This window comes from Massilia sp. YIM B02443, from assembly GCF_030411955.1.
Taxonomy (GTDB): Bacteria; Pseudomonadota; Gammaproteobacteria; order Burkholderiales; family Burkholderiaceae_D; genus Telluria.
The window spans coordinates 1-187,686 of sequence record NZ_JASNRA010000011.1; the positions used below are offsets into that span (position 1 = coordinate 1).

Sequence of the window (187,686 nt, forward strand, 5' to 3'; positions counted from 1 at the left end):
ACGTGCGGCTTGGTCCGTTCGAATTTACCTTTTGCCATTTCAGACTCCTAAGATCTAACGATATTTTTGGGAATTACCAGGCACACCTGACGGGCGAGTGCTACGACTGCCAACCAAAATTCTGGTGCCCTTGACGTGGATTGAACACGTGGCCTCTCCCTTACCAAGGGAGTGCTCTACCACTGAGCTACAAGGGCTGATTTTTGCGATGTAGAAACCACCGCACTAACTGGAGCGGGTGAAGGGAATCGAACCCTCGTCGTAAGCTTGGAAGGCTTCTGCTCTACCATTGAGCTACACCCGCGAGGTACAACTTCTATCCGACTTCACAGATCTTCTTTTTGGTGGTGGGGGCTGGATTCGAACCAGCGTACTCAGAGAGGGCAGATTTACAGTCTGCTGCCTTTAACCACTCGGCCACCCCACCGCGAAGAACCGCAGAGTATGAAGCAAGCTCAACGTACTGTCAATCAGGTTTTGGTAGAAGATTTTCTACTTCGCCTGACAGCGTTGCTTCGGGGCGTGATTGTAACGGGCCGACTGTAAAGCTGCAAGGGTGATTTTTGCATGGCATGAAAATATTTAATCCCCACCGCCAAACGCGGGCTCAGGCAGGTGCCAGCGCCGCCAGCACCTGTGCCTTGAGCGCCTTGATCAACGCGGTCTCATCTGATGGCACGCCTTCCGGCGCCGGTACGATGCGGTCGGCGTAGAACAGGCCCAGCTGCACCTTGTTCACTACCAAGGGCAGCACGATGAAGCTCTCGGCGTCCGGCAGCAGGGTCTTGTACCAGGCCGGCAGCAAGTCGCGGATCTTGGGGCTGAAAGCGTCGGCGATCATCATGTCGACGTCGTTTTGCAGCGCCAGGTGGAACAGGTCGCGCCGGCTGGCTGCGGGAAACGCGAAGCCGGCCTGCAGCGCTGCTACTTCGCCCCCTGCGCCCTCGCCCAGTGCTGCGCGCGCCCGGTACTGGCTGCTGCGTGCGTCGCGCAGGCATAGCGTGGAGAAGCGGAATCGCATGGCGCCGTGCAGCGTGGACAGGGCCGCCATCGCCACCTCGTGCATCGCGGCCTGACCGGAGCCGCGCAGCAGCGTGACTTCCTGCAGCCCGGCCAGCAGCCGCTCGGCCGCGTTCTTCGGTTTGCCGCTGGGGTGATACTCATCCTCGTCGTCGGCGCCGGCGTCGAGCGAAGCCAGCATCAGCACGCCCGGCAAGCCGTCCGCCGGCGGCGTGTCGCTCTTCGGCGCCCGCTCGAAGCTCAAACTCTGCAGCATGGCGGTCATGCCTTCCTGCACCGTGCCGAACAGGGTCTCGATCGCCTCTTGATCGAGCTCCAGCGCTGCGCCGTAGCGCTCCAGCAGCGCAGCCACCTCGGGCGACAGCGCCGGCTCGTGGCTGCGCCCCATCAGGCGCGCGATGTCGAGGCCGAACGAGGCTACCTGGCACATCCATTCGCTGCGGTCCTGCGCCACCGGCAGCGGGCCCGGCGCCAGCGCGGCCTGGGCGCGCACGATCAGCTCGGGAATGTCCCACTCGACCAGCACCGCTTCGGCCAATGCCGCATAGCTGCAGCCCAGGATCAGTTGCGAGGCCTGCGCCGGCGTGTACTTGTCGGCCGCCACCAGCGCCGCGATCTCGCGGTAGCGCTCGTATTCGTGGCTGGCGACGAGCAGCGGCCCCAGGTTCTTGAACAGGCAGCAGATCGACGCTTCCTCGCCGCCCTTGTACGGGCTGATGCGCGCCATCTCGCGTCCCACCATGCTGGCGCACAGGGCCGCTTCCAGCTCGGCGCGCACGGCGGCGTCCTGCTGGCCGCCGTCGAGCGCATCGACCAGCAGCATGGCCAGCGCGGCGCTGCGCACATTGTCGAAGCCGAGCAGGGAAATCGCGCGCGAGACAGTGGTCACCTGGCTGCCGCCGGCGCTGCGGTATTGCACTGCGTTCGAAAGGCGCAGGATACGCTGGGTCAGGGCCAGGTCGGACATCACGTGCAGCGCCAGGTCTTGCGTGCCGCGGTCGCTGGACGAGGTCATCTCGATCACGCGCGCGACCGCGGTGCCGAGCGCGAACATGGCGTCGTTGCCGGCCACCTTGCGCAGCAAGGCAGGGCGCACGCGGCGCGCGGCGCCGTCCTGGGGAATGTCCGCCATGATGGGTTCAGCCTGGTCAGGTCAGCTTGCCTTGCGCGGGCGCGCCGCGCCGCCCTTGCCATAGCGCTTGAGGATCTGCTGGTGCAGCGCGGTCATGGGAGGCAGTTTCGGATTGAGGGGGTCGAGCTTGCGCACGTTGCCGATCAGGCCGATCGCCTGCTGGCCGAGACGGTCGTCCCAGCCCAGGTGTTCGAGGCAACGCAAGGTAGCCAGCGCGGCGTTGAACGCCACCGCCGGGTTGTTCGGCAATTTCTCCGCCGCCGCCAGCATCAGCTTGACCGCGCCCTGGTAGTCGCCGTTCTTGGCGCGCGCAGCGCCGTCGGCGACCAGGTCGACCACGTGCTGGCGGCTCTGCTGGGCCAGCTCGCGCGCCAGTTCGCCGCGCCCGGCTTTCTCCATCACGCCCATGGCGCGGTTCAGCGCGGCGTCGTTGGCAGCGTTGCGCATCACGTCGCGCACGATGCCGGTGGCGCCCTCTTCCATGCCGTTGTCGAGACAGCTGCGCGCCAGCTCCAGCTTGAGCTCGGACGACAGTCCCGGCGCATCCTTGCAGGCGGCCAGCGCGCTTGTGAGCGACTCGCCCAGGCGCACTTCGTTTCCGGTGTATTCGTGCACCAGGGCCGAGGCGATTGCGCTGCACAACCCGATATTCGTGCGTCCGCCCATCGAGCGCTCGAGATCGCGCACCACGGTGGCGGCCGACACCGGGTCGCCCTTGGTCACCAGCGCGCGCACCAGTTTCACATGGTCTTCGGGATCGCGGAATTCCGAATACTTGGCCTTGCCCACCACCTGGCGCAAGGCTTTTTCGGCGGTGTCGACGTCGCCCGCCTCGAAGGCGGTGTCGGCCAGCGTGCGCAGGCGCCGCACCGCGTGCGGCGACACCGCCACCGCTTCGCTCAGCACAGCCTGCGACTTGTCGAGTTCGCCGGCGGCGGCATGGGTGCGCGCCAGCCAGTCATAGGCGTCGACGAAGTTGCGGTTACTGTCGACCAGGTCTTCCAGGATGTCGCGCGTCTCGGCGTAGCGCTTGCGCAGGAATAGCGTCTTGGCCAGGCCTAAACGTGCCCAGGCGATGGCCTTGATCTCGACCAGCTCGCGGTAGATCGGCTCGGCCTGTTCGGCTTCGCCCAGGAACATGTGCAGCTCGGCGCGCAGGCGCAGGAAGTCGATCGCGTAACGCGTGTGCAGGCGCTGGCCGTCGATGCAGGCCTGGATCGCTTCGTGCTGGTCGCCCGCTTCCATCAGGGTATAGACCGGCAGGAAGGCATTGCGCTTGTCGAGCGCGCGCGCGATGCGTTCCAGCAGGCGCTCGGCGGTGAACGGTTTCAGGACATAGTCGGTGGGCGCGAGTTCGGCGGCGCTGACCACCTTGCTGTGGTTGCCTTCGGCGGTGACCATGAAGAACATGGTGGCGAGCGGCATCAGCTTGTGATGACGCAGGTCTTCCAGCAATTGCTGGCCGTCCTGGCCGCCTTCCAGGTCGTACTCGCACAGGATCAGGTCGAACGAACGCAGGGTCAGGTGCTTGACGGCCTGGTTCGAGGTGCTGGCGTGCTCGATCCGGGTAATGCCGCACAAGGTGAGCATGCTGTGGATGCTGGCCCGCATCCCGGCGTGGGGCTCGATGATCAGGGCCGACAGGCCTTCCAGTTCGTTCATTGTTATCCGTATAAGCCGTGGCGGCACGGGCGCGTGGCGTCGGATCAGTATATTACGACCGGGAAATAAATTAAGCTAAATCGGGTAAAGACGCGGCGCCGTAGCGAGCGATGCGGTCAAAAAACGACAGCGCAGTGGGCCGGGGCCGGTTTTCAGGCTTCCGGCGTCGGCGCGGTGGCCTGGTACAGGGCGGTGCGGCGGTTGGCGTCGCAGTCCGATTTATTGGCGCCGACGATGATGTTCTGGTAACGCACTTCGTACTTGCCCGCGGCCAGCTTGTCGATATTGAAGGTCGAGCGCGACTGCACGTAGGCGTGGCGCACGTTCGAGCGGCGGTCAAGGTCGTACAGCTTGACGAACACCGGAGAGGCGTTCGCGCTATTGTCGATCAGCACCTGCATCTCGGTGCCGTCGTTGCCGACCGGGTAGCCGGGCAGGTAGCTCGATTCGACCGGCCACGGGTCGCCGCTGGGTGCGCTCAGGGTGTGCAGGTCGGTGCCGCAGTCGGGCGCATGTTCCGGCACCACCAGCTGGGTGACGGCCAACGCGCGCACCTCGGGCGGCGGTTCCTTGACGCCGAGCGCCGAGCCGGTGCCTGCAGCGCTGTTGGCGCCGGCGCCGCTGCGCCTGGCCCAGCCGTCGGTGCTGGCGTCGCGGCCGGGCTCGTCGGCATGGGCGACGCTGAGTGCATCCGCCTTGGCAACCGGCTTCGCCTCCGCCTTGTCCAGGCCGCTCCAGGCCAGGGCGCTGGGCAGCATCTGTGGCTGTTCGCCGACCATCACCGCCACCGACGCCCCGGCGATGAAGGCGCCCATCAGGCCCAGCCACCAGCGCGAATCGCGCGCCAGGCGGGCACGGCGCGGGCGCGGCGGCGGCTGGGCTTCCCAGGCCGCTTCCGGGCCCTTTTTCGGCGCGCCGTCCTTGGCGTTGGAGCTTTCCACCCACTCGACTTCCCATTCCTCGGACGCGATCCAGTCGTCGTGCTCCTTGCGCCGGATCGGGTCGGACAGGATGTTGTAGGCGGTATTGACGATCGCCATGATACGGGCGGCCTTTTCGTCGCCCGGATTCTTGTCGGGATGGTATTTCTGGCTCAGGGCCTTGTAGGATGCACGAATCACTTCCTGCGGCGCATGACGCGACACCTTCAGGTTGTCATAGTGTGTGTGAATCTTGGCCATGGTGTGTCAAGTCTGCCCGCTCGTGCCTGCCGCCGTCATTGTCCTCAGCCGATTCTGGTTGCCCATCAGGCGCGGAGAATATCTGACCGTCCAGTCTCACAGCTTAGCCGGATTTGTGTCCGCTGTGCAAGATGACAAATAGTCTACAACCTGTGGCTGCGGTCCGCGCGCACGATTGCATCGGGCAATTGCACATCTTTACCAACTATCAGCACCTTGAACAACTCCCCCATTTCAGCAGGAGAGACCAGCTTTTGCACTGCCCTGGAATGGGGTAGATACGAAATCGCTTGTTCAGGGTCGTATTCCAGCAACAGTTCGCCAATGCCGGCGCCGAGCAGGAAGGCGGCCTGGCTCATGTAGCCCAGCACCGGCAGGCCGGCATCCTGGGCCGCCAGCGCCATCGCCGTGAAGTCGACGTGGGCCGTGATGTCCTGCAGGCCCGGCAAATAAAACGGATCCGGGTGGGCATGATGGCGGTAGTGGCACATCAGGGTGCCGCCAAGGCGCTGGTCGAGGTAGTACTCGTGGGCCGGGAAGCCGTAGTCGAGCAGGATGGCGGCGCCGCGCCCGCCGGCGAACATCTGCGCCAGCGAACCCATGAAGCCGGTGCCGACCGGATGCAGCTCGGTGACATAGCCTTCCAACATGTGCTGGTGCTCGGGCACTTGACGAATCAATTGTTCGTGCAGCTCGGGGCCAAGGGCTTCCTGCACGAAGGCGAACGCGCCGTTGTCGACGGTGACCATCTGGCGCATCCAGCCGCCGGCCGTGCGGATGACCAGCTCGACCGGCATGGCGTCCAGCACCTCGTTGGCCAGCACCACGCCGCTGAAGATTTCCGGCATCGCGTCCAGCCAGCGCACCTGCGGCAAGTCGGCCAGCGCTTCCTGCTGGCGCGCGCGCAGTTCGCCCGACAGTTCGATGATGGTGTACGAGTTCAGCCCCACGCCCTGCTTCTCCAGCGCGGTGATGACGTCGCGCGCCAGGCGGCCGGTGCCGGCGCCGAACTCGATGATGTCGGGCGCGCTTTGGGCGATAATAGCGGCTGCCACGCGCGCCAGGGTCGCGCCGAACAGCGGCGTGATCTCGGGCGCGGTGGTGAAGTCGCCCGCCGCGCCGAGCTTGGACGCGCCGCCACTGTAATACCCGAGCCTGGGCGCATACAGCGCCAGTTCCATGAACCGCGAAAACGCGATGCTGCCGCCTTGTTGTTCAATCTCGGCGGCGATCAGGCGTTGCAGGGCTTGGGACGCGGCGAGCGCGTCGGGGTCGGGTACGGGCAGGGACATCGCGTTATTTTAATGAAGAACCAAGGGCAAACCGCCATTCTACCGATGGCGCGCCAACATTGATGAGCACAACCTCTTCCACATCCTCCAAAGTCGCCAAAGTCGCGCTGGTCACCGGCGCCGCCAAGCGGCTGGGACGCAGCATCGCGCTCGAACTGGCCGCGGCCGGCTGGGACATCGTGGTCCACTATGGCGCCTCGCGCGATGACGCCGAACGCACCGTGGCCGAGATCCAGGCCCTGGGCCGGCGCGCCTGCGCCCTGCAGTGCGAGCTGGCCGACGAGGCCGCCGTGCGCCGCTTGTTGCCAGAAGCGAACACTTTATTGGGGCGGGTCAGCTGCGTCGTCAACAACGCCTCGCTTTTCGATTATGATGCCGCTCTCGATTTCTCGCACGCGCGCCTGGACCGCCACATGCACATCAACCTGGCGGCGCCGGTCCTGCTGGCGCAAGCGCTATACGAGGCGACGCCCGAGGGCGAGCAGTCGGTGGTGATCAACCTGCTCGACCAGAAGCTGTACAACCTGAACCCCGACTTCCTGTCGTACACCCTCTCGAAAGCGGCGCTGGAAAGCGCCACCACCATGCTGGCGCAAGCGCTGGCGCCGCGCGTGCGCCTGGTCGGCGTGGCGCCGGGGCTGACATTGATCAGCCATTTGCAGACCGAAGAACAATTCTGCGCCACCCACGCGCTGTCGCCGCTCGGAGAGTCGAGCCGGCCGGACGAGGTGGCGCAGGCCGTTGTGTTTGCCGCAAGCAACCGGGCATTGACCGGCACCACGCTGCTGGTCGATGGCGGCCAGCACCTGATGCCCATGTCCCGCGATTTCAGCCTCATCAACAGGAATACCTAATGTTCATTCACCCGCGCCTGGAACACTGCCGCCGCCTCTTCATCCGCGATTACCGCCTGGACATGGAGATCGGCGCCTATTCCCACGAAAAGAACAAGTCGCAACACGTCGTCGTGAACATCGAGTTCTGGGTGCCGCTGGAGTGGAACACCCCGATTTCGGACGACCTGGACGAAATCGTCAACCACGACTTCGTGCGTCCCGGCATCCAGGACATCATCAGCCGCGGCCACATCAATCTGCAGGAAACCCTGTGCGACGCCATCGTCAACCTGGTGCTGGCGCATCCGAAAGTAGTGGCCGCGCGCGTGATGACCGAAAAGCGCGAGGTGTATCCGGATTGCCTGTCCGCCGGCGTCGAAGTATTCAAATTCAAAGAGTAATTTATGAACAGCATGACCACGGAAAACCTGGAACAGCCGGCCTCCGACGAGGTGTCCGCCAAGCGTCTTGAAAAGATCGCGCACGAAAACAACAAGCTGCACAAGCGCCTGTGCCGCCTGGTGGGCCAGGCGATCGGCGACTTCAACATGATCGAAGACGGCGACAAGGTGATGGTCTGCCTGTCCGGCGGCAAGGACAGCTACGCCCTGCTCGACATCCTGATGACGCTGCGCGAACGCGCGCCGATCCACTTCGACATCGTCGCGGTGAACCTGGACCAGAAGCAGCCCAACTTCCCGCCGGAAGTGCTGCCGGCCTACCTCGATAAACTGGGCGTGCCGTACCACATCGAGAACCAGGACACTTACAGCATCGTCAAGCGCCTGATCCCGGAAGGCAAGACCACCTGTTCGCTGTGCTCGCGCCTGCGCCGTGGCATCCTGTATCGCGTGGCCGACGAGCTGGGCTGCAACAAGATCGCGCTGGGCCACCATCGCGACGACATCCTCGAGACCTTCTTCCTGAACATGTTCTTCGGCGGGAAGCTGAAGGGGATGCCGGCCAAGCTGGTGTCGGACGATGGCAAGCACATGGTGATTCGTCCGCTGGCCTACGTGAAGGAAGCGGATACCGAGCGCTATGCGGAAGTAAAAGGGTTCCCGATCATTCCGTGTGACCTGTGCGGCTCGCAGGAAAATCTGCAGAGGAAGCAAATCAAGGCCATGCTGCGCGAGTGGGAGAAGAAGCATCCGGGCCGCGTCGAGAATGTGTTCTCGTCGCTGTCGACCGTGGTGCCGTCGCACTTGCAGGATCGGGATCTGTTCGGCTTCGTGGGCCTGAAAACCGATGGCGTGCCCAATCCGCTGGGCGATATCGCGTTCGATGAAGAACCGTGCTCGACGCCGACCAGCAATACGATTTCGTTGACGCAGCTTTAATCGACACGACCGGCATTGATGAAAAGGCAGGGCCAGGTGGCCCTGCTTTTTTTCGCCTGCCGCGCGGTGCGGCCGTGGTACGCTGCCGTTTCCTTACATTTGCCGTAGCGACAAAGATGCGCCAGCCATTCCGTGTATTGCGACAACTGTCCCTTGCCCTTGCCGTCTTGTTGCCCTGCGCCGCAATGGCGCAGCCGAGCATGATCTACCTGGTTCGCCATGGAGAAAAGGCTGTCGGCACAGACCCAGAGTTGATAGCGCAAGGCCAACTGCGCGCGCAAAACATCGCCACGACGCTGCACCGTGCCGGCATCCAGGCCATCTTCAGCACACCGACCACGCGTACGCTGCAGACCGCGCAGCCACTGGCGCAGCGCCTCAAGCTGCCGGTACAACAGTACGCGGCGGAGACGCCGAAGGTATTGGTCGAGAAAGTGAAAGCGCTGCGCGGTGCGGTGCTGGTGGTCGGCCACTCGAACACGCTGTCCGAGCTGGTGACCCTGTTCGGCGGCGCGCCCGGCGCGGAGATCGCGGACGATGAATATGACCGGCTGTATCAGCTGATCAATGGCGCGGATGGAAAGGTGACGACGGTGCTGCTGACGTCGCTGCCGGCGACGCCGCAGCAATAAGCAGACGAGCGGCGGTCAGCGCTCGCAGCTGTCGAACGAGGTATCGAGCCAACCGTCCGGCTGGCACTGCCCTGCCACCAGCGCGGCGATCCGTGCGGCACGGCGTGCATGTTCGACAGGCGCCTTTGAAGGGTGATATTGGTTGGGCGCCTTGATCATCGCCACCAACCCAATGAATTCCTGTTCGTTCAACTGCGCCAGCGGCTTGTCCACGTAGCGTAGCGCGGCATCGGGCAAGCCCTGTACCTGCGCGCCGTCGTGCGTGCCCATGTAGACCGAGCCGGCATACAGCGCCAGCTGCTGCGCCTTGGATAGCTTCGCATCCACGACCAGCGCCATCACGTCGCGCCCGAGATCGATCCGTTTGCAGCAGTTGAACACGACGCGATACAGCGACTGCAACGCGCCGGCCGCGCCATCCAACCGCTCGCCATACAGGAACAGGTCGCGTGCCAGCGCCGACGAGATGGTGGCCAGGCCCTGCCCCTTTGCCACGCTCAGGCCGGAGTGGGTGAGGAAGTTGGGATCCTCCACCCGCAACAGGATCGCCGTCTGACGCTCCGTCAGCAGCGTCCTGCTCTCGGCCGATACCTGCTTCAGTAGCGCATCCGCATTCAGCCAGGCCCAGCTTGCGGCAGTCAAGAGATACGCCGCGAGCAGCAACGGCAACCACAGCGCCCGCCGCAGCCACACGGCCATGCGCGACATCGCCGATGGCCGTGTGCCGAACAGGCGCCGCATGGCGTGTTACAGCGCCACGTCGGTGCGCAGCACCGGATACAGGTTCAGGCGCTCGTCAAAGGACGAATGGCGCTTGGCGAAGAACGCCAGGCGCGCCTGCGGGTTCCTGGCGAACGCCGGATCCGTATCCAGCAGGCGCTGGAATTCGGCGGCCACCGCCGGGTCGCTGGCGAGCTGCTCGCGCGCCACGTCTTCGGCCACATAGTCTTCCATGTATTCCTTGCGCTCGAAGGCAGTGTTGAACATGCCCCAGGCGACCAGCGCGTCCGGCGCCTGCGGCTCGAACATCGCCACCACCAGGCGCGCCTTCGGCTGCGCGATCGGCACGAACAGGGCGCCGGCCGCGACCTTGCGCGGTTCGGCTTTCCACTTGCCTTCCAGCGTCAAACGCTGGTGGCCTTCGAGCGTACCGGCGCCGAAGGTGGCCTTGTCGGCGCGGAAGGTCTGGGCATCAAGACGCTCGACTGCCTTGTCCAGCTTGCGGAACGCCACGCCGTGCTGGCGCAGCTTCTCGCCGACGATCGCGGCATACGCGGCCGGCACAATGTAGCCGGCGCGCGGCGCCTTGACTTCCAGGTCGGCCACGACTTCTTCGCGCAGCGGCACGTGCCACACCTGCGGCCTGGATTCGTCGTAGCGCGTCATCAGGGCGCCCGAGATCTCGGACGGCTTGCGGGTGTAGGCATAGCCGTTGAAGTCGACCATCTGGGTTTTGTCGGTGGTGCGGTAGGTCAGCGCCACCGGCTTGTCGCCCAGCCTGGCGGCGCGGGCGTCGGCCGCGTAAGCGGCCTGTTGCCATTGTTTGCCATGCTTGGCCACCTGGTCCAGCACCGAAACCACGGTGTTGCGGGTGATGCGCACGCGCACCGGGTACTCTTTCCACGAGTGGGTTTCGACCAGCATCGCCATGCGATTGCGCAGCTGGAAGTAGCCGGTCGAGAAGCGCGGGTCGGACACGCTGTCCATGAAGCCGGACATCGGGTCGTCCTGCTTGACGAACGACATGTAGTAGGACTGCGGCGTCGAGCCCTCCTTCGCGATGTCCTTGATGACGTTGGTGCGGAGCAGCAGGCCGGCCTTGCGCAGGTCGGCGTCGCCCGAATACACCGGCTCGACCTGGATCGAGATGTCGTGCTGGAACTTGGCGCCGTTGGTGGCGTGCAGGTCGACGTAGGTCAGCGGATCCCAGGCGTTGACCAGGCCCAGCATGGCCTGCATCTCGGGCGCGTCGGCCTTCAGATAGTCGCGGTTGAGGTTGAAGTTCTGGGCGGTGGTGCGCCAGCCCATTTCGACCGGGCCGCGCTGGTTGGGGCGGTTCCACTTGCCGAAGCGCTCGTGGCCGTCGACGTTGAACACCGGGACGAAGATGAACACCTGCTTGTCGAGCGCGCCCTTGGCGGCGCTGCCTTCCAGCACTTGACGCAGGGCCAGGAAGCCGGCGTCCTTGCCGTCGATTTCACCGGCGTGGATGCCGCCCTGGATCAGGGTGACCGGCAGGCCCTGCTTGCGTGCTTCTTCAGGCGTGAAGGCATTGGTGTTGCTGGCGATGAGGGCCTTCATCGGACGACCTTCGGGGGTGGTGCCGAAGTCGATGCAGCGGATCTGTTTCGGGTAGGCCTGCTGGAAAGCGTCGCACAGGGCGATCACCTCATCGTAGCGGCCGGTGGCCTCGAAGCCGGAACGTTCGGAGACGGTGGTCAGGTTCGGGGCGGCGTGGGACAGGGGGACAGCCGACAGCAGGGCCAGCAGTAATGCAGAACGGATCATTGATGAAACTCCGGCAATTGATGAGGTGACAAAAGCTGGAGATTATAGACCTGTTCGTGCGGCAATTATCGGTGCATTGCCGCCGGCCATTCGCTCAATTGCGCGTGCGGATCGCAATCTCCTTCACCTCCGGCCTGACGATCTGCATCGGCACCATGCGCGCGCGGCCCGTCGAGGTCGGGCAGGCATTGGTGCTGCGGTAGGCCAGCGCCGCCGCCAGCAAGCCTTCGGCCGGGTCGCCCACCGCACGCGACAGATCGTCGCTCACGGTGCAGGTCGGCGCGAAGCCGTCGGCGAAGTCACCGAAGCCTTTATGGTTGACGCCCTTGAACTCGATCGAGAAATAGGTGGTGCCGCAGTTGGGTACCGGAGTGAAGCCGTATGGCTTGCCGCAGGTAGCGCCGCCGATCTGGATCACCTCGACGTCGGCGCCGCGCAGGCCGTTGATGATGGCTTCGCTGGCCGAGCAGGTGCCCTGCGTGCTGAGCACGGTCACCCGCTTCAGGCCCAGCGTCGGCAGCGGCGTGCCGGCGCGTACTGGATTGGGCGAGTCGAAACCGTAGGCGGTCGCGCGGAACGGGATCGGGTCCTCGGCCGGCCTCTTGTTGTTGACCTGGGCGCGCTCGAACACCTTGCCGGCCGTGTTGGCGGGGCCGGCGATCATGTAGGCCAGTTCGCTGGCGACGTACAGCAGGCCGCCGCCGTTGTAGCGCACGTCGAGCACCAGGTCGCTCACGCCGGCGTCGCGCAACGTGGTGATGGCGTCGATCAGCTGCTTTTCGGATACCGCGTTGTGGGTGTCGAAGGTCAGGTAGCCGACCTTGCCGCTCGGCGTATCGATCACTTTCACGTTCTTGACCGGCGCCACGCGCACTTCCGATGCGGTCATGCTGACCTCGTAGGGTACGCCGCTACGCTGCAGCATGAAGCGGTGCGTGCTGCCGGCGGCGTCGGGGAACAGGCCGGCGTTGATACGCGTCACCGACGCCGCATCGCTGGCATTGACGAAGTCGACGCCGTCGACCTGCGCCAGCATGTCGCCGCGCAGCAGGCCGGCCGCGGCGGCGGGCGAACCCGGCTCGACGGCGGTGATCAGCCAGGTGCGCGGCGCGGTAGCGCTGGCGTTGCGTGTCCAGGTGATACCGTAGCCGAGGTCGATGCCTTCGTTCTGCATCGCGTCCCACTCGGCGCTGGGGTAGGTGAAATGGTATTCGTCCCGCGCGCGGCCGGACGGGGTGATGGCCGGCGTCTTGAGCACGTTGAAATAGGTCACCGGATCGCTGAAATCGGCCATGCGGAAAGTGTTCGGCACTTCGTCGTACCAGAGATAGCTTTCGTTGGTCCAGGCGCGCAGGAATTTCAGTTCGTCGAGCAGCGTGCCTTGACGGTCCGGGAAGGCGCGGCCGCTACTGTCGACGCCGGTGCGCGGCTTGGCGCACAGGTTGGCGTAGCTGGCTGAGTTCGACAGCAGGTTCGGGTTCAGGTCTTCCGGCGTGGCCTGCGATGAGACAGGTGCCGGTGTAGTCGGCTGCTGTGCGGCCGGCGGTCGGGCGCCGATGCCGGGCGACCCGCCACCGCCGCCGCAACCGGCGAGAACGAGCAGCGCGGCCAAGGCGCTGAAGGACTGGCGAAAGGGGCGAAATGGCGAGCTCATCCGACCAATTATAGAGGCGGAATAGCGGCCGAAGAACAACCGAATGTCACGACTGCGGCTAGATCACAACGAAGATTATTGCGATGACAAGAACGCGTGGACGGCTATGCCGTTAACGCGTTCAAGCCACGCCGAAAGAACGATGACGCGTTCTTTACGCCGCGCGTGGCGCCGCCCCGGCCGGCGCATGGAACGCCGCCACCAATCCCGCTTCCTTCTCCTTGGCCGCCTTCAGGTGGCGCGCCTTGACGTGCCCGTAGCCGCGGATCTCTTCCGGAATGCTGGCGATCGCCACCGCCTGCGCCAGATTGTCCGCCGTCAGCTTCGGCAACAGCGCCGCCACCGTCTCGCGGTATTGCCCGATCAGGGCACGCTCGGTGCGGCGCTCGGCGGTGTAGCCGAACACATCGAACGCCGTGCCGCGCAGCCCCTTGAACCTGGCCAGCATGCCGAACGCGCTCATCATCCACGGACCGTATTCGCGCTTGATCGCGTGACCCTGCTTGTCGTGCTTGGCCATCAGCGGCGGCGCCAGGTGGAACTTGATCGAGATGTCGCCTTCGAACATGCCGGCGATCTTGTCGCGGAAGGCCGGATCGGTGTGCAGGCGTGCGACTTCATACTCGTCCTTGTACGCCATCAGCTTGTAGAAGTAGCGCGCCACCGCTTCGGACAGGCGCGTGCCCTTGCCCAGCCTGGCTTCCTCGGCGCGCACGCTGTCGACAAAACCCTTGTACTGCACGGCATAGGCGGCGTTCTGGTAAGCGGTGAGCAGCTCGACGCGGCGGTTGACGATCTCGTCCAGCGTCTGGGTGCGCTTGAACTCGATCACCTTGGCCGGCGCCGCGACCTTGGTCACCGCGGCCAGGTCGTGCGCGGCCGAGCGGCCCCAGTTGAAGGCGGCCTTGTTGAACGCGACCGACACGCCATTGAGTTCGATCGCCTTCATCAACGACGCTTCGTGCAGCGGTACGTGGCCCTTCTGGAAGGCGTAGCCGAGCATGAACATATTGGTAGCGATGGCGTCGCCCATCAGCGCGGTGGCGATTTTCCCGGCGTCGACGAAATCGACGTTATCGGCGCCGCAGGCTTGCAGGATGGCGCCGCGCGAACCTTCGGCCGGGAACTGCCAGTCCGGGTTCTTCACGAACGCGGCGGTGGTGGCGCCGGTGGCGTTGACTGCGGCCCAGGTGCGGCCCTCGCCCATGCGCGACAGCGCGTCGCGGCTGGCGGTGACGATCTGGTCGCAGCCGATCACGAGATCCGCGCTGCCGGTGCCGACGCGGGTCGAATGCAGGTCGGCCTGGTGCTCGGCCAGGCGAACGTGCGACATCACCGGACCGCCCTTCTGGGCCAGGCCGCTCTGGTCGAGCACGACGGCGCCCTTGCCTTCCACGTGGGCAGCAACGGCCAGGATCTGGCCCACGGTCACCACACCGGTGCCGCCGACGCCGGCGACCAGGATGCCGAACGGGGTCTCGACCGACGGAATGCGTGGCTCAGGCAGCACTGGTGGCGCCGCTTCGGCCGTGGCCGCCTTCTTCGGCTTCTTCAGTGCGCCGCCTTCGACCGTGACGAAGCTCGGGCAGAAGCCCGACACGCACGAGAAGTCCTTGTTGCACGAGGACTGGTTGATCTGGCGCTTGCGGCCCAGTTCGGTTTCCAGCGGTTCGACCGAGAGGCAGTTCGACTGCACGGAACAGTCGCCGCAGCCTTCGCACACGGCTTCGTTGATCACGGCGCGCTTGGCCGGGTCGGGGAATTCGCCCTTTTTGCGGCGGCGACGTTTTTCCGAAGCACAGGTCTGGTCGTAGATCACGGCCGACACGCCCGGCATCTCGCGCAGCTCGCGCTGCACGTCCATCAGTTCGGAACGGTGGCGCACCGTGGTGCCCGGCGCCCAGTTGTAGTCGCTTGGGTATTTGTCCGGCTCATCGGTGACGACGATGATCGGCTTGACGCCCTCGGCCGCGATCTGGCGGCTGATCATGCCCGGGTCGAGCGGACCGTCGACGTTCTGGCCGCCGGTCATCGCCACCGCGTCGTTGTACAGGATTTTATAGGTGATATTGACCTTGGCCGCGACCGAGGCGCGGATCGCCAGCGCGCCCGAGTGGAAGTAGGTGCCGTCGCCCAGGTTGACGAACACGTGCTTTTCATTCGTGAACGGCGCCTGGCCGATCCAGGTCGTCCCTTCCGCTCCCATGTGAGTAAAGGTCGAGGTCTCGCGGTCCATCCACAACACCATGTAGTGGCAGCCGATGCCGGCCATGGCGCGCGAGCCTTCCGGCACCTTGGTCGAGCTGTTGTGCGGGCAGCCGGAGCAGAAGTACGGGATGCGATCCGTTTCCGGGTTCGGCTTGGCCGGGATGCTCTTCAGCACCAGTTCCTTGGCTTCGAGGAAGGCGATGCGTTCGCGCACCCGTTCGGCCACCGGATGGCCGGCGCAGTAGTGCGAGATGCGCGAGGCAATGGCGCGCGCAATCTGCGCCGGGTTCAGCTCATAGGTCGCCGGCAGCAGCCAGTCGCCGTGGCCCATGCGGTCCTTGTTGCTCCACTCGCCGGTGTCGTCGAATTTGCCGACCACGCGCGGGCGCTGGCCGTCCGGCAGGTTGTACAGCGCTTCCTTGAGCGCGTATTCCATCACCTGGCGCTTTTCTTCCACCACCAGGATCTCGTCCAGGCCGCGGGCAAATTCGTGCACGCCTTCGGATTCGAGCGGCCAGGTCATGCCGACCTTGTAAAGGCGCAGGCCGATGTCGCGCGCGGCCTGCTCGTCGATGCCGAGGTCGGCCAGCGCCTGGCGCGTGTCGACATAGCTCTTGCCGGCGGTGATGATGCCGATCTTCGGCGTCGGGCTGTCCCAGATGATGCGGTTCAGTTTGTTGGCGCGGGCATAGGCCAGCGCCGCATACCACTTGAAGTTGCTCATCCGCACTTCTTGATCCAGCACGGCGTCCGGCCAGCGGATATTCAGGCCGCCCTGCGGCACTTCGAAGTCGGTCGGGGTGACGATCTGCACCCGGTTCGGATCGAGGTCGACCACGGCGCCGGATTCGATGATGTCGGTGACGCACTTCATCGACACCCACAGGCCGGTGTAGCGGCTCATGGCCCAGGCGTGCAGGCCATAGTCGAGGTATTCCTGCACCGAGGACGGGTACAGCACCGGGATGCCGCAGTGGGTCAGGATATGGTCGGACTGGTGCGCGGTGGACGAGGATTTGGCCGCGTGGTCGTCGCCGGCCAGCACCAGCACGCCGCCGTGCTTCGACGAGCCGGCGTTGTTGCCGTGCTTGAACACGTCGCCGCAGCGGTCCACGCCCGGGCCCTTGCCGTACCACATGGCGAACACGCCGTCGTACTTGGCGTCCGGATACAGGTTGGTTTGCTGGGTGCCCCAGACCGAGGTCGCGGCCAGGTCTTCGTTCATGCCGGGGTGGAACTTGACGTGGTGCTCTTCGAGATACTTCTTGGCCTTCATCGCGGTCTGGTCGACCGAGGTGACCGGCGAGCCGCGGTAGCCGGTGATGAAGCCGGCGGTGTTCAGGCCGGCCTTCAGGTCGCGCTCGCGCTGCAGCATCGGCAGGCGGATCAGGGCCTGGGTGCCGGTCATGAAGGCGCGGCCGCGCTCCAGCGTCCATTTGTCATCCAAAGAAATGGCGTGCTCGGGCAGCGCGAGCTGGGCACGGTCCAGGGGTGCGTTCATTGCTTGTCTCCAATGTCCTCGTGGCGAAAGGTTGGGTGCGGTACATTGCCGTTCCCTGTCGATCTGCCATCCTGCGCCGTCGCGCCGCCGGCTTCTGGCGAGCCGATTCTGTGCGCTGACGGCAGGCCTGGTCAGTCCCCTCCCGTAAGGAACCCAGTATAGTCCTGGGCCTCCAGCATTAAATTCCAATCAATTCCCCCCGCCCGTTGAATTGCGCAATAAAATTGCGGTACGCAAGAGCAATCAGAGGTGTGTATGTCAAAAATTGAGCTGGATAAAACCGACCGCAAGATCCTGGAGATCCTGCAGAGTGATGGCCGGCTGTCGAACCAGGATGTGGCGGAGCGGGTGAACCTGTCGCCATCGCCCTGCCTGCGCCGCATCAAGCGGCTGGAAGAAGCGGGCGTGATCCGCCAGTACGTGGCGCTGCTCGATCCGGACAAGATCGGGCTCGGGCTGCTGGCGTATGTCAACGTACGCCTGGAAAAGCATAGCGAGGTGGCCAGCATCAGCCGCGCGCCGGGCTTGCCGGCGACGTCGCCGCGCAACGATTTCGCGGTGTCGGTGGGCACCTGGCCGGAAGTGGTGGCGTGCTATGCGATGACCGGCGAGATGGATTTCCTGCTGCGGGTGCACGTGGAAGACATGGACCACTTCTCGCGCTTCATGATGGGCACGCTGCTCAAGCATCCGGCGGTGCTGGATGTGAAGTCGAGCTTTGCGCTGCAGCGGATCAAGGAAACGACGGCGATGCCCTTGGTGTGATGCGATGGCCATGGGCTGCCGCTAACCCGCGTTCCTTGTTTGCCAGAAAACCGTCGTTCCCGCGCAGGCGGGAACCCAAGTTTGCATGCGCACTACTTCAGTTTGATTAAGTGGTACGCGTAAAACTTAGGTTCCCGCCTGCGCGGGAACGACGGTTTTTGGGTTAACAAAGGGAAGTTCAGGTTCACGATGGATGCGCATCAACGCGGCGTTTTCTTGGGCGTAAAGAACTTCACTGCCGCCCTTGCATTCGCCTTGACCGTGTAATCGATCACCGCAAACTGCTCCTCCAGCGCCTCGGCCATCACGCTGCCCGGGCTGGGCGGCGGCAGTTCGAGGTGGGCGTCGGCTTCGCCATACTCGCGCTTGATGCGCATCCCGGCCTTCTTGGCGATGTGCATCATGGTCTGGTTCGATGTCAGGCACTGCATGTACAGCGTGTCGACGTCCGAATTGCGGCAGTGGATCGCGGCGCGCTGGAACAGGCGGGTACCGACGCCCTGCCCGCGCGCCGAGCTTGAGACCGACACGCCGAACTCGGCGATCTGTTCCTTGTCGGTCTTCTTCCCGTCCGACGGCGCAAACGCCAGGTGGCCCACGCCCACCAGCTGGAACACGCTGTTCACTACGCCGAACACGATGTCGCGCGAGAAGTCGATCTTGCCGACATAGGCCGTGATTCCCTCGTCCGGCACCATGCTGCCGAAGCGCAGCAGGCGGTCGCCGCTGTCCAGCGCCAGCAGGTGGCGCAGGATGCGCCGGCGGTCGCGCTCGCCGAGCTCCTTGACCAGGATCGGGGCCTGGCCCTTCTTGCCGCGCAAGCCCTGGATCCAGCGCTGTAGTGGATTGTCCAGCATGTTCACGTCCTCGTTGTGCACTGCAACCGGTCGATTCTAGCCGATCGGGTCGGCGTCCACGCCATTCGCCGTATCGGCGCCGATGGTGCGCGGCAATTCCCGCGGCAGTTCGCGCGGCGCCGGTCCCAGCCATTGGGATTGCGGGCTGACCACGAAGCGCCCCTTGCCGGCCTGTTTGGCTTCGTACATCGCCTTGTCGGCGTCGGCCAGCAGCGCTTCCTGCCCGCGCGCCGCGCCGGCCTGGCCGCGTGCGCTGGCGATGCCGATGCTGGCGGAAATGCTGACCGGATGGCCGTCGGCTTCGACGATCGACTCGATCTGCTCCAGCGCCAGCCGCGCCACGCGCAGGGCGCCGTCGCGCGAGTTCACGTCTTCGAGCATGATCACGAATTCGTCGCCGCCGAGGCGCGCCAGCGCGTCTTCGGCGCGCAATTTCTCCTGCACCCGGCGCGCGACCAGTTGCAGCACCATGTCGCCGGTGGCATGGCCCCAGGTGTCGTTCACGGCTTTGAAACCATCGAGGTCGATGAACATCAGCACCACCACACTGTCGCGGCGATCGGCGCGCGCCAGCGCCCGTTCCAGCAGGCGCGTGATCTGGCGGTAGTTGATCAGGCCGGTCAGGCTGTCGTGCTGGGCCAGGCGTTCGAGCTGGCGCGACTGCGCTTCCAGTTCGGCGGTGCGTTCGGCAACCCGGTGTTCCAGCGTCTCGTTGGCCGACTGCAGGCTGGCATTGACCTCGCCGATGATGCGGTAGCTGCGGCGCAGGCGCCAGCCGGCCCAGGCCAGCAGCACCAGCAGCACGGCCGAATACGCGAACAGGTAGCCGCGGTAGCGCTGGCGTTCCAGCAGCACGGCGTCGAACGAGCGGTCGAACTCGCGCTCCAGGCGCTCCAGCGCGGCGTCGCTGCCGGTGGCGGCGATCTGCGCTTCCAGCATGTTTTCCAGCGGACGCTTTTCCAGGATCACGCGGCAGCTGTGGATCACGGCATCCATCTTGTCGATCACGGCCGGAGAGAAGGCGATCTGCTGGGCGGCGACGTCGCCCAGGATCTCGTCGATGCGGGCCGCCAGTTTGGGCGTCGGGGCGATGTTGTAACGCAGGGTCTCGGTCAGCAGCGCGTTGAGGGTGGTGTCCAGCCGCACCACGATGCGCGCCGGCGCCAGCGCTCCTTCGATGCCGCTCAGCTCGGTCTTGAGGTCGGCCACCGCCGGCGGCATGTGCAGCAGCGCCGCGCGCAGCGGCGGATTGTGGACGGCAAACTGGCCGACCAGCATTTCCTTGTTGCGCAGCGCGGTTTCCAGATTGCCGAAGGCGGCCCGGGCGGCGCTGCCTTCGGCGCGCGGCAGGGCGTCGCGCAAGCGTTCCATCAGGTCGCGCATGCGCGGCAGCTGGGCGGTCAGCTTGGGGTCGGGCGAGGGGCGGCCGATGTGGGCGCGCAGGATGTTGGCGTCCCATTCGGCGTCGAGCTTTTCCAGCTCGCGCAGGTTGAGGGTGACGCGATTGCTGATGGCGGGGTCGACCGATTCGGTGCGGATGTAGAGAAAAGCCAGCATCAGGGCCAGCGCAAGGACGGCCAGGCTCGCCAGCAACAGACGTCGGCGATGACTCCAGTTCGAGATGCGCCGCGCCAGCGGGGTGAACATGGTTTTTCTCCAAGGCAACGAAAAAGGGTTCCTCGAAGCATAACAAAACTTGGGGCGCGTCTGGTTGGAGCGTGTAACTACATGTAACAAGCAGCCATGACAGTGTCACAATTGTATGGATGTAAAATCAATCGTGTTGGCTTATATATCATGACTGCTGCGATGCAACGCCCGGATGCTGCCTTTATTCGGTCCCCTGCTCCTCCAGTTGCAACGCCACTTTCACGGCCTCCACCCTTGCCTGATGCACTGCTTCGGGAATGCTTGCGCGCTGATCGGCCAGGCGTCCGGCAATCTCGCCCGCATTCACGCCGCGCGCCGCGTTCAGCGCTTTGAGCAGGAAAACGCGCTGCGGACCCGGTTCGACGCGCAGCGCATGCCCGTCGCCGCCGCCTCCGCATGTATCGCACTCGGCCGCCAGCAGCATCTGGTCGAAGCGCTCGGGCTTGCGCAGGCCGTCGCAGCGCTCGATCAGGCTGACGACCGCTTCGTCGCCCAGCGCCAGGGCGCGCTTGACGACGCCGTGCTCGCGCGCGGTCATCAGGGCCAGGTCGCGGCATTCGTTCGGCACCTTCAGGCGCTTGCACACGGCGCCGATCAGCGTGACGCCCTCGACATCGCGGCCCAGGCTGTGCATCAGGGCGGCGAAGCGGATTTCCAGCGCGTAGTCCTGTTCTGCGGCGTAATCGATCACGCGCATCACGTGCGTCCCGGTGTCGATCCCGGAATCGTGCGCGGCCGCTTGCGGCACGCCCCATAACGCATCCAGTTCGGGCAGGATGCGCGCCAGCGCGCCGCAGTCGCGCAGCACGGCCAGCATGCGCGACGGACGGCGCTCCATCAGGCCGCGCGCCAGTTCCTGCCAGACGCGCTCGGGCACCAGGGCGTCGACTTCGCCATCGTCGACCATCTTTCTCATCAGGGCGTTGGTATCGTCCGCAACGCGAAAATCAGGAAGGCGCGCGGCGAAGCGGGCGATGCGCAGGATGCGCACCGGGTCTTCGGCGAAGGCCTCGGACACGTGGCGGAACAGGCGCGCCTCGAGGTCGCTCCGGCCGCCATAAGGATCGACGATGACGCCGTCGTCGCCCAGCGCCATCGCATTGATGGTCAGGTCGCGCCGCACCAGATCCTGCTCAAGCGTGACGTCGGGCGCGGCGTGGAAACTGAAGCCGTGGTAGCCGGGCGCGGTCTTGCGCTCGGTGCGCGCCAGTGCGTATTCCTCGTGCGTCTTCGGATGCAAAAACACCGGAAAATCCTTGCCCACCGCGCGGAAACCCGCGTCCAGCATCTGTTGCGGAGTGGCGCCAACCACCACGTGATCCTTGTCCTGCACGGGCAGGCCCAGCATTTCATCGCGCACCGCGCCGCCTACGACATAACTGCGCATGCGATTACTCCGGCAGATCGGCGTCGTGCAGCGGGGTCGGATCGGTTTCCGCCATCGCCTCGCTCACCCAGCGCGCCACCGCCGGGTGGGCCAGCATGCGGTCGCAATACGCCTGCAGCGCCGGCGCCAGTGCCACGCCGTAGGTCTTGAAGCGCATCACCACCGGCGCGTAGAAGGCATCCGCGATCGAGAACGCGCCGAACAAGAACTGGTGATGCCCGAAGCGCGACAGGCAGTCTTCCCAGATCTCGCAGATGCGGCCGATGTCGGCCTGGGCGCCCGGCGTGCGGCCACGGCCCGGCAGATAGGACTGGATGTGCATCGGCATCGCATTGCGCAGCTCGCCGAAGCCAGCATGCATCTCGGCCACGATCGAGCGCGCCAGCGCGCGCGCCGCCACGTCCTGCGGCCACATGTGCTTGTCGGGGAATTGCTCGGCCAGGTATTCGACGATGGCCAGGCTATCCCAGATCGTCATCTCGCCCGAGATCAGCACCGGCACCCGGCCCGCGTGCGAGTAGCGCGCGATCTCGTTGGCGGTGTCGCGCTGGTCGAGCAGGACCCGGATCTCGGTGAACGGAATGCCGAACGCCACCGCCGCCACCCACGGACGCATCGACCACGAGGACAGGTTCTTGTTGCCGATGACCAGGGTGAGGCCGGGCTGGCGCGCCTGTTCCAGGGTGTGCGAGAGGATCGGGTCGAGGTCGATGGTCTGCATGGTGTCCGAGAAAATTCAAAAACCGGTTAAAAGAAATGTCTGCGCGCGACGGCGGCCGGGGCCACCGACAGCATGCCGCAGCGCTCGCTATCGGCGCCCTGCCCGGTCAGCGTCCTGCATGCGTCCGATAGCTGTCCAGCCGGTCGCCGCCCGCCAGGTAGTGCGGCGCGATCGCTTCGATCGACGAGAGCTTGAGTCCCAGCGCCGCGGCTGTCAAGGCGCGGGTGTCGGGCGCCACCACGTTGTCGACCCGCATCGAGTCGAGATTGTCGCGGCTGATCAGGGGGTCGCCCGGCAATAACTCGAACAGGCGCGCCTGCAGCCGCGCCACGCCGTCCGGCAGCCCGATCACGCGCCGCTCGTGGCCGCTGTAGCGTCCCGCCAGCCGCACCAGCTCGGCCAGCGTGTACACGTTCGGACCGCCCAGCTCGACGACCGCACCGCGCGTGTCGTGGCGCATCAGCGCCATCGAGAAGGCGGCGGCCACGTCGCCCACCCACACCGGCTGGAAGCGGGCCGTGCTGCCGGCCAGCGGCACCACAGGCAGGTGGCGCTGCAGGCGCGCGAACATGGTCAAAAAGTGGTCGCCCTCGCCGAACACCACCGAGGGCCGGAAGATGGTGGCCGCGACCGTGTCTTCGGCGCGCGCCGCGGCCTCGCCGTCGGCCTTAGAGCGGCCGTACATCGAGGGGCTGGCGCCGCTCGCTCCCAGCGCGCTCATGTGCAGATAGCGCGGCACGCCGGCGGCCGCGCAGGCGGCGGCGATGCGGCGCGGCAGGTCGACGTGCAGGCGCCGGAAGCCGCTGCCGTACGGCCGGCCATGGCCGCCATGCAGCACGCCGACCAGGTTGATCACGGCGTCGCGCCCGGCTGCCAGCCGGCGCAGCACGGCGTCGTCGTGGATGTCGGCGACCTCGACGTCGACGCCCGGCAGCATGGTGAGCGCACGCGCCGCTTCGTAGTGGCGCGCCGCCACCAGCACGCCCACGCCGTCGTCGGACAGGCGCGCGGCCAGGTGCTTGCCGATAAAGCCGGTGCCGCCGATCAGCAGCACCCTGGGCGGGTTGACCGTCATGACTGCCTCGGATGGGCAAATGGCGCCGGCATGGTCGGCCTTGACATGGTCTTGCTCCTCAGTCGAGCACGGACGCGCTGCCGCCGCGCGGGCTGATCGTGCCCAGGCGCGCCTTGAGCGACTGCGGCTTGCCCTCGAAGATCGAGGCGTAGTTGGTGGCGTTGGCCATCACGTTGCGCACATAGCCGCGGGTCTCGGTGAACGGGATGGTTTCCACGAAGATCGCCCCTTCCATCGGCTTGTCCAGGCGCCCGCGCCAGGTGCGCGAACGGCCCGGCCCGGCGTTGTAGGCGGCGGTGGCCAGCACGTAGGAACCGTCGAAATTGCCCAGCACCATGTTCATGTAGTTGGCGCCGAGCGTGATATTGGTGCGGATGTCGTTGAGCATATCGTGCACAAAGTTGTCCAGGCCAATCTTGTTCGCCACCCATTTGCCGGTGGCGGGCATCACCTGCATCAGGCCGGATGCGCCGACGCCGGAGCGTGCGTCGCGGATGAAGCGCGACTCCTGGCGGATCAGGCCATACACCCAGGCCTTGTCCAGCCCGAGCCCCTGGGCCGTGGGCTTCAGGAGTTCGAGGTGCGGCGCCGGGAAGCGCTGGTCGTAGCTGAGTTCGGTGCGCGTGCGCAGCGAGGTTTCGACCATGCGGTCGAGCAGTTCGTTGCGGCGCGCCAGCTCGGCGGCGGCCAGTAACTGACGTTCAGACAGGTTCCGCAAGCCCCAGTTCCATTCGCGGTTGCCTTCCGCGCGCAGGCTCAAACTGTAGAACTTCAGCGCCCGTTGCAGGCTCGGATTGGCGCTCGCCTGCGCCAGCTCGGCGGCCGTGATCGGCGCCACCGGCGGCGGCGCCACCACCAGCCGGCCCAGCTCTTCCTGGGCCAGCTGGCCGTAGAAGGTCGATTGGGCGGCGATGCTGCCAAACAGATCGCGTGCCTCGACCGAGCGGCCCTCGGCCTGGTGCGCGCGCCCCAGCCAGTAGACCCAGGTGGAATCGCCCCGCAGCGCGGGCGGCATCGCCTCGATGCTGGCGCGCACTTCCTTCCAGTCGCCGCGGCGCAGCGCCATGCGCGTCTGCCATTGCATCTGGAAGTCGGACAGCGGCGCACCCTTGGCGCGGCGCCAGTACTCGTCGGCCTCGGGCGCCAGTGCGATCGAGGCGGCCAGCGCCACGTTGGCCCAGCCGATCGCGCGCTCTTCGGCGTCCAGCTTGGGGCCGTTCTTTTCCAGTCCCACCGCCGCCAGCTTGAGGCTGGTGCGCGCCATGCGGCCCACCGCCACCAGGTACAGTTCCTGTTCGGCGCGGGTCTTGCCGACGCCGCGCGCCATGGCCACCGCCGGCAGGTCGACCGCCTGGGTAGCGCGCGCCTCGGGCAGGCCGAGCAGCACGGCGGTGCGGCGCGCGGGACCGGTGGCATTGGTTTCGCCGGCCAGGCGCAGCTGGCGCAGCAGGTCGGCCTGGGTGAACTGGCCGTTGCGGGCCAGCTCGGCGATCAGGGCGGCGCAGCCGTCGCCGTAGCTGGGCGGATTGACCAGCAACGCGCGCGCATCCTGCGCCACCGCTTCGCCGCGGCTGGCGCGCGCCAGCAGGGCGTAGCAGCGCACCTGCAGGTCGCCGGACTGGCCCAGGCTGCCGACTTCGCGCAGGAAAGTGTTCCATTCGCCGCGCTTGCCGAGCTCGACCAGCCAGTCGTTGCGCAGGCGGTCGGCCACGGCCGTGCCCTCATGGCGGCGCAGCACTTGCAGCACCTCGTCCTGGATGGCCTCGCGCAGGCGCGGTTTCAGACGATAATAGTCGACATACGGCGCCAGCAGGTAGTTGGGCGCCAGGCGCGAGGCAATGGCGTTGGCGCGCGCGCCGTCGTTCTGGCGCGAGGCTTCGCGCAGCAGCATGAAGTTATCGTCGTCGGCGCGCGCGTCGTTTGGCGCGGGCGGCAAGCCCTGCATCGCCGGCGCACTCGGTGCGCTGGGAGCGCCGGCGGGAACCGGCGGCAGCGCCACTTCGGGCGCGGGGGCATCGGAGTCTTCCTGCGCCAGCGCGGCGGGCGGCAGCGCACAGGACAGAACAAGGGCAATGGCGGCCGGTATTGCGCCGGCTGACAATTTCGATTGAAACATCCACAACTCTCACATTACGCTGCATTGAAACCATGACCGGCGAACCAAGAATACCACGCGGCACCGAGCCCCAGCCACCGAAGGTCGAGGACGATGTCTCGCTGCAACAGCTTACCCAGGCGCTCATGACGCAGGACAAGTCTGCCCTGCGCAGCGCCCTCAAGGCGCGGCGGCGCGCGATCGACCCGGCGCTCAAAGCCGCCTGGGACGAGCGCATCGGCGCAAGGGTGCTGGCCTGGTGGCGCGAGCATGCACAAGCATTTTCCAGCGCACATCCGGGTGCGCAGTTAGCTGTTTATTGGCCTCTGGCCGGCGAACCGGACTTGCTGCCAGCGTACGCGGAATTGGCGCGGCAAGGCGTACGGCTGGCGTTGCCGGTGGTGCTGGAGCGCCACGCGGCGCTCGGATTTGCCGAGTGGATGCCGGGAGAAGCAACGGTCAGCGACCGGCTCGGGGTGGCGGTGCCGGCCAGCCTGCGGCTGGTGGAACGCCCGCCGGCGCTGCTGATTCCGTGCCTGGGATTCAATGCGCTGGGTTACCGGGTGGGGTATGGCGGCGGGTTCTACGACCGCACCCTGGCGCCTGAGCCGCGGCCGGCCACGGTCGGGATCGCGTACACCTGCCAGCTGGTGGAATTCGATGGCGACGCGCATGACGTGCCGTTGGATCGGGTGATTACCGAGGAATGAAAAACGCCGGGCAGTGCCCGGCGTTCGATCAACGCAGGCGCTGCCAGATCGCCGTCGTCGGCGCGGCCTGGTTCATGCTGTAGAAATGCAGTCCCGGAGCGCCGCCCGCCAGCAGCCGTTCGCACAGCCCGGTCACCACGTCCAGCCCGAAAGCGCGGATCGAGGCGCTGTCGTCGCCGAAGCTGGCCAGTTTCAGGCGCACCCAGCGCGGGATCTCGGCGCCGCACATGTCCGAGAAACGCATCAGCTGCATGTAGTTGGTGATCGGCATGATGCCGGCCACCACCGGCACGTCGACGCCCAGCTTGCGGGTGTTGTCGACGAACTGGAAATACGCGTCCGCGTTATAGAAGTACTGGGTGATGGCGGCATTCGCCCCGGCCTGCACCTTGCGCGCGAACGCCTGCAGGTCGTCCTGCGGCGAACGGGCTTGCGGGTGCATCTCGGGGTAGGCCGCGACCTCGATGTGGAACCAGTCGCCGGTTTCCTGGCGGATGAATTCCACCAGCTCGCTGGCATAGCGCAGCTCGCCCGCGCCGCCATAGCCGCTCGGCAAGTCGCCGCGCAGCGCCACCAGGCGCCGGATGCCGCTGTCCTTGAACTGCTGCAGCACCTCGCGGATCGAGTCGCGGGTGGCGCCGATGCACGACAGGTGCGGCGCGGCCTGGTGGCCTTCGGCCATGATCTCGCGCACCGTCTGCAGCGTGCCCTGCTGGGTGCTGCCGCCGGCGCCGAAGGTCACCGAAAAATACTTTGGACCGAGCTCGGCCAGCTTGGTGCGGGCCAGGCGCAGCTTCTCGGCGCCTTCAGGGGTCTTGGGCGGAAAAAACTCGATACTGAAATCAGGAGTTTCCATTGTCTTTATTTGAAAGAAGCAAGGTGGAAAGCGCCCACGAAATGATGCTGTACAGGATTGCCGCCAGGAAGGCCGACCAGAATCCCGCCACCTGGAATCCGCCCACCAGGTTTGCCACCAGCCAGAACAACAAGGCATTGATGACCAGGATGAACAGGCCCATCGACAACAGCGTGACCGGCAGGGTCAGGATCACCAGCAGCGGACGGATCAGGGTGTTGACCAGCCCCAGCACCAGCGCCGCGATGAGTGCGGTGCCCAGGCTCGAGACTTCGACGGAGTGCATCAGGTAAGGCAGGGCCATCAGGGCCGCGGCATTGATCAGCCAGGTAATCAGGAGGCGCATCGTGACAATCGACTTTCATGGTACGCGGGCGCCATGGCGGCACCCGGCTCGTGGAACAGCAAAGCGCCCGGGGAGCGCTTCGCGTGGAGTACAGCCGAACGACTGCTACCGGATTAGTAGCGGTAGTGTTCCGGCTTGTACGGGCCTTCCTGGCTCACCGAGATGTAGGCGGCCTGCTCTTCGGTCAGCGTGGTCAGCTGGGCGTTGAGCTTCTTCAGCTGCAGGCGCGCCACCTTTTCGTCCAGCTTCTTCGGCAGCGTGTACACGCCCACCGGATACTGCGCGGTGTTCATGAACAACTCGATCTGGGCGATGGTCTGGTTCGCGAACGACGAGCTCATCACGTACGACGGGTGGCCGGTGCCGCAACCCAGGTTCACCAGGCGGCCTTCGGCCAGCAGGATGATCCGCTTGCCATCAGGGAAGATGACGTGGTCGACTTGCGGCTTGATGTTATCCCACTGATATTTCTTCAGTGCCGCGACTTCGATTTCGTTGTCGAAGTGACCGATGTTGCAGACGATCGCCTGGTCCTTCATCTTGAGCATGTGCTGCTCGGTGATGACGTGGTAGTTGCCGGTGCAGGTAACAAAAATGTCGCCGTGTTCGGCAGCGTAGTCCATGGTCACGACGCGGTAGCCTTCCATCGCCGCCTGCAGTGCGCAGATCGGGTCGATTTCGGTGACCCACACTTGCGCCGACAGGGCGCGCATGGCCTGGGCCGAACCCTTGCCGACGTCGCCGTAACCGGCGATGACGGCGATCTTGCCCGCGACCATCACGTCGGTGGCGCGCTTGATGCCGTCGACCAGCGATTCGCGGCAGCCGTACAGGTTGTCGAACTTCGACTTGGTGACCGAGTCGTTGACGTTGATCGCCGGGAAGGCGAGTTTACCTTCCTGGTGCATCTGGTACAGGCGGTGCACGCCGGTGGTGGTTTCTTCGGTCACGCCGCGGATAGCAGGCAGGCGCTTCGAGTACCACTGCGGATCACGCGCCAGGCGGCCCTTGATCGCGTTGAACAGGCAGATTTCTTCTTCCGAGCCCGGCTTGTCCAGCACCGAGATGTCCTTCTCGGCGCGCACGCCCAGGTGCAGCAGCAGGGTGGCGTCGCCGCCGTCGTCCAGGATCATGTTGGCGTGGTTGTCGCCCGGCCACTCGAAGATGCGGTGGGTGTATTCCCAGTATTCGTCCAGGGTCTCGCCCTTGACCGCGAACACAGGGGTACCGACCGCGGCGATGGCGGCGGCGGCGTGGTCCTGGGTCGAGTAGATGTTGCACGAGGCCCAGCGCACGGTGGCGCCCAGCGCTTCCAGGGTACGGATCAGGACCGCGGTCTGGATCGTCATGTGCAGCGAGCCGGCGATGCGCGCGCCCTTCAGTGGCTGGGCGGCGGCGTATTCTTCGCGGATCGCCATCAGGCCCGGCATCTCGGTTTCGGCGATGCGGATTTCCTTCTCGCCCCAAGATGCCAGGGTGATGTCGGTGACGATGTAGTCTTGGGAATCTTTGAGTACGGCGTTCATCACGCCCTCCTTTCAATGTTTAGAAAAAAGTAACGTGAGCGCGGTGTTGATATCCGAGCCTGGCCAGATGAGGAATTCTGGTCGCAACGCTCCTCGGAACGGGGTAGTTTAGCACGCAAGCGTCCGGCAGTCATGCTCTGATTGAGCGCGACACGTGCCGGCACATCGGCTCAGCGCCCGTCCATGCACACCTTGCAGGCGGCCTCGGTGAAGCGGGAGCGGCAAACGCCCTTGCCGGGATATTGCTGCTCCAGTTTCTTGTAATCGGTGCAGGTATCCGGCGTCATGCTCACGGCAGGTTGTTGCAGGTGGACGCCGTTCTTGTCGGCAAAGCTCAGGCGCGCGCCATTCGTGTCCGAACGCAGCTCGACCGATCCCACCGGGCTCCACAGGCGCAGCGCGCTGGCCTGGCTGTCGTCGGGTCCGGCCACGAACAGGGTCGACTGGCGGTACTTGGAGTCCAGGGTCAGCATCACGTTGCTGCCTTCGTCCTGGGTGACATAGCCGCCGCGTTCGATGCCCTGCTCGTCGTACAGCATCACGCCGGCCGCCTTCGATCCGCGTTTCGCCACGTGGCCATTGGCCATGACCGCATCGGGCAGGTCGCCGCTCAGGCGGGCGCGGATCACGCCCTTGCTGTCGACCACCGCGATTTCCCTGGCAGAGATGCTGTCGAAGCTGGCCTGCTTCAGCGAACCGCCGGCGATGGCGCCGCCGCCGGCCACCAGGAAGGTGGTGAACAGCCACATGCTGCGCTGGCGTGCGAGCTGCTTGCGCAAGCGCTCATTGCTTTCTTCGCAGGCTTGAATCCGTTGTTCGAGGGTCGTCATGGCATGTCTCCGCGCGCGTGGTCAAAAACGAAACGCACCAGCTTAGCAGCATGGAGAGTGCGCCTGCAATGCCCGCGGCAGATCATGCAGGACGCATCCGCGTGTCCATGAAAAAACGGCGCCGCTGTCAGGCAGGCGCCGTTTCGGTGATGCTGGCAGGCTGAACGATCAGTTCAGGCCGGCCGCCGCGCGCAGCGCAGCCGCCTTGTCGGTGCGTTCCCAGGTGAATTCCGGCTCTTCGCGGCCGAAGTGGCCGTAGGCCGCGGTCTTGCAGTAGATCGGGCGCAGCAGGTCGAGCATCTGCACGATGCCCTTCGGACGCAGGTCGAAGTGCTCGTTGACCAGCGCCGCGATCTTCTCGTCCGAGATCACGCCGGTGCCTTCGGTGTACACGGTGATATTGATCGGACGCGCCACGCCGATCGCGTAGCTGACCTGCACCTGGCACTGGCGCGCCAGGCCGGCGGCGACGATGTTCTTGGCCACGTAGCGGGCGGCGTAGGCGGCCGAGCGGTCGACTTTCGACGGGTCCTTGCCCGAGAACGCGCCACCGCCGTGCGGGGCTGCGCCGCCGTAGGTGTCGACGATGATCTTGCGGCCGGTCAGGCCGCAGTCGCCCTGCGGGCCGCCGATGACGAAGCGGCCGGTCGGGTTGACCAGGAAGCGGGTGTCCTTCAGCCATTCGCGCGGCAGGGTCGGCTTGATGATCTCTTCGATCACGGCTTCTTCGATCTGCGAGTGCGAGACGTCTGGGTGGTGCTGGGTCGAGAGCACGACGGTGTCCACGGCCACCGGGCGGCCGTCGACGTAGCGCAGCGTGACTTGCGACTTGGCGTCAGGACGCAGCCATGGCAGGCGGCCGTCCTTGCGCAGCTGCGACTGGCGCTCGACCAGGCGGTGCGAGTAGTAAATGGCGGCCGGCATCAGCTCCGGGGTTTCGTCGCAGGCATAACCGAACATCAGGCCCTGGTCGCCCGCGCCCTGGTCGAGGTCGATGCCGGCGCCTTCGTCCACGCCCTGGGCGATGTCTGGCGACTGCTTGTCGTAGCAGACCATCACGGCGCAACCCTTGTAGTCGATGCCGAAATCGGTGTTGTCGTAACCGATGCGCTTGATGGTGTTGCGCGCAACCTGAATATAATCGACGTTGGCGTGCGTGGTGATTTCGCCGGCCAGCACGACCAGGCCGGTGTTGCACAGGGTTTCAGCGGCGACGCGCGCAGTCGGGTCTTGCTCGAGGATGGCGTCGAGAATGGCGTCGGAAATCTGGTCCGCGACTTTGTCGGGATGGCCTTCGGAAACGGATTCGGAAGTGAAGAGGTAGTCGTTCGACATGTAGGCTCCATGTTACGGGTCAATGGGATCTGCCGCAGTAACTGGGTACCTGCGACGCTTTAGCGACATTTATATTCCGCTTCGCAAGTTGTCTATTAACTCGGCGGATCCTGCATAAAGTGGTATTTTACGCTTCCTTGGAATTTTGGTGTGGAAACACGCGCGCCATTCAACCCTGATCAATCGCATGCTAGTTGTAATTTTCCGTACGTTATCTATATTTCCCTTGCCCATCTTGCACGCGCTCGGCGCGGCCATGGGCTGGCTGGTCTACGCCTTGTCGCCGTCGTATCGGCGCCGCCTGCGCGCCAATTTGCAGCAAGCCGGCTATGACGGCCACTGGCGCCAGGCGGTCGGCGAAGCCGGCAAGGCCGCGATCGAGCTGGCTTTCGTCTGGTGCGCCAATCCGGAACGGGTTGCCAGGCATGCCACGGTGGAAGGCTGGGAGCTGGTCCAGAGCCGCCTCGACGCCGGCCGCGGGATTGTGTTCCTGACGCCACACCTGGGCTGCTTCGAGATGACGGCGCAGCAGATCGCGCTCAAGACCGCGCTCACCGTGATGTACCGCCCGCCGCGCAAGAGCGCCCTCAAACCGCTGGTCGAAGGCGCGCGCGCGCGCCATAACCTGCACCTGGCGCCGGCCAACCTGGCCGGGGTGCGCATCCTGGCCAAGACCCTGAAAGGCGGCCAGCCGATCGGCCTGCTGCCGGACCAGGTGCCGCAGGAAGGCGAAGGCGTCTGGGCGCCGTTCTTCGGCCGCAGCGCCTACACCATGACGCTGCCGGCCAAGCTGGCCCAGCTCGGCAAGGCCGACATCCTGCTGGTGTACGCCGAGCGGCGTCCGCGCGGCGCCGGCTACATCGTGCGCTTCGTGCCCTTCGAGGGCGACCTGGGCGGCACCGCGGCCGAGCAGGCCACGGCGATCAACCGCGCCATGGAGCAACTGATCGCGCGCGCGCCGGCCCAGTATTTCTGGAGCTACAACCGCTACAAGCAACCGGAAGGCGTGGCCGCGCCAGGAAGTGACAAAAGCGGTGAGGCTGCTGTATGAGGGTGTTGCTATGGTTGATGTGGCTGCTGCATTTCCTGCCGCTGCCGATCCTGGGGCGGCTGGGCGAAGCCGTTGGCAGCCTGATGTTCATGATCATGGGCCGGCGCCGCCACATCGCGCTGACCAATCTGCGCCTGTGCCTGCCTGAACTGGACGAAGGCGCGCGGCGCAAGATCGCGCGCGACCATTTCCGCGCCTACGCGCGCAGCATCTTCGAGCGCTCGATCCTGTGGTGGGCGCCTGAAGAACGCGTGCGCAGCCTGATCCATGTCGAGCCCGCGGTGCCGCAGGCCGAGATGGAGTCCGGCCCCACCATCCTGCTGTGCCCGCACTTCGTGTGCCTGGACGTGGCCGGCGTCGCCTCGCGCGTGATTCCGGTGTGCAGCATGTACGTGCCGCAAAAGAACGAAGCCTTCGACCGCCTGCTGCGCCATGGCCGCGAACGCTACGGCCCGGTGCGCCTGGTGACGCGCAAGGAAGGCATCAAGCCGATCCTGCGCGCGCTGCGCGACGGCCTGCCCTATTTCATGCTGCCGGACATGGACTTCGGCGAAAAGGATGCCGAGTTCGTGCCGTTCTTCGGCGTGCCGGCAGCGACCCTGACCGCGCTGGGCCGCATCGCCGCCACCACCGGCGCCAAGGTGATCCCGGTGATCGCCACCTACCTGCCGAACTACCAGGGCTGGCGCGTGCGCTTCTATCCTTCGTGGGAAAACTATCCGGGCGACGATATGGTGGAAGCAACGCGGCGCATGAACGCCTTCATCGAAGAGCGCGTGCGCGAAGCGCCGGCCGAGTATTTCTGGACCCACAAGCGCTTCAAGACCCGTCCGCCGGGCGAACCTTCCTTGTATGATTAACAGCATGAAACTGAAATTTACCAAGATGCACGGCGCCGGCAATGACTTCATCGTCATCGACGCCATCAACCAGCCGATCGACGTCGATGCCTTCGGCGCCGCGCTGTGGCGGCAGCTGGCCGACCGCCGCTTCGGCATCGGCGCCGACCAGATCCTGGTGGTCGAGCGTCCCGACCAGGACGGCGTCGATTTCCGCTACCGCATCTTCAACAACGACGGCGGCGAAGTCGAGCAGTGCGGCAACGGCTCGCGCGCCTTCGTGCGCTTCGTGGTCGACAAGGGCTTGACGCGCGAACCCAGCATCCGCGTGCAGACCATGTCGGGCATCATCAATCCGCGCCTGGAAGCGGACGGCAACGTGACGGTGGACATGGGCGCGCCGCGCCTCGATCCTGCCGAAGTGCCGTTCGACAGCGCCGGCCTGGACGGGCTGCCGGAAGCCGATGACATGCTGTGGCCGCTAACGCTGTCCTTGTCCTCACCTGCCGGTGCGCAGGAAATGGTGGTGCCGGTGTCGGTGGTGTCGATGGGCAATCCGCACGCGGTGCAGGTCGTGGACGACGTCGACGCCGCCCCGGTCGAGCAGACCGGGCCGCTGATCGAATCGCATGCGCGCTTCCCGAAGCGGGTCAATGCCGGCTACATGCAGATCGTCGACCGTCATCACATCCGCCTGCGCGTCCATGAACGCGGCGCCGGCGAAACGCTCGCTTGCGGCACCGGCGCCTGCGCGGCGGCGGTGGCCGGCATCCGGCGCGGCCTGCTCGATTCGCCGGTGCGCGTGTCCGCCCGTGGCGGCGAACTGAGCATCGCCTGGGCTGGACCGGGCCAGCCGGTCTACCTCAGCGGACCGGCGGTGTCGGTGTTCGAAGGCGAAGTCGAGATCTGATCTCATTCCTGGCCGGCGCCGCCGGTCAGGCAGGTAGCGGACCGCGCTTCTGCTCAGGCCGCCAGTTCGACGTCGGACGCTTCCTCTGCGCCCCGCGCTGCCGCATCCCCCGCGGCGTCGCCGGCCGCGCCACCGATCAGCGTACGCAGCCGGTATAGACGCTGACGGTAATTTCCCTCCGGCCCGGCCGGGCCGCAATCGACCTGCTCGAACAGCTGCACGATGCGGTCCAGCGCCTGGCGCTCGGCTGCCGTCTCGACCATCACCAGCCGCCGCTTGCTGCGTCCGTAGCTGGCGCGGATGTCGATCACCAGGCAATGGCCCTGGTCGGCGGTCGCTACGTCCAGCAGCAGCGCCTCGGCGCGGGTCAGGTTGAACAGCGCGGCCAGCTCCAGGCGCGCGCCCAGCAGCGGATGGCTGCCCGGCAGGCCGGCGTGGCCGGCCAGGCGCCCGGTCTCGGTAAAGGGCGCGGTGAGCGGACGCGGCGCGATCTTGCGCAGCAGCTCGACCGCCTCGCGTGCGCCTTGCGCCGCCGCCTTCTGCAGCCAGTAGACGGCGCGCACGTCGTTGTTCTCGTTCTCGCGGCGCGCGCGCCATGCGTTGTGGCCGCATTCGAGCTGGGCGTCGCGGTAGCCCATCTCGGCCGCCCGCTCCAGGAAACGCTGGGCATCGGCCACGTTACGCTGCGAAAACTCGGGCTTGATATAGATGCGCGACAGCGCGTACCAGGCCTCGGCCAATCCCTGCTCTCCCGCCAGCGTCAGCCAGCGGATCGCCTTCTTGAAGTTGGCGACATGCGCGTTGGCGACATGCGCGTGGGCGACATGCGCGTTTGCGACATGCGCGTTGGCGACATGCGCGTGGGCGACATGCGCGTGGGCGACATGCGCGTTGGCGACATGCGCGTTGGCGACGTGCGCGTCTGCGATGTGCGCGTTGGCATCCGCCGCATCCGCCGCTCCCGGCTTCGTTCCCTGCGCCACGCGCCGCCCGTCGATGCGCATGCGCGCGCATCGCAGCCCCATCGCCAGCTGTGCATGGCGGTCATGCTCGGCCGCCGCCAGTTCCCACAAGCCGGCCGGCTCCCCCGGCTCGAGCACCACGTTGCCCGCTGCCTGGGCGCCCTCTTCCTGTTCCATCACTCCGAGCGCCGGATCCAGCAGGCGCGCGCAGCGCGATAGCAAGGCGATCTCGTCCGGGGCGAAGCGCCGCATCTCGCCCTGCTCGCCACGTTCGCGCACCAGGGAACGCGCCAGCGGCAGCGCACGCGCCAGGTACTCGTTCCACTGGCGAGCGTCCCAGGCCTGCTCCAGTACGCCGAACTGGGCGTCGGCGACGCCGTTGTCGGCCGCGCGCCGCAGCCAGCCCTGGGGCGCGGGACGGGCCGGCGGCTGGGCGGCGGTCGGCGCCGCCGTGCGCGCAGGGGCCGCGGCATCGGATGCGGTGGCCGGGGCGCGCACCGGCGCCGGCCGCTTGTCCTGCTGCGCCAGCAGCCACTGCGCATGCGGGAAGCCGGCGCGCGCCGCGTCTTCCAGCGCGCGCACCGCCTTCGGGTGCGGCGCCGCGCCCGGGGCCATTGCACCCAGCACCAGCTGGGCGAATACCAGCCCGGCGTGCACGCTGCCGTCGTCATAGGCGCGCTCGTACCACGGCGCCAGCGCGGCCGGGTTGCGTTGCGCGATTTCGAGGGGAATATGGTCGCCGATCAGTTGCCAGGCGGGAGAACACTCCTGGCGCGCGGCGCGCTCCAGCCAGTGCAGTGCCGTGGGCAGGCTCTGCGGCAGTCCGGCGCTGCCGAACAGGTACAGCTTGCCCAGCTCGAGCTGGGCAGCGACGTGCCCGGCGCGGGCATTGCGAATGATCGCCAGTTCTTCGCGGTTGGCCATGGTTGGAGTCTTGGTGAGTGGATCGGCAGCACTCGGTGGCGACACCGGCAGCAGATTGTTGCACGCCGGTTAAGTTGCCAATATACAAGGCATTGACAGGCTGCGCCGCCTCCGACGCGGTTTTTGGCAAAAGTCTAAGCCGCCCCTGTCCCCGATTCGATGCGAATCCCGGCTCTCTTGATGGGTCGCAAATCTGTGTAAAGCGGATGAAACCGGCGCCATGGCATGCATGACAACCCCGTGTCAGGGCCGCGCTGGATGCGCTTGCCGACGGGTCGTCGTGTACGGTTTTGCACCGGTTTTGCCGTATTTTGCGGTGTCGGCGGGCGCGTATCCGGCATTTGTGACATCGGCCATGACACGCGTTTCAAAAATACAACAACACAATTGGTTTTCTTGGCTTTCGACCCAGCGCCCCCGCCATAATTGACCAAATAGCATAGCTTGATGCTTGAAACATATAAGGTGCACGTATCCGGTGTCCAGCCAGCGTCTCGACGCCGGAATGAATGCGTTTACCGTCACAGGAACACCCATAATGAAAAAAACCCTCCTGGCAGTCGCACTCTCCGGCGCATGTGCCGGTGCGGCCCATGCCCAGAGCGCGGTTCAGATCTACGGCACCATCGATGCCGGCGTCATCAAGCGCAGCGGCGACGCGGTCAGCATCGGCAAGCGCTCGGCCAACACCCTCGGCTTCAAGGGCACCGAAGACCTGGGCAATGGCCTCAAAGCCTTGTTCCACGTCGAGGTGCGCTACGAATCGGACACCGGTTCCAACGAAATCGGCAGCAACGGCACCCAGCGCCCGCTGTTCCAGGGCCAGAGCCGGGTCGGCCTGCAGGGCGACTTCGGCATGCTGCGCATCGGCCGCGGCCTGACCCCGTTCCACGAAACCATCGGCGCCTTCGAGCCGTTCCACGCGATCCCGACCCCGGGCGGCTTCTATACCGACCTCGCCGTGGCCGGCTATTCGTCGCAGGCGCTCGATCCGGTCGGCTATTCCAACAACCGCTGGTCGAACGCGATCTGGTACAACTCGCCGCTGATCAACGGCTTCCAGCTCAATACCGCGATCGCGACCAAGGAAAACAACGGCGGCCCGGCGATCATCGGCCGCGGCAGCGCCGCCGCGCCGCAATATCCGCTCGGCGCCGAAGGCTCGGCCAACCCGTTCTCGATCACGGCCACCTACAACAACGGCCCCGCCGCCTTCATGGCCGGTTACGAGCGCAACGCCATCGAATCGAAGGTGTGGTCGATCGGCGCCTCGGTGTTCGCGACCCCGGAACTGAAGCTGATGGCCACCTACGCGCGCCAGGACCAGGACAACACGCGCCTGTTCAACGCCGAGACCAGGTCGTGGGTGCTGGGTGCGAACTACACCATGGGGCCGGGCAAGTTCCTGGCCGGCTATGGGCAGAAGGACACCGACGGACTCGACAAGGTCAAGCAACTGTCGGTCGGCTACGAATACAGCCTGTCGAAGCGCACCTACCTGTACCTCGACGCCTCGCGCAAGAAGGGCATGGTCCCGACCGCGACCAACCCAGGGACCGTCAATCAGTACGACATCGGCCTGAATCATTCGTTCTGAACGGCGCGGGCCAAGGCCCCGTCGCACTCCACAGGGCGGACATCGCACAGGTGTCCGCCCTTGTCATTAGCGCGCTGCCTGTCGCGCCACCTTCTCTGCGCTGCCGATTCTTGTGCAGCGCGCCATGTCGTGTTTCCACAACGCAGCGAAAGCGCCACCGGCTTTGCGCACGGGCGTTCTGTACAGCCCGCCGGTCGGGTGGCATATTGGCAAAGCGAGCTCAAGCATCGCGCCATAAAAAACATCACGGAGACCCCATGAAGAACAGCCTTCCCGCCACCGCGTTGTGCGCGGCGCTATGCGTCCCATTTGCAAGCCCGGCAATGGCCCAGTCCAGCGTCCAGATCTACGGCATCGCCGATGCCGGCGTGATGTGGCAGAAAGGCGGCCCGACCAAGATCTACAGCGGCGGCGCCGACGGCTCGCGCATCGGCTTCCGCGGCAACGAAGAGCTGGGCAACGGCTACAAGGCCATCTTCAACCTCGAGGCGCGCGTCGAGCTCGACACCGGCGGCAACCAGCCGGCCCTGATGAACGACAACCCGGGGCGCTATCTGCTGCGCGGCATGCAGGGCATCCCGCAACCGATCCTGGACCGCCTGCAGGCCACCATCCAGCCGCCCGGCGCGCCGGCCGTCAACCAGGAGAAAGCGCTGTTCGACCGCACCGCCATGGTCGGCCTGGTGACCCCGATCGGCGCCATCCTGCTGGGCCGCATGTACACTCCGGGCTACGAAGTGTTCAACATGGCCGACGTGTTCGAGTCGGGCACCGCCGGCACCTGGGGCCACATCACCGGCGGCACCGCCGGCTTCACCGCGCTGGGCGCCGACATCCGCTCGCAGGAAGCGATCCAGTACCGCATCGCCCACCCGAGCGGCTTCGGCGGCTCGGTGATGTACGGTCCGGAAGGCTCGGGCTACCTGGGCCGCTACAAGAAATTCCGCGCCGTGGCCGGCACCTATAAAGCCAACGGCTTCGACGTCGGCATCGGCTACAACCACGGCTACGACCGCCAGAACCGGCCGAGCCTGCGCACCACCACCGTGGGCGGTTCCTACACGATCAACGACAGCTGGAAGGTGTTCGCCGGTTTCCACAGCCAGCGCAACGACAACTCGGCCCTGCTGCCCGACTACCTGGGCGGCTGGGATGGCGCGGTGGCGCCGGCGCTGACGGCGCAAGGCATTCCGGCCGAAGCCCAGCGTACGCTGCGCGCCATCTTCCAGCGCGCGATCACCGAAAACACGCGCCAGGACGCGAAGAGCTACCAGATCGGTTTCCACTACCGCATCGGCGCCGGCCGCATCATGGCCTCGGTCGCGCACCAGAACGACCGCACGCCGTCGAACAGCGACGCCGACCTGGTGGCGATCGGCTACGATTATTTCCTGTCCAAGCGCACCGACCTGTACACCGTGGCCGCCTTCATCAGGAACGACAACGAAGCCCAGTACACGCCGGGCACCTCGGGCAATCCGGGCGGCTTCACCGAAGCGCCGGGCGCCGACGGCCGCGCGCTGCAGATCGGCATCCGCCACCGCTTCTGAGTCCGCGACGCGTCAATCGAAGGACGCCTGCGGGCGTCCTTTTTGTTCCTCGACGGCACGCCGCCGTCAGGTAAAATGGCTTTGATTCTATTTTCACAGTGACCCCATGAGCACCACACCGGACGCCAGCGCCGTCGCGCAATACCTGATCGACCACCCGCAGTTCTTCGAAGAGCACGCCGGCCTGTTGGGCGAAGTGAAACTGTCGAGCCCTCTGACGGGGCGCGCCGTGTCGCTCCAGGAACGCCAGATGGAAGTAATGCGCGACAAGTACCGCGCGCTCGAGCTGCGCCTGTCCGACCTGTCGCGCCGCGCCGAGGAAAACGCCGGCATCGCCAACCGCTTCCACGCCTGGACCCAGTCGCTGCTGGTCTCGCGCGGCGGCGCCGCCATGGCCGGCGACCTGGTCGAAGGGCTGCGCGAGCACTTCGGCGTGCCGCAAGTCACGCTGCGCCTGTGGAACGTGAAGCCGGAACATGCCGACGCGTCGTTCACCAGGGACGTGAGCGACGACGTGCGCATCTTCGCCAACAGCCTGCGCGCGCCGTATTGCGGCCCGAACAACGATTTCGAAGCGGTGCGCTGGCTGCCGGAAGCGGACACCATCCGCTCGACCGTGATGCTGCCGCTGGGCCAGCCTGGCCAGAGCTTCGGCCTGCTGGTGCTGGGCTCGCCCGACCCGGCGCGCTTCACCACCGCGATGGCGACCGATTTCCTGGTCCACATCGCCGCCACCGCCACGGTCGCGCTGCAACCGCTGCGCGCCTGATCCCGTCCTTGACCGGAACATTCCACGTGGAGACGGCCGCCAGCCCTGACGACTGGGCCACGCGCTACCTGGCCGAGCTGGCCACCGGGCGCCAGCTGTCAGCGCATACGGTCGCTGCCTACCGGCGCGATCTGGCCGAGCTGGCCACGCTGGCCGATGGCGCCGACTGGACCCGCCTGACGCACTTCGACATCCGCCGTTTCGCCGCCAAGCTGCACGCCGGCGGGCAGTCGGCGCGCTCGATCGCGCGCAAGCTGTCCGGCTGGCGCGGCTTCTTCGACTGGCTGGCGCGGCACACGACACTGGCCGCGAACCCGGTCGACGGCGTGCGCGCGCCCAAGCGTCCCAAAACCCTGCCCAAGGCGCTGGCCGTCGATGACGCGGTGCAATTGATGGAAGCGAACACGCGCGGCCACGCCGAACCGTTCGAGCTGTGCAACCGCGCCATGTTCGAGCTGCTGTATTCGAGCGGGCTGCGGGTGTCGGAACTGGCCGGGCTGGACGTGGCCTGGCAGGATCCGCGCGCCGGCGGCCAGGCCTCGCTCGGCTGGCTCGACCCGCAGGCCGGCGAAGTGGTGGTGACCGGCAAGGGCAACAAGATGCGCCGGGTGCCGGTGGGCGGGCCGGCGCGCGAGGCCCTGGCGGCCTGGCTGGCGGTACGCCCCGCCGCGCGCGACGGCAGCGCCGCCCTGTTCCTGTCGGCACGCGACACCCGCATTACCCCGCGCGTGGTGCAGGGGCGGCTGAAACAGCATGCGCTGCGCGCCGGCACCCCGGTGCACGTTCATCCGCACGTGCTGCGCCACTCGTTCGCCTCGCATTTATTGCAATCCTCGGGCGACCTGCGCGCGGTGCAGGAACTGCTGGGCCATGCCAGCATCACCTCGACCCAGGTATACACCGCGCTCGACTTCCAGCACCTTGCCGCGGTATACGACAAGGCCCATCCGCGCGCGAAAATGAAATAAGCGTGAAATAAGCGCGAAATAAGCAAACCAGGCGCAAAGTGGGCGGCGCACGTCACGCCCGCCGGTCATTGGTTTGAACTCGATCAAGTCGCAACACGGTTGATGGTGAGGTTGCAAGAATTGCGGCATAATCCCCCGGTTCTTTCGTCCCACCCCGACATTCACTACGAGTAGCGAACCAATGGACCTGATCCCCAGCACCATCCTCACCGGCTTTCTCGGCGCGGGCAAAACCACCCTGCTCAACCGCATCCTGCAGGAAGAGCACGGCATGCGCATCGCCGTCATCGAGAACGAGTTCGGCCAGGAAAACATCGACAACGAAATCCTGGTGCAGGAGACGGGCGAGCAGATCGTCGAAATGAACAACGGTTGCATCTGCTGCACCGTGCGCGGCGACCTGATCGTGGCGCTGAACAACCTGGCGCAGAAACGCGCCGCCGGCGAGATCAGTTTCGACCGCGTGGTGATCGAGACCACCGGCCTGGCCAACCCGGGACCGGTGGCGCAGACCTTCTTCGTGGACGAGGAAGTGGGCGCCAACTACCTGCTCGACGCGGTGGTGACCGTGGTCGATGCGCGCCACGCGATGGACCAGCTGGACCAGCACGAGGAAGCCCAGCGCCAGGTCGGATTCGCCGACAAGATCCTGCTGTCCAAGACCGACCTGGTCGATGCCGAGGCGGTCGAGCGCCTGAAGACGCGCCTGCACCGGATCAACCCGCGCGCGCCGATCTCGACCAGCGACTTCGGCCGCGCGCCGATCGCCGAAGTGCTCGACCTGCGCGGCTTCAACCTGAACGACAAGCTGGAACTGGATCCGGACTTCTTGCTGGTGGAAGAAGGCCACGACCACGACCATGAGCACGGCCACGATCACGACCATGCCCACTGCGGCCACGACCACGCCCATGGCGAAGCCTGCAGCCACGACCACCACCATGGCCACCACAGCGACGACATCGCCGCCTTCGTGTTCAAGAGCGAGCGCGCCTTCGATCCGGAGCGCCTGGAACAGTTCCTGGGCAGCCTGGTGCAGGTATTCGGCCCGCAGATGCTGCGCTACAAGGGCGTGCTGCGGATGGAAGGAGTCGACCGCAAGGTGGTGTTCCAGGGCGTGCACCAGATCATGGGCAGCGACGTCGGTCCCAAGTGGGGCGATAGCGAAAAGCCCGCCACCAAGATGGTGTTTATTGGTAAAAATTTACCAAAAGACGTATTTATCCGCGGTTTGGAACAGTGTTTGGTATAAACTACATCAGTTTGACTGGTCTGTCCGGCGCCGGTTGACGACTGTCTCGACAGTTGTCGGCGCGCCGGACCGCAGGCACGGGCTCGCTGCCCGTGCGTGGCGAACCGCCCCAGCCGCGCATGCGGCGCGGACGGAGAAGGGATGGCGCAGCGTCGCCATCAAGGCAGCCTGCTCCGCAGTGCACCCGCACACGTGCTGCCGGGTGTCACTGCAGAGCAAGCTGATAAAATGAAAACCTCTGTCGTATCGAAGGCATCATGACTAAAACAACGAAACCGAATACCGCCCAGCCCGAAGAACGCCTCCTGACGGAAGAAGAGATTCGGGCGATGAGCGATGACGACTACATGAATCCGGCCCAGCTGGCGTTCTTCAAGAATCGCCTGCAAGAGCTCGAGAAGGACCTGCTGAAGAACGCCGGCGAAACCACCGAACACCTGCGCGAAACCGTGCTGGTGCCGGACCCGGCCGACCGCGCCACGATCGAAGAAGAGCACGCGCTGGAACTGCGGACCCGCGACCGCGAGCGCAAGCTGCTCAAGAAAGTGCAGCAGTCGATGCAGGCGATCGACGCCGGCGAATACGGCTGGTGCGAAGAGACCGGCGAACCGATCGGCATCCCGCGCCTGATCGCGCGTCCGACCGCGACCCTGTCGCTGGAAGCCCAGCAGCGCCGCGAACTCAAGCAGAAGCTGTACGGCGACTGAGGCGAGCCCATCGCCCCGACAAGAAAAGCATGCGGCCTTCCACGCATGCTTTTTTTGTTTCAACGCTCGCCCTTTCCTCCATCCCACCCCGCATCCAGGCCGGCCGCGCACGCCTCATCCGTGCTGCAGTCGGTTTTATTTCCCTTCGGATACACTAGACGTGGAGCGTGCGCACAGCACGCGTGGCGCCGGTCCGTGCTACCGTCATGCACGAGCAGGCCGACTGATGACAGCGGGGACCATGGGGCTTTTCTCCTTCCTGAAGAGAAAGAACGAAGCGGAACTGCGGCCCGGCCTTGCGCCGCTGCCGCCCGACCTTGCGCCGGCGCCCGACACGCGCCTGCGCGGCGAACCGTCGCGCCTGGGCACCGAAGCCGAGCGCGCGCGCCAGCGCGAGATCGCCCGCGCCACCGCGGCCAAGATCGACGAGATCGAGCTGGCCTTCGCCTCCGACATCTTCAGCGACGAGCCGGCCTGGGGCAGCGGCGCGCGCCATCCCGCCTCCAGCGCGCCGGCAGCAGTCGCCAGCGTTGACCAGCCGGATCCGGCCGCGGCGCCGGCCAGCGCGCCGGCGGTCGACGAAAGCGCGATCCTGTACGCCAACGGCCAGGTCGCGACTGCCGAGCAATTGCTGCGCGAATCCTTGAGCACGCTGGGCCGCCATGAACGCTTGCCGTGGTGGATGCTGTTCGACCTGTACCAGGCCGACGGCCGCGAAGAAGCGTTCGAGAGCATCGCGATCGACTACGCCAGCCATTTCGAAACCTCGCCGCCGGCCTGGAAGCCGCTGCCGCCGACGGCATCCGACCGCCCCGCCGCCGTGGTGGCGCTGGCCGAGACATTCGACGCCAGCCTTGGCGCCGCGGTCGCGCCGCGCCTGAAACGCCTGCTCGATGCCGACGCCCCCACCGTGCGCCTGGATTTCGGCCGCGTGACGCGCATCGACCTGGATGGCGCCGCCTGCCTGCTGGCGGCGCTGCAGACCCTGCGCGCACAGGGGCGCGAACTGGTGCTGGCCGGGGCCGACACCCTGATGGCGACCCTGCGTTCGATGCTGGCGATCGGCGTGCGCCAGGCCAGCCAGGCGCCCTGGCTGCTGCTGCTCGAGCTGCTGCTGTTGACCCACCGCGAAAAGGAGTTCGAGGAAGCGGCGATGGACTATTGCGTCACCTATGAGGTCTCGCCACCCTCGTTCGAGGCACCGCGGCGGGTGTCCACCGCCCCTGCCGCGCCCACAGCCGGCGCCGGTGCGCAAGGCGAGCGCTTCATGCTGCCGTCCGTCGTCAGCGCGCCCGGCGGCGTGCTGCTGGACGCGATCGACGCCTATGCCGCCGGACGCGAGGTGCTAGTGCTGGATTGCTCGCGCCTGGCGCGCATCGACTATGCTGGCGCCGGCCTGTTGCAGGCGCGGCTCGACGCCCATGTGCTGGCCGGCGAGCGGGTCGAGCTGCGCGAGCTGAACCACCTGGTGGCGGCGCTGCTGCGGCTGCTGGGCATGGGCCGCCGGGGCGCCGGTGCCGAGGATGGCGCCATCGTGCTGTATCCGCACCGCTACTGACGCGCGTATCTTTCCCGGATCAAAGCATCCCGAACGCCAGCAACAGCAGCAAGGTCACCGCCAGCGACACCAGGATCGAGCCAAGACAGCCGAGCTTGTTCGAAAAGAAGAGAAACATGGTCACCTCATCGGCTGTTGAACGTCACGACAGCGTAGCGCCTGATGTCATTGAAAGGCGCACGAGGTACCGCACAGTCGCAATATTGCTGAGCTAACCTTGCAATCCGGTCCGGGAACCCCACCTGCGGTTGGCTAGAACATCACGAGGTCAAAATGGAACAATTTCACGGTACCACCATCGTCAGTGTGCGGCGCGGCGCCCAGGTCGCGCTCGGTGGCGATGGTCAGGTTACGCTGGGCAACGTCGTCATGAAGGGTTCGGCGCGCAAGGTGCGCAAGCTGTACCAGGGCAAGGTCTTGTGCGGCTTTGCCGGCGGCACCGCCGATGCATTCACGCTGCTCGACCGCTTCGAGGGCAAGCTCGAGAAGCACCAGGGCAATCTGCTGCGCGCCTCGGTCGAACTGGCCAAGGACTGGCGCACCGACCGCGTGCTGCGCCGCCTGGAAGCGATGCTGCTGGTGGCCGACCGCGAGTCGACCCTGATCATCACCGGCAATGGCGACGTGCTCGAGCCCGAAGACGGCATCGGCGCCATCGGTTCGGGCGGCGTGTACGCCCAGTCGGCCGCCAAGGCGCTGTACGAGAACACCGACATGGCGCCTGCCGAGGTGGTGAAAAAAGCGCTCACCATTGCAGGCGAGCTGTGCATCTACACGAACATGTCCCACATCGTCGAAACCCTGGATTGATATGAGCAGCATCATGAACATGACCCCACCCGAAATCGTCTCGGAACTCGACAAGCACGTGGTCGGCCAGGGCAAGGCCAAGAAGGCAGTCGCGATCGCCCTGCGCAACCGCTGGCGCCGCCAGCAGGTGGACGAGTCCCTGCGCCACGAGATCACGCCCAAGAACATCCTGATGATCGGCCCGACCGGCGTCGGCAAGACCGAAATCGCGCGGCGCCTGGCCAAGCTGGCCGACGCGCCCTTCATCAAGATCGAAGCGACCAAGTTCACCGAGGTCGGCTACGTCGGCCGCGACGTCGACACCATCATCCGCGACCTGATCGACATCGGCGTCAAGCAGACCCGCGCCAGCGAACAGAAGAAGGTGCGCCAGCGCGCCGAGGACGCGGCCGAAGACCGCATCATCGACATCCTGGTGCCGCCGGCGCGCGACTTCGGTTTCAATACCGGCAATAGTGGCGACAGCAAGGACGGCGACGCCACCCGCCAGACCTTCCGCAAGCGCCTGCGCGAAGGCTCGCTGGACGACCGCGAGATCGAGATCGAAGTCGCGGAAGGCGCGCCGCAGATGGAAATCATGGCCCCGCCCGGCATGGAAGAAATGACGGAACAGATCAAGTCGATGTTCGCCGGCGTCGGCAATGCGCGCAAGAAGCCGCGCAAGCTCAAGATCAAGGAAGCGATGAAGCTGCTGATCGACGAGGAAGCCGCCAAGCTGGTCAATGAAGACGAACTCAAGCAGAAGGCGATCGCCAACGTCGAGCAGAACGGCATCGTGTTCCTGGACGAGATCGACAAGATCGCCACCGGTTCCGAACGCGGCGGCGCGGACGTCTCGCGCGCCGGCGTGCAGCGCGACCTGCTGCCGCTGGTCGAGGGCACCACGGTCAATACCAAGTACGGCATGATCAAGACCGACCACATCCTGTTCATCGCCTCGGGCGCGTTCCACCTGTCCAAGCCGTCGGACCTGATCCCCGAGCTGCAGGGGCGCTTCCCGATCCGGGTCGAACTGGAGTCGCTGTCGATCGAGGACTTCAAGAGCATCCTGACCTCGACCCACGCCAGCCTGACCAAGCAGTACGAAGCGCTGCTGGCGACCGAAGGCGTGAAAGTCGAGTTCCTGGACGAAGGCATCCATCGCCTGGCCGAGATCGCCTATTCGGTTAACGAGCGCACCGAGAACATCGGTGCACGTCGCCTGTACACGGTGATGGAGAAGCTGCTGGAGGAAGTCTCGTTCAGCGCCGGCAGCGAGAAGGAACAGCTGGTGCGGATCGACGCGGCCTACGTCAACGAACGGCTGGACGCGCTGGCGGTCAACGAAGACCTGTCGCGCTACGTCCTGTAATTCGTGCTGTAACAGCATCAGGAGAGACCCGCATGGCAAACAAGGCACTGGCGACACGGCAAAAGATGCGGCTGCGCGTGGAACCGTCGCAGCAGTTCGGCAAGCCGCGCAATCCGATCGCGGCGCTGGCCAAGGCGCGCGCCGCCGGGCCGCACGCCAAGCCCTTGTCGAGCGAGCGGCACGAAGCCAAGCGGGCGCTCAAGAAAGCGAAGCTGGTGGCGGACGACGACGATTGAAATCGCGCCGCGCCGGTGTATGCTCTGAAGCGGACACAGCTGTGTCCGCTTTTTTTACGTCCTCTTTTGAACGCACCGCATGAGTTCACCCGACCTGATCCTCGACTCCCTGCGCGCCCGCCTGCGCGCGGCCGGCATCACCCACAAGGCGCTGGCGGCGCGCATCGGCGTCAGCGAATCGAGCGTCAAGCGCATGTTCAGCCAGAAAGACATGGCGTTGACGCGCCTGGCCGAAATCTGCCAGGCCACCGATATCGCGCTGGAAGACGTGCTGCGCGGCGCGCTCGACACGCAGGCGCAGCCGGACGCCCTGAGCCTGGCCCAGGAGACGGCGCTGGTGGCCAACCCGCGCCTGCTGCTGGTGGCAATCTGCTGCCTCGGCCACTGGAGCGTGGAACAGATCGTCGAGACCTACCGCCTGACGGTGCCGGAATGCGTGAAGCTGCTGGCCGAGCTCGACCGGCTGGGCCTGATCGAACTCAAGCCGCTGAACCACTACCTGCTGCGGGTGTCGAACGCCTTCCGCTGGCTGCCGGACGGACCGGTGCAGCATTACTTCCGCGAACACGTGGTGGAGGATTATTTCGCCGGTCGCTTCGACGGCGCGGGCGAAACGCTGATGTGCCTGCCGGCACGGCTGTCGCGCGCGGATGCGGCGGAACTGTCGCAGCGCATCGCGGCGCTGGCCGAGGACCTGGCGCGCCTGCACCAGCACAGCCGGCGCCTGCCGGCCGGCGAGCGCGAAGGCTATACGCTACTGCTGGGATTCAGGTCGTGGGAACTGGCGGCGTTTACCGCGCTACGGCGCTGAGGCGCTGAGCCGTTGATGCGCTGACGTTGGCGCCGGGTTGCCTGGGCTGATGTGCCGATGCAGCTCAGCGAACCGGGTTCTGCTGCGACGGCTGGTTCATCGGCGCCGCGTTCGGCGGCATCTGTACCTGGTTGCCTTGTTGCTGCTGTTGTTGCTGCAGCTGTTGTTGCTGCTGCTGGAACTGCTGCTGGGTATCGGGCGTGTTCGGATCGTAGCCCGGATCCATCTGCGGCTCGGGCACGAACTCGGCGTTCGCGGGCGTGGTCGGGGTGCCCTGCGGCCCGCCGCCGGGCGGCGGCACGCTCTGCATCGTGGGCGGCGCACTGACCACGCCGGGTGCGGTTTGCTGCTCCATGCCCGGCGGCACCGTCATCGGCGCCGGCGCCGAAGCGGTCATCGGGGTCGGCGCGTTCATGCTGGCCGGCGCCCGGCTGTCGGAGGCCAGGTCGACGCGCTTGGGCACGCCGGCATCAAGCAGCATGATGTAGCGCTGGTGCACTTCGGACACCACCACGCCGGGCGCCACTTCGCGCCCGATGCGCACCGCCACCGGCGGGGCGCCGTCGGCGACGATGATGGCGGCGCTGTTGGCTGAGCCGGCCGCGACCACGCCGGTGAGCTGGAAGTTGGAGATCGCCGCCGCCATCGGCTGGCCGCCGAACAGGGTGGCGGCCGCGTCCGGGCTTGGCTCGGGCTGGCTGACGACCGGGGCCGCCGCCAGCGGACGCTGCTGCGGCTGGTACAGCTGCAGCACCCAGTAGGCGATCGAGGCCGCCAGCAGGATCAGGGCCAGCAGGCTGAGGAGAATGGGCAAACGCTTGTTCATGGTTTCTTTCGGATCAACGCACCAGCTGGTTGATTTCAATGATCGGCATCAGGACCGCCAGCACGATCAGCAGCACCACCAGGCCCATGGCCAGGATCAGCACCGGCTCGAGCAGGCCGGCGATGGTCAGGGTGCGGCGCTCGAGGTCGGCCTGCTGCGAATTCGCCGCGCGCTCGAGCATGGCGGGCAATTCGCCGGTGATCTCGCCGGCGCGGATCATGTGCACCAGCATCGGCGGGAAGTGCTTCTGCGCCGACAGCGCGCGCGCCAGGCTGACGCCTTCGCGCACGCTGCCGGTGGCCTGTTCGACCAGCTCGGCCATGGCGACGTTGGACAGCGTTTCGCGGCTGGTGTCGAGCGCGCGCAGGATCGGCACCCCGGAACCGGTGGTGATCGCCAGCGTGCTGGCGAAGCGCGCCGTGTTCAGGCTGCGCTCGAACTTGCCGTACACCGGCGCCGTCAGCAGCCAGGTGTGCCAGCGGCGCTTGAGCACCGGGTTGCGCAGCGCGCGCCGCCACAGCCAGAACGCGCCGCCGACCAGGATCGCGACGTAGATGCCGTAGGCGCGCACGAAGTCCGAGACCGCCAGCATGATCACGGTCAGGATCGGCAGCTTCTGCTTGGTATTGGCGAACACCGAGACGATCTGCGGCACCACGTAGGTGAGCAGGAAGATCACGATCGCGAACGCGACCACGGTGACGATGGCCGGATAGGTGAACGCCAGGCGCACCTTCTGCACCAGCGCGTTGCGCCGTTCGATGTAGTCGGCCAGGCGCGACAGCACGCGCGCCAGCTGGCCGATCTGCTCGCCCGACGACACCAGCGCACGGTAGATCTCGGCGAAGTCGCGCGGATGGTGCGCCAGCGCCGTGGAAAACGCCGAGCCGCCCATCACCTCGCTGCGGATCGAGGCGATCAGGTCGCGCATGTAGGCGCGCTCGGCCTGCTCGAGCAGCGCGGTAAACGCCTGCTCCAGCGGCAGGCCGGCTTCCAGCAGGCTGGCCAGCTGGCGCGTGAACAGCGCCAGCTCGTTCTGCGACAGGCGCTCGCCGATGCCGCGCGCGCGGGTGGCGCCCGACGCATCGACCTGGGCCGCGATCGCGTCCACGCTCAGCGGCGTCAGGCCCTGGGTGCGCAGATCGGCGCGCGCCGCGCGCGGGCTGTCGGCGTTGACCACGCCCTTGCGCGTGGCGCCACCCGCGTCGACCGCTTCGTAACGGAATGCCGGCATCAGTGAATCCTCATCCCTAGTCCTTGGTCACGCGCACCAGCTCGGCGCGCGTGGTGGTGCCGTCCAGCAGCCAGCGCTCGCCGTCGTCGCGCATGGTCTTCATGCCGGTTTTCAAGGCGGTGTCGCGGATCTCGGCTTCGGACGCCTGGTTGTGGATCTGGGCCCGGATCTCTTCGGTGGTCTCGAGCAGCTCGTAGACACCGACCCGGCCATGGTAGCCGGTGTGGCCGCAGCGTTCGCAGCCGACCGCGTGCCAGGTGGAGCCGTCGAAGGTCTTGCACTGCGTGCACAGTTTGCGCACCAGGCGCTGCGCCATCACGCCCAGCAGCGACGAAGACAGCAGGAACGGTTCGATGCCCATGTCCAGCAGACGCGTCACGGCCGAGGCCGCATCGTTGGTGTGCAGCGTGGCCAGCACCAGGTGGCCGGTGAGCGAAGCCTGGACCGCGATCTGCGCCGTTTCCAGGTCGCGGATCTCGCCGATCATGATCACGTCCGGGTCCTGGCGCAGGATCGCGCGCAGGGCCTTGGCGAAGGTCATGTCGATGCGGGCGTTCACCTGGGTCTGGCCGACGCCGTTCAGGTCGTACTCGATCGGGTCTTCCACCGTCATGATGTTGGTGGTGGCCGCGTTCAGGCGCGACAGCGCCGCGTACAGCGTGGTGGTCTTGCCGGAACCGGTCGGGCCGGTGACCAGCACGATGCCGTGCGGCTGGTTGATCAGGCGGTCGAACTGCGGCAGCATCTGCGGGTCCATGCCCAGGTGCGACAGGTCGAGGCGCCCGGCCTCTTTATCGAGCAGACGCAGCACGGCGCGTTCGCCGTGGCCGGTCGGCAGCGTCGAGACGCGCACGTCGACTGGTTTACCGCCCACGCGCAGCGTGATGCGGCCGTCCTGCGGCAGGCGTTTCTCGGCGATGTCGAGCTGCGACATGATCTTGATCCGCGAGATCAGCGAAGCGTGGATCGCCTTCTTCGGCCGCACGATGTCGCGCAGCGCGCCGTCGATGCGGAAGCGCACGACCGAGGTCTGCTCGAACGGCTCGATGTGGATGTCGGACGCGCCTTCGCGCAGCGACTGCGTGAGCAGCGCGTTGATCATGCGGATCACCGGCGCGTCGTCGGACGACTCGAGCAGGTCTTCGATGGCCGGCACGTCCTGCAGCAGCTTGGTCAGGTCGAGGTCGGCGTCGAACTCGTCGGCCACCTGCGAGGCGTCGCCGCCGCCGCCGGCGTAGGCGCTGGCGATGGCGTCGTCGAGCTCGCCGCGTTCGAGGCGGCGCAGCACGATGCGGCCGAAACGGCGCGACACTTCGGCGATCGCGGCCGGCGCGGTGGCGCCGGAGACCAGCACTTCGACGCTCTGCCCCGGCTCGCCGCTACCGCGCGCCAGCACGCCGTGGTCGCGGGCGAAGGCATAGGGCAACAGGTTGTTCATGGTTCACTTTAGGATCGTTGGGTCATTGACCCGAATTAAGCGGCCGGGACTGCGAAGCCGGCACGTTGGCGGGGCCTTGCTCAGACACCGCTGCGCCGGGAACAGTTCCTGCCGCTGGGGTGGTGGCCGGTGCGATCCCGCCCGGGAAGCTTGCACCCGGCATGCCGGCGCCCGGCGTCCGTGCTCCCGGCGCACCCGTCCCCGGACGGGCGGCGCCGTCGAGCGACGCGCCCGGCGCGGCCTGGACCGGCGGTTGCGCCTGCACCGGCACGGTGGCCATGTTGCCGCCCGCCGGCGGCTGGCCGCCGGTCAATGGCGGCAGCAGCGGCGCGCCGAGGTCGCGCAGCAGGGCCGAGCTTTCCGGCTGGCCGGCGGCGCCGGCGGCGCGCATGTATTCGTAGCGGTCCATCGCGATCGAATTCGAGGCGTCCTTGCTGCGCACCACCACCGGGCGCAGGAACACCATCAGGTTGGTCTTGTTGCGGGTGCGGGTGCGGTACTTGAACAGATTGCCCAGCACCGGGATGTCGCCCAGGCCGCGCACCTTCTCTTCGCCGTCGCCCTCGGTGTCTTCGATCAGGCCGCCCAGCACGATGATCTGGCCGTCGTCGGCCAGCACGTTGCTCTCGATCGCGCGCACATTGGTGGTCAAACCCGAGGCCGCGTTGCGGGTCGAAGCGTCGACGCTCGAATTCTCGTGGTAGATCGCCATCTTGATGGTGCCGCCTTCCGAGATCTGCGGCCGTACTTTCAGCAGCAGGCCGACGTCCTGGCGGTCGACGGTCTGGAACGGGTTGCCGCCGCCGGTGGTGGTGTTGGTCGCATACGAGCCGGTGATGATCGGCACGTTCTGGCCGACCTTGATGGTCGCCAGCTCGTTGTCCAGCGTAATCATGTTCGGTGTGGACAAGATGTTGGCGTTGCCGTCGGTTTCAAGGGCGCGCGCCACCGCTCCCAGGCCCAGCTCGCCGCCGACCTGGCGGAACAGGCCGAAGGTCAGGCCGCTCGGCAGCGACGGCACCGAGGTGCCGCTGGTGCCCTGGCTGGCCGCCAGCGCCAGGTTGACGATGCTGTTGCTGCTGCCGCCGCCGCTGAAGTTCTGCAGGCCGCCGACGCGGTACTTGCTGTCCGAGTCGCCGCTGGCGCCGACCCACTGCACGCCGAATTCGGAGGCTTTATTGGAGGTGACCTCGACCACCAGCGCCTCGATGTAGACCTGGGCGCGGCGCACGTCGAGCTGGTCGATGACGGCGCGCAGGTTGCGGTAGACCGCGTCCGGCGCCGTGATGATCAGGCTGTTGGTGGAGGCGTCGGCCTGGATGAAGCCGGAGCCCTGGCCGCCGCCGGCGCCCTGCGCAGTGAGCTGGCTCTGCTGGCCGAAGGTGTTGCCGGTGCCGCCCATGCCGGTGCTGCTCTGCTGGCCCTGCTGGCCGCCGAGGCCGCCGCCACCGTTGTTCTGGCTGCCGGTGGCGGAAGTGATCGAGCTGCCCGAGGTGCCCTGCTGCTGCACCGGCACCGCCGATGCGTCCTGCGACACCACGGCGCGCAGGGTCTGGGCCACGCGGCTGGCGTCGGCGTTCTTCAGGTAGACCACGTGGATATTGCCCTGGGCCGAGCTTTGCTGGTCCAGGCGCGCGATCAGGCTCTTGGCCAGGTTGGCGCGCGCCTGCGACGGCGCGCGCACCACCACCGAGTTGGTGCGCGGATCGGCCAGCACCGTGACCCGGCCCGAGTCGCCGCCGGCGGCCGGTTCCATCAGGCGCGACACCAGCTGCGCGACGTCGCTGGCGATCGCGTTGCGCACCGGGATCACGTCCAGCTCGGCCGCCACCGGCGCATCGAGCGCGGCGATGATGCGCGCCAGGCGGCGCAGGTTGTCGGCGTAGTCGGTGATCACCAGGGTGTTGTTGCCCGGATTCGCCATGATCGAGTTGTTGGGCGAGATCAGCGGACGCAGCACGGCGGTGAGGTTGGCCGCCGATTCGTACGACAGGTAGAACACCTGGGTCGCGATCTGGTCGCCGGTGGCCTTGCTGGCGCGCACGCCGCCGACCTGGGTCGGCGAGGATTGCAGCTTGGCCTCGGCCTCGGGCACCACCTTGGCGTAGCCGTCGCCACTGGTGACCACGGCGAAGCCCTGCAGGCGCAACGCCGAGGTCAGCAACCCGAAGGCCTGGGTCTTGCTCAGCGATTTTTCGGAGACCAGGGTCAGCGTGCCCTTGACGCGCGGGTCGATGATGAAGGTCATGCCGGTGTAGTGGCCGATCGCCTTGATCACCGATTCGATGTCGGCGTTCACGAAGCTCAACGCCGCGGCGTTGGCGCTTTCCTGGGCCAGCGCCGGCAGCGGCAATGCCAGCGTGGTCGCGGCGCAGCACAGCATGGCGCCGGCGGCCAGGCGGCGCAGGGCCGGCAGTTGGGTTTGGACGGAGGTGGTACGGTTGGTTTTATTCATTATCTGAACTCGAGTGCGATTACGTTTTTGCCGTTCACCATCCGGCGCTGTCCCAGCAGGTTCAACATGTTCCCTAGAGTATCTTCGTAGCCGTCGGCGGCGCTGGCCTGGCCATTGAAGCGCAAGCGACCATTTTGCAGCATCCCCGCGCCCGACAGCAGCAGAGCGCCACGCACGGTGCGCAGCGTCAAATCGGCCTGCGGACCGCGCCAGTCCATCGTCATTTCGTAGCTGCCGAGCGGATTGACTGGCGACATGCGCGAGCCCATATTGCTCATCGACAGTACAGTGCGGCCCTGCACGATCACGCTGTTGGTCTGGCGCAGCAGGTCGAGCGTATTCCACGACAGGCGGATCGCGCCCGACGGCGCCAGCGTATTGAGCGGCGCGCCCAGGCCGGACAAGCCCTCGGCCGGGAGCAACAGCTCACCGCTGCTAACTTGCCACTGCGACCAGCTGCCGCTGACGCGCACCGGATTGGCCAGCGCCTGCGGGTTCTCGAGCGTCATGTCGACCTGGCCGAACACCACCAGCGGCGACAGGCGCCAGCTGAACCGGCCCGGCAACAGCGGCGTCACCGCCCCGCCCTCGCCCGGGGCGCCGCCCACGAAGGCCGAGCCGCGCCACAGCGTACCTTGCGCATCCCCCAGAGTCAAACGGCCCCCGGTCTGGCGCTCGACCATCGGTCCGAGCCAGGCAGCGGGCAGAAAAGCCAGCACGGTCACCACCACCGCCAGCGCCACCAACAGGCCCCACGTCAGCGCGCGCCTCATGAAGCGGCGTTGCCGCTCTGGCGCAGCGTCAGGGTGGCGTCGACTTGTCCCGGGGTGGCCAGGGCCTTGAACTGGGCGTCCTGGACGTCGAGGCGGCTGTCGCGGCGCTGGGCGTCGAGCCAGGCCATGACGTTCGCGAACGACACGCCATTCAATTGCACGCGCGCGTATTCGCCGGTCAGGGTGAGCGAGGCCGGATCCAGGCCGCGCGCGGTCATGCTGGCGGCCAGCGCCTCGCGCGTCAGCGGCGCCGCCTCGACCGCCGGCTGGGCGGCCAGCGCCTGCGCTTCGCCGGCCAGGGTCTGCAGCTGGGCGGCCTGCTGGCGCAGCTCGGGCAGCGAGCGGCGCAATTGTTCGCGGCCTTCGAGGGCCGGCGCCAGCAGCACCAGGTACAGCAGCGCCAGCAGCACGACGGCGGCGCCGACGGCGAGGAATTTGCGCTCCTGCTCGGTGCGCGCGATCCAGTAGGCGAGTGCGCGTTCGCGCAGCTCGCCGGCTTTGGTGGCGATGCTCATGAGGTGGTTCCAGGTTGGGGGGTGGCCGGGGCTGCCGACGCGGCGCCGCCGGCACGGATGACCCAGGTGGCGGTGGCGGTTTCTTCCAGGCTCAGGTTGCGCGGCGCCAGCGCCGCCTTCAGCGCGCTGGCGGCGCCCGGATCGAAGCTCTCGGGTTTCAGGCGCACGGTGAGCGCGCGTTCGCGGAATTCCATGGCCGCGATCGCCGGCGGATTGGGCAGCGTGCGCAGCGCTTCGCCGAAGGCGGCCGCGACCCAGGTGAAATCGTCGGCGCCGGCCACGCCGCTGCCGGCGCGCGCGCGCGCAATGCCCTGACGCATCTGCGCCACCGGGTCGATCGCGGGCTGGTTCGGATACACCGAGCGGAAGGTCTGGGTCATCTGCTGGCGCACGGCGTCGGCTTCGCGCTTCAGGCGCAGCCATTCGACGTTCAGGCCGACGATGTTCACCAGCACCGCCAGCAGCACCAGCCGGATCGGCCAGCGCCAGCGGCGCCAGTCACGGCGCGCCACGCCGGCCGTGCCCAGCCCCGGCACCAGGTCGAGCGCCGCGCCACCATTTTTCGCTCCCGCGATCCAGTGCGCCCAGTCGTCACCCTCGAGCGTGATGCCGGGGCCGGCTTCGGCCAGCAGCATCTGGTATTCGCCTAATTGATCATGCGCCACGTACAGGGTGAGCGGCGCATCTCCGGCCAGCGCGCGCGCAGTCTGCAGCGCGGCCTGGGCGCTGCCGTCCAGCGACAGGCCCAGGCCTTCGTACTGGCTCCCGCGCAGGATCAATTCTCCGTGGCCGATGGCGGCGCTGACGCTGCCCGGCTGCAGCGGCAGGCACAGTTGTTCCGGCACCGCCGCCACCGCGCGCGCGCCCATCGACAGCAGGATGCGTACGAGCGGCTCGAGCCAGGCCTGCTGCACCACCGCCACCGGACGGCGGCCGTCGGGCAGCGCCGGGCCGGCCACCAGCACGCAATCCTCGGGGTCGCCCAGCACGTGTTCTTCGACCAGGGCCGGCAAGGCCGCGCGCAGGCGCGCGCCGCTAAGTGGCGGGGCCTGCACGACCAGCAGGGTGACGTCGCTGGCGGCCAGCAGCAGCACCACGCGCCGGCTGGCGGCGACCAGGTCGCCCAGATTGCGCAACTGGCCTTCGCCCTGCTGCCCGATGGCGCCGTTGTCGAGCGCCAGGGCGAAGCGGCACAGCGCGCCTTCGCCCTGGGCGCGGGCCGGATGCCGAATATAAAGTGTACTCAAACCGTCTCGCTTTCTTCTAGTTCTGGCGGGTCCAGATCACCGACACCCCGCCGCCGCTGATCATCGGCGCGATACCGCCGCCGCGCCGCACCAGCGATTCGGCGTCCAGCGCCGCGCGGTCGAGCCGGATGCGGCTCTGCACCAGGAAATAATCGCTCCTGACGTCGAACTGCGCTTCCTGCATCTCCGGCGTGGCCTTCAATTCCGTGCGCAACTGCGCTTCGTCGTTCCACGGCGCGCGCTTGCGGCGCTCGACCAGGGTGTTCGCCTCGGACAGCGAATAGCCCGGCAGCACCGCCGCCAGCACCTCGGCCGGCGCAGTGTTGACGTTGACCCTGGTGCCCCCGGCGGGCAGCACGATCACGAACGGACGCAGGCGCTCGACCGTCTCCGGCGTCACGCCCTGCACCGCCAGCAAGTCGTCCACCCGCAGCAGCGGCATTTGCGTGCCGGTGCGTCCGGCCGGGATGACCACCGGCTTGGACGGATCTTCCTGCGGCGCCAGCGGCTGGCCGTTGGCGACGAAGTCGGCGATCGGGCGCGCCAGGCGCGCTTCCAGCCGCAGGTTGGTCAGCAAGCGTTGCAGCACCTCGACCTGCAGCGGGTCGCGGATGCCCTGGCTGGCCAGGTTGTTCAGATTGTAACGCGAGCAGGCATCAGAAATCTGGCCCGACAGCGTGGCGGCGAAATTTTCACCTTCGACCCGCTCGCGTTCGATGTACTGGTCGAGCCGGGTCTCGGCCAGCGGCGTGGCCCACACCTGGTCGAGCGAGATGCGCTGGCCGTAGTTCTGGCGCAGGATCACGCTGGCCCAGTCGAGCGCGCCGCGCTGGATCCACTTGGTCTGCAGGTGCAGGCGCTGGTTTTCCATCGAGCGCACCTGCACCTGCTGTTGCCAGAACAGGCTGGCCACGATCGATACCGCCAGCGTGGTCAGGAGCAGCGCGGTGACCACCGCCACGCCGCGCTGGCGCCGCAGATCCGTCGAGAAACAGCGCATCAGGTGCCTCCCAGCAGGAAGGCCTTGAGCATCGGCTGGGCCAGACCCGGCACCGTGAGCGCCACCCGCACCCCGGTCGGCAGCACGATCTCGCCCGCCGGCGCCGTCGGCTGCAGCGGCTGGCCGGCCTGGCCATCCTGGCCGTCCTGATTGCCGCGCTGGGTCAGGTCATCGCGCCAGGCGCCATTGAGCCAGCCCTGCACCGCCATCGACGCCACGCCGGTCTGCAGCACCACCGCCGGCGCGTTCTCGGCCGGGGCGTCGGTGAGCATCGCCTGCCACAGCTGCTCGACCTGGGCCAGGTCGCGCGTGCCGGGCGACTCGCGCCGCAGCAGCTGGCCGCCGACCACGCGGTAGCTCACCACCTGCAGGCGCGACGGTTCGTTCTCGACGTACGCCTTGCGCACCAGGGTCAGGCGGTCAAGGCCCCACTGCAGCGTGGCGCGGCGCGCCATGACGTCGGCGCCGGCCAGGTGCTCGCAATCGCTCTGCATCTGGGCAAACGCCAGCTGCATGCCGCGCGTGGTTTCCATGTCGGCCGTGAGCGCCACGCGCGCGCGCACGATGCCGTCCAGCCCGCGCCAGCCGAGCACCGCGACCATGGCCAGGATGCCGATCGCCACCAGCAGCTCGACCAGGGTGAAGCCGGCGCGCCGCCGCTTGTGGTGGATGCCCGCATTCATACCGGTGACGGCCTCAGGACCAATTGGATCAGTTTGACAATACGGCGGCCGGGATTGTCGGCATCGAATACCGAAACTTCGATGCGGCGCAACAGTGGGTTGGGGCTGGTCAGGACTTCTTCCTCGCACACCAGGTTGAGGTCGCCCTGCGGGCAGGGGAAGCTGCGCTTGCCGACGGCGGGGAATTCGCGCCCGATGCGGATCTGCACCAGCCGGTTCTCGGCCGACCAGGTCGCCATCATCGAGGCGCGCAGGCCGGCGCTGTTCGAGGTCAGGCTGCCGACCGCGCGCAGGCCGGCGGCCAGCGCGGTGCCGACGATGACCAGCGCCACCAGCACTTCGAGCAGCGTGAATCCGGATGGACGGCGTGGCATGGTGTTCATTCGACGGTGAAATGGCCGACCCCGTCGGCGCGGATCGCGACCGCGTTGGCGCCCGAGGCCAGGGTCAGGATGAAGGGCTTGTCGACCGGCTCGCGGCCGAAGGTGATGCGCATCAGGTCCGGGCCGCCCGTGCCGGCCGGTTCGAGCACCAGCCGCAGCGGCGCGTTCTTGAACTGACGTTCGCGCAGCAGGTCGTCGCGCGTGACCGGCTCCCAGCCAGTGTCGCCGCGCACCATGAAGCGGTAGCGCTCGCCATTCGCCTCGAACGCCACCAGGCGGTTGCGCACGATGGCTTCGTCGCGCGCCAGCTGCAACAGCAGTGCCAGGCGCTGGGCTTCCTGTTGCAGGTCCTGGCGCGGGCTGGGAATGGCGTTGAGCGTGGCCAGCCCGAGCGTGATGCCGATGATGACCATCACCACCAGCAGCTCGACCAGGGTAAAGCCGGCGCGGGCGCCGGCACGCTGCGGGCGACGAGCGGACCGGGCCGCCATGGGACGAATTATTCCCAGGAACCGACGTCGGCGTCTTCGCCGGTGCCGCCGGCCTGGCCGTCGGCGCCGAACGAGAACACGTCGACTTCACCGTGGATGCCGGGCGACAGGTACTGGTACGGCGCGCCCCACGGATCCTTCGGCAGCTTCTCGATGTAGCCGCCAGCCTTCCAGCCGTTGGCGGCCGGACCAGCGGTCGGCTTGGTGATCAGGGCGTTCAGGCCCTGTTCGGTGGTCGGGTAGCGCTGGTTGTCGAGCTTGTACAGCTTGAGGGCCTGCATCATGGTGGCGATGTCGACCCGGGCCGCGGTCACGCGCGACTCGCCGGTACGGCCCAGCAGCTTGGGCACGACCAGCGCGCCGAGGATGCCGATGATGACCACGACGACCATGATCTCGACCAGGGTGAAGCCGCGTGAACGCTTGGCGGCGCGGGAGTGATGCAAGGTGCGTTGCGAATCCATATACATAGTTTCTAGGCAGGTGAATCGGTGGAACCGGAACAGTATAAGCCCGAATTATGACAACCGTACCGGCCGTGGGTGTGCAATTGTAAGCCACCTTCGCCGGGGCCGACACCTTTAATCGGACCCGCTAAGCCACCGCTAAGTCCTGCTTGTCGGTCGCTTACCGGGCCGGCGCGTGCGGTCGCGCCGCGCACACCGGGCAGGCCGGATTGCGCGCCACGCCGATCGCGGTCCACTCCATGGCGCGTCCGTCGAGCAGCAGCAGGCGTCCCACCAGCGGCTTGCCGATGCCGATCACCAGCTTCATCGCCTCGGCCGCCTGGACCGTGCCGACCACCCCGACCAGCGGCGCGAACACGCCCATGGTGCTACAGGCAACGTCCTCGGCGCCACTATCTTCGGGAAAGACGCAGGCGTAGCACGGGGCTTCCGGCTGGCGCGGATCGAACACCGACAACTGGCCGTCGAAGCGGATCACGGCGCCCGAGACCAGCGGCGTGCCGGCCTCCATGCAGGCGCGGTTGACGGCATGGCGGGTGGCGAAGTTGTCGCTGCAGTCGAGTACGACCGTGGCCGAGCGCGCCAGTTCCAGCAGGCGCGCAGGGCCGGCGCGTTCGCGCAAGGCGGTGACCTCGATCTCGGGGTTGATGGCGAGCAGGGCTGCGCGGCCGGACTCGGCTTTCGGCTGGCCGATGCGTTCGGTGGTGTGCATCACCTGGCGCTGCAGGTTGGTGAGGTCGACCGTGTCGTCGTCGACCAGGGTGATGCGGCCGATGCCGCTTGACGCCAGATACAGGGCGGCGGGCGAACCGAGGCCGCCGGCGCCGATGATCACGGCGTGGGCGTAGAGCAGGCGCTGCTGGCCTTCGATGCCGATCTCGTCGAGCAGGATGTGGCGCGAGTAGCGCAGGAGTTGGGTGTCGTTCATCGGGTGGTGGAACCTGCAGTGCGCCTGAATTCCCGGTCGGCGAGGATTCGAGCGCACCCAATCACATGGCGTTATTTCTTCGGCGCTGCATTCAGCTCAGGCGGCTTGTGCTCCGCCCCCGGCAACGCCTTCGGCGCCACCTTCTGCTCTTCCGGCACACCCTTGGCCAGCTGCACCGGCAGTCCCTTGAAATGGTTGAGCGCCTGCGCCAGCTGGAAATCGTCCTTGCCGCCGAACTCGAGCGGCTTGCGGTCTTTCAGCAGGGCCAGGGCGCGCTGCTGCTGCGCCAGGTTGGCCGTGACTTCCTTGCCAGCGGCTTCTTTCTTCTCGCCCTCGCCCATCAGGTGGCGCTGCAGGTCCGATTCGCGCACCCGCAGCGCGTTGAGCAGGTCGCCTTCGGCGCTTTCGTCCACCCGCATGTCGGGCGTGACGCCGGTGGCCTGGATCGGGCGGCCCTTCGGCGTGTAGTAGCGCGCCGTGGTCAGCTTGATCGCGGTGTCGGCGGACAGTTGGCGCAGCGTCTGCACCGAGCCCTTGCCGAAGGTGCGGCTGCCCATCACGATCGCGCGCTGGTAGTCCTGCAGCGCGCCGGCCACGATCTCGGAAGCCGAGGCCGAGCCGCCATTGACCAGCACCACCATCGGCACCGTCTTGAGGCCGGCCGGCAGGCCGGCCAGCGGGTCGCCGCGCTGGGCGTAGAATTCGCGCCGGCCGTAGAAGGCCTGGTTCGAGTCGGGCAATTGCCCCTTGGTGGTGACGATCACCTGGTCGGGCTTCGGCAGGAAGGCGGCCGAGACGCCGATCGCGCCCGGCAGCAGGCCGCCGGGATCGTTGCGCAGGTCGAGCACCAGGCCCTTGATGTCGGGCTGTTCGGCGTACAGCGCCTTGGTCTTCTTGGCCAGCTCTTCCAGGGTGTTTTCCTGGAACTGGCTCACGCGCACCCAGGCGTAGCCGGGCTCGACCATCTTGGCCTTGACGCTCTGTACGTTGATCTGCTCGCGCGCCACCGGCACCACCCACGGCTTGTCCTCGCCGGGGCGGGCGATGGTCAGGGTGACCTTGCTGCCGACCTTGCCGCGCATGCGCTTGATCGCTTCGTCGGCCGACATATTGCGCACCGGGACGTTGTCGATGCGGGTGATCAGGTCGCCCGCCTTGATGCCGGCTTTATAGGCCGGCGTATCCTCGATCGGCGACACCACCTTGATGGCGCCGTCCTCGTTCGAGATCTCGACGCCGACGCCGACGAACTTGCCCTGCACCGCCTCGCGCATGTCGCGGAAGGCCTTGGCGTCGAGGTAAGTGGAATGCGGGTCGAGCGAGGCGACCATGCCGCCGATCGCTTCGCTCAAGAGTTTCTTGTCTTCGACCGGTTCCACGTAGTCGGTCTTGATCAGGCCATACACATCGGCCAGCTGGCGCAGCTCGTCGAGCGGCAGCGGCGCCGTGGCGGCGGCCTTCTGCGCATGGGCCGAGAACTGGAACGAGGCGGCCACGCCCAGCGCCATGCCCAGTCCGATGAAGCCGAATTGCTTTGCTTTGCCCATGTGTTCGCCTGTGCTTACTCTTGATTGACCGTCGGTTCTAGAATCTGACCCATCCTGCCGGGTCGAAGGCCTTGCCGCGATGCCTGAGCTCAAAGTATAGCCCCGATTCCTCGTTGCCGCCGGTGTTGCCCGCGCTGGCGATGGTCTCGCCGGCGCGCACCGTGTCGCCCAGGCGTTTCAGCAAGGTCTGGTTGTTTCCGTAGATCGACAGGTATTCGCCGCCGTGATCGATGATGATCAGGTTGCCGAAGCCGCGCATCCAGTCGGCGTGCACGATGCGGCCTGCCGCCACCGCGCGCACTTCGGACCCTTCGGCGGCCTTGATGAAAGTGCCCTTCCAGGTCGGACCGTCGCCGCGGCGTCCGCCGAAGCGCGCCACCACGCTGCCGCTGACCGGCGCGCCCATGCGGCCTTTCATGGCCACGAAGGCGCCGTTCGGTGCGGCCGGGGCCAGGGTGACTTCCGGCGGTGGCGCGGTCTCGGCCACCGGTTTTTCGACCGGACGCGGCTGCTCGGCGATGACCGGCTCTTCCTCGCGCGGCGCCGGAAGCGGCTCCTGCTTGGCGCCCGGCTTGGCGTTCTGGCGCGCGATGCGTTCGCGCTCGGCCCGTTCGGCCGCGGCCTTGGCGCGCGCCTGGGCCAGCGCGCGGGCCCGGGCTTCGGCCCTGGCCTTGGCTTCCGCTGCAGCCTTGGCTTTGGCCGCGGCCAGCGCGATCTGGCGCTTGCGCTCGGCTTCGGCCTGTTCGCGGATCAGGCGCGTCAGGCGGTCGACCAGGCCCGACATGCGTTCTTCATCCTGCTCCAGGCGGCTGGCCTGCTTGCGCTGGTCGGCCAGCTGGCTCGACAGCGAATTGAGCAAGGCAGCGCGGCGCGCCTTTTCCTTTTCCAGCAGCGCTTTCTGGTCGCGCTGTTCCTGGGCGATTTCTTCCAGCTCTTGCTGGGCGTTCTCGACCTTGTCGCGGTTGGCCTCGACCTGGGCCAGGTTGCCGCGCAGCGACTCCAGCAGGCGCGCCTGGGCCTGCGAGACATACGCCATCAGTTGCAAATCGCGGCTGATGCGGTTCGGGTTGTCGCCCGACAGCAGCAGCTTGATGCGGTCTTCGTTGCCGGCCACGTAGTGTTCGCGCATCAGCTTGCCAAGCTGCTTCTTCTGGGCAGCGATCGTCTGCTCGAGCTCGGCGCCCTGGCGCGCCAGGTCTTGCAGGCGCGTGTTGGTCTCGCCCTGCTCGGCGTCGAGGTCGCGCAGCGCGCGGTTGGCGTCCGAGATCGCGGCTTCGGATTCGGCCAGCGTGTCGGCGGCGTCTTCCTTGGCGCTTTCGGTGCGGCTGATGTCGCGCTTGATCGCTTCCAGCTTTTGCTGGATGCCGGCGCGCTGTTTCTCGGCCGCCGCCTTCTGGCGGCTGCGCTCGGTCTGGCGCTGGGCCCAGGCGTCCGTGGCGAACGCGCCCGAGAGCGCGACCGCCAGCAGCGTGGACAGCAGCGCGCCGCCGTACTTCGTGAATGGCAAACGCAAGACTTACTTCGCCTTCCCTTGGTTGGCCACGGCCGCCATGGCGGCGGCGATCGCTTCCTGGTCGCCCAGGTAGTAATGCTTGATCGGCTTGAGGTCGGCGTCCAGCTCATACACCAGCGGCTGGCCGTTGGGGATGTTCAGGCCGACGATGTCGGCGTCGCTGATGTTGTCCAGCATCTTGATGATGGCGCGCAGGCTATTGCCGTGCGCCGAGATCAGGATCTTCTTGCCGGCGCGGATGGCCGGCGCGATTTCTTCGTCCCAGGCCGGCATCACGCGCGCCACGGTGTCCTTCAGGCATTCGGTGAGCGGGATCTGGGATGCGTCCAGCGACGCGTAGCGCGGGTCCTTGAACGAGGTGCGCTCGTCGCCCTTTTCCAGCGCCGGCGGCGGGGTGTCGTAGCTGCGGCGCCATACCAGCACCTGCTCGTCGCCGAATTTCGCGGCCGTCTCGGCCTTGTCCAGGCCCTGCAGGGCGCCGTAGTGACGCTCGTTCAGGCGCCAGTCGTTCTTGACCGGCAGATACATCATGTCCATCTCGTCCATCGCCAGCCACAGGGTGCGGATCGCGCGCTTGAGCACGGACGTGTAGGCGACGTCGAAGGTGAAGCCGGCTTCCTTGAGCACGCGGCCGGCGGTTTTCGCCTCAGCCACGCCTTTGTCGGTCAGGTCGACGTCGGTCCAGCCGGTGAAGCGGTTTTCCAGGTTCCAGGTGGATTCGCCATGGCGCATGAATACGATCTTGTACATGTGGTCTCTTCTCGGGGAAAAATTTCTGGTTGAAGTCCGGTCCGGCATCTATTTTATAATGCTCCGATTCAGTTCAACCAAACGGAAGCCTTGTGAATTTCATAGTCGATAATATTTTCATTGTGGCGATCGCCGTGATCTCGGGCGGCGCCCTGCTGTGGCCGGCCCTGGCGCCGCGCGGAAAGCGCGCCACGCCGCTGCAGCTGACGCAGATGATCAACCGCGGCAAGACGGTCGTCGTGGACGTGCGCAGTGCGGACGAGTTCGCTGCAGGCCACCTGCGCGACGCGAAACACATCCCGCTGGCAGACTTGGCCAATCGCATCGGCGAACTGGACAAGTCGAAAAACCGCACCGTGGTGGTGGTCTGCCAGACCGGCGCCCGCGCCGACAAGGCCGCGCGCCAGCTGCAGGCGGCCGGCTTCGAGGACGTCTACGCCCTGGAAGGCGGCCAGGCGGCCTGGATCGCTGCTGGTTTGCCGGTAACCAAGTAACCGATCGGGCGAGTAGCCTGATCAAGATAAGGAAGGAAACACCATGTCAGCCCACGTCGTTCTGTACCACACCGCCAGCTGCCCTTACTGCGTGCGCGCCGAGCGCCTGCTCGAAGCCAAGGGCGTGACCGACATCGAACGCATCCGCATCGACCTCGATCCGGAACAGCGCCAGATCATGATGCAGCGCACCGGCCGCCGCACCGTGCCGCAGATTTATGTGGGCGAAACCCACGTCGGCGGTTTCGATGACCTGTATGCGCTGGACCAGGCGGGCCGTCTGGACCCGCTGCTGAAGGAGGAGTAAGCTGGGACGCGGCGGTCGGAATCGGTGCGCGGCAAGCGATGCACCGATTCCGATCGCCGCGTGACTGGTGGCTGAAACGGCCTGATGCAGGTCGGGTTGGTTAGTTACGATTCTGTCCGTGACCTCTAAAACGCCTATTGCAAGCAAATTGATTTTGCTACAATTGTCCGCGTTTGGCCCCGCAGTCGCGACCGACCCAGTACCCGGGGCGGCGATCCGCTCCTTACTATTATTAGAAAGCGTTCCATGTCTGACGAAAACCTGCAACCAGTATTCCAAATCCAACGCGTCTACCTGAAAGACATGTCGCTGGAACAACCGAATTCGCCGTCGATCTTCCTGGAACAGGAAGCTCCGGCCATCGAAGTGTCGCTCGACGTGGGCGCTGAAAGCATCGCCGAAGGCATCTACGAATCGACCGTCACCATCACCGTGACCGCCAAGGTCAAGGACAAGGTTGCGTTCCTGGTCGAAGGCAAGCAGGCTGGCATCTTCGAAGCCCGCAACATCCCGGCTGACCAGATGGATCCGCTGCTGGGCATCGGCTGCCCGAACATCATCTACCCGTACCTGCGCGCCAACATCGCCGACGTGATCAGCCGTGCCGGCTTCCCGCCAGTGCACCTGGCCGAGATCAACTTCGAAGCGTTCTACCAGCAGCGCGCCCAGGCCATGGCCGAAGCCGCCGCCGCCGCACCGGCAAACTAAGTCTTGCCCGCGGGCGCAGCACGGCTGCGCCCGCATCAGTTCCAGCCTCTCCGGCGTCCCGGTTCCACCCACAACCCAGGCCCGCCATGTTCCCTTCCCGCCCTTTCGTAAGCACAACCCTGGCCGCCGCATTGGCGTTGCCGCTGGCATCGCTGGTCGCGCCATGCGCCTCGGCCTCGGCCTTCGACTTCCGGACCGTCGGCGCCAACCCGGCGATCCTGTACGACACCCCCTCGGCGACCGGCGTCAAGCGCTACCTGGCGCCGCCCGGCATGCCGCTGCAGGTGATGCTGGCGTACGGCGAATGGGTCAAGGTGCGCGACATGAACGGCGACGTGGCCTGGACCCAGGCACGCAGCCTGGTCGCCCGGCGCAACGTGCTGGTGCGCACGCCGGGCGCCCGGGTCCATGCCGGTCCGAACGACGGCGCGGCGGTATTGATGACCGCCGACAAGGGCGTACTGCTCGAACTGGTCGATCCGAATGCCGCGCCATGGGCGCGCGTGCGCCATCGCGACGGCATCGCCGGCTATATCAGGGCCACCGACCTCTGGGGCCTGTAGCCAGTCCAATCGGTTCGGCCCAGATTCACTCCAGGAGTACCATGCAACAGAATAAATCCCCTTCCAAGATCACCGTCCTCGGCGCCGGCGCCTGGGGCACTGCCGTCGCCATCGCGCTTGCCGGCCGCCACGACGTGCTGCTGTGGGGCCGCAATCCGCAGCAGATGGCCGAGATGGACGCCGCGCGCGACAACCTGGCCTACCTGAAGGGCCATCCGCTGCCGGACAGCCTGAAGGTGAGCGCCGACTTCGAGGCGGCGCTGGCGCATGTGGTCGAGGCGCCGGCGGACAGCGCGCCGATCCTGATCCTGGCCAGCCCGGTGGCCGGCCTGCGTCCGCTGCTGGAGCAATTGCGCGGCCGCGCGATCCCGAACGTGGTGTGGCTGTGCAAGGGCTTCGAGGCCGGCACCGGCCTGCTGCCGCACCAGGTAGTGGCGCAAGTGCTGGGCGACAGCGTGCCGGGCGCGGCATTGTCGGGGCCGTCGTTCGCGCAGGAAGTGGCGCGTGCGCTGCCGTGCGCGCTGACCGTTGCCTCCGCATCGTCCGAACTGCGCGAACGCGTGGTGGCGGCGGCGCACGGCGACAACCTGCGCGTCTACTCGTGCGACGACATGGTCGGCGTGGAAGTGGGCGGCGCAGTGAAGAACGTGATGGCGATCGCCACCGGCACCGCCGACGGCCTTGGCCTGGGATTGAATGCGCGCGCGGCCCTGATCACGCGCGGCCTTGCCGAGATTACCCGCCTGGGCGTGGCGCTGGGGGCGCAGCCGGGCACTTTCATGGGCTTGAGCGGGATGGGCGACCTGATCCTGACCTGCACCGGCGACCTGTCGCGCAACCGGCGCGTGGGGCTGGCGCTGGCGCAGGGCAAGGCGCTCGACACCATCGTCGCCGAACTGGGGCACGTGGCGGAAGGCGTGCCGTGTGCCAAGGCGGTGCGCGAACTGGCGCGCGGGATGGGAGTGGATATGCCGATCACCGAGGCGGTGGCCGGGGTGTTGTTCGATGGCGTGGATGCGGGGGAGATGGCGGCAAGGCTGCTGGCGCGTGATCCGCGCATTGAAGTGGCTTGATGCTGTATTTGGCCACGATTGTTGGTCGTGGCCGTTGATGCCGAACTTGGGTTCTCGCCTTCGCGGGAACGACGGTTTTTAGTGAGGTGGCTTAGGCCGATGTGGCGGACTTTCTGCGGCCGAAGTCGCAAACTGTCCTACTCCCCACGCTGAACCAACATCATCCCCGCGAAGGCGGGGACCCAAGTTCGCAGCACACCAATACCTTCAATCGTCGGCCGACAACGTCATCACGTCGCCCGCCAACATCATGAGTTCGCCGCCCCGCGCGGATCGTGCGTCGGCCCGCCCGAGCGCACCGGCCCCATCAGGATGGTCATCAGGGCCACCGCATCTCTGGTGGCGCGAATCGTATGCGGCTCGCCGCCCGCCAGGTACAGCATCTCGTTCGGCTGCAACGTCACCGTGCGCCCGTGGGCGTCGACCGCGATCTCGCCTTCCAGGCATTGCAGCGTCACTTCGCCATCCACCTTGTGCTCGGGGATCGGCCGTTCGGTCGGCAGCACCAGCCGGATCAGTTCCATGTGCTCGGTCTTGACCAGCGCCACCGAGGTGAAATGGGCGATGTCGTCGTCGCCGCGCTGCAATGCGATCTTCTCGCCCGATACTGCGTGTTGCAAGGCCATGTCGCCCTCCTCTATTCGTCGTCTGCTTGTTGTTCAGGCACTCCGCGCAGCCAGGTGACCAGCGCGAAGGCGTCCTCGAATCCCTGCGCCAGCCGCGGCACCAGTTTCTCCGGCGCGTTGAGCTCCAGATCCACTTCGGTCCACACGAAAAAGCTCTTCAGCTTCAGGTACTCGACCAGCGGATGATCCGGGTCGAAGCCCTTCGGAGGACGCTGCAACTTGTCCTCGTCCAGCAGGTCGCCGTAGGTGGCGCGGAGATGCTTATTCTTCAACACTTTGGTAAATCCCGTCGCATCGTTGACCACGTGCTCGCGGATCGCCTTCAGGCGCGGCGCCGGCGGCAGGTATTCGCCCACGCCGATGCCCAGCTTGCCGTTGCGCTCGATCTGGAAGTAATAGGTCGAGCCGCCGCCGGCGCTGGGACGGCGCTTGTCGTTGGGCGTGATGCCGGCCGAAAAGCGCGTTTTATAAGGCGTCTTGTCGTTCGAAAAACGGATGTCGCGGTTGATCCGGAACATGGCTTTCTTGGGATTGCAGGCCGCTACCGCCTTGTCAAACCTGGTGATCGCGCGGATCAGTTCCGTCACCACCTCTTCGAACTCTTCGCGCAGGATGTCGTAGCGCGGCTTGTTCATGATGAACCAGGGACGGTTGTTGGTCTGGTGCAGTTCGGTCAGGTATTGCGTCAGGTCGCGCAGGTGCATGTTCGGTCTGGAAAGTGGATGTTACGGCGTCTGGCGCGGGCGGCGGCCAACGGTCACGTCGAGCGTCGCTTCGCGCCGCTTGCGCAGGATGGTCATCGGGGTCTTGGCGCCCGGTTCGAGACGGGCGATCAGGTTCAGCATCTCGCTGGTGTCGGCCACCGGTTCGCCGGCCACCGCCACCAGGATGTCGCCCGGCAGGATGCCGGCGCGCTCGGCCGGGCTGCCGCGCACCACGCCGGCGATGATCGCGCCGCTGCGCTTGGGCAACCCGAAGCTGTCGGCCAGCTCGGGCGTGATGTCCTGCGATTCGATGCCGATCCAGCCGCGCACCACGGCGCCGTGCTCGACGATCGATTCCAGCACCATCTTGGCGGTGGAGACGGGAATCGCGAAGCCGATGCCGACCGAGCCGCCGGTCTGCGAATAGATCGCGGCATTGATGCCCAGCAGGTTGCCGTTGGTGTCGACCAGCGCCCCGCCCGAGTTGCCGAAATTGATCGCGGCGTCGGTCTGGATGAAGTTCTCGAAGTGGTTGATGTGCAGGTTGTTGCGCCCCAGCGCCGAGATGATGCCGAAGGTGACGGTCTGGCCCACGCCGAACGGGTTGCCGATCGCCAGCACCACGTCGCCCACACGCGCCCGCTCCGGGTCGCCCAAGGCCATCACCGGCAGCTTGTCTTCCTTGATCCGGATCACGGCCAGGTCGGTCTCGGGATCGGTGCCGACAATGCGCGCCTGCGCCTTGCGGCCGTCGGCCAGGCCGACCTCGATCGCGTCGGCCCCGTCGATTACGTGGAAATTGGTCAAAATATAACCGTCGCTGCTGACGATCACGCCCGAGCCGAGGCTGGCCAGCTGCTCGTCGGGCGGCGCGCGGTCCCCAAAAAAGCGGCGGAAGAACGGGTCCTTCAGCAGCGGATGCGACTGGCGCGACGCCTTGCTGGTGTAGATGTTGACCACCGCCGGCATGGCCTTGGCGGCAGCGTCGCGAAAACTGCCCGCCACCGGCTGGCTCGGGGCCTGCAGCACCGGCACGCCGTTGCCGGGGCCGCCGACCTGCACCTGCTTCGGTTTGCCCTCCAGCCATTCCGGTTTCAGCGCGGCCACCACGAACCACAGCGCAAGCGCCACCGTGACCGTCTGCGCGAACAGCAGCCAGAAGCGGCGCAACGGATGCGGCCGCCGCAGGTCGTGGAGTACGTCGTCTTTCACTTCTTTTCTTTCGGTCAGGCGTTAGAGCGCGTCTTTCGGATCGCGTTTGTCGTTTTTCAGGGAGTCCCTGATCTCGCGCAGCAGCAAAATGTCTTCCGGCGTCGGCGCCGGCTTGGCGGCCGCGGCTTCGGCCGGACCGCGCAGGCGGTTAATCAGGCGCACCATCTGGAAAATCACAAAGGCCAGCAGGATGAAATTCAGCAAGATCGTGAGGAAATTCCCGTAAGCCAGCACCGCGCCCGCCTTCTTGGCTTCGGCCAGCGGCAGGTGATAGGGCTGGTGGTTGAGAGGAATATAATAGTTGGCGAAATCGAGACCGCCGAACAGTTTCCCGATCGGCGGCATGATGACGTCCTGCACCAGCGAATCCACGATGCGGCCGAACGCGCCGCCAATGATCACGCCCACGGCCAGGTCGACCACATTGCCGCGCATGGCAAATTTCTTGAACTCTTCCAACATCGCCATTGGATTCCCTTCATTGTTATTGATACAAGCGATTGCATGATACCCGAAGGCCCACGCGGGCGCGTTTGACTGGTCGCCGCGGGCCTGCTTATGCACCCGTCATTTTTGCTGCACCTGCACATTTTTTACGCATATAACCGTGACAATTTTTTCCAACAGGTATTGCCAATCACATATAATTTTCGATGCTGGAAGCTCTGTATTAATTCTTAAAATTCGTATATTCACGGAAATGGGGTTGGTATGAGTATTGAAAAGCAGGTCGATTCAGGTCGACGCGGCTTGCTGGTCGCCACATGCGCGGCCGGCGGCGTCGTCGGAGTAGCCACGGCGGGAGCCCTGGTCAGCACCTTCCAGCCTTCCGAGCGCGCCAAAGCGGCCGGCGCGCCGGTCGAAGTCGACATCTCGGACGTCGCGCCGGGCGCGATGAAAGTCGTCGAATGGCGCGGCAAGCCGGTCTGGATCCTGCGCCGCACACCCGAGATGATGGCCACCCTTACCAAGGACGAGGGCGAACTGGCCGACCCCGCATCGGAAAAAGAATTCCAGCTGCCGATGCCGGAATACTGCAAGAATCCCCAGCGCGCGCGCAAGGAGCACCCCGAAGTGCTGGTCACGGTCGGGATCTGCTCGCACCTGGGCTGCTCGCCCTCCTCGCGCCTGGCCTCGGGCCCGCAGCCGAACCTGCCGGACGACTGGCCGGGCGGCTTCCTGTGCCCCTGCCACGGCTCCACCTTCGACTTGTCGGCGCGCGTGTTCAAGAACAAGCCGGCGCCGACGAATATGGACGTTCCCCCGTACATGTATCTCTCCGATACCAAACTGGTGATCGGCAAGGACGAGAAAGGCGAGGCATAAAAAATGGGCGCATACGAGGAGACCAAGCTACCCGCCGACGCACCGGCCAGCGCAAAAGCGCTGGCCTGGGTCGATGACCGCTTTCCGCTGTCGAAGCTGTGGAATGACCAATGGGGCAAGTACTACGCGCCGAAGAACTTCAACGTCTGGTACCTGTTCGGCTCGCTATCGATGCTGGTGCTGGTGCTGCAGATCGTCACCGGCATTTTTCTCACCATGCACTACAAGCCGGACGCGGCGCTCGCCTTCGGCTCGGTCGAATACATCATGCGCGAAGTGCCGTGGGGCTGGCTGGTGCGCTACATGCACTCGACCGGCGCTTCGGCCTTCTTCATCGTGGTCTACCTGCACATGGCGCGCTCGCTGATGTACGGCTCGTACCGCAAGCCGCGCGAGCTGATCTGGCTGTTCGGCTTCGCCATCTTCCTGTGCCTGATGGCCGAAGCCTTCTTCGGCTACCTGCTGCCGTGGGGCCAGATGTCGTACTGGGGCGCGCAGGTGATCGTCAACCTGTTCGGCGCGATTCCCGTGATCGGCCCGGATCTGTCGGAGTGGATCCGCGGCGACTACGTGGTGTCGGACGCCACCCTGAACCGCTTCTTCGCCTTCCACGTGATTGCCCTGCCGCTGGTAATCCTGGGCCTGGTGGCGGCGCACCTGATCGCACTGCACGAAGTCGGCTCCAACAATCCGGACGGCATCGAGGTCAAGCAGCACCTGGGCGAGGACGGCCATCCGCTGGACGCGATTCCGTCGCACCCTTACTACACCACCAAGGACCTGTTCGGCGTCTCGGTGTTCCTGCTCTTGTTCTCGGCGGTGGTGTTCTTCGCGCCCGAGATGGGCGGCTACTTCCTCGAGTACAACAACTTCCTGCCGGCCGATTCGATGAAGACGCCGCCGCACATCGCCCCGACCTGGTACTTCACGCCGTTCTACTCGGTGCTGCGCGCCACCACGGCCGACTTCATGTACGTGGTGATGGCCGCGGTCGCGGCCATGGTGGTCTTTATCTGGCTCAAGTCGAAGCTGGCCTACCGCACCAAGGTGGCGATCGCCGTGATCGGCATCCTGCTGATCGTCGGCATGCTGCCGCAGGTGCTGGACGCCAAGTTCTGGGGCGTGGTGCTGTTCGGCTCGTCGGTCGTGATCCTGGCCTTCCTGCCATGGCTCGACCATTCGCCGGCGCGCTCGCTGCGCTACCGCCCTTCCTGGCACAGCTACCTGTACATCGTGTTCGCGCTGGTGTTCGTGACGCTCGGCTACCTCGGCACCCAGCTGCCGACGCCGGCCTTCACCATCATCTCGCAGGCCTGCACGCTGGCCTATTTCGCGTTCTTCCTCCTGATGCCATGGTGGAGCACGATGGGCACGTTCAAGCCGCTGCCGACGCGCCTGACCTTCACGCCGCACTGAACCCGGACCGAGGACAATCCATGAAAGTTTTTGCAAAGAAACTGATCGCGGTCCTGGCGCTGGTGCCGGGACTGGCATTCGCGGCGGAAGGCGGCTACCCGCTGGACCGCGCACCGGAGCGCAACGACCTGGCGTCGCTGCAGAACGGCGCCAAAATCTTCGTCAATTACTGCCTCAACTGCCACTCGGCGTCGGCGATGCGCTACAACCGGCTGCGCGACCTGGGCCTGAACGACGAGCAGATCAAGAACAATCTGTTGTTTTCTGCCGACAAGGTCGGCGCCATGATGACCACCGCCATGCGGCCTGACGATGCGCGCGCCTGGTTCGGCGCGGTGCCGCCGGACCTGTCGGTGATCGCGCGCGCCAAGTCGTCGCCGGCGGGCTCGGGCGCGGACTACCTGTACACCTACCTGCGCACCTTCTACAAGGACGATACCCGCCCGACCGGCTGGAACAATATGGTGGTGCCGAACGTGGCCATGCCGCACGCGATGTGGCAGCAACAGGGGATACGCGCCGCCAGGTTCACCGATCAACCGGATCCGCACGAGCCGGGCAAGACGGTGCACGCCTTCGCCGGCTTCGAACAGGTGGAGCCGGGAACCATGAGCCAGCAAGACTTCGACACCGCCACCGCCGACCTGGTTGCCTACCTGTCGTGGATGGCTGAGCCGGCGCAACATACGCGTAAAAGGCTGGGTGTGGTGGTGCTGATTTTCCTGTCGATCTTCTCGTTTTTGGCCTGGCGCTTGAACGAATCGTACTGGAAACAAGTGAAGTAATTCGCTTTCATTGCCCGGTTGGCTATAATACGGGCAATCATTTCTCTGGGGTGAGTGCTTGGCGCTGCACCCCTTTGTTTCTTAAGGAACTATAAACCATGATGGTTCTCTACTCCGGCACCACGTGCCCGTTCTCCCAACGCTGCCGCCTGGTCCTGTTCGAAAAGGGCATGGACTTCGAGGTGCGCGACGTCGACCTGTTCAACAAGCCGGAAGACATTTCGACCATGAACCCGTACGGCCAGGTACCGATCCTGGTCGAGCGCGAACTGATCCTGTACGAATCGAACATCATCAACGAGTACATCGACGAGCGCTTCCCGCACCCGCAGCTGATGCCGGCCGACCCGCTGATGCGCGCCCGTGCCCGCCTGATGCTGTTCAACTTCGAAAAAGAGCTGTTCGTCCACGTGCACACGCTGGAAAGCGAGCGCAACAAGACCAACGACAAGAACCACGACAAGGCGCGCGCCGAAATCCGCGACCGCCTGACCACTCTGGCACCACTGTTCCTGAAGAACAAGTACATGCTGGGTGACGAGTTCTCGATGCTGGACGTGGCCATTGCCCCGCTGCTGTGGCGCCTGGACCACTACGGCATCGAACTGTCGAAGACCGCGGCCCCGCTGATGAAGTACGCCGAGCGCATCTTCTCGCGTCCGGCCTACATCGAGGCGCTGACCCCGTCCGAGAAAGTGATGCGTCGCTGATCCGACGCCATTGATCGGACGTCAGTATCGCGTGAAGCGGAACCTGCGTTCCGCTTCACGCTGCGCACCTTACACGCCAGACATACCGCGCCTCCTGGGCGAATCCGGTAGACTGGCGTGACCGCTGTAATCAAGACAACAACACCATGGCAGAGATCTCCACCAAACCCTACCTGCTGCGCGCCATCTACGAATGGTGCAGCGACAGCGGCTACACGCCCTATATCGCCGTTAAGGTCGATGGGGCAACGACAGTGCCGATGGAATACGTCAGGAAGGGCGAGATCATCCTCAACATCAGCTTCGGCGCCACCTCGCGCCTGAAGATGGACAACGAGGCGATCCACTTCCATGCGCGCTTCAATGGCGTGTCGCGCGAGATCTATATCCCGGTCCAGAACGTGCTGGCGATTTATGCCAACGAAAATGGCCAGGGGATGGCGTTCGAGGTGAACACGACGGCGGCCGAGATGCCGGCGCCGGAAGCCGAGAGCGCGCCTGCAGCGCCGTCGCTGTCGGCCGTGCCGTCGAAAGGTGTCGATTCGCCGGTGGTCAGCGAGACCGCATCGACGCCGTCGGATGGCGACGACGAACCGCCAAAGAAAGGCGGACGTCCGACGTTGACCCGCATCAAATAGCGTATAATTGTTGTTCTAACGATCACGTGCCGACTTAGCTCATCAGGTAGAGCAGTTGATTTGTAATCATCAGGTGGCGGGTTCGAGTCCTGCAGTCGGCACCACAGAATCAAGCACTTAGCCCAGCCAATATGGTTGGGCTTTTTGTTTTTCAGGCCACGCGCAATCGGTACGTCCGTAGCGGCATGTTTTTATTGCGGCCCGCTTTATCGACGACAGGCGTGTGACTCACTGACTACCGACGCTTCGGGACTGCACTGACAACCATTCCCATCGGCCGCAACAGTTTTTCGGTCGTTGCGAGTGTCGGACTTGATTGTTCGCGTTCGATATCCTGCAGCGTGCGCGCCGATACGCCGCATAGTTTCGCGTATTCCGCAATCGTGAGTCGTAACGCACCCCGGATTTTCCTGATAACAGTTGGAATCGGCATCGCGGGATCGGCTGCGAGTTCGTCAGCCAGTGCCCTGCGCGCTTCGATCGCCTCGGCAGGTGACAAGGGTTTGAAACGCTTGTCCATTTACAGTCTCTCCAGTTGGGAACGGACATTTTCGACTGTCTTGGCCAATGGAGTCAGGAACTCTTCCTAACCGGCGTGCATCGTCCAATACCGTCGCCACTGGCATTGCCATCGTTCTTATCTCGCTGCGCACCCTGGCTTCATCGATCTGCGCTGCTGCGCATGCCTGTACGACGACACTGGCCCAATCTGGTGCGCCGCCATCATCGGCTTGCCACCGAATACGCCTGGCGATGCCATCCGGATGCAGCCACATCGGCGCGAAATCGAACAAAGGCGTCAGCGCTATCCTGCCGTCAGGCCGGCGTTGAATCGCCGTATTGCGCCCGTGATTATCCTTATTTCCCAAGACAATATGCGCGATATCCCTTTTGGCGTATTCAATGACCTCACGCACGGGATCGGTGGCGACCTTGCCTAAACGCCGGCATACATCGTTATGGCTCGTGACTGTTAATGGTTGTCGATGGATATCTGCAGAGTACGTGTGGTAGCGTCCATATACACAGAAGAGTATCAGGAATAGCCCAGAACCCGCATTCGAAAATGATAGAAAAGTGTGTAAGTAAAGAGTATATACATCAAGCTGCTGACGTGCTTAGCTCTGCAATTTTGTTCTCCGATCAATTCACAATCAGTGTCCGATCCGTGTCAAAATTACACACTGCAAGATTTGTTTGACCCTGATTTAACCCGATGCTATAGTCGGACCAAGCCGATGGTAACGTTTCCAAACGTACTAAAAAAATAACGGCTGACACGGAGACACAATGGTCACACCTCGCACGATGGCTGCAGCCTGCGCACGGCTGTGCGCCGCCGCTTCTGTGCTATCCCTGACGTTGCCTGCCGCAACGGCCCACGCTTCGGCCAGGGCCGAGGTCATCCATTGGTGGACCTCGGGCGGGGAATCAAGCGCGGTCAAGCAGGTCGCGCAAGCCTTCCGCAATGCAGGCGGCGTCTGGATCGACAGCGCCATCGCCGGCGGCGACCAGTCGCGCGCGGTGACCATCAACCGCATCATCGGCGGCAATCCGCCCACCGCCGCCCAGTTCAACACCTCCAAGCAATTCACCGACGTCATCGAGCAGGACATGCTGAACAACGTCGACCTGGTGGCCAAGGCCCAGGACTGGGACCGCATCCTGCCCGAGCCGCTGATCGACGTGATCAAGCACGACGGCCACTATTACGCGGTGCCGCTCAACATCCACATGCAGACCTGGATCTGGTACTCGAAGGCCGCCTTCGCCAAGGCCGGCATCGAGCGCGAGCCGGCCAGCATGCCGGAACTGTTCGCGGCATTGGACAAACTGAAAGCCGCCGGCCTGGTCCCGCTGGCCCACGGTGGCCAGTCATGGCAGGAGACGGTGCTGTTTTCAAGCCTGCTGGCCAATATCGGCGGGCGCGAACTGTACCTGAAAGTGATCCGCGACCGCGACCAGGCCGCCATCAAGTCGCCGGCCTTTCGCGACGTGCTGCTGGCCTTCAAGCGGATGAAGTCGTACGTGGACGCCGGCTCGCCGGGCCGCAACTGGAACGACGCCACCGCGATGCTCATCAGCGGCAAGGCGGGCTTCCAGATCATGGGCGACTGGGCCAAGGGCGAATTCACCAACGCCGGCCAGCTGCCCGGCCAGCACTACGGCTGCATCGCCGGCCTGAAGCCCGACACGCCTTACCTGATGCAGGGCGATGTCTTCGTGTTCCCGCGCACGGACAACCCCAACACCGTCAAGGCCCAGCAACTGCTGGCGAACGTGGTCTCGCAGCCCGAACTGCAGGTCACCTTCAGCAAACTAAAGGGCTCGATCCCGGTGCACACCGATGTCGATGCAACGCAGCTGGACATGTGCGCGCAGAAGGGCATCGAGATCGTCAAGGACCGTTCGCGCCAGCTCGGCGTGACCGAGGTCTATCTGACACCCGACCAGAACGGCGCGCTGCAGGACATCCTGACCGCCTACTGGAACATGGACACCAAGGTCGACAAGGTCCAGCGCAGCATCGCCAACGCCCTCAAATACTGACGCCATGCTCGCACGCCGCCTCGCCAAGCTCAGCCCCCACGTCGCCTTGCTGCCCATGGCGCTGACGGTGCTGCTCGCGTACATCGGCGGCGCGCTGTGGACGCTGCGCACCTCGTTCACCGCGGCGCGCACCTTCCCGTCCGAGAAATTCATCGGCGCAGCCCAGTACGTGCGCCTGTTCGACAACGAGCGCTGGCTGCTGTCGCTGCACAACCTGGCCGTCTACGGCGCGCTGTTCATCATCGCCTGCATGATGCTCGGCTTCTTGCTGGCCGTGTTCATCGACCAGAACGTCAAGGGCGAAGGCGTGCTGCGCACCGTGTTCCTGTACCCGTACGCGATGTCCTTCATCGCCACCGGCCTGGTATGGCAATGGCTGCTGGCGCCGGGCAGCGGCATCGAAGGCGCGGTACGCCAGATGGGTTTCACGGGCTTCTCGTTCGACTGGATCGTGCACCAGGACCTGGTGATCTACACGGTCGTCATCGCCACCGTGTGGCAGGCCTCCGGTCTGGTGATGGCGCTGATGCTGGCCGGCCTGCGCGGCATCGATCCCGAGATCTACAAGGCAGCGCGCCTGGACGGCATCCCGGCCTGGCGCACCTATCTGCAGATCGTGCTGCCGATGCTCGGACCGACCGTCGCCACCGTGTTCCTGCTCTTGACCACCGCCGTGGTGAAGCTGTTCGACGCCGTGGTGGCGATGACCCAGGGCGGCCCCGGCATCGCCAGCGAAGTGCCGGCCAAGTTCATCATGGACCACCTGTTCCTGCGCTCGAACATCGGCCTGGCGTCGGCCGGTGCAGTGACGCTGCTGGTGCCGGTGCTGGCCTTGCTGGCCCCCTATGCCTATGCGCGCAGCCGCCGCGCGCGCGCGGGAGGAGCACACGCATGAGCCACCATTCGCTGCAGGCGATCGCCCCGCCACTGCCGGTCGGGACAACGACGGCAATGAAGCGCAAGCGCCACTTCACGCCCGCCCGCATCGGCGTCTACGCCTTCCTGTTCAGCGCAGCCCTGTTCTTTTTGCTGCCGCTGTACGTCATGATCATCACCTCGTTCAAGCCGATGCTCGAGATCCGCAGCGGCAACGTGTTCGCCCTGCCCGCCATGGCCACGCTCGACCCGTGGCGCCAGGCCTGGGGCGCGGTCAGCCAGGGCTTCTGGAACTCGGTGGCGATCGCCGTGCCCAGCACCGTCATCCCGATCCTGCTCGGCGCGATCAACGGCTACGCCTTGTCGTTCTGGCGTCCGCGCGGCGCCAACCTGCTGTTCGGCGTGCTGCTGGCCGGCGCCTTCATTCCGGTACAGGTGATGATCTATCCGCTGGTGTGGATGATGGCGCGCGCCGGCGTGTTCGGCTCTCTCCCTGCCATCGTGCTGGTGCACGTGGTGTTCGGCATGCCGCTGATGACGCTCCTGTTCCGCAACTACTACGCCTCGGTGCCGCACGAGCTGTTCCAGGCCGCGCGCATCGACGGCGGCGGCTTCTGGCGCATCTTTTTGCAGGTGATGCTGCCGATGTCGCTGCCGATCGTGGTGGTGGCGGCGATCATGCAGGTCACCGGCGTCTGGAACGACTACATCCTGGGCCTGGTCTTCGCCGGCCGCGAGAACCTGCCGATGACGGTCCAGTTGAACAACGTGATCAACACCACCACCGGCACCCGCCTGTACAACGTCAACATGGCCGCGACCATCCTCACCGCCGCGGTGCCGCTGGCGATCTACTTCATCTCCGGACGCTGGTTCGTGCGCGGCATCGCCGCCGGCGCCGTGAAAGGTTAACCTCGGAATGTCGAACGTCACCCTGCGCAAACTGTGCATCACCCGCGGCGACAACCAGATCCTGCGCGACCTCGACCTGCAGATCGAGCCGGGCGAGTTCCTGGTGCTGCTCGGGCCATCCGGCTGCGGCAAGTCGACCCTGCTGCACAGCATCGCCGGCCTGATCGACCTGTCGAGCGGCGCGATCGAGATCGGCGGGCGCGACATGAGCCATGCCGATCCGAGCGAACGCGGGATCGGCATGGTGTTCCAGTCGTATGCGCTGTACCCGACCATGTCGGTCGAGAAGAACATGTCGTTCGGCCTCAAAATCGCCGGCACCCCGAAGGCGGAAATCCAGCGCCGCGTGCGCCGCACCGCCGAGATGCTGCAGCTCGACGCCCTGTTGGAGCGCAAGCCGTCGCAGCTCTCCGGCGGCCAGCGCCAGCGGGTGGCGATCGGCCGTGCGCTGGTGCGCGAGGCCGGGGTCTACCTGTTCGACGAGCCGCTGTCGAACCTGGACGCCAAGCTGCGCGCCGAGCTGCGGCGCGAACTCAAATTGCTGCACCAGACGCTTGGCTCGACCATGGTCTACGTGACCCACGACCAGGCCGAGGCGATGACGCTGGCAACCCGCATCGTGGTGATGCAGGGCGGCCGCATCCAGCAGATCGGCACCCCGGCCGAGGTCTACGACCGGCCGGCCAACCGCTTCGTGGCAGGCTTCCTCGGTTCGCCGTCGATGAACTTCGTCGAAGGCAGCGTCGATGCGCAGGGGCGCTTCAGCGCCGGCGCATTGAACATGGCGCTTCCCACCACTAAACAAGGCGCGGTAACGCTGGCGGCGCGCCCGGAACACCTCCATATCGACGACAATGGTCCCATGAGCGGCGCCGTCACGCTGGTCGAGCCGATGGGCAATCACCAGGTGGTGTGGATCGATTGCGGCGGCCAGGCGCTGTCGCTGATCGAGCACGATGCGCGGCCGCTCGCCAGCGGCCAGACAGTGCGCTTTACCATCGATGCGGCGCGCGTCTCGCTGTTCGACCAGGGCAGCGGCCAGCGCTGGTAAAACATGCCGTATGCATGGCGAATGCAGTATGCTTGACGGTTGGTTAACTTAATATTTTTGGATAGGAACCGTAGGTGGCAACAATCAAGGATGTAGCGCGTCTGGCCGGCGTCGGCCTCGGCACCGCTTCGCGCGTGGTCAGCGGCAAGGGCTCGGTGTCGCCCGCCACGCTCGAACGCGTGCGCAAGGCGATCGACGAGCTGGGCTTCCGCCCGTCGCATGCGGCGCGCGCCCTGCTGTCCGGCACCAGCCGCATGGTGGGCGTCTACATCCCGGTGTTGTCCGGCACCTTCTACACCCCGATCCTGCAGATCATCGACACCGAACTGCGCGCCGCCGGCCTGCACATGGTGGTGGCGTTCGGCGTGGGCCTGGGCGACGCCCGGCGCCAGGCCATGGAAGGGATCGAGTTCCTGATCGAGCGCGGTTGCGATGGCCTGATCATGATGACCAGCGCCCTGCTCGACGAAGACATCGCGGCGCTCGGCATCAAGCAGCGCCAATTGGTCGCGCTGAACCACGACTTCAACGCGATTCCCGAGCAGTGCTTCACGGTCGACCATACGCTGGGCGGCCGCATGGCGGCGCGCACCCTGCTCGATTACGGCCATCGCGACATCGCGGTGATCAGCGGCCCGAATGCGCTGGCCGACAACGTGGCGCGCACCGACGGCTTCATGCAGGAACTGAAAAGCGCCGGCATCGACACCGGCAAGCTCTGGATGGTGGAAAGCGACTTCTCGCCGCAGGGCGGCTGGCTGGCGGCGAAAGCGCTGATCGAGTCCGGCGCGCCGTGCAGCGCCCTGTTCTGCGCCAACGACGAGATGGCGGTCGGCGCCCTGTCGTACTTCCAGGAAGCCGGCATCAGCGTGCCGCGTGACCTGTCGGTGATCGGCTACGACGACACGCCGAGCGCCGAATTCTCGGCGCCGCGCCTGACGTCGGTGCACATGCCATGGCGCGAGATGACCCAGAACGGCATCAACGCCCTGCTCAACCGCGTGTATGACCTCAAGCGCCCGGTCACGCGCAGCTTCCCGGTCGGCGTCACCATGCGCGCCTCGTTGGCCAAGGCGGCAGGAAGCAAGGGCAAGGCCAGAACCAAAGGAGACAAGGCGCAGCGCTGACGCGTCCCACACCCCGCGGCCGTGCGCGGCCTTTTTTTTGAACCGAAACTGGAAAGCTTTCCAACGGCATCGCAAGGCTTTCCCTGAATATTGTTTAGACCAACGTCACTTCACCAAAAGCGAATCATGACCACTGCCAACCGCCACCAGCGACCTGAATCTGCCGCACCTTCCCCTGCACCGCAGCGCAGCGACTTCGCCTCCGACTTCCTGTGGGGCTGCGCCACCTCGTCGTACCAGATCGAAGGCGCCGGCCGCGAAGACGGCCGGGTCGAGTCGATCTGGGACCGCTTCGCCGCCACCCCGGGCCGCGTGAAGGATGGCTCGAACGGCCTGGTCGCCTGCGATCACTACCATCGCTGGCCGGAAGACTTCGACATTGCGCAGGACATCGGCCTGAATGCCTACCGCTTTTCGATCGCCTGGCCGCGCATCTACACCGGCGAGCACGGCCAGCCGAATCAAAAGGGCCTGGACTTCTATTCGCGCCTGGTGGACGGCATGCTGGAACGCGGCTTGCAGCCATGGGCCACGCTGTACCACTGGGACCTGCCGCAAACGCTTCAGGATGCGGGCGGCTGGGAAAACCGCGCCACGATCGACGCTTTCGTCGACTTCGCCGATGCCATGACGCGCACGCTGGGCGACCGCGTCAAGCACTGGATCACCCACAACGAGCCATGGTGCACGGCCATCATCGGCAACTACGAAGGCTGGCACGCGCCGGGCAACACCAGCCTGAAAACGGCGCTGCAGGTGGCGCACAACGTGCTGGTCTCGCATGGCAAGGCCACGCCCGTGATCCGCGCGAATGTGCCGGACGCGCAAGTCGGCATGGCGGTCAGCCTGCACCCGCTGCGCGCGGCCAGCGGCAGCCCTGAAGACCAGGCGGCGATGGAACGCCACGACGGCCTGCGCTACCGCTGGTTCCTCGACCCGCTGTTCGGGCGCGGCTATCCACAGGCCACGCTGGACCTGATTGGCGACGCCGCACCGGATGTCGTAGCCGGCGACATGGAAGCGATCGCCGTGAAGACCGACTTCATGGGCGTGAACTACTACTTCCCCGAAGTCGTCGCCGACGCTCCCGATCACGCGCCGTTCCGCGCCAGAGTGCTGCCGACCACGCAAGGAGAAATCACCGCGATGGGCTGGCCGGTGGCACCAGAAGGCCTGAGCGAACTGCTCACGCGCATCGAGAACGACTACCACCCGGGCCCGATGTACGTCACCGAGAACGGCTCGGCGTTCGACGACACGGTCGATGCGAATGGCGAAGTGGACGACGTCCAGCGCCGCCAGTACCTGATGCGCCACCTCGCCTCGCTCAAGGACGCGATCGACAACGGCGTGCCGGTGAAGGGCTACTTCGCCTGGAGCCTGCTCGACAACTTCGAATGGGCCGAGGGCTACCTGAAGCGCTTCGGCCTGGTCCACATCGACTACGAGACCCAGCAGCGCCGCCTGAAGAACAGCGGCAAGTGGTACCGCGCTTTCCTGCGCCAGGAATGATTGAACACTCCATCAACAACGACGAGACACGACCCATGACCCTGAAACTTCGCACCTGCACCCTTGCCATCGCCCTCGCCCTCCCCGTTCTGTGCGGCGCAGCCACCGCTACTCCTGCGCTGAAGGACTGGCCGCAGGTGCGCAGCGCCATCGCCAGGGATGCGGCGCTGGAAAAGCGCGTGCAGGACATCGTCGGCAAGATGACGCTGGCGCAGAAGATCGGCCAGATGACCCAGCCCGAGATCAAGGCCGCCAAGCCGGACGACGTGCGCAAGTACTACCTCGGCTCGGTACTGAATGGCGGCGGCAGCTGGCCGAACGGGAACAAGAACGCCTCTGCGAAAGAGTGGCTGGCGCTGGCCCAGGCCTATCATGAAGCATCGATGAAGACCGACATGGCTGTTCCGGTTCCGGTGATCTGGGGCACCGACGCGGTCCATGGCCACAACAACGTGCCGGGCGCCACCCTGTTCCCGCACAATATCGGCCTGGGCGCGGCGCGCAATCCGCAGCTGGTGCGCGAGATCGGCGCCGCCACCGCGAAAGCCGTGCGCGCCACCGGCATCGCCTGGGTGTTCGGCCCGACGCTGGCGGTGGTGCGTGACGACCGCTGGGGACGCACCTATGAGAGCTATGGCGAGAACCCGGAGATCGTGCGCAGCTACGCCGGCGAATACGTGAAGGGCATGCAGGGCACGTTCAAGGATGACGCCAACACCATCGCCACCGCCAAGCACTTCATCGGCGACGGCGGCACCGAGAACGGCAAGGACCGCGGCGTGACCAAGGCCACGGCGAGCGAACTGCTGAACATCCACGGCGCCGGCTACCTGCCGGCACTGGAGGCGGGTGCGCAGACGGTGATGGCCTCGTTCAACAGCTGGACCGATACCGCCACCGGTACCGAATACGGCAAGCTGCATGGCAGCAAACCGGTCCTCACCGGCATCCTGAAGGACAAGACGGGCTTCGACGGCTTCGTGGTCACCGACTGGAACGGCCAGGGCGAAGTCAAAGGCTGCCGCAACGACAGCTGCGCCCAGGCGATCAACGCCGGCGTCGACATGGTGATGGTGCCGGACGACTGGAAGGCCTTCATCGCCAACACCATCAAGCAGGTGGAAAGCGGCGAGATTCCGATGGCGCGCATCGACGACGCCGTCACCCGCATCATCCGCGTCAAGCTGCGCGCCGGCCTGTTCGACAAGAGCCCGGCCCAGAACGCGTATGCCGGCAAGGACGACGCGATGCAGGCGCGCGCGCTGGCGCGCCAGGCGGTGCGCGAGTCGCTGGTGCTGCTCAAGAACGAAGGACCGGCCTTGCCGCTCAAGCGCGGCCAGAAGATCCTGGTGGTCGGCAAGAGCGCCGACGACCTGTCGAACCAGAGCGGCGGCTGGACCATCACCTGGCAAGGTACCGCCAACACCAATGCCGATTTCAGGAACGCCGACACCATCCTGGCCGGCCTGCGCGAAGCGGGCGGCAACGAGAACGTGACCTTCAGCGCCGACGCCAAGGGTGTCGACGTCAGCAAGTTCGATGCGGTGGTGGCGGTGATCGGCGAGCGTCCGTATGCGGAAGGCGACGGCGACATCCACCCGTCCGGCACCCTGCGCCACAGCAGCCGCTATCCGGAAGACCTGGCGGTGCTCAAGGCGGTGGCCGGCAAGGGCAAGCCGGTGATCACGGTGATGGTGACCGGCCGTCCGGTGTACGCCAACGACCTGCTGAACCTCTCCGACACCTTCATCTCGGCCTGGCTGCCGGGTTCCGAGGGCAAGGGCGTGTCCGACCTGCTGGTGGCCGGCAGCCAGCACCACGACTTCAAGGGCAAGCTGCCATTCTCGTGGCCGAAGTCGGTGTGCCAGACCAAACTGAACGTGGGCGACAAGGAGTACGCGCCGCTGTTCGCCTACGGCTATGGCCTGCAGGCCGGCACACGTTCGAAGGTGGGCAAGCTGGATGAAACGATTCCGGCGGGCGGCTGCAGCGCCAGCAACACCTTCTCGGTCTTCACCCAGGCCGACCGCACCAGCTATCCGCTGGCGATCAGGAGCGGCCAGCAGAGCACCGTGCTGGGCGCCGACCTGAACGCCACCTTCAAGCTGCCGAACGTGACTGCCGCCACCGCGCAGGTCAATACCCAGCAGGATGCCAAGCTGATTACGTGGAGCGGCCCGGCCACCTTCGAGGCACGCGGCGCGCGCGCCATGGTGCTCCCAAGCGCGGCGGCAAAGGACGGCGCACTGCGCTTCGATACCATCGTGTCCAAGGCGCCAGACGGCAAGGTGACGCTGGCGATGGGCGCTACCCAGCTCGACGCCACCGCCCTGTTCAAGCGCCTGGCCGGCATCGGCAAGCAGACCGTCAATATTCCTCTGTCCTGCTTCCAGGCCAAGGGCGTGAACCTGGCCAAGGTGGACACGCCGTTCAGCGTGACCAGCGATAAAGCCTTCGCTGCCGCATTCGCCAACATCGAGATCGCCGGCGGCGGCGCCAGGGATGCCGACGCCGTGCGCTGCGAGGAGCTGAAATGACCCGGGAGCTGCGCCTGCTGGCCGACATCGGCGGCACCAACGCGCGCTTCGCCCTGCAGTCTGGCGCTGGCGGCGGCTTCGACGACGTCGAAGTCCTGCCCTGCGCCGCCTACCCGACGCTGGGCGAGGCGATGCGGGCCTACCTGGCCAACGCCCGCGCGCGCGGGCTGGCGGTCGACGGCGTGCACCACGCGGCGCTGGCGATCGCCAACCCGGTCGAGGGCGACGCGGTCAGGATGACCAACCACCACTGGAGCTTCTCGATCGAGGCGCTGCGCCAGGAGCAGGGGCTGGCCACCCTGCTGGTGGTGAACGACTTCGCGGCGCTGGCGATGGCGCTGCCGCACCTGGCGCCGGAGGGTAAACGCCGGATCGGCGGCGGCGTCGAACTGGCGGGCCGTCCGATCGGTTTGATCGGGCCCGGCACCGGCCTGGGTGTCTCCGGCGTGATCCCGGTGGAGAACCGCTGGGTTGCGCTGGCCGGCGAAGGTGGCCACGTCAGCTTCGCCCCATGCAACCGCGACGAGGTGGCGATCCTGGAAGCGCTGTGGAGCGAGTACGGCCACGTCTCGGCCGAGCGCCTGCTGTCGGGCATGGGTCTGGAACTCATCCACTGGGCGCGCACCGGCAAGCGTCTCAAGGCGGCCGACATCACGCAGGCGGCGCTGGACGGCTCCTCGGGCGACTGCGCCGGCACGGTGGACGCGTTCTGCGCGATCCTGGGCAGCGTGGCCGGCAACGTGGCGCTGACGCTGGGCGCCACCGGCGGCATGTACATCGGCGGCGGCATCGTGCCGCGCCTGGGCGGCTTGTTCGAACGCTCAAGCTTCCGCGCCCGCTTCGAGGACAAGGGGCGCTTGAGTGACTACCTGGCGCGCATCCCGACTTACTTAATTACTGAACAATACCCCGCATTGCGCGGCGTTTCGGCTATGCTGTCGGATCGAGTCAAACCTCTGCAATAACAACGGAGACCGCATGCAGAACCCAGTACAGAATCCGGCCGTGGCCAGCGCCGCCGCGGACGGTGAACACAATCAGCACACCGGCGCGCTGGTCATCGTCACCATCCTGTTCTTCATGTGGGGCCTGATCACGTCGCTCAACGACGTGCTGATCCCGCACCTGAAGTCGATCTATACCCTCACCTACATGCAGGCGATGCTGGTGCAGTTCTGCTTCTTCGGCGCCTACTTCATCGTGTCGCTGCCGGCCGGCGCCCTGATCCGGCGCCTGGGCTACCAGAACGGCGCCGTCACCGGCCTGATGATCGCGGCCGCCGGCTGCGCCCTGTTCTATCCGGCCTCGAACGGCGGCTACGGCATGTTCCTGTTCGCGCTGTTCGTGCTGGCCAGCGGCATCACCATCCTGCAGGTGGCGGCCAATCCCTACGTCACCGTGCTGGGGCCGGCGCGCACCGCCGCCAGCCGCCTGACCTTGACGCAGGCCTTCAATTCGCTCGGCACCACGGTCGCGCCGGCGCTGGGCGGGATCCTGATCCTGTCGACCGTGGCATTGACTGCCGACCAGCTGGCGCTGCTGCCGGCCGCCGAGCAGGCTGCCCACCGGGCCGCCGAAGCGGCCGCCGTGCAGGGCCCTTACCTGGGCCTGGCCGCGGCGCTGGCGCTGCTGGCGGTGCTGTTCGCGGTGGCGCGCCTGCCCAAGATCGCGTTCGAGGAGACCACCGTCGCCGTCGACGGCAAGGGCGGCGCCATGGCCTACCGCCACCTGGTGCTGGGCGTGCTCGGCATCTTCCTGTACGTTGGCGCCGAGGTCAGCATCGGCAGCTTCCTGATCAACTTCATCGGCGAGCCGCACATCGCGGGCCTGAGCCACGCCGACGCCGCGCACTACGTCAGCATGTACTGGGGCGGCGCCCTGGTCGGCCGCTTCATCGGCTTCGCCGTGATGCGCTACGTCAGCCCGGGCAAGTCGCTGGCGGTCACCGCGCTCGGCTCGATCCTGCTGGTGCTGACCGCGACCTTTACCGAAGGCAGCCTGGCGATGTATGCCATCATCGCCGTCGGACTGTGCAACTCGATCATGTTCCCGACCATCTTCAGCATGGCGCTGCACGGCCTGGGCAAGTTCACCGGCCAGGGCTCGGGCTTCCTGTGCATGGCGATCGTCGGCGGCGCCGTGGTGCCGTTCATCCAGGGCATCCTGGCCGACACCATCGGCCTGCAGATCTCGTTCCTGGTGCCGGCCGCGTGCTACCTGTTCATCCTGTACTACGGCGTCAAGTACGCCAACCTGCACAAGCAGAAGGTCGTGGTGGAGTGATCATCACGCTGTAAAGAAAAATGCCCGCGATTCGCGGGCATTTTTTTTGAGCCGTACCGGGCTTATTTCGGCGCGGCGCAGTAACGCCGCACGTACTGCTGGTGCGACGGCAGCTGGCTCACCGTCTGGTCGACCGCGCCCTTGATCGATCCAAGGAAGTGGCTCAACTCGGCGTCGCCCATCAGGTCGGCCGATTGATGGTGCTGCAGCGGCATGATGCCCTGCCCGATCATCACCTGGATCCACGAATTCTCGGCGAACAGCTCGTTCGGCACCCGGAACACGCGCCCGGTCTGGCGGAACAGGTCGATGCGGTGCTGCAACGACGGCGGCACGGTCATGTCGCGCGCCTGGCGCCAGTACAGGGTGTCGGCGCGGTTGGTCACCTTGTAGTGCAGGATGATGAAGTCGCGGATGTGCTCGACCTCCGTCGCGGCCTGCCGGTTGTACTCCTCGATGTCGCTGTGGGCGATGCCGTCGGCCGGGAACATCTGCATCAGGCGCACGATCGAGCGCTGGATCAGGTGGATGCTGGTCGATTCGATCGGCTCCAGGAAGCCGCTCGACAGGCCGACCGCGACGCAGTTGCCCTTCCAGACCTGCCTGCGCTGGCCCGGCGTGAAGCGGATCACACGCGGCTTCATCAGGGCTTCGCCCTCGACGTTGTCCTGCAGCGCTTCAATCGCCTGGTCCTGGTCCACGTGGCGGCTGGAAAACACGATGCCGTTGCCGACCCGGTGCTGCAGCGGGATGCGCCACTGCCAGCCGAAGCCGTGCGCGATCGAGCGCGTGTACGGCACCGCGTCGCCCACGGACATCGTCTGCAGCGCGGCCGCGCTGTCGTTGAACAGCCACTGCGACCAGTCCTCGTACTCGACACCCAGCGCCTGCCCGATCAGCAGCGCCCTGAAGCCGGTGCAATCGATGAACAGGTCGCCCTCGATCTCCGCGCCCGAATCGAGCGTGAGCGAGCGGATGTGGCCCGTCAGCGCGCTGGTGGTGACGTCGATGATCTTGCCTTCGATGCGCTGCACGCCGAAGCGCTCGCTGAACGCGCGCAGGAATCTGGCGTAGGCGGTGGCGTCGAGGTGGTAGGCGTAGTTCATGCCGCCGCGCGGCAGGTGCGCGAAACGGTTTTCCTGGGCCGCACGCAGCTCCAGGCAGTAGTCGCCGTAGTCGCCGGCCAGGCCGCGCTCGCGGCCCTTGCGCCAGAAGTGCTGGAAACCGGCGGTCCAGTGGTCGGTGCCGGTCATGCCGAACGAGTGGATGTAATCCTGGCCGACGTCGCGCCAGCCTTCGAAGCCGATGCCGAGCTTGAAGGTGGCGTTGGTGGCGGCCATGAACTCCTGCTCGTTAATCTCGAGCAGGTTGTGGAAGTTGATCAGGCTCGGGATGGTGGCTTCGCCCACGCCCACGGTCCCGATCTCGTCGGATTCGATCAGCTTGATCTCGAGGCGCTTGCCGAGGATCTTCGAGATGCACGCGGCGGCCATCCAGCCGGCGGTGCCGCCACCGGCGATCACCACGCGCCGCACCGGGCGGCCTTTCAAGCCTGTCTCGCTGTTTTTATTCTCCACCTGTTGTCTCCTGTCAGCGATTAAGTTAGCGATTGAGCCGCTTTAATAATTGGGCGCGGATCGCGCGCGCCGTGTTGTCGTCGATCGGTCCCAGCATGCGGCGCGCGGCCGGCGGGATGTGGCTCGCGGTTTCATCGTCCGCTTCGAACACGTAGTGGCGGAACAATTCGGCCCAGGCCTGGCGCTGCGCCGGCGGCAGGTCGCGCACCGACAGCAGCGCGTGCATCAGGGCGTTCATCGGCGTGTCCATCCACTCCGGAGACTGGCGCCACCAGTAATTCACCAGCACATTGAAGCGGTCCAGCGCCTCGACGTGGTGCCACCACATGCTGGGAATGAACAGGGCGTCGCCCGGCGCCATCTCGGCCACCTGGGCGTGCTCCATCGCCTGCGCGAAGCGCGGGAAGCGCTCCAGGTCGGGCCGGGCGAAATCGACCAGGCTGATGGCCTGCCCGGCCGGCGTGAAGTCGAGCGGGCCGACGTACAGGTTGTGCTGCTGGCCCGGCGGGAACAGCGTGAAGCGGCGCCGGCCCACCGCGACGCAGGCCAGGTTGTCCGGCAGGTCGTAGTGGGCCGCGATCACGGTGTGGTTGCCGATCCAGATGCTGGCCAGCGCGTCGCGCCCTTTCAGGTCGACGTCGTTCTCGCCGAGGAAGCCCGGCAGCGCACCCTCGATGCTGGTCGAGCCGACGTAGATGGTCGGCGACGGTTCGGTCGCCCGGTGCTTTTCCAGCTCGGCCAGCACGGTATCGAGCCGCACCCGCACCGGATAGAAGTTGAAGCCGGTGAGATCGTCGTTGTAGCCGAAGCGGCCGTCGATCTCGGGCGCGCCGAGCATGGCGTTGACGGTGGCGTCGCCGTAGAAGCGGCGCAGGTAGGCGTCGGCCGCCTGCGGCGACTGCAGCCCCGCCTGCACCATCGGCCAGTCGCGCACCAGGCCGCGCAACAGCAGCGGCTCCGTCGATGTCAGTATGTCGTCACCAAGATCGCCCGGACGCAGGCCGCTGATTTCGCGGATGGGTTTAGCGGCGGGCAGCATCGCGTTTGTTCTTTCGGTCGACCAGGTTGCGGAAGTTCGACAGCGAGGCCATGGCGAAGTAGATCTGCTGCAGGTAGCCGGCCTTGTGCAGTTCGTCCACGGCCGCCGCATCGAGGCCCGCCAGGCGCTCTTCGGCGATGGTGAAGAAGCCGGCCAGGCGGTGTTGCGAGCCGTCGTCCAGCGTCAGGTCGAAGGTGAAACCTTCCAGCAGCTGGTGGCGCATCAGGGCCTCGATGAAGCCGACGTTGGCCTGCACGCCATGGTGGATGGTCGACAGCACGTCGTTGACGTGCTGCAGGTAGTCGCTCGAGCCGCCGTGCTCCTTGAAGATCGGCTGGCCTTCGGTCTTGCTCACGCGCGGGTTGTCCAGGTCGATCTGGATCATCAGCTCGTCGCCGTTGCGGCCGATCAGGAACGGCTGGCGCTCGAGCAGCATCGGCACCGTGTGCGCGTCCCAGCGGCCGTCGACCAGGAACAGGTTCTCGTCTTCCATGAAGCCGAGCAAGGCGATCGCTTCGAAGCGCTGGCCGTCGTCCGACTGGCGGAAGATGATCGGATAGTGTCCCTGCAGGGCGCGGAATTCGGCGCCGAAGGTCGGCGCCCAGGCGACGTCGCTGCCCAGGCCGGGGCGGTGGCCGGTGATGACGCGCAGGTCCTTGTGCTCGATGTTGTTCAGCAGGGCGATGTTGGGCATGTGAGTCTCGTTGTCGTCGTTGTTGTCATGCGCAGGCGCGCTTGGCTCGGATCAGGCGCGCGCAAAGAAAATGGCGGCGGACCGGTTCGAAACCGGCCTGCCGCCATCTTGATACGACGCAATGCGTGGTGTTCTTCACTACGGTGCTTCCCGAGAAACCGATCAGGCAAGTCTACCCCGAAACCCGGCCGCGGCGATACTGCCCGCGGCCGGTTTTCAGGCGGCCGGTCGATCAGAACTTGTAGCGCGCGGCCACCATGTAGCGCGGCCCCGACTGGGTCACGAACAGCGCCTGCGACTTGTTGCGGCCATGGATGCGCTGGATCTCGTCGGTCAGGTTGATGCCCTCGAACGAGACGCTCAGGTTCTCGTTGACGTTATAGCCGACGCTCAGGTCCAGCTGGCCGTAGGCTTCGACATATTGCGGGTTCGGACCGGCGTCGTCGGCAAGCGAGGTCAGGAACTTGTCGCGCCAGTTGTAGGCCGCGCGCACGCTCCACTTGTCGTTCTCGAAGATGCCCACCAGGTTGGCCGAATCGCTCAGGCCGGCCAGCGCGAATTGCTGGCTGACGTTGGCATTGTCGTACTGCAGGCCCGACTTGACGTAGGTGTAGTTGGCCTGGACGCCGAAGCCGCTGTTGCCGAACATGTGCTGGAGATTGAATTCCAGGCCACGGATGCGGTCCTTGCGCTGGTTCGCATACGACGAGATGCGGAAGTTCGCGATCGGGTCTTCGGCGAGGGCGATGATGTCGCCTTCCGCGTTCCCGGAAGGGTTGTCCGGGCGGTTGACGATGCCCGGTTGTCCCGCATAGGTGCGCAGGATGTAGTTGCGGATGCAGGTGGTGTCGGCGGTCGCGCAGCCATTGGCCAGGGCCGCGTTCCAGCGCGGACCGCCGACCGGCGTGCGGATCCCGAACGGCTGGTCCTGGATCTGGATCTGGCCGGCGTAGTTTTCCAGGTGCTTGCGGAAGTGGTTGACCGAGACGTAGCTCTGGCGATCGTAGTACCACTCGAGCGCCAGGTCGATGTTCTTCGACTTGACCGGCTCCAGCGACGGATTGCCCTGCGAGCCGGTGCCGCCGTCGACACGTGCCTGGCGGTCCAGCACCTGGCCGCCGGCGATCTGGTCGTAGCGCGGACGGCCGATGGTTTCGCCATAGCTGAAGCGGCCCTTGATGTCCGAACGCAGCGCGATGTCGGCATCGAAGCTCGGCAGCACGTGGCTGTACTTGCCCTTGAGCGTGGTGAAGTTGCGGCCGTCGAACATCACGCCCAGTTCGTTCTGCGACACCCATTGCAGCGCGGTCGGCGTCTGCACCAGTGCGCTCGAGGTGACGTCGGTTTTTTCGTAGCGCACGCCGAGGGAGGTGGTGACCGGGAAGCGGCCGTCGAACTCGGTGTTGAACTGCAGGTACAGGCTCTTCGACTTTTCTTCGGTGCGCTGGTCGTTGTCGTAGGTGGTCTTCGGCAGGTACTCCTCCGGCTTGCCGGTCGCGGCGGCGGCGAGCTGGCGCACCTGGTCGAAATTGAAGGTGTTGAAGGTATTGAACAGGGCCGGATTGCCGCTGCCGTCGATGTTGTCGAAGTACTTGGCCAGGGTCTCGGCATGGAACACGCTGGCCGGGTAGTCCGCCGGGCTGGTGGCGCCGCCCCAGGTGTCGCGCTGCATCACCGAGAATGCCGAGCGGTAGTCGAGCTTGGTCGCGCCCAGGCCGAACTTCAGTTCGGACGCTTCCAGCACCTTCCAGCTGCCGTGGGTCTGGATCTGGTCGATCTCGGTCTTCATGTAGCCGTTTTCGAACACCGAACCGGTGACCTGTTGCGGCGCGCGATTGAAGTCGGCGCCCTGGATGCTCAGGACCGGGAAGTCCTCCCGGAAGTCAACGGTGGTGTCACCGCGGCTGAAGCTGGCGGTGCTGAGCGTATTGCTCGAGCCGAACGGGCTGTTCGGGGTCGACTCGGCCGACGAGCTGTGCATGTCGAGCTCGAGGCGCACGTCGCTGTTGACACGCCATGCGGCATTGAAGCCGAGCGACTTGTTCTCGTTCTTGGTCGCGAAGTCGGCGCCGCCCATGGCGATGTCGGAGTTGGCCCCAGGGATGAATTCGGTATACACCAGCGGCGCGGCGACCGGGCCGTCGCTCCAGGTGCTCGACGACGGGCCGAAGTTGAACCAGGCCGACATGTCGGCGCGGCGGGTGTGGATCTTGTTTTCCGAGTAGGTGTAGTCGACGGTGGTGGTCAGGTCCTTGTTCGGGGCGAACTGGAACACCACCTGGCCGTTGGTGCGCTCGCGCTGCACGCCGTTCATGCTGTAGTTCAGGTTCTGCGGCAGCTGGTAGATGTCGTCGGGACCCGGGCGATTGACGATGTTCTCGGAACCCGGCTGGCCCGGCTGGGGCAGTGGACCGGCGCCGTTGAGGGGGCTCGGGTACGGGCCTTTCCAGCCATTCGAGACCGCGGCGCGGTTGAAGCCCAAGTTGCGTTCCTGGTAGCTGGCCGAGAGACCGATGCCGAAGCGGCCGTCGGCCGACGTATTGCTATAGATGCCGGACAGCTCCGGGGTGACCTTGTTGCCGTGCTTGATATCGTCCGGCAGGTTGCTGGCCGAGGTGTCGTGCACGCCCTTGACGCCGATGCTGGCCTGCATGCCGGGACGCGACAGCGGACGCGCGGTGACCACATTGATGGTGGCGCCGATGCCGCCGGTCGGGGTTTCGGCACGGCTCGATTTGTAGACCTGCAGTTGCGAGATGGCTTCCGAGGCGAGGTTGGCGAAATCGAAAGCGCGGCCGTTGCGGTCGCTCAGGCTCGAGTTCGGCATCTGGCGGCCATTGAGCAGCACCAGGTTGAAGTCGGGACCCACGCCGCGCACGGTGACGCGCGAACCTTCGCCGATCGCGCTGCGATCGATCGACACGCCCGAGATGCGCTGCAGCGATTCGGCCAGGTTGGTATCGGGGAATTTGCCGATGTCTTCGGCGACGATGCCGTCGACGAAGCCCTGCGCATTGCGCTTGAGGTTCAGCGACGATTCGAGACTGGCGCGCAGGCCGGTCACGACCACGGTCTGGGCGCCGTTCTGGGCCGGGCCGGTGATCGAACCGGTCGGGTTGCTGGCGGGGTCCGTCGCCTGGGTCGAGGCGCTGGTCGGGCTAGGCTCGGCGGCCTGCTCTTGAGCGTAGGCCGGCATGAATGCGGCGCAGGCGCTGGCGACTGCCAGGCTCATTAAAGTCTGTTTGGCCTTCGGGTAATACATGTGTTCTCCTGTCTTTTTTTATAAATATGACCGTCACCCATCCACGGTGTCTCCTACCAACGCAGGCTGCGCCCGCGTGCACTGCCGCCTTGCCGCATCCTTACCGCATCCTCACTCCCGGACACCTCCTTGCCGGGACAGTCCCGCCGCCACCGCCGGCAGGCGCCGGCCGTCCCGGCCGGGCCGGGGTCCGTTGGCATCGCGCATGGAAGGAACAGCAACGACGACACCGGCGGTTGCCGGAGTCGTCGTTGCCTTGTTTCCTGTCTCGCCTGTCGCCAGGCGCGCGGTGCGCTGTTTCATGTGTCCTCGGGTCCTTGGCGCATGCGCCGTTGGGGTCGAAGCCAGCTCATTAGGAGCATGGAAACGTTTCCATGTAAGTTGTCTGAATATTAGGGTTAGGAAAATAAATTGTCAACGGAATATCCATACGGAGCGGGGGTGGATTGACGTAGTTTTGCAACACATTGGTGCAGATCCCAGAGTGAGAACTGGTCGATAATCGCTTGGTCCGGCGTGGTGTTTCCCGCGTTGACACCCGATTTTTGCGGCTGATATAGTCGCGTTGTTGATTTGGTAACGATTCCAAACTGGAGCACCGATGCACCGTTTTCTTGCCACCGTTCTTCTTGCGCTCGGCGTCACATTCGCCAATACGCTGGCCCGTGCCGACACCTTCACCTGGCCCGGTGGCGCCCGCGCGGCGGTCAGCCTGGCATATGACGACGCGCTCGATTCGCAGCTCGACAACGCGATCCCCGCGCTCGACCGCCATGGCCTGCGCGCCACCTTCTACCTGCAGCTGTCGAACCCTCCGGTAGGCGCGCGCATGGAAGGCTGGCGCGCCGCCGCCCGGCGCGGGCACGAGCTGGGCAACCACAGCCTGTTCCACCAGTGTTCGGGCGCCGGCGCCGACCGCGCCTGGGTGGCGCCGCACCGCAACCTGGACACCACGAGCGCCGCGCAGATGCGCGACCAGGTGGTGCTGGCCAATACCATGCTGATGGCAATCGACGGGCAACGCGAGCGCACCTATACCGCGCCCTGCGGCGACGTGCTGGCCGGCGGCACGGACTACATCCCATTGCTGCACGGGGAGTTCGTGGCCATCAAGGCCGGGCATGGGCGGCCGCCGGTGCCGGCGTCGATGGCGGCGCTCGACCCGTTCATGGTCGGTTCGGCGGGGCCGGTCGGCGCCAGCGGCAAGGAGCTGATCGAACTGGTGAAGCAGGCCGGCGCGCGCGGGACCATGGTGGCGTTCACCTTCCACGGCATCGGCGGCGACCACCTGAGCGTGTCGAGCGAGGCGCACGAGGAACTGCTGCGTTTCCTGGCCGAGCACCGCAAGGAGTACTGGACCGATACCTTCCTCAACGTCATGCGGCACGTGCGGCAGCAGCAGGCGCCGCGGCCGGCGGCCCCCGCTGGCTGGACCCTGGCCTGGAGCGACGAATTCGACGGCGCTGCGCTCGACACCGGCAAGTGGGTGGCGGAAACCGGCGGCCATGGCTGGGGCAACCAGGAACTGCAGTACTACACCGGGCGGCCGGAAAACGTGCGCGTGGGCGGCGGCATGCTTACCATCGAGGCGCGCAAGGAACGTTATGAAGGCAGCGAATACACCTCGGCGCGGCTCAAGACCGCGGGCCTGAAGGAGACGCAATACGGGCGCTACGAGGCGCGCATCAAGATCCCCAAGGGCCAGGGCATCTGGCCGGCGTTCTGGATGCTGGGCGCGAACATCAAGCAGGCCGGCTGGCCGAAGAGCGGCGAGATCGACATCATGGAAATCATCGGCAAGGAGCCGGGCAACGCGTACGGCACCCTGCACGGGCCTGGCTACTCGGGCGAGCACGCGTTCAGCAAGGCGATCGCGCTCGATGGCGCCGAGTATGGCGACGACTTCCACGTGTTCGCGGTGGAGTGGGAACCGGGCGAGATCCGCTGGTACCGCGACGGCATCCACTTCCACACCGCGCGGCCCGACCTGGTCAAGGGCGAGTGGGTGTTCGACCATCCTTTCTTCGTGCTGCTGAACCTGGCCGTGGGCGGGCTGTGGCCGGGCTATCCGGATGCCGGCACCGAATTCCCGCGCCGGATGCTGGTCGATTACGTGCGCGTGTACCGGAAGCAGGCAGCTGCGCAATGATGCACTGAACGATCCCGCCGTCCCGGCGGGAGCGTGAAATGCGGGCGTGCCCTGCACATAATGCGCGACAGTGAGAGAATGCGCGACCCGGCGAAAATTTTGCCCATGCCATCCATGGGAACCGTTCGCCGGCATCTCCGACATCCATCGTCACGGCTGCGCGCCGGCCGGTTCTTCCGGCCCGGCGCCGGCCACGCCGACCGCATCAGAAAGAGCATCATGACCGCATTGTTTACCCCCTTCGAACTCAAATCCGTCCGCCTGCGCAACCGCATCGCGGTGCCGCCGATGTGCCAGTACAGCGCCGTCGACGGCGTCACCAATGACTGGCACCGCGCCCACTACGCCTCGATCGCGCGCGGCGGCGCCGGCCTGGTGGTCGTCGAAGCCACCGCCGTCTCGCCGGAAGGCCGCATCACCCCGGGCTGCACCGGCCTGTGGAACGACGCCCAGGTGGCCGGCATGGCCGCCATCGCGCAAGAAATCAAGAACGGCGGCGCCGTGGCCGGCATCCAGATCGCGCACGCCGGCCGCAAGGCCAGCGCCAACCGTCCGTGGGAAGGCGACGACCATATCCCGAATGAAGATGCGCGCGGCTGGCAGACGGTAGCCCCGTCGGCCGTCGCCTTCGGCGCCAACCTGCCGAAACAGCCGCAGGCCCTGGGCCTGGACGACATCGCCCGCATCAAGGACGACTTCGTGGCCGCGGCGCGGCGCGCCCTGGACGCCGGTTTCGAATGGCTGGAACTGCACTTCGCGCACGGCTATCTGGGCCAGAGCTTCCTGTCGCCGCATTCGAACCAGCGTGACGACATCTACGGCGGCGACTTCGAAGGCCGCAGCCGCTTCTTGCTGGAGACCCTGGCCGCGGTGCGCGCGGTCTGGCCGAACCACCTGCCGCTGACCGCGCGCATGGGCGTGATCGAATTCGACGGCCGCGACGAAGAAACGCTGCAGGAATCGATCGAGCTGACGCGCCGCATGCGCGCCGGCGGCCTGGATCTGCTCAGCGTGAGCGTCAACTTCACCATCCCGCAGACGAATATCCCGTGGGGCCCGGCCTTCCTGGCGCCCTACGCCGAGCGCGTGCGCCGCGAAGCCGGCATCGCCGTGGCGTCCTCGTGGAACATCGACGATCCGAAGGTGGCGAACCGGGTGGTGGAACAGGGACAGATGGACCTGGTGATGATCGGCCGCGCCTTCCTGGCCGATCCGCACTACGTGTACCGCGCGGCGCGCGAGCTGGGCCTGGAGCAGCCGTGGGACGTGCTGCCGCCGCAGTACGCGCACTGGCTGTCGCGCTACCGCCAGGCGTAAGCCCGGGCTTCCCCGGTCTCAGCCTGCTTTGAGCGGGCCAGGGGCCGGGCGCAGCGGCGTGGGGTGACCGGCCAGGTCGCGTCCCAATACCAGGCGCAGGTCGGAACGTTCGCCCTGCTCCACCTGGCGCAGTTCGGCGCTGCCCAGGCGCCGCGCCAGCTTGCGCGCGGCTCCGTGCCGTCCGGGCCCGTACTCGATGCGGGTCTGGTCCACGCCGAAGCCCGGCTCGTTCGACAGCCGCGTCACCTGCAGGCCCGGTTCGTCGATGCTGCGCGAAACGGCGCGCGCCATGCCGGCGATGCCGTTGCCGTTGCTGATCTCCAGCAGCGCCACGCCTTCCGGCGCCACCGATGCAGGGGCCGCTGCAGGGGCGGCGGCGACTTCTTCTTCGCGCCCGCTGGTGCGCCGCAACTCCATCATCCCGTCCACGCCCGCCTGCACGTAGGCGCGCGCCCAGCCCGCATCTTGCGGCGGCTCGGGTGTCGATGCCTGCGCCGGTGTCGGCGCCTGCAGCGCCTGGCCGAGCGCCGCCACGGCGGTCCTGCTGCCGGTGGACGCGATGTCGGCGCGCAGGTCATGCTGGCGCAGGGTCGCGGCCTGGCGCAGCATCGATTCGGCGCGCGCTTCCTGTCCTTGGCGGCGCAGCGTCTCGCCCAGCAGCTGCCAGGTGCGGTGGTTCAGTGGATCGAGCAGGCAGGCTTTTTCCAGCGCCGCTGTCGCCGATTCAAGCTCGCCGTTCAGGATATATGCGCGGCCCAGGTTGCTGAACAGGTAGGCGCTGGCCGGTCCCGAGGCCATGTTCAGGGGGGCGGTCAGCTCGCGCCAGATCGCGATCGCCTGCCCCAATTCGCGCCGTTCGACGTGCAGCGCCGCCAGGCCGTTGCGCGCGTCCTGATGCGTCGGCGCGATCCGCACAGCCTCGAGGTAGGCCGCGCGCGCCAGGTCAGGCCGTCCGGCCAGGTGGTGCCCGCGGCCGGCGCGGTAGTCGCCGTCGGCCTCCAGCACCGATGCGGCGCCGGCACGCTGCCCGAGCGGCGCGCACGAGGCCAGCGCAGCGCACAGCAGGGCCAGGGAAATCGCTCGTTTCATGACAACTCCAATGGTTCAGCGCGCGCCGGGCAGTGCGCCCAGCGTGCGCGAGATTTGCATCGCGGCCGGGCCCAGCAGGACCATCAGCAGCGTCGGGAAGATGCAGAAGATCAGCGGGAACAGCAGCTTGAGACCGATCCTGGCGGCGTGTTCCTCGGCCAGCACGCGCCGCTTGTGGCGCAGGTTTTCGGCATGCACGCGCAGCGAGTCGCCGACGCTGGTGCCGAAGCGTTCGGACTGGATCAGCATCGCCACCAGCGTGTCGACGTCGTCCACGCCCGAGCGCAGCGCGAAGTTGCGCAGCGCTTTCTCCTTGCTGAAGCCAGCGCGCATCTCCATCAGCACCAGCTGCAGTTCCTGCGCCAGCACCACGCTCTTGATGTGGATTTCGCTGGCCACCTTGACCATCGCCCGCTCCAGGCTCAGGCCGGCCTCGACGCACACCGTCAGCAGGTCGAGGGCGTCCGGCACGGTCTCGAAGATCTCGCGCCGGCGCCGCGCCACCAGCCGCGCCAGCACTGCGTTCGGCAGGTAGTAGCCGAACGAGGCGGCGCCGAGCAGCAGCGCCAGCACCTTGCCGCCGCCCAACGCGCTCCCGTACAGCACCAGGAACGGCGCCGCCAGCGCCGGCAGCAGCAGCGCCAGCGCGGTCTTGGATGCGAAGTACAGGGTCGGCGCCGACGGGTGGCGCCAGCCGGCGTTCATGAAGCGGGTGCGCAGGGTCGACTTCTCCCAGCCTTCCTCGGGAATCGACAGCTTGGTGAGCGGCTTGGCAACGCTGGCCACGCGCTCGATCCAGCGCACCCCGGGCTCGCCCTCGGCGCCGCGCCGGCCCAGGAACAGGCGCAGGCGCTCGCGCAGCGCCAGCGGCGCGAACAGCGCGAAGCCGAGCCAGGCCAGGGCGCAGGCGACGACGAAGACGATCAGCAGGAAGACGAGTTGGGTCGATTGCATGGGGGCCTCACACGCGGATGCGGATGATCTTGCGCAGCCAGAGCACGCCGAACGCGATCATGCCCAGGCCGGTCCACAGCAGGCGCATGCCGCCCGGATCCTTCCACAGCATGGCGACGTAGGCCGGGCTGCTGAACATCATCACGCCCATCACCGCGAACGGCAGCAGGCCCAGGATCCAGGCCGACATGCGCCCTTCGGCCGACAGCACCCGCACGTGCGCGACCAGCTTCAGGCGGGCGCGGATGATCTGGCTGATGTTGCCGAGGATTTCTGCCAGGTTGCCGCCCGACTCGCGCTGGATCAGCACCGCGATCACCAGGTAGCGCAGGTCGGTCAGCGGGATGCGCGCGGCCAGCCCGTGCAGCGCCTCGTTCATCGGCACGCCGTAGTTGATCTCTTCGCGCGCGACCCGGAATTCGCCGGCCAGCGGCTCGGGCAACTCGTTGCCGACGATCTGCAGCACGTTGGTGAACGAGTGGCCGGCGCGCAGCGCGCGCGCGATGAAGTCGGCCGCCTCGGGCAGCTGGTGCTCGATGCGCACCAGGCGCCGCATGCGCATGCGCCGCAGCAGCACCCACGGCAGCAGCAGGCCGCCGAATCCGGCCAGCGCGCGCGCCGGCGCCGGAATCGCCATCGCCGCCGGCAGCGCGAAGCTCAGGGCCAGCGCCATCAGCAGGCAGGCCAGCGAGCAGGCCAGGAACTGGGTGACGGTCCAGGTGGCGCCGGACTGCACCAGCAGCGCGTCGATGCGGTGCGCCGGCTGCCAGCGGTGCAGCAGGCGGTCCAGCGCCGGCGCACGGCTGTACCGGCGCTGCTTGAGGATCGAGATGCGCTCGCCGGTGCGCGCGCCGATTCCGCCGGACATGATCTGCAGCCGGCGCGCGATGCGGCGCGCGGCCGCGCCGTGGGTGCTCATCCACCACAGGTAGATCCCCTCCACCGCCAGGATCACGGCCGCGAACAGCAGCACCACGAAGCCGTAGAAGAATGCGTCCATGGCGCCCCTTTCAGTCGAACACGCGGTCGGGATCGAACGCGTCTTCCGGCACCGGCGCGCCGAACAGCTTGAGGCGGTCGGCGAAGCGCGGGCGCACCCCGGTGGCGCAGAAGTGGCCCAGCACCTTGCCCTCGGCGTCGACCCCGCGCTGCTCGAAGCGGAAGATCTCCTGCATCGAGATGATCTCGCCTTCCATGCCGGTGATTTCCTGCAGGCTGACCACCTTGCGCGTGCCGTCGGTCAGGCGCGACGCCTGCACCACCACCGTCACCGCCGACACGATCTGCTGGCGGATCGCGCGCGGGGTCAGGTTGACGGCCGCCATGCTGACCATGTTCTCCAGCCGCGCCAGCGCGTCGCGCGGGGTGTTCGAGTGGATCGTCGCCAGCGAGCCTTCGTGGCCGGTGTTCATCGCCTGCAGCATGTCGAGCGCCTCGGCGCCGCGCACCTCGCCCAGGATGATGCGGTCGGGGCGCATGCGCAGCGCGTTCCTCACCAGCGCGCGCTGGGTCACCTCGCCCTTGCCCTCGATGTTCGGCGGGCGCGTCTCGAGCCGCACCACGTGCGGCTGGCGCAGCTGCAGTTCGGCCGCGTCCTCGATCGTCACCACCCGCTCGTTGCCCGGGATGAAACCGGAGATCAGGTTCAGCAAGGTGGTCTTGCCGCTGCCGGTGCCGCCCGAGATCAGGATGTTGACCTTGGCCACGCCCAGGCTTTCCAGCACCCGCAGCATGGGCGGGGTCAGGCTCTTGTAGTCGAGCAGGTTCTGCGGCGTGAGCGGGCTGGCGCCGAAGCGCCGGATCGACAGCAGCGGGCCATCCACCGCCAGCGGCGGGATGATCGCGTTCACGCGCGAGCCGTCCGGCAGGCGCGCGTCGACCATCGGACTCGATTCGTCGACCCGGCGCCCGACGCGCGAGACGATCTTCTCGATGATCTTCATCAGGTGCGCGTTGTCGTGGAAGGTGACGTCGGTCAGCTCGAGCCGGCCGTGGCGCTCCACGTAGACTTTGCTGGCGGTATTGACCAGGATGTCCGATACGGTGGGGTCGCCCAGCAAGGGTTCCAGCGGGCCGAAGCCGAGCATTTCGTGCTGGATGTCGAGCACCAGGTGGTGCCGCTCGTGCTGGTTGAGGACGATGCGCTCTTCCTCGATGATGCGCTGGACCAGCAGCGCCAGCTCGTGCTTGAACTGCTCGGCGGTCAGGCGCTTGAGGCGCTCCAGGTCGATCCGGTCGAGGATCATCTGGTGCATCGACTTCTTGAGTTCCTGGTAGGCGTGGGCGGCGGCGTCGAACAGGTCGGCGCCGGCGGCGCGCTCCTGGCCCGACTGCGCAAGGCGTTCGCGAAGTGACATGGGTGCTCCAGAAATGGCGTTAAGGAGAATCGGGCTGCGGCATCAGGATTCAGCGTCGAGCCGCCCGAACAGCCGGTCGAGCAGGCCCTTGCTTTCCTGGACCCGGCGCGCGGTCACCATCGCCACCATCTCGGCCAGGCTGCGCGCGGCCGCGCTCGAGCGCGACAGCTGCAGCACCGGCACGCCCTGGTTGACCGAATCGGTGACCGCGATGTAGTCGTTGGGGAAGGTGTGCACCACCTCGCAGCCGAGCGCCGCATGCAGGTCTTGCAGGCGCAACTTGCCGCCCTTCTCGTAGCGGTTGACGATCAGGCGGATGTTGTCCAGCACGTAGCCGAGCGAGCGGAAGATGTCGAGCAGGCGCCGGGCGTCGCGGATGTCGGGCAGCGCCAGCTGCAGCACCGGATAGATGGTGTCGGTCACGTCCAGCGCGCGCAGCGACACCGCGTCGATCTGGCGCCCGACGTCGAGCAGCACGTAGTCGTAGTGCTGGCGCGCCACCCGCAGCACGGTGTCGATGTGCTCCGGCTTGGCCTCGCGCGCATGGCCCGGGTCGTCGGCCGCGGCCAGCACCCCGAAGCCGGGCGTGACGTGCACCACGCACGATTCGAGGAAGGGGCCGTCCACGCGCGCAATCTGGCCGCACACGTCGGACAGGGTCATGGCCGGCTTCTGGTCGGACACGTACAGCGCGGCGTCGCCGAACTGGCCGTGCAGGTCGATCAGCAGCACCTTCTTGCCGGCCAGCGTGGCCAGCGCGTAGCCGAAGTTGGTCGAGATGAAGGTGGCGCCGCTGCCGCCCTTGCAGGCGATGAAGGCCAGGATCTTGCCGTCGCGCATGGCGGTGACGCCGGCGGCGGCCGCGATCCGGTCCATCGCCTCGTGCAGCGCGCGGTGCACCAGCGGCAGCTGCAGCACTTCGCGCACGCCGGCGCGCATCGCCGTGATCAACAGCTCGTGCTGGTGCTGGTCGGTCAGCAGCATCAGCTGCGACGTCGGGTACTGGCGCCCGAGGCGCTCGAGCAGGCCGGCCTCGGACGGGTCGGCGTCGCTGGCGTCGACGATCACCAGCTGCGGGGTGTCGCTTTCGGGCCGGTCGAGCGCCTCGCGCAGGCTGGCGCGGGTGGACGCCAGGTGCAGGGGCGGCACGCGCGCGGCGCCCTGGGAGGCGAGTTCCGCGTACAGGTGGCTGTCCCGGCTGATCAGGAGCGCTCTCATGGAATCCTCTGGGTTGTCCGGTGTGGCCGGCTAGCGGTCGCGCACCAGCGCCGCCGGCTGGGTGGGATTGGCGTAGGAACGCTGGTAGGCCTCGTAGGCGGCGCGCGCGGCGCGGCCGTCGACGCCGGCGGCGGGGTTGGCGGCATTGGCGGGCGCGGGGTCGATCACCTGCGCCGCCAGGTTGGCGCGGGTGGCGTCGCCGAAGCGGGCGTCCCACTGCGGGGTGGGCGCCACGCAGCCCTGCAGGCAGCCGCCGGCCAGGACCAGCGCCAGTGCCGCCAGCCGGCGCGCCGGCCGCCGTGTCGATCGTGCTTGCATCGCGTTCTCCTATTTCAGTTCGAAGCCGCCGGCGGTCTGCGCCGGTGCGGACGGCGCAGCCGCCGGCCGGGATGCCGGTGCAGGTGCGGGCGCCGCCCCTTCCAGCCGGCCGCCCAGCAGCACCTCGGCGCGGGTCGGCACCGGCACCGCGTCGGTCGGCAGCGCGTAGGCGGCGCCGGGCAGCGGCTTGACCAGGCGCGCCGTGATCAGGAACACCAGTTCGCTGCGGTCCTGCTGGTAGTCGGTGCTGCGAAACAGTGCGCCCAGCACCGGCACTTCGCCCAGTCCCGGCAAGCCTTTCAGGCTGGTCACCAGGTTGTTGCGCACCAGCCCCCCGATGGCGAAGCTCTGGCCGTCGTACAGCTGCACCGTGGTGCTGGCGCGGCGCGTGGTCACCAGCGGCATGATGGCGGTGCCGTTGATGCCGGCGGCGCTGATGCCGACCCCTTCGCGCGACAGCTCGGACACTTCCGGCGCCACCTTCAGGTTGATGCGTCCGCCGGCCAGCACGGTCGGGGTGAAGCGCAGGCCGACGCCGAATTCCTTCTCTTCCAGCGTGACCTTGTTGTTGTCCTGCGCCACCGGAATGTAGAACTTGCCGCCGGCCAGGAAGGTGCCTTCCTGGCCGCTGATCGCCAGCACGTTGGGCTCGGCCAGGATGCGCACCAGGCTGTCCTGCTTGTCGGCGCCGACACCGAAGGCGTTGCCGTTGGTCTTGATGCCCGACAGGCTGCCGCGCGCCATCCCGCTCAGGAAGTCGGTGGCCAGCGTGGTGGTCCAGCTGCCGGAACCGAAGCTGAAGCGGGTGCCGGTTTCCAGGCGCTCGATCAGGCCGCGCGCGACTTCGGCCACCTTGACCTCGAGCTGCACCTGCTGCGGCGCGCTCACCGCCAGCATGTTCACCACCCGCGTGGTGGCGCCGCTGCCGCTGCCGCCGCCAGTTCCCCCCGCGCCGGCGGGCGCGATCACGCCGTCGGTATCGTTGTCCTTGTTGATGGCGCTCAGCTGGCGCAGCGGGCGGCGCACGTAGGCGCCGGCCAGTTCGGCCGCGCGCGCCACCGCGGCGGCGTCGCTGACGGTGCCGGTCAGCACCAGCGAGTCGGCGGCGGCCAGCACCTGGATGTCCTTCTCTTCGGGCATGGCGGCGGCCAGGGTGGCGCGCAGCGCGGCCGGGTCCATCGCCACCGTGATGTCGATCACGCTGCAGGCGCCGCTCCTGCCCTGCACGATCATATTGGTGCTGCCGACGTCGATCCCGGCGATGTACAAGGTGTCGGGCGCGACCAGCATGGCCTGCACCACGGCCGGATTGCCGACGCTGCGCCGGGCGACCCTCTCGGGCAGGCGCAGCATGGTCGACTTGCCCATCTGAAGCGCCATCGCGGCCGGACGCGCCGCTTCGCCGGTGCAGCCGGCGTCGCCGCGCGCTGCCGGCCACGGGTCCTGGCGCGCTTCCTTCGGCGCATCCTTCGGCGCCGCGGCCCGGGCGCGCCTGTCGACCGGCCTGGCGGCTTGTGCAGCCTGGGCCGCCTCGGCTGCCTTGCCCGGCGGGACGGCCGCAGGCGTGGCAGGCGTGGCGACGGGAGTGGCGGCAGATGCGGCGGCGGCGGCGGCCCCGGCGCCGGGCGCCAGCGCCAACCCCGCCAGCAGAAAGGCGCAGGACGCGATCGTGGAACGTCTGTTCATGATGGCTCCCGTGTGGAACTAGAGGCATTCCTGCGATGCGTGCAGGCCGTTGATGACGGGGATGCAGTCGCGCCGCGGCGGGGCCGGCGCCCGCGCCGGCTGCACCCGCGGTCGTGCCGGCCGTGGCGCGCCCCGTGGTGGCGGCGCGGCGGGCGGCGGCGGCAGCAGGTTGTCCTTGGTCGCGCCCTCGGTCGCGGCGGCGGCCGGATCGACCTGGTTGCGCAGCGCCAGCGACAGCGTGCCGACGCTGCGCGCCAGGTCGAGCTTCTCGGCCTGTTCGGGCGTGACCTCGAGCGTGACGGCGTTGACCACCTTCGGCTTGGTCTCGTCACGGTTGACTTCCTGCGCCACCGCCAGCACCAGGATCCGCTCCAGCACGATCTTCGAGATGCTGCGCGCGCGCCCCTGGGCCGCGTTCGGATCGGGCACGGTCTCGGTGCTGACGATGATGTCGACGTAGTTGCCCGGCAGCGCAAAGCCGGCCACCCCGATCACGTCGTTGACGCGCACCGTGATGGCGCGCTTGCCTTCGGTGATCAGGGCCGACAGTCCGCCCAGGGTGCCGGCCGGGGCCAGCTTGGATTCGCTCAGCGGTTCGCCGGCCAGCACGCTGCCGCGCACCACCCGCCCGCTCAGCTTGGCCGGATCGGTGAACGCGCCCTTCGGCACGCTGTCGGCCGGCCAGTCGGCCAGCTTGAGCATCTCCGGCGCCAGGCGCTGGCCGATGTCGATGTCGGCGCCGGCGACGACGATGCGCCCGGTGCTGGCGACCGGCGCATTGAGCAGCCAGCGCGCGGCCAGCGCCACCGCCGCCAGTCCGAGCACCACCGCCAGCGCCATCATGACCACGGCTCGCTTGTTCTTCATCGCGCATCTCCACAGGCCGTGCCGCTACCGGCTGCGCCGTTCGCGGCCGTCCCTTGCGAAGGCGCCGCCAGCGCGGCGGCGCCGAACATGCTGCTCCAGGCCTGGGCCAGGGCCTCGGGATCGGCGCGCGGCGCGCGCCCGGCGAAGCCCGCGAAATCGGCGATCCGGCCCAGCAGTTCGTGCGGATAGGCGGCCAGCAGCGGACGCCGCGTGCGGCGGTGCAGTTCGCCGACCAGGTAGTCGAGCGCGGCGTCGCCCAGCTCGATGCGGCGCAGCAGCGCCTGGCGCCGCGCCAGCGCCCGGTAGCTGGCCTCGGACAGCGGCCCGACCGGGATCCGGTAACCGATGCGGCGCAGGCAGGCGTCGTCCAGCACCGCTTCCGGCGTCTGGCCGGAAGCCAGCACCAGCACCACGTCGAACGGCAGCGCCAGCGTGGGGCCGCCCGGCACCGCAACGTGGTCCTGGCCGCTCTCCAGCGCTGCCAGCCAGCGGTGCAGCAGTTCCGCCGCCGGCACCCGCTGGCGGCCCAGGTCGTCGACCACCAGCAGGCCGCTGTTGGCGCACAGGTGATGCGGCGCGCGCAGCACGCCGGCGGCGGCGTCCGGACGCAGTTCCAGCATGTCGCGCGTCAGCTCGGCGCCCAGGTGCACCAGCGGACGCTGGCTCAGCATCCAGCGCGCGTCGACGCTGCGCCGCTCTTCATGGCTGCGCGGCTGCAGCGGCGCCGGGTGCAACGCCGGGTCGTACAGCTGCACGATCTCGCTGTTGACCAGCACCGCGTGCGGCACCGCCACCGGATCCTGGCGCAGGCGCGCCAGCTTGCGCGCCAGCGTGGTCTTGCCGCTGCCGGAAGGACCGTACAGCAGCAGCGGGCGCTGCGAATGCAGGGCCGCGCCAACCAGTTCGCGCACGGCCGGCTCCAGGCCGTCTTCGTGCAGCAGCGCTTCCAGCTCGCCGCGGCCGACGCGCAGCGCGTCCGGCCGGCGCTGCGACTGGCGCGCCAGCACCGTGCGCCAGGCCGCCAGCGTCACCGGGGCCGGGCCGACATAGCGCGACTCGAGCAGGTGTTCGCTCGCGGCGCGCTGGCCGAAGGCGGTCAGGCTGTAATGGACGTCGAGGTCGCTCTCGCCCGACCACGCGATCTCGGCCTGCTGGGTGGCGATCAGGCCCTGCAGCACTTCGCGCACCACGCCGCCGGACAGGCGCAGGCGTCCGGTCAGCACCGACAGTGGGGTCTTGCCGCCCGCATGCAGGGTCTTGAGCACCAGGGCGGTAACGAAGCGCGGATCGAGGCCGGTGTCGCGCACGGTGCGTGGCTGGCGCGGCAGCACGGCGGCCGGATCGCCGTCCGCGAGGCCGGGCGCACCCGGCGCATCCGCCGCTTGCGGCGCGCGCAGGTCCTGCGCGGCCGCGGGAGCGGCGGCCGATAACGCTTGCATCATGACACCTCCTGCGAATGCGGATGGTCTGAAGACTGGTTCTGGAGGATAAATTCTGGAGAACCTTGGTTTGACGAACCTTGATCTGACGATCTTGATTTGATTCTAGCGAGCGGCCCCGGCAGGCACTTGATACCTGACAAAGGGCGAACTCAGCAGTACAGCCGTCGCGGCGCGGCCGTGCGCCGCTCAGCCATAGCGCCCAAGCAGGACCACCAGGGTGCCGCCCGCGATCGCCACGCCGTAGGGAATCGATCCGGCGCTGGGCCGCTCTGCGGTGCCGATCGCCGGCGCCCGCAGGCGCAGCAGCGCGGGACGCAGGATCGCCCCCAGGTTGGACAGCGCCATGCGCAGCCGGCCTTTGACGAGCAGCACCGCCAGCGCCATCACGCCGCCGGCGCACCAGGCCAGGATCGCGATGTGCAGCGCCTCGGCGGGGCCGGTGAAGGCGCCGACGGCAGCCATCATCTTGACGTCCCCGGCAGCCATGCCGCGGATCAGGTAAAAGGGAAGGAACAGCAGCAAGCCGGCGCTTGCGCCGCCCAGCCAGGACAGCAGCGCGCGCAGCGGCTGCGGCGACAGCAGGTGCAGGACCAGCGCACTGGCCATGCCGGCCAGCAGCAGCAGGTTCGGAATGCGCCGGCTGGTGAGATCGTTGATCGCGGCAGCGGCCACCATCAGCAGCAGCAGCGTGTCGAGCCAGGGTGCGACAGCCATGATGGGCTCCAGAAGAAAACCCCGGGGCCGGACAGCAGCCCCGGGGAACAAGGCGATTATTCGCCGGCGCCAGGTGCAGCCGGTTGGACCACGATGGCGTCACGGATGTACTCGAACGCTTCGCGGATCTTCTGACCCACTTCACCGGCGACGCTCGCCATCACGACCCCGATGAGGGCGGCGATCAGGCCATACTCGATGGCGGTGACACCGTCTTCGTCGGCGACGAAAGCTTTGATGGCAGAGGTAATCGTGCTCATGACAAACTCCTTATGGTGGTTGATAAAAACTGGCGGCGACCGGGCCCTGTCGCTGTTGCTGTGTTGCGTTTGCCAGTGAGTTCACTGTACTGATTAGTGCCGTACGGCAAGTTGACTCTCCACAACTTTTCCACATGGAAATGAAAGATTCTTTTAAAGAATGAGTCCGGCCTTGAATGCGTCTCCCAATCCGGAAAATATGAATAAAAACTGTTAAGAATAATTGCCTGTAATACAAAAAAAGGCTATCCTGTTTTGCTTGACCGCTGAAAAATGCGGCACCGCTGATAGCGATGCGCTGTGCCTTGCCCGACGACTTTTCTGTTGTTCTAGATCTGTAACGACATGGATTCCCTGCTGAGACACATGGTGGACATGACCGGCCACCGCGATCACACCATGCTGGACTTTTCCGTCATCTCGGCGGTACAGGAGCTGTCGGGCGCCGCCTGGACCCGCGTGCTGAACATCGCCACCGTCGGCGGCCAGAAATTCGTGCGTTCGCGCGCCTGCATCCATGCCGGCGGCGTGGCCTGCCCCGAAGAAGCCCAGGACAGCGGTCCCGGCGAACCGATCGCCGGCTATCCGGAACTGGAGCGCTGCCTGCGACAGCACGACATGCGCGCCGAAAGCGCTGGCGGCCCCGGCGGCGACGGCCTGCGCCGCCTGTGGCTGCCGATCTGGTTCGGCGACAAGGCCGACACCTGCCTCGAGATCGCGCATGGCCATCCGTTCACGCCGGAAGCGCTGTACATGGTCAACGGCATCGTCAGCGTCTACCGCAACTTCCAGAACCTGCTCGACTACAGCGAGCGCGACTCGCTCACCGGCCTCTTGAATCGCAAGACCTTCGACGACCAGCTGGCGCGCATGCTGCATGCCAGCGACCTCGATACCGAACGCGGCGCCGGCATTGCCGAACCAGCCGGACACGCCGAGCGGCGCCATCAGAACGGCGAGGAAAGGCAGTGGCTGGCGGTGGTCGACGTCGACCACTTCAAGAGCGTCAACGACCGCTTCGGCCATCTGTACGGGGACGAAGTGCTGATCCTGATCGCCAACCTGCTGCAGACCTCGTTCCGTGCGCAGGACCGGGTATTCCGCTTCGGCGGCGAGGAATTTGTGGTGTTGCTGCGCTCGACCACGCTGGACAATGCGCGCCGCATCATCGAGCGCTTCCGCGGCGACGTCGAGGCGCACGCCTTCCCGCAGGTGGGACGGGTCACGGTCAGCGTCGGCTTCACCAGCGTCAGCGCCGCCGACTCGCCGGTGGTCACGCTGGGCCACGCCGACCAGGCGCTGTACTACGCCAAGGCCAACGGCCGCAACCGCGTCTGCCACTACGAAGAGCTGGTGGCCGGCGGCCTGCTGCAGACCGTGGCCGTCAACGACACCGCCGAATTCTTCTGAAGTCGGGCCGCCCTCAGTCGTCGGCCAGCTGCATGAAGCGCAGCGGGTCGACGTTCCAGGCCTCCGGCGCGACGTGGCGCAGGATGCGGTCGCCGCCGCCGAAGCCGAGCCCCTTGGACAGGTCGACCGTCTCGGGCCGGATGTAGGCCCGGGTGCGGGTGTGGAAGAACACGTTGACCTTGGGCGTGAGCAGGTTGGCCGGATGGGCTTCGATCACCACGCCCAGCCGGCCCGACTCCAGCAGCACCAGCGTGCCCACCGGGTAGATGCCGACGCAGCGCATGAATTCCTGCACCAGGACCGGATCGAAATGGGCCTTGCTCCATTCGTAGAGTTTGCGCATCGCCTCGGCCGGCGCGATGCCCTTGTGGTAGCAGCGGTCCGAGGTGATGGCGTCGTAGACGTCGACGATCGCCGCCATCTGCGCCAGCTCGCCGATCGCTTCCCCGGCCTGGCGGTCGGGATAGCCGCTGCCGTCGCGCCGCTCGTGGTGGTGCAGCGTGATGTCGAGCGGGATGGGACCGATGCCGGGCGCGCGCAGCAGCAGCTCGTGGCCGTCGCGCGGATGGCGCTTGACGATCTCGAACTCGGCATCCGTCAGGCGTCCCGGCTTGTTCAGGATCGCGTCCGGCACCAGCGCCTTGCCGGTGTCGTGCAGCAGGCCGCCGATGCCGGCCTGGTGGATCAGCGCCTCGTCCATGCCGCGCGAGCGGCAGAACGCCACCAGCAGCGCGCACACGCTGACCGAGTGCTGGAAGGTGTAGTCGTCCTTGTTCTTGATCTGCAGCAGGCCGAGCAAGGCGCCGCTGTTGCGCAGGATCGATTCGGTGATGTTCTCCACCACCGGCGCCACCTCGTCCAGTTCGACCGCCTTGCCCAGGCGCGCATCCTGCATCACGCTGCGCACCACCTCGACCGCGCGCCGGCGCACGCTGGCGGCGCGCTCGAGCTCGACACCCAGCGGCGTGCGCACGGACGCGCCGGCGCGTCGACGCGCGTCGGCCGCCAGCGCCACCACCTCGGCTTCGGTCTGCGCCGCCGCCTCCGACACGGTCGGCGCCTCGTCCAGGTCGAGGCCACGGCCGCAGTCGATCACCACGCCGCGGATGCGCGCCGCCGTGATTTTCCGGATCTCGTCTTCGCTGGTGAGCAGGAAGCGGTTGCGCACGAACGGATGCTCCATCCAGCCGCAATCGAGATCGTGGATGAACATGCCAACCTTGAGCTGCGAAGAATCCAGTTTTTTCAGCATCGTGTTCGTCTCTTGTCGATGGCGCCGCAGGACGCCTTTATGCACGCGGTATAAGCGCCACATTACCTGATATAACTAAATGTTGCCACCAAGATAGAACTGCATTTCTGGCAAGGCCGGGCTGGCTTGTTGCGGCGAACATCCGGATGCGCGACCCGTGCTTGACGTTAACGTTAACGTCATATACCGTACCAGCATCCTCGTCCTCTCCGAATCCAGGGACCTTCCATGAACGACATCACGTCCGCCGCCCGGCTCGAGCTTCCCGAGCAGCCCGCCCTCGCCAACAAGGTCCGCTTCGTCACCGCCGCCTCGCTGTTCGACGGCCACGACGCCTCGATCAACATCATGCGCCGCATCCTGCAGTCTAACGGCGCCGAGGTGATCCACCTGGGCCACAACCGCTCGGTCGACGAGGTGGTCACTGCGGCGCTGGCGGAGGATGCGCAGGGCATCGCGATTTCCAGCTACCAGGGCGGGCACGTCGAATACTTCAAGTACATGATCGACCTGCTGCGCCAGCGCGGCGGAGCACACATCAAGGTGTTCGGCGGCGGCGGCGGCGTGATCGTGCCGCACGAGATCGAGGAACTGCATGCCTACGGCGTGACGCGCATCTTCAGCCCCGAGGATGGCCAGCGCATGGGCCTGGTGGGCATGATCCGCTCGATGCTGGAAGCCTGCGACGTCGACCTGTCCGGCTACGCCCCAGCCTCGCTGGCGCCGCTGCGCGAAGGCGACATGGCTGCGCGCCACCGCCCGCTGGCGCAGCTGATCACGGCCCTGGAAAGCGGCAAGGCCGCCCCGGCCTTGCGCAAGGAGATCGTCGACTTGGCCGACCGGCTGGCGGCGCCGACCCTGGGCATCACCGGCACCGGCGGCGCCGGCAAGTCTTCGCTCACCGATGAACTGATCCGCCGCATCCGCCTCGACCAGGACGACCGCCTGAACATCGCCGTGATCTCGATCGACCCGTCGCGCCGCAAGTCGGGCGGCGCCCTGCTGGGCGACCGCATCCGCATGAACGCGATCAATCCGTGGAACGGCAACGCGCGCGTGTTCATGCGTTCGCTGGCCACGCGCGACGCCGGCTCCGAGATCTCGCAGGCGCTCCCTGGCGTGATCGCCGCCTGCAAGGTGGCCGGCTTCGACCTGATCATCGTCGAGACTTCCGGCATCGGCCAGGGCGACGCCGCCATCGTGCCGCACGTCGACACCTCGATGTACGTGATGACGCCGGAGTTCGGGGCCGCTTCCCAGCTCGAGAAGATCGACATGCTCGATTTCGCCGACTTCATCGCCATCAACAAGTTCGACCGCAAGGGCGCCCAGGACGCGCTGCGCGACGTCGCCAAGCAATACCAGCGCAACCGCGAGCTGTGGAGCCAGTCGCCCGACCAGATGCCGGTGTACGGCACCCAGGCCTCGCGCTTCAACGACGACGGCGTCACCGCCCTGTACCACGGTCTGCTGCCCAAGCTGGCCGAACTCGGACTCAAGATCCTGCCGGGCAGCCTGCAGGCCCCTGGCCAGAAGTACTCGAGCGGCAAGAACGTGATCGTGCCACCTAGCAGGGCGCGCTACCTGGCCGAAATCGCCGACACGGTGCGCGGCTACCACCGCAACGTGGGCAAGCAGGTGACGTTGGCACGCGAGCGCCAGCAGCTGAGCGAAGCGAAGCGCATGCTGGCCGCGGCCGGGCGCGAGGTCTCGTTCGACGACCTGATCGCCGGGCGCGACAACGCCATGAGCGGCGAAGCGAAGGAACTGGTCGCGTCCTGGGCCCAGCTGCAGCAGACGTATGCGGGCGACGAGCACGTGGTGAAAATCCGCGACAAGGAAATCCGCACCCGCCTGGTCCACACCACGCTGTCGGGCAACCCGATCCGCAAGGTGGCGCTGCCGCGCTTCGAAGACCATGGCGAGATCCTGCGCTTCCTGATGCTGGAAAACGTGCCCGGCGCCTTCCCCTACACCGCCGGCGTGTTCCCGTTCAAGCGCGAAGGCGAAGACCCGACCCGCATGTTCGCCGGCGAAGGCGACGCCTTCCGCACCAACCGTCGCTTCAAACTGGTGTCGACCGGGATGGACGCGAAACGCCTGTCCACCGCCTTCGATTCGGTGACGCTGTACGGCGCCGACCCGGCGCTGCGTCCCGACATCTACGGCAAGGTCGGCAACTCGGGCGTGTCGATCGCGACCCTGGACGACATGAAGGTGCTGTACGACGGTTTTGACTTGTGCAGTCCGTCGACCTCGGTGTCGATGACGATCAACGGCCCGGCGCCGACCATCCTGGCGATGTTCATGAACACCGCCATCGACCAGCAGATCGACAAGTTTGCGCAGGAGCAGGGCCGCGCCCCGAACGACGAAGAAGTGGCGAAGATCCGCGCCTGGGTGCTCACCGCCGTGCGCGGCACCGTGCAGGCCGACATCCTGAAGGAAGACCAGGGCCAGAACACCTGCATCTTCTCGACCGAGTTCTCGCTGAAGGTGATGGGCGACATTCAAGAGTACTTCGTCAGGCACGGCGTGCGCAATTTTTACTCGGTGTCGATCTCGGGCTACCACATCGCCGAAGCGGGCGCGAATCCGATTTCGCAGCTCGCCTTCACGTTGTCGAACGGCTTCACGTTCGTGGAAGCCTACCTGGCGCGCGGCATGCACATCGACGACTTCGCGCCCAACCTGTCGTTCTTCTTCTCGAACGGCATGGACCCGGAATACACGGTGCTGGGCCGCGTGGCGCGCCGCATCTGGGCGGTGGCGATGCGCGACAAGTACGGCGCCAACGACCGTTCGCAAAAGCTGAAGTACCACATCCAGACCTCGGGCCGCTCGCTGCACGCGCAGGAGATCGACTTCAACGACATCCGCACCACGCTGCAGGCGCTGATCGCGATCTACGACAACTGCAATTCGCTGCACACCAACGCCTACGACGAGGCGATCACGACCCCGACCGACGAATCGGTGCGCCGCGCGCTGGCCATCCAGCTGATCATCAACCGCGAATGGGGCCTGGCCAGGAACGAGAACCCGAACCAGGGCGCGTTCATCATGGACGAGCTGACCGACCTGGTCGAAGAGCAGGTACTGCAGGAATTCGAGCGCATCGCCGAGCGCGGCGGCGTGCTGGGCGCGATGGAGACCGGCTACCAGCGCGGCAAGATCCAGGAAGAGTCGATGCTGTACGAGCACAAGAAGCACGACGGCTCGCTGCCCATCATCGGCGTCAACACCTTCCGCAACCCGAAGGGAGCGAACGCCCCGGCGACGATCGAACTGGCGCGCTCGACCGACGAAGAAAAACAATCGCAGCTGCAGCGCCTGGACGCCTTCCACGCGCGCCATGCCGATGCAGCCCCGGCCGCGCTGGCGGCGCTGCGCCAGGCCGCGATCGACAACGACAACGTGTTCGCGCGTCTGATGGACGCGGTGCGGGTATGCTCGCTGGGTCAGATCACGACCGCGCTGTTCGAGGTGGGAGGGCAGTACCGGCGCAATATGTAAGGGATGTACGACAGCGGCATGACGGCAGGCATCCGGCGCGTGCGCAGTGTCCGGATGCCACGCCAATGTGGTATCAGCATGACAACACGCTTGCCATTTCCATAAGAACGCACCCCTGACTTTGACGCGTGGTAACATCGCGTCAATTTCTTAATCTTTTGGCAGTCATGCGTACCCGCGTCTGCATCACCATCGACACCGAATTCACGATCGGCGGCGCGTTCGCGGACGCCGCACGCCATCCGGTTGCCGAACAAAACGTGTATTGCAACGTCCAGGACCGCTCGGAAGGCCTGGGCTTCATGCTCGACACCTTTCAGCGCCACGACGTGCAGGCGACCTTCTTCGTCGAGACCGTCCAGCGCAACTACTTCAAGCACGATCCGATGCGCCCGATCGCGCAGCGCATCGCCGACGCCGGCCACGAAGTCGAGCTGCACACCCATCCCTGCTGGAACGTGTTCCGCCACGACGACTGGCGCGAGCGCGCACGCACCGCCAAGCGCATGGACGACTTCAAGGACCGCCCGCTGGAAGAGTCGGTGGAACTGATCGGGCAAGGCATCGCCACCTTCGCCGAATGGGGCCTGCACAAGCCGAAGGCTTTCCGCAGCGGCAACCTGCAGCACGACGCCACCCTGTACAAGGCGCTGGCCCAGGTCGGCATCCCCTACAGCTCGAACATCGGCGCCGCCATCTTCGACAGCGGCGACCCCGACTACCGCCTGTACAGCGGCCACCACGAACGCCATGGCGTGGTCGAATGCCCGGTGCTGTCGTTCTCGGACTGGTCGCTGGGCAGCAGGAAGCACATGAAGTCGCTGACCATCGCCGGCACCAGCTTCGGCGAAACGCGCACGCTGCTGGAAAAGGCGCGTGCGGCAGGCATCCCGACGGTGGTGATCCTGACCCACCCGTTCGAATACATCCACTGGGGCGACTACGCGCTGACCCGCACCCGCGCCCACCACGTGACGCAGCAGCGCCTGCGCCGCCTGTGCGCCTGGCTGCAGCAGAACGACGACCGCTTCGAGGCCTGCGGCCTGGTACACGCGCTCGATGCCGACGCCACCACTTCCGACCGCAACATCCTGCTCGACGTCTCGCTGCTGCAAAGCGTGCCGCGCATGGCCGAGCAGGTCATCTACGACAAGTACGGGCGCTGGGCCCTGAGCCGGCAACCCGCCAGGGCATCATGAAGACTTTCATCCGACATCGCTTCGGCACCTTCCGCGGCCTGGTACGCACCATGCTCGGCTACGCCGAACTGGCCAGCGGCCGCCTGTCCCCGTTCAAGCTGCGCGACCCGGCCGCGGTGCGGCGCGTGGTGTTCGTCTGCCACGGCAATATCTGCCGCAGCGCCTACGCCCACATGATCGCCAACCGGCTCGGCATGCACGTGGCCTCGCTCGGGCTGTCGACCAGGACCGGCAACGCCTCGCCCAAGCCGGCGCTGGCCGCGGCCACGCGCCTGGGCGTGGACATGAGCGCGCACCGCGCCTGCGCGCTCGAGGATTTCGCCATCCAGCCGGGCGACCTGTTCCTGGTGATGGAAGTGCGCCAGGCGCACAAGCTGCGCCGCCTGCTGGGCAGCCGCCGCGACGTGCACGTCAGCCTGCTCGGCCTGTGGGGCCGGCCGCCGATGCCGCACCTGCACGACCCGTACACGCTGTGCGCCCCGTATTTCGAGACCTGCTTCAAGCGCGTCGAACTGGCGGTGGAGCGGCTGGCGCAGGCGCTGCCGCACGTGCGCGCCCCTGAGGGGCAAGGGCAAGGCCAGGGCGCAAGCGCGGCGGGCGCGGATGCCATGCCCGCCGCCGCCATGGCGCCGCAGGGTTGAGCTCATGAGCGCAGCCGCTGAACGCATCCTGCCCGCCGTGGTGGTGGGCGTCGACACCCCGATCGGCCTGACCGTGGTGCGCGACCTGGGCCAGGCCGGGGTGCCGGTGGTCGGCATCGGCCGCAGCGCGACTGCGCTTGGCCTGAGCTCGCGCTTCGTCACGCGCCCTCTGGTGCGCGCGCGCGACGCCGAGGCTTTCATCGAGCAGCTGGTACAGCTCGGCGCCGAGCTGGGCCCGGCCTGCCTGTTCGCGGTGTCCGAAAGCGACATCACCCTGCTCAACCGCCACCGCGAACGCCTGGCCGGCTTCACCATCATGTTCGCCGACCAGGCGCGCATGGATTCGGTGCTGAACAAGGACCAGACCTACGCCGCCGCCGCCCGCGTCGGCATCCGCACCCCGCGCACCGGGCAGCCGGCCTCGCTGGCCGAAGTGCGCCAACTGGGCGCCGAACTGCGCTTCCCGGTGGTGCTGAAATGGGCCAATCCGCACGAGGTGGCGGCGCGCCTGGGCGCGGCCGGGCTGGCGCTGGACAAGACCCATTACTGCCACTCGGCCCGGGAATTGCTGGATTACCTGGCCCCCTACGAGCGCGCCGGCGTGTATCCGCTGGTGCAGGAATACTGCGCCGGCTATGGCCTGGGCCAGTTCGTGCTGATGAAGGATGGCCAGCCGCAGTACACCTTCCAGCACCGCCGCGTGCACGAGTGGCCGCCGGAAGGCGGCTTCTCGAGCATGTGCGAGTCGCTGCCACCAGGCGCCCACGCCGAACAGATGGCGAAGTCGGTGGCGCTGCTGCGCGAACTGCGCTGGGAAGGCATCGCGATGGTCGAGTACCGCCACGATCCGGCCACCGGCGAATCGGCGCTGATGGAGGTGAACGGCCGCTTCTGGGGCAGCCTGCCGCTGGCCTGGCATGCCGGCGCGCGCTTCCCGAGCATGATGCACACGCTGTGGGGACGGCGCCAGCCGATCACGGCCCCGGCCTACCGTAGCGGCGTGCGCTGCCGCTACATGCTGCCCGAGACCAAGCGCCTGCTGCGCATCCTGTTCGCGCAACACAAAATCGCCGACAAAAACCTGCGCTTCCGGCGCCTGCCCGAGCTGCTCGGCTACCTGGGCGGCTTCGTGCGTCCGCGCAGCCGCTACTATGTGTTTTCGCTGCTGGACGCCCGCCCCTTCTTTAGCGACGTCGGCCAGATGCTGAAGAAGGCCGCCGGCGCCGTCGGCGCGCGCCTGCCGCTGGCGCGCCGCGGCGCCCCGGCCTCGACCAAATAAGTCACCTGGACTGTGCCGGCACGTGGCCGCCGGCCGCCGCCCTGCCGTAGAATGGAGCGGTCGCGTTCATTCGAGGGTCCCCATGCCGATCCAGCCGGAACAACTCGCCGCCCTGATGGCCGAAGTCGAGCAGGAAGATCCGATCGACTTCGCCGACCTGCCCTTTCCCGAACACGAACTGCGCCTGCTGGTGGCCGGCCACCTGTGCGAGATGGCGGCGTCGATGGAGAACTTCAGCGCCGAAGACCGCCTCATGACGCTGCTGGCGGTGTCGGCCAAGCTGGTGCTGGAAAACCTGGTGCTGCACGTGCAGCTGCTGCGCCGTCATGGCTTGCCGGTGGGCGACAACGTCGAAGCCCTGCTCAGCCGCTTGCGCAAACCCGACGGCGGCTGAAGGCCGAAACAAGGGCTTGATGCACGGTCACGGCCGCTGGCAAACGTTAATTTTGCCACCCGGAAATGACCTTTTCATGTAACGCATCGCATTTGCAACACTTGTTCCGTTTTGTGCGGTTCTACATGAATTCCTTCGGGTATTATTGTTGTCGAGGAAACTCGTCCACTTTCCGGACGACATCCAGACCAACCGAGGAAGCCATGCCGCGTCACGTTTCGATCCCTACTCTCACCGCCGCCCTGCTGTCCGGCGCCCTGGTTCTTGGACTGGCCGGCTGCAGCCGCGACCAGTCGACCCCGACCCTGCTGGCCGAGGCCAAGCAATACCAGGAAAAGGGAGACCTGAAAGCCGCCCTGATCCAGCTGAAGAACGCGGTCGCGAAGAGCCCGGACGACGCCAACGCCCGCCTGCAGCTGGGCACGCTGTACCTGGAAACCGGTGACGCGGTCTCGGCCGACAAGGAACTGCGCCGCGCGGCCAGCCTCGGCACCAACCCGGAACAGGTGCTGCCACTGCTGGCGCGCGCGCTGCAGCAGCAGGGCAAGTTCAAGGAATCGCTGGAAGAGCTGAAACCGGAGACGGTGGCCAAGTCGGCGCCGCTGCTGGCGCTGCGCGGCGACGCCCTGCTGGCCACCCAGCAGCCGGATGCAGCCAAGGAAGCCTACCAGGCGGCGCTGGCGCTGGCGCCGAACAACGGCGCTGCCCTGACCGGCATGGCACGCCACGCCATGCTCGCCGGCAGCCGCGAAGAAGCCGAGCTGTACGCGATCGCCGCCACCGAGAAGGACGCCGGCAATCCCGACGTCTGGAACTTCCGCGGCGCCATGCTGCGCGCCTCCAACAAGCCGGACGAAGCGCTGGCCGCCTACGACAAGGTGATCGCGCTGCGCCCGAACGACGTCAACGCCCGCATCGAGCAGGCCTACCTGCACATTAACCAGGGCAAGTACGACCTGGCCAAGGCCGACATCGACGCGGCCCGCAAGGCCGCCCCGAATTCGCTGCTGGCGACCTATGCCCAGGCCCTGCTCGACTACAGCCAGGGCAAGCACGCGCAGGCGCGCGACGCGCTGCAGAAGGTGCTGAAGGCGGCGCCGGAACACATGCCGAGCATCCTGCTGGCTGGCGCGGTCGAACTGAACCTGGGTTCGCTGCAGCAGTCCGAGCAGCACTTGCGCAAGTACCTGGACAACGACCCCAACAACGTCTACGCACGCAAGCTGCTGGCCCAGACGCTGCTCAAGAGCGCCCAGCCGCGCGACGCGGTGGCGGTGCTGGCGCCGACCCTGGAAAAGGGTAATGCCGACGCCCAGCTGCTGGCGCTGGCCGGCGAGTCGTATATGCAGGCGCGCGAGTTCGGCAAGGCCACCGGCTACCTCGAGCAGGCCGCGAAACTGGCGCCGGAAGCGGCCGTGGTGCGCACCTCGCTCGGCCTGGCGCGTTTGAACCAGGGCCAGCCCGGCCCGGCGATCGCCGACCTGCAGCGCGCCACCGAGCTCGATCCCAAGTCGCCGGCCGCACTGAGCGCGCTGGTCGAGGCCGAAACCGGCCTGAAGCACTATGACAAGGCGCTGGACGCCGCCAGCCGCCTGCAGGCGCTGCAGCCGGACAGCCCGGCGCCGCTGAACATGATCGCCACCGTGCACCTGGCCAAGGGTGACCAGAACGCCGCGCGCGCGGCGCTGGAAAAAGCGGTGGCGATGCAGCCGACCTACTTCCCGGCCGTGACCCAGCTGGTGCGCCTGGACCTGGCCGCCAACAAGCCGGAGGACGCGAAGAAGCGTTTCGAGGCGCTGCTGGAAAAGGACAAGAAGAACTTCGGCGCCATGGTCGGCCTGGCCGAACTGGCGATGCTGCAGAACCGTCCCGAAGAAGCCACCCGCCTGCTGGAAAAGGCCCAGGCCGAGAACCCGGACGCGGTCGCGGCCGCCATCAAGCTCGGCGGGCACTACCTGAACACCAAGCAGGAACAGAAGGCGCTGACGCTGGCGCGCAACCAGCTGACCCAGCACCCGACCAACCCCGACGTGCTCGACCTGCTGGGTCAGGCCCAGCTGGCCAACAAGGACGCCGGCGGCGCGCTCGATACCTATACCAAGCTGATCAACGTGCTGCCGAAGTCGGCGCTGGCGCAGATGCGCCTGGCGCAGACCCAGGCGCTGCTCAAGAACGACAGCGCCGCCGCCGAGGCGCTCAAGCGTGCGGTGGCGCTGCAGCCCGACCTGCTGCAGGCGCGCATTGCCCAGATCGAACTGGCGATCCGGCGCGGCCGCACCGACGAGGCGCTGACCCTGGCGCGCGAGGTGCAGAAGGAAAAACCGGATGCCCCGACCGGCTTCCTGCTGGAAGGCGACCTGCACCTGGCGATGAAGAAGCCGAATGAGGCGCTGGCCGCCTATGACAAGGCGTTCGCGATCCAGCCGACCCCGGGCCTGGTCGTGCGCAGCGCCGGCGTGCTGCGCCAGCAAGGCAAGCACGCGGAAGCACAGGCGCGCGTGGCGAACTGGCTGAAAAAGCATCCCGACGATCCGCAGGCGCTGATGTTCCAGGCCGAGATGCACCTGGCGGCCAAGCAGTTCAAGCCGGCCGTCGGCATCCTGGAACAGATCGTCAAGCGTCATCCGAACAACGTCCCGGCCCTGAACAACCTGGCCTGGGCCCAGCAGCAGGAAAACGATCCGCGCGCGCTGGCCACCGCCGAGCAGGCCTACAAACTGGCCGCCAACAGCCCGGCGGTGATGGATACCCTGGGCTGGCTGCTGGTCGAGCAGGGCAATGTCGAGCGCGGCGTGCCGCTGCTGCAAAAAGCAGCGGCCGCGGCGCCGACGGCGCTGGACATCCGCTATCACCTGGCGGTCGGCCTGAGCAAGGCGGGGAACAAGCAGGGCGCGCGCAAGGAGCTCGAAGCGCTGCTGGCGCAGAACAAACCGTTCGCCCAGATCGAGGACGCGCGTTCGTTGCTAAAAACCCTGTAACCGACTAGTATCCCAGTAGAAAAAAATCGACAGGACCGCGCACGGACTGGCATCAAAAGCGCGGCATTGCGCCAAAACGCCACCCGCTTGGCGGCGGGTGGTGGAACCGAGGATTTCCTGCCATGACCAATCAAGCGAACCGCATGGAATCGGAGCCGGAAGGCTCCGCCGCCGAATTTCTATCGAACACTCACATTGCTGAGGACCGGGATAAGATAGCGGACTTAGAAACTGAGGATGTTATCGTGAACCAAGATTCGTATGGAATCCGGCTTACCGATACGCCGAATGGGCGCAATTCGGCCAGCATGTTGGTGAACAAGATGTATGCGTGGCGCGGTTATGCGGGCACGCACCAGCTGACGGATGATCCGAACCGCATTACGCTGACCGCGACCGACAAGGGCGACGTGGTGGGCACCCTGACGATCGGACTGGATACTCAGATCGGCCTGATGGCCGACCAGATCTTCCGCGAAGAACTCGACATCCACCGTCAACGTGGCGCCAAGCTGTGCGAATTCACCAAACTCGCGTTCGACCCGTCGGTGCGCTCGAAAGCCTCGCTGGCCAATCTGTTCCACCTGGCCGTGATTTATGCGCGCGATATCCACGGCTGCACCGATATCGTGATCGAAGTGAATCCGCGCCATCGCCGCTTTTACCAGCAGATGCTCGGTTTCCAGCGCGAAGGCGAAATGAAAACCAATCCGCGCGTGAATGCGCCGGCCTACCTGCTGCGCATCGGCCTCGATTATGTCACCGAGCAGATCAGGCAATTCGGCGGCACCTTCGCCGAAGACACCAGCGAACGCTCGTTTTATCCGTATTTCTTTTCGGCGCGCGAAGAAGAAGGCATTATCAGCCGCCTGCGCCGGATCGACGAACACCAGGCAGTCTGAATGGCGCCGCGGCTGTCAAGGCCGCGGTATCGTTTCGCCATTTCCAGTGCACGCACCATCGCGCCGCCGCACCAGATCACCATCGCAGCACATCTCTATTTCACCATGACGAAACCATTTCGCTATGAGCAGGCGTTTGCCCGCAACATCGGCTGGGTCACGCCGGCCGAGCAGCAGCAGCTGCGCAACAAACGGGTCGCCATCGCCGGCGGCGGCGGCGTCGGCGGCGTCCACCTCTTGACCCTGGCGCGCCTGGGCGTGAGCAAGTTCCGCATCGCCGATTTCGACACCTTCGACGTCGCCAACTTCAACCGCCAGGTCGGCGCCATGATGTCGACCCTGGACCAGCCCAAGGTCGAGGTGATGGCGCGCATGGCGCGCGACATCAATCCCGAGATCGAGATCGAGGTGTTCCCGCAAGGCATCGACGCCGGCAACCTGGACGCCTTTTTGAAAGACGTCGACCTGTACGTCGACGCGCTCGACTTCTTCGCCTTCCAGGCGCGCAAGGACACCTTCGCCACCTGCGCCCGGCTCGGCATCCCGGCCACCACGGTGGCGCCGCTGGGCATGGGCGCGGCCCTGCTCAACTTCTTGCCGGGCGGGATGACCTTCGAGGAATACTTCCGCTGGGACGGACTGGCCTCGGACGCCGACAAGGCGGTGCACTTCGTGGTCGGGCTGGCGCCGGCCGGCCTGCACCGGCCCTACCTGGTGGTGCCGGAAGCGGTCAATTTCGTCGAGCGGCGCGGCCCCTCGACCATCATGGCCTGCCAGCTGTGCGCCGGCGTGATGGGCACCGAGGCGCTCAAGATCCTGCTGGGACGCGGCAAGGTGCTGGCGGCGCCCTGCGGCGTGCAGTTCGACGCCTACCGCAACAAGGTGGTGCGCACCTGGCGTCCGGGCGGCAACCGCAATCCGCTGCACCGCCTGATGATCGCGGTCGGCAAGCGCCAGCTGGCCAAGGACCTGGCGGCGGCGGGAGCGGCGGCATGAGCGCGCCCGACACCGACAGCCCGGCGTACAGGATCGCCGACCTGGCGCGCTGGGCGCCCAGCGGCGACAATATGCAGACCTGGGCGTTCGAGATCGCCGCGCCCGACCACCTGGTGGTGCACGCGCACGACACGCGCGACCACTGCGTCTACGACCGCGACGGCCACCCGAGCCAGATCGCCTTCGGCGCCCTGCTCGAGACGATCGCCATTGCCGCCACCGGCCTCGGCCTGCGCGCCGAGATCACGCGCCGTCCCACGGCGGCGGCGCCGGCCAACGGCGCCGAACCGCTGCGCCTGCAATTCGACGCGCGCTTCGTGCCCGAACCCGGCCTGGCGCCCGACCCGTTGATCGCGGCCATCGAAAAGCGCACCGTGCAGCGCCGGCCGATGCGCACGCGTCCTTTGACGGACGAGCACAAGCGCATCCTGCAGGCGGCGGTCGGCGACGGCTACGAACTGGCCTGGATCGAAGGCAGCGGCCCGAAATGGAAAGCGGCGCGCCTGATGTTCGACAACGCCCGGCTGCGCCTGACCATGCCGGAAGCGTTCGAGACCCACCGCTCGATCATCGACTGGAATGCCTGGGAGAGCACGCACCGGGTGCCGGACCGCGCGCTCGGCGTCGATCCGGGCACGCTCAAGCTGATGAAATGGGCCATGGGCAGCTGGGGCCGCATGTCGGTCGTGAACACCCTGATGGGCACCTGGGCGCCGCGCCTGCAGATGGACCTGGTGCCGGGCCTGGCCTGCGCCGCCCACTTCGTGCTCAAGGCGCGCAGCAGGCCACAGACGATCGACGACTACGTCGCCGCCGGCCGCGCGCTGCAGCGCTTCTGGCTGAGCATGACCAATCTGGGGCTGTACATGCAGCCCGAGATGACCCCGCTGATCTTTTCGAAATACGTGCGCGAGAACGACGACCGCTTCACTGCCAAGCCGGGCCTGTGGGAATACGCGCGCAAGCTCGAGCGCCAGACGGCCGAGCTGGTGTTCACCGATGCGCTGCATCCGGTCTACATGGGACGGCTGGGCTATGGTCCGGCGCCGAAGGCGCGCTCCAAGCGCAAACCGTTGACCGAACTGCTGGTGAATTGAGCAACAGCGGCAGGAACGAGGCGGGCTGCGGCCCGCCTTTTTTGCGCCCGTCAGCGCGAGCAGCGACAAGAACCGGCACAAAACAACAGACGAAAAAAAAGAGCGGGCAATGCCCGCTCTTCTTCATTCACGCTGGAGAAAGCTTAGGCTTTCTTGGCGCGCTTGCGGCTGATCACGCCAGCGCCCAGCATGGCGATGCCGAACAGGGCCAGCGAGCCTGGTTCCGGCACTTCAGCCAGTTGCTCGCCCAGTTTGAACTGACCGTTGTTGCCAACGAAGAAGTACTGGCCAGGAGCATTGGCGTAGCTGCCCGAACCGCAGCCAGGACCGCTGAAGCCGGCGAATTGGCAAGCGACTTCCGACACCAGGTTGCCGCGTGGGGTTGCCAGGGTGTTGGCGTTGGTGAACGCGAACGACAGGACCGATTCCATCGACAGGTCGTTACCGTTGCCACGGAAGAAGTAGCCAGCTGCCAGGCCGCCTTCGACGGCGCGCGCGGTCACGCTGACCTGGCCGTTGTTGGTCGGGCTGCCGTTGGCGTCGACGGTGCCGCCGCCGCCTGGCAGGACTTCGAATTCGGCGATCAGGTTGCCCACATTGGCGCCGTAGATGCCGTTGGTCGAGGTGAACTGGTTGGTGTCCGACTGGTACATCTTGATGGTGCCGCCGGTGAAGCTGAAGGCGCCGCCGAAGGTGCCGGTGCCGGATGCTTCGAAGGTGGCGGTGATGTTACCGCGCGGATTCAGCTGGTTGAAGTAACCGGTCTGCTGGTTGTCGCCGTAAGGCACTGCGAACACGGCGTGTTCGCGGAAGTTGAAGCTACCGGCGCTCGAACCGGCCGACAGCTGGATGAATGCGTTGCCGGTGATGTCCAGGTATTCGCCGATCGTGACGCCGTTGGCGAAGCCGGTGCCTGCCGGGTTGAACACCCAGTCGTTCATCACGGTATCTGCATTTGCGGAACCAGCCATTGCCACGGTCACAGCTGCAGCGCAGCCCAGTTTCTTCAGGAAATTCATGTTCGTCTACCTCGCTCTAGGTTAATCGGTTGCACACACACACGTCCTTCTATTAGCAATCCCCGTGCCAGCTTTTCGACTTCTTTTAAAATCAAAGACTTAAACTAGATAGTTAGAGAAGAAACAAGAGCTATGTAAAAATTCCCGACAGTTTACAAGCTGTTTCCAGGGCTTACACCACCAAATCTTGCTTCGGTGAAATGAAAGCTTTGTGGAATAGATGACCAGATAACAATACAGGCGGCTGAGGAACCAATTGCCTCGGATGGACAAGACGACGCGTGCGCCCCCGCTGAAGCGATCGCCGCATGCAGGGGTTGGCGGCTGCAGGGCGCGCAGGAACAGCGCGTCCATCAGTACCAGCAGCGCCAAGTTCGGACGGCCGGCCTCGGCCGCCACCAGTGTCGCTGCCGGGATCATGGCGCCCAGCACCCGGCGCAGGTAGCGCAAGGTATAGAACAGCGGTCGTGTCAGTTCCAGCTCGGCCGCGCGCCCGGCCTTGGCCAGGCGGCGGCGCGCCGCGCCGTGGCCGTTCAGCGCTGCCGGCGGGTGTGCGGATTCAGGGTGGATGCGCTTGCCATGCGGTGTCCTCGAAATAAGGCAGCCATACGCCGCAAGCTCGGGACAAGCAAGGCCCATGGCAATCCGGCATGAAAAACATTTCGTGCGCGGCCGTAAAGACACAGCAAGAAGCGTGCCTTTGGATTGCCAATAGGAAAAACTACTTTATAAACAGGAATATAGCGACACGACCGAACCGGCATTCATTGCATTAGCAGTAAGAATGAATGCCGGCTGTAAATTTATCGCCAGGAAATCAGAAGAAGCTTTCCGGGATGATCAGCACGTCGCCCGGACGCATCATGACGTTGGCCGAGATGTCGCCGTCGCGGATCAGGTCATCCAGGCGCACGGTCAGTTTTTCCTGCTTGCCGTCGACATTGCGCACGATGCTGGCCTTGTTGCCGGCAGCGAATTCGGTAACGCCGCCGACCGCGATCAGCACGTCCATCAGCGACATTTCGCGGCGGTACGGCAGTGCCTGCGGACGGGCGGCCTGGCCGATCACGCGGATCTGCTCGCCATAATTGCCGACGAAGTTGGTCACCACCACGGTCACCACCGGCTGCTGGATGAACTTGGCCAGCGCCTGTTCGATATCGCGCGCCAGCTGGGTCGAGGTCTTGCCCGCGGCCGGCAGGTCTTCGACCAGCGGGGTAGTGATCTTGCCGTCAGGACGCACCGGCACCGACATCGACACTTCCGGATTGCGCCAGACGATGATGTTGACCGCGTCGCCCGGGCCGATCAGGTAGTCGGGATTGACCGGCGCCAGCGCCGCGGCGCTGGGAGCGGGTGGCGTCGCGCATCCGCCCAGCAACAGCAGGCAGCCTGCGGCGCCGGCCGCCATCACGTGTTTCATCCACTGCGTCATCTTGATCACCTCGACTCCTTGAGCCCGCGCCTGGCATCGTGCCGGCTGCAGGTTGCAATTTTAAAAATTGTTATTTCACCATCAAAACAGCGTTATTGTATATCAGAGTCTTTCTGGAAACCCCGTGCACGAATGAAATTGTTAGTTCATAGCGCAACACCTTGCTTACGCCATCGGCGTACGACCGGGCCCTACGGCCGCTGCAACAGGGCGCGCACGTGGCGCACCGGCACTGCATAGGTGATGCCGCTCGGGTTGGTGATCGCCGTTTCCTTCAAGCCCTTGACGAACACCATATTGACCACCGCCAGCACCGTGCCCGTGTCCGGGTCGTACACCGGGCTGCCGCTATTGCCGGGATACGCCGTGCCGTCCAGCTGATATACCATGAACGGCGCCCGCTGCAGCTGGGCGATGGCGCGCGCATCCAGCCCGCGCGCGCTGAGCGACGGCCGCACCACCGGCGTGATTGCCGCCAGCAGCGCACGATGGGTGGCTGGATACAGTCCCAGCACCATGCCGAGCGGGAAACCGGTGAACGCCAGTTCCTGTCCTTCACGCGCATCCTCGCGCTCGGCCAGGTTCAGGGCCGGCAGCGGTGCGCCTTCCAGGCGCAGGTGCGCCAGGTCATGCTCGCGGTCGAGCGCGACCAGGGTGGCCGGGCGGAACGCGGCCGCGGCGCCGTCGCCCACCACCACGCCCAGGGTTTCCTTGCGCGCGGCGTCGAGCTGGTCCGGCACCACGTGGGCATTGGTGATCACGCTCAGGCCGTCGCCGACCACGAAGCCGGTGCCGGCGAAGGCAACCGCCGGGCTGCGCGTCTGCAAATGGGTGCCGACGCCCACGATCGAGCGCTTGACGCGCGCCACGGTGTCGGGCAGCGCGGCGCCAGTGGCGAGCGGCGCCGCCAAGGCGCCGGCGGCGAGGAACAAGGCGCTGTGGCCGAGGAAGATTCGTCGTTTCATGGGCAATTCACATTCATCCGGTACACCTGATACAGGGCTGCGTCAATCGTGCAAGCCCTTTCCAATTTTAAACATTACAATAACCATGTTTGATTTTCAGCAACTATCAACAGCGCTGTCCTCATCCACTTCTGCATCGTTCACATCGGGTTTGACGTCGTTACAAAGTTTCGCAAATTACAACGAGCAAAAGCGTTGATTGTTTGCGATAATGCAACACTATGCGTTCAGAAACCGTGGAGCGATAGCAAATCTGTCGTTGCAACAAAGAATTTGTGTTGTAAGACGTTTGTATTTGAGCTAGTAACTGCGTAATTTTCCAGCACGCAATTGCAATTGCTCACTCTACAAGCGATCATGCAGGGTGTTTTATCTACTGTGTCCGGCCCCCGCCGGACCGTGACTGGCGAGACCTAAGATGGCCGAAATCACAGCCTTGATTCTGAATTTCTTAAAAGCAATTGGCAAGTATCGCTGGCATGCGGTGGCGATCACCTGGGTGGTCGCACTGGCCGGCTGGGCCGTCGTGCTCAAGCTCCCCAACCAGTACCAGGCCTCGGCGCGCGTCTACGTCGACACCCAGAACATCCTCAAGCCGCTGCTGTCGGGCATGACCACGGTGCCGAACCTGGACCAGCAGGTGCAGTTCATGCGCCGCACCCTGCTCAGCCGTCCGAACGTGGAGCGCGTGATCCGCGAAGTCGACCTCGACGTCCAGGCGAGCAACAGCCGCGAGATGGACAAGCTGGTCGAGGAAATGACCTCGCGCATCAAGATGGCCGGCACCCAGCGCGACGACATCTATACCATCACCTATACCGGCGCCAGCGCCAAGGAAGCCAAGGACGTGGTGCAGGCCTTCCTGACCATCTTCGTCGAAGGCAGCTACACCGGCAAGCGCCAGGATTCCGAGAAGGCGGTACAGTTCATCGACGACCAGATCCGCGGCTATGAAGAGCGGCTGGCGGCGGCCGAGAATTCGCTCAAGGAATTCAAGCTGCGCAATATGGGCATGCTGCCGCGCGAAGGCGCCGACTACAGCGCGCGCATGGCCGCCACCAACGAAGCGCTGAACCAGGCGCGGCTGGAACTGAGCGAAGCGGAACAGGCACGCAATGCGATCCGGCGCCAGATCTCGGGCGACACCAGCGGCGGCCCGGGCAAGCGCGCGCTGCCGGTGCCGACCGACCCGGCGCTGGAAGAGCGCATCGCCGCCACCAACAAGACCCTGGACAGCCTGCGCACCCAGTATACCGAGCAGCACCCGGACATCATCGCCAACAAACGCCTGCTCGAACAGCTGCTGGCGCGCAAGGCCGATGAAGCCAAGAACATCAAGCCGAGCGGCGATCCGGGCGCCAGCTACAGCCCGATGCTGCAGCAGCTCAACGTGCAGCTGTCCGACGCCGAAGCGCGCGTGGCCTCGCTGCAGGCGCGCGTGGCCGAATACAGCAACCGCGTGGCCACCCTGCGCTCGCAGAGCCAGCAGGTGCCGGAGATCGAGGCCCAGCTCGCCCAGCTCAACCGCGACTACGAAGTCAACCGTTCGAACTACCAGCGCCTGGTCGAGCGCCGCGAGTCGGCCAAGCTGTCGGGCGACCTGTCGTCGGCCACCGACATGCTGACCTTCCGCGTGATCGACCCGCCGACCGCGCCGCCGCTGCCGTCCGGCCCGAACCGCCTGCAGCTGTTCTCGGTCGTGTTCGTCGGCGCGCTGATCGCCGGCCTGGCGGGCGCCTTCCTGATGAGCCAGCTGCGTCCGACCTTCCTCAGCCAGGCGTCGCTGCGCGACACCACCGGCGTCCCGATCCTGGGCTCGATCAGCATGAACTGGACCGGCGAGCAGACCGTGCGCCGCAAGCGCCGCCTGGTGGCGCTGGCCGCCTCGGTGGTGCTGCTGTTCGGCGCCTATGGCGCCGGCGTCGCCGCCATCCTCGTCCGTCCGATGTAAGGCCGCAGGCCAAGGAGCACATGTGAGCATTATCGAAAAAGCGGCCAGCCGCATCGACCAGCAGCGCCAGGCTGCCAACAGCGTCGTTTCCGCGAAACCGGAAACGGCAACCGAGCAGGCCGGCGCCCAGGCGCCGCTGCCCGTGATCGAACTGCCGGCGGCAACGCCGGCAACTGCGACCGCGCCGGCAGCGGCCCAGCCCGCCGCGCCACAGCCTGCGGCGCAGTCCGCCGCCGAGCCGGTGTTCGCCGAAGCACCGGCCGCGCCGGCTGCGTCGGCCCGCGGCGGCGCGCGCAAGGTCGAACTCGACCTGGCCCGCATGCGCGAGCTGGGCATGGTCACCGCCGCCGGCGGACGCACCAACCTGCTGGAAGAATTCCGCATCATCAAGCGCCCGCTGCTCAAGCGCGCCTTCGCCGAACGCGGCCCGAAGGACAATCCCGGCAACCTGATCATGGTCACCAGCTCGCTGCCGGGCGAAGGCAAGACCTATTGCTCGATCAACCTGGCGATGAGCATCGCCATGGAACTGGACCACACCGTGCTGCTGGTCGACGCCGACGTTGCGCGTCCTTCGGTGCTGCGCACGCTCGGCCTGCCGGCGCACCGCGGCCTGATGGATTGCCTGATCGACGACCAGCTCGACCTGCAGGACGTGCTGCTGCGCACCAACGTCGACACCCTGTCGATCCTGCCGGCCGGCACCAGCACCGGACGCGCCACCGAGCTGCTGGCCAGCTCGACGATGACGCAGATGCTGCACGAACTGGCCAACCGCTATCCCGACCGCATCATCATCTTCGATTCGCCGCCGCTGCTGCTCACCAGCGAATCGCGCGTGCTGGCCAGCCACATGGGCCAGATCGTGGTGGTGGTGGAAGCCCAGACCACGACCCAGCATGCGGTCAAGGAAGCGCTGCACAAGCTGGAAGGCTTCGAGAACGTCAATCTCATCTACAACAAGACCCGCGACATCCCGGGCATCGAAGAGACGTATGATTATCACTATGGCTGAACGCCGGCCTGTCGCCCTGCCGCGCCTGCTGCCGCTGGCGGCCGCCGCCATGCTGCTGGCGGCGCCGGCGCACGCCCAATGGGACGTCACGCCCAGCGTCAGCCTGAGCGGCACCTGGACCGACAACGTCGACCTGCGCGAAGACGACCTGGCCGAATCGCAGTTCATCACCGAGCTGCGCCCGGCGCTGGCGGTGAAGGGCAAGAGCCGGCGCCTGAACGTCGACGCCGTCGCCAGCTGGGAACGCTACGCCTACAGCGACAAGGACGCCATGCTGCGTCCGTCCGACGGCCGGCGCGCGTATTCCGCCAACCTGCAGGGCACGCTGGTCGAGCAGATGCTGTATGTGGACGCCTCCGCCAGCCGCACCCGGCGCAGCATCCTGGCGTTCGCGCCGGGCGGCGACGAGAATCCGTATTCGCTCGAGAACACCACCGAAGTCAAGTCGTGGAGCGTCAGCCCCTACCTGGTGCGGCGCTTCGGGCGCGACGCCACCATGCAGCTGCGCTACAGCCGCGACGCGGTCGACGGCGGCCTGCGCAATGTGTACGGCAACAGCACCGGCGACACCGTGCTGCTCAACCTGGCCAGCGGCACCTCGACCAAGGCGCTCGGCTGGGGCCTGAACTACGTGCGCCAGGACCTGGACAACCAGCTGGTCGGCGAATCGTCGTCCCAGAACCTGAACGGCTCGCTGCGCTACCAGTTCAACCGTGCCTGGGCCGCGACCATGACGGCCGGCTACGACAAGTACGACTTCGAAGGCCCGGGCGGCGACAGTTCCGGCCGCAGCTGGTCGGTGGGCGGGGTATGGACTCCGAGCGCGCGCACCAATGTGCAAGCCTCGGTCGGACGCCACCTGTACGGCCAGACCGGTTCGCTGCTGGCCACGCTGCGCAGCCGCCACACGGCCTGGGACGTCCAGTACAGCGACATCATCACCTCGTCGCGCCGCCAGTCGCTGCTGCCGGCGTCGATCGACACCGCCTCGATGCTCGACCGCATGTTCAACAGCGTGGTGGCCGACCCGCTCGAGCGCGAGCGCCTGGTGGCCGCCTACATGCTGGCCAACGGCCTGCCGGCCAGCCTGGCCGAGAGCATCAACTTCCTCAGCAACCGCTGGGCGCGCCAGAAGGAACTGCGCGCCTCGGTGGCCTGGCGCGGCGGGCGCAGCAGCGCTCTGTTCAGCGCCTACCGCAGCGAACGCATCGCGCTGTCGGACCAGCAGAGCGACAGCGCGCTGCTGGGCAGCCAATTCAGTTCGCTCAACGACAACGTGCGGCAGCACGGCGCCAACCTGAACTTCTCGTACCGGGTCGGCCCGCGTTCGCGCCTGAACGCCGGCGCCGACTACAGCCTGCGCGAGTCGCTCACCACCGGTCTCGAGACGCGCCAGCGCGAGCTGTACGTGCGCCTGAACCGCGACGTCGGCCGCTACCTGACGACCAACCTCGAGCTGCGCCGGCGCAGCGGCGGCACCGACTACGTCGGCCGGCGCGACTACACCGAACACGCGGTGGTGGCTTACCTGAACATGAAGTACTGATCGGAAAACCAGCACGATGTACGAATCCTATTACGGCCTCTCGGCCAAGCCCTTCCAGCTGCGGCCCGACCCGCATTTCTTCTTCGGCTCCAAGGGCCACAAGCGCGCCATGGCCTACCTCGAGTACGGCCTGTCGCAGGGCGAAGGCTTCATCGTCATCACCGGCGAAGTCGGCGCCGGCAAGACCACGCTGGTGCGCAACCTGCTGGGCCACCTGCCGCTGGACCAGATCGTGGCGGCGCACATCGTCAACACCAGCCTCGATCCGGAAGACACGCTGCGCATGGTGGTGTCGAGCTTCGGCCTGCCGTACGAAGGCGCCAGCAAAGCCGAGCTGCTCAATCGTCTGGAACAATTTTTGCGCGGCGTGGACCGCCAGGGCAAGCGCGCCCTGCTGCTGATCGACGAAGCCCAGAACCTGAACGCGCGCACCGTGGAAGAGCTGCGCATGCTGTCGAACTTCCAGACCGACGACCGCTCGCTGCTGCAGACCTTCCTGCTCGGCCAGCCGGAATTCCGCGCCACCCTGCACAGCCCGACCATGCAGCAGCTGCGCCAGCGCGTGATCGCCAGCTACCACCTGGGCCCGATGGATGCGCAGGAAACCCGCGCCTACATCGAGCACCGCCTGGCCACCGTGGGCTGGAACGGCGACCCCGCCTTCGACGACGGCGCCCACGCCGCGATCTACGCCTACAGCGGCGGCATTCCGAGGAAGACCAACACGCTGATGGACCGCGTGCTGCTGATGGGCTTCCTGGAAGAGCTGCACGCCTTCAGCGAAGAGCACATCAACGACGTGGTGCGCGACATCGCCGAGGAATTCCAGGCGCCGGACGCGATCGGCGAGCCGGACCCGGACAGCGAATACGATTCGCGCCTCAACGGCAGCGAGCAGCGTGGCGCCATGCGCGTTGGGGACGCGCGCCAGGGTGACATGCGCGTAGGTGACCGGCGCGCGGCCAGCGTCGAGATCCTCGACGAGCGCATGATGCGCCTCGAGAAATCGATCGTCTCGGTGCTGTCGATCCTGAAGAAGATCGTCGCCACGCCCCAGGGCCAGAACGCCCTCCATGCGGACCACCGCGCCGAACAACGTACGGACCACCAGGAATAAGCCATGCAAATGACCGCTCCCGCAGCCCGGCCGCGCCCAGCACCGGGTGAACGCATCCGCAACGCCATGACCTGCGACGTCGAGGACTACTTCCAGGTCTCGGCCTTCGCCCCCTACATCGACCGCGCCAGCTGGCCGACGCGCGAATGCCGCGTCGAAGCCAATATGGAACGCATCCTGGCGCTGTTCGAGAAGAACGGCGTGCGCGCCACCTTCTTCACGCTGGGCTGGATCGCCGAGCGCTATCCGGCCATGGTGCGCCGCATCGTCGAGCAGGGCCACGAGCTGGCCAGCCACGGCTACGGCCACCTGCGCGCCTCGGACCAGAGCCGCGCCGAATTCGACAACGACATCCGCTCCGCCAAGGCGCTGCTGGAAGACATCGGCGGCCAGGCCGTGCTGGGCTACCGCGCCCCGAGCTTCTCGATCGGCCACGCCAACCTGTAGGCGCTGGACGCCCTGCACGAAGCCGGCTACAAGTACAGCTCGAGCATCTATCCGGTGCTGCACGACCACTACGGCATGCCGGATGCGCCGCGCTTCGCCTTCTATCCGAACGGCCCGGACGGCCTGCTGGAAGTGCCGATCACCACGGTCAAGATGGGCGGGCGCAACCTGCCGGCCGGCGGCGGCGGCTACTTCCGCCTGCTGCCCTACGCCCTGTCGCGCTGGATGATGGAAAAGGTCAATCGCGAAGACCAGGAGTCGGCGCTGTTCTACTTCCACCCGTGGGAAATCGATCCGCAGCAGCCGCGTCCCGAAGGCCTGGGCGCCAAGGCGCGCTTCCGCCACTACGTGAACATCGAGCGCATGGAGCGCCGCCTGGAACTGCTGGCGCGCGATTTCAAATGGGACCGCATGGACCGCATCTTCCTGGACAAGCCATGAACGCCATCCTCGACGCGGCGCAGGCGCGCCGCGCGGCCCCGAGCGCCGCCGCCGCCCCGCAGACCCTGCACCTGCTGCAGAAACAGGACTACGCCCGCTGGGACGCTTTCGTGCGCGCCTGCCCGTCCGCCACCTTCTTCCACCTGTCGGGCTGGCAGCCGGTGATCGAACAGTCGTTCGGCATCAAGACCTGGTTCTACTACGTCGAGCAGGACGGCCAGATCCAGGGCGTGCTGCCGCTGGCCGAGATCAAGAGCCGCCTGTTCGGCCACTCGCTGGGCGCGATGCCGTTCTGCGTGTATGGCGGCGTGGCGGCGACCGATGACGCCGCGCGCGCCATGCTCGACGGCGCCGCCCACGCACTGGCGCAAAAGCTCGGCGTCGGCCACCTGGAATACCGCGGCATGCAGCGCGCCCACCCGGGCGACGCCAGCTGGCACACCAAGGAACTGTACGTCACCTTCCGCAAGGAGATCACGGGCGACGACGAGACCAATATGAACGCCATCCCGCGCAAGCAGCGCGCGATGGTGCGCAAGGGGATCAAGCTTGGTCTGAAAGGCGTGGTCGAGGACAACGTCGACAATATGTTCACGGCCTATGCCCACAGCGTGCTGCGCCTGGGCACCCCGGTGTTCCCGAAAAAATACTTCGCCCTGCTGCAGAAGACCTTCGGCGACGAATGCGAGGTGCGCTCGATCTATACCGCAGACGACAAGCTGGTCGGCTCGGTGCTGTCGTTCTACTGGCGCGACGAAGTCGTGCCCTACTACGGCGGCGGCATGGACCTGGCGCGCTCGGTGGCCGGCAACGACTTCATGTACTGGAACCTGATGCAGGCCGCGGCAAGCCGCGGTTGCCGCCTCTTCGACTTCGGCCGCAGCAAACTCGGTACCGGCGCCTACGACTTCAAGAAGAACTGGGGCTTCGAGGCCACGCCGCTGCCGTACGAGTACAAGCTGTACGCGTCGACCGCGCTGCCGGACAACAATCCGCTCAATCCGAAGTACCAGCTGTTCATCAAGGTCTGGAAGAAGCTGCCGCTGCCGGTCGCCAACTTCATGGGCCCGTTCATCGTGCGCAACCTGGGGTAAGCCGTGGAAGACTTGCTGCTGCTGATCCACCGCATCCCGTTCCCGCCCAACAAGGGCGACAAGATCCGCTCGTACCACCTGCTCAAGCACCTGGCGCGCGACTACCGGGTGCACCTGGCCACTTTTGTGGACGACGCCGACGACTGGCAGCACGTGCCGACCGTGGAAAAGCTGTGCGCCAGCAGCCATTTCGCCAGCCTGAACCCGACCCTGGCGCGGGTGCGCAGCCTGGGCGCGCTGGCGGCCAACCGTTCGCTCTCGCTCGACTATTACCGCGACGCCAGTCTTGGGCGCTGGGTCGACCAGACCGTGGCCGCGCACAATATCAAGCGCGTGCTGGTGTTCTCGTCGGCGATGGCGCAGTACGCCGACAAGTACCCGCAGGCGCGGCGCGTGGTCGACTTCTGCGACGTCGATTCCGACAAATGGCGCCAGTACGCCGACAAGAAGCCATGGCCGATGAGCTGGCTGTACCGCCACGAGGCGCGCCAGCTGCTGGCGTATGAGCGCCGCGTGGCGCGCGACTACGACGCCTCGCTGTTCGTGTCCGAGCCCGAGGCGGCGCTGTTCCGCGAACTGGCGCCAGAGAGCGACGCCCGCATCGGCTACTTCAACAACGGCGTCGACACCGATTACTTCACCCCGCACGCCGACTACGCCAGCCCCTACGCCGCCGGCGAGCAGGCGATCGTGTTCACCGGCGCCATGGATTACTGGCCGAACGTCGACGCGGTGCAGTGGTTCGCGGCCGAGGCGCTGCCGATCCTGCGCGCGCGTTACCCGAAACTGGCGTTCTACATCGTCGGCGCCCGTCCCGCCCCCGCGGTGCAGGAACTGGGCAAGATCGCGGGCGTGACCGTGACCGGCACCGTCCCTGACGTGCGCCCGTACATTGCGCATGCGCGCGCCGCGGTGGCGCCGCTGCGCATCGCGCGCGGCATCCAGAACAAGGTGCTGGAAGCGATGGCGATGGCGACGCCGACGGTGGTCTCGCCGCAGGCGCTGGAAGGCATCCGCGCCGAACCGGGCCGCGAACTGCTGCTGGCCGAAGACGGCGCGGCGTTTGCCGATGCGGTGGCCATGCTGCTCGAACGCCAGGACAACGCCATGGGCCTGGCCGCACGCGCCAGGGTCGAAAACCACTACAGCTGGCCGAGCAACCTGGCCTGCATCGGGGAGCGCCTCGAATGCTGATGACCGAATCGCGCAGCGCCGCGCTGTCCCCTTCCGCCACCGCCGCCGTTCCGCTGGCGCGCGCCGGTACCCCGGCGATCGCCCTGATCGTGCTGGCGCTGCTGGCGCCGTTTGCGCTGTACTTCGGCACCGCGAAGTCGATGGTGGACATCTGGAACAGCTCCGACACCTTCGCCCACGGCTATATCATCCTGCCGATCAGCCTGTGGCTGATCTGGCGCCGGCGCGAGCAGTTCGAGCGCATCCCGGCGCGTCCGTACGGGCCGGCGCTGCTGCTGCTGGCGCTGCTCGGCGCCGGCTGGCTGGCCGGCCGCATGGGCGGCGTGCAGGTGGTGATGCAGTACGCCTTCGTTGCCATGTTCCCGGTGGCGGCGCTGGCCCTGCTGGGTCCGCGCCTGGCCGGCGCCTTCGCGTTTCCCTTGCTGTTCCTCCTGTTTGCGGTGCCGTTCGGCGAAGTCTTCGTCGAGCCGCTGATCCACCTGACCGCCGACTTCACCGTGTGGGCGGTGCAGGCCACCGGCATCCCGGTGCTGCGCAACGGCACCCGCTTCGACCTGCCGACCGGTTCCTGGTCGGTGGTGGAAGCCTGCAGCGGCATCCGCTACCTGATTTCCTCGATCACGCTGGGCAGCCTGTACGCCTACCTGACCTACACCAGCACCACCCGGCGCGCCGTGTTCATCGCGCTGTCGATCGTGGTGCCGATCGTGGCCAACGGCCTGCGCGCCTACATGATCGTGATGATCGGCCACTTCAGCAGCATGCAACACGCCACCGGCGTCGACCACCTGGTGTACGGCTGGCTGTTCTTCGGCCTGATCATGTTCATCATGTTCTGGATCGGCAGCTACTGGCGCCAGGACGAAGCGCCGGCGGCGCCCGCCAGCGCCAACGCGGCGCGCACCCGCATGCAGGCGTCCGGCGCAGCGTCCATCCAATCCGAGACGCCGGGCCTCAAGCGCATCGCGCCGATGGCCTGCGCCGTGATCGCGATCGCCGCCGTGTGGCCGGCCTTCGCCACCTTCAACGACCGCGCCAACCACAATCCGAAGCCGGTCGACCTGGCGGCGCCAGGCATCGGCTGGGAGCAGACCGGCGGCTTCCCCGACTGGCAGGTGCGCTACATGGAACCGGACATGCGCCTGGCGCGCACCTTCCGCGCGGCCGGTTCGGACCGTCCGCTGCGCCTGGAAGTGCTGTACTACCGCAACCAGGACAAGCAGAAGGGCCTGATCAGCTCCGTCAACCGCCTGACCGGCGACAAGGACCCGTTCCACGTGGTGTCGAGCGAAGTGCGCCGCGAACAATCGGGCACGCGCACGGTCCCGCTGCGCGAGACCGTGCTGCTCGGACCGCAGCAGAAGCTGCTGGTATGGCAGCTGACCTGGATCGACGGCGACTACCTGACCAGCAACGTGGCCGGCAAGCTGCGCCAGGCGCAGGCGCGCCTGCGGTTCCGCGGCGACGACGGCGCGCTGGTGGTGCTGGCCGCGCCCTACACCGACGACCCGCAGGCGGCGCGCGCCACCCTGCAGGCCTTCTTCCAGCAGCACTTCGGCGCGCTCGACGCGGCCCTGGCCACCACGCGGGAACGTTGAGCATGGCCGCGGTTATCCACTCCACGTCCCCGGCGCTGCCACCGCTGGTGGTGCACCTGATCTACCGGCTCGACATCGGCGGCCTGGAAACGCTGCTGGTCGACACCATCAACCGCATGCCGGCCGAGCGTTACCGCCATGCGATCGTGTGCCTGACCGACTACACCGATTTCGCCCAGCGCATCACGCGCCCGGGCGTGGAGCTGTTCGCGCTGCACAAGCCGCCCGGCCAGGCGCTCGGCACCCACGCCACCCTGTGGCGCCTGCTGCGCCGCCTGCGGCCAAGCATCCTGCACACCTATAACCTGGGCTGCAACGAGTACGCCGTCACCGCAATGGCGGCCGGCGTGCCGGTGCGCGTGCACGCCGAGCACGGACGCGACGCCGGCGACCCGCAGGGCCTGAACCGCAAGCACAACCTGCTGCGGCGCTGGGTATCGCCCTGCATCGACCGCATCGTGCCGGTCTCGCGCGACCTGCGCGACTGGCTGCAGAACGTGGTCGGCATCGCCCCGCAGCGCCTGCAGGTGATCGACAACGGCGTCGACACCGAACGCTTCCAGTCCGGCCTGGCCGCGGAGAGCTGGTCGGACGATCCGGACACCTTCGTCATCGGCAGCGTCGGCCGCCTGCAGGACGTGAAGGACCAGGCGACCCTGATCGACGCCTTCGCCCTGCTGCGCGCCATGCTGCCGGGCGAGAAGCTGCGCCTGGTGCTGGTCGGCGACGGCCCGCTGCGCGGCAAACTGCAAGAACGCATCGACGCCGCCGGCCTTGGCGGCAGCGCGCTGCTGGCCGGCGCGCGCGCCGACGTGGCGCCGGCGATGCGCGGCTTCTCGCTGTTCGCGCTGTCCTCGATCGCCGAGGGCACGCCGGTGACCATGCTCGAAGCGATGTCGAGCAGCCTGCCGATCGTCTCCACCGCGGTCGGCGGCATCCCGGACCTGGTCCAGGATGGCGCCATGGGCAAGCTGGTGCCGCCATCGAACCCGCAGGCGCTGGCCGATGCCTTGGCCGGCTATGTGCGCGACCGTGCGCTGGCGCGCAGCCACGGCGCCGCCGGGCGCGCCCACGTCGAGCGCCGCTACAGCATGCGCGCCATGCTCGACGCTTATCTATCCCTGTACGACGATTTGCGTCGGTCCAAGATCAAATCTCATAAAGCGATCACACCATGTGCGGAATAACCGGATTGTTTGACACCCTGGGCAGCCGCCCGATCTCGCCCGAGCTGCTCAATCGCATGAACGAGAGCCAGTTCCACCGCGGACCGGTCGAGGGCGACCTGCACCTCGAACCGGGCCTCGGCTTCGGACACCGGCGCCTGTCGATCATCGCCCTGGAAGCCGGCCTGCAGCCGCTGTTCAACGAGGACGAGACGCTGGCGCTGGTGTTCAACGGCGAGATCTACAACTTCCGCGAACTGCGCGCCGAGCTGCAGGGCCTGGGCCACGTGTTCCGCACTCCGTCGGACAGCGAGACCATCGTCCACGCCTACGAGCAGTGGGGCGAGGCTTGCGTGCAGCACCTGCGCGGCATGTTCGCGTTCGCGATCTGGGACCGTCCGAATAAAACCCTGTTCCTGGCGCGCGACCGCCTCGGTATCAAGCCGATGCACTACGCGCTGCTGGACGACGGCCTGTTCGCCTTCGGCTCGGAACTCAAGTCGCTCCTGTGCCTGCCGAACCTGAAGCGCGAGATCGATCCGCTGGCGGTGGAGGACTACTTCGCCTACGGCTACGTGCCGGAGCCGCGCACCATCTTCACGTCAGCCAAGAAGCTGCTGCCCGGCCACACCCTGACCCTGCGTGTCGGCCAGCCAGTTCCTCAGTCGAAGCAGTTCTGGGACGTGCCGTTCACCGCGCACGCGCCGATGAGCGAGCGCGAAATGGAAGAGGAACTGATCGTTCGCCTGCGCGAAGCGGTGCAGAGCCACCTGATCTCGGACGTGCCGCTGGGCGCCTTCCTGTCGGGCGGCGTCGATTCCAGCGCGGTGGTGGCGATGATGGCCGGCGTGTCCGACAAGCCGGTCAACACCTGCGCCATCGCCTTCAATGACCCGGCCTTCGACGAATCCGAATACGCGCGCCAGGTCGCCGAGCGTTACAAGACCAATCACCAGGCCGAAACGGTCGACAAGGACGACTACGGCCTGATCGACACCCTGGCCGCGCTGTACGACGAGCCGTATGCCGACAGCTCGGCGATCCCGACCTACCGCGTGTGCCAATTGGCGCGCAAGCGCGTGACGGTGGCGCTGTCGGGCGACGGCGGCGACGAGAATTTTGCAGGCTACCGCCGCCACCGCATGACGATGGGCGAGCAGCGCGTGCGCTCGATGCTGCCGCTGGCACTGCGCAAACCCGTATTCGGCGTGCTGGGCAAGGTCTATCCGAAGGCCGACTGGGCGCCGCAGATGTTCCGCGCCAAGACCACCTTCGAAGCACTGGCGCGCGACCTGACCGAGGGCTACTTCCATGGCGTGTCGGTCAACAACGACCGCGTGCGCAAGCAGCTGTTCTCGTCCGGCTTCCAGCAGCGCCTGCAGGGCTACCGCGCGGTCGAAGTCATGCGCGGCTATGCGGCCAATGCCCCGACCGACGATCCGCTGTCCCTGATCCAGTACCTGGACATGAAGACCTACCTGCCGGGCGACATCCTGACCAAGGTCGACCGCGCCAGCATGGCGCACGCGCTCGAAGTGCGCGTCCCCCTGCTGGACCACCAGTTCGTGGAATGGGTCTCGGGCCTGCCGTCATCGAGCAAGCTGCGCAACGGCGAAGGCAAGCACGTGTTCAAAAAGGCGCTGGAGCCATATCTGTCCGAAGACATCCTGTACCGCAAGAAGATGGGCTTCTCGATTCCCCTCTCGGCGTGGCTGCGCGGTCCGCTGGCCGACAGCATGCGCCGCGCCGTGCTCAATCCGGTGCTGCTCGACACCGGCATCTTCAATGCGAATTACCTGCAGCAGATCGTCGACGAGCACCTGGCCGGCACCAAGGACCACGCGGTGACGCTGTGGTCGGTGCTGATGTTCGACGCCTTCCTGCGCAAGAACGGCGCCGCCACCAGCCCGGCGCCGATGGCCGAAGCGGCCTGACAATAGTACACAGTTTCGAAAGCACACCATGCGCGTCCTTCACGTCCTCGACCACTCGATCCCGCTGCACAGCGGCTACACCTTCCGCACCCGCTCGATCCTGCGCGAACAGCGCGCGCTCGGCTGGGAGACCTTCCACGTCACCGGCTCCAAGCAGCACTCGGGACAGCAGCTCGAAGAAACCGTGGACGGCCTGCACTTCTACCGCACCCCGACCTCGACCGGCGCGCTGGCCAAGCTGCCAGTGCTGAACCAGAAGGAAGTCATCGACGGCCTGACGAAACGCCTGGCCGAGATCATCCCGCTGGTGAAACCCGACGTGCTGCACGCCCATTCTCCGAGCCTGAACGCGGTGGCCGCCCTGCGCGCCGGCAAGCGCTTCGGCATTCCGGTGGTGTACGAGGTGCGCGCGTTCTGGGAAGACGCCGCCGTCGACCACGGCACCAGCAGCGAGAATGGCCTGCGCTACCGCGCCACGCGCGCGCTCGAGACCTGGGCCCTGAAGCGCGCCGACGCCGTCACCACCATCTGCGAAGGATTGCGCCGCGACATCGTGGCGCGCGGCATCGCGGCCGACAAGGTCACCGTGATCCCGAATGCGGTCGACATCGACAAGTTCTCGGTCGGCGGCAGCGCCGACCTGGCGCTCAAGGAAAAACTCGGCCTGCAGGGCGCGCGCCTGATCGGCTTCATCGGCTCGTTCTATGCCTATGAGGGCCTGGACATCCTGCTGCGCGCGGTGCCGGCACTCAGCGCGCGCATTCCCGACCTGCGCGTGCTGCTGGTCGGCGGCGGCCCGCAGGACGCCCAGCTGCGCCAGCTGGCCAAGGACCTGAAGATCGAGGACAAGGTGGTGTTCACCGGCCGCGTGCCGCACGACGAAGTGCAGAAATATTACGACCTGCTCGACGTGCTGGTCTACCCGCGCCTGTCGATGCGCCTGACCGACCTGGTCACGCCATTGAAGCCGCTGGAAGCGATGGCCCAGGGCCGCATCCTGGCCGCATCCGACGTCGGCGGCCACCTGGAACTGATCGAGGACGGCAAGACCGGCGTGCTGTTCAAGGCCGACGATCCGGCCTCGCTGGCGGACAAGGTCGGCGCCCTGCTGGAAGCGCAGGACAGCTGGCCGGCGCTGCGCGCCAACGGCCGCCGCTACGTCGAAACCGAGCGCAACTGGCCGGTCAGCGTCGGACGCTACCCGGCCATCTATGGCCGCATCACCGGCAAGGGCGCCAAGCAGGCTGCATGAACATCACGACTATCAGCGCTGCGCCCGCGGCAGCTGCCGGATTGCGGAATCAATAATGGAATCGATACTCTGGGCCCTCGACCTGGTCGCCGTCGCTTACCTGTGTCTCTGGGCACTGCGCGAAGACAAGAAGCCGATCACCGACGACGACGGAAAGCAGGACTGAACGATGCGCGACCTGTTCCTGCTGGCAGTGCTGCCATTCCTGATATACGCAATGGCCAAGCGTCCCTTCATCGCGCTCGGCATGTGGCCGTGGACCGCGCTGTTTTTCCCCAACGGCTGGGTCTACGGCCCGGCCGGGCACATCCGCTACAACCTCCTGATCGCCGGTATTACCATCGTCGGTTACCTGGTCTACAAGCACAAGCCCAAGGTGCACATGGGAATGCTGGGCATGCTGGTACTGATGTTCTTTGCCTGGACGACGCTCAGCACCATGGTGACGATTGGCCGTCCCGAAGTGGCCTGGGTCTTCTGGAACCGCTTCCTGAAGGTGATCGCATTATTCGTGTTCGTGGTGCTGATCGTCGAGAAGAAGCTGCACCTGGACGTGCTGCTGTGGGGTGTGGTGCTGTCGGTCGGCTTCTACGGCACACTGGAAGCGCTCAAGTTCATCGCCAGCGGCGGTCACCACATGATCTCCGGCATGTACGGCCACGTACTGGGTGACCGCAACGAACTGGCGGTGGCCTTCGTGATGACCCTGCCAATCTGCATGTATCTATTGGGCGAGTACGGCCAGCGCGCGCGTATCCTGCAGCTGGGCCTGATCGGCGTGATGTGCATGCTGGTGTTCGCCGTGATCGGCACCCAGTCGCGCGGCGGCTTCATCGCCATGCTGACCCTGGCCGGCTATCTGTTCATCAAGAGCGACCGCAAGATCCTGCTGTCGATCCTGGCCATCATCCTGGTCGCGGTGCTGGCCAACTTCGTGTCGGACGACTGGACCTCGCGCATCGACACCATCGAGACCGCCAACGAGGACGCCTCGTTCATGGGCCGGGTGGTGGTGTGGAAGCTGAGCTTCATCCTGGCCATGGACAATCCGTTCTTCGGCGGCGGCTTCAAGGCAATCGAGAACTTCTCGGTGGCCCAGGACCTGGCGCGCGACTTCTTCCGCTATCCATGGTTCTACACCGGCGATGCGCTGCCCCAGACCACGTTCGCGCGCGCCGCGCACAGCATCTACTTCCAGGTGCTGGGCGACCAAGGCTTCGTCGGCCTGGCGCTGTACCTGGGCTGCCTGTACTTCAGCTGGAGCAAGGCCGGCAGAGCCGCCCGCACCATCCGGCGTGCCGGCGGCGCGCGCTGGCTGTCCACCGTCTCGACCATGATCCAGCTGAGCATCTTCGCCTTCGCGGTGGGCGGCGCGGCGCTCAGTTTCGCCTACTTCGACCTGATCTTCACGCTGTTCGGGCTGGTGATCATCATCGAGTACCGCCTGGTGCCGGCCGAACTGGCGCGCTTGGCGAAACTGGCGAAACTGGCCAAAGAGGGCAAGACGGCGCCGGCGGCGACGCCGGTCGCGGCAAATGCACGCCCCAACCGACTGGCGCTGCAACAACGATGACGACCCGACCGACCAATTCGCGCCTGGTGCGCCAGCTGCTGCGCAGCGGCGGCGACGCGTTGGCGCGCGGCCCGGCGGCCGGTCGCATCTGCGTCATCAGCTACCACCGCGTGCTGGAAACCTACGATCCGCTGCTGGCGCCGGAGCCCGACCTGGCCACCTTCCGCTGGCAGATGGCGCTGCTGGCCCAGAGCTTCAACGTGCTGCCGCTGCGCGATGCGCTGGCCGCGCTGGACGCCGGCCGGGTGCCGCCGCGCGCCGTGTGCATCACCTTCGACGACGGCTACCGCTCGATCCACGACCTGGCGCTGCCGGTGCTGCGCGAATTCAAGCTGCCGGCCACCGTATTCGTCACCAGCGGCCACGTCGACCAGGGCAATATGTGGAACGACCGCATCATCGAGGCGGTGCAGGCGCTGCCCGACGGCGAGCTCGATCTGGGCGCGCTGGGCCTGGGCGTGTATCCGCTGCGCGGCCTGGCCGACCGCATGACCAGCATCGGCCAGCTGACCGAGCGCACCAAGTACATGCCGCCGGCCGGACGCCAGGCCGTGATCGAACATCTGAGCGCACTGGCCGGCCCCGCCGTATCGACCGACCTGATGCTCACCAAAGAGATGCTGCTGAATCTGGACCGCAACGGGGTCGAGATCGGCGCCCACACGGTGACCCACCCGATCCTCACCAGCCTGGACGACGACAGCGCGCGCGCCGAAATCGCCGGCGGCAAGCAGGCGCTGGAAGCGCTGCTGGGCAAACCGGTGCGCCTGTTCGCCTACCCCAACGGCAAGGAGGGCAAGGACTTCGACGCCCGCCACGCGCGCATGGCGCAGGAAGCCGGCTTCGACGCCGCTTTCACCACCGCCGTTGGCGCGATAAGCCGCGGCAACCACCGCTATCAGCTGCCGCGCAGCCGTCCATGGGACGCCACCCCGCTGATGTTCGGGCTGCGCCTGCTACGCTGGCTGAGCGGGAGAATCTGATGGCCTACCTGAAAAAGTCGCTCGGCCTGTCGTTCGCCACCCAGTACACCGAGATGGCGATCCAGTTCGTCGGCGTGATGTTCCTGGCGCGCCTGATCACGCCGGAGGAAATCGGCATCTATTCGGTCGCCGCGTTCCTGATGGCGTTGCTGCAGGTGTTCCGCGATTTCGGCGTCGGCAAATACCTGATCTCGGTCGACGAACTGACTCCGGACCGGATCCGCTCGGCCTACGGCGTGGCGATCATTCTGGCCTGGGCCATCGCGCTCTTCCTGCTGTTCGCCGCGCCTTACGTGGCCGACTTCTACGACGAGCCGCGCGTGGCCGACATCCTGACCGTGATGTCGGCCAGCTTTGCCATCACGCCGCTGGGCAGCCTGTTGACCTCGATCTTCCGGCGCCATATGGAGTTCAAGAAGGTGCTGGTCGTGCGCATCACGAGCGCGATCTGCCACGTGATCACGGCGGTGTCGCTGGCTCTGCTCGGCCTGGGCGCATTGAGCCTGGCGTGGGCCAACTTCGCCGGCATCCTGGGCTTCGGCGTCACCGCCATGATCCTGCGCACCAGGGGCACGCCTTTCATGCCCAGTTTCAGGAATATCGGCGAGATCTTCTCGTTCGGCAGTGTCAGCAGCCTGGGCAACATCGCCACCGTGCTCGGCACCAACGGCCCGGACGTCATCATCGGCAAAGCGATCGACCTGGCGGCGTCGGGCTATTTCAGCCGCGCCAACGGCATGATCCAGATGTTCCGCGCCCTGATCAGTGGAGCGGTCGGCCCGGTGATCCTGCCGTTCTTCGCGCAGCTGCGCCGTGACGAAGGCGACGTCAGGCAGGCCTACGGCATGGCGATCGCCTACCTGACCGTGATCGCCTGGCCGTTTTTCGCCGTGGTCGGCCTGCTGTCGCTGCCGATCATCCGCGTGCTGTACGGCCCGCAATGGGACGTTTCGGCGCCGGTGGCGCAGGTGCTGTGTCTGATGGGCGCGGTGGCGGTGCTGGCCACCTTTGCCGGCGACGTCATGATCGCCCATGGCAAGGTTGGACAGGCCACCGCCAGCCAGGTGCTGACCCAGCCGGTGCGGGTGCTGGCGGTGCTGGCGGCCAGCCCGTTCGGCCTGGTCGCGATCGCGTGGGCGCTGGTGCTGGTCGAATGCTACACCGTGGCGGTCACCTCGCGCCGGCTGCATGCGGTGACGGCGGTCGGCTTCATGGATGTGATGCGGGCCGCGTGGAAGAGCTTCCTGGTCACGCTCGCCAGCACCATCGCGCCGGCCGTCATGATGCTCTCGCTCGACCCGGGGCGCCATGCCTGGCTCGAAGTGACGCTCGGCGGCGCCGGCGCGCTGGCCGGCTGGCTGGCCGCCATCCTGTGGACCGGCCACCCGGCCAGGGACCATCTTTATCAAGCCCGGGACTGGGTCGTCGTGCGGATGCGCGGATGACGGCCGGGCCTGCTGACAACATTGACATGACACCACGCTCCATCAACATCGCGTTCTGCGAGAACGGCGCAGGCTATGGCGGCGCGATCATCTCGCTCGAAGCCTTCCTGGAAAAGATCGCGGCCCCGTTCGTCCCGCACATCTATACCAACTTCGATACCGACCAGTATCGCCAGCTGGCGCGCCTGGGCGCCTGGCGTCACCTGGCCCCGGTGAGAACCGTCGACCCGACCTGGCTGCGCCGTACTGCGCTGCTGTCGAAATTCGCGTCGCCGCTGGAAAACGTGGCCAACCTGCTGCCGTACGCGCTCAAGTATTACGCGCGCTTCAGGCAGGACCGTATCGACCTGGTCTACCTGAACAACGACTGCACCAACAACCTGGCCGCCACGCTCGCCGCCGGCTGGGCCGGGCTGCCGACCGTGCTGCACGCGCGCGGCTTCCATGCCGACACACGTGCTACCCGTTGGGTGCTGGGGAAGGTCGACCGCTGCATCGCGGTGTCGCATGCGGTCAAGGACGAACTGTTCGCGCTCGGCTTCCCGCCCGCCAAGTGCACGGTGGTGCCGGAAGGGCTGGACCTGAGCGTGTTCCATCCGCGCGCGCAGCCCGCACCCGGGGCACTGCGCGCCGAACTGGGCCTGGACGCCACCCAGCCGCTCGTCACCCTGGTGGGCGGGCTGGTCGATTGGAAAGGCCAGGACGTGCTGCTGGCTGCGGCACCGCACATCTTCGCCCGCATTCCCCAGGCGCACATCCTGCTGGTGGGCTCGGCCTACGGACGCGACAAGCGCTATGCCGAAACCATCGCACGCGATGCTGCCGCGCCTGCGATGGGTGGCCGTGTGCACATGCTGGGCGCGCGTCAGGACATTCCTGCGATCCTGGCAGAGAGCAGCGTGGTGGTGCATGCCTCGACCACGCCCGAGCCGTTCGGCCGCACCTTCCTGGAAGGGATGGCGATGGGCCGGCCGACGATCGCGTCGAAAGAAGGCGGGCCGCTCGACGTCATCGAGCACGAGCTCGATGGCCTCCTGGTGCCGCCTCGTGACCCGGCCGCCCTGGCGGCCGCGATCGTGCGCCTGCTGTCCGATCCCGACTTCAGCGCGCGCCTGGGCGGCAATGCCGCCGACAAGGCGCGCCGCTATTCCATCGAAAGCCATGCCGACATGATCGGCAAGGTGCTGCATTCCATCTTCGACAAATAACGCCATGTCTACCACCACCACGATGCAGGCGCAGGAAAGCCGCGCGCACACGATGACGGTGAAGATCAGCCTGATCATCCCGTCCTACAACCGCGGCGCGCTGATCGCCGAGACGATCGACAGCGCGCTGGCGCAAACCGAACCGTTCCACGAGATCATCGTCGTCGACGACGGCTCCACCGACGACACGGACACGGTGCTGGCGCGCTACGGCGCGGCGATCCGGGTGATCAAGCGCGCGCGCGGCGGCGTGCAGGCGGCGCGCAACGCCGGAGCGGCGCTGGCCACGGGTAATTTTCTGGCGCTGTGCGATTCGGACGACCTGCTCGAGCCGGGTTTCCTGCAATGCGCAGCCGACTGGTTCCGCGCCCATCCCGACTACGACGCCTTCTACAGCAACTTCGTCACCTTCAACGATACCGGCATCCAGCGCGACAAGTTCGCCGGCGCGCCGCAGGGCTACTTCGACGGCGCGAAGCGCGAGGGCGACTACCTGCATGACATCCCGGGACTGTACGGCCGCACCGTACAATACCAGCCGCTGTTCATTTCGGGCGCGATCGTCAGCCGCGTCCTGTTCGACCGTATTGGCGGCTTCGATGTCCGCTTCAACGACATCGGCGGCGAGGACTGGGAATTCACGCTGCGCGCGATCGGCGCCGGCAAGGTCGCGATGACCGCGCTGCCGCTGGTGAAGATCAGGAAGCACGACTCGAACCAGTCGAAGGATTCGGTGCGCTCGGAGCGCGGCACCGCGCACATCCTGGAGCATGCGCTCGAGCATCATCCGGGCGCGGCGGATTTCCGCGACCAGATCCGCACCAGCATCGAGGCGCGCCGCCTGCGTGCCTTCAACGGCGCCTTCGAGACCGCCAAATTCGCGGTAGCCGAAGAGATGCTGTCCAAGCTGCGCCGGCCTCCGACCGACCTGCGCTTCCGCCTGAAAGTGCTGATCCTGGGGATGCCTGCGCCGCTACGCCACTGGCTGTGGCGCCTGACACAGGCGCGCTGAAGCCCGGATTACACCAGCACTTCGCGCGGCGCCGGGTGGCCCAGGAAGCCGGTCGGGCTGGCGCTCAGGCCATACGCGCCCGACTGGAACACCACCACCAGGTCGCCTTCCTGCGCGTCGGGCAGCGCCACGTTTTCGCCCAGGATGTCGAGCGGGGTGCACAGAGGGCCGGTAACGGTGGCCGGCGCGCCAGGGGCCGCATCCATGCGGTTGCCCACGGCCAGCGGATAATTCTTGCGGATCACCTGGCCCAGGTTGCCCGACGCGGCCAGGTGGTGGTGCATGCCGCCATCGGTAATCAGAAAGGTCTGGCCGCGCGAGACCTTGCGGTCGACCACGCGCGCCACGTAGATGCCGGCCTCGCCCACCAGGTAGCGTCCCAGTTCGATCGCCAGCGCCGCCTGCGGCAATGCGCTCTTGACCTGTTCCAGCAAGCGTTCCAGTCCTTCGGCGATCGGCGCCAGGTCGAGGCGCGCCTCGCCCGGGAAGTACGGGATGCCGAAGCCGCCGCCAATATTCAGCAAGCGTGGCGCGCTGGGCGCGTGCTGGCTCAATTCCAGCGCCAGTTCGACGCTGCGCGCCTGGCATTCGACGATGGCGTCCGCCTTCAGGCTTTGCGAGCCGCTGAAGATGTGGAAACCATGGAAGTCCAGGCCCAGCGCGGCGATGTGCGCCAGGTGCTCGGGCACCTGCTCGCTGTCGATGCCGAACGGCTTGGCGCCGCCGCCCATGCGCATGCCGGACGCCTTCAGCTCGAACGGCGGGTTGATGCGCACCGTGACGCGCGGGCGCACGCCGAGGCGATCGCCGCAGCGTGCCACGGCATCGATCTCGCGGCGCGACTCGACGTGGATGTTGATCCCGGCCGCCACCGACTGCATCAGCTCCGCCTCGCTCTTGCCCGGTCCCGCGAAGCTGATCGCGTCGGGCGCCTGGCCGGCGTCGAGCGCCACCCGCAGTTCGCCGCCGGAGGCGACGTCGATGCCGTCCACCAGCCCGGTCATGTGGCGCACCACGGCCGGCATCGGGTTGGCCTTCACCGAGTAGTGCAGGCGCAGCGCGGACGGCAGCGCCTCGCGCAGGGAGGCCACGCGCGCATCGAGCAGGGCGCGGTCATAGGCATAGAACGGGGTGCTGCCGACGCGCTCGGCCAGGCGGCTCAGGGGCAGGCCGCCCACCAGCAGCTCGGCGCCGTCGACGGCGAAATGGATCTGGTCCGCGTGGACCGGCTTGGCGATGCTCATGATGACGTTTTTGCGGATGGATCGAACAGGGTAAGGAAACCGGACTGCAGCGCCTTGCGGTCGATCTTGCCGTTCGGGTTGCGCGGCAGCTGGCCGGGGTGCAGCGCCACGTGCAGCGGCACCATATAAGCCGGCAGGCGGCGCTTGCATTCGGCCAGCAGCGCCGGCACGACCGCGCCGTCACCGGCGACGACCAGCACCACCGCTTGGCCCAGTTCCGGATGCGGCACGCCGAAGCACGCCGCCTCTTCGACCAGGCCGGTGGCGCTGACGACTTCCTCGATCTCGGTCGGGCTGACGCGGTAGCCGGACACCTTGATCATCTCGTCGCTGCGACCGATGAAGTACAGATAGCCTTCTTCGTCGGCGCGCACGGTGTCGCCCGACCACACCGCCATCTCGGGCAGCGGCAACGCCGGGTCCTGGCTAGGTGCCGGGCGAAAACGCTCGGCGGTCTTCACGGGATCGTTCCAGTAGCCCAGCGCCACCAGCGCGCCGCGGTGCACCAGTTCGCCCGGCTCGTGCGGCGCGCAGCGGCTGCCGTCCGGGCGCACCACCATCACCTCGGCGTTCGGGATCGCGCGCCCCATCGAGTCCGGGCGGCGCGCCAGTTCGGCGGGCGGCAGGTAGGTCGAGCGGAAGGCTTCGGTCAGGCCGTACATCAGGAACAGCTCGGCGTGCGGCAGGCGTTCGCGCAGCGCGTCGACCGTGGCGCGCGGCAGTGCCCCGCCCGAATTGGTGAGATAGCGCAGCGAGGTCGCGGCGCTCCAGTCCAGCCGCGCCAGCTGGCTCCACAACGGCGGCACGGCGGCCAGGCCGGTGATGCGCTCGTCGACCACGGCTTTCACGACATCGCGCGCGAACAGGTGATTCAGCAGCACGGCGCTCGCGCCGCAGAGAAACGCGCAGGTCAACTGGCTCAGGCCATAGTCGAAGCTGAGCGGCAGCACCGCCAGCAGGCGGTCGCCTGGCGCGATCGCCAGGTAGCCGGCCACGCTGCGCGCGCCGGCCGCCATATTGCGGTGCGAGAGCACCACGCCTTTCGGACGGCCGGTGCTGCCCGAGGTGTACAGGATGGCGGCGACGTCCTGGTCGATGCGGCGCGCTGCCGGTTCTGCGGCGTCGGCATGCGTCGCCAACGCGGTATCCCAGGCCAGCACCGGCAATGCGCCGCCCGCACCGGCATCGGCGCCGGTGACGAACACGGTGCGCAGGTCCGGGCAGGCGGCCAGCGCCGGCTCCAGCTGGCGCAGGCGTTCGGGCGAGGTGACCAGGATGCGCACATTGCAGTCGGCCAGGATATAGGCCACCTGCTCGGGCTTGAGCAGCGGATTGACCGGCACGAACACGGCGCCGGCGGCGGCCGCGCCGAACAGCGCGCTGACGGTCTCGATGCGCTTTTCCAGATAGACGGCGATGCGCTCGCCGCGCCCCACGCCGGCCGCGGCGAATGCGGCGGCGGCGGCGCGCACGGACTGCGCCAGCGCACGGTAGTTAAGGCGCTCGGCGCCATACACCAGCGCTTCGGCGTCGGGCGTCTTGCGCGCCGTGTCGAATATGAAGTCTTGAAGCAGCTCGCTCATCGAATCAATCCAGGGTTCCACCAGATCAGGGCCCGGCGCCATGCGCCGTCGGCCAAGGCGCGATCTTACCAGCTTGGGGCGCAGGCATGCCCGCACGCGCCATGTTGCACCGCGACGAAATTCGTTGCAAGCTTTATACTAGTCGCCATGCTCCACCGTCCCTCTCCCGCCGTCCGCGCGCCGATCGCGCCAGTGCTGTCGCGCGCCGCCTTCGGCCCGCGCAGCGGCGCCGGATCGTCGTTGCCGGCGCTGACCGACCTGGCGCATACGCGCCTGGTCACCAGCGGCCGGGTGGCCCTGGGTCTGGCGCTGCGCTGCGCCGGGGTCGAGAATGGCGACACGGTGTTGATCCCGTCCTGGCACAGCCTGTCGATGCTGGGACCGGTGCAGGACCGCGGCGCATCCGCGCGCTTCTACCGCATCGGACAAGACACCGCGCCCGACCTGGAGCACGCGCGCGAACTGCTCGATGCCACGGTCAAGGCGCTGGTGGTGGTGCACTACTACGGCTTCGTGCAAGACCTGGCGCCGGCGCGCGCCTTTTGCGACGCCCACGGCCTGGCCCTGATCGAGGATTGCGCGCATGCCTTCTTCGGACAACGCGACGGCCGCGCGATCGGCGTCACGGGCGACTACGCGATCGGCAGCAGCATGAAGTTTTTCCCGCTCTACGAAGGCGGCTGCCTGGCGTCGCAGCGCCATGCGCTCGATGGCGTGGTCTTGCGCGGCGCCGGCGCCGGCTTCGAAGGCAAGGCGATGCTGGCCACGCTGGAAACCAGCTTTCGCCATGGCCGCCTGCCGCTGCTGCGTGCGGCGCTGCGTCCGGCGCTGGCGCTGAAAGACGCGCTGTGGAACGCGGCCAAGGCACGGCGCCCGCAGCAGGCGCGCGCGCTGACGCCTGATTCGTCCGACAGCGGCTTCGACTTCGATCCGTGGTGGCTGGAGCGGCGCTCGTCGCTGTTCTCGCGCCTGGTGCTGCGCCTGGCCTCGCGCCAGCGCATCGTTTCCCGCCGCCGCGCCAACTACCTGCGCCTGGAACAGGCACTGAACCAGCTGCCCGGTTGCCGGCCGCTGTATCCGGCGCTCCCTGGCGGCGCCTGCCCGTGGCAGTTCCCGCTGCTGTTCGACCATCCCGAACCGGTGTTCGCACAGCTGGTGGCGCAAGGCGTGCCGGTGGTGCGCTTCGGCCGTCCGCTGGCGCCGCAGGTCGACGCCGCCCTGTGTCCGCACGGCGCCGCCTTCTCGGAACGGGTGATGGCGCTGCCCTGCCACCAGGAGCTCAGCGAGGCGGAGCTGGACTGGATCATCGAGCGCGTGCGCTCGGCGGTGGTTCCGACATGAAGTGGCGCTTCCATCCCGCTGCGCGCTTCGGCGACTTCGCCGACGCGTGGAGCGCGCTGCATGGGGCCGGCCCGGCCTCGCCGCTGCTGCACGCCGATTTCGTGCGCGCGCTGCTGGCGGCGTTCGGCGACGGCGCGCAGCTGGCCTGCTGCGAACAGGATGGCGCGACGATGGCGATGGCGCTGCTCGAACGCAGCGGTGGCGGCGCCTGGCGCAGCTTCCAGCCGGCCCAGGCGCCGGTCGGCCTGTGGCTGGCGCGTCCCGGCGTCGCCTTGCCGGCCTTGATGGCGGCTCTGGTGCGCGACCTGCCCGGCTGCGCGCTGCTGGCCGGGATCAGCCAGCTCGATCCGATGCTCGATCCGCGTCCCGCCGATGGCCCGTGTCTGCAGACGCTGGACTACATCGACACCGCGCGCATCACCATGGACGGCGCCTTCGACGCCTATTGGGCGGCGCGCGGCAAGAACCTGCGTTCCAACCTGAAGAAGCAGCGCGCGCGCCTGGAACGCGAAGGTATCGCCACCCATTGCGAAACGCTCACCGCGCCGCAGGACATGGCGGCGGCGGTGAACGACTACGCTGCGCTGGAAAGCGGCGGCTGGAAGGGCCGAGACGCCACCGCCGTGCGTGCCGGCGACGCCCAGGCGCGCTTCTACACGCTGCTGCTGGAAGCATTCGCACGGCGCGGCGCGGCGAAGGTGTATCGCTACCGCTTCGACGATCAGGTGGTGGCGATGGACCTGTGCGTCGAGAGCAGCGACTGCATCGTGGTGCTGAAGACGGCGTACGATGAAAGCGTGCCGGCGCACTATTCGCCGGCGCTGCTGATGCGCGAGGAAGAATGCCGCGCCCTGTTCGACGAAGGACGCCTGCGGCGCATCGAGTTCTACGGCCGCGTGATGGAATGGCACCGGCGCTGGACGGACGAGGTGCGCTGTCTATACCATCTCAATTATTACCGCTGGCCGCTGCTGCAGCACCTGCACGCGCTGGGGCGCCGCCGCGCTGCAAAAGACAAGGCGGGCCCGCGGTCGCAACCAACCATGGAGTGAACATGCAACTCGAAGAAGTCAAAGCCGTCCTGGTCGACGTGCTCAACCTGGGCGACGCCGGCGCCTCGCTCGGTCCCGATTCCCCGCTGCTGGGCGCCCTGCCCGAACTCGATTCGATGGCGGTGGTGAGCGTCATCGCCGCGCTGGAAGAACGCTTCGGCATCATGGTCGACGACGACGACATCAGCGCCAGCACCTTCGCCACCCTGGGCAGCCTGAGCGCCTTCGTCGCGGACAAGCAGGCGCAATGACCATGGCAGCGGGCGAACTCCCACCGGCCGAGCCGCTGTTCCTGGCGCGGCCCGATGGCGCCCGCTTCGCCCTGTTCCACGCGCCGGCCGGGCCCTGCCGCGCGGCCGTGCTGTACCTGCATCCGTTCGCCGAAGAGATGAACCGGGCGCGCCGCATGGCCGCGCTGCAGGCGCGCGCGCTGGCGGCGGATGGCGTGGCGGTTCTGCAGCTCGACCTGCACGGCTGCGGCGACAGCAGCGGCGACTTCGCCGATGCGACGTGGGACGGCTGGCTGGGCGACGTCGCCCATGCGGTGGACTGGCTGCGCGCGCGCTGCGGCGTGCCGGTCACGCTGTGGGGCCTGCGCCTGGGCGCCCTGCTGGCGCTGGCGCATGCGCGGCGCGATCCGGCCATCGCCGCGCTGCTGCTGTGGCAACCGGTGCTGGGCGGCGCCACCCACCTGACCCAGTTCCTGCGCCTGCGCGTGGCCGGCGACATGCTCGGCAACGCGGAAAAGTCGGGCGGCACCGCCGCCCTGCGCGCCGCGCTATCGGGCGGCGCGACGCTGGAAGTGGCCGGCTACATGCTGGCGCCGGCGCTGGCGTTGGGCATGGAAGCCGTCGACGGCGCCGCCCTGGTTCCACACTGCCCGGTGCACTGGATCGACGTGACATCGTCACCCGAACGTGGACTCGCGCCCGCCAGCCTGCGCGTGGCCGAGGCCTGGCGCGCCGCCGGCGTCGCGGTCGGCCTGCAACAGGTTGCGGGCGAGCCATTCTGGAATACCCAGGAAGTCGCCGTCTGCCCGGCCCTGATCGACGCCACCCTGGCCGCACTGTCCGCCCCGGAGCCCTGCCATGCATGAAGAACGCGCCTTCACCTTCGCCTGCGGCGACGAGCGCCTTGTCGGCATCCTGAGCCTGCCGGCGACGGCGCAGCAACCCGCCACGCGCGGCGTGGTGATCGTGGTCGGCGGTCCGCAATACCGCGCCGGCAGCCACCGCCAGTTCACACTGCTGGCACGCAGCCTGGCCGACGCCGGCATTCCGGCGCTGCGCTTCGATTACCGCGGCATGGGCGACAGCGAGGGCGCGCAGCGCGACTTCGAGACGGTGGAGGCCGACCTGCGCGCCGCCATCGACGCCTTTTTTGTCCAGCAGCCGCAATTGCGCGAAGTCGCCCTGTTCGGCCTGTGCGACGGCGCCACCGCCGCCGCCCTGTACGCGCCGAACGATGCGCGCGTGGCCGGCCTGGCGCTCGTGAATCCCTGGGTGCGCACCGAGGCCGGCGCCGCGCGCGCCACGGTCAGCCACTACTACACCGGCCGCCTGCTGCAGGGCAGCCTGTGGCGCAAGATCGCGCGCGGCGAGTTCCGCCTCAAGCCCGCCCTGCGCTCGGCCTGGAACAACTTGGTGTCGATGTTCGCCAAGAGCGACGACGATGCCCTGCCCGCACGCATGTACGCGCGCCTGCAGCGCTTCGACGGCGCCGTGCTGCTGGTGCTGAGCGGGGCCGACCTCACGGCCCAGGAATTCGCCGGCGTGGCCGCCGGCTCGCGCGGGTGGCGGCGCCTGCTGGCGCGCCCGCGCGTGACCCGGCGCGACCTGGCCGGGGCCGACCACACCTTCTCGCGCCGTCCGTGGCACGACAGCCTGACCGAGTGGACGCGCGACTGGATGCGCGCATGGTGAAGCGCGCGAAATCAGTCCTCATGATCGCGTTCCACTTCCCGCCGCAGCGCGGCAGCAGTGGCATCCAGCGCACCCTGCAATTCGTGCGGCGCCTGCCGGCGCTGGGCTGGCAGCCGCTGGTGCTGAGCGCCGCGCCGCGCGCCTATGAAAACGTCGGCCCGGACCAGCTGGACGAGATTCCGCGCGACGTCACCGTGCGCCGCGCCTTCGCCCTCGACACCGCGCGCCAGCTGGCGTTCAGGGGCCGCTACCTGGGCTGGATGGCGCTGCCGGATCGCTGGGTTTCGTGGCTGCTGGGCGCGGTCCCGGCCGGCCTTGGCCTGATCCGGCGCCACCGCCCGCAGGCGATCTGGTCGACCTATCCGATCGCCAGCGCGCATTTGATCGGACTGGTGCTGCGGCGCCTAACCGACCTGCCCTGGATCGCCGACCTGCGCGACCCGATGATCGACGCCAGCCACCCGACCGGCCGCGCGCGCCGGCGCGCGGCAAGCTGGGTCGAGGCGCGCACCGTACGCCATTGCAGCGTCGCGGTGTGCACCACGCCGGGCGCGGTGCGCAGCTACCGCGAGCGCTATCCCGAGCTGCCGCCGGAGCGCTTTCGCCTGATCGAGAACGGCTACGACGAAGCCGCCTTCGCCGGCGTGACGCCGCAAGCGCGCGCTCCGGGGCCGCTGCGGCTGCTGCACAGCGGGATCGTGTATCCGTCCGAGCGCGATCCCGGTCCGCTGTTCGCCGCGCTGGCGGCATTACGCGCTCGCGGACGCATCGACGCCGCCGGTTTCCGGCTGGTGCTGCGCGCAGCGGTGCACGAGGACTTTCTGGCGCGGCTGGCGGAGGAACACGGCGTCGCCAACCTGGTCGAGATCGCGACGCCGCTGCCCTACCGCGCGGCCTTGAGCGAGATGCTGGGCGCCGATGCCCTGCTGCTGCTGCAGGCGGCCAACTGCAACGATCAGGTGCCGGCGAAATTGTACGAATACCTGCGCGCCGCGCGGCCCTTGCTGGCGCTGACCGATGCGCGTGGCGACACTGCCGCCGTACTGAAAGGCTGCGGTATCGATACCGTCGGCCCGCTGGACGACAGCATCGCCATCGAAACAGTGCTGGAACGGTTCCTGGACCTGGTAGCCGCCGGACAGGCGCCGCTGGCGCCTCAGGAAGCGGTGCGCGCCTGCGAGCGCGGCGCGCGCGCCGCTCAGTTGGCGGCGTTGCTCGACGAAGTGGTGACGCAGGCCGCGAAGTCCTCGAAGGCGCCGTAGGCCGGATTCGCCGCGCGCTTCTGTCCGCACAAATCAAGGCGGTCAACCGCGCCATCCCGGCGCGGCGTCTCATCCTTCCACGCCAGGTCGCCCACTTCCCACTCGCGGAACAGGCCGCGCACCGGATGCCGTCCGACATACGACCAACCCAGCGCCGTGCTGCGGTTGTCGCCCAGGCGCAGCACGCCGTCGTCGCGGCTGCGGATCGGACCGTCGACCAAGTTGCCCTCTACCGTGGCGCTGCTGGCCGGGTAGCGCACGTCGATGCCAACCGTGTCGACCAGGGTGTTGTGCTCGACGCGGCTGCCCGAGGCGCTGTTCAGGTAAATCCCGACGTCCGAGCACGAAGCGACCAGGTTGTCGCGCACCACGCCGTCCTGCTGCTCGTTGACGCACTTGCCGTCGCGGCAGTACGGCTTTTCGGTGCCGCCGCCGCCCAGCGACAGGCCGACGCGCTGGCCCGGCTGGCCGCGCAGGCGCGCCTCGCACCAGACCACATTGCGCTCGAATACCGTGCGCGCGCCGACGCCCTTGGCGAAGGCACCGTAGCTGACGCGGTCGCCCCCGTCCTTGATGAAATCGGTGATCAGGTTGCCGCGCACGGTCCAGTCGCTGGCGCCGACCAGGTCGATCGGCGTGACCGGATTGCGCGTGCGGCGCGGCGCGCTGTTGCTCAGGGTGTTCGATTCGATCAGGCCATGGTCCGGGAAGACCCGGGTACCGCCGATCCCGATGCCATTGATCTTGAAGTGGGCATTGAAGTCGAGGATGGTGTTGTTCACCGCCGCAAAGTGCGTGGCGCCGCCGACCACGTGGAAGGCGTGCTCGCACGAGGCATCGTTGCCGCACACGCCGCGGATGCTCAGGTTCTCGAAGCGCCAGTGCGGCGCGCGCACAACGAAGCCTTCGACCGTGGCGAATTCGATCGTCACGCTGCCCGGCTGCGCCGCGCGCACCGTCACCGGCACCCCGGCCACGCCGGGACGGTTCGCCGTGACGGCGTGGTTGAAACGGTAGACGCCCGGCGCCATGGTGATCACGTCGCCCGGCACCGCCGCCGCCATCGCGCGCAGCAGCGTCTCGTTCGAATCGACGTCCTTGATCGCGCCGCCCTTGCCCTGCGCCGGCGTTGGCTGGGCGCCGGCCTTCAAGGCGGGCAGCACCAGCGGCAGTCCATCGCCGCGGTCGACCGTGCGCAGGTGCGCGCCGAGCCGCTGGCCGCCGTCGGTGATCAATGGATTGTGGCCCGCGCTGCGCCGCTCGACGTAGGGCGCGAGCGCGCGCGGCGCCACGCCCTGCTCCTGCAGGTACAGCACGGTGCCGACCGCACCGGCGGCAGTAGCCGCGATGCCCAATGCGCCGAGCAGCGCGACACCCTTCATCCACTTCATCCGGCCGCCTTGATCCCGTGGCGCGCCATCAGGTCGTACAGCGTCGGCCGGCTCACGCCCAGCACTTCCGAGGCCTTGACGATATTGCCGTCGACCCGCGCCAGCGCCTTGACGATGGCCTTGTATTCGGCCTCGTCGCGCACCTGGCGCAGGTTGATCGGCTCTTCCTGCGCGCCTTCGCCCGGCAGGCCCAGGTCGTCGGCAACAATCGTGTTCCCGTCGGCCATGATCACGGCGCGCTTGATGTAGTTTTCCATTTCGCGCACGTTGCCGGGCCAGTTGTAGCCTTCGATGGCCGCGATCGCGTCCGGCGCGAAGTGCAGCGACGGCCGTCCTTCCTGGCTGCAGAACTTGTTCTTGAAGTGGTGCGCCAGCAGTGCCGCATCGCCTTCGCGCTGGCGCAGCGGCGGGATGGTGACCACGATCTCGGACAGGCGGTAATACAAGTCTTCGCGGAAGCGCCCCTGTGCGCACAGGTCCTTCAGCTTCTGGTGCGTGGCGCAGATGATGCGCACGTCGACCGGGATCTCTTCGTGCCCGCCGATGCGCTCGATCACGCGCTCCTGCAAAAAGCGCAGCAATTTGGCCTGCAGCGGCATCGGCAGGTCGCCCACTTCATCCAGGAAGAAAGTGCCGCCGTGGGCCAGTTCGACCTTGCCCTTGGTCTGTTTGGCGGCGCCCGTGAAGGCGCCCTTTTCGTAGCCGAACAATTCGCTCTCAAGCAGGTTCTCGGGAATCGCCGCGCAGTTGATCGCCATGAAGCGTTCCTTGGCGCGCGGCGACAGCGCGTGCAGCGCGCGCGCCAGCACTTCCTTGCCGGTGCCCGATTCGCCCAGCACCATCACCGAGGCCGAGGTCGGGGCCACCTTCTCGATGGTGCGGCACACCTTGAGCATGCCGGGGTCGCGCGAGATCACGCCGCCCAGCGGCGAATCGGCGCTGCTTTGCTGCATGCGGCGGTTTTCCTGCTGCAGGTTATGCAGAAAGAAGGCGCGCTGGATCACCAGGTTCAGCACCTCGGGGTCGACCGGCTTCTGGTGGAAGTCGTAGGCGCCCATGGCGATCGCCTTGACCGCGTTGCTGTGCTCCTGGTTGCCGGTCAGGACGATCACCCGCGTCTCCGGCGCCAGGGCCAGGATCTGCTGCAGCGTGGCCAGGCCTTCGGTCGAGCCGTCCGGATCGGGCGGCAGGCCCAGGTCCATGGTCACCACCGCCGGCTCGTGGCGCCGGATCTGGGCCAGCGCCGCCTCGCGGTCGCCCGCCAGCACCACGTCGTAGGCGTCCAGGCTCCAGCGCAGCTGCTTTTGCAGGCCCGGATCGTCCTCGATGACCAGCAGTTTCGGTTTAGGTTGCGTCACGCTTGATTCCTCGCTTGGCTGTTGGCTGCATGTCAGGCGGCGCGTCCAGCAGCCGCCTGCATGGCGTGTTGGTGAAGCGGCAGCAGCACCCGGAAGGTGGTGCCCTGCCCCGGACGGCTCGCCACTTCGAGGCGGCCGCCCAGTTCGTGAATGTATTCGCGGCTCTCGAACACGCCGATGCCCATACCGGCCGACTTGGTCGACTCGAACGGCTTGAACAGGCGCTCGCGGATGAACTCTTCGCTCATGCCTTCGCCGGTGTCGGCGATTTCGACCAGCACGCCACCATCGTGCTGCGCTACGCGGATGGTGACGCTGCCGCTGCGCGGCGTGGCCTCGATCGCGTTCTGGATCAGGTGGCCAAGCACGCGCTCGAGCCGTTCGCGCTCGGCCAGCACCGTCAGTCCCGGCGCCTCCACCCGCAGCTGCGGATGCGGCTCGAACGCGTCCTTCAGCGCCAGCGCCTGGCGCACCACCTTGTCGATCGCCAGCGGCGCCGACTGCTCGCCCGACGCGCCGCGTCCGAGCTTCTGCAGCAGCAGTTTCATCTTCTGCACCGAGTATGACACGGTCTCCAGCATGTCGGCCTGGAATTCCGGGTTGTCCTTGTGGCGCGCGGCGTTCGCGTTCATCAACGACAGTTGCGACACCAGGTTCTTCAGGTCGTGCACCACGAAGGTCGACATGCGGTTGAACGATTCGAACTGGCGCGCCACCAGCAGCGCGTCGGCCGCGTCCTGCTGCGCCAGGTGGGCGGCGGCCTGGCTGCCCGCGATCTCGAGCAGGTCGATGATTTCCCAGTTCAGCTTGACCGGGCTGCGCGGCGTATGCAGCAGCACGAAGCCGGACAGGCTGCCGTGCAGGATCAGCGGCACCACCAGCCAGGCGCGCGGATAGTCGGCCAGCCAGGCCGGCAGCGCCAGCGCGTCGTACTTGTCAGGGCTATGGCTGTATTCGTGCAGGTCGACCACCCACTGGCTCGATTCCAGGAACTGGCAGAACGGCGAATCCGCCGGCTCGGACGCCGTCAAGGCCGGCATGTGCCAGTGCGCGCTCGGCTCGTAGTGGCCGCCGTTCTCCCCACCTTCACGGCGCTGCCACAGCGCGCCGCCGGGGCTTTCGACCAGCGCCGCCACCGCCTCGATCACGCGCACGCCCAGGCCGGGGCCGGGCTGGGCCAGGGTGCGCGTGAAGCGCATCCATTCTTCGCGGTAGTCGTAGTTGTAGCGGTAGAAGTGCTTGCTGATAAAGACCTTGAGCCAGGCGCGGAAGGTGCCCGAGAACAGGGTGCCGACCAGCAGCACCAGGGTCCCGAACAGGAACGCGACCTGCATCACCGTGCCCCAGCTGCCGCCGACGAAGCGCAGGTAGTAGCCGGCCGAGCCCATCGCCAGCAGGTAGGTGGCGGAGCCGAACAGCGCGGCCGAATGGAATACCGCGCGGCGCGACAGCGACAGCGGCGAGGTCCACGAGCGCGAGCGGCCCAGCGCCACCGCCACCAGCGGCACGCTCAGGGCGTTGACCAGGCCGCGCGCGGCCCAGATATCGGGATCGACCTCGCGGAACAGCATGGTGTGGCTGTACAAATAGAAGTCGTAGGCGAACAGGCCGCCGACGCCGAGGCAGGCGAATTTGACGGCCCAGCGTTCCTGCACCGAGCGGTTGCGGTACACCTGCTCGACCAGCAGCATGCCCCACACCGCCATCGCCACCCGCAGCGCCGCCGGCGCCTGGCTGTGCTCGCGCACCAGGGCCAGGTCCCAATGGCCCATCAGGTTGGCCAGCAGGCAGCCCAGGTAGACCAGGGCGGCGATCGCCAGCGACGGCCGCAGGCCGAACGGCAGGCGGCTGCCGGGCGCGCGCCAGTTGTCCAGCAGCGCCAGCAGGAACAGCGACCAGCCGGCGTTGCGCAGGATCTCGAAGCCGTCGGTCAGGCTCGACCACAGGGTGCCGTTGCTGGCCTCCCAGGCCAGCGAAACGGCCCACAGCAGCGTGAACAGGCAGGCCAGGCCGAGCGCGAAGCGGTGCGACGGCTCGATGCGGATGCTGCGCAGGGAAGCATCGCGCGACGCAGCGCGCGATGCAACGCGGGATGCGCGCAGCGGCAACAGCAGCAGCGCGAAGCAGACCGCGGCCAGCGCGTGGCTATAAACGACAATGCTGGTCAGCGAAGCGACGTCCATGGGAAGCAGGTGATGCAAGGTGGGGCCGGCGGCGGGGCCGCCGGCTGGCGCGAACGCGGGGTCAGCGGCCGCTGCGGAACAGGACCACCTTCAGCGTGTTGATCAGGATGAGGATGTCCAGGAACAGGCTGTTGTTCTTCACGTAGTACAGGTCGTACTGCAGCTTTTGCAGCGCGTCCTCGGCCGACGAGCCGTAGCCGTAGCGCACCTGGGCCCAGCCGGTGATGCCCGGCTTGACGCTGTGGCGCACGTTGTAATACGGGACCACTTCGATCAGCTGCTCGACGAAGTACTGGCGTTCCGGGCGCGGGCCGACGAACGACATCTCGCCCTTGAACACGTTGAGGATCTGCGGCAGTTCGTCGATGCGGGTCTTGCGCATGAAATTGCCGACGCGGGTCACGCGCGGATCGTTCTGGGCCGCCCACTGCGGCTTGCCGTTCTTCTCGGCGTCGGCGCGCATCGAGCGGAATTTATGCACGCGGAACGGCTTGCCGTCCTTGCCGACCCGTTCCTGCGAATAGAACACCGGACCGCGGTCTTCCAGCCACACCGCCAGCGCGGCGGCCAGCATCAGCGGGAAGGTCATGACCAGGATGATGCAGCTGCACACCAGGTCGAAGCTGCGCTTCATGAAGGTGCGCACGAAACTCTGGTCGAAGCCGCCGCCGAACACCAGCCATGAAGGCTGCAGCGAGTCGACCCGGATCTGGCAGGTCTCGCGCTCGAAGAAGGTGGCGGCGTCGGTGACCTTGATGCCTTGCAGCTTGCAGTCGAGCAGCTCCTTGATCGGGAAGCCGCCGCGCCGGTTCTGCACCGACACCACGACTTCGCTGACGTTGTTCTTGCGCGCCAGCGACACCAGCGAGTCGCCTTCGCGCATCGCCAGCAGCTTGGAAGAAGAAACGCACAGCTCCTCGTTCGGATTCGGGATGAAGCCGGCGATCTCGTACTTGTGGTAGCGCGACTTGCGGGTGGCCAGCTCGCTGCATTCCTTGGCCAGCGGACCGCCGCCGAGGAACATGATGCGGGTCTGCAGCAGGCGCGCCTCGGACGTCTTGAAGAACACCATGCGCGCCAGGAAGATGCCGCAGCCGGCCAGCGCGAACACCAGCAGCATGGTGCCGCGGCCCAGGTACAGTTCGGGCGCCATGTAGAACACCAGCGCCAGGATGATGAAGCCCATCACGAACGAGGGCATCAGCTTCATGAAGAACGGATGGCGCAGGCCTTCGTCGTAGTCGAGCTGGTACATGCCCATCGCGCTCATGCTGAAAATAATGGCGGCGGCAAAGGCAAAGGCCGAGGTGAACAGGTGGTCGAGCTGGTGGATCGAGCCTTCGTATTCCATCATCCGCAGCGCCACGCCGATGTAGGCGGCGCCGAGCAGCACCAGCAGCTCGACGAACAGGAGCACGAAAACGATTTTCGACACGTAGTGATTAGAAATCCTGAACACGGTGACCTCCGGGCTTCTTGTTGCTATTCTGGTTCTGCATCGCGTAATTCTTCATTGGTGCCGGCGCGTGGCCGGCTCATTGCGCCACATGACGGACATACCAGTCCATCGTCTGCTTCAATCCTGCTTCCAGGCGGTGCGTGGGCTGGTAGCCCAGCAGCGCCGCGGCCTTGCCGACGTTCGCCTGCGAGTGGCGCACGTCGCCGCGCCGGAATTGCCCGTACTGCGCCCGATGCGCGGCCAGGTGGCCGAAGCGTTCGGCCAGCCCGGCGCGCATCATGCCATACAGCGCGTTGAGCGTGGTGCGCTCGCCGACGGCGACGTTGTACACCCGCCCCGCCGCCTCGTCCTCGGCCAGCGCCGCCAGCAGATTGGCCTGCACGACGTTGTCGACGTAGCAGAAATCGCGGCTGGTCTCGCCGTCGCCGTTGATCACCACCGCGTCGTTGCGGATCAGGGCCTTGGCCCAGCGCGCGATCACGGCGGCCCCCGGGCCGTCCGGGTCCTGGCGCGGGCCGAACACGTTGAAGTAGCGCAGTCCGATCGACGCCAGGCCGTAGCTGCGACCGAACACGCTGGCATACAGCTCGCCCACGTATTTGCTCACCGCGTACGGCGACAGCGCCTCGCCGATCCGGTCCTCGGCCTTCGGCAAGTCCTGGTCGTCGCCGTAGGTCGAACTCGAGGCGGCGTACACGAAGCGCTTGACGCCGGCGTCGCGCGCCGCCACCAGCATGTTCAGGAAGCCGTCGACGTTGGTCGCGTTGGTGGCGATCGGATCGTCGAACGAGCGCGTCACCGAGCCGAGCGCCGCCTGGTGCAGCACATAATCGACTCCGCCATCGACGCCGGCGCAGGCGCGCGCGCAATCGCCGAGCTGGCGGATGTCGCCTTCGACCAGTGCGAAGCGTTCCCACGCCGCGGCGCCGACCGCGGCGCGCACCCCTTCCAGGTTGCGCTGGTGGCCGGTCGCGAAATTATCGAGGCCGACCACCCGCTGATTCAGTCGCAGCAGCGCCTCGACCAGGTGCGAGCCGATGAAACCGGCCGCACCGGTGACCAGCCAGCGATGGCTGTTCTGGGTGAGGTGCTGCTGCACTTCCTGGAACTTGTTCACATTAAAAGCACTTTCTGAGTTGCGCCGTCCGCCGCGCGCTGTCACGCATGGCGGGCCGCGCCTTCCTGCTTACAGGCGCCAGACGCAATAACCCGCTTCGCCCAGCGCTTTCGGATCGAACTGCGACTTGACGTCGATGAAGCAGCCGCCCGGGTTCAGCTTGGACTGGAAATCGTTCAGCGACAGCGCCAGCACTTCCTTGTGCGGCACCGCCACGATCAGGGCGTCGGCCTTCGGCAGGCTGTCCCAGCTCTCGAGCTGGATGCCGTATTCGTGCTGCGCCTCGTCGGCTTCGGCGATCGGGTCGAACACGTGGACGTCGATGCCGTAGCTTTGCAATTCATAGACGATGTCGGCGACCTTCGAGTTGCGCAGGTCGGGGCAGTTTTCCTTGAACGTCAGGCCGACCAGGTTGACCTTGGCGCCCTTGATGCTGACGCCCGACGAGATCATCGACTTGACGGTTTTCTCGGCCACGAACTTGGCCATGCCGTCGTTGATGCGGCGGCCCGCCAGGATCACCTGCGGGTGGTAGCCGATCATCTCGGCCTTGTGGGTCAGGTAGTACGGGTCGACGCCGATGCAGTGGCCGCCCACCAGGCCCGGGCGGAACGGCAGGAAGTTCCACTTGGTGCCGGCGGCCTTCAGCACTTCCAGCGTGTCGATGCCGATCTTGTCGAAGATGATCGCCAGTTCGTTCATCAGCGCGATGTTCAGGTCGCGCTGGGTGTTCTCGATGACCTTGGCCGCTTCGGCCACCTTGATGCTCGAGGCGCGGTAGACGCCGGCGGTGACCACGGTCTCGTACATCTGCGCGATGCGCTCGAGCGAATCCTCGTCGTCGCCCGACACCACCTTGAGGATGTTGGTCAGCGTGTGTTCCTTGTCGCCCGGGTTGATGCGCTCGGGCGAGAAGCCGACGTTGAAGCCTTCCTTCCATTTCAGGCCCGAGTGCTGCTCCAGCAGCGGGATGCAGACTTCCTCGGTGGCGCCCGGGTAGACGGTCGATTCGTAGATCACGACCGCGCCGCGCTTGAGGTTCTTGCCGACCGAGGTGCTGGCGCCGATCAGCGGCGTGAAGTCCGGCACGTGGGCAATGTCGACCGGGGTCGGGACGGCGACGATGACGTAGTCGGCCTGGGCCAGCATGGCCGGGTCGGTGGTCACTTCAAGGTGACGCGCCGCCTGCAGCTGTTCGGTCGAGACTTCGCCAGTGGGGTCGACGAACTGCTTGTAACTCTCGGTTTTACTGACGGAAAGATCGAAGCCGATAGTGCGTACCTTCTTGCCAAATTCCACTGCCAGCGGCAAGCCGACATATCCGAGTCCTACTACTGCTACGACCTCATCTGCTTTCATTATGGTTCCGTTCGAGAATTGGGTTTTGCAATTATGCTAACTTTACTATAGCACGGGGGCTTGGGCGACCTCAACCGAAGCCCAGCCGTTTTGTCGGGGAGTAACAACAATAACGTTTTATTGTTACAATTATTTTACGTAAATACACGAATTATCAACACTGCGTGCCAGAACTGTCGTTTTTTGAGCCTGGCAGCGACTTAAGGTATTGAATCTTTTACATCGTCATGCGCAAATGCAGTTCGCATTGCGAAAAAGAACTTGCTTAGTTAGCACGTCTGTACTTCTTGTGCAATATTAGCATTTTCTAGTGGACAATCTTTTGTTTGCGTGAATCGTGCGCGGGGGTATCGAACGATACTTGATCTAAATACATGTTCTGTTAGAACGCCAGACGCATGTTCACGACCAACGGTCAATGCGGACTGTGTCCGCCGGCCAGTTCCGGCGTTGCCCGGCGCTGGTCCGACTCCCCGCCGCGCGCTGCGCGGCCACCGGTAATGAAGGCAAAGGCCGACGGCATCAGGTAGGCGGCGATGCGGTAGACGACCGTCAGGAGCGCCACCACCAGCAGCGGCGCCCCGACCCAGTAGACCACGTACGGCACGTGCCCGCTTAGTTTCTGAAACACCATCCAGGTGACCAGCAGGATCGGCGCATGGGCAATGAAGATGAAGAAGCTGTATTTGCTTTGCTGCTGCAGCCAACGGCCGACGGCGCTGCCGTTCAGCAGCGAGGCGGCCGGCCAGATCAGGAACGGCGCGACCAGGCCCAGATAAGTGACATTGGTCACGCGCCAGTGCAGCATCGCCAAGCAGCTGAGGACGAACGCGGCCAGGCACAGCCAGGCATAGCCGTCCAGCGCCTGCAGGTTCCAGCGGCGCACGGCGGCCATGCCGCCAATATAGAACATCACCGGCATCAGGCCGCGCAACACCAGCAAGCCGTCGACATTGTTCAGGAACACCAGCGCCACCACGGCCAGGCCCAGCCACGGTGCCTTGCGCAGGAACAGGCCGAACAAGGGTGCGAGCAGCATCAGGACGATCAAGTCGCGCAAGAAATTGAGCGGATAGTTGATCGGAGAGCGGGTGAGGCCGAAGGCGGCGTCGAGCCAGGTGCGGGCGTCGAACGGGATCAGCTCATAGCTGGTGGTGATGCCGGTGGCGCGCTGCAGCGCGTAAGCCGCCGCCAGCAGGCCAAGATTAAAGACCAGGAAGGGAACCAGGATGGTGCGCGCTTTTTTCGTGGCCAGCTTGTGCCATTGCTGGTCGAGGCCGGTGCGAAACAGCAGGAAGCCGGAAATCAGGGTCAGGACCGGCACCGTGGCGCGAAAGCCCGCGTTCTGGAAGAAAGCCTTGACCTGATCGAACAGCGAAGGGCCGATCTCGGAATCGGAACGAAGGGCGGCGTGTGCAGCACGACAATGCCAACGATCATCAGGTAACGAAGCATTGCTATACGCTGGGCAGTGTCCTGGTGCATAGGTGCGGCTCCGATCGTTGCAAGAATTGAAAGAATGCAAAATTCATTCTAGCGGAATCCTGCAATGATTGCAGATTAACTTTGCTAACGAACAATACAAGAACAACACTGTACGCAGCCAGTAACAGGCCGGTAACACAAGCAGCAACGCAGCTGGCGAATTGAACGTCGAGGAAGAAAAACGGAAAGGGAAACGGGAGTGGCGCGGCTGGCTGGGATCGAACCAGCGACCCTTGGCTTCGGAGGCCAATACTCTATCCACTGAGCTACAGCCGCGCGGGAGGGTGAAACGAGTGAGCGAAGGATACAGACTTTCCGCCGCGCCGTCCATGGGGAACTGCCGTGCTCTGCTTTCAATTTTAGTTACAGTCTGCAAACTTTCAGACTATAATCGGCCGATTGCCGGACTTTGCAATTCGGCATTGAAATTGTCGTCCCAACGTCAGAGTGGCAGGTTTTTTTAATAGCTATTAAGGAAATCATGAGCGACGCACATCACGAACACCAATCCCTGATCCGCACGCCGAAGCAGCTCGTCATCGCCGTCGCCGGTTTCTTCCTAGTTATTGTTCTCGGCATTATCCTGCTGGTTTCCTTCGTCACCAACGTGCCCGTGACAGGCGCCGGTACCGATGGCCAGCAGGCAGACGCCATCGCGGCCCGATTGCGCCCGGTGGCCGAAGAAGGTTTTACCCTGATCGACCCCAACGCGCCGCGCGTGCTGCAGGCCGGCGCCGCCGTGTATGCGGCCACCTGCGCCGCCTGCCACGACAGCGGCGCGGCGGGTGCGCCTAAGACCGGCGACAACGCCGGCTGGGGAGCGCGCCTGGCACAGGGCTACGACACTCTGATCAAGCACGCGATCGAAGGCATCCGCGCCATGCCGGCCAAGGGCGGCAATCCCGACCTGGACGAGGTCGAGGTGGCGCGCGCCGTGGTGTTCATGACCAACAAGAGCGGCGCCAGCTTCAAGGAACCGGAAGCACCCACAGCCACGGCGCCGGCAACCGCTACCGCTGCGGCCCCAGCCGCCGATCCATCTGCTCCGGCTCCGGCCGCGGCTGCTTCCGCGCCGGCTGTCGCAGCACCGGCCCCAGCAGTTGCCACTGCCACTGCCGCAACCGCGGCAGGTCCGGCCGTGGCCGTAGCCGACGGCAAGCGTCTCTACGACAGCGCCTGCATGGTGTGCCATGCGGCCGGCGTCGCCGGCGCGCCGAAACTGGGCGACAAGGCGGCCTGGAGCGCCCGCATCGCGCAGGGCAACCCGACGCTGTACGAACACGCGATCAAGGGTTTCCAGGGCAAGACCGGCTTCATGCCGCCGAAAGGCGGATCGCCTGCTTCCGATGCGGAGGTGAAATCCGCCGTCGACTATATGGTGGCCGCCGCCAAGTAATATTTCGATTGCTTACAAACTAGGTTACTCAGAGTAAATTCTGGCGTTGACTGCATAGTCATTGCTGCGAAATAATTTCTCTTCATCATGGTCTGTCCTAGGCCTTGTCACAATTGCTTGTCTGTTGTAATCAAACAAAATAAATCTGCCAATGCAACGGTTTTCATACGAATAATATTCGTTAAATAGCGAATAAGTTTGTGTTGCATTTGGGAGAAATTCCACACAGAAAGTTTGATTCCTATGGGAATCTCTTTTGCTTTGGCGTAACCTTCTGGTTGTCCCGTGGCGGAAAATTCTCACAGCCACAGCAACCACTGAAGAGATTACATGTCCACCTCCCTGAACACCCTGGTCGTACGTACCCTGTCTGCCACCCTGTGCGGCACCATCCTCGTCGCCTGCGGCGGCGGTAGCGGCGATGCGGCTACCGGCAACACCCTCTCGAGCAGTGCCGCCAGCGTCAGCGCCAGCGGCACCGTGACCACCGACGCCGCCGGCGTCGCCGCCACCGATGCAGTCACCAACGCATCCATGGGCACCACCGCATCCAGCATTTATTCGGGTCGCGGCGCATCGGGCCAGACGCCTGCAACCGGGGTCAAAAGCCCGGTCGCTGCGGCGCCAGCCCGTACCATCACCAATGTGCGCCTGGAAAACGGCGCCGCCGCAGCCCAGACCAGCGTCCCGTTCACCTTCGGCCAAGTGTTCGCCGCCGGCGACCTGGCCAAGGACACCGCGCTGGTCGGCCGTTTCGACAACGGAGAAACCCTGCCGCTGCAAGTCGACGCCAAGGCCTTCCATCCGGACGGCACGGTGCGCCACGCCATCATTTCGGGCGTGATTCCGACCATTGCCGCCAGCCAGACCCGCAAGATGGACCTGGTGACCGCCGGCAAAGCGTCGACCTCGACCGGCGTGACCACCGCCTCGCTGCTCAATAGCGGCTTCAACGCCTCGGTCAGCGCCACCCTGAACGGCGTGCGCTACAGCGCCTCGGCCGACGAACTGATCAAGGCCGGCAAGACCAGCAGCTGGCTGGCCGGCGCCTCGGTCAACGAATGGCTGGTGTCGGCGCCGCTGAAGACTGCCGGCGGCGTGCAGCACCCGCACCTGACCGCGCGCTTCGCCGTGCGCTGGTACGACGCCGCCAAGAAGGCGCGCGTTGACGTTACCGTCGAAAACAACTGGGCTTATGAACCAGCGCCGAGCAACTTCACCTACGATGCAGAAGTGCTGGTTGGCGGCAAGAGCGTGTACACCTTGCCCGCTCTGACGCACCTGCATCATGCCCGCTGGCGCAAGGTGTTCTGGCAAGGCAATGCCGCTCCAGACGCGATCAATGTCAAACACGATGCCGCTTACCTGATCAGCACTGGCGCTGTCGCCAACTACGACCAGAGCATCACCGTCAAGGAATCGACCCTCGCCAACCTGAAGAACGGTTGGACCGGCGAAAAGACCACCCCGATGCACGTCGGCAGCGCCATGCGCTACATGCCTACCACTGGCGGCCGCGAAGACATTGGCCTGCTCCCGGCATGGTCGGTCCTGTATCTGCTCAGTATGGATGCACGTGCCAAGATGGTCACGCTTGGCAATGGCGACCTAGCCGGCAGCTGGTCGATGCACTACCGTGACAAGACCACCGACCAGCCGATCAGCATCATCGACTTCCCGTATATGACGCTGCTCGGCCGCCAGGGCGACACCCTGAACCCGACCACAAAAAAATACGAGTGGTTCCCGTCGTGTGCGACCAGCGGCGGTTGCGCCACGCCGTTCACCCACGATACCTCGCACCAGCCGAATCTGGCCTACCTGCCATACCTGGTCACTGGTGACTACTACTATCTGGAAGAGCTGCAATTCTGGGCTTCGCACAATGTACTGCAGTACAACCCGCGCTACCGCGAATACGCCAAAGGCATCCTGCAGTCAAATCAGGTGCGCGGCCAAGCCTGGACCCTGCGCTCGATCGCTGAAGCGGCCTACATCACGCCGGACAGCGACCGCCTGAAGTCGCACTTTACCGGTTTCGTCAACAACAACCTGGCTTGGTACAACTCGACATATACCGATAATGCGCAGGCCAACAAGCTGGGGGTGCTCACTAACCAAGCATTTGCCTACCGCGAAGGCACCGGCATCGCGCCATGGCAGGATGACTTCTTTACGCAGTCGGTCGGCCATGCGGCAGACCTGGGCTTCACCGAAGCCAAGCGCCTGCTGACCTGGAAAGCCAAATTCCCGGTGCAGCGCATGACTGATAATGGCCTTTGCTGGATTGACGGCGCGATCTATTCGTTGGCAATCAAAGCTACCTCGTCGGGTCCGCTGTTCACCACACTGAAGGATGCTGCAAACCAGACCCAAAGCCAAGCCCTGCGTAGCTTGGCATGCGGCAGCGCCGAGATGGGCAAGCTGCTGGGCCTGAAAGTGGGCGAAATGACGGGTTACTCGTCCTCGGCAATGGGCTACCCGTCGAACATGCAGCCGGCCCTGGCCTACGCCGTGACCGCCTCCGGCGCTGCCGGCAAGGCAGCGTGGGACAAGTTCATGGCCCGCAGCGTCAAGCCGGACTATTCGGGCGCACCGCAATTCGCGATCGTGCCGCGCTGATCCGAGGCCGGCCTTCACCAACGAACCCGACAGCCGAAAGGTTGTCGGGTTTTTTCATGTCTGCGCAGCACCAATAGCATCCCCTCCCGTTACCGCTTCGTACAAACTGCGAGTTAACCGCAGTTCCGATAAATGACGTTTTTTGGCGACGTTTTAGACGGTGATAAGAACACAAGCAATCATCATATTCCCTATGGGAATGCCTGCGCAGCACCTTCTTCTTACAATTGGTAACGTTCTTTCCGAACGGAATTAGGGTATTCTGAATGTGTCGCAGGAAATTTTCAGATTCCACAATCGCAAGGACATCCCCATGCAAGCCCAACTTTTCTTTTTGTCGCGCCTGTCGCTGGCTGCACTGTCGCTGGCCGCTATTGTTCCGGCTTCGGCCGCTACCTTGTCGGTTGGCGCCGGCAAGACCTACGCTACTCCCTGCAAGGCGTTCGCCGTGGCCAAGGCCGGCGACGTCGTCGAAATCGCCGGCAATGCCACCTACAAGGGTGACGTGTGCGGCATCAAGCCCGCCAACCTGACCATCCGCGGCGTCAACGGCCGTCCGAAGATCGACGCCGCCGGCAAGAATGCGATGGGCAAAGGTATCTGGGTCGTTCAAGGCAACAACATCACGATCGAAAACGTCGAGATGTACGGCGCCAAGGTAGCCGACAAGAACGGCGCCGCGCTGCGCCTGGAAGGCACCAACTTCACGCTGCGCTCGGCCTTTTTGCACGATAACGAAAACGGCATCCTGACCGGCGCCAACAGCGCCAGCAACATCGTCATCGAGAACAGCGAGTTCGGCCACAACGGCCAAGGCAGCGGCCAGACCCACAACCTGTACATCGGCAAGGTTGCCAGCCTGACCTTCCGCTACAATTTCTCGCACGACGCCGTGGTCGGCCACAACCTGAAGTCGCGCGCGCTGGTCAACACCATCGCCTACAACCGCTTCTCGACCACCGCCCCGGGCGAAAAGAGCACCACCGCCACCGGCAAGCCAAGCTACGAGATCGACCTGCCGAACGCCGGCACCTCTTACGTGATCGGCAACGTGATCCAGCAGCCGGCCTCGCACAGCAACCCGGCGATGTTGTCGTATGGGGTGGAAGGCGCCAGCAATCCGGGCCACGACCTGTACGTGGTCAACAATACCTTCCTGAACGACGACAGCGCGCGCGGCAACTTCGTGTTCGTCGGCAGCGGCGTCACCAAGAAGGTCTTGTTGCAGAATAATATCTTCGGCGGCACCGGCACCCTGACCAACCAGGTCGGCGCGGTCGAGAAGACCAACTACCGTTCGGTGGCGCCGGGCTTCATCAACCGCCTTACCTACAACCTGATCCCGACCATCAATGCGCTGGTGATCGGCGCCGCGTCGGATCCGGGCAAGGCGGCCAGCGGCTTCGCGCTCAAGCCGACCGCGGTCTACAAGCACCCGGCCGCCGGCGCAACCCGTCCAGTCGTGGGCAAGCTCGATATCGGCGCCTACGAATCGGCACTGTAAATCGGCGCTGCACGCAGCGTCTGTACCCAAGCGCTGCGGGAGCAGCGCTGCAATAAAAAAGGGCAGCCTCGGCTGCCCTTTTCCTTTTGTGCCCGATTGCCGCGCTCAAGCGCGCCAGCTGCGGTACCAGTCGCGGTAATGCGACAGCCCGGTTTCCAGCGCGGTCGACGGCCTGTAGCCGACCCATTCCTGCAGGCGGCTGGTGTCGGCGTGGGTGGCCGGCACGTCGCCGGCCTGCATCGGCTGGAAGTCCAGCTGTGCTTGCACGCCCAGCACGCGCTCGAGCGTGCGCACGAAGTCCAGCACCATCACCGGCTGGTTATTGCCGATGTTGAAGACCGCATGACGGGCCTTGCCACCTTGTTCCGGCTGCGGCTTGAACAGCAGGCGCACCACGCCTTCGACGATGTCGTCGATATAGGTGAAGTCGCGCGTCAGCTTGCCTTCGGCGAAGACCGGGATCTTTTCGCCGCGCACCATCTTCTCGGTAAAGCTGAAATAGGCCATGTCCGGCCGGCCCCATGGACCGTACACCGTGAAGAAGCGCAGGCCGGTGGCCGGGAAGCCGTACAGGTGGCTGTACGAATACGCCATCAGTTCGTTGGCCTTCTTGGTGGCGGCATACAGCGAGACCGGTTCGTCGACCTGGTCGGCTTCGCTGAACGGCACCTTGGCGTTGCTGCCGTAGACGCTGCTGCTGCTGGCGTACAGCAGGTGTTCGATCCGGTGCCGGCGGCAGGCTTCGAGGATGTTGCCGAAGCCGACCAGGTTGGACTGGATATACGCCGAGGGATTCTGCAGCGAGTAACGCACGCCGGCCTGGGCCGCCAGGTGCACCACCAGTTCCGGCTGCACCCGATCGAACAGCGCGCTCAAGGCCGCATTGTCGGCGATGTCGACTTTTTCGCAGGCGATGCCGGCCGGTTGCAACAAGGCCGCGACGCGATCGAGCTTCAGCTGCGGATCATAGTAATCGTTGAAGTTGTCGCAGCCGGTCACCTGGTGGCCCATTGCCGCCAGGCGCGCGGCAACGAAACTGCCGACGAAACCGGCGGCGCCGGTGACCAGGATGCGGCGGCCGCTCATTGCGCCTCCGCCTTCACCGCGCGGCCGATGCCTTCGTAGGCCAGGCCGGCAGCGGCGACGGTGTGCGGATCGTAGATGTTGCGGCCGTCGAACACCGCGCGCTGGGTCAGCGTCCGGGCCAGGAAGGTGAAGTCCGGCGAGCGGAATTCCTTCCATTCCGTCACCAGCACCAGCACGTCGGCGCCGCGCACCGCTTCCTCGGCCGAACTGGCGATGGTGAGCAGCTCGGCGCACTTGCCTTCGCCGTGCTCGGCATTGAGCACGCGCAACGCTTCCTTGCTGGCCACCGGGTCGTAAGCCACCACGCGCGCGCCGGCCGCGAACAGGGCGCGGATCAGCACCAGGCTCGGCGCTTCGCGCATGTCGTCGGTGTTCGGCTTGAACGACAGGCCCCACAGGGCGATGGTCTTGCCGCGCAGCTTGTCTTCGCCGCCGAAGAAGCGGCACACCTTGCGGTACAGCACGTTCTTCTGCAGGTCGTTGACGCGCTCGGTGGCTTCCAGGATGTGCAGCTGCTGGCCGTAGCCGCCGGCGGTCTTGACCAGCGCCTTGACGTCTTTCGGGAAGCACGAACCGCCATAGCCCATGCCGGCGTACAGGAATTGCGAGCCGATGCGCGGGTCCATGCCGATGCCCTGGCGCACCGCTTCGATGTCGGCGCCCAGCAGTTCGGCCAGGTTGGCCAGTTCGTTCATGAAGCTGATGCGGGTGGCCAGCATGGCGTTCGCCGCGTACTTGGTCAGCTCGGCAGAGCGCACGTCCATCACCACCAGTTTTTCGTGGTTGCGGCTGAACGGCGCGTACAGCTGGCGCATCAGGGTGGTCGCTTGCGCATCATCGCTGCCGACCACGATCCGGTCCGGACGCATGAAGTCATTGATGGCGGCGCCTTCCTTCAGGAATTCGGGATTGCTGACCACGGTGAAGCCGACTTGCGCGCCGCGCCGGTCGATTTCGCCTTTCACCGCCTGGCGCACCAGGTCCGCGGTGCCGACCGGCACGGTGGACTTGTCGACGATCACGATCGGCCTGGTGATGCGCTGGCCGATCTGGCGCGCCGCTTCCAGGATGTGGGTCAGGTCGGCGCTGCCGTCCTCGTCTGGCGGGGTGCCGACCGCCAGGAAGATCACGTCGGCATGCGCCACCGCGTCATCATAGCTGGTCGAAAAATGCAGGCGGCCGGCGCCGGCGTTGGCGATGACCATGGTGTCCAGGCCCGGCTCGTGGATCGGGATCTGGCCATCCTTGAGCATCTGGATCTTGCTGGCGTTGATGTCGAGGCACAGGACGTTATTGCCGACGTCGGCAAAGCATGCTCCCGAGACCAAGCCCACATAACCGGTACCGATAACTGAAATTTTCATGAGTGTTCTTATCCAGAGTAGACGCCTGTGGCAGGCACGAGGATTGTAGAGTTGCTTGCGCGAAACCTGCCACACGGTTGCGGCAGACCCGGTTTGCTTCAACGCCGGGTTGTGTTTCAGCACATAAAATGATGATCGGAAATTATTATATTGTAAATTTCCCGTGATTCGATTGAGATTCGATTGAGGTTTGAGAAGAAATGAAATATCTTGCAACAAACATTTCTATACTTGCCTGCGAGCAGTTGCGTGCGCATCACGGTTCTCACCACGCTTCGCATCCCGATTCGCATCACGATTCTTCAGCATGAAACTCCTGACCTTCAGTTCCCTCTTCCCGAACGCCGTGCGTCCCAACCACGGGATCTTCGTCGAGACCCGGCTGCGCTACCTGCTGGCCAGTGGCCAGGTCGAGTCGCGCGTGGTCGCGCCGGTGCCATGGTTCCCGTTCAAGCACCCGCGCTTCGGCGAGTACGCCCACTTCGCCCAGGTGCCGGAGCGTGAGGTACGCTATGGCATCGACGTCCAGCACCCGCGCTACCTGCACTTCCCGAAGATCGGCATGCAGATGGCGCCGAGCCTGATGGCGGCCTGCGTCAAGCCGACCATCGGCCGCATGATCGACGAGGGTTACGATTTCGACGTGATCGACGCCCACTACTTCTATCCGGACGGCGTGGCGGCGGTGAAACTGGGCAGGTACTTCAACAAGCCGGTGGTGATCACCGCGCGCGGCACCGACATCAACCTGATCCCGCAATTCGCCCGCCCGCGCGCCATGATCCTGGAAGCGGCGGCGCAGGCCGACGGCATCATCACGGTCTGCAATGCGCTCAAGGAAGAGATGGTCGGCCTGGGCGTGGCGCCGAACCTGATCACGCCGCTGCGCAACGGCGTCGACCTGCAGCGCTTCGCGCCGCTGGACCGCGCCGCGATGCGCGCCGAGCTGGAGATCGACGGCTTTACCCTGATCTCGGTCGGCGTGCTCGATCCGCGCAAGGCGCACGACATGACGATCCGCGCACTGACCCTGCTGCCGGGCGTGAAGCTCCTGATCGCGGGGATCGGGCCGGAGCGCAAGCGCCTGGAGACGCTGGCGAGCGAGATTGGCGTGGCCGACCGCGTCAAGTTCCTGGGCCCGGTGGCGCAGACCGAACTTAAAAAATACTACAACGCCGCCGATGCGATGGTGCTGGCCTCGAGCCGCGAAGGCTGGGCCAATGTGCTGCTCGAATCGATGGCGTGCGGCACGCCGGTGGTGGCCAGCAATGTGTGGGGCACACCGGAAGTGGTGGCCGCGCCCGAGGCGGGCGTGCTGATGGCCGAGCGCACCCACGAGAAGCTGGCCGAAGCGGTGCAGCAGCTGCGCGCCAACTATCCGGACCATGCGGCGACGCGGCGCTATGCCGAAAAATTCAGCTGGGACGACACCACCGCCGGCCAGCTGGCGATCTTCTCGCGCCTGGTCGAAGGCCGGCGCGGCGCCGCGGCGACGCTGGCGCGCCAGGCAGCCTGAGTCACCCCACTGTTCTTCCTTCGTTAACCGAAAAACCGTCGTTCCCGCGCAGGCGGGAACCTAAGCTTTTGTGCACAGCCACTTCGTTTTGAGCTAGTGGTAAGCATCGAACTTGGGTTCCCGCCTTCGCGGGAACGACGGTTTTAAGGGTGGCGGTACTAAGCGAGGTCCGGCAAGCGAACCTGCCGGCCACTGTCAGCACCAGCCATTTACCAGATGATCACGCGGTCCTTCGGCGCCAGGTACATCTTGTCGCCGGCCTTGACCCCGAACGCCTCGTAGAAGCCCGGCTGGTTCTTCACCGTGCCATTCGCGCGGTACTGGGCCGGCGAGTGCGGATCGGTCTTGATCTGGGCGATCTGCGCCGGTTCGCGCATCTTGGCGCGCCACACCTGGGCCCAGCCCATGTAGAAGCGCTGGTCGCCGCTCAAGCCGTCGATGGTCGGCGCAGGTTTACCCTTCAGCGACAGCTTGTAGGCTTTATACGCGATCGCCAGGCCCGAGTTGTCGCCGATGTTTTCGCCCAGCGTCAGTTCGCCGTTGACGTGGTAGCCCGGCAGCGGGCTGAAGGCCGCGTACTGCGCGATCAGCGCCTTGGTCTTTTCGCCGAAGCGCTTGCCGTCTTCCTCGGTCCACCAGTTGCGCATATTGCCGTCGCCGTCGTACTGCGAACCCTGGTCGTCGAAGCCGTGGCTGATCTCGTGGCCGATCACGGCGCCGATGCCGCCGTAGTTCACCGCGTCGTCGGCCTTGGCGTCGAAGAACGGCGGCTGCAGGATCGCGGCCGGGAACACGATCTCGTTCAGTTCCGGGTTGTAGTAGGCGTTGACCGTCTGCGGCGTCATGCCCCACTCGTCGCGGTCGATCGGTTTACCCAGCTTGTTCAGCTCGCGGTTGTACTCGACTTCGCGCGAACGCATCACGTTGCCCACCAGATCGTCGCGCTTGACGCTCAGGGCGGTGTACTCTTTCCACTTGCTCGGGTAGCCGATCTTCGGGGTGAACTTGGCCAGCTTGGCCTGCGCTTCCTTCTTGGTCGCAGGGCTCATCCAGTCGAGGGTATCGATCGATTGCTTGTAGGCGGCCAGCAGGTTGTTCACGAGCTCTTCCATCCGTTGTTTGCGCTCGGCCGGGAAGTGCTCTTTCACGTACAGCTTGCCGACGGCGTCGCCCAGGCTGCCTTCCAGCGTCGAGACGCCGCGCTTCCAGCGCGGTTCCAGCTGCGGGATGCCGGCCAGCGTGGTGCCGTGGAAGGCGAAGCGCTGGTCGACGAACGCTTTCGAGAGGTAGCTGGCGTAGCCGTTCACCACGTGCAGCTGCAGGTAGGCCTGCCAGGTCGACAGCGGCACGCGATTGAGCACGTCGGCAAAGCCCTTGAAGAAGCTCGGCTGGCTGACGATCACGTAGTCGGTCTTGCCGGCGATGCCGGAGGCGGCCAGCCAGGCGTTCCAGTCGAAGCCCGGCGCCATCGCGGCCAGCTTGCTCAGTTCGACCTTGTTGTAGGTCTTGATCGGATCGCGGTTCTCGACCTTGGTCCACTGCACCTTGGCCAGTTCGGTTTCCAGGTCGACGATGGCCTTGGCATCGGCAGCGGCGTTTTTACCGCCGGCCAGGGTCAGCATCTTCTCGACATGCTGCTGGTACTTGGTGCGGATTTCAAGCAGCTTGGCGTCGTCGTTCTTCAGGTAGTAGTCGCGGTCAGGCATGCCCAGGCCGTCCTGGTGCAGATCGGCCACGTATTTGGTCGAATCCTTGGCGTCCTGGTGGATGTAGAACGACAGCGGCACATTCACGCCGATGCGGTTCAGTTGCGCGAACAGCGCCGGCAGCGCGGCCTTGTCCTTGACCGCGGCGATGCGCGCCAGCTGGTCTTTCAATGGCGCGACGCCCAGCTGCTCGAGGCGCGCTTCGTCCATGTAGCTGGCGTAGAAGTCGCCGATCTTGCGCACTTCGGTGCCGGCAGCGGCGTTCTTGTCGCTTACTGCGCGCTCGATGATGGCGCGCAGCTGCGGCTGGGTGTCGTCGGCCAGCTTGTGGAAGGCGCCCCAGCTCGATTTGTCGGCCGGGATCTCGACGCTCTTGAGCCACTTGCCGTTGACGTGTTCGAAGAAGTCGTCCTGGGCGCGCGCGGAAGGCTCGATGTATTGCGTGGCGATGCCGGTGGTGAGGCCGCTGCCGTTGGCGGCGCCGGTCTTGCCGGCGCCGGTCTGCGCCTGCGCCAGCGAGGCCACCAGCAGCAGTGCGGCGGCGCTCATCAGATGTCGTTTCATGTTCTCTCCGTGTTGATGAAGGAAAAACGGGCCGGCGTATCCTGCGCCGGCCCGTTTTCAAACCTGCTGTGTTACCAGACGATCACGCGATCTTCCGGCGCCAGGTACATCTTGTCGCCCGGCTTCACGCCGAAGGCTTCATAGAATTCCGGCATGTTGGCCAGGGTGCCGTTGGCGCGGAACTGGCCCGGCGAGTGCGGGTCGGTCTTGACCTGGTTGATCTGCTGCGCTTCGCGCATCTTCGAACGCCACACCTGGGCGAAGCCCATGAAGAAGCGCTGGTCGCCGGTCAGGCCGTCGATCACCGGGGCCGGCTGGCCCTTCAGCGACAGCTTATACGCCTTGTAGCCGATCGACAGGCCGGCGTTGTCGCCGATGTTTTCGCCCAGCGTCAGTTCGCCGTTGACGTGGTAGCCAGGCAGCGGGCTGAAGCCGTTGAACTGCTTGACCAGCTTGTCGGTGCGCTGCTTGAAGGCGGCGCGGTCTTCGGCGGTCCACCAGTCGCGCAGGTTGCCGTCGCCGTCCGACTGGCTGCCCTTGTCGTCGAAGCCGTGGCCGATTTCGTGGCCGATCACGGCGCCGATCGCGCCGTAGTTCACGGCGTCGTCGGCGCGCATGTCGAAGAACGGCGGCTGCAGGATCGCGGCCGGGAACACGATCTCGTTCATCGAGCTGCGGTAGTAGGCGTTCACGGTCTGCGGCGTCATGCCCCACTCGGTGTGGTCGATCGGTTTGCCCAGCTTGTTGATATTGCGGTTGTACTCGAAGGTCGAGGAACGCATCACGTTGCCGACCAGGTCATCGGCCTTGATGTCGAGCTTCGAGTAATCGCGCCACTTGTCCGGATAGCCGATCTTCGGCGTGAACTTGGCCAGCTTGGCGCGGGCTTCCTTCTTGGTCTCCGGGCTCATCCACTCGAGGTTGTCGATCGATTGGCCATAGGCCACGATCAGGTTTTTCACCAGTTCTTCCATGCGGGCTTTGCGCTCGGCCGGGAAGTGCTCGGCCACGTACAGCTTGCCCAGCGGCTCGCCCAGCGCGCCTTCGACCGTGGCCACGCCCTTCTTCCAGGTCGGCTGCTGTTCGGTGACGCCGGTCAGCGCGGTGCCGTAGAAGGCGAAGTTCTGGTCGACGAAGGCCTTCGACAGGTACGGCGAATATTCGCGCAGCAGCTGCCATTCGAAGTACGACTTCAGGGTCGCCAGCTCGGTCCTGGCCAGCACGGCGTTCAGCCCGGTGAAGTAGCTCGGCTGCGAGACGATGATGGTGTCCAGCTTGTTGCCGACGCCGGCCGCGGCCAGCGCCGCATTCCAGTCGTAGCCTGGCGCCAGCCTGGTCAGCTCGGCAACCGTCATCTTGTTGTAGCGCTTGACCGGGTCGCGGTTCTCGACCTTGGTCCACTGCACCTTGGCCAGCTCGGTCTCGAAGTCGACGATGGCCTTGGCCTGGGCGGCGGCGTTCTTCTCGCCGGCCAGCGCCAGGGTCCTGGCGACGTGCTGTTCGTAGGCGGCGCGGGTCTCAGCCAGGCGCTTGTCGTCCATCTTCAGGTAGTAGTCGCGGTCGGGCATGCCCAGGCCGCTCTGGCTGATGTAGGTGACGTGGCGGGTCGATTCGCGCGCGTCCTGGCCGACGTAGATGCCGTACGGGGTGGCGACGCCGATCTTCGACAGGTGCGCCGCCAGTTGCGGCAGGCCCGCCTTGTTCTTCAGCGAACGGATTTTCGAGAGCTCGGCGCTCAGCGGCTTGACGCCCAGCGTCTCGCGGCGCGCTTCGTCCATGTAGCTGGTGTACAGGTCGCCGATCTTGCGCATCTCGGTGCCGGCGCCGATGCGGCTCTTCTGCGCGCCCTCGATGATGGCGCGCAGCTGCGGCGTGGTGTCGTCGCGCAGCTTCATGAAGGTGCCCCAGCTGGCCTTGTCGCTCGGGATCTCGGTCTCCTTCAGCCACTTGCCGTTCAGGTAAGTGAAGAAGTCGTCCTGCGGACGCACGCTGGTGTCGATGAATTGGGTGTCGATGCCGGAGATGGGTTCCGCCTTGGCGGCCGCCTTGGCGCCGGCCGTGGCGGCAGCGGCTGCCGCCGGGGTGGCGTCAACGGCCATGGCTGGCGCGGCGAAGGCTGCCATCATGGACAGGGTCAGGGTGCTCAGGAGGTGTCGCTTCACGGGAAAATCCTTACTTGCAATGTGGTTTGCAATGATGTTTTTTGCGGATAAAAATCAGCCTCGCCCGACGCACGCACGGCATCCGGCAGAAAAGCATTCTAGCGGGTGAGAAACAGTCGACGCTGGGCTGGGGGCGTTTTTTACTTTTCGATACATCGTCTGTATGCCATTTGGCATATGCATGTGTTGGACGATGACAACAAAATGACAAGCAAACGCGGGCTGATCCGACGACAGGCGAGTACAATCGTTTGCAGAGGCAGCCTGATCGCCAACGCGCCATGCGCCGGATAGGACGGACCAAAAAAAACCCGCGGTGGGGGCCGCGGGCGAAGACCACTTCAAGAAGTGGAGAGAGAGAAAAACTGGTTCCGACTATAGGCTGCCTCCCCCCAGCTCGCTTGCATTCTTACAATTGCTTACTAACGGCATGTGAAGTGCAACACGTCTTTACTTCTCGCAACTTCCCTGCTTCTCGCAACTTTCCCGTGTCCTGATTCTGTTTCCCGAAGCATTGTGGGCGGGCGCCTGTGCGCCGGCGCGCCAGTCGGTGCCGGGGCCCTGCTCCGCAGCGCCGCGCAATCGGGTTTATACTGATCCTCCATGGGCTCCACATTCAAGAATTCCTGCCTCATCGGCCTGGGCGCGATCGCCGGGGTCGGCCTCACCATGCAGTTCTCGGCGCTTGCCCTCAAGCCGCCGGTCGAGGCCAGCATGCCCATGGCCGAGCTGCGCCAGCTGGCCGACGCCTATGGCGTGATCAAGTCCGACTACGTCGAGCCGATCGAAGATAAACATCTACTCTCGCAGGCGATCGCCGGCATGGTCGAATCGCTCGACCCGCACTCGGCCTACCTCGACCCGCGTGCCTACCGCGAACTGCGCGAGGGCACCGAAGGCCGCTTCGTCGGCCTCGGCATCGAGATCGTCGAAAGCGAAGAAGGCTATATCGAGATCGTGGCGCCGATGGAAGATTCGCCGGCCGAGCAGGCCGGCATCAAGGCGGGCGACCTGATCACGCGCATCGACGACTTCGCGGTGCAGGGCGTGCCGCTGGACGACGCGATCAAGCGCATGCGCGGCGAGCCGGGCACCCGCGTCACCCTCACCATCGCGCGCAAGGACGCGCCCGCGCCGCTGCGCCTCACCGTCGAGCGGCGCGAGATCGTCCAGAAAAGCGTCAAGGCCAGGATGGTGGAGCCGGGCTACGGCTGGCTGCGCATTTCGCAGTTCCAGGAACCGACCGTGGACGACATGGCGGCCAGGCTGCAGGCCCTGTACCGCGAGGATCCGGACATGAAAGGCCTGGTGCTCGACCTGCGCAACGACCCTGGCGGCCTGCTGCAGGGCGCGATCGGGGTCGCCGCCGCCTTCCTGCCCAAGAATGCCGAGATCGTCTCGACCAACGGCCAGCTGGAAGAACAGCGCCAGCGCTTTTATGGCCGCCCCGAGTTCTACATGCTGCGCAGCGGCGCCGATCCGCTGGCGGCGCTGCCGCCGGCGTTCAAGACGCTGCCGATGGTGGTGCTGGTCAATACCGGCTCGGCCTCGGCTTCCGAGATCGTGGCCGGCGCGCTGCAGGACTACAAGCGCGCCGCGATCCTGGGCAGCCAGACCTTCGGCAAGGGCTCGGTGCAGACCATCCGCCCGATCGGCCGCGACGCCGCCGTCAAGCTGACCACGGCNAAGCGCGCCGCGATCCTGGGCAGCCAGACCTTCGGCAAGGGCTCGGTGCAGACCATCCGCCCGATCGGCCGCGACGCCGCCGTCAAGCTGACCACGGCGCGCTACTACACCCCGGCCGGACGCTCGATCCAGGCGCGCGGCATCGTGCCCGACTTCCCGGTCGACGAAACCGCCGACGGCGACGGCCTGAACGCGCTGCGCATGCGCGAAGCCGACCTGCAGCACCACCTGTCGAACGAGAAGGCGCAGGAAATCGCCACCCGCGAGGACGAGATCGAAGAGCAGATGCGGCTGCTGGCGGCGTCGCCCGCGGCGTCGCGCCTGCGCAAGCCGCTCGACTACGGCGGCAGCGACGACTTCCAGCTGGCGCAGGCGCTGCGCCACCTGAAAGGGCAGCAGGTGGCGCTGTCGCCGCGCGCTGGCGGCGCCACGCTGGCACGCCACGCGCGCTGACCGCCGCCGCAGTTGGCCACAGTTTGCCCGCAGTTTGCCCACAGCGGGTCCGCGCAGTGCCCCCGCAGTGCCGCCCATTGAGCCAGCTCGCATGCGTTCGCCGGCAGCCTCCGAGTAGCCAAGCCGCCAATTCCCAGGCTGGGTCCGAGCGTGTAGAATCGGCGCATCTTGCGGGCAAGTCCCGTTATTTCCTTTGAAAGTTTCAAGAACATGAAACCTGTCGTGATCAGCGGCACCGGCCTGTTTACGCCGCCGCACTCCATCTCGAACGATGAACTGGTGGTGGCCTTCAACGCCTACGTCGAACTGCACAACCAGGAAAACGCGGCCGCGATCGCCGCCGGCGAGATGACCGCGCTGGAGCCGTCGAGCAGCGCCTTCATCGAAAAGGCGTCCGGCATCAAGTCGCGCTACGTGATGGAAAAGAGCGGCATCCTGGATCCGGCCCACATGACCGCGCGCATCGCCGAACGTCCCGACGACCAGGTGTCGCTGCAGGCCGAGATGTGCGTGGCGGCGGCGCGCGAGGCGATGGAGCGCGCCGGCAAGGGGGCGCCTGATATCGACATGGTGCTGGTCGCCTGCAGCAATATGCAGCGCGCCTATCCGGCGATGGCGGTCGAGGTGCAGGAAGCGCTCGGCATTGACGGCTTCGGCTTCGACATGAACGTGGCCTGCTCCTCGGCCACCTTCGGCATCGCCACCGCGGTCGACGCGGTGCGCGGCGGCCGTGCGCGCGCGGTGCTGGTGCTGAACCCGGAAATCACCAGCGGCCACCTGAACTTCCGCGACCGCGACAGCCACTTCATCTTCGGCGACGCCTGCACCGCGATCATCATCGAAGCGGCCGACACCGCCACTGGCGCGCACCAGTGGGAAATCCTGGACAGCCAGCTCAAGACCAGCTTCTCGAACAACATCCGCAACAACTTCGGCTTCATGAACCGCTTCGACGAAGCCGGCGTCGGCCAGCCCGATAAACTGTTCCGCCAGCAGGGGCGCAAGGTGTTCAAGGAAGTCTGCCCGATGGCGGCCGAGACCATCGCCAACACGATCGCGGCGTCCGGCCTCACCACCGCCGACGTATCTCGCTACTGGCTGCACCAGGCCAACCTGAACATGAACCTGCTGATCGTGCGCACCCTGCTGGGACGCGACGCCGAACCGGGCGAGGCGCCGGTGATCCTCGACAGCTATGCCAACACCTCGTCGGCCGGTTCCATCATTGCCTTCCACAAGTACCAGGATGACCTGCCGGCCGGCAGCAACGGCGTGATCTGCTCGTTCGGCGCCGGCTACTCGATCGGCTGCGTGGTGGTGCGCAAGAAGTAAATCTTCCGCGGACGCGCGCACCCGGCGTCAGCCCGGGATTGCGCGCGCCCGATCAATCAAGCCAGGTGGCTTTCGCGGTCGCGCAGTTCGGCGAAGCTTTCGATGCTGCCGATGCTGACCACCACCGGATTCAGGCTGGCGCCCGGCGACATCGAGCGCCACGCGAACTGCCATTCCTTTTCGCGCGCCTGGCCCGGGCTGCGGGTGAAGGCGGCGCCCAGCGGCGAGCGGCCGCCATAGGCGATGGCGCCGTCGATGCCGGCCCAGTTGGGCAGCAGGCGCTGCACCGCGCGGTGCAGGCGCTCGCCGAATTCCTCGGTATTGTGGATCACCAGGCAGGCGTCGCTCGGCGTGATGATGTCGAACAGGCGCTTGTCCCAGACGGTGGAAAACGACAGGTTGAGGAAGCCGCCGTTCGGCTCCAGGCGGAACTGGCCGCTCTTCAGCGAGTGCTCGAGTTCAGTGCGCAGTGCGTAGCGGTGCAGGGTCGGTGGGCGTTGGTAGTCTTGCATGACGATCTTTCTGGTGATGCCGTTGGCAACGGCCGCGTCAGCGCGGCTGTTGCTGGAGCGAGTTCTGGTGCTGCATGCGCATGAAGCGCGCCGAGAGGAAAATCTCGCGCAGGAAATACACGAAGCTGCTGGTCAGGCCCAGCATCGCCAGCACGAAGCAGGCCGCGATGTACTGGTCGAGCACGATGCCGGTGGTGTCGCCGGCGAACAGCATGGCGATCACCACGCACACCAGCAGGCCGCAGGCGGTGCTGGAAGCGATCGCGAAGTTGACCAGGTGCGAGCGCCGGTACAACAGCTCGAGTTCTTCCGAGTATTCGGCGTTGGCGCTGACCTTCAGGCGGTCTTCCAGCACCCGGGTGCGGTCGATGATGCGCGCCAGGCGGTTGGTCAGCACGGTCAGCTTGGTGGCCACGCCGGTGAGCAGGAAGACGGGGGCGATCGCCAGCTGGATGACGTGGCCGATGTCGCTGATCTGGATATTCATGAAAACACGTTCGAATTGTTGTGATGTGCCTGGGGCCTAGTGTAGCAGTGAGCGCCCCGGGGGACGGTGATCATTCGAAGCGGCCGAGCCGCTTGAACTGTTCGGTGGCCGCCACCAGCGCGCGCGCGATGCCGGCTTCCAGCGCGCCGTGGCCGGCGTCGGGGATCATCGACAGCTTCGAGCCCGGCCAGGCCGCGTGCAGGCGCCAGGCCGACAGCGGCGGGCAGATCACGTCGTAGCGGCCCTGCACGATGATCGCCGGCAGGTGCGCGATGCGCTTGAGGTCGCGCACCAGCTGGTCGTCCTCGATGAAGGCGCCGTTGAGCATGTAGTGCGACTCGAGCCGGCCCACGCCCAGGTCGAGCGTGTCGGAGGCGACTTCCTCGGGCTGCGGCAGCAGAAAGACGCGCCGTCCCTCGAAGCGGCTCCAGGCGCGCGCCGCCGGCCAATACACTTCCGGATCGTGGCACAGCAGGCGCCGGGCGTAGGCGCCGAGCAGGTCAGACCGTTCTTCTTCGGGAATCGGGGCCACGAATTCGGCGTACAGCTCGGGGTGGAACCATTGGGCGCCGTTGATGAACCAGTCGACTTCGGCGCGCGTGCACAGGAAGATCCCGCGCAGCACGAAGCCCAGGCAGCGCTCGGGATGCGCTTCGCCGTAGGCCAGCGCCAGGGTCGAGCCCCAGGAGCCGCCGAACACCAGCCATTTGTCGATGCCGAATTGCTCGCGCAGGCGTTCGATGTCCTCGATCAGCAGTTGCGTGGTGTTGTTGCGCCATTCGCCCAGCGGCGTCGACTTGCCGGCGCCGCGCTGGTCGAACAGGATCACGCGGTAGGTATGCGGATCGAAGAAACGCCGGTGCTGCGGCGACAGGCCGGCGCCCGGGCCGCCGTGCAGGAAGATGACGGGAATGCCGTCCGGATTGCCGACCTCTTCCCAGTAGATCGTGTGCAGCTCGTCGACCGCGAGCATGCCGTGGCGCAGGGGCTGGATCGGAGGAAACAGGGACGGCGGCGTGACGGGCATGGCGGCTCTTTTCAACGAATCAAGGTGCCGATTGTAGCGTACCGACGCACGATTCCAGAAGCGCGCCGCCAGGCTGCCCGTCAGTGCCGGCGCGCGGCCGGCATCACTTCAGGTTGGGAGCGGCGACGATGTCGAGCGCCGGCTGCCCGGCCGGACGCGCCAGCTTCTTTTTCTTGTAGCAGCCGGTGGCGAAGGCGAACGCCGGACCGAGGGTGGCGTCGAACAACTTCCACAGCACCACCAGCAAGGCCACGGTCAGCAGCGGGGTCGCGAACCAGAACAGCGGCGCCGGCACCAGCGCCTGGTAGCGCTTGTAGACGAACCAGGCCCCGGCCAGCACCGGCGCGTGGGCCAGGAAGATGAAGAAGCTGTACGAGCTCATGCGCGTCATCCAGATGCCGGCGCGGGTATTCGAGAGCAGCGAGGCGGCCGGCCACACCAGGAATGGCGAGACATAGACCAGGTAGTCGAGATTCTTGACGCGCAACTCCACCACCGCGATGCAGGCGATGCAGAACAGGATCAGCGCCGGCACCCGGTATTTGTCGAATGCCAGCATGTTCACCGGCAGCAGCGCGGCCATGCCGCCTAGGTAGAAGGTGATCAGCATATTGTTGCGCAGCAGGATCGGACCTTCGAGATTGAAGTGGCCGATGCAGAACACGACAGCCAGGCCGACGAAGGGCGCACTGCGCAGCAGCATGCCCAGCAGCGGCGCGACCAGCACCAGCACCACCAGGTTGCGCAGGAAGTGCAGCGGGTAGTTGACCGGCGAATCGCGCAGGCCGAAGGCGGCGTCCATCCATTCCATGAAGTCCGCATTCAGCAGTTCGCGGAAGATGTGGATGTTGAGGTAGCGCTGGCAGATCCAGGTGAAGGCCAGCAGGCCCAGGTTGAAGAAGATGAACGGCACCACCAGGCTGTAGAACTTCTTCTTGTACAGCTTGAGCGGGCTGCGATCCAGGCCCGCCGTGAAGATCAGGTAGGCCGAGATGAAGGTCAGGATCGGGACCGTGGTGCGGAACACCGCGCCCTGGAAGAAGGCCTTGAAATGCTCGAAGAAGGTGACAGGCTGCTCGCCCAGCGCCAGGAACGGCGGCGTGTGCAGCACCACGACGCCGACGATCATCAGGAAGCGCAGCATGTTCATGCGCTGGCTGACTTCCCTGTTCAATTCCATGATACGTACCCGGATTTCATAAAGCCTCGCTCTAGGTGATGCCTGAGAGCATTAAAAAAATGATATTTATTGACTCTAGCACATGTCACAGGGTGCACGTTTCACGATGCAATAAATTAACAAATTATGCTTTTTGAAACGATTGCGTTGCAGTTCTGCTTCCCAGGTACCTGATTCAGGTACCTGATTCCTGGTGGCTTGGAGCTATGTCGGATGAGGGTTCTAACAGTTAGCGAGGAACTCATTCGAACATATGC

General features: G+C 66.3%; 157 protein-coding genes, 5 tRNA genes, 1 pseudogene and 1 riboswitch. Of the genes and pseudogenes, 80 read left to right on the forward strand and 83 right to left on the reverse strand.

Features of this window, described 5'->3' with window-relative positions; all coding sequences use genetic code 11:
• Positions 1-122: 122 nt before the first annotated feature.
• The 7 genes from QPK27_RS12755 to QPK27_RS12785 form a co-directional block, all read right to left on the reverse strand.
• Positions 123-197, reverse strand: a tRNA-Thr gene (locus QPK27_RS12755).
• A gap of 33 nt (positions 198-230) precedes the next feature.
• A tRNA-Gly gene (locus tag QPK27_RS12760) sits at positions 231-304 on the reverse strand.
• Between the two features lie 38 nt (positions 305-342).
• Positions 343-427 (reverse strand) — tRNA-Tyr (locus QPK27_RS12765).
• 180 nt (positions 428-607) lie between these two features.
• Entirely contained in the window at positions 608-2,152 is a 1,545-nt protein-coding gene (locus tag QPK27_RS12770) for an HDOD domain-containing protein (protein WP_290418625.1), read from the reverse strand.
• A 21-nt stretch (positions 2,153-2,173) separates the two neighbouring features.
• On the reverse strand, positions 2,174-3,814 hold the full coding sequence (locus tag QPK27_RS12775; RefSeq protein WP_290418626.1) for a tetratricopeptide repeat-containing response regulator: 1,641 nt from the start codon (positions 3,812-3,814) through the stop codon (positions 2,174-2,176).
• 152 nt (positions 3,815-3,966) lie between these two features.
• The gene (locus tag QPK27_RS12780; RefSeq protein ID WP_290418627.1) at positions 3,967-4,995 is read right to left on the reverse strand and encodes a J domain-containing protein; all 1,029 of its coding nucleotides are present in this window, start codon (positions 4,993-4,995) and stop codon (positions 3,967-3,969) included.
• Positions 4,996-5,138: 143 nt separating this feature from the next.
• A complete protein-coding gene (locus QPK27_RS12785; RefSeq protein WP_290418628.1) occupies positions 5,139-6,287 on the reverse strand; it encodes a class I SAM-dependent methyltransferase in 1,149 nt (382 codons plus the stop codon).
• A 62-nt stretch (positions 6,288-6,349) separates the two neighbouring features.
• Here QPK27_RS12785 and QPK27_RS12790 point away from each other — a divergent pair, with 62 nt between their 5' ends.
• The 4 genes from QPK27_RS12790 to QPK27_RS25480 are packed head-to-tail and all read left to right on the forward strand — an operon-like array spanning position 6,350 to position 9,095.
• Positions 6,350-7,141: an SDR family oxidoreductase gene (locus QPK27_RS12790; RefSeq protein WP_290418629.1), complete on the forward strand. Its 792-nt coding sequence runs from the start codon at positions 6,350-6,352 to the stop codon at positions 7,139-7,141.
• Entirely contained in the window at positions 7,141-7,524 is a 384-nt protein-coding gene (locus tag QPK27_RS12795) for a dihydroneopterin aldolase (RefSeq protein ID WP_290418630.1), read from the forward strand. Before QPK27_RS12790 ends, QPK27_RS12795 begins: the two co-directional genes overlap by 1 nt.
• Before the next feature lie 3 nt (positions 7,525-7,527).
• Complete coding sequence (gene ttcA / locus QPK27_RS12800) at positions 7,528-8,463, forward strand: tRNA 2-thiocytidine(32) synthetase TtcA (protein ID WP_374047060.1); 936 nt, start codon at positions 7,528-7,530, stop codon at positions 8,461-8,463.
• The gene (locus tag QPK27_RS25480) at positions 8,418-9,095 is read left to right on the forward strand and encodes a phosphoglycerate mutase family protein (protein ID WP_290418631.1); all 678 of its coding nucleotides are present in this window, start codon (positions 8,418-8,420) and stop codon (positions 9,093-9,095) included. Before ttcA ends, QPK27_RS25480 begins: the two co-directional genes overlap by 46 nt.
• Positions 9,096-9,110: 15 nt before the next feature.
• Here the strand turns inward: QPK27_RS25480 and QPK27_RS12810 are convergent, their stop codons facing one another.
• The 4 genes from QPK27_RS12810 to QPK27_RS12825 all read right to left on the reverse strand — a co-directional run bounded on the left by QPK27_RS12810 (position 9,111) and on the right by QPK27_RS12825 (position 16,966).
• Entirely contained in the window at positions 9,111-9,836 is a 726-nt protein-coding gene (locus QPK27_RS12810) for a transglycosylase domain-containing protein (RefSeq protein WP_290418632.1), read from the reverse strand.
• Between the two features lie 6 nt (positions 9,837-9,842).
• The gene (locus QPK27_RS12815; RefSeq protein ID WP_290418633.1) at positions 9,843-11,603 is read right to left on the reverse strand and encodes a M14 family metallopeptidase; all 1,761 of its coding nucleotides are present in this window, start codon (positions 11,601-11,603) and stop codon (positions 9,843-9,845) included.
• 94 nt (positions 11,604-11,697) lie between these two features.
• A complete protein-coding gene (locus QPK27_RS12820) occupies positions 11,698-13,257 on the reverse strand; it encodes a S41 family peptidase (protein ID WP_290418634.1) in 1,560 nt (519 codons plus the stop codon).
• Positions 13,258-13,411: 154 nt separating this feature from the next.
• Complete coding sequence (locus QPK27_RS12825) at positions 13,412-16,966, reverse strand: indolepyruvate ferredoxin oxidoreductase family protein (RefSeq protein ID WP_290418635.1); 3,555 nt, start codon at positions 16,964-16,966, stop codon at positions 13,412-13,414.
• Between the two features lie 255 nt (positions 16,967-17,221).
• Between QPK27_RS12825 and QPK27_RS12830 the strand changes: the two genes are divergently transcribed.
• Positions 17,222-17,731: an Lrp/AsnC family transcriptional regulator gene (locus tag QPK27_RS12830; RefSeq protein ID WP_290418636.1), complete on the forward strand. Its 510-nt coding sequence runs from the start codon at positions 17,222-17,224 to the stop codon at positions 17,729-17,731.
• 200 nt (positions 17,732-17,931) lie between these two features.
• Here QPK27_RS12830 and QPK27_RS12835 read toward each other — a convergent pair whose 3' ends face one another.
• The 6 genes from QPK27_RS12835 to QPK27_RS12860 all read right to left on the reverse strand — a co-directional run bounded on the left by QPK27_RS12835 (position 17,932) and on the right by QPK27_RS12860 (position 25,537).
• Complete coding sequence (locus QPK27_RS12835) at positions 17,932-18,588, reverse strand: GNAT family N-acetyltransferase (protein ID WP_290418637.1); 657 nt, start codon at positions 18,586-18,588, stop codon at positions 17,932-17,934.
• A gap of 36 nt (positions 18,589-18,624) precedes the next feature.
• Positions 18,625-20,235, reverse strand: coding sequence for a diguanylate cyclase (locus QPK27_RS12840; RefSeq protein WP_290418638.1), 1,611 nt, complete (start codon positions 20,233-20,235; stop codon positions 18,625-18,627).
• A gap of 184 nt (positions 20,236-20,419) precedes the next feature.
• Entirely contained in the window at positions 20,420-21,625 is a 1,206-nt protein-coding gene (locus QPK27_RS12845) for a multifunctional CCA addition/repair protein (RefSeq protein ID WP_290418639.1), read from the reverse strand.
• Between the two features lie 4 nt (positions 21,626-21,629).
• On the reverse strand, positions 21,630-22,346 hold the full coding sequence (locus tag QPK27_RS12850; protein ID WP_290418640.1) for a glutathione S-transferase family protein: 717 nt from the start codon (positions 22,344-22,346) through the stop codon (positions 21,630-21,632).
• Between the two features lie 106 nt (positions 22,347-22,452).
• On the reverse strand, positions 22,453-23,421 hold the full coding sequence (locus QPK27_RS12855; protein ID WP_290418641.1) for a complex I NDUFA9 subunit family protein: 969 nt from the start codon (positions 23,419-23,421) through the stop codon (positions 22,453-22,455).
• A 58-nt stretch (positions 23,422-23,479) separates the two neighbouring features.
• Positions 23,480-25,537 carry a lytic transglycosylase domain-containing protein gene (locus tag QPK27_RS12860; protein WP_290418642.1) on the reverse strand — a complete coding sequence of 686 codons (2,058 nt, stop codon included), beginning with the start codon at positions 25,535-25,537 and terminating at the stop codon, positions 23,480-23,482.
• Positions 25,538-25,569: 32 nt separating this feature from the next.
• Between QPK27_RS12860 and QPK27_RS12865 the strand changes: the two genes are divergently transcribed.
• On the forward strand, positions 25,570-26,226 hold the full coding sequence (locus tag QPK27_RS12865) for a 5-formyltetrahydrofolate cyclo-ligase (protein ID WP_290418643.1): 657 nt from the start codon (positions 25,570-25,572) through the stop codon (positions 26,224-26,226).
• 28 nt (positions 26,227-26,254) lie between these two features.
• On the opposite strand, the gene metF is transcribed toward QPK27_RS12865, so the two are convergent.
• The 5 genes from metF to metK form a co-directional block, all read right to left on the reverse strand.
• Positions 26,255-27,082, reverse strand: coding sequence for a methylenetetrahydrofolate reductase [NAD(P)H] (gene metF, locus QPK27_RS12870; protein WP_290418644.1), 828 nt, complete (start codon positions 27,080-27,082; stop codon positions 26,255-26,257).
• Complete coding sequence (locus tag QPK27_RS12875) at positions 27,069-27,428, reverse strand: phage holin family protein (protein WP_290418645.1); 360 nt, start codon at positions 27,426-27,428, stop codon at positions 27,069-27,071. The genes metF and QPK27_RS12875 overlap by 14 nt, the downstream gene beginning before the upstream one ends.
• Positions 27,429-27,541: 113 nt before the next feature.
• A complete protein-coding gene (gene ahcY / locus QPK27_RS12880; RefSeq protein WP_290418646.1) occupies positions 27,542-28,954 on the reverse strand; it encodes an adenosylhomocysteinase in 1,413 nt (470 codons plus the stop codon).
• Between the two features lie 29 nt (positions 28,955-28,983).
• A riboswitch (S-adenosyl-L-homocysteine riboswitch) is annotated at positions 28,984-29,055 on the reverse strand.
• A 69-nt stretch (positions 29,056-29,124) separates the two neighbouring features.
• Complete coding sequence (locus tag QPK27_RS12885) at positions 29,125-29,784, reverse strand: hypothetical protein (protein ID WP_290418647.1); 660 nt, start codon at positions 29,782-29,784, stop codon at positions 29,125-29,127.
• Between the two features lie 168 nt (positions 29,785-29,952).
• The gene (gene metK, locus QPK27_RS12890) at positions 29,953-31,119 is read right to left on the reverse strand and encodes a methionine adenosyltransferase (protein WP_290418648.1); all 1,167 of its coding nucleotides are present in this window, start codon (positions 31,117-31,119) and stop codon (positions 29,953-29,955) included.
• A gap of 187 nt (positions 31,120-31,306) precedes the next feature.
• On the opposite strand from metK, the gene QPK27_RS12895 reads away from it, so the two are divergent.
• The 3 genes from QPK27_RS12895 to dapF are packed head-to-tail and all read left to right on the forward strand — an operon-like array spanning position 31,307 to position 33,919.
• Positions 31,307-32,170 carry a lysophospholipid acyltransferase family protein gene (locus QPK27_RS12895; RefSeq protein WP_290418649.1) on the forward strand — a complete coding sequence of 288 codons (864 nt, stop codon included), beginning with the start codon at positions 31,307-31,309 and terminating at the stop codon, positions 32,168-32,170.
• A complete protein-coding gene (locus QPK27_RS12900; RefSeq protein WP_290418650.1) occupies positions 32,167-33,030 on the forward strand; it encodes a lipid A biosynthesis acyltransferase in 864 nt (287 codons plus the stop codon). The genes QPK27_RS12895 and QPK27_RS12900 overlap by 4 nt, the downstream gene beginning before the upstream one ends.
• A gap of 4 nt (positions 33,031-33,034) precedes the next feature.
• The gene (gene dapF, locus QPK27_RS12905) at positions 33,035-33,919 is read left to right on the forward strand and encodes a diaminopimelate epimerase (protein ID WP_290418651.1); all 885 of its coding nucleotides are present in this window, start codon (positions 33,035-33,037) and stop codon (positions 33,917-33,919) included.
• 53 nt (positions 33,920-33,972) lie between these two features.
• Here the strand turns inward: dapF and QPK27_RS12910 are convergent, their stop codons facing one another.
• Positions 33,973-35,805 (reverse strand): hypothetical protein, encoded by a 1,833-nt coding sequence (locus tag QPK27_RS12910; RefSeq protein WP_290418652.1) that lies wholly within the window; start codon positions 35,803-35,805, stop codon positions 33,973-33,975.
• Between the two features lie 538 nt (positions 35,806-36,343).
• Between QPK27_RS12910 and QPK27_RS12915 the strand changes: the two genes are divergently transcribed.
• From QPK27_RS12915 to QPK27_RS12965, 11 genes are all read left to right on the forward strand, one after another.
• Entirely contained in the window at positions 36,344-37,402 is a 1,059-nt protein-coding gene (locus QPK27_RS12915; RefSeq protein WP_290418653.1) for a porin, read from the forward strand.
• Positions 37,403-37,659: 257 nt separating this feature from the next.
• Entirely contained in the window at positions 37,660-38,952 is a 1,293-nt protein-coding gene (locus tag QPK27_RS12920) for a porin (RefSeq protein ID WP_290418654.1), read from the forward strand.
• Between the two features lie 106 nt (positions 38,953-39,058).
• Positions 39,059-39,721 carry a DUF484 family protein gene (locus tag QPK27_RS12925; protein ID WP_290418655.1) on the forward strand — a complete coding sequence of 221 codons (663 nt, stop codon included), beginning with the start codon at positions 39,059-39,061 and terminating at the stop codon, positions 39,719-39,721.
• Positions 39,722-39,729: 8 nt separating this feature from the next.
• Positions 39,730-40,689, forward strand: coding sequence for a tyrosine recombinase XerC (xerC, locus tag QPK27_RS12930; protein ID WP_290418656.1), 960 nt, complete (start codon positions 39,730-39,732; stop codon positions 40,687-40,689).
• Positions 40,690-40,870: 181 nt separating this feature from the next.
• Complete coding sequence (locus QPK27_RS12935; RefSeq protein ID WP_290418657.1) at positions 40,871-41,941, forward strand: GTP-binding protein; 1,071 nt, start codon at positions 40,871-40,873, stop codon at positions 41,939-41,941.
• Between the two features lie 257 nt (positions 41,942-42,198).
• Positions 42,199-42,648: an RNA polymerase-binding protein DksA gene (gene dksA, locus QPK27_RS12940; protein ID WP_290418658.1), complete on the forward strand. Its 450-nt coding sequence runs from the start codon at positions 42,199-42,201 to the stop codon at positions 42,646-42,648.
• 241 nt (positions 42,649-42,889) lie between these two features.
• A complete protein-coding gene (locus tag QPK27_RS12945; RefSeq protein WP_290418659.1) occupies positions 42,890-44,206 on the forward strand; it encodes an STAS domain-containing protein in 1,317 nt (438 codons plus the stop codon).
• Between the two features lie 273 nt (positions 44,207-44,479).
• Positions 44,480-45,016: an ATP-dependent protease subunit HslV gene (hslV, locus tag QPK27_RS12950; RefSeq protein ID WP_290418660.1), complete on the forward strand. Its 537-nt coding sequence runs from the start codon at positions 44,480-44,482 to the stop codon at positions 45,014-45,016.
• A gap of 13 nt (positions 45,017-45,029) precedes the next feature.
• Positions 45,030-46,367, forward strand: a complete 1,338-nt coding sequence (gene hslU / locus QPK27_RS12955; RefSeq protein ID WP_290418661.1) for an ATP-dependent protease ATPase subunit HslU — start codon at positions 45,030-45,032, stop codon at positions 46,365-46,367.
• A 32-nt stretch (positions 46,368-46,399) separates the two neighbouring features.
• Positions 46,400-46,603, forward strand: coding sequence for a hypothetical protein (locus tag QPK27_RS12960; protein ID WP_290418662.1), 204 nt, complete (start codon positions 46,400-46,402; stop codon positions 46,601-46,603).
• Between the two features lie 79 nt (positions 46,604-46,682).
• The gene (locus QPK27_RS12965) at positions 46,683-47,414 is read left to right on the forward strand and encodes a helix-turn-helix transcriptional regulator (protein ID WP_290418663.1); all 732 of its coding nucleotides are present in this window, start codon (positions 46,683-46,685) and stop codon (positions 47,412-47,414) included.
• A 64-nt stretch (positions 47,415-47,478) separates the two neighbouring features.
• Here QPK27_RS12965 and QPK27_RS12970 read toward each other — a convergent pair whose 3' ends face one another.
• The 16 genes from QPK27_RS12970 to gpmA form a co-directional block, all read right to left on the reverse strand.
• Entirely contained in the window at positions 47,479-48,240 is a 762-nt protein-coding gene (locus QPK27_RS12970; protein WP_290418664.1) for a type II secretion system protein N, read from the reverse strand.
• A gap of 13 nt (positions 48,241-48,253) precedes the next feature.
• The gene (gene gspF, locus QPK27_RS12975; protein ID WP_290418665.1) at positions 48,254-49,474 is read right to left on the reverse strand and encodes a type II secretion system inner membrane protein GspF; all 1,221 of its coding nucleotides are present in this window, start codon (positions 49,472-49,474) and stop codon (positions 48,254-48,256) included.
• 16 nt (positions 49,475-49,490) lie between these two features.
• A complete protein-coding gene (gene gspE, locus QPK27_RS12980; RefSeq protein ID WP_290418666.1) occupies positions 49,491-50,912 on the reverse strand; it encodes a type II secretion system ATPase GspE in 1,422 nt (473 codons plus the stop codon).
• A 22-nt stretch (positions 50,913-50,934) separates the two neighbouring features.
• Positions 50,935-53,367: a type II secretion system secretin GspD gene (gene gspD / locus QPK27_RS12985; protein ID WP_290418667.1), complete on the reverse strand. Its 2,433-nt coding sequence runs from the start codon at positions 53,365-53,367 to the stop codon at positions 50,935-50,937.
• On the reverse strand, positions 53,367-54,140 hold the full coding sequence (gene gspN / locus QPK27_RS12990) for a type II secretion system protein N (RefSeq protein ID WP_290418668.1): 774 nt from the start codon (positions 54,138-54,140) through the stop codon (positions 53,367-53,369). Before gspN ends, gspD begins: the two co-directional genes overlap by 1 nt.
• On the reverse strand, positions 54,137-54,655 hold the full coding sequence (gene gspM, locus QPK27_RS12995) for a type II secretion system protein GspM (protein WP_290418669.1): 519 nt from the start codon (positions 54,653-54,655) through the stop codon (positions 54,137-54,139). The genes gspN and gspM overlap by 4 nt, the downstream gene beginning before the upstream one ends.
• Positions 54,652-55,902 carry a type II secretion system protein GspL gene (gene gspL, locus QPK27_RS13000; RefSeq protein WP_290418670.1) on the reverse strand — a complete coding sequence of 417 codons (1,251 nt, stop codon included), beginning with the start codon at positions 55,900-55,902 and terminating at the stop codon, positions 54,652-54,654. The genes gspM and gspL overlap by 4 nt, the downstream gene beginning before the upstream one ends.
• A gap of 16 nt (positions 55,903-55,918) precedes the next feature.
• A complete protein-coding gene (gene gspK, locus QPK27_RS13005; protein WP_290418671.1) occupies positions 55,919-56,902 on the reverse strand; it encodes a type II secretion system minor pseudopilin GspK in 984 nt (327 codons plus the stop codon).
• Positions 56,902-57,585 carry a type II secretion system protein J gene (locus QPK27_RS13010; RefSeq protein WP_290418672.1) on the reverse strand — a complete coding sequence of 228 codons (684 nt, stop codon included), beginning with the start codon at positions 57,583-57,585 and terminating at the stop codon, positions 56,902-56,904. The genes gspK and QPK27_RS13010 overlap by 1 nt, the downstream gene beginning before the upstream one ends.
• The gene (gspI, locus tag QPK27_RS13015) at positions 57,582-57,959 is read right to left on the reverse strand and encodes a type II secretion system minor pseudopilin GspI (RefSeq protein WP_374047061.1); all 378 of its coding nucleotides are present in this window, start codon (positions 57,957-57,959) and stop codon (positions 57,582-57,584) included. Before gspI ends, QPK27_RS13010 begins: the two co-directional genes overlap by 4 nt.
• 5 nt (positions 57,960-57,964) lie before the next feature.
• On the reverse strand, positions 57,965-58,459 hold the full coding sequence (gene gspH / locus QPK27_RS13020; protein WP_290418674.1) for a type II secretion system minor pseudopilin GspH: 495 nt from the start codon (positions 58,457-58,459) through the stop codon (positions 57,965-57,967).
• An 8-nt stretch (positions 58,460-58,467) separates the two neighbouring features.
• Complete coding sequence (gene gspG, locus QPK27_RS13025; protein ID WP_290418675.1) at positions 58,468-58,923, reverse strand: type II secretion system major pseudopilin GspG; 456 nt, start codon at positions 58,921-58,923, stop codon at positions 58,468-58,470.
• A 163-nt stretch (positions 58,924-59,086) separates the two neighbouring features.
• The gene (locus QPK27_RS13030; protein WP_290418676.1) at positions 59,087-59,854 is read right to left on the reverse strand and encodes a HesA/MoeB/ThiF family protein; all 768 of its coding nucleotides are present in this window, start codon (positions 59,852-59,854) and stop codon (positions 59,087-59,089) included.
• 71 nt (positions 59,855-59,925) lie between these two features.
• Entirely contained in the window at positions 59,926-61,401 is a 1,476-nt protein-coding gene (locus QPK27_RS13035; protein WP_290418677.1) for a S41 family peptidase, read from the reverse strand.
• 37 nt (positions 61,402-61,438) lie between these two features.
• Positions 61,439-62,908: a murein hydrolase activator EnvC gene (locus QPK27_RS13040; RefSeq protein WP_290418776.1), complete on the reverse strand. Its 1,470-nt coding sequence runs from the start codon at positions 62,906-62,908 to the stop codon at positions 61,439-61,441.
• 9 nt (positions 62,909-62,917) lie between these two features.
• Positions 62,918-63,664 carry a 2,3-diphosphoglycerate-dependent phosphoglycerate mutase gene (gpmA, locus tag QPK27_RS13045; protein WP_290418678.1) on the reverse strand — a complete coding sequence of 249 codons (747 nt, stop codon included), beginning with the start codon at positions 63,662-63,664 and terminating at the stop codon, positions 62,918-62,920.
• A gap of 92 nt (positions 63,665-63,756) precedes the next feature.
• Here gpmA and QPK27_RS13050 point away from each other — a divergent pair, with 92 nt between their 5' ends.
• The 5 genes from QPK27_RS13050 (at position 63,757) to QPK27_RS13070 (ending at position 66,809) form a co-directional block, all read left to right on the forward strand.
• Positions 63,757-64,158, forward strand: a complete 402-nt coding sequence (locus QPK27_RS13050; protein ID WP_290418679.1) for a rhodanese-like domain-containing protein — start codon at positions 63,757-63,759, stop codon at positions 64,156-64,158.
• Between the two features lie 43 nt (positions 64,159-64,201).
• The gene (gene grxC / locus QPK27_RS13055) at positions 64,202-64,465 is read left to right on the forward strand and encodes a glutaredoxin 3 (protein ID WP_290418680.1); all 264 of its coding nucleotides are present in this window, start codon (positions 64,202-64,204) and stop codon (positions 64,463-64,465) included.
• Between the two features lie 246 nt (positions 64,466-64,711).
• The gene (secB, locus tag QPK27_RS13060) at positions 64,712-65,173 is read left to right on the forward strand and encodes a protein-export chaperone SecB (RefSeq protein WP_290418681.1); all 462 of its coding nucleotides are present in this window, start codon (positions 64,712-64,714) and stop codon (positions 65,171-65,173) included.
• A gap of 86 nt (positions 65,174-65,259) precedes the next feature.
• On the forward strand, positions 65,260-65,736 hold the full coding sequence (locus tag QPK27_RS13065; RefSeq protein WP_290418682.1) for an SH3 domain-containing protein: 477 nt from the start codon (positions 65,260-65,262) through the stop codon (positions 65,734-65,736).
• A 41-nt stretch (positions 65,737-65,777) separates the two neighbouring features.
• Positions 65,778-66,809, forward strand: coding sequence for an NAD(P)H-dependent glycerol-3-phosphate dehydrogenase (locus tag QPK27_RS13070; protein WP_290418683.1), 1,032 nt, complete (start codon positions 65,778-65,780; stop codon positions 66,807-66,809).
• A gap of 248 nt (positions 66,810-67,057) precedes the next feature.
• Here QPK27_RS13070 and QPK27_RS13075 read toward each other — a convergent pair whose 3' ends face one another.
• The 4 genes from QPK27_RS13075 to mscL all read right to left on the reverse strand — a co-directional run bounded on the left by QPK27_RS13075 (position 67,058) and on the right by mscL (position 69,819).
• Positions 67,058-67,435: a cupin domain-containing protein gene (locus QPK27_RS13075; RefSeq protein WP_290418684.1), complete on the reverse strand. Its 378-nt coding sequence runs from the start codon at positions 67,433-67,435 to the stop codon at positions 67,058-67,060.
• An 11-nt stretch (positions 67,436-67,446) separates the two neighbouring features.
• Positions 67,447-68,139, reverse strand: a complete 693-nt coding sequence (locus QPK27_RS13080) for a DUF2461 domain-containing protein (protein ID WP_290418685.1) — start codon at positions 68,137-68,139, stop codon at positions 67,447-67,449.
• A 21-nt stretch (positions 68,140-68,160) separates the two neighbouring features.
• The gene (locus QPK27_RS13085) at positions 68,161-69,309 is read right to left on the reverse strand and encodes a Do family serine endopeptidase (RefSeq protein ID WP_290418777.1); all 1,149 of its coding nucleotides are present in this window, start codon (positions 69,307-69,309) and stop codon (positions 68,161-68,163) included.
• A gap of 63 nt (positions 69,310-69,372) precedes the next feature.
• A complete protein-coding gene (mscL, locus tag QPK27_RS13090; protein ID WP_290418686.1) occupies positions 69,373-69,819 on the reverse strand; it encodes a large conductance mechanosensitive channel protein MscL in 447 nt (148 codons plus the stop codon).
• Between the two features lie 243 nt (positions 69,820-70,062).
• Here mscL and petA point away from each other — a divergent pair, with 243 nt between their 5' ends.
• The 6 genes from petA to QPK27_RS13120 all read left to right on the forward strand — a co-directional run bounded on the left by petA (position 70,063) and on the right by QPK27_RS13120 (position 74,330).
• Complete coding sequence (gene petA / locus QPK27_RS13095; protein ID WP_290418687.1) at positions 70,063-70,677, forward strand: ubiquinol-cytochrome c reductase iron-sulfur subunit; 615 nt, start codon at positions 70,063-70,065, stop codon at positions 70,675-70,677.
• A 3-nt stretch (positions 70,678-70,680) separates the two neighbouring features.
• Positions 70,681-72,093 (forward strand): cytochrome b N-terminal domain-containing protein, encoded by a 1,413-nt coding sequence (locus QPK27_RS13100; RefSeq protein WP_290418688.1) that lies wholly within the window; start codon positions 70,681-70,683, stop codon positions 72,091-72,093.
• Between the two features lie 20 nt (positions 72,094-72,113).
• A complete protein-coding gene (locus QPK27_RS13105) occupies positions 72,114-72,878 on the forward strand; it encodes a cytochrome c1 (protein ID WP_290418689.1) in 765 nt (254 codons plus the stop codon).
• 98 nt (positions 72,879-72,976) lie between these two features.
• A complete protein-coding gene (locus tag QPK27_RS13110) occupies positions 72,977-73,588 on the forward strand; it encodes a glutathione S-transferase N-terminal domain-containing protein (protein ID WP_211522107.1) in 612 nt (203 codons plus the stop codon).
• A 146-nt stretch (positions 73,589-73,734) separates the two neighbouring features.
• Complete coding sequence (locus QPK27_RS13115) at positions 73,735-74,226, forward strand: ClpXP protease specificity-enhancing factor (RefSeq protein ID WP_290418690.1); 492 nt, start codon at positions 73,735-73,737, stop codon at positions 74,224-74,226.
• A gap of 28 nt (positions 74,227-74,254) precedes the next feature.
• Positions 74,255-74,330 (forward strand) — tRNA-Thr (locus QPK27_RS13120).
• Between the two features lie 131 nt (positions 74,331-74,461).
• Here the strand turns inward: QPK27_RS13120 and QPK27_RS13125 are convergent.
• Positions 74,462-74,746 carry a helix-turn-helix domain-containing protein gene (locus QPK27_RS13125; protein ID WP_290418691.1) on the reverse strand — a complete coding sequence of 95 codons (285 nt, stop codon included), beginning with the start codon at positions 74,744-74,746 and terminating at the stop codon, positions 74,462-74,464.
• Positions 74,682-75,143 carry a HipA domain-containing protein gene (locus tag QPK27_RS13130; RefSeq protein ID WP_374047062.1) on the reverse strand — a complete coding sequence of 154 codons (462 nt, stop codon included), beginning with the start codon at positions 75,141-75,143 and terminating at the stop codon, positions 74,682-74,684. The genes QPK27_RS13125 and QPK27_RS13130 overlap by 65 nt, the downstream gene beginning before the upstream one ends.
• Before the next feature lie 373 nt (positions 75,144-75,516).
• On the opposite strand from QPK27_RS13130, the gene QPK27_RS13135 reads away from it, so the two are divergent.
• The 9 genes from QPK27_RS13135 (at position 75,517) to QPK27_RS13175 (ending at position 87,074) form a co-directional block, all read left to right on the forward strand.
• Complete coding sequence (locus tag QPK27_RS13135) at positions 75,517-76,776, forward strand: ABC transporter substrate-binding protein (RefSeq protein ID WP_290418692.1); 1,260 nt, start codon at positions 75,517-75,519, stop codon at positions 76,774-76,776.
• Between the two features lie 4 nt (positions 76,777-76,780).
• On the forward strand, positions 76,781-77,671 hold the full coding sequence (locus tag QPK27_RS13140) for a carbohydrate ABC transporter permease (protein WP_290418693.1): 891 nt from the start codon (positions 76,781-76,783) through the stop codon (positions 77,669-77,671).
• 56 nt (positions 77,672-77,727) lie between these two features.
• Positions 77,728-78,564: a carbohydrate ABC transporter permease gene (locus tag QPK27_RS13145; protein WP_290418778.1), complete on the forward strand. Its 837-nt coding sequence runs from the start codon at positions 77,728-77,730 to the stop codon at positions 78,562-78,564.
• Positions 78,565-78,571: 7 nt separating this feature from the next.
• A complete protein-coding gene (locus QPK27_RS13150) occupies positions 78,572-79,615 on the forward strand; it encodes an ABC transporter ATP-binding protein (protein WP_290418694.1) in 1,044 nt (347 codons plus the stop codon).
• A 74-nt stretch (positions 79,616-79,689) separates the two neighbouring features.
• On the forward strand, positions 79,690-80,742 hold the full coding sequence (locus QPK27_RS13155) for a LacI family DNA-binding transcriptional regulator (protein ID WP_290418695.1): 1,053 nt from the start codon (positions 79,690-79,692) through the stop codon (positions 80,740-80,742).
• A 126-nt stretch (positions 80,743-80,868) separates the two neighbouring features.
• Complete coding sequence (locus QPK27_RS13160) at positions 80,869-82,254, forward strand: GH1 family beta-glucosidase (RefSeq protein ID WP_290418696.1); 1,386 nt, start codon at positions 80,869-80,871, stop codon at positions 82,252-82,254.
• Positions 82,255-82,289: 35 nt separating this feature from the next.
• Positions 82,290-84,791: a glycoside hydrolase family 3 protein gene (locus QPK27_RS13165; RefSeq protein ID WP_290418697.1), complete on the forward strand. Its 2,502-nt coding sequence runs from the start codon at positions 82,290-82,292 to the stop codon at positions 84,789-84,791.
• Positions 84,788-85,756, forward strand: a complete 969-nt coding sequence (locus tag QPK27_RS13170) for a glucokinase (RefSeq protein ID WP_290418698.1) — start codon at positions 84,788-84,790, stop codon at positions 85,754-85,756. The genes QPK27_RS13165 and QPK27_RS13170 overlap by 4 nt, the downstream gene beginning before the upstream one ends.
• 13 nt (positions 85,757-85,769) lie before the next feature.
• Positions 85,770-87,074 carry a sugar MFS transporter gene (locus tag QPK27_RS13175; protein ID WP_290418699.1) on the forward strand — a complete coding sequence of 435 codons (1,305 nt, stop codon included), beginning with the start codon at positions 85,770-85,772 and terminating at the stop codon, positions 87,072-87,074.
• A gap of 62 nt (positions 87,075-87,136) precedes the next feature.
• Here the strand turns inward: QPK27_RS13175 and QPK27_RS13180 are convergent, their stop codons facing one another.
• The 4 genes from QPK27_RS13180 to QPK27_RS13195 form a co-directional block, all read right to left on the reverse strand.
• Entirely contained in the window at positions 87,137-88,651 is a 1,515-nt protein-coding gene (locus tag QPK27_RS13180) for a tryptophan halogenase family protein (protein WP_290418700.1), read from the reverse strand.
• A gap of 25 nt (positions 88,652-88,676) precedes the next feature.
• A complete protein-coding gene (locus QPK27_RS13185; RefSeq protein WP_290418701.1) occupies positions 88,677-89,690 on the reverse strand; it encodes a cupin-like domain-containing protein in 1,014 nt (337 codons plus the stop codon).
• Complete coding sequence (locus QPK27_RS13190; RefSeq protein ID WP_290418702.1) at positions 89,674-90,384, reverse strand: SapC family protein; 711 nt, start codon at positions 90,382-90,384, stop codon at positions 89,674-89,676. Before QPK27_RS13190 ends, QPK27_RS13185 begins: the two co-directional genes overlap by 17 nt.
• 232 nt (positions 90,385-90,616) lie before the next feature.
• On the reverse strand, positions 90,617-93,616 hold the full coding sequence (locus QPK27_RS13195; protein WP_290418703.1) for a TonB-dependent receptor: 3,000 nt from the start codon (positions 93,614-93,616) through the stop codon (positions 90,617-90,619).
• Positions 93,617-94,247: 631 nt separating this feature from the next.
• Here QPK27_RS13195 and QPK27_RS13200 point away from each other — a divergent pair.
• Both QPK27_RS13200 and QPK27_RS13205 read left to right on the forward strand, forming a co-directional pair.
• Positions 94,248-95,795 (forward strand): family 16 glycosylhydrolase, encoded by a 1,548-nt coding sequence (locus QPK27_RS13200; protein ID WP_290418704.1) that lies wholly within the window; start codon positions 94,248-94,250, stop codon positions 95,793-95,795.
• Between the two features lie 219 nt (positions 95,796-96,014).
• Positions 96,015-97,112, forward strand: coding sequence for an NADH:flavin oxidoreductase/NADH oxidase (locus tag QPK27_RS13205; RefSeq protein ID WP_290418705.1), 1,098 nt, complete (start codon positions 96,015-96,017; stop codon positions 97,110-97,112).
• Positions 97,113-97,130: 18 nt separating this feature from the next.
• Here QPK27_RS13205 and QPK27_RS13210 read toward each other — a convergent pair whose 3' ends face one another.
• From QPK27_RS13210 to QPK27_RS13260, 11 genes are all read right to left on the reverse strand, one after another.
• Positions 97,131-98,201: a LytR C-terminal domain-containing protein gene (locus tag QPK27_RS13210; RefSeq protein WP_290418706.1), complete on the reverse strand. Its 1,071-nt coding sequence runs from the start codon at positions 98,199-98,201 to the stop codon at positions 97,131-97,133.
• 15 nt (positions 98,202-98,216) lie between these two features.
• Positions 98,217-99,155: a type II secretion system F family protein gene (locus QPK27_RS13215; RefSeq protein ID WP_290418707.1), complete on the reverse strand. Its 939-nt coding sequence runs from the start codon at positions 99,153-99,155 to the stop codon at positions 98,217-98,219.
• 7 nt (positions 99,156-99,162) lie between these two features.
• The gene (locus tag QPK27_RS13220; protein WP_290418708.1) at positions 99,163-100,155 is read right to left on the reverse strand and encodes a type II secretion system F family protein; all 993 of its coding nucleotides are present in this window, start codon (positions 100,153-100,155) and stop codon (positions 99,163-99,165) included.
• A 10-nt stretch (positions 100,156-100,165) separates the two neighbouring features.
• Positions 100,166-101,512, reverse strand: a complete 1,347-nt coding sequence (locus QPK27_RS13225) for a CpaF family protein (RefSeq protein WP_290418709.1) — start codon at positions 101,510-101,512, stop codon at positions 100,166-100,168.
• 42 nt (positions 101,513-101,554) lie between these two features.
• On the reverse strand, positions 101,555-102,730 hold the full coding sequence (locus QPK27_RS13230; protein WP_290418710.1) for an AAA family ATPase: 1,176 nt from the start codon (positions 102,728-102,730) through the stop codon (positions 101,555-101,557).
• Positions 102,731-102,760: 30 nt separating this feature from the next.
• Positions 102,761-103,048, reverse strand: a complete 288-nt coding sequence (locus QPK27_RS13235) for a hypothetical protein (RefSeq protein WP_290418711.1) — start codon at positions 103,046-103,048, stop codon at positions 102,761-102,763.
• Positions 103,049-103,057: 9 nt separating this feature from the next.
• A complete protein-coding gene (locus tag QPK27_RS13240) occupies positions 103,058-104,734 on the reverse strand; it encodes a type II and III secretion system protein family protein (protein WP_290418712.1) in 1,677 nt (558 codons plus the stop codon).
• Between the two features lie 18 nt (positions 104,735-104,752).
• The gene (cpaB, locus tag QPK27_RS13245) at positions 104,753-105,601 is read right to left on the reverse strand and encodes a Flp pilus assembly protein CpaB (RefSeq protein WP_290418713.1); all 849 of its coding nucleotides are present in this window, start codon (positions 105,599-105,601) and stop codon (positions 104,753-104,755) included.
• Positions 105,598-107,043, reverse strand: a complete 1,446-nt coding sequence (locus QPK27_RS13250) for an ATP-binding protein (RefSeq protein WP_290418714.1) — start codon at positions 107,041-107,043, stop codon at positions 105,598-105,600. The genes cpaB and QPK27_RS13250 overlap by 4 nt, the downstream gene beginning before the upstream one ends.
• A 186-nt stretch (positions 107,044-107,229) precedes the next feature.
• On the reverse strand, positions 107,230-107,757 hold the full coding sequence (locus tag QPK27_RS13255; protein ID WP_290418715.1) for a prepilin peptidase: 528 nt from the start codon (positions 107,755-107,757) through the stop codon (positions 107,230-107,232).
• 56 nt (positions 107,758-107,813) lie between these two features.
• Positions 107,814-108,017, reverse strand: a complete 204-nt coding sequence (locus QPK27_RS13260; RefSeq protein WP_290418716.1) for a Flp family type IVb pilin — start codon at positions 108,015-108,017, stop codon at positions 107,814-107,816.
• A gap of 345 nt (positions 108,018-108,362) precedes the next feature.
• Between QPK27_RS13260 and QPK27_RS13265 the strand changes: the two genes are divergently transcribed.
• Positions 108,363-109,427, forward strand: coding sequence for a GGDEF domain-containing protein (locus QPK27_RS13265; RefSeq protein ID WP_290418717.1), 1,065 nt, complete (start codon positions 108,363-108,365; stop codon positions 109,425-109,427).
• Positions 109,428-109,440: 13 nt separating this feature from the next.
• On the opposite strand, the gene QPK27_RS13270 is transcribed toward QPK27_RS13265, so the two are convergent.
• Positions 109,441-110,679 (reverse strand): HD-GYP domain-containing protein, encoded by a 1,239-nt coding sequence (locus QPK27_RS13270; protein ID WP_290418718.1) that lies wholly within the window; start codon positions 110,677-110,679, stop codon positions 109,441-109,443.
• Positions 110,680-110,907: 228 nt separating this feature from the next.
• Between QPK27_RS13270 and icmF the strand changes: the two genes are divergently transcribed.
• The 9 genes from icmF (at position 110,908) to QPK27_RS13315 (ending at position 123,681) form a co-directional block, all read left to right on the forward strand.
• Complete coding sequence (gene icmF / locus QPK27_RS13275) at positions 110,908-114,195, forward strand: fused isobutyryl-CoA mutase/GTPase IcmF (protein ID WP_290418719.1); 3,288 nt, start codon at positions 110,908-110,910, stop codon at positions 114,193-114,195.
• 167 nt (positions 114,196-114,362) lie between these two features.
• Positions 114,363-115,394: a polysaccharide deacetylase family protein gene (locus tag QPK27_RS13280; protein ID WP_290418720.1), complete on the forward strand. Its 1,032-nt coding sequence runs from the start codon at positions 114,363-114,365 to the stop codon at positions 115,392-115,394.
• Positions 115,391-116,035 (forward strand): hypothetical protein, encoded by a 645-nt coding sequence (locus QPK27_RS13285; protein WP_290418721.1) that lies wholly within the window; start codon positions 115,391-115,393, stop codon positions 116,033-116,035. Before QPK27_RS13280 ends, QPK27_RS13285 begins: the two co-directional genes overlap by 4 nt.
• Positions 116,036-116,039: 4 nt before the next feature.
• Positions 116,040-117,314: a hypothetical protein gene (locus tag QPK27_RS13290; protein WP_290418722.1), complete on the forward strand. Its 1,275-nt coding sequence runs from the start codon at positions 116,040-116,042 to the stop codon at positions 117,312-117,314.
• Positions 117,315-117,396: 82 nt separating this feature from the next.
• The gene (locus tag QPK27_RS13295) at positions 117,397-117,708 is read left to right on the forward strand and encodes a hypothetical protein (RefSeq protein WP_290418723.1); all 312 of its coding nucleotides are present in this window, start codon (positions 117,397-117,399) and stop codon (positions 117,706-117,708) included.
• A 203-nt stretch (positions 117,709-117,911) separates the two neighbouring features.
• Positions 117,912-120,686 (forward strand): XrtA/PEP-CTERM system TPR-repeat protein PrsT, encoded by a 2,775-nt coding sequence (gene prsT, locus QPK27_RS13300; RefSeq protein WP_290418724.1) that lies wholly within the window; start codon positions 117,912-117,914, stop codon positions 120,684-120,686.
• Positions 120,687-120,808: 122 nt separating this feature from the next.
• Positions 120,809-121,588 carry a GNAT family N-acetyltransferase gene (locus tag QPK27_RS13305; RefSeq protein ID WP_290418725.1) on the forward strand — a complete coding sequence of 260 codons (780 nt, stop codon included), beginning with the start codon at positions 120,809-120,811 and terminating at the stop codon, positions 121,586-121,588.
• A 105-nt stretch (positions 121,589-121,693) separates the two neighbouring features.
• Entirely contained in the window at positions 121,694-122,584 is an 891-nt protein-coding gene (locus QPK27_RS13310) for a ThiF family adenylyltransferase (RefSeq protein ID WP_290418726.1), read from the forward strand.
• Positions 122,581-123,681: a molybdopterin biosynthesis protein MoeY gene (locus tag QPK27_RS13315; RefSeq protein WP_290418727.1), complete on the forward strand. Its 1,101-nt coding sequence runs from the start codon at positions 122,581-122,583 to the stop codon at positions 123,679-123,681. Before QPK27_RS13310 ends, QPK27_RS13315 begins: the two co-directional genes overlap by 4 nt.
• 143 nt (positions 123,682-123,824) lie before the next feature.
• Here the strand turns inward: QPK27_RS13315 and pepA are convergent, their stop codons facing one another.
• The 4 genes from pepA to QPK27_RS13335 form a co-directional block, all read right to left on the reverse strand.
• Entirely contained in the window at positions 123,825-124,700 is an 876-nt protein-coding gene (pepA, locus tag QPK27_RS13320; RefSeq protein WP_290418728.1) for a flocculation-associated PEP-CTERM protein PepA, read from the reverse strand.
• A gap of 99 nt (positions 124,701-124,799) precedes the next feature.
• A complete protein-coding gene (locus QPK27_RS13325; RefSeq protein ID WP_290418729.1) occupies positions 124,800-125,339 on the reverse strand; it encodes a hypothetical protein in 540 nt (179 codons plus the stop codon).
• A 178-nt stretch (positions 125,340-125,517) separates the two neighbouring features.
• Positions 125,518-126,135: an XrtA/PEP-CTERM system exopolysaccharide export protein gene (locus tag QPK27_RS13330; RefSeq protein WP_290418779.1), complete on the reverse strand. Its 618-nt coding sequence runs from the start codon at positions 126,133-126,135 to the stop codon at positions 125,518-125,520.
• Positions 126,136-126,326: 191 nt separating this feature from the next.
• Positions 126,327-127,100 carry a serine protease gene (locus tag QPK27_RS13335; RefSeq protein ID WP_290418730.1) on the reverse strand — a complete coding sequence of 258 codons (774 nt, stop codon included), beginning with the start codon at positions 127,098-127,100 and terminating at the stop codon, positions 126,327-126,329.
• A gap of 436 nt (positions 127,101-127,536) precedes the next feature.
• Between QPK27_RS13335 and QPK27_RS13340 the strand changes: the two genes are divergently transcribed.
• From QPK27_RS13340 to QPK27_RS13415, 16 genes and pseudogenes are all read left to right on the forward strand, one after another.
• Complete coding sequence (locus tag QPK27_RS13340; protein ID WP_290418731.1) at positions 127,537-129,051, forward strand: XrtA system polysaccharide chain length determinant; 1,515 nt, start codon at positions 127,537-127,539, stop codon at positions 129,049-129,051.
• Between the two features lie 22 nt (positions 129,052-129,073).
• Positions 129,074-130,066: an XrtA-associated tyrosine autokinase gene (locus QPK27_RS13345; RefSeq protein WP_290418732.1), complete on the forward strand. Its 993-nt coding sequence runs from the start codon at positions 129,074-129,076 to the stop codon at positions 130,064-130,066.
• Positions 130,059-131,612: a TIGR03016 family PEP-CTERM system-associated outer membrane protein gene (locus QPK27_RS13350; protein WP_290418733.1), complete on the forward strand. Its 1,554-nt coding sequence runs from the start codon at positions 130,059-130,061 to the stop codon at positions 131,610-131,612. The genes QPK27_RS13345 and QPK27_RS13350 overlap by 8 nt, the downstream gene beginning before the upstream one ends.
• A 16-nt stretch (positions 131,613-131,628) precedes the next feature.
• Complete coding sequence (locus QPK27_RS13355) at positions 131,629-132,729, forward strand: XrtA/PEP-CTERM system-associated ATPase (protein ID WP_290418734.1); 1,101 nt, start codon at positions 131,629-131,631, stop codon at positions 132,727-132,729.
• Positions 132,730-132,732: 3 nt separating this feature from the next.
• Positions 132,733-133,617 (forward strand): annotated as a pseudogene (locus QPK27_RS13360) (XrtA system polysaccharide deacetylase).
• Positions 133,614-134,711, forward strand: a complete 1,098-nt coding sequence (locus QPK27_RS13365) for a FemAB family XrtA/PEP-CTERM system-associated protein (RefSeq protein WP_290418735.1) — start codon at positions 133,614-133,616, stop codon at positions 134,709-134,711. The pseudogene QPK27_RS13360 and the gene QPK27_RS13365 overlap by 4 nt, the downstream one beginning before the upstream one ends.
• Positions 134,712-134,714: 3 nt before the next feature.
• The gene (locus QPK27_RS13370) at positions 134,715-135,905 is read left to right on the forward strand and encodes a TIGR03087 family PEP-CTERM/XrtA system glycosyltransferase (RefSeq protein ID WP_290418736.1); all 1,191 of its coding nucleotides are present in this window, start codon (positions 134,715-134,717) and stop codon (positions 135,903-135,905) included.
• Positions 135,899-137,503, forward strand: coding sequence for an exosortase A (xrtA, locus tag QPK27_RS13375; protein WP_290418737.1), 1,605 nt, complete (start codon positions 135,899-135,901; stop codon positions 137,501-137,503). Before QPK27_RS13370 ends, xrtA begins: the two co-directional genes overlap by 7 nt.
• Before the next feature lie 2 nt (positions 137,504-137,505).
• Positions 137,506-138,690 carry a TIGR03088 family PEP-CTERM/XrtA system glycosyltransferase gene (locus QPK27_RS13380; protein WP_290418738.1) on the forward strand — a complete coding sequence of 395 codons (1,185 nt, stop codon included), beginning with the start codon at positions 137,506-137,508 and terminating at the stop codon, positions 138,688-138,690.
• Positions 138,678-140,603, forward strand: coding sequence for an XrtA/PEP-CTERM system amidotransferase (locus tag QPK27_RS13385; protein ID WP_290418739.1), 1,926 nt, complete (start codon positions 138,678-138,680; stop codon positions 140,601-140,603). The genes QPK27_RS13380 and QPK27_RS13385 overlap by 13 nt, the downstream gene beginning before the upstream one ends.
• Positions 140,604-140,631: 28 nt before the next feature.
• Positions 140,632-141,855 (forward strand): TIGR04063 family PEP-CTERM/XrtA system glycosyltransferase, encoded by a 1,224-nt coding sequence (locus tag QPK27_RS13390; RefSeq protein ID WP_290418740.1) that lies wholly within the window; start codon positions 140,632-140,634, stop codon positions 141,853-141,855.
• 169 nt (positions 141,856-142,024) lie between these two features.
• On the forward strand, positions 142,025-143,428 hold the full coding sequence (locus QPK27_RS13395) for a putative O-glycosylation ligase, exosortase A system-associated (RefSeq protein WP_290418741.1): 1,404 nt from the start codon (positions 142,025-142,027) through the stop codon (positions 143,426-143,428).
• Positions 143,425-144,411 (forward strand): polysaccharide deacetylase family protein, encoded by a 987-nt coding sequence (locus tag QPK27_RS13400; RefSeq protein WP_290418742.1) that lies wholly within the window; start codon positions 143,425-143,427, stop codon positions 144,409-144,411. Before QPK27_RS13395 ends, QPK27_RS13400 begins: the two co-directional genes overlap by 4 nt.
• On the forward strand, positions 144,411-145,856 hold the full coding sequence (locus QPK27_RS13405) for an oligosaccharide flippase family protein (protein ID WP_290418743.1): 1,446 nt from the start codon (positions 144,411-144,413) through the stop codon (positions 145,854-145,856). Before QPK27_RS13400 ends, QPK27_RS13405 begins: the two co-directional genes overlap by 1 nt.
• 26 nt (positions 145,857-145,882) lie before the next feature.
• On the forward strand, positions 145,883-147,064 hold the full coding sequence (locus tag QPK27_RS13410) for a glycosyltransferase family 4 protein (RefSeq protein WP_290418744.1): 1,182 nt from the start codon (positions 145,883-145,885) through the stop codon (positions 147,062-147,064).
• Between the two features lie 4 nt (positions 147,065-147,068).
• Positions 147,069-148,076: a glycosyltransferase family 2 protein gene (locus tag QPK27_RS13415; protein ID WP_290418745.1), complete on the forward strand. Its 1,008-nt coding sequence runs from the start codon at positions 147,069-147,071 to the stop codon at positions 148,074-148,076.
• A gap of 8 nt (positions 148,077-148,084) precedes the next feature.
• Here the strand turns inward: QPK27_RS13415 and QPK27_RS13420 are convergent, their stop codons facing one another.
• On the reverse strand, positions 148,085-149,320 hold the full coding sequence (locus QPK27_RS13420; RefSeq protein ID WP_290418746.1) for a pyridoxal-dependent decarboxylase, exosortase A system-associated: 1,236 nt from the start codon (positions 149,318-149,320) through the stop codon (positions 148,085-148,087).
• Complete coding sequence (locus QPK27_RS13425; protein WP_290418747.1) at positions 149,317-150,903, reverse strand: acyl-CoA ligase (AMP-forming), exosortase A system-associated; 1,587 nt, start codon at positions 150,901-150,903, stop codon at positions 149,317-149,319. Before QPK27_RS13425 ends, QPK27_RS13420 begins: the two co-directional genes overlap by 4 nt.
• A 147-nt stretch (positions 150,904-151,050) precedes the next feature.
• On the opposite strand from QPK27_RS13425, the gene QPK27_RS13430 reads away from it, so the two are divergent.
• From QPK27_RS13430 to QPK27_RS13455, 6 genes are read left to right on the forward strand one after another with little or no spacing between them, the layout of a single operon-like run.
• Positions 151,051-152,244: a DegT/DnrJ/EryC1/StrS family aminotransferase gene (locus QPK27_RS13430; RefSeq protein WP_290418748.1), complete on the forward strand. Its 1,194-nt coding sequence runs from the start codon at positions 151,051-151,053 to the stop codon at positions 152,242-152,244.
• Positions 152,241-153,296 carry a GNAT family N-acetyltransferase gene (locus tag QPK27_RS13435; protein ID WP_290418749.1) on the forward strand — a complete coding sequence of 352 codons (1,056 nt, stop codon included), beginning with the start codon at positions 152,241-152,243 and terminating at the stop codon, positions 153,294-153,296. The genes QPK27_RS13430 and QPK27_RS13435 overlap by 4 nt, the downstream gene beginning before the upstream one ends.
• Positions 153,297-153,298: 2 nt before the next feature.
• On the forward strand, positions 153,299-153,547 hold the full coding sequence (locus QPK27_RS13440; RefSeq protein WP_290418750.1) for an acyl carrier protein: 249 nt from the start codon (positions 153,299-153,301) through the stop codon (positions 153,545-153,547).
• Positions 153,544-154,392 carry a hydrolase 2, exosortase A system-associated gene (locus tag QPK27_RS13445; RefSeq protein WP_290418751.1) on the forward strand — a complete coding sequence of 283 codons (849 nt, stop codon included), beginning with the start codon at positions 153,544-153,546 and terminating at the stop codon, positions 154,390-154,392. Before QPK27_RS13440 ends, QPK27_RS13445 begins: the two co-directional genes overlap by 4 nt.
• Positions 154,385-155,218, forward strand: coding sequence for a hydrolase 1, exosortase A system-associated (locus tag QPK27_RS13450; RefSeq protein ID WP_290418752.1), 834 nt, complete (start codon positions 154,385-154,387; stop codon positions 155,216-155,218). The genes QPK27_RS13445 and QPK27_RS13450 overlap by 8 nt, the downstream gene beginning before the upstream one ends.
• Before the next feature lie 20 nt (positions 155,219-155,238).
• Entirely contained in the window at positions 155,239-156,480 is a 1,242-nt protein-coding gene (locus QPK27_RS13455) for a glycosyltransferase (RefSeq protein ID WP_290418753.1), read from the forward strand.
• Here the strand turns inward: QPK27_RS13455 and QPK27_RS13460 are convergent.
• The 8 genes from QPK27_RS13460 to QPK27_RS13495 form a co-directional block, all read right to left on the reverse strand.
• Positions 156,417-157,871 (reverse strand): right-handed parallel beta-helix repeat-containing protein, encoded by a 1,455-nt coding sequence (locus tag QPK27_RS13460; protein ID WP_290418754.1) that lies wholly within the window; start codon positions 157,869-157,871, stop codon positions 156,417-156,419. The two genes, QPK27_RS13455 and QPK27_RS13460, sit on opposite strands and share 64 nt — an antisense overlap.
• A complete protein-coding gene (gene prsR / locus QPK27_RS13465; RefSeq protein WP_290418755.1) occupies positions 157,868-159,229 on the reverse strand; it encodes a PEP-CTERM-box response regulator transcription factor in 1,362 nt (453 codons plus the stop codon). Before prsR ends, QPK27_RS13460 begins: the two co-directional genes overlap by 4 nt.
• 32 nt (positions 159,230-159,261) lie before the next feature.
• Entirely contained in the window at positions 159,262-161,412 is a 2,151-nt protein-coding gene (gene prsK / locus QPK27_RS13470) for an XrtA/PEP-CTERM system histidine kinase PrsK (protein WP_290418756.1), read from the reverse strand.
• Between the two features lie 61 nt (positions 161,413-161,473).
• On the reverse strand, positions 161,474-162,871 hold the full coding sequence (locus tag QPK27_RS13475) for a TIGR03013 family XrtA/PEP-CTERM system glycosyltransferase (RefSeq protein WP_290418757.1): 1,398 nt from the start codon (positions 162,869-162,871) through the stop codon (positions 161,474-161,476).
• A gap of 76 nt (positions 162,872-162,947) precedes the next feature.
• A complete protein-coding gene (locus QPK27_RS13480; RefSeq protein WP_290418758.1) occupies positions 162,948-163,988 on the reverse strand; it encodes an SDR family oxidoreductase in 1,041 nt (346 codons plus the stop codon).
• 69 nt (positions 163,989-164,057) lie between these two features.
• Complete coding sequence (locus tag QPK27_RS13485; protein ID WP_290418759.1) at positions 164,058-165,347, reverse strand: nucleotide sugar dehydrogenase; 1,290 nt, start codon at positions 165,345-165,347, stop codon at positions 164,058-164,060.
• Between the two features lie 415 nt (positions 165,348-165,762).
• Positions 165,763-166,872: an acyltransferase gene (locus tag QPK27_RS13490; protein WP_290418760.1), complete on the reverse strand. Its 1,110-nt coding sequence runs from the start codon at positions 166,870-166,872 to the stop codon at positions 165,763-165,765.
• Positions 166,873-167,032: 160 nt separating this feature from the next.
• Positions 167,033-167,108, reverse strand: a tRNA-Arg gene (locus QPK27_RS13495).
• A 205-nt stretch (positions 167,109-167,313) separates the two neighbouring features.
• Between QPK27_RS13495 and QPK27_RS13500 the strand changes: the two genes are divergently transcribed.
• From QPK27_RS13500 to QPK27_RS13510, 3 genes are all read left to right on the forward strand, one after another.
• Positions 167,314-168,228 (forward strand): cytochrome c5 family protein, encoded by a 915-nt coding sequence (locus QPK27_RS13500; protein ID WP_290418761.1) that lies wholly within the window; start codon positions 167,314-167,316, stop codon positions 168,226-168,228.
• Between the two features lie 330 nt (positions 168,229-168,558).
• Positions 168,559-170,850 carry a hypothetical protein gene (locus tag QPK27_RS13505; RefSeq protein ID WP_290418762.1) on the forward strand — a complete coding sequence of 764 codons (2,292 nt, stop codon included), beginning with the start codon at positions 168,559-168,561 and terminating at the stop codon, positions 170,848-170,850.
• Positions 170,851-171,163: 313 nt separating this feature from the next.
• Positions 171,164-172,354: a hypothetical protein gene (locus QPK27_RS13510; RefSeq protein WP_290418763.1), complete on the forward strand. Its 1,191-nt coding sequence runs from the start codon at positions 171,164-171,166 to the stop codon at positions 172,352-172,354.
• 105 nt (positions 172,355-172,459) lie between these two features.
• Here QPK27_RS13510 and QPK27_RS13515 read toward each other — a convergent pair whose 3' ends face one another.
• Both QPK27_RS13515 and QPK27_RS13520 read right to left on the reverse strand, forming a co-directional pair.
• The gene (locus QPK27_RS13515) at positions 172,460-173,440 is read right to left on the reverse strand and encodes an NAD-dependent epimerase/dehydratase family protein (RefSeq protein ID WP_290418764.1); all 981 of its coding nucleotides are present in this window, start codon (positions 173,438-173,440) and stop codon (positions 172,460-172,462) included.
• Positions 173,437-174,804: a UDP-glucose/GDP-mannose dehydrogenase family protein gene (locus QPK27_RS13520; RefSeq protein WP_290418765.1), complete on the reverse strand. Its 1,368-nt coding sequence runs from the start codon at positions 174,802-174,804 to the stop codon at positions 173,437-173,439. The genes QPK27_RS13515 and QPK27_RS13520 overlap by 4 nt, the downstream gene beginning before the upstream one ends.
• Before the next feature lie 307 nt (positions 174,805-175,111).
• Between QPK27_RS13520 and QPK27_RS13525 the strand changes: the two genes are divergently transcribed.
• Complete coding sequence (locus QPK27_RS13525; RefSeq protein ID WP_290418766.1) at positions 175,112-176,320, forward strand: glycosyltransferase family 4 protein; 1,209 nt, start codon at positions 175,112-175,114, stop codon at positions 176,318-176,320.
• A gap of 209 nt (positions 176,321-176,529) precedes the next feature.
• Here QPK27_RS13525 and QPK27_RS13530 read toward each other — a convergent pair whose 3' ends face one another.
• Both QPK27_RS13530 and QPK27_RS13535 read right to left on the reverse strand, forming a co-directional pair.
• Positions 176,530-178,590 carry a M13 family metallopeptidase gene (locus QPK27_RS13530; protein ID WP_290418767.1) on the reverse strand — a complete coding sequence of 687 codons (2,061 nt, stop codon included), beginning with the start codon at positions 178,588-178,590 and terminating at the stop codon, positions 176,530-176,532.
• Positions 178,591-178,661: 71 nt separating this feature from the next.
• Positions 178,662-180,752 (reverse strand): M13 family metallopeptidase, encoded by a 2,091-nt coding sequence (locus QPK27_RS13535; protein WP_290418768.1) that lies wholly within the window; start codon positions 180,750-180,752, stop codon positions 178,662-178,664.
• Between the two features lie 603 nt (positions 180,753-181,355).
• On the opposite strand from QPK27_RS13535, the gene QPK27_RS13540 reads away from it, so the two are divergent.
• A complete protein-coding gene (locus QPK27_RS13540; RefSeq protein WP_290418769.1) occupies positions 181,356-182,891 on the forward strand; it encodes a S41 family peptidase in 1,536 nt (511 codons plus the stop codon).
• Between the two features lie 210 nt (positions 182,892-183,101).
• Positions 183,102-184,223, forward strand: coding sequence for a beta-ketoacyl-ACP synthase III (locus QPK27_RS13545; protein WP_290418770.1), 1,122 nt, complete (start codon positions 183,102-183,104; stop codon positions 184,221-184,223).
• A gap of 56 nt (positions 184,224-184,279) precedes the next feature.
• On the opposite strand, the gene QPK27_RS13550 is transcribed toward QPK27_RS13545, so the two are convergent.
• The 4 genes from QPK27_RS13550 to QPK27_RS13565 all read right to left on the reverse strand — a co-directional run bounded on the left by QPK27_RS13550 (position 184,280) and on the right by QPK27_RS13565 (position 187,429).
• The gene (locus tag QPK27_RS13550) at positions 184,280-184,735 is read right to left on the reverse strand and encodes a hypothetical protein (protein ID WP_290418771.1); all 456 of its coding nucleotides are present in this window, start codon (positions 184,733-184,735) and stop codon (positions 184,280-184,282) included.
• 37 nt (positions 184,736-184,772) lie between these two features.
• A complete protein-coding gene (locus tag QPK27_RS13555) occupies positions 184,773-185,222 on the reverse strand; it encodes a DUF2721 domain-containing protein (RefSeq protein WP_290418772.1) in 450 nt (149 codons plus the stop codon).
• A 70-nt stretch (positions 185,223-185,292) separates the two neighbouring features.
• Entirely contained in the window at positions 185,293-186,249 is a 957-nt protein-coding gene (gene pip / locus QPK27_RS13560) for a prolyl aminopeptidase (protein ID WP_290418773.1), read from the reverse strand.
• A gap of 103 nt (positions 186,250-186,352) precedes the next feature.
• Entirely contained in the window at positions 186,353-187,429 is a 1,077-nt protein-coding gene (locus tag QPK27_RS13565; protein WP_290418774.1) for an acyltransferase family protein, read from the reverse strand.
• Positions 187,430-187,686: the final 257 nt, after the last annotated feature.

Coding starts and splice junctions, on each gene's coding strand:
- gspE (WP_290418666.1), bottom strand. CDS start 50,912: ATGAACAACCTGTTGCCCTATGCCTTCGCCCGCGACCACGGCGTGCTG.
- QPK27_RS13440 (WP_290418750.1), top strand. CDS start 153,299: ATGCAACTCGAAGAAGTCAAAGCCGTCCTGGTCGACGTGCTCAACCTG.
- QPK27_RS12840 (WP_290418638.1), bottom strand. CDS start 20,235: ATGTTCACCCCGCTGGCGCGGCGCATCTCGAACTGGAGTCATCGCCGA.
- QPK27_RS12915 (WP_290418653.1), top strand. CDS start 36,344: ATGAAAAAAACCCTCCTGGCAGTCGCACTCTCCGGCGCATGTGCCGGT.
- QPK27_RS12960 (WP_290418662.1), top strand. CDS start 46,400: ATGGCAAACAAGGCACTGGCGACACGGCAAAAGATGCGGCTGCGCGTG.
- QPK27_RS13430 (WP_290418748.1), top strand. CDS start 151,051: ATGCTCCACCGTCCCTCTCCCGCCGTCCGCGCGCCGATCGCGCCAGTG.
- QPK27_RS13215 (WP_290418707.1), bottom strand. CDS start 99,155: ATGCAATCGACCCAACTCGTCTTCCTGCTGATCGTCTTCGTCGTCGCC.
- QPK27_RS13510 (WP_290418763.1), top strand. CDS start 171,164: ATGCAAGCCCAACTTTTCTTTTTGTCGCGCCTGTCGCTGGCTGCACTG.
- QPK27_RS12970 (WP_290418664.1), bottom strand. CDS start 48,240: ATGAACAAGCGTTTGCCCATTCTCCTCAGCCTGCTGGCCCTGATCCTG.
- QPK27_RS12775 (WP_290418626.1), bottom strand. CDS start 3,814: ATGAACGAACTGGAAGGCCTGTCGGCCCTGATCATCGAGCCCCACGCC.
- QPK27_RS12780 (WP_290418627.1), bottom strand. CDS start 4,995: ATGGCCAAGATTCACACACACTATGACAACCTGAAGGTGTCGCGTCAT.
- cpaB (WP_290418713.1), bottom strand. CDS start 105,601: ATGAAGAACAAGCGAGCCGTGGTCATGATGGCGCTGGCGGTGGTGCTC.
- QPK27_RS13525 (WP_290418766.1), top strand. CDS start 175,112: ATGAAACTCCTGACCTTCAGTTCCCTCTTCCCGAACGCCGTGCGTCCC.
- QPK27_RS13505 (WP_290418762.1), top strand. CDS start 168,559: ATGTCCACCTCCCTGAACACCCTGGTCGTACGTACCCTGTCTGCCACC.
- QPK27_RS13010 (WP_290418672.1), bottom strand. CDS start 57,585: ATGAATGCGGGCATCCACCACAAGCGGCGGCGCGCCGGCTTCACCCTG.
- QPK27_RS13310 (WP_290418726.1), top strand. CDS start 121,694: ATGACGAAACCATTTCGCTATGAGCAGGCGTTTGCCCGCAACATCGGC.
- QPK27_RS12830 (WP_290418636.1), top strand. CDS start 17,222: ATGTCAAAAATTGAGCTGGATAAAACCGACCGCAAGATCCTGGAGATC.
- QPK27_RS12900 (WP_290418650.1), top strand. CDS start 32,167: ATGAGGGTGTTGCTATGGTTGATGTGGCTGCTGCATTTCCTGCCGCTG.
- QPK27_RS13410 (WP_290418744.1), top strand. CDS start 145,883: ATGACACCACGCTCCATCAACATCGCGTTCTGCGAGAACGGCGCAGGC.
- QPK27_RS13290 (WP_290418722.1), top strand. CDS start 116,040: ATGAGCGCAGCCGCTGAACGCATCCTGCCCGCCGTGGTGGTGGGCGTC.
- QPK27_RS12935 (WP_290418657.1), top strand. CDS start 40,871: ATGGACCTGATCCCCAGCACCATCCTCACCGGCTTTCTCGGCGCGGGC.
- QPK27_RS13165 (WP_290418697.1), top strand. CDS start 82,290: ATGACCCTGAAACTTCGCACCTGCACCCTTGCCATCGCCCTCGCCCTC.
- QPK27_RS13125 (WP_290418691.1), bottom strand. CDS start 74,746: ATGGACAAGCGTTTCAAACCCTTGTCACCTGCCGAGGCGATCGAAGCG.
- QPK27_RS12855 (WP_290418641.1), bottom strand. CDS start 23,421: ATGACGGTCAACCCGCCCAGGGTGCTGCTGATCGGCGGCACCGGCTTT.
- QPK27_RS13425 (WP_290418747.1), bottom strand. CDS start 150,903: ATGAGCGAGCTGCTTCAAGACTTCATATTCGACACGGCGCGCAAGACG.
- QPK27_RS12785 (WP_290418628.1), bottom strand. CDS start 6,287: ATGTCCCTGCCCGTACCCGACCCCGACGCGCTCGCCGCGTCCCAAGCC.
- QPK27_RS13550 (WP_290418771.1), bottom strand. CDS start 184,735: ATGCAAGACTACCAACGCCCACCGACCCTGCACCGCTACGCACTGCGC.
- QPK27_RS13435 (WP_290418749.1), top strand. CDS start 152,241: ATGAAGTGGCGCTTCCATCCCGCTGCGCGCTTCGGCGACTTCGCCGAC.
- QPK27_RS12865 (WP_290418643.1), top strand. CDS start 25,570: ATGACCGGCGAACCAAGAATACCACGCGGCACCGAGCCCCAGCCACCG.
- QPK27_RS12795 (WP_290418630.1), top strand. CDS start 7,141: ATGTTCATTCACCCGCGCCTGGAACACTGCCGCCGCCTCTTCATCCGC.
- pip (WP_290418773.1), bottom strand. CDS start 186,249: ATGCCCGTCACGCCGCCGTCCCTGTTTCCTCCGATCCAGCCCCTGCGC.
- QPK27_RS13565 (WP_290418774.1), bottom strand. CDS start 187,429: ATGGAATTGAACAGGGAAGTCAGCCAGCGCATGAACATGCTGCGCTTC.
- QPK27_RS13415 (WP_290418745.1), top strand. CDS start 147,069: ATGTCTACCACCACCACGATGCAGGCGCAGGAAAGCCGCGCGCACACG.
- QPK27_RS12895 (WP_290418649.1), top strand. CDS start 31,307: ATGCTAGTTGTAATTTTCCGTACGTTATCTATATTTCCCTTGCCCATC.
- gspG (WP_290418675.1), bottom strand. CDS start 58,923: ATGGATTCGCAACGCACCTTGCATCACTCCCGCGCCGCCAAGCGTTCA.
- QPK27_RS12790 (WP_290418629.1), top strand. CDS start 6,350: ATGAGCACAACCTCTTCCACATCCTCCAAAGTCGCCAAAGTCGCGCTG.
- QPK27_RS12850 (WP_290418640.1), bottom strand. CDS start 22,346: ATGCAGACCATCGACCTCGACCCGATCCTCTCGCACACCCTGGAACAG.
- QPK27_RS12770 (WP_290418625.1), bottom strand. CDS start 2,152: ATGGCGGACATTCCCCAGGACGGCGCCGCGCGCCGCGTGCGCCCTGCC.
- QPK27_RS13385 (WP_290418739.1), top strand. CDS start 138,678: ATGTGCGGAATAACCGGATTGTTTGACACCCTGGGCAGCCGCCCGATC.
- QPK27_RS13235 (WP_290418711.1), bottom strand. CDS start 103,048: ATGCAAGCACGATCGACACGGCGGCCGGCGCGCCGGCTGGCGGCACTG.
- QPK27_RS13170 (WP_290418698.1), top strand. CDS start 84,788: ATGACCCGGGAGCTGCGCCTGCTGGCCGACATCGGCGGCACCAACGCG.
- QPK27_RS13445 (WP_290418751.1), top strand. CDS start 153,544: ATGACCATGGCAGCGGGCGAACTCCCACCGGCCGAGCCGCTGTTCCTG.
- gspD (WP_290418667.1), bottom strand. CDS start 53,367: ATGAATAAAACCAACCGTACCACCTCCGTCCAAACCCAACTGCCGGCC.
- QPK27_RS13450 (WP_290418752.1), top strand. CDS start 154,385: ATGCATGAAGAACGCGCCTTCACCTTCGCCTGCGGCGACGAGCGCCTT.
- gpmA (WP_290418678.1), bottom strand. CDS start 63,664: ATGTACAAGATCGTATTCATGCGCCATGGCGAATCCACCTGGAACCTG.
- QPK27_RS13555 (WP_290418772.1), bottom strand. CDS start 185,222: ATGAATATCCAGATCAGCGACATCGGCCACGTCATCCAGCTGGCGATC.
- QPK27_RS13325 (WP_290418729.1), bottom strand. CDS start 125,339: ATGGGCCTTGCTTGTCCCGAGCTTGCGGCGTATGGCTGCCTTATTTCG.
- QPK27_RS12810 (WP_290418632.1), bottom strand. CDS start 9,836: ATGCGGCGCCTGTTCGGCACACGGCCATCGGCGATGTCGCGCATGGCC.
- QPK27_RS13145 (WP_290418778.1), top strand. CDS start 77,728: ATGAAGCGCAAGCGCCACTTCACGCCCGCCCGCATCGGCGTCTACGCC.
- gspF (WP_290418665.1), bottom strand. CDS start 49,474: ATGCCGGCATTCCGTTACGAAGCGGTCGACGCGGGTGGCGCCACGCGC.
- QPK27_RS12965 (WP_290418663.1), top strand. CDS start 46,683: ATGAGTTCACCCGACCTGATCCTCGACTCCCTGCGCGCCCGCCTGCGC.
- hslU (WP_290418661.1), top strand. CDS start 45,030: ATGAACATGACCCCACCCGAAATCGTCTCGGAACTCGACAAGCACGTG.
- QPK27_RS13110 (WP_211522107.1), top strand. CDS start 72,977: ATGATGGTTCTCTACTCCGGCACCACGTGCCCGTTCTCCCAACGCTGC.
- QPK27_RS12825 (WP_290418635.1), bottom strand. CDS start 16,966: ATGAACGCACCCCTGGACCGTGCCCAGCTCGCGCTGCCCGAGCACGCC.
- icmF (WP_290418719.1), top strand. CDS start 110,908: ATGAACGACATCACGTCCGCCGCCCGGCTCGAGCTTCCCGAGCAGCCC.
- pepA (WP_290418728.1), bottom strand. CDS start 124,700: ATGAATTTCCTGAAGAAACTGGGCTGCGCTGCAGCTGTGACCGTGGCA.
- QPK27_RS13220 (WP_290418708.1), bottom strand. CDS start 100,155: ATGGACGCATTCTTCTACGGCTTCGTGGTGCTGCTGTTCGCGGCCGTG.
- petA (WP_290418687.1), top strand. CDS start 70,063: ATGAGTATTGAAAAGCAGGTCGATTCAGGTCGACGCGGCTTGCTGGTC.
- QPK27_RS13420 (WP_290418746.1), bottom strand. CDS start 149,320: ATGAGCATCGCCAAGCCGGTCCACGCGGACCAGATCCATTTCGCCGTC.
- metK (WP_290418648.1), bottom strand. CDS start 31,119: ATGTCGAACGACTACCTCTTCACTTCCGAATCCGTTTCCGAAGGCCAT.
- QPK27_RS13260 (WP_290418716.1), bottom strand. CDS start 108,017: ATGAGCACGATTACCTCTGCCATCAAAGCTTTCGTCGCCGACGAAGAC.
- QPK27_RS13265 (WP_290418717.1), top strand. CDS start 108,363: ATGGATTCCCTGCTGAGACACATGGTGGACATGACCGGCCACCGCGAT.
- QPK27_RS13175 (WP_290418699.1), top strand. CDS start 85,770: ATGCAGAACCCAGTACAGAATCCGGCCGTGGCCAGCGCCGCCGCGGAC.
- QPK27_RS12920 (WP_290418654.1), top strand. CDS start 37,660: ATGAAGAACAGCCTTCCCGCCACCGCGTTGTGCGCGGCGCTATGCGTC.
- QPK27_RS13455 (WP_290418753.1), top strand. CDS start 155,239: ATGATCGCGTTCCACTTCCCGCCGCAGCGCGGCAGCAGTGGCATCCAG.
- QPK27_RS12815 (WP_290418633.1), bottom strand. CDS start 11,603: ATGATCCGTTCTGCATTACTGCTGGCCCTGCTGTCGGCTGTCCCCCTG.
- QPK27_RS12925 (WP_290418655.1), top strand. CDS start 39,059: ATGAGCACCACACCGGACGCCAGCGCCGTCGCGCAATACCTGATCGAC.
- QPK27_RS12860 (WP_290418642.1), bottom strand. CDS start 25,537: ATGTTTCAATCGAAATTGTCAGCCGGCGCAATACCGGCCGCCATTGCC.
- QPK27_RS13355 (WP_290418734.1), top strand. CDS start 131,629: ATGTACGAATCCTATTACGGCCTCTCGGCCAAGCCCTTCCAGCTGCGG.
- ahcY (WP_290418646.1), bottom strand. CDS start 28,954: ATGAACGCCGTACTCAAAGATTCCCAAGACTACATCGTCACCGACATC.
- QPK27_RS13230 (WP_290418710.1), bottom strand. CDS start 102,730: ATGAGAGCGCTCCTGATCAGCCGGGACAGCCACCTGTACGCGGAACTC.
- ttcA (WP_374047060.1), top strand. CDS start 7,528: ATGAACAGCATGACCACGGAAAACCTGGAACAGCCGGCCTCCGACGAG.
- QPK27_RS13530 (WP_290418767.1), bottom strand. CDS start 178,590: ATGAAACGACATCTGATGAGCGCCGCCGCACTGCTGCTGGTGGCCTCG.
- QPK27_RS13400 (WP_290418742.1), top strand. CDS start 143,425: ATGACGACCCGACCGACCAATTCGCGCCTGGTGCGCCAGCTGCTGCGC.
- QPK27_RS13200 (WP_290418704.1), top strand. CDS start 94,248: ATGCACCGTTTTCTTGCCACCGTTCTTCTTGCGCTCGGCGTCACATTC.
- QPK27_RS13030 (WP_290418676.1), bottom strand. CDS start 59,854: ATGAACGACACCCAACTCCTGCGCTACTCGCGCCACATCCTGCTCGAC.
- QPK27_RS13195 (WP_290418703.1), bottom strand. CDS start 93,616: ATGAGCCTGGCAGTCGCCAGCGCCTGCGCCGCATTCATGCCGGCCTAC.
- QPK27_RS12835 (WP_290418637.1), bottom strand. CDS start 18,588: ATGCTGGACAATCCACTACAGCGCTGGATCCAGGGCTTGCGCGGCAAG.
- gspI (WP_374047061.1), bottom strand. CDS start 57,959: ATGCCACGCCGTCCATCCGGATTCACGCTGCTCGAAGTGCTGGTGGCG.
- QPK27_RS12945 (WP_290418659.1), top strand. CDS start 42,890: ATGGGGCTTTTCTCCTTCCTGAAGAGAAAGAACGAAGCGGAACTGCGG.
- QPK27_RS12845 (WP_290418639.1), bottom strand. CDS start 21,625: ATGCGCAGTTATGTCGTAGGCGGCGCGGTGCGCGATGAAATGCTGGGC.
- QPK27_RS13075 (WP_290418684.1), bottom strand. CDS start 67,435: ATGGCCTTGCAACACGCAGTATCGGGCGAGAAGATCGCATTGCAGCGC.
- gspK (WP_290418671.1), bottom strand. CDS start 56,902: ATGCGCTGTTTCTCGACGGATCTGCGGCGCCAGCGCGGCGTGGCGGTG.
- QPK27_RS13330 (WP_290418779.1), bottom strand. CDS start 126,135: ATGACGCAGTGGATGAAACACGTGATGGCGGCCGGCGCCGCAGGCTGC.
- QPK27_RS13080 (WP_290418685.1), bottom strand. CDS start 68,139: ATGCACCTGCGCGACCTGACGCAATACCTGACCGAACTGCACCAGACC.
- QPK27_RS13520 (WP_290418765.1), bottom strand. CDS start 174,804: ATGAAAATTTCAGTTATCGGTACCGGTTATGTGGGCTTGGTCTCGGGA.
- grxC (WP_290418680.1), top strand. CDS start 64,202: ATGTCAGCCCACGTCGTTCTGTACCACACCGCCAGCTGCCCTTACTGC.
- metF (WP_290418644.1), bottom strand. CDS start 27,082: ATGGAAACTCCTGATTTCAGTATCGAGTTTTTTCCGCCCAAGACCCCT.
- QPK27_RS13210 (WP_290418706.1), bottom strand. CDS start 98,201: ATGAAACGAGCGATTTCCCTGGCCCTGCTGTGCGCTGCGCTGGCCTCG.
- QPK27_RS13335 (WP_290418730.1), bottom strand. CDS start 127,100: ATGAAACGACGAATCTTCCTCGGCCACAGCGCCTTGTTCCTCGCCGCC.
- hslV (WP_290418660.1), top strand. CDS start 44,480: ATGGAACAATTTCACGGTACCACCATCGTCAGTGTGCGGCGCGGCGCC.
- prsK (WP_290418756.1), bottom strand. CDS start 161,412: ATGGACGTCGCTTCGCTGACCAGCATTGTCGTTTATAGCCACGCGCTG.
- QPK27_RS13115 (WP_290418690.1), top strand. CDS start 73,735: ATGGCAGAGATCTCCACCAAACCCTACCTGCTGCGCGCCATCTACGAA.
- QPK27_RS13160 (WP_290418696.1), top strand. CDS start 80,869: ATGACCACTGCCAACCGCCACCAGCGACCTGAATCTGCCGCACCTTCC.
- QPK27_RS13350 (WP_290418733.1), top strand. CDS start 130,059: ATGGCTGAACGCCGGCCTGTCGCCCTGCCGCGCCTGCTGCCGCTGGCG.
- QPK27_RS13295 (WP_290418723.1), top strand. CDS start 117,397: ATGCCGATCCAGCCGGAACAACTCGCCGCCCTGATGGCCGAAGTCGAG.
- QPK27_RS13390 (WP_290418740.1), top strand. CDS start 140,632: ATGCGCGTCCTTCACGTCCTCGACCACTCGATCCCGCTGCACAGCGGC.
- QPK27_RS13460 (WP_290418754.1), bottom strand. CDS start 157,871: ATGAAGTGGATGAAGGGTGTCGCGCTGCTCGGCGCATTGGGCATCGCG.
- gspH (WP_290418674.1), bottom strand. CDS start 58,459: ATGGCGGCCCGGTCCGCTCGTCGCCCGCAGCGTGCCGGCGCCCGCGCC.
- QPK27_RS13240 (WP_290418712.1), bottom strand. CDS start 104,734: ATGAACAGACGTTCCACGATCGCGTCCTGCGCCTTTCTGCTGGCGGGG.
- QPK27_RS13545 (WP_290418770.1), top strand. CDS start 183,102: ATGAAACCTGTCGTGATCAGCGGCACCGGCCTGTTTACGCCGCCGCAC.
- gspN (WP_290418668.1), bottom strand. CDS start 54,140: ATGAGGCGCGCGCTGACGTGGGGCCTGTTGGTGGCGCTGGCGGTGGTG.
- QPK27_RS13365 (WP_290418735.1), top strand. CDS start 133,614: ATGAACGCCATCCTCGACGCGGCGCAGGCGCGCCGCGCGGCCCCGAGC.
- QPK27_RS12875 (WP_290418645.1), bottom strand. CDS start 27,428: ATGCGCCTCCTGATTACCTGGCTGATCAATGCCGCGGCCCTGATGGCC.
- QPK27_RS13280 (WP_290418720.1), top strand. CDS start 114,363: ATGCGTACCCGCGTCTGCATCACCATCGACACCGAATTCACGATCGGC.
- QPK27_RS12820 (WP_290418634.1), bottom strand. CDS start 13,257: ATGAGCTCGCCATTTCGCCCCTTTCGCCAGTCCTTCAGCGCCTTGGCC.
- QPK27_RS13285 (WP_290418721.1), top strand. CDS start 115,391: ATGAAGACTTTCATCCGACATCGCTTCGGCACCTTCCGCGGCCTGGTA.
- QPK27_RS13185 (WP_290418701.1), bottom strand. CDS start 89,690: ATGCTGCCCGCCGCTAAACCCATCCGCGAAATCAGCGGCCTGCGTCCG.
- QPK27_RS13070 (WP_290418683.1), top strand. CDS start 65,778: ATGCAACAGAATAAATCCCCTTCCAAGATCACCGTCCTCGGCGCCGGC.
- secB (WP_290418681.1), top strand. CDS start 64,712: ATGTCTGACGAAAACCTGCAACCAGTATTCCAAATCCAACGCGTCTAC.
- QPK27_RS13190 (WP_290418702.1), bottom strand. CDS start 90,384: ATGCCCAACATCGCCCTGCTGAACAACATCGAGCACAAGGACCTGCGC.
- QPK27_RS13515 (WP_290418764.1), bottom strand. CDS start 173,440: ATGAGCGGCCGCCGCATCCTGGTCACCGGCGCCGCCGGTTTCGTCGGC.
- QPK27_RS13500 (WP_290418761.1), top strand. CDS start 167,314: ATGAGCGACGCACATCACGAACACCAATCCCTGATCCGCACGCCGAAG.
- dapF (WP_290418651.1), top strand. CDS start 33,035: ATGAAACTGAAATTTACCAAGATGCACGGCGCCGGCAATGACTTCATC.
- prsT (WP_290418724.1), top strand. CDS start 117,912: ATGCCGCGTCACGTTTCGATCCCTACTCTCACCGCCGCCCTGCTGTCC.
- gspM (WP_290418669.1), bottom strand. CDS start 54,655: ATGAGCATCGCCACCAAAGCCGGCGAGCTGCGCGAACGCGCACTCGCC.
- QPK27_RS13140 (WP_290418693.1), top strand. CDS start 76,781: ATGCTCGCACGCCGCCTCGCCAAGCTCAGCCCCCACGTCGCCTTGCTG.
- QPK27_RS13255 (WP_290418715.1), bottom strand. CDS start 107,757: ATGGCTGTCGCACCCTGGCTCGACACGCTGCTGCTGCTGATGGTGGCC.
- xrtA (WP_290418737.1), top strand. CDS start 135,899: ATGCTGATGACCGAATCGCGCAGCGCCGCGCTGTCCCCTTCCGCCACC.
- QPK27_RS13250 (WP_290418714.1), bottom strand. CDS start 107,043: ATGATGCAAGCGTTATCGGCCGCCGCTCCCGCGGCCGCGCAGGACCTG.
- QPK27_RS13205 (WP_290418705.1), top strand. CDS start 96,015: ATGACCGCATTGTTTACCCCCTTCGAACTCAAATCCGTCCGCCTGCGC.
- QPK27_RS13405 (WP_290418743.1), top strand. CDS start 144,411: ATGGCCTACCTGAAAAAGTCGCTCGGCCTGTCGTTCGCCACCCAGTAC.
- QPK27_RS13485 (WP_290418759.1), bottom strand. CDS start 165,347: ATGAAAGCAGATGAGGTCGTAGCAGTAGTAGGACTCGGATATGTCGGC.
- QPK27_RS12910 (WP_290418652.1), bottom strand. CDS start 35,805: ATGGCCAACCGCGAAGAACTGGCGATCATTCGCAATGCCCGCGCCGGG.
- QPK27_RS13135 (WP_290418692.1), top strand. CDS start 75,517: ATGGTCACACCTCGCACGATGGCTGCAGCCTGCGCACGGCTGTGCGCC.
- QPK27_RS13315 (WP_290418727.1), top strand. CDS start 122,581: ATGAGCGCGCCCGACACCGACAGCCCGGCGTACAGGATCGCCGACCTG.
- QPK27_RS13150 (WP_290418694.1), top strand. CDS start 78,572: ATGTCGAACGTCACCCTGCGCAAACTGTGCATCACCCGCGGCGACAAC.
- QPK27_RS13305 (WP_290418725.1), top strand. CDS start 120,809: ATGACCAATCAAGCGAACCGCATGGAATCGGAGCCGGAAGGCTCCGCC.
- mscL (WP_290418686.1), bottom strand. CDS start 69,819: ATGGCGATGTTGGAAGAGTTCAAGAAATTTGCCATGCGCGGCAATGTG.
- QPK27_RS13270 (WP_290418718.1), bottom strand. CDS start 110,679: ATGCTGAAAAAACTGGATTCTTCGCAGCTCAAGGTTGGCATGTTCATC.
- QPK27_RS13380 (WP_290418738.1), top strand. CDS start 137,506: ATGGCCGCGGTTATCCACTCCACGTCCCCGGCGCTGCCACCGCTGGTG.
- QPK27_RS13065 (WP_290418682.1), top strand. CDS start 65,260: ATGTTCCCTTCCCGCCCTTTCGTAAGCACAACCCTGGCCGCCGCATTG.
- QPK27_RS13100 (WP_290418688.1), top strand. CDS start 70,681: ATGGGCGCATACGAGGAGACCAAGCTACCCGCCGACGCACCGGCCAGC.
- QPK27_RS12885 (WP_290418647.1), bottom strand. CDS start 29,784: ATGACGACCCTCGAACAACGGATTCAAGCCTGCGAAGAAAGCAATGAG.
- QPK27_RS13395 (WP_290418741.1), top strand. CDS start 142,025: ATGCGCGACCTGTTCCTGCTGGCAGTGCTGCCATTCCTGATATACGCA.
- QPK27_RS13035 (WP_290418677.1), bottom strand. CDS start 61,401: ATGGGCAAAGCAAAGCAATTCGGCTTCATCGGACTGGGCATGGCGCTG.
- dksA (WP_290418658.1), top strand. CDS start 42,199: ATGACTAAAACAACGAAACCGAATACCGCCCAGCCCGAAGAACGCCTC.
- QPK27_RS13105 (WP_290418689.1), top strand. CDS start 72,114: ATGAAAGTTTTTGCAAAGAAACTGATCGCGGTCCTGGCGCTGGTGCCG.
- QPK27_RS13225 (WP_290418709.1), bottom strand. CDS start 101,512: ATGTCACTTCGCGAACGCCTTGCGCAGTCGGGCCAGGAGCGCGCCGCC.